This window comes from Caldifermentibacillus hisashii (assembly GCF_039654145.1).
GTDB lineage: Bacteria > Bacillota > Bacilli > Bacillales > Caldibacillaceae > Caldifermentibacillus > Caldifermentibacillus hisashii.
Map to the genome: position 1 here is coordinate 1,493,699 of NZ_CP155467.1, position 230,686 is coordinate 1,724,384.

Below are 230,686 nucleotides of genomic sequence, written 5' to 3' on the forward strand. Positions count from 1 at the left end.
CGAAGCCATGTATGGATATCAATATGTTGCATTCGTTCTACCGGGTCGTTACCTTTATTTTCTTCATATAAAGGGCGTGTGATATCAAGATAATTAATATTTGGATTGTACACATTGAGCAGACTCCGCTTTTCTTTTTCAGTGAACATTTTTGCATTACCGATATACCGATCTTCCATCGGTGTTACACCGCGTTCAATAAAGCTCTTCCCACGCATCCCCTCAGGCATGATTTGTGCAATTAATTTTAAAAATGATTTTAAAAATCCGGGCATTCGGTTAAACACCCTCAGCGATTGTGGCTCACGGTATATATTATAACCCCCGAACAATTCATCAGAACCTTCTCCGGAAAGGACAACAGTCACATATTTACTTGCTTCCCTGGCGACAAAATAAAGCGGTACACAAGCCGGGTCTGCTAACGGGTCATCCATATGCCACATAATTTTCGGTAACTCTTTCATATATTCTTCCGGTGTAATAACATAGCTAATATTTTCAACACCGATTTTTTCTGCTGTTTCTTTTGCTACATCGATTTCACTATATCCTTCCCGTTCAAAGCCAACCGAGAATGTTTGGATGGATGGGTGAAATTCCTTTGCAATGGAAGCGATGATTGACGAATCAATCCCGCCGGACAGGAAGGATCCGACCGGAACATCGCTTCTCATGTGTAAACGGACCGAATCATATAATACTTCACGTATTTCTTTGATCCATTCTTCCTCCGATTTATGTACCGGATGGAATGAAGCACGCCAGTATTGTTTGATATCGATTGGTTCGCCAATTTTTTTTGTAAAATAATGGCCGGGTTCCAGTTTTTTTATCCCCTCATGCATGGAGAGGGGTTCCGGTACGAATTGATAAGTGAAATAATGTTGCAATGCTTCAAAATCTAATACATCATTTTCAAGTGCCATAAGGATACTTTTCTTTTCAGAGCCAAAAAACATCCGGTCACCATCCAAACAATAGAAAAACGGTTTAATTCCAAACGGATCTCTTGCACCAAATAATGTTTTTTCTTGTTTATCCCATATGACAAATGAAAACATGCCGCGAAGTTTTTTTACGGCCTTTTCTTTCTCCAGACTGTATAGAGCAATCACCACTTCAGTATCTGTTTCTGTTTCAAAAGAGAGTCCTTGCTTAATTAAATCATCTCTAATTTCAATATAGTTGTAAACTTCGCCGTTAAAAATAATCCAGTATCGCTCATTTTCATAGGAGAGCGGCTGGTGTCCATTATCGAGATCTATGATACTTAATCGCCGAAACCCGAATTGAACATGTTCATCATAAAAGAAACCTTCATCATTGGGACCGCGATGGGTAATGATATCGTTCATTTTTTTAAACTGATTGATTTGTTCGTTGCTGTAACTCTGTGCCTCTTCATGGACACAGCCAATAAAACCACACATAACAAATTTCACCTGCTTCAAAAAGATTTACATCATTGATTAGATGGATTAACCAAAGTTCACTAAAAAATCCACTCCCTTATACTAGCATAAATCTTTTTTGCTTGCTAGGTATGATTACCACTATTACTCGTGTGTCAAACACTCACTTGAAGATTTTAGTCAATGAGAAAGCAGCATAGAAGAATAAGCTGCATGTATTCCTTATAAATCAACTATGAAAATAATCTTCTGTTAAATTGTTTAAACAAGGAAAACCAATTTGCTAATTTAAATTCAATAATCGGTTGGGTCAGGACACGCACGAATTTACTCGACAACAGTAAAGTCAAACTGAGAGCGAAAACTGCTAAAATCCAAACGGAATGATTTTTAGCAATCCACTTTTCCCAATCTGAACCACGAAAATATTTAATAATAAAACCGTGTAATAAATAGATATACAACGTGTATTTTCCAATTTTTGTAAAGAAATAATGCTGTCTTGGAACGAATGCCCAAAAGCTAAATAAGGTAATTAAACTGACTCCATAAATGAACAGTCTTTGCAACCATGCGAAAGTCATATCTGTCTCAAAATGATTGTATGGCTTAGAACCGAATAACCATTCAAAATCCATTAAAGGAAACAGATAGAAAAGGACAAACACCGAAGTTATAATAATAGTAGCAGAACTTATAGCGACTTTCGATTTTAACCAATAAAAATGTTTCCGTTTTAAATAATAACCGAGCAGAAAGAACGGGAAGAAGACAAAAGTTCTGGAAAGGCTCAAATACTCATCAATAAAATCAATATATCCAATCAAAATTCCAATGATTATAGAAAGGATAAACCCAAAAGGCTGATTCATTTTTGCAAATAATAGCAATAACAAATGCCAGCAAAATAAACTAACTAAAAACCATAAAGACCATTCAGGATTAAATATATTAATGGATAAGCTTTTCTCACTAAGTAAGAAATAATAGTATACCGAATAAATAATTTGAAAAATCAAGTATGGAACGAGCAATTTTTTGACTAATTTCGTGAAATATCCTTTTTCAAAATATCCTTTGGCAAAATAGCCGGATACCAATATAAAAGCCGGCATGTGAAAGGAATAGATTGTTTTATACAGGGCATATAAAATTTCATTATCTTCAATATAGGAACGAATTAAATGGCCAAACACAACAAAGAAAATTAACAGGAACTTTCCATTATCAAAATAATAATCACGCTGTTTACTCAATGGAAAAACCTCCTATTTTTATTTTAATAACTGTTCTTGAGGCGGTTTAAGAAATAACTAATAATATATTATACATTCATTATTTGCCGATATAAATTATAAGTAGGTTACTATTTCTATAAAATTCAATCCTGCTTGTAAAAGGAATTTAACATTCTATATTGTCTGGAAATATAGTGACACTAAATTAATGGGGATGTAATCTCAATAAATAAGGTGAAAAGGGAATATTTTGTCTATTTTTGCCGATTCTCTTTACATTATGTAATAATTTTGGTTAAATGTCATAGGAACAAAATTTTATTGGATGAGAGGATAAAGTAGGAGGATTACAAAAGTGGATGAAGAAATGACCAAAAGAGAAATGGAAGAACAGATTAAGAAAAAACGTGAACAAATGATTGAAATAGCTAAACAATATGGCTTTACCAATGAAAAGACGTTAAAGTCTAGCCAAGAACTAGACAATTTACTAAATAAATATCAACGTTTTTTTCGAATTCCTAAGATCAGGGAGTACCCCACCGCTAGTTTTAGTATAAATGCCCACCCTGATCTTTCTTCCCTAACAGCATAGGAAGAACGGAAATTAATTCATAACAACTCCATTCTCTCGACTAGCGGGTGTTTTCATAAATACCCTATATTCTGGGACATTAGCATGATTGACAAAAAAAGGGGATTCTTCATAAAAAAGGTATGGAATCAATAACGATTCCATACCTTTTTTTACTCAGCATTTATAACGATTTTGCCATTTTCAAGTGTTGCCTTCAAATGGTGTACGTCCGGTTCATCGAGAATGAAATCGGCAATTTTATCTTCCAATTGCTCTTGAATGGTCCGACGTAATGGCCGTGCACCGAAAGAAGGGTTGTAGCCAAGGTCAACCAGTTTTTCTTTCACTTCCTGACTAACAGTAATTGTTTTATTATCTTCTTTTAATTGATTTACAACTTCAGCTAACATTAAATCGACAATTTGTAACAAATCTTCTTTTGATAATGAATGGAATCGAACAATGGAATCAAACCGATTTAGAAATTCCGGTTTGAAGTAATCACGTAATTGTTCAACTACTGATGATTCATCCGTTTGATCGGATATACCGAAACCGACGCGAATATCCTTTATATGTTGACCTGCATTACTTGTCATAATAATAACCGTGTTATTAAAGCTTACGGTTCTACCTTGGCTGTCTGTTAAACGCCCGTCATCCAAAATTTGCAGGAACATGTGTAAAACATCCGGATGTGCTTTTTCGATTTCATCCAATAATATTAAGCTATACGGATTTCTCCGGACTTTTTCCGTTAATTGACCTGCTTCTTCATGACCAACATAGCCAGGCGGTGAACCGATTAATTTAGAGACGCTGTGTTTTTCCATATATTCACTCATGTCCAAGCGAATCATTGCGTCTTTTGTACCAAATAATTCTTCGGCAAGGGTTTTGGCCAATTCAGTTTTCCCAACACCGGTAGGACCGATAAAGAGGAACGAACCGATTGGACGGTTTTTTGCTTTTAATCCGGCCCGACTGCGGCGAATGGCTTTAGCTACTTGACGAACCGCATCGGCCTGACCAATTACTTTTGCAGCTAAGTTTTCTTCAATATGTTTTAATTTTTGTTGTTCATCGGCTTGGATTTTGCCAACCGGGATACCGGTTTTTTCCTCAACAATTTGTTGAATCAAATCAACATTGATAATTGGTGTAGCTGCATCTTTTGCTTGGCTGCCCTGATTTTCCAGTGTTTGTTCTTCATCACGTAATTTTGCAGCCAGTTCATAGTTTTCAGCTTGTAGGGCTTGTTGTTTTTCTTCGGCAATTTGTTTTAAGCGTTCTTCAATATAAGCCGGTGTTAATGTTTTTGATTCGAGATTCAATTTAGAACCGGCTTCGTCAAGTAAGTCAATCGCTTTGTCCGGTAAGTAGCGGTCTTGAATATAGCGATGAGACAAGTTGACACAAGCACGAACGGCTTCGTCAGAGTATTTTACTTGATGATATTCTTCATACTTCGGTTTCAATCCCATCAATATTGTAATTGTTTCATCGACTGAAGGTTCATGAACTTGAACCGGTTGAAAACGCCGTTCCAAAGCTGCATCTTTTTCAATTTGACGATACTCTTTCAAGGTTGTTGCACCAATTAATTGCAGTTCACCTCTGGAAAGAGCTGGTTTTAAAATATTTCCTGCATCCATGGAACCTTCCGCAGAACCGGCACCGACAATCAAATGAATTTCGTCGATAAACAGAATCACTTCCGGTCGATTTTGTACTTCGGCAATTAATTGTTTCATTCGTTCTTCAAATTGTCCGCGTATACCGGTGTTGGCAACGAGGGATGCGACATCGAGCAGGTAAACTTGTTTTCCCCGAAGTTTCATCGGAACATCGCCTGCAACAATTTTTAAGGCTAAACCTTCTACAACTGCTGTTTTACCAACGCCAGGTTCTCCGATTAACACCGGGTTATTTTTGTTACGACGGTTCAAAATTTCAATTACTTTTTTAATTTCTTCATCCCGACCAATAACCGGGTCAATTTTGCCATTTTCTGCCTCAAGATTTAAGTTTTTTCCATATTGATCAAGGAAGCCACCACGACCGCCGGATGTTTGCCGAGTTAGCGTTTTTACCCCATTTTGACCATCAATTGGGCTGCCAAACGGAACAAAACCTCCAAACATTTGTGAAAACGGGTTTGCATTTCCCATGAAATTTTTCAAAGAAGAATTTAATTTTTCTTGTTCCTCTTGATAGCATTTTTGACATAAAGCATATTCAGTTTGTTTTCCATTTACGTAAAATTGTAAATGAATGTTTGCCTCATTTTTATGACATTTTTGACATAACATCGTGCAAACCTCCTTACTAAAAGAATTATCTATTTTTATTTAGCTAATAGGAAAGTATAAATTTTTCAATTTCTACTTTCCTAACGCATAAGTGCACTGAAAGACTTCGGTAGCATTACCTCGCAAGCGAAAATGTTTTTTCGCTGAACTACGGCTCTGCTCTCACCTAAAGGCTCGGCAGTCGCCGAGTTTTCTTTATGAAGTATATAACCTGTCAGTTGTTTGACTTTGACTATCCTTGACCTTCTGACTATATTATACTTTGACCATCTTTGACTTTCAAGTATTTTGCCATAAAAATTTTAAATAAACAGTGAAAAGTTTGTATCGTTCTTTCTTGTCAGATACAAGTACTTCGATGGATGAAATACCTATTTGTGAAATATTTCGTACCGTTCTTTCCTTGTCCTCCTTGGCATAAGATGAAGGGAGGGGGGAGTTTGGTGAGTTGGAAAAAGTCTTTTCAATTGGCCTTTATCTATGTAGGAACGATTGTTGGGGCAGGATTTGCAACCGGTAAAGAAATTGTTGAGTTCTTCTCCCAATATGGTTTTATGGGTTTGATTGGTATCTGTATTTCCGGCCTTTGTTTTATCGGTTTTGGTGTAAAAATCATGTTATTGGCGATCGAATTGCAGGCGAGGAGTTTTCAACAATTAAATGTACATATTTTTGGACCATATTTCGCACCGGTGATTAATCTTATCATGTTTGTCATGTTAGTAGGGGTAACATCTGTCATGTTAAGCGGGGCGGGAAGTGTGTTTCAGGAACAATTGCATTTACCTAAAATGGCTGGAATCCTTATTACCATCATTTTTACGTTAATTGTACTTTTGATTGGGACAAGGGGGCTGGTTTGGGTTAATACGCTTGTCGTTCCTGTTTTAATATTATTTAGTTTTCTGTTAGCGTATCTTGCTTTCCATTTACCTGACTTTATGGGAAATGTTGCAAAAGGATTTCATTTTACATGGGGGGCAATTATTGATAGTTTTGCTTATGCTGCATTTAATATTTCCTTGGCAACAGCTGTACTTGTACCGGCTGCCACCGAAATCGGTGATAAGAAGACTGTGAAAAGGGGGGGAGTGATCGGTGGACTAGCCTTGACATTGATTTTGATCTCAAGTCACGTCACCCTGGTTCAGCTTCCATCTTTAACCGAATTTCAAATTCCAATGGCTGTCATGGTGAACACCCTGGCCACATCATTCCATTTCCTATTTATCATTGTCATTTACGGGGAGATTTTTACATCGGTTGTCGGCAATTTATATGGTTTAGAGCGGTTTGTGAAAAGGAAAATACCGGGGAATACATTAACAATTGGAATGGCCATTCTTTCCGTTGCATTTGCCATCAGCATGGTGGACTACGGAACTTTGCTGTCTTTTTTATATCCTTTATTTGGTTATATCAGTCTAGTTTTTCTTTTATTATTAATTATACGATAATACCAAAAAGGTGTCCCGGTTAAAGGACAGGGTAACCGGGACACCTTCTTTATACGATAAGGAAGTATAAATTACTTGCAAGGAAGCAAATTCGACGTAGCGGAAAATTTTAAGTTTTAAGTATAAATGCACAAGGAAAGCTACAGGAATACATCAAAGCCGAAAAAATCTTATATTTTTATTATCGTAATGGAAAAAAGACAAACAATAGTAAATCAAAAGTTAAGTGTGAGATGACAACAAGCGGCAGGCTGCGTTTCCAAGCATAAAGAGCTCCCCATACGATTCCTGCTATGAAAGCGGCTATAAAAAGTACAATTGATCCTGAATATAATTGTGCTAAACCGTAAAGGAAGGAAGATACAATGACAGCCGGCCAAATTTGGTTGTCTTTAAGCAAACGCTTGAGAATAAATCCTCTCCAGAAAAATTCTTCACCGGGTATTAAAATCAGTACTAAAACAATAAAATGCCAAATCACTTTAGGTGAATATAAATGATATAAACTTGTAATTTGATTTTTAAAATAAGTAAAGTTGATTAAGCGGACAATGGTATCGCCAAGCCAAAAAATAGCATAGAGCATAAAGCCGGACAGTACTCCGTAAAGTAAATAGCGTCCGAGTGATAATTGATCATCAATATCTTCATTTAAAATCGAGTAAGCAATTAACAAAAGCATAGCGCCTGTTAAGATATACCAAAAAACTTTTGCTTGATCAAAGGCGAAAAATATTAGTAAATGGGCTATGGCAAGTCCAAACAGGAATCTCCAATCAGTGAATGTCTTTGTCATATTTGCGAGGCTCCTTTCAAAACATAAATATATTTTAGCATAATTTATGAAGGAGAAAAATGAAAAAAGTAGTGAATATAAAGTAGGAGTGAGGAGAAAAAGTACTCTGCATGAACGGTCACTAAATCTTCCCGCATAAATCAAAGAAGCAAGGGTGGGAAATGCGTACCCATAAATCCCTTATTGGCTCAACTAACAATCAGTGAGGTAGATTCCCCACTGATTGAAGTTTTCACTGTATATTTTACGAGGAGGTCGTTATGGATAGTTGTTTTGAAGCAGTGTGAAAAAGGAAAATTTTTTTCAGTAAAAGTGTACAAATACCGGTGAACGTCCTACATTTTTGTTATTCATCAACAATTATGTAGTTTTTGTGATTAACAACTGTTTTTTCATCCAAATCCATTTCTCGGAAATTTTGCATATAGGTTAAATTCACTATGACAGAGTTTTCATTGACCTTCTCGACAATACCACGAAGACCATTTTTGAATTCGATTACATTCCCAACTGCAGCTTTTCTCATTTTACTTCTCTCCCTTGATTAATTATAATTATAAATTAGTTTGCACTAGATCTTTTTAAAAGTAAAGTACATATGCCAAATTTAGTTGAAAAACCGAGAAACTTTTAACGAGATAGACAAAATCCCGGCAAATTTTGTCAACGGGGAAGACAGTTGGGAAAAGGGGTTGCCCGCCTACGTTCAATTAGACTGGGGGGCATGATATTGTTCACACAAGCGTTGTCACAAGAAGTGGGCTATTTATTGTGTTCTTTGATATTGCTCCTATACTGACTGATGTTTTACATTTCAATATTTCTTCCACTATTCATTATAAAAAGATTCATAGGAGGGATAACATATGGATGAAGAAACAGCACGCGAACTTCTTGATAAACTAGCTTCAGGCAAAATAAATGAATGTTTAATTGAAAAAAGCGATTTTTTGACTTTCCGTAAATATTTGGTTGAGCGCCCGGACTTTAAACATTTCCGCGGTGTTGCCCAACATGGCGGAAATGTAATTTATTATTATATGGAAGAACCAAGAAGTTGATTATTTTCCTTTCCGGTGCACCTCCGTTTGGCAAATAACGGTAAATTAGCCATTCCTCTACTAATGAAGTCTACTAGATTCCTTGTTAACCTAGGATATGTACAATTGATAGGAGGTGCTCTTGAAGCATGGGAAAAAGAGTAATAAAAACGATGATCACAATGCTGGCGATGTTTGCGATGATCGGTTTCGGTACAAACCAAACAGAAGCTGCATCAGTTTACACAGTGAAAAGTGGCGATTCACTTTATAAAATTGGACAAACTAATGGAGTTCCTGTTCAAATCCTCCAGTCTATGAATCACTTAAACTCTGATAAGATTTATCCGGGTCAAAAACTATCATTGCCTGACAGTTTATCAAGCAGTGACAAAGATTTGCTTGCCCGACTTGTTACTGCAGAAGCAAAAGGTGAGCCATATGCAGGGAAAGTTGCAGTTGCAACAGTTGTCTTGAATCGCGTTGACAACCCGAATTTTCCAAACAGTGTCAGAGACGTAATCTATCAAATTGATAACGGGTACTATGCATTCTCACCGGTGGCTAACGGTGAAATTAATAAGCCGGCTAATGCTGAATCGAAAAGAGCAGTACAGGAAGCTTTAGCATTTAGAGGGCAAGGAAATGGCTCATTGTATTTCTATAACCCTAAAACTAGTACAAGCAAATGGATTTTTTCAAAACAAGTTACAGTCAAAATCGGTAACCACGTTTTTGCGAAATAAATGATTAGCATCACACAGGGGTTGTATATTATACAGCCCTTTTTTTAGCTATTTACTTTGTTTTTTTCCAATGTAGGTGAAAAACTCTTGATTTATACATATAATAAGAGTGAAGTTGACTAACAAGGCGTAAAGTATATAGTTAACAACGAAAAGTTTCTTTGACTAATTAATCAACAGAAAGGAATGGGCCGATGTTTCAAAATAAAACGGTTATCGTTACAGGTGGTGCGAATGGGATTGGGAGGAGCATTGTCCAAACTTTTGCAAACGCATTCGCTAATGTTGTTGTAGCGGATGTAGATGTTGAGGCGGGAAAAACATTGGAAAAACAATTATTGGCATCTGGAAAGCAAGTTTTCTTTGTTGAAACAGATATGAGAAAAGAAGAAGAGATTCGCAGACTTGTCGAATTCACTATCCAAAAATATGGAGGGATTGATGTAATAATTAATAATGCCGGTATTTCAAAATTCATTCCATTATTTGAAATGTCTGTTGCAGAATGGGATGATATGCTTAATACAAACTTACGAAGTGCATTTCTTTGTTCAAAAGAAGCTGCCAGATTTATGAAAGAAAAAGGCGGTTCCATTATTAATATTGCTTCTACAAGGGCATTTATGTCAGAACCTAATACAGAAGGGTATGCAGCATCCAAAGGTGGAATCATTGCCCTTACCCATGCTTTAGCGGCAAGTTTGAGTCCCTATCATATTCGCGTAAACTCGGTCAGCCCCGGTTGGATTCATACGGGAGATAAATCGGAATTATCTGAGCGCGACCATAAACAATATTGGTCAGGTCGGGTTGGCGAACCAGCTGATATTGCTCGTGCTTGCTTATTTTTAGCAAATCCGGAAAATGATTTTATCAGTGGAGAAAATATTACCATAGACGGAGGGATGACGAAAAAAATGATTTATGAAGAATAATTATAGGAAATGGGGTTAAATTATCATCGATTCAATAAATTTTATTTATCTGAGCTCCAAATAGTGAACAATTTATCAAATGATATGATATAATAAATCATGCCAAGTTTTTACATACTTTAAAATTAATTGATTGAGGAGTGACTTATATGATTGAAAAGAAATTTAAAGTTATCGCAGAAACAGGTATTCATGCCCGTCCTGCAACATTATTAGTACAAGCAGCAGGTAAATTCGAGTCGGAAATTTCATTACAATATAAAGAAAAAAAAGTTAATTTAAAATCAATCATGGGTGTTATGTCTTTAGGTATCGGAAAAGATGCAGACATTACGATCATCGTTGACGGAAACGATGAAGAATTGGCAATGAATGAATTAACAGAAGTAATAACAAAAGAAGGATTAGCAAAATAATAAATAATATATTGTTAAGGGCGGGCTGTTTATATAGTCCGCCCTTTCAATTATGTAATATGATAAAATGAGGTTATAAGCGATTTTAAAAAAATGAGGTGGTAAGGACAATGGATAATAAGCAAAAACCAGTTGTTGGCTTCATAGGATTAGGTGTAATGGGTAAAAGCATGGCTGGTCATATTTTAAATGGTGGTTACCCGTTATATGTTTATACAAGAACAAAAGAAAAAGCGGCTGAATTACTAGACAAAGGTGCGATTTGGGCAGCGACACCGAAAGAAATTGCTCACCAGGCAAAATATGTGTTTACTATAATTGGAACACCTAATGATGTGGAAGAAGTTTATTTAGGGGAAAACGGCTTAATCACGAACGGAAAAGAAAATACATATTTTATCGACATGACAACCTCTTCACCGACGCTTGCTCAAAGATTATATGAAGAAGGCAAGAAAAAAGGAATACACGTTCTTGATGCACCGGTTTCGGGTGGTGATATCGGAGCCAAGGAAGCCAGACTTGCCATTATGGTCGGCGGAGACCAAAAAGATTTTGATGCTGTTTTACCACTTTTTCAATTGATGGGGAAAAATATCGCCTATTTTGGAAAAGGAGGATCGGGGCAACATACAAAAATGGCAAATCAAATAGCCATTGCTCCTACAATGATTGGTGTTTGTGAATCATTAATTTATGCAAAAAAAGCTGGATTAAATGTTCAAAAGGTTGTTGATTTAATTTCGACCGGTGCGGCTGCAAGTTTTTCTCTTTCCAGTTATGCACCGAGAATATTAAAAGAAGATTACAGTCCCGGCTTTTTTATAAAGCATTTTATTAAAGATATGACGATTGCACTAAATGAGGCGGAAAAAATGAATCTTGACTTACCCGGTTTGACTTTGGCAAAACAGATGTACGAAAAGTTGGCGAAAATGGGTGAAGAAAATAGCGGAACCCAGGCATTGTATAAATATTGGCAATGAATTTGAAAACCGAAGCAAACGGTCTTTCATTCGGTGAAAAGAAAAGGGCGCCATAAAAGCTGAAAATAGCCTTTTATGGATTGCCCTTTTTTTATACGTTAAGAAAGTATAAATTTCCAGCAAAGAAGCAAATTCGACGTAGTTGGAAATTTTAAGAATTAAGTATAAGTGCACAAGGAAAGCTTCACGGGAATACATCGCAGCCGAAAAAATTTTATATTTTTTCGGTGAACTACGGCTTTGCCATCGCCTAAAGGCTCGGCAGTCGCCGAGTTTTCTTTATTTATCAAGTAACCGGTTCAGTCCTTCTTGTAATTTTTCCATCGAACATGCATAAGAGAGTCGGAAATACCCTTCCCCATATTCAGAAAAGGCACTTCCCGGTACGACGGCCACCCCGTTTTCTTTTACCATTTTTAAACAATAATCGAAAGAATTCAATTGAAAATTTGTCGGTATTTTTACAAAAAAGTAAAAAGCACCGTTGGGAAGAACGGTATTGTAGCCCGATTTTACTAGCCGCTCATAAACATAGTCTCTTCTTTTCACATATTCTTCACGCATTAACCTTCCATCATAGAAGCCGGTTGTTAATGCTGCTATTGCGGCTTTTTGTGAAATTGAACTGGCACAAGAAACATTGTACTGATGTACTTTAATCATTTCCTTTGTTAAATAAGCGGGCGCAAAGACAAGGCCGATTCGCCACCCTGTCATGGAGTGAGATTTCGATAAACCGTTAATCACAATTGTCTGTTCAGGTATAAACTCTGCAATTGAAACATGTTCTTTCTCGTATACTAATTCACTGTAAATTTCATCGGCAAGGACAAAAATTGGTTTATTTTTTACAACTTCAGCAATTTCTTTTAATTCTTCCCGCGTTAAACTTACTCCGGTAGGGTTGGAAGGGTAGGGGAGAATAAGGCAACGCGTATGGTTATTTATCGCTTTTTCAATCATTTCAGCCGTTACTTTGAATCCTGTATTTCGTGTATCCAGATAGACCGGCTTTGCTCCGGCAAGTTTAATGAGTGGCTCGTATCCGGGGTAAATCGGGCCAGGTAATAAAACTTCGGTTCCTGGAGTTAAGATTGTTCTTAAAGCAATATCAATCCCTTGAGTGGCTCCTACAGTTACAATGATTTCTGACTCAGGATGATAAACGATACGATATTTTCTTTTGACATAGTTACTTGCTGCTTTTCGAAGTTCTAAATAACCCGCATTCGCTGTATATGAAGTGAAATTTTGGTCAATTGCTTGTTTTGCAACATCTTTTATATGGGAAGGCGTGGGAAAATCCGGTTGACCGATTGTAAGTGAAATGACGTTTTGAACACCTTCAACCATATTAAAAAATTTACGGATCCCCGAGATTTGAATATTCTTTACATTTGGGTTGATTAATTGTTCCATCATGATCCCTTTCCTTAAGCAGTCTCAGTAATATCATACCATATATAAGGAAAACTTGCTTTAACTACTTTACACATATTGATTAATTTGTGACTTTCTGGATAATCAATGTAAGTTTCTTTATATTTACCCCACACAACGTACAAAAGATCACGAAATCTTTCCCAATGTAAAGGCAATCAAACATGGAATAGTAGAAGATAAGTGCCCGTAAGTGCCCGATTGGTTCAACTAACCATCAGTGGGGATGCCCCCCTGATGGAAGTTTCACTTTAAAGAAAGTAGATTTATCTATTATTTTTCTTGTTTGTAAAGTAAAATAAAAGAAGGAATAATAATAGAGAAAGGGAAATCAACATGAAAACGAATGAAAATCATCAGAATACGGTAACTTTGCCTGAGGAAATGATGCTGGTTGAATTTTATTTAGGCAAAGAGCTTTTTGGTATACCGGTAAAGAATGTAAATGAAATTATTATGCCCACTCAAGTGACACCTGTTCCGCGATCAAAACCATATATTGAAGGGATTACCGATATTCGCGGAGAAGTTTTACCGGTAATTGATTTAGCCATGTTCCTGTCAATTCCGGTGCAAGAAAACAGCGAACAGGATCGATTTATCGTTACAGAAATTAGCGAACAGCGGGCAATTTTTCATGTATCAGGTGTAGAACAAATTTTATCAGTAACAAAGATTGAAAAGCCGAACGATTTAAGCAATCGGAATCAGTTTGTTAGGGGAGTTATTAGAAATCAGGAGCAGATTGTCCTCCTGCTTGATTTTGAGAAAATGTTTAACGAAATCATTGCTTTGAATGAACCGGAAATGTAGCAGATAACCTATAGCCGGTAATGATGCAGGTTATTGCTTGCCAAAAGGTTATAGAGAATGAACGATGGTCCGTTCTTCAATCGTTGAACCAGTCAGAAATACTCCCTTTCTGACTGGTTGAATTATGTGTTGAGGATGTACATGATATTATTCGCCCAATCTTTTGAAGAAGGGTTGTTGGTAACGTGGTCGCTGCCTTTTTTGATTTTCGTTATTTCTGATACCCGTATATAATTGCAAAATTTTTTTGGCTTCTTTCAAAGGGAGAATTGTTCTCGGATTCCGGAAATGGTCATCCAGTTTTCCTAAATGTGTTAAATTATGGATATCTTCTCTTGTAGGGGGGATATGAAAATAATAATTGCCACAGGAAATAAGCACATTAAGCTGTTGTTGACTGAATTTCGGATTACGTGAGAAATGCAGTCCAATTTTCTTTGCCTTTCCTTCTGCCAGCATCTTTTTTATAGCGGCATGTTTTAATTGGTATAAATATTTTGAATCAATAGCCGTTTTTGCATGACGATTTACGATGAATAGTGCTTTAGATAAAATTTCAGTTGGGAAGTTGGTCGCTTGTTCACTAGAAGGTTGCATCATCTACTCTCCTTTTCCTTTATGTTTTCAAAGTAAAGATGGTTATTTCCGGACGGGATAAGAGTCGGTAAGGTAATCTCGTTGTTCCAAGTCCCCGATTGACATAAAGCCTGAGATGTTCAGAAATATCGTAGGAACCCTCAACATATTTTTGCCCATAAGGTGGCGTAATCAGCGCTCCGATAAATGGCAACTGAATTTGTCCACCATGGGTATGACCGCTAATTTGAAAATCGACCGGATAATGTTTGGCTTCCTCAATTAAATCGGGAGCATGTGAAATTAATAATGTAAAGTAGCGCTCTTGAATTGAGCTGAATGTTTTTTCAAAATCCGGTTGACCAAGCATGGCATCATCAATACCGGCAATAATGATTTCCCCATCATTTCCGATCTTGATGTTTTGAGATTCATTTCTTAACAGCTTAAAATTAGATGCTTCCATGATCTGTTTGTATTTATCGGTTCCCCAACCACCGTGATCATGGTTGCCGTAAACTGCAAATTTCCCGTAAGGTGCCTGAAGATAATTTAAATAAATAATAATCTCTTCGTATTCGTAAAATGAGAGAAGATTATCAACAAGATCACCTGAAAAAATAATGAGATCGGGTTCTTCTTTTGAAATCGTTTGAATGATTTTCTCAAAATGGTCAAAATCTAATTGAAATCCTAAATGTGTATCACTAAATTGGACAATTTTAAAATCATTGAATATGGGAGGTATAAGTGGATGGATAATATTTTGACGAGTTACTTCAATCCAATTTGGCTCAATATATTTCATATAGGCTTGTCCCACAATTCCTACTAAAGCAGAACCCGCAATCACTTTTCCCAGTTTTTTTAAAAAAGAACGTCTTGATATTTGTTTGTTTAAGTCCATCATCATTTTCCTAATCCAAAAGAATATCTAGTTATATATTACCAAAATACAGAAAAATTTGCATCAAAAATCATCATCTAGTTTGCAGAAGTGAAAAAGACCGATACTGCCAAAGTTAATTTTATTTTTTCCCGGTATACCGGATAAGTGTGCCGGTTATCCCGAGCGAAAGTCTTTTGAATAGTTTGGTGTCAATAGTGGAAATGTAAGGATATATGAATTAATCATTGCATTGACTTATTTTTTATTACATAATATATCTATTCAACATCGGGATTGGTTGGGGATCTCTTTGATAATTCCGCTTCAATTTCATTAATACGAAAGCCGGAGAAAACTTTTTCCCCGATGACGACTGTAGGTGTTGAATACGATTTAAATTTTTTTACTAACTCATTTTTTGCTTCACGATCTTCTTTAACGTTTTTTTCAATATACGGAATTCCTTTTTCCTGTAAGTATTTCTTGGTAATTTCGCATGGTGGACAATCCGGTTGTGAATATAAAATAATCGGTTTCACAGAAGTTCTCCTTTCCAAAAGAAAGTTCTTAATAAATTTATGAAGTTTGGAAAATGGTGCTACTCATATTATACTCGACATAGAATTAGGAGGAAATAATTATGTCTTTATTAGAAGGGATTTTGACCCGATTAAAAACAATGCAAGAAAGTATGGAAGATGCTGAGCGATATTTTGAACAAAATGGGGTCCGAAAATGTAAAGTGAATTATTATGCGAAGACTAAATCCTTTGAACTGAAAATATTTAATGAAGATGGAAAAACGGACGCATTCCAATTTGATAATATTGACATGGTTGCAATAGAAATATTTGATTTGCTGCAAGGCGAGGAATCATAAGAATCTTACTTTTGTAAAAATTATGATGAATGAACATGTTTTTGTCGTATAAATTTGCTAATACGAAATCTTGGTATAACATTATTCGTAAGCCGTTTGGATATTGATCTTCTTAAATAATCCCATTTTTCTACATAATGACAGATGATGTAAAAATATGTCTAAAAAACCATCTAAGAAAGTCTCCTGTTAAAACGGAAATTTTCTACGCAGTATGATAAAATAGATCTGGTTAGAAAAATCATTTTGAGGAGATTTTGCACATGATGGATCTTCAAACAGGAGAGTTTTTAGGGAAAAATATAGGACATTTTATTATATCTTCCGAACGGGTTGCACATGTACAAATCGGTAATAATCTTGAACATGCTTTATTGGTATTAACAAAAACAGGGTATACAGCCATTCCGGTACTTGATCCTGCATATAAATTTCATGGACTTATATCCAGTCCGTTAATATTGGATGCAATTATGGGCTTGGAAAGAATTGAGTTCGAGAAGTTGGAACATTTAGTTGTGGAAGATGTCATGAACCGGAATGTTCCCACTCTTACCGTGAAGGATCCGTTAGAGAAGGGGTTGAAATTATTAATTAATCACCCGTTCGTTTGTACCGTGGACGAAGAAGGTTATTTTGAAGGGATTTTAACCCGCCGTGTTGTCTTGAAACAGTTAAATGCGCTTGTCCATCAATTGAATGTAAAAGAAACTGATTAGCTCCTGAATTTTGGGAGCTTTTCTTGTATTAAAGTATAGCAAATCCATTCCCATTCCGGGATAATGATGATAGAATAAAATTACTTCAGATAAAACTAAATAGGTTTGGTGTGAACAGATGAATCTTACGGAATTGGAACTCCTGTCAGTATTGGCCAATGAAATGAATATGAGAAAAGCTGCAGAAAGACTTTTTGTCACTCAACCTGCTTTATCGCAACGTTTACAATCAATTGAAAAGGAATGGGGTACTTCTTTATTTATTCGTTCTCATAAAGGGTTAACATTAACTCCGGCCGGGGAAAAGGTCATTGAGTTTGCTAATAAAGTACTTGCCATGGAAGAAATGGTAAAAGAAGAGATTCAGTCGCTCCAATCCGAAGTCCATGGAACGTTAAAAATTGCTTGTGCATCCATTGTTGGGCAAAACTGGCTTCCCCAAATTTTAAAATGTTATGTCCAAAAATATCCGCATGCGAAGATATCACTGATTACCGGTTGGAGCAGTGAAATTTTGAAATCAATTTATGAAGATCAAGTTCATATCGGTATTATTAGAGGGACCCCAGAGTGGAAGGGGATTAAAAAGCATTTGTTTAAGGACTATCTTTACTTGGTGGACAAAGAAATTAATCATATCGATGATGTATCAAAAACCAATCGACCGTTTATACAGTTTAAAAGTGACTCGAATTATTTTCAAGAAATTCAAAACTGGTGGCACAAACGTTTTGCAACAAATGCGAAAAGAGTCATCATTGTTGACCAGATTGAAACGTGTAAGCAGATGGCTTTAAATGGAATTGGTTATGCCATTTTACCGGGGATTACTTTACACGGAGTTAGTGAGGATCTAAATAAAATCCCACTTTTGAATGAGAATAATGAACGTATAGGTCGGGACACATGGTTATTAGGGTATAGTACAGCCTTTAAATTAAAACAAGTCAATGCATTTGTTGAAGTGCTCAAAGATTTTTTGCATGAAGATTAACTTCATAATCTGTTGAAATTTATTCTTACTTTATTAGGCAGCTTAAAGGAAAATTTGGGAGGAAAAGAGATGAAAACGATGGACGCAAATGAAATTATTTCTTTTATTCAAAATAGTAAAAAGGCTACACCTGTGAAAGTATACATAAAAGGGGATTTGGATAACATTCATTTTGGTGAAAACATAAAGACTTTCATTAGTGGGGATTCCGGTGTCATTTTTGGTGAATGGTCCGAAATTGAACTTCTCATTCATGAAAATAAAGATAAAATTTTTGATTTCGTTATTGAAAATGATCGGAGAAATTCAGCGATTCCATTATTGAACCTAAAAAATATTAAAGCTCGGATTGAACCCGGGGCAATTATTCGCGACCAGGTCGAAATTGGCGATAATTCGGTCATTATGATGGGAGCGGTTATTAATATCGGGGCGGTTATTGGTGAAGGAACGATGATTGACATGAATGCAGTTTTAGGTGGAAGGGCAACGGTTGGTAAAAACTGCCATATTGGTGCCGGAGCTGTCCTTGCCGGGGTTATTGAGCCACCTTCTGCAAAACCGGTTATTATTGAAGATGATGTCTTGGTTGGTGCCAATGCCGTTATTTTAGAAGGGGTTACTGTTGGTAAAGGTTCCGTCGTTGCTGCCGGTGCCATTGTGACGAAAGATGTTCCGCCATTTTCCGTCGTTGCCGGATCACCTGCAAAAGTGATTAAAGAAATTGATGAAAAAACGAAATCAAAAACGGAAATTATGCAGGAATTAAGACAATTATAAGGGGATAACTAGTTTCAGGAGCTTTTCCGATACATATGTATAGACTGAATAAATGGCAGTCGAGACATAAGGAAAAGCTCTTTTTATAATCCAGAGCTGTTCCGCCACTTTTCAATCAAATCGCAACAATTTTTTTCGAAAAGGGCAAATGGAAGCCTTGAGAAGACAGGAGGCAAAAAATGATTAATTTTAGAAAAATAAGAAGGGATTTACATCAAATTCCGGAACTTGGCTTTCAAGAATATGAAACGCAAAAATATTTATTAGATTTTATTCGTTCCCTGCCGCAAGATCGCTTGGAGGTTAAAACTTGGAAAACAGGGATTTTTGTAAAAGTTAGTGGTCGGGTAGGGAATCGTTTAATTGCTTATCGGACCGATATCGACGGATTGCCGTTAACGGAAGAAACCGGACTTCCTTTTCAATCGAGACATCAAGGACGGATGCATGCGTGTGGACATGATATCCATATGACCGTTGCTTTAGGTGCTTTATCCAAACTGATTGAAGAGCCGATCGATGATGATGCATTATTTATTTTTCAACCTGCTGAGGAAGGACCTGGTGGGGCTCGGCCAATGCTGGATTCGGATATTATCAAAGAATGGTGGCCGAATGTTATTTTTGCCCTGCATATTGCACCGGAATATCCTGCGGGAACAATTGCGACTAAACCGGGATTATTATTTGCCAACACATCGGAACTATTTATTGATCTGGTTGGAAAAGGCGGTCATGCTGCCTACCCTCATCGAACGAACGATATGGTCATTGCCGCCACTCAATTGATTTCGGGACTGCAAACCATTGTTTCAAGAAATGTCGACCCGCTGGACAATGTTGTCGTAACAATAGGGAAACTAACCGCCGGGACTGTCCAAAATGTGATTGCTGAAAGGGCAAGGCTGGAAGGAACAATAAGGACATTATCACCGGAATCGATGATAAAAGTAAAAAAAAGAATTGAGAAGCTTGTAAATGGGATTGAGATTGGATTTGATTGTAAAGCGACCATTGATTATGGGGCAAATTATTATCAAGTATACAATGATGAGAAGATGGTTGCCGAGTTTATCGACATGATTAAAAAGCATACAGATATTCATTTCGTGACATGTCATGAAGCGATGACCGGGGAAGATTTCGGTTATTTTCTTAAAGAAATTCCCGGCTTTATGTTTTGGCTCGGGGCAGGCAGTGAATATGGATTACACAGTACGAAGCTTTCCCCCGACGAAGCTTGTATTGAAACCGGCATAAAAACAGTAAATACGTATTTTCAACAAATAGGGAATGGATGATTTCGTTTTTAAAAATAGTTGAGAAATGTCCATCATCCATTTAAAATTATTTTGAAGTAATTGTGATTCTTATGAGAGACCTGGAGGAATTTTTGTGAAAAAGGAATTTGTCGTCATCGGCTTAGGACGATTTGGCGGAAGTATTTGCCGCGAATTGACGAAACTTGGAATGAGTGTATTGGCCATAGATAAAAATGAGGACTTAGTTAATGAATATTCAAATATTGTCACTCATGCAGTCGTTGGCGATTCGACGGATGAAACTATATTGAAAAGCCTTGGCATCCGTAATTTTGATCATGTTATTGTGGCGATTGGGAATGATATTCAAGCAAGTATTTTGACTACCCTTATTTTAAAAGAATTAGGAGTAAAAATCGTAACATCAAAAGCATTAAATGATTACCATGAAAAAGTTTTACGTAAAATTGGCGCTGATCAAGTAGTCCATCCTGAACGTGATATGGGAAAAAGAATCGCACATAATTTGGTGTCATCGAATGTACTTGATTATCTGGAATTATCTGATAAATATAGTATTGTTGAGATCGCCGTCAATGAAGTGATAGCAGGTTATGCGATTGCCCAGTTAGATATCCGGGCAAAATACGGAATCAATATTGTGGCGATTAAAAGGCACCACGACATCATTGTTTCACCACAGGCAACGGAAGTGATCCAAAACGGTGATATTTTAATTGTCATTGGTTCTGATACCGATATTAATCGGTTTGAGATCAAAATGTTACAAGGATAAGGAATATTAATTAGTAAATATGCAAAAACGCCGCCAAAATTTTGGCGGCGGTTTTTTTATACGTTAAGAAAGTATAAATTTCCAGCAAAGAAGCGAATTCGACGTAGTTGGAAATTTTAAGAATTAAGTATAAGTGCAACTACGGCTCTGCTTTCGCCTAAAGGCTCGGCAATCGCCGAGTTTTCTTTAAACTTCCATAATAATCGGTAAAATCATTGGCTTTCTTTTTGTTTTTTCATACAAGAATGGTCCTAGTAAATCACTGATTTCGTTTTTAATTTCAGACCATTGGCTTGTTTTTCTTTCCATAATTTTTTCAAGATGTCTTGAAATCATATTTTGAGCTTCGTTGATTAAATCACCAGATTCGCGCATGTAAACAAATCCTCGAGAGATAATGTCAGGACCGGCTGCAATTTTAAAATTCTTCATATCAATGCTGACAACAACAATAACCAATCCTTCTTCCGATAAAATCCGCCGGTCACGAAGTACAATGTTCCCAATATCACCGATACCGCTACCGTCGATATAAATGGAACCGGATGGAATTTTCCCGGTTACTTGCGCCGCGTCACTGGATAAAGCAAGGACATCACCATTATCCATAATAAAACAATTTTCTTCAGGTATTCCACATTCCATTGCAATTTTCGCATGCGTAATCTGCATACGATATTCACCATGGATCGGTACAAAAAATTTAGGTTGAATAAGTCGCAGCATCAATTTTTGCTCTTCCTGCCCGCCATGTCCTGATGTATGGACATCGCTTAATGCGCCGTAAATAACTTCAGCACCCGCCCGATAAAGCAAATTTATCGTTCGATTGATGCTGGATGTATTTCCCGGTATCGGCGATGAAGAAAATACGACCGTGTCACCGGGGATAATTTGGATCTGCCTATGTGTTCCGTTTGCTATTCTCGACAGAGCAGCCATAGGTTCACCTTGCGTACCGGTGCATAAAATAACAACTTGATTCGCTGGTAATCGATTTAATTGATTGTTATCGATAATTGTATCTTTCGGGCATTTAATATATCCGAGTTGTTGTCCGATTTCCATTGCAGCTTCCATACTTCTGCCAAATACGGCAATTTTTCTGCCGCTTTTTACTGCGGCTTCCGTTACTTGTTGTAACCGGTGAATATTGGATGCAAAGGTTGCAAAGATAATCCGGCCGTCAACTTTCCGGAAAATATCATTTATACTTTCACCGACTTTTCTTTCAGACATCGTAAATTCAGGTACTTCACTATTCGTGCTGTCTGATAATAGACAAAGGACTCCTTCTTTCCCGATTTCTGCCATTTTTGTTAAATTGGCCAGTTCACCAACCGGTGTAAAATCAAATTTGAAGTCTCCAGTATGAACAATATTACCAGGAGGCGTTTTGACAACAATTCCAAACGAATCAGGAATGCTATGAGTTGTCCGAAAGAAGGAAACGGATGTTTTTCGGAATTTGATAACATCCTCTTCTTTTATTTCAATTAAATTGGCTGTCCGAAGTAAGCCATGCTCTTCCAATTTATTGCGGATGAGTTCAATGGCCAATCTACCAGCGTAGATCGGAATATTGATCTGTTTCAACAGATAAGGTACACCGCCGATATGATCTTCGTGACCATGAGTAATAAATAAACCTTTAACTTTTTCCTGATTCTTGACTAAAAAAGAATAATCCGGAATAACATAATCGATTCCAAGTAATTCATCTTCAGGGAACTTAATACCGGCATCGATGATGATAATTTCGTCCTGATACTGAACAGCATACGTATTTTTCCCGATTTCCCCTAAACCCCCAAGGGCAAAAACGGCAGTTTGATCATTTTTTACCAATTTCATATTAAATCTCCATTAACTTAAAATTATTGCTTTGTTTTTCATATTCAAGATAGTTTCCTTCTAATTCTTGAATATGCTCGATTAGATATGGGGTTTCTTTAAATTTCCGATACACTTCTATTTTAGAATCAGCTTCTAAATAAAGCGCCTTTGTCCGTTCCCTGACTGGTATTTGATTTTTTGACTCTTGAACATAAACCTTAAAAATCATTTTGCTTAAACCTCTCCTTAACCGATTTCAAAAATAACTTTCCTTATTATAGCGAAAACAAAAAATAAATGCACGAAATGACCCGAAAAATTTTTTTAAAACTATTTCCATGAATCAATTTTGTACCGAACCAAGTTATTTATATACAGCTTACCACATTCATCATCATGAAATAAAATTTTTTGATTGAGAAAATCATGTTAGAACAAATGAAACTAACTATTTCATGAGTGAAAAAAGGGCAAGTCTATATTTAAGACAAGCCCGATTATGCAATCATTTTTTTTCGTAACAATTCTTTCCAACGATTTGCAAGCTTTTTCTTAAGCTTTTTTAACATCGTTGAACACTCCCTCCAAAGTTTTATCAAACAGAAAACTTTGTTGATTTTTCCGGAACCCATAAACTTATCTCTATTTATATTATATGACAAACCTCTTATAAATTTCATGGTGCAATCTGGAATATTTGTTAAAGTTTTGGATTTCCCTTCTCTATTAAATAAATGATGATTTCAAAAAATTAAAATTCAATAGCAATACCATTTTCAATTGGCCCAAACGGATTTTCCTGGTCAATTCGGTCGTAGAAAAGAATCCCGTTTAAATGATCAATTTCATGTTGAAAAGCAATCGCCGGTAGTCCTTTCAGACGTATTTTTACTTCCTCACCGTTCATATTGTATCCTTTCACGGTTACACGGGCGTGGCGAGGAACTAATCCGGGATGGGGCTCATCAACGGAAAGGCAGCCTTCACCGTTTTTTAAATATGATTTTTCCACTGAGTGACTGACAATTTTTGGATTAAATAAAGCATAACTATAGAGTTTTCCTTTTTCATCTTCCACATGAACGGCAATCATTCTTTTTGAAACATTGATCTGTGGAGCGGCCAGACCGATTCCCGGACGTAATCCGTATTTTTGAGCGATTTCTTCATCTTGGCTGTTTATTACATACTCCAATAAGGACTTTAATATTTTTTTATCTTCTTCAGACGGCGGCATTGCTACTTCCTCGGCAACTTTTCTTAATGTCGGGTGCCCGTCACGAATAATATCTTTCATTATTATCACATATATCCCTCCTCGTATAAAACTTTTAACTATAAACAGTCTACCAAACAGTCTAACAAAGTTTTGCCAAAAAGTTAATAAAACAATCTATCATATGGTATAGTAAATGGATTCTATGAATATAGTATAGAAAGTTGGTTTATCGATAGGAGCAAGAGATTTAAGAAAAAACTTTTCTGCCATATATTATGCAGTTCAATTATAATATGGATAAAGATTGGAGGTCCTATCTTGAAAAACCGAAATTTAAAATTACAGATTATCTTATTGCTGGTTATCGCTATTTTATCCGGATGTTTTTCACGACCGGAGGAAAAGATACATAAAAAACTGGAAGAAGTTGTAAAACTGGAAGAAGATTTTAAAAACGAGCAAAAACCATTGATCAAGTTAGAGGAAAAGGAGAAAAAACTTTACGAGCAAATCATCGAATTAGGATATAAGGAACACGACAAATTGATTGCTCTTGCGGACGAGGCAATTGAAGTTTCGAACCAAAGGCAGGAACACCTAAATGAAGAAAAGAAAAGTATTGTTACCGCCAGTGAAAAATTTGAATCGGTAAAGAATCAAATTGATAAACTTGAATCATCACAACTAAAAAAAGATGGACAGGAACTTTATGCAATTATGGAAAAAAGATATAAAGTTTATCATCAGCTATATGCTGAATACAGCAAGGCGACAAAAAAAGATAAAAAATTGTATGAAGCCTTTAAAGATAAGAATATGACGCTGGAAAAATTGCAAGAAAAAATTGATGAAATTAACCAAGCTTATGAACAAGTATATTTACTTAACGATCAATTTAATGAATTGACAAAAAAGTACAATAAGAAAAAGTTGGCATTTTATCGTAAAGCCGGACTTATTAAAAAGTAACTCAAAATTGGATTGGGTTACTTTTTTTGAATCTTTAATTGGGGGTATTTGTCTTTCCGTTAAGGTGGGATAAATCATATTAGTAAGTTATTTATGCAATTTTGTACTAATACAGATATGATTTTATTATTAGTACAGATGGAAACAGAATTTTTTTAAAAAATAACTTATTGAAGAAAAATACTTTTTAAAACCCAAAAAGATTGACGAATTGGTTTTTGTAGGTGTACACTTATTTATGAAAATGATTGTATCAATTTTATTTGATCAACTATTGGTACAGATTAAAAAGTTACCTTGGCGGGGGATAAGAAAGAAATTATTAAAAAAAATGTTTCTTTTTACGTGTTAAAGGGAAAATATGAGTAGAATAAAAAATTTCATAAAGAAAGGAAGAGAAACATGGCCTCCAAAACGAATAATATTGTGGTCGATCTAGCGAAACAACTTGATGTGGTTGATAAAGAATTTCAAACGTTGCAAATTTTGAATGAAGAAGGGGAAATTGTCAACCAAGATGCTGTTCCGGATCTAACTGATGAACAATTGCAAGAATTGATGCGTCGTATGGTTTATACACGTATTCTTGATCAACGCAGCATTTCATTAAATCGCCAAGGACGTCTCGGTTTTTATGCACCAACAGCCGGTCAAGAAGCTTCCCAAATTGCTTCTCATTTCGCATTAGAAAAGGAAGATTTCATTTTACCGGGATATCGTGATGTACCTCAAATCATTTGGCATGGGTTGCCTTTACATCAAGCGTTTTTATGGTCACGCGGACATTTCCAAGGTATTCAAATACCGGAAGACTTACACATTCTTCCACCACAAATTATTATCGGTGCCCAATATGTCCAAACAGCCGGAGTTGCATTAGGAATTAAGAAAAACGGGAAGAAATCTGTCGCTATTACATATACAGGTGACGGCGGTACTTCACAAGGTGATTTTTACGAAGGTATTAATTTTGCTGGTGCGTATCAAGTTCCTGCTATTTTTATTGTACAAAACAATCAATTTGCAATTTCAACTCCTCGTGAAAAACAAACAGCTGCCCGGACGCTTGCACAAAAAGCGGTTGCAGCCGGTATTCCAGGTATCCAAGTAGATGGTATGGATCCATTGGCTGTTTATGCTGCAGTAAAAGAAGCGAGAGAACGTGCAATAAACGGAGAAGGACCAACTTTGATTGAAACATTAACATATCGCTATGGTCCACACACAATGAGCGGTGATGATCCGACCCGTTATCGGACAAAAGAATTAGATAGTGAATGGGAGAAAAAAGATCCATTAGTTCGGTTCCGTAAATATCTGGAAAATAAAGGTATTTGGAATGAAGAAATGGAAGAAAAGGTAATTGAACAGGCAAAAGAAGATATTAAAGAAGCAATTAAGAAAGCAGATGCTGCTCCAAAACAAAAAGTTACTGATTTGATATCGATTATGAACGTAGAATTACCTTCTAATTTAAAAGAACAGTACGAAATTTATAAAGAAAAGGAGTCGAAGTAAGCGATGGCTCAAATGACAATGATTCAAGCAATTAATGATGCGATGCGCCAAGAATTAAAAAGGGATGAGAAAGTATTAATTTTTGGGGAAGATGTAGGGAAAAATGGTGGTGTATTCCGCGCAACCGAAAACCTACAGGCAGAATTTGGCGAAGAACGTGTATTTGACACACCGCTTGCTGAATCCGGAATCGGTGGTCTTGCAATTGGTTTAGCCCTTGAAGGTTTCCGTCCGGTCCCGGAAATCCAATTTTTCGGCTTCGTATATGAAGTGATGGATTCCATTGCCGGTCAAATGGCTCGCTACCGGTTCCGTACCGGCGGGAGTTATAAAATGCCAATTACTTTCCGTTCACCATTTGGTGGTGGGGTTCATACACCGGAAATGCATGCGGACAGTTTAGAAGGGTTAATGGCTCAAACACCGGGATTAAGAGTCGTGATTCCGTCTACTCCTTATGATGCAAAAGGATTATTAATCTCGGCCATTCGTTCAGATGACCCGGTTATCTTTTTAGAACACATGAAACTTTATCGCTCATTCCGCCAAGAAGTTCCTGAAGGTGATTATACCGTTGAAATCGGTAAAGCGGATATAAAGCGTGAAGGTAAGGATATTTCCATTATTAGTTATGGTGCAATGGTTCATGAATCTTTAAAAGCAGCTGAAGAACTTGAAAAAGAAGGGTATTCTGCTGAAGTTGTTGATTTGCGAACAGTAAGTCCGTTGGATGTTGATACGATTGTTGCTTCCGTTGAAAAAACAAATCGTGCCATTGTTGTTCAAGAAGCACAAAGAGTTGCCGGTGTGGCTGCTAATGTCGTTGCAGAAATAAATGAACGAGCCATATTAAGTTTGGAAGCACCTGTATTACGTGTAACTGCACCTGATACAGTATATCCATTCTCACAAGCTGAATCGGTTTGGATTCCAAATTACAAAGATATTATTGAAACGGCTAAAAAAGTATTAACTTTCTAAGCGAAGATATGTGAGGACGGAAAGTAGCGGAACTTTTTCGTCCCTTCCTTCTTTTTATCCAACCTTAGCGGCGAGTCAAATCCTACCTCTAGATTCGGAATTTGCACACATGTAAGTGGGGAATGAATTGCCCGTAAAGGTCAGATTGCTTTATCCAAACATCAGTGTCGATGAAGAAATATCCCACTGATGGAAGTTTCTCTTATTACTCTTAACTTAAACCGCATATGAACAATATCACTAGGAGGGATATTTGTGGCATTCGAATTTAAATTACATGATATTGGTGAAGGCATCACTGAGGGAGAAATCGTCAAATGGTTTGTAAAGCCTGGTGATACCGTTAAAGAAGACGATGTACTTGTTGAAATTCAAAATGATAAATCAGTAGTCGAAATTCCATCACCCGTAGAAGGAAAAATATTGGAAATTAAAGTTTCGGAAGGAGAAACAGCAGTTGTAGGTGATGTACTCGTTACCATTGATGCACCAGGACATGAAAGTGCACAACCTTCATCAGAAACAAAAGCAGAAGCGGCACCTGCGACAGAACCTAGCCAAGTTAGCGGTGGCGTATCATTGTACGAATTTAAATTACATGATATTGGTGAAGGGATTAACGAAGGCGAAATCGTCAAATGGTTTGTAAAGCCTGGTGACATCGTAAAAGAAGATGATGTACTTGTTGAAATTCAAAATGATAAATCAGTAGTTGAAATTCCATCACCCGTTAAAGGGAAAGTATTAGAAATAAAAGTACAAGAGGGAGAAACTGCCGTTGTTGGTGACGTGCTGGTTACATTTGACGCCCCGGGATATGGTGTGACACAAGAAGGACCTGCACCTCAAGCTGAAACATCACAAACACCGGAAGCTGTCGAAACTGCTGCACCTCAAGGAAATCAGCAAACGGCAAATGTCGATCCAAATCGTCATGTCATTGCAATGCCTAGCGTTCGTAAATACGCTCGTGAAAAAGGTATAGATATTCGTTTAGTTGCCGGAACCGGTAAAAATGGGCGAGTATTAAAAGCGGATGTTGATGCATTTGTAAGTGGAGGACAAGCAATAACACAAGCACCAGCCCAACCTTCTCCAGCAGCAGAGACTACATCAGAAAAAGAAACTACACCTGTTCAAAACGTTGTACCAACAGGTGAATATCCGGAAACACGTGAAAAAATGAGCGGAATTCGAAAAGCCATTGCAAAGAAAATGGTTGAATCGAAAACAACTGCCCCTCACGTTACATTAATGGACGAAGTAGATGTGACAAAACTTGTAGCACATCGAAAGAAATTTAAAGAAGTAGCTGCTCAAAAAGGGATTAAACTCACTTTCTTACCTTATGTAGTTAAAGCATTAGTGAGTGCTTTACGTGAATATCCGGCGTTAAATCAATCTCTTGATGAAGCAACACAAGAAATTGTTCATAAACATTATTATAACATCGGAATTGCTGCTGATACCGAGCGCGGCTTAATGGTACCGGTTGTTAAAGATGCCGACCGTAAATCAATGTTTACTATATCGGCGGAAATCAATGAATTAGCCGGTAAAGCTCGTGAAGGTAAACTTTCTCCTAATGAAATGAGAGGAGGTTCAGCAACTATTTCAAATATCGGTTCTGTTGGTGGGCAATGGTTCACCCCGGTTCTAAATTATCCGGAAGTTGCTATACTTGGAGTCGGACGAATTTCGGAAAAACCAATTGTTCGTGATGGTGAAATTGTAGCTGCACCAATGCTTGCATTATCGTTAAGTTTCGACCACCGATTAATCGATGGCGCAACCGGACAAAGTGCATTGAATCATATCAAACGTTTATTAAGTGATCCTGAATTATTGTTAATGGAAGTATAGAGCCGGATAAAACTTTGAGAAGCTGCATGATCTTTAAAATTTCCAACCTTGATATCAGTGGAAAATTAATGCGAGATTTTTTCTATATTGTTATACTAGGTATGGGGCGTATAGTCATTATGACAAAATATGGAAATGGGGAAATTTTTGCAGCTTCTCTGGTATTATTTGTATGTTTTGCCGTTTTACCGGTAGACAATTAATAAGTTTAATCAAATGATTCCATAATTTTTATTTACTAACGACCCAGAACTTTTATTAATGGAGGCGTAAAAAAATGGTTGTAGGAGATTTTCCAATCGAAACAGATACAATTGTCATCGGAGCTGGTCCGGGGGGATATGTTGCCGCAATTCGTGCCGCACAATTAGGTCAAAAGGTGACAGTTGTTGAAAAAGATGCTGTCGGCGGTGTTTGCTTAAACGTTGGATGTATTCCTTCAAAAGCATTAATCAACGTTTCACATAAATTTCGCGAGGCAAAACATTCTGAAGAACTTGGTATTACTGCGGAACAAGTTAAAGTAGATTTTTCCAAAGTTCAAGCATTTAAAGACAGTGTGGTTAAAAAATTAACAGGCGGAGTTTCCGGCCTTTTAAAAGGTCATAAGATTGAAGTTGTCAAAGGTGAAGCTTACTTTGTCGACAGTAATTCCTTACGTGTAATGACAGAAAAAAGTGCACAAACTTATACGTTTAAAAATGCAATTGTCGCTACCGGTTCCCGTCCAATCGAGCTAAAAACATTTAAATTTTCTAAGCGAGTACTTGATTCTACCGGTGCCCTTGCACTTAAAGAAATTCCGGAACATATTGTTATTATCGGTGGTGGCGTCATCGGTCTTGAACTTGGCGGTGTATATGCGAACTTCGGGACCAAAGTGACCATTTTAGAAGGTATGGATGATATTCTTGGTGGTAATTACGCAAAACAAATGACTCAACTAGTGAAAAAGAACTTTAAAAATAAAGGTGCAGAAATTATTACTAAAGCAATGGCTAAAGGTGTGGAAGAAAGTGACACCGGTGTAGTTGTTACATATGAAGCCGGCGGCAAAGAAGAAAAAGTTTCTGCTGATTATGTATTTGTTATGGTCGGGCGCCGTCCGAATACAGATGAATTAGGTCTTGAACAAGCAGGGGTTAAATTAACGGACCGTGGCTTAGTTGAAATCGATAAACAATGCCGGACCAATGTACCGAATATCTATGCGATCGGTGATATTGTTGCCGGGCCGCAATTGGCTCATAAAGCCTCTTATGAAGGGAAAATTGCTGCTGAAGCCATTGCTGGACAACCGTCTGAAATTGATTATCTTGGTATTCCTGCTGTTGTTTTCTCAGATCCTGAACTTGCAACTGTAGGATACACGCCAGAGCAAGCCAAAGCAGAAGGCATTGAAGTTACGGTAGGTAAATTCCCTTATGCGGCATTAGGCCGTTCATTAGCATTAAATAATACGGAAGGCTTTTATCAATTAGTCGTACGTAAAGAAGACGGTGTCGTCATTGGCGGTCAAATCGCCGGACCAAATGCTTCCGACTTAATTGCGGAAATCGGTCTGGCTGTTGAAACGGGTGTAACGGCTGAAGATATTGCCTTAACGATCCATGCGCATCCAACATTTGGCGAGATTGCCATGGAAGCTGCCGAAGTTGCTTTAGGTACGCCTATCCACATTTTAAAATAATATCTACTGATAAAGTACTCCGGGCTATATGCTCGGGGTATTTTTTTGTACACTAAGGAACCAACATAGCAACAATCATGAAAAAGGGTTTATTTACATAGTAACTTTATTTCATATTGGTTTCTATTCAGTTAAACGATTTTTACTAGCATACAACTGTAATGATAAGAAAAAATAAAAATGTATATCACAATACGGTTAAATTTAAAAATTTATTAATATATATTGACAGGTAATGAAATATAATATATTATATAACTACAAATTGTATAACACATTAGATTATTATGTTACATTAATTGAAAGGGGAATCACAATGGGTCAAATCGTATGTTCTGTTTGCAATTCTACAGTAGATTATTTTGAGGATGAAAAAGTTACCGTCCTATATGGACAGTGTTCTACTTGCGATTGTGAACATCATCATGATTATGAAGAATAAAAAAAGGGGTATTTGTTTGTTTACTTGAAGGGGATACATACTAATTGTATCCCTTATTTTATGTTAATAGGCGATCCAAAATTTTAAAAAAGTTGCACTGAATTTCTTTGGAAGATATTCTTTATGAATCTGCTAAAACATCCGTTCTAGAAAATAAAACAACCATTAACATTCCTCGTCTACCATTGTGTTTCTTTTCGTGACTTTCGGAAAGTGGTTTTTCCAATGTAAAAACTGGTATAATTTTCTTGTGATTTCTGATTTATTTGTAAAGGGGGGTCCAAGTTGGATTGGTCAACGCGGATAACAAAATTATTAAAGATTCAATACCCGATTATTCAAGGAGGTCTTGCCTACTTAGCGTACAGCGAACTGGCGGCAGCCGTATCTAACGCAGGCGGATTAGGACAAATTACAGCAATGAGTTTAAAACAGCCTGATGATTTACGAAAAGAAATAAGAAAGCTGAAATCGCTGACAAGTCGTCCGTTTGGGGTTAATTTTGCAATCGGTCAACATGGGAGACCTTATGAGGATTTTTTACAAGTAATCATTGAAGAAGAAGTACCTGTTGTATCCGTAACAGGTGGAAACCCGGCCCCTTTTTTTGAAAAACTTGTCGGCCAAGATATAATCAAATTAGTCTTAGTAGCGTCAAAGCGTCAAGCTCAAAAAGCCGAGCAGCTTGGTGCAGATGCAGTCATGGTAGTCGGCCAAGAAGGCGGGGGACATCTGGGCAGAGACGATGTATCCACGCTTGTCCTTGTACCTCAAGTTGTCGATGCTGTTTCGATACCGGTCATCGCCTCCGGGGGAATTGGAGATGGCAGGGGATTGATGGCGGCTTTAAGTCTTGGCGCTGAAGGAATTGAAATGGGAACCCGCTTTATTGCAACGAAGGAGTGTGTTCATGCACACGATCTCTATAAACAAGCGTTAATTACCGGAGATGAAACCGGAACTACGGTCATTAAACGGTCATTGGGAGCACCGGCTCGAGCTATTAGAAACGCTTGGACGGATAAAATTCTTGAACTTGAAAAAAATCGTGCGACTTATGAAGATTTAAAGGATTATATTTCCGGAGAAACGAATAAGAAATATATATATGAAGGAAAAATAAATGAAGGGTTTGCTTGGGCAGGACAAGTGATGGGGTTAATTAAAGATGTCCCTTCAGTGGAAGAACTATTTCACAGGATGATTACCGAAGCTGAAAAAATTCGTATAAAATGGCGATAATTTGGAGGTAAACATGGAATATTCCTATCCGATCTCCATGGATTGGACAACCGAAGAAATCATATCCGTTGTTCAATTTTTTGAAGCGATCGAAAAGGTGTATGATAAAGGTATAGAAAGAACACGGTTGATGGAACAATATCGGAAGTTTAAACAAGTGGTTCCTGGTATTGGCGAGGAAAAGAAGGTTTTTCGAGAATTTGAAGAAGTGAGCGGTTATTCGGCTTATCATGCCGTAAAAAAATTGAAAGAGTCAAACGTGGATACGGAAATCATTAAATTGCCTTAATGTAAAACGGTAATCGGAATTCCAATCAGTGGAATTGCCCACTGATTGGAAGTTCTTTTACCGGAAGGACATTTGATAAATCGGTACTAAAGTTTTGAAAGTTGAGGTAGCTAATTCTAAAAACCGTTTACCATCTTTTAAAATCGGATCATTTTTAGCAATATTTCTGCCTAGTAGAAATTCAGCTTTTATTACTTGCTTAAATCGCAATAATGTTTCTTCCAAATCGATCTCTTGAATGGAATTGGCATTTTTATTCATATGATCCGTGGAAACGACAAAGTCATTCGTGATGAGCTGTTTCATCTCGTTCATATGATTTAACAGATTATCGGCTATTTGTGCTTTGTTGGGTAATTCATAAATATAGGCAAGCCAGAGAAATACATGATCATCAAAAAGGCCAACTTGAAAATGGGGGAATTGTTTGTAGCCCCGTTTATTCGGTCCGATAGCAAGCCATGTATCCTTTGGCGGGTTGACTTTCCGTCTAGCATGTTTTGCGATATGTAAAAACATTTCATTACCAACCATGGCAGATAATTCCGCCGTTAAATATGTACCGATTTCTCGAAACTTTGGTTGAATTCGATCCTTAATCGCAGTCATTCGTTCATCCAATCCGGCAATCGAAAAGACTTGAAAATCTTCTTCTGAAAATCCTGTAAATTCCATTGTATATATAACAACTCCTATGCAAGCATTTTTTACTTTGACGATATTTTAACATATTTCAACAGGAAAGTTTAACTGTAAGCAATTGTACCCTTGTTTTTTCCAAAAAATAAAGCAAGCGATACTTTTCATTTCGACTTGGTGTATGATAATAAAAAATAAGGACAAAAAGTAATATTTGGAGGCAAACTCAATGATTGATTGGTTAGTATTAGATCGAGAAATAAAAATATGGATTCAAGAAGCGGGAGAAAGGATTCGTCATTCTTTACAAAATAAATTACAAATATCAACAAAATCGAATCCGAATGATTTAGTTACGAATGTTGACAAAGATACCGAGCAATTTTTTATAGAAAAAATTCGCTCAACTTATCCGGGTCATCGAATATTGGGGGAAGAAGGCGGCGGTGACGAAATTACTGATGTCAGAGGGGTAATTTGGGTTATCGATCCCATTGACGGGACGATGAATTTTGTTCATATGCATCGAAATTTCACCATTTCAATTGGCGTTTTTGGAGATGGCGTTGGTCAGCTTGGGTATATTTACGATGTTATCCACGATGAGCTTTATTCAGCTGTCAAAGGGAAAGGTGCATTGTTTAATGACCAACCGATACCAAGATTAGAAGAAGTTTCAATTGAAAAAGCAATTGTAGGAATGAATCCTATCTGGCTAACAAATAATCGACGTATTGATCCGGAATATTTAAGACGGCTTGTAAAAGACATACGAGGAACAAGATCCTTTGGTTCAGCTGCTCTTGAAATGGGCTATGTTGCTTGCGGCTGGCTGGATGCCTATATTGCCATGCATTTATCACCGTGGGATTTTGCGGCAGGTTGGGTCATTGTGGAAGAATTAGGCGGAAAGGCAACAAAATTAAACGGTGAACCTTTGTCACTCCTAGAAAAAAGTTCGCTATTTGTGGCAAAGCCCGGCTTGCACCAAGTCATTTTGGATAATTACCTGCAAAATTATGTGGAAAAAAATTAAAGCTCCGAAAAAACGAAAGGTATGCCTAAACAATCAAACGGCATACCTTCCATCGATTATAATTTCCCCGATTCTCTCATCTTTTTCTTCGTACGGAACCCAAAGCCCATAATCAAAATTAAGAGTACAATGAATGTAAAAATTAGCGTTATGCTTTGAAATGAAACGGAAATACCGATACCGATCATCGCTGCAACTGCTAAGAAAGAATAAAGGAGAAAATTCCACTGAATCTTTTTCAAATTATCCCATCCTTTTTGTTAAAAATCATCATATATTTCCCGGCAAATTGTAAAAAATATAAAATGTCTATATGCTTTTATTTTACTAGATGATTTAATTTTTTTCCACAATGATGGTCAGTTGTGTTATAATAGAAAGGTTGATTTTCGAAAAGAAAGCAGGAGAAAGTATGAAAGTAAGGGAAGATATTAGAAATATAGCGATCATTGCCCATGTTGACCATGGGAAAACGACTTTGGTCGATCAATTATTGAAACAATCCGGTATTTTTCGTGCTAATGAGTATGTTCAAGAACGGGCCATGGATTCCAATGACCTGGAACGGGAAAGAGGAATTACAATCTTAGCAAAAAATACCGCTGTACAATATAAAGATGTAAAAATTAATATTTTGGACACACCGGGACACGCCGATTTCAGTGGGGAAGTTGAGCGAATTATGAAACTGGTCGATGGTGTGTTGTTAGTTGTTGATGCTTATGAAGGATGTATGCCGCAAACACGATTTGTTTTAAAAAAAGCACTCGAACAACATTTAACACCGATTGTCGTCGTTAACAAAATTGACCGTGATTTTGCAAGACCGGAAGAAGTGGTAGATGAAGTATTGGATTTATTCATTGAATTAGATGCGGATGATGATCAGTTGGATTTTCCAGTTGTTTATTGTTCAGCGATTAACGGTACCGCAAGCGTGGATCCGGACCCGGCAAAACAGGATGAAAATATGCAAGTCTTATTCGATACGATTTTAGAAAAAATTCCTGCACCTGTTGATAATCGTGAAGAACCGTTACAAATGCAAGTGGCCCTCCTTGATTATAATGAATATGTCGGTCGTATTGGTATTGGTCGGGTATTCCGTGGAACAATGCGAGTCGGTGAACAAGTGGCATTGATGAAGCTTGACGGTAGTGTGAAACAATTTCGGGTCACGAAAATGTTTGGGTTTTTAGGATTGAAGCGGGTTGAAATAAATGAAGCAAATGCCGGTGATCTTGTTGCCGTATCAGGAATGGAAGATATAAACGTTGGTGAAACGATTTGTCCGATTGATTTCCAAGAAGCATTACCACCGCTTCGCATTGATGAACCTACTTTAAAAATGACCTTTCTTGTTAATAATAGCCCTTTTGCCGGACGGGAAGGAAAATGGGTTACGGCAAGAAAAATAGAAGAGAGACTAAAAACGGAATTGCATACCGATGTCAGTCTTCGTGTAGATCCAACTGATTCCGCTGATTCCTGGGTTGTTTCCGGTCGTGGGGAATTGCATCTGTCAATTTTAATCGAAACGATGAGAAGAGAAGGCTATGAATTGCAAGTATCCAAACCGGAAGTCATTTTAAAGGAAATCGACGGCAAAATTTGTGAACCATTTGAAAGAGTCGTTATTGATACACCTGAAGAATATGTAGGTGCCGTTTTGGAATCGTTAGGAAGAAGAAAAGGCGATATGATTGATATGAGCAATAACGGAAAGGGACAAGTTCGCCTCATTTTCCTTGTTCCTTCTCGTGGCTTAATTGGTTATAATACAGAATTATTAACATTAACAAAAGGGTATGGAATTTATAACCACTCTTTTGAAAAATATTTGCCAAAACTGTCTGGTCAAGTTGGCGGACGGATTCGCGGTGTTCTTGTCTCAATGGAGACCGGTGTTGCTTCGACTTACGGTATCATGCAAGTGGAAGACCGCGGGGTAATTTTTGTTGAACCTGGAACAGAAGTTTACGGTGGAATGATTGTCGGCGAACATAATAGAGAAAATGATATTACAGTAAATATTTGTAAAACAAAACATCAAACTAATGTTCGTTCAGCGACAAAAGACCAAACGGCAGTTATTAAAAAACCGCGTTCATTTTCTTTGGAAGAAGCCCTGCAATATATTGATGAAGATGAATATGTAGAAGTAACTCCGGAATCGATTCGCATGCGGAAAAAAATATTGGATAAGTCATTACGCGAAAAAACAGCCAGAAAGAAAAAAGCAGAGTAATGAAGAAAGAAAACTCGGATACCCGAGTTTTCTTTCTTCATACATTTTATAGAATAGAAAAGAGTTTTTTTACAAATCTGTCTGTGTCGTGTATGATAATAGAAATAATACAATTTGCAAAACTAAGCTGTTGTTTTGGGGGGAATGGGGTTGTTAGAGAATCGTCTTTCTTTTTTTGCGGCATTATACAAAGTTGATGAAAATCCGGAAATAGGTATGTGGCTTCTTTACAGTACCATTGTACTTTTAAGCATTGCCGCTTATAAACTTGGTTTTGCCCAAAAATTGCCATTATTAAAGTCTTTAATCATTTACGCTTTTCTATTGTTAGGCTGTACGATTTTGAGCTTTTTAGGTACATTTTTACCTGTAGCAGAAGGTTTAGTAGTCATTTGCCTTGTTTTAACTATTTATCGAGTTCGCAGGAAGTTTGACCAAAATAAAGCTGTTCAATAATAATGATGTTTGACACTTGATATTTGGATACGGTTCAAAATGGTATGGTATAATGGTTTTATACTGAAAAAGCGTATTGTTTTGGAGGAAGCAATGAAAGTACAATGTGTGATATGCGATAAAATCGAGGAAATTGATGACGAATTACCGCTTGCAAAAAAATTGAGAAATCGTCCGATCCATACATATATGTGTCAGGCATGTCATGATCGAATTAAAGAGCGTACGGAAGCGAGAATATCAACCGGAAAATTTAGGTTGTACCGATCTGTTCATAGAGATGATGAATGGTGAGGACTGGCAAAAAGTTAAAAAATATTGCAAGAAAACCGGGATAGGCCTGTCCCGGTTTTTATTTTATAAACAATTTCCAATCATTGGTTATTATCTTTATAATGATTTGATTGTTTGTTTTGTTGATTGTTAAGTTTTTTTGCATCTTTTTGTCCATCCGTTTCTTGTTTCGGTTCTTCGGTACGATTTTCGATGCTTGGATCCTGTAGGTCTCCCGGCACTTCCGGCATAAGACGGCCAACAATATCAGATAATTCATTTAGGACACCTTGAACGGGCCTTCCATCTTGAATATCATTTCTAATTTCATCGATGCGGGCAAAAAAATCCGGATCAGCAACGACAACCGCATTAGCACCATAAGGATCCTTTTTTAGTGCTTCAGCAACAGAATATTTTATCGAACCCACTTTCGAACGATCTAAATCTTTGTCAACGTCAATTCCAACGACAGCAAATTTCCCAAGTGCTACCGCTGTCGCATTATTTACATTGGGGACATCTGCCGCTAAATTTGCCAAATGGTTGGATATTTCTTCACTGTCTTCCTTCCTTACTTCATTTATACTCGAATTTTTAACGTTCATATATTGACTGCGATTATTATCGGAGGTATCTGTTACCCCATTATTTTGACGGCATCCACTTAATTGAAATACAGAAAATAAACAAATAATAAATATGATTATTTTTTTCATAATGTCACCTCTATCAAGTCATTGTTGTCTTTTCTAAGCGGGAGAATGCAAATCCGGATTTCTCCGGAACGCTTCCATGCAATCTGAAAATTTTCCGACTAATACGTTTTAACTTCTGATTGGGTTTCACTTTATTTAGTATAATTTGTCAAAACGTATTTTTTTATACATGAACAACGAAATGATAGAGGATAATCATTTTATTCAATGATTAACGCAAGAACATCTGTAATAGGATTGTCCAAATTTGATCCGTCTTTGAATAAAATGTGAACGGGTCCATTTGCTTTTAAAGGGCTTCCATTTTCAGAAAATTTAAAGATGAGATCTTTTGCTTCATTAAGTGGAATCGTCACTTTGTTATTTTTTGTTTCAATGACTAATTTTGTCGCTTCCGGTAATGGCTCGGCATTATTGAGAAATGGTTCAAAAATAATTCCAAATGTCCCTGTTAGCAATTTTTCCTTTTCATATTTTTTTTCTGTTTTTAAAGTTGGTGGTGATACAGAGCCTTCCCTGATCTCCCGGTCCCAATAATGGGATAGTTTTTCTTCATATGGAATATCTGATTCATTTCTGTTTTTTCCCGCAAAATATGTATCTAAATCAATGCGGCGATCGTCAAAAATCCATACGCCCGGATCTAAAGTAATTTTAAACTTTACTTTTCCTTTAATTTCAATAATTTGTCCCAATGCTGTCGCTCCTTCACTCAAAAATAATTTCATCAAAATGGTCTTCGTTTAAAGTATACCGATGAAAAGAAAAGTTGTCACATAGTATGATTTTATTTGTTAGGTGTAGAAGATTATTGGCGCTTTTAAAAGTTTCAACATCTCTTGTTTTCCTTGCATTTTTCTTGTTTAGAAGGTAGAATTTTAACAAGAATGGTTTTCTTGTAAGGGGGGAATGATGGTGGCGTCTGAAATGAAATTAGATCATCGGGAGAAAGCCTATCTTTTGTTGCAATCGTATGCGGATAAGATTATTAAGCTTATCCAAGTTCAAATGGATCACTTAACGATGCCCCAATGCCCATTATATGAAGAAGTATTAGATACGCAAATGTTTGGTCTTTCCCGTCAAATAGATTTTGCCGTAAAACTCGGGCTCGTCGATGAACAAGATGGTAAGAACTTATTAGATTCAGTTGAACGGAAACTATCTGCTCTGCATGAAGCTTCGTTGAAAAAGTAATAACGATTCATAGCTCAAACAGTTGAACGGCCAATTGTTTGGGTTTTTTTATAGGATAAGTATAAAAATACTGGTTAAAACCTTTGGACAAGTATTACTGTTCGCTCCCCGGCAATTCGCCTTTTTCAGATAAACTGTTAAAATAAATATATTCTTTAGTCAATAGAGTGTCTTTATGAATGGAACAAGACATAACAAAAGGATAGAATATTCATTTAAAAGATTGGAAGAGAAAGTATGCTAAAAAAAAGATTGAAGTCATATGATTACTCCATCCTTGTTGTTTATTTACTTGTCAGCATTTTTGGATTGATCATGGTATATAGCGCCAGTATGGTTACTGCCATTCAGCTCTATGATCTGAGCAGTACGTATTTTTTTAATCGCCAACTAATTAATTTACTGATTGCTATTGTCGCTTTTGCGTTTGCGGCAATTATTCCTTACAAAAAATTAAAATCAACTGGTTTTATTCAATTGATCTTTTTTGGTTCTATCGTTGTCCTGATGTTCGTCCTTTTTATGGGGAGTAATGTCAATAATGCAACCAGTTGGTTGAGAGTTGGCGTTAGGAACATTCAGCCGGCCGAATTTGTCAAATTAGGAACAATAATCTATTTATCGGCTGTTTATGCCAAAAAGCAACCATACATAAATGATTTTAATAAAGGAGTCATCCCCCCGATAGTTTTTCTAGTGTTTGTTACATTTTTAATTGTGTTGCAACCTGACCTTGGTACGGCAGCCATTGTTTTTTCAACGGGCATGCTCATTGTATTTTGTTCGGGTATGAATTGGAAAAATCTAGGACGTCTGCTGTTACTAGGTGCTATCTTTATTGCTATTTTTTCACCGCTTATTTTATGGAAGCATGATGATATATTTACAGAGGAGCGAATGGGTCGTTTATATAGTTTTCGAGATCCTTTTAAGTATGAAGTAGATGAAGGATTGCAATTAGTCAACTCCTATTTGGCCCTTGGATCCGGCGGTTGGAGTGGCGTCGGTTTAGGAAAAAGCATTCAAAAATTAGGATTTTTACCGGAAGCACACACGGATTTTATAATGGCTATTATTGCCGAAGAACTGGGCGTTTTTGGTGTTGTTTTTGTTATTTTAAGCTTGGGGTACCTGATATTAAAAGGTTTTTATATTGGCATGAAATCGAAGGATCCTTTTGGAAGTTTATTGGCTTTTGGAATATCCGGAATGATCGGGATTCAAATGTTCATTAATCTCGGTGGCGTTTCGGGGATGATTCCCATTACGGGGGTCACGTTACCGTTTATTAGTTACGGGGGTTCCTCTCTTTTTATTTTGTCACTTTCCCTGGGGTTATTGATGAATATATCAAGTTACGCCAATCTCGAGCATGAACGGAATATTAAAAGCACGATTGAAAATAAAAAATCAAGATAATTATTTAATAAATTTATATTTTTTCCCAAACATTTTGTGGTATTATATATGAATATAAAAAACTGGTAGGGTTAACACTATTGGTCTACCAACTTTATCTAAAATTAGTTTTCTTAATTTGATTACTTTTCATTTTTAAAGCAAGAGAGAATGAGGTGGGAATTAATGGTCAAAATCAAAAAATTACTCGTAGCCAATCGGGGTGAAATTGCCATTCGAATTTTTCGAGCCTGTACCGAGTTAGGAATACGGACGGTGGCAATTTATTCAAAAGAAGATGCAGGGTCGTATCACCGTTATAAAGCAGACGAAGCCTATTTGGTCGGGGAAGGGAAAAAACCGATTGATGCCTATCTGGATATTGAAGGAATCATCCGTATTGCCAAACAAAATGAGGTGGACGCGATCCATCCGGGTTATGGATTTCTTTCGGAAAATATCGAATTTGCCCGAAGATGTCAAGAAGAGGGGATTATCTTTGTCGGTCCAAAAAGTGAGCACTTGGACATTTTTGGGGATAAAGTAAAAGCCCGACTTGCTGCTCAGAAGGCGAATATTCCTGTTGTTCCTGGAAGAGAAGTTGCAACTGAAGACGATATTCGCCAATTTGCCCAAGAACATGGGTTCCCGATTATTATTAAAGCTGCGATGGGCGGCGGCGGTAAAGGGATGCGCATCGTCCAAACAGAAAATGAACTTTCCGAAAATTTCCAGAGGGCAAAATCGGAAGCAAAAACATCATTCGGTAGTGATGAAGTATATGTTGAGAAATTTATTATCAATCCAAAACATATAGAAGTTCAAATATTGGCTGATACAAAAGGAAATATTATCCATCTTTATGAAAGGGATTGCTCCGTTCAACGACGTCATCAAAAGGTGGTAGAAATTGCTCCATCGGTATCATTAAGCAAAAAATTGCGTGATGAGATCTGTGATGCAGCTGTTCGACTTATGAGAGATGCCAAATACATTAATGCCGGAACAGTGGAATTTCTCGTATCCGAGGGTCGTTTTTATTTTATTGAAGTAAATCCCCGTATTCAAGTTGAACATACAATCACGGAAATGATAACGGGTGTAGATATTGTCCAATCACAAATTTTGATTGCGGAAGGACATGCCCTACATGGGGATATGATGGCCATTCCTCAACAGGAAGCGATTCAAACGAATGGATATGCCATTCAGTGTCGGATTACAACAGAAGATCCGCTTAATCATTTTTTGCCGGATACTGGAAAGATTACAGTCTATCGTTCGAGCGGCGGATTCGGTGTTCGCCTTGATGCGGGAAATGCTTTCCAGGGGGCGATCATTTCACCTTATTATGATTCGTTACTTGTAAAAGTCTCGACTTGGGGTTTCACATTCGAAAAAGCAGCTGCAAAGATGGAACGAAATTTGCGGGAATTTCGTATTCGTGGCATCAAAACAAATATTGCTTTTTTAATTAATGTTATGAAGCACCCGAAATTTTTAAACGGTGAATATGATACATCATTCATTGATACAACGCCTGAATTATTTCAATTTCCGATTGCGAAAGACAGGGGTACCAAACTGCTAACCTACATTGGTGATGTTACAGTGAATGGCTTTCCCGGAATCGGAAAAGGGAAGAAACCTATTTTTACAGCACCTAGAATCCCTGAAGTTAAAAATCTTGAGCAACCAATCCAAGGGACGAAACAAATTCTTGATCAATACGGTCCGGACGGTTTAGTTAAATGGCTGAAAAATCAAGATAAGGTTCTTTTAACAGATACGACATTTCGGGATGCCCATCAGTCACTTCTTGCAACAAGACTAAGAACATATGATATGGTAAAAATTGCGGAACCGACGCAAAGCTTGTTACCGGACTTGTTTTCATTGGAAATGTGGGGCGGTGCTACGTTTGATGTCAGCTATCGTTTCTTAAAAGAAGATCCATGGGAAAGATTACGTAAACTGAGAGAAAAAGTTCCGAACATTTTATTTCAAATGTTATTCAGAGGATCTAATGCAGTCGGTTATAAAAACTATCCGGATAATGTTATAGAGGAATTTGTAAAAGTATCTGCGCATGCCGGTATTGATGTGTTCCGGATTTTCGACAGCTTAAACTGGGTGAAAGGGATGGAAATCGCCATTCAGTCAGTCCGTGATGTCGGAAAAATTGCCGAAGCTGCTATTTGCTATACAGGAGATATCCATGATCCGAGCCGTTCAAAATATAATTTAAAGTATTATTTAGATTTGGCGAAGGAGCTTGAACAACAAGGAGCCCATATATTGGCGATTAAGGATATGGCCGGACTATTAAAGCCGGATTCTGCATATGAGCTCATTTCCGAATTGAAGAGTCATATTGATATACCGATCCATCTTCATACACATGATACAAGCGGAAATGGTATCTTTACCTATGCAAAAGCCATCGAAGCAGGTGTTGATGTTGTCGATACGGCGATTAGTTCAATGGCCGGCTTCACTAGCCAACCAAGTGCCAATTCTTTAGTATACGCCCTTGAGGGGAATAAAAGAAAACCAACCGTATCCATTCAAGGCTTAAATGAGTTAGGCAAATATTGGGAAGATATTCGGAAGTATTATCAAAGCTTCGAGAGCGGGATGAATGCACCACATCCGGAAGTTTATGAACATGAAATGCCAGGCGGACAATACAGTAACTTGCAACAGCAGGCAAAAGCAGTCGGATTGATTGACCGTTGGGAAGAAGTGAAACAGATGTACAGAAGGGTAAACTTCCTGTTTGGTGATATTGTGAAAGTTACCCCGTCTTCAAAAGTTGTCGGTGATATGGCACTATTTATGGTCCAAAATGAATTGACGGAAGAGGATATTTTTACAAAAGGAAGAACGATTGATTTTCCCGATTCGGTCATTGAATTTTTTCAAGGATATATCGGTATTCCTTATGGTGGTTTTCCAAAAGAATTACAAGAAGTTATCTTAAAAGACAGAAAACCGCTAAGCGTACGTGCAGGTGAATTGTTGGAACCGGTTAATTTCAATCAATTGAAAGAAGAACTATTCGCCGAAATGAAAGCAAAACCGACTGAGTATGATGTATTAGGCTATGCACTCTATCCAAAGGTTTTTCTTGATTATGTAAAAAGTCACCATCGATATGGAGATGTTTCTTGTATTGATACGCCCACATTCTTTTATGGTATGAGAATTGGCGAAGAATTGGAAATCGAAATAGAAAAAGGAAAAACGCTTTTTGTCAAACTTGTTTCTGTCGGCCAGGTACAACGGGATGGAACACGGATTGTTTACTTTGAATTGAATGGTCAGCCGCGTGAGGTTACTATCCGTGATGAAAGTGTTAAGGGAGATATTGTCGAACGGAGAAAAGCGGATCCGAAAAATGAAAATCATATCGGTGCCACGATGCCGGGAACAATTGTGAAAGTTCTGGTTGAAAAAGGAAAGAAAGTGAAAAAAGGCGAACATTTGCTTATTACTGAAGCAATGAAAATGGAAACAACTGTCCAGGCACCGTTTTCCGGTACGGTTGAAGAGGTGTGTGTACAAGATCGCGATTCAATCAAACAAGGTGATTTATTAATTGTATTAGGAAAGTAAGAAAAGCGCAGGGAGTCCTGCGCTTTTCTTAATCAACTTTATAATTAAAGTCGATTGGTCTAGTTGCATGACGGCTATTATTTTGATGGATACGGTAAACAAGAAAATTCATAAAACTTAATAGACCAAATAAGCAGGAAATAAATAATGTATGCAATAGAGCAATAAATAAATTTAATTGTGTAAATATAGTTAATGCACCGGTCGTTGCTTGCAGTAAAACAAGTATAAAGGCTAACACCCATCCGTAATAAAGGACTGGTTGATTGCGGTAATGTTTAATAGATAAAATCATTATGTAAAAAATCCATAAAAACAAGACCCCTGCCGCTAATCGATGCCCCATTTGCGCCCATTCATATAAGTTTTGCGGAAGGCCGACAACAGAATTGTTACATAAAGGCCAACTTGGACAAATCAAACTTGCTTCCATATGTCGAACAAGTGCACCGGAATAAATAACAACCAGACTATAAACGGTAACTCCAATGGTATGACGTTTCAACCGACGATCGAAATGTACGGATTGGACAGAAAACTTTTTATCAACTTCAAAGATTAGTAAAGTTAATAGGAGGACGCCGGCAAATGAAATCAGTGAAATACCAAAGTGTAAGGCTAAAAAGAAATCGGATTGTCCAAACAAAACCGTCAAAGCCCCGATAAAACTTTGAATGAGGATGAAAGCGATTGCTAAAATCGATAAAAATTTTCTTTCCGGAATGTTTGGCATATGTTTCCATGTCAATACAACTAATATGAGGACTAAGATGGAAACAATACCGGTTACAAGTCGGTGAGAAAATTCAATTAATAATTCAGCATTGATTTCATTAGGTATAAATTGACCATGACAAAGCGGCCATGAACTGCCGCAACCATCCCCTGATCCGGTTTTCGTAACCAGCGCACCACCAAGTAGTAATAACAACATACCCAGTGTTGAAAAGATGGCAAGACGTTTAATTCGACGCTGCAAAAGACTCACCTACTCCATAAAAATATAAATAATTATAAAAATTATACATGATTTTGTTGAAAAATACTGCGTAAAATAGTCCTATATACAAAATGTCACACATTTGTCACATATTTTTTGAAATATGTTCACAAAATTTCGCTACTTATGATTAAATATAAGATAAAGTGTATTTGAACCATTTACAACATAATAATCGTAATTTATCAAAGTGAAATAATAGAAATCTATTTATAAATCATATATAGTAGTGTCAGGGAATGTTTCCACGTTAAAAGGAAGGAGGGCGTTTCATGTGGGAGATACAAAAGTAATTCAGCCTGAATTTCAAAATGAAGATGTGAATGGTAAAGAGTCTAAATCGACTTTAGTTAAAGACTTTTTAGCATTAATTAAAATCGGGATTATTAATTCAAATATAATCACGGCCTTTACGGGAATTTGGCTGGCACTTTTTTATAATGGTCTTGGTTTTTTTGATCATTTAGATAAAGTGATTTTGGCAATCATAGGTACTTGGCTTGTCATTGCCGGTTCTTGTGCATTAAACAATTATATTGACCGAGATATTGATGGAAAAATGGACCGAACAAAATCACGTCCAACAGTGAACGGCCATTTTTCATCAAATTTTGCATTGACCATCGGGCTTTTGTTCGTGACATTAGGTGAACTATTTCTGTTTCAAACAACCGTAACAGCCGGCTTAATCGGAGCCTTTGGTTCATTTATATATGTTGTATTATATTCACTATGGTCAAAGCGGAGGTATACGCTGAATACGGTCATCGGGAGTTTTTCCGGAGCCGTTCCGCCGTTAATTGGTTGGGCTGCAATTGATGGCAATCTTCATATTGTCAGTTGGGTGTTGTTTCTAATCATGTTTTTATGGCAGCCACCGCATTTTTTGGCGTTGGCCATGCGAAGAACGGATGATTACCGTGATGCCGGTATTCCAATGCTTCCGGTTGTGTATGGTTTTCAAGTGACAAAAAGGCAAATCATGATTTGGATTTTTTGTTTATTACCTTTGCCGTTTTATTTACTCTCTCTCGGCATCCCGTTTGTCATATTGGCAACCATTTTAAACATCGGTTGGATTGTGCTTGGACTAACCGGGTACAAAAAACAAGACGATATGAAATGGGCAACAAAAATGTTTGTCTACTCGTTAAATTATTTAACCATTTTATTTGTTGCCATGGTCATAGCTACATTATTATAAATGTGACCCAGGTGTAAGGGGGATCATTCCCTTACACTTTACATAACTACAATAAACACGATTAATATCGTGTTTATGATAAAAAGGTATTATATCAATACCAGTACTATTCTTTTAAATTTTAAGTGTAATTATTTTAATTTAAAGAAAGAGGGGATTGATTGGGGATGAAATTTGGGCGTCTGAGTTTCTTATTCCTTCTATTGACGCTGGTTTTGGCGGGGTGTGGCGAACCGTTTTTATCAACATTAAAACCTGCCGGGGAAGTTGCTGAAACACAATTGACTTTGTTGTTTATCAGTACTTCTATAATGGTTTTAGTCATTTTAGTGGTTGTCATTATTTATTTGATTGTACTTTTTCGTTTTAGAAGGAAAAAAGGGGAAGAAAATAAAATACCGAAACAAGTCGAAGGTAGTCACAAGCTGGAAATTATTTGGACAGTGATTCCTATTCTTTTACTTTTATCTCTTTCCGTTCCTACCATTGCCGCTACTTTTAAGTTGGGCGATGTAAAGGATATGGATAAAGTGGATAAAGATGGAAACCGTGAAGCTTTAGTTGTAAATGTGCGAGCCAACTTATATTGGTGGGAATTCGAGTATCCGGACCTAGGCATTATCACTTCTCAAGATTTAGTTGTACCTACAGATGAAAAAGTATACTTCAATTTAAAAGCATCTGATGTAAAACACTCGTTTTGGGTTCCTGCTGCAGGCGGAAAGATGGATACAAATACAGATAATGAAAATAAGTTCTATTTAGTTTTTGATAAAGAGAAAGCGGACGAAGCAGGAAATTTATTTTATGGGAAATGTGCGGAGTTATGCGGCCCGTCACATGCTTATATGGACTTTAAAGTAAAAGCGGTTTCACGTGATGAATTTAATCAGTGGGCAACTGCTATGCAAAAGAATAAAGAAGAAGTACAGCCAACAAGTGATCTGGCTAAACAAGGTCAAGAAGTATTTCAAGCGAATAATTGTATAGCATGCCATGCTGTAACCGCCAATGATGCAAGACCGGAAACAGCTCGGACAGCGCCAAATCTGGCTGATTTCGGTAACCGTACAAGAGTAGCCGGTATATTAGAATATAACGAGGAAAATTTAAAGGCATGGATTCAAAACCCGGAAAAATTTAAACCGGGCAATCAAATGTATAAAGAGGCAAATTTATCTGAGGAAGAATTGGATGCTTTAGCAGAATATTTAATGGGTTTAAAAGTACAAGAATAATAAAGGGGAATAAAAGGGAGGTAGAACCGTGAGTAGCGTCGCAGTGAAAAAGGGGTTAGGCGCCTCTGTTTGGGAATATTTAACAACTGTCGATCATAAAAAGATTGCACATCTTTATTTAGGTACAGGTGGTTTCTTTTTCCTGCTCGGTGGAATAGAGGCACTGTTCATCCGTATTCAATTAATGAAACCAAATAATAATTTTGTTAACGAACAATTATTTAATGAAATCATGACAATGCACGGAACGACGATGATTTTTCTTGCGGCCATGCCAATATTATTTGCATTTATGAATGCGGTGGTTCCAATACAAATCGGTGCACGAGATGTTGCATTTCCGTTTTTGAATGCACTTGGCTTTTGGTTGTTTTTCTTTGGGGGTATGTTTTTAAATCTTTCCTGGTTTTTGGGTGGTGCTCCTGATGCGGGGTGGACATCGTATGCCTCGTTATCGCTACGATCAGAAGGGCATGGCATTGACTTCTATACATTAGGTTTACAAATATCCGGTTTTGGCACGCTAATATCCGGAATTAACTTTCTGGCGACAATTATTAATATGCGGGCACCGGGAATGTCATTTATGCGAATGCCGTTATTTACTTGGACGACATTTATTGCATCAGCACTTATCCTTTTAGCATTTCCGCCGTTGACAATCGGTGTATTCTTATTAATGTTTGATCGTTTGTTTGGCAGTAACTTCTTTGATGTTACGATGGGTGGAAATACAATTATCTGGGAGCATTTCTTTTGGATTTTCGGACACCCGGAAGTGTATATTTTAGTTTTACCGGCCTTTGGCATATTCTCTGAAATTATTCCAACATTCTCAAGGAAACGTTTATTTGGCTATTCATCCATGGTGTTTGCGACTGTTTTAATCGGATTTTTAGGGTTTATGGTTTGGGCACACCATATGTTTACAACCGGGTTAGGAAATGTTGCCAATGCGATTTTTGCTATTGCGACAATGGCCATTGCAGTTCCAACCGGGATTAAAATATTTAACTGGTTATTAACGATGTGGGGTGGCAGTATTAAAATTACTGTGCCAATGTTGTATGCACTTGGCTTCATTCCCAGCTTTGTTATCGGTGGGGTTACTGGGGTCATGCAGGCAGTGGCACCTCTCGATTATCAATTACATGATACGTACTTTATTGTTGCACACTTCCACTATGTCATTATAGGCGGTGTGGTATTCGGAATTTTGGCAGCGACTCATTTTTATTGGCCAAAGATGTTTGGAACAAAACTAAGCGAAAAAATGGGATATGTTACTTTCACTTTATTTTTCATTGGCTTCCATTGTACGTTTTTTATCCAACATTTTCTCGGTTTAATGGGAATGCCGCGAAGAGTTGCAACATTTTTACCCGGACAGGGACTTGAACTTGGAAACTTAATTAGTTCAATTGGTGCTATGCTTATGGCTGTTGCGGTAATTATTTTATTATTTAATGTTGTAATAACTTCAATTAGAAATAAAAAGGTGGGTGCTGATCCGTGGGAAGACGGGCGAACTATGGAATGGGCCATTGCTTCACCGCCGCCTTTCTACAATTTTAAACAAACACCGTTAGTAAGAGGTTTAGATACATGGTGGTTGGAGAAAATGGAGGGCAAAAAGGAATTAACTCCTGCTGAACCATTAGGAGATATCCACATGCCAAATAATTCGATAATTCCATTTTTCATTAGTCTTGGATTGTTTGTAGCCGCTTTTGGTGCTATGTACAATCCGTTAAATTCGGTTGGCGACGGGAAAAGTTGGGGATTACCGGTATTGATTATTGGCTTAGGTATCACGTTTGGTTCCATGTTAATTCGTTCGTTACGAGACGATTTCGGCTATCATATTCATAAAGAAGACTTGTTGGAAGATGATAAAGGGGGGAAAGTGGGATGAATGCAGAAGAAAGATATACGCCTTTGAATTGGCCGGATCATCCTGAAACCCAAACATTAGAAGGAAAAAACAAATTCCTCGGTTTTTGGCTTTTTCTGGCGGGGGAAACGGTTTTATTCGCTTCCCTCTTCGCTACTTATTTGGCGTTAAAGGATTCAGTACCCGACAGCTCTCATCCACTGGCGAAAGATCTATTTAACTTGCCTTTAGTTTTTGCCATGACAATGATTTTATTGACAAGTTCAATTACGAGCGTTTATGCCATTTATCATATGCGAAATTATCATTTTAAAAAAATGCAATCTTGGTTTGTCATTACGGTCTTATTAGGTGCCGGCTTTTTGGCTTTAGAAATTTATGAGTTTACTCACTATGTTCATGAATATCATTTTACTTTTGGCTCAAGTGCCTTTAGTTCAGCTTATTATACGTTGGTTGGAACACACGGAGCACACGTTACATTTGGTTTATGTTGGATAATTGCTTTGTTAGTTCGAAATGCCAAACGGGGATTAAACTTATATAATGCACCAAAATATTACGTAGCCAGTTTGTATTGGCATTTTATCGACGTCGTATGGGTTTTCATCTTTACAGTTGTTTATTTGATAGGTAAGGTGGGATGAACATGGAAAATGAACAAGCGAAAAATCCAAATCTTCGTGCACACCATGACTATCGTAGAAAAAAAAGCGCCAAGGAAATGCAGGTTCAAGTTATTACTTTTGCATTGATGATATTTTTAACGATTGTTGCATTTATTGCCGTCGGAACCGGTGATTTTTCAGTCAAATTTATTATTCCGTTTATTTTGCTGTTGGCGGTTATTCAAGTTGGTTTTCAGCTTTATTATTTCATGCACGCAAGTCAAAAAGGACACGAGTTACCGATGTTCTTTATGTATTCGGCCGTGATCATTGCTTTTGTCACTGTATTGGCTTTTGTAACAATTATTTGGTGGTAAAAAATATAAGGGGATGGTCAAGACTATAATATCCATGGACACCACAATTGGATTTCTGATAAAAAAGGTTAGAAAAAAATGTGGAATGGATTTATTTCGTCAATGAGCTCCCCTTTTTCCACAGAATAAAAGTAAAAAAATTGGTGGAAACCTTTGATTAAGTTTTTATTGTCCAACTCAAAGCCTTTCTAAAAAATAATATTAAAATTTGAAGAATCACATTTATGTCATAAAGTTGTCAAATTCAATTATTCGCTACTGTAAATGAATAAAGTTATAATATATAAAAGGGTAGCGATCGATCGAGGTGTAGGCAGTTGTTTAGACTAGAGCAGTTTGGTTTTCGGGCATTATGGAGTCCTTATTTCTTTTTGTTTCTCTTGGTCTTGACACTTATATTTTTTTATGTTGCCAAAAAACAACGCCACCGGTTTGAAGGTTCGGAATTATTAACGAAAAAAGAAGGCACTCTGTTTATTTTTACCATGCTATTTTTATATATCATTAAAGGGTCTCCGATTGATCTACTCGGTCATCTTATGTTTACCTTTCATATGATACAAATGGCTTTTTTATATTTGCTGATTCCGCAACTTATTATTACAAGTGTTCCGGTATGGATGTGGAAAAAACTGCTCTCTCTACCGGTAATTAACAAAGTTTTTGCCTTTTTTACGAGACCGTTGATTGCCTTGATTGTTTTCAATGGCATGTTCTCTTTTTACCATATACCACTAATATTCGATCAAGTGAAAACGAATATATGGTACCATGCTCTGTATACAAGCATTTTATTTCTATTTGCCATTTTCATGTGGTGGCCGCTCATCAATAAAGTTGAAACGGAGAAACGTTTATCCGGTTTGAAAAAGGTCGGCTATTTATTTGCAGACAGTATATTAATTACTCCGGCATGTGCCTTGATTATTTTTAATCATACGCCCATGTATGAAACGTATACGAATATAGAAGCTTGGGTGCAGTCGCTGCATTTATGTGTACCGGCAGATGTTATCTCAACTTTGCAATTATCTGGTCCGGAGATGTTCAATCTAATGTCGGCACAGTATGATCAGCAAACCGGCGGAGTAGTTATGAAAATATTACAGGAAATCATTTATGGCGTGATTTTATATCGAATTATGATGGATTGGTACAAAAGAGAACAAGAAGAAACCGATTCTTTTCCGATCCCCGGTAATGGTCCATAAGTAAATTTTTAGTTTAGAATCTGTCAAAAATTCGTTTAGTAATGAGGTATGATTATGGGACATCTTGCATTTTTACCGACTTTAAGTACTTTATGTATTGTAATCAGTGCGATTTTTGTCGCGATTGGCTGGTATTTTATCAAACAAAGAAAAATTAATCTTCATCAAAAGATGATGATTACAGCGGCGGTATTCGCGGTTCTTTTTTTCACTATTTATGCGAGCCGTACCGTTTTTATCGGTAACACCTCTTTTGGGGGACCGGAACATATAAAAATTTATTATACGATTTTCTTGATATTTCATATTATATTGGCTACAATTGGTGCCATCCTTGGTATTCGTACGATATGGCTTGGGTGGAAGAAAATTTTGGACAAGCATCGAAAGTTAGGTCCGATAACAAGTATTGTTTGGTTTTTCACTGCCATAACCGGTGTAGTTGTTTATATTCTTCTATATGTTCTTTACCCCGGAGGAGAAACAACATCATTAATAAAAGCAATTCTTGGGTTTTAAACAAAGGATCGCTACCGTTTATTGGTAAGGCGATCCTTTGTTACCCTTTAGGATTCTATAGCTAGTGCCAGCGGTTCCAGTTCTTCTTTGACTGCCAGTAATATTTCTTTGCACTTGTTTACTAATGCATTTGGAAAATTTTCATCTTCTCCATACTCTACACCATGTGGATAGTAATACTTTCCAAGAATCGGTACTTTCAATTGGATGATTGCATCATGGGCACCAACATCTCCTGAAACAGCATAGCCTTGTACTCTTAAATAATATACATTATTATTAATAACTATTTTTCGGTCGTATGTTACTCTTTCGTAATCCCATTGTCCTGCACGAATTAAGCCGTATTCTGGTAAAATTTCATCCAGAGTATTTAGATCCAATTGCAAATGTTCTAACCCCGTGTTCTCAATATACATAATTTCTCCCTCCTACAAAAGTTAACAAACGGTAAGCCCCATCATTATCATAATAGTTGAAAATAAGTTGACTTTCAATAAAATTAATGGAATTTATTTAAACTAGAAGGAAAGTTTAACAAATCGGACGAATGGGCAGTTTCATCTTCCACATAATGATCAACGCGAGTTTTGAGGTGGGGACAAGACTTGCTGATAAGAGTTGATAAAGTATAGGGTTTTAGCGGGGGATGCTAATTCGGCATGATTATCTTTAACCGATTCTATACAGCTCCTTTTAAAATGTTTTTAAAAAGTGTTATAATAAAATGAAAATTATCGCTTCCTGCACTTTTACTTCATTCAGCTTATTCTTTAAAAAGTCAGGTGAATTTTTAGTAGAATGATTCTATTATTTATTATGATACATATAAATAAATAGAACAAGTAAGGCAAGGGGGGAAGTCCTCTGAAAAGCTTAGTTAGAATTTTAGTTATTGCTACGATTATTTTAGTGATCGGAATATGGTTCAACCAATTTTATTCACGTGATAAAGTTTTGGTAGATGATAAAAAGAAAATCGTAGAAAATGAAAGTTTGAATATTGTCCAAGAAGATTCTAGCGAAAAAGTGGAACAGAAAAGACCGAAAGCGGGAATTTCAACCTATATTGGTAAATCACTTCATACATTTCAAGAAGAATACGGAGAACCTTCAAGACAGGAGCCGTCTTATCATGGATATACATGGTGGATTTATAATCAAGACGGTAAATATATGATGGTAGGTGTCGACAAGGAAAAAGTAGTTACAATAGCCGTTGCCACTCCAGGCATTGATGTAACACCGTTTCAGATTGGAGAAAATCTTGAATCCGTATATAAAAAAGTAGAAATGCAACCGGAGATTGAGCTTAAAAATGAAGATGGTGTATATCGTTTTGAATTGTTTGAGGATGATTTAAATATAAAACCATTGATTTCGCTTGGAAATATTTATGCACAATTATATTTTGATCATTTTGAAGGAAAATTGTTATTTGTTCGGTTTATGGATGGTGAAACATTAATAAAGCAACGCCCTTATGATATGTCATATCGGGGGAAACTTGTTGAACAAGAGCCCTTAACAGATGAAGAATGGAATCAAGCTGATTCGGCTGCAGAAACACAGATTTATGAACTAACCAACTTAGTCCGGAAAAACTTCAACCTTTCCGAGTTAGGTTGGGATCAAGAAACGAGAAAAGTCGCTTATGAACATAGTCAGGATATGTACGATACAGAAACCTTTTCCCATGACTCCGAAAAATATGGTGATCTTGCTAATCGGTTAAGTAAAAAAAATATTTATTATGAATCAGCAGGAGAGAATATTGCATACCAATATACAGATAGTCTTGCTGTCGTAAGTGGTTGGTTAAATAGTAAAGGACATCGGGAAACTTTGCTCAATCAGGACTTTACCCATATCGGAGTAGGTGTTTATCGAAAATATTATACGCAAAACTTTATAGAAAGATCGTGGGAGCAATAATTGCTCTCATTTTTTTACAGAATAATTGTGTAAGAAACATTTTTCCGGTTTCAGGTAGCTTAAATATACTTTGTCATAATTCCAGGATTTTCCCGTAAGAAAAACAATAATAATTATGGGGTGTGATATGGATTGGGATAAAAATCACGTTTATAGGTTTCATCTTTCTTTAATCATACATAGATTATATTGAGGAATACAAAGAGGTGAAACCTATGGTGAAGAAATCACTGCATCCATCCGTTGAGCAATTTAAAAACTTTGTAAAAAAACACCCGGAACTTATTAAAGAAGTTAGAACTGGAAAGAAGACTTGGCAAGAAGTATATGAAGAATGGTATTTATTAGGGGAAGATGATCCAAAATGGGCAAAATATACTAAAACCGGTAAACCGACTGCAATAAAAGAAGAAACAAAGTCAAACAATGAATCAAAAAATGCCATCTTTAATCAACTGATCACATATTTAAAAAATATGGATGTTAATCAGCTGCAACATTATTTAGGGCAAATGAGTGAAGCCATTGATTCCGTACAACAATTGTTGGGGCAAATACGGGATACAAATCAAAATAAGACAGAACCGGAAGGAAACGGAGAGCAATGGAGAAGAAGACATCCGTTTTCGTTTAGAAAAGATTAGTCGGGGGGGCGGAAATGAGAACCGAATTATATCAAATAATAAAAAATAAGAAGGAATGGCAGCAATTTATACGGAATGAACCAATATGGTATAAAAAATTATCAAGGAATCCCAATGCCATTAAAGAATTTGAACAAACCGCCTTAAAATATTATCAAAAAACATTACCGGATCGGATGAATAAAATTTCAAACGGAGTCCAATTTGCATCAATGATGTTGTCGATGATCCAGTCAATGAATCAAGTGGATTAACAGATTTAAAATCAGTTAATCCTTATTTTTTCTACCTAGTTTTCTTTAACCGAATAAGCAGCGGAAGACATCAATTCCACTGATTTGGAGTTTCATCTAGTTTTAATATTATGAATGTTTTAATACAATAAATTTAAGTGATTTTATTTTCTTTTCTCCTATGATATTATAGTAGGTGGAGGTGCAGGTTATGTTTGCTACTTTAGAATCGGTTCAAATCATTGATATGGCTGAAGATATTGCTAAGATGATTTTAAATAGTGATATAGCAGATGAATATCGACAATGTTTATATATGATGAAAACAAATCGCGAAACACAAAATAAAATAAATAAATTTATCAAACTTAAAGAACAGTATGAAGAAGTACAAAGGTTTGGCAGATATCACCCGGATTATCAAACCGTTATGAGAAACGTCCGATTGGCAAAGAGGGAAATGGATTTGGACGAAAATGTGGCAAAGTTTAAATTGGCTGAGAATGCCTTGCAACATTTACTCGATGAGATTGGAATCATTATTGGTCGATCCGTTTCAGATAGTGTCAAGGTTGCAACCGGAAGCCCGTTTTTTGATACAGCAAAGGCATCTGGTGGATGTTCAACGGGTGGAAGTTGCGGCTGCAGTGCATAACTATAACTGTAGAGAAAAAATTAAGTAGGAGATAATGATATGTTTGGGCAAAGACAAGGGATCATTGTTTGGCTATATAATATAAAGACGGCAAAAAATCTTAGGAAATACGGAAACATCCACTATATTTCGAAGAGATTAAAATATGTTGTTCTTTATTGTAATCAGGAAGAAATTGAAATCATTATGGATAAGCTTAAAAATTTTCCCTTTGTTAAAAAGGTGGAACCTTCTTATCGACCTTTTTTAAAAACGGATTTTGAAAATACTAGACCTGATAAAGCGAAAGAATACGATTATAAAATTGGATTTTAATATTACGGGAAACCTACATTCAAAGTGGGAAAGCGGGCTTACCACTCGGTTTATCGCTACTGTTTTCCGGGTTTGAAAAGAGATCGTATGTTCCGGATACTTTATCTCATTGGTCAGCTAGTTTTTTTTAGCTAATAGGAAAGTATAAATTTTTCAATTTCTACTTTCCTAACGCATAAGTGCACTGAAAGACTTCGGTAGCATTACCTCGCAAGCGAAAATGTTTTTTCGCTGAACTACGGCTCTGCTCTCACCTAAGGGCTCGGCAGTCGCCGAGTTTTCTTTATATGAAAAAATATCGAGGCTTTCTCAGGCTCATGGGACAGCTTCTTTTTTTTGCACACTAAAAAAGTATAAATTACCAGCAAGGCTGCTAAATTCGATGCCGTGGGAAATTTTAAGTTTTAAGTAAGCGCATAGAAATGCTTCGAAGGAAAACATCGCAACTGAAAAAACTTTACATTTTTTTGGCGAACTATACGTCACGAATAGCCTAATGACTTGGACGCCAGGTTTTCTTTAGCTAATAGGAAAGTAAAAATTTTTCAATTTCTACTTTCCTAACGCATAAGTGCTCTTGCGGCTCTGCCATCGCCTTAAGGCTCGGCAGTCGCCGAGTTTTCTTTATAGTATAAGAAAGTATAAAAATAAAAGCAATTAACTTGGGATTAGTTTTATTGTCTAGCTACGAGCGCCAGCGACTGAGAAACTAACTCCCCTTTAATGTGCTCCTGCGCCATAGCCTATTCGAGGAAGCGGATGTTCAGCTCGTCGCAAAGCTTCATGAAGTATATCAAGGAAGATTACTCATGAAGTTCACTCTAGGAGTAGCTTCACTACGATAAGTCAACATCGGCTCGTCACTCGCCGTGTTTCCTTTTCCTTAGAAAAAGCTACTCGCTTTTTCTTCGTGCGATGTCTATTCGAGGAAGCAAATCTGTTCTCATTGCGGGGCGCTCCAGTTTGTACGTCGCTAAGCGGGCGCTCTGCGCTTTTCTTACAAACTTCTTTTGTCTATTAAGATCAATGCCGGGGGATAATCAATGCCAATAAAGCATAAAACGAGATCGTTATTTATCATTATTTTAAGTTTAATCATCATTATACTAGCCGCCTTCCAATGGACAAAATTGAAAGAAGGAACGGATCAAGACGATCATTTATCAGTCAAACAGCAAATTGAAATTGTTCATGATTCCGGGAAATTAAAGATTAAACAGACCCTTCAAAATTTGAAAAACCATACTTATTTATTAAAATTACCTGAAGCAGGAGTTAATTTCACATTCCCGCATATGGAATTTTGGGATGAAACAAATAAAAGTATAGCTGTTCGGGATAACACTTTGACCATTGAATATGAAATTAACACGAATCTGGATAATCAAGCTTTTTTGTTGGAAAATTGGATGGTACAAATAAGTGGTGTAGAAATAGTTAACACGATCGTGAAAATTAGTGAGCTGACAAATATGGCTGGAAGTTGGGCTGCGGGTGCACCAATGACTTATCATGAAGTACTTGATCAACTACAATATTATGTATTTGAAAGAAAAGGTGTTGATATTCCATTATATTGGCAAAAAGCACCGTTATTCTATACTTACATAGGAGAAAAGATTCCTTTATATACAGATAGAAAAACTGATCAAAATCTATTGACCAGTTCAATTGACTTAGGATTAAAGCATGATAAGGAGTTTCCCGCTGTTATTTTAACGGAGCAAATAAATCCACTACAGTCTGTCTCATTAATTATTGAAAATCCTGAGATTGATCAAAACGTATTATCTTCCATATGGGTGGAACAATTTTTGTTATCAAATTTTTGGGCAGGTAAGGATGAGGAAAAATGGGTGATGAATATTTTGGCTAAAATCATAACTGAACAACCACCGATTGATGAAGTGAAAGCACAAATTTATGCTGAACTTAAAAATAAATTGTCGAACAATGAAATTTCTATATTTATCTCATCCATTCTTCAAATCGATCAAAAGTTCACTTCTTTAGCTGAAATTGATCAATTATTAGGACGATTGAAGGGGCTAAAAACAAGCTTTTTTCAGGATATTGCAATTGAACAAACAGTGAGTCCTTTAAATTTTTTTACTGATGAACCGATTTATGTGAGAAATCACAAGTTGGAGAATTATCGCGTGTATTGGATGGACGATGTTTATTATTTTCCAATTCGGCCAATCATAGAAAATTTAAATTATCAATTTGAACAGATATCTGAAGATGAAATTTTTATAACCAATGGGAAAACGACATTTCGTTTTTATGATAATAAAGACTTTTTTCTAATAAATGAGGAACAATATGGTTTGCTGACAATGAGCGATAAATTACCGTATCTAAAAATCAACAATGAATTTTATATACAAAAAGAGTTTTTTCGTAAAGTCTTTCGTATTGAAATCAATCATCAGAATAACCAATTTTTTATAAGGTAACATAAGAAAAGCGCTCGTAGCTAGACAATAAAACTAATCCCAAGTTAATTGCTTGTATTTTTATACTTTCTTATACTATAAAAAATAACCCTGCAGTAAACTTCTGCAGGGCTCCTTCAAACTCTTCGTGAGTGAAGGCAAAGGGAGAGGAGAAACCGGAGGAAGAACTTATGGGGAAACGTAAGTCTTCTCCGCGGTTGGCAACAACATCTAACGTTTGATGTTGTCATTTACATTATGACCAAAATAGGATAACTTATACAAATTTTATAAAATATTCTTTTTATATATTGAGGATGGACCACCGGATGGGAACAACAGCTTCTTCAATGAAAGATAATGCTCGACATAGTATTTTTCGTCCATTTATGATAGGATGGATAACGTAAAATATTTGAACGATAAGGTGATCGTGTGCGAGTAATATCAGGCAGACAGAAGGGAAGAATGTTAAAGGCGGTCCCCGGTGAGTCAACGAGACCGACGACCGATAAAGTGAAAGAATCCGTTTTTAATATGATTGGACCATATTTTCAACAAGGATATGGACTTGATTTATTTGCCGGTAGTGGCGGGTTGGGGATAGAAGGAATTAGCAGAGGGTTAAGTAAAGTCATTTTTGTTGACCGTGATCCGAAAGCAATCCAAACCATCAAAAAGAATATTGATCTTTGTGGTTTCCAAGCAAATGCAGAAGTTTATAAAATCGATTGGAAAAGAGCTTTGAAAGCAATTATCCAGCGGAATATTCAGTTTAAAGTAATCTGGCTGGATCCGCCCTATCATAGCGATGGATATCTTGCAATATTGGAGATAATCAGTAAACACGAGCTTTTAGAAAAAAACGGTGTTGTTGTATGTGAGCATCGAAAAGAGCGGGAACTCCCGGCTACTGTACATTTGCTCGAAAAAAATAAAGAAGAACAATACGGTACGATCAGTATTTCGCTCTACCACAGGAAAGATGTTGAGGAGGAGAATTAATGGAACGAATTGCAGTTTGCCCGGGTAGTTTTGACCCGATTACAAACGGACATATTGATATTATTACCAGGGGATCATTTATATTTGACAAAATGTATGTTTGTGTATTAAATAACTCTGAAAAAACATCCACTTTATTCACAATCGATGAAAGACTTGAACTGATTCGAGAATCAACGAAAGATATTCCTAATATTATCGTTGATTCCTTTAACGGACTTTTAATAGACTATGCCAGAAGTGTTAATGCGAAAGTAATTCTCCGTGGATTAAGAGCCGTAACTGATTTTGAATATGAAATGAGAATTACCTCGATGAACCGAAAATTGGATCGGGATATTGATACATTTTTTATTATGACTGATAATAGTTATTCCTTTTTGAGTTCCAGTATCGTAAAAGAAGTGGCAAAATATGGTGGTGATGTGTCCGATCTCGTCCCACCGGTAGTCAATAAAGCACTTAAACATAAATTTTCAAAAAAATAATCAGATAAGAAACTTCAAGTTGGGTCGAAAAATATAAATACCCTGTTGAAGTTTCTTTTTTAATAAAGCTTTTCCGGTTATGAAAACGCATTATTGGGTCGTCCGAGTACGTAAGTTATGGAATGTTACCTGAATGCTCTTCTTCCGTAAATGACTACATAAATAAATAACGAGGCAATTGTGATTATGGGTCCGTATTCCGTAAAAAATTGTAAAATATGTAAATATACATCGTTGTCGAAATTTAAAAATACCGGCATTGAATTATTTTGTCCTGTTAAACCATTCTCATATACCGGTTTCCAAATAATGAACGTAATTAAAGAAGCAAATATACCTTGCAAAAGTCTGGCAAATAAAAAAGGAGAAAAACGAATGTCACTTTGGGATAATAGACTGGCTACTTGTGCTTGAATACTAAATCCACCGAATGCAAGCAGGAAACTGACGACAATCGCTTGTTGCAGTAGCTGGGCATTTTTTACTTCGCTAATTAATTGACTGCCGATTGTCATCTCAAATAATCCGGAAATAAATGGTATACTGAATGCTTCAGGTAAATGAAGGATTACAAACAATATTTTAATAATTGTTGCAAGAACATCAGTAATATTTGTTAATGACAATAATGTATTAATTACCGAAAATAAAATAATAAAACCGCCGATCATTAATAAGGTTTGTATGGAAGACGTTACTGCATCTCCTAATAATGTGCCAAAAGGTCTATTATCTTTTAATCTTGTTTCATGCATAGATTGGAATGCATTTTTCAAAGAAAAGAAGGTTTTTTCTTCCTTATTCCTCGTTTTGTCTCCTATCCCGTAATAGCGCATGACCAACCCGACGAAAATATTTGCGGCATAATGAGAAATGGCAAAAATAATGCCAAGATACGGATTTTGGAAAAAACCAACCGCCACTGCACCAAAAATAAACAGGGGATTTGCACAACTGGTAAATGCAACCAATCTTTCTGCTTCAATTTGGGTAATATTGCCCTCATTTCTCAAACGTACCGTAAATTTGGCTCCAGCAGGATTTCCGGAAGCCATTCCCATCGCCCAAACAAATCCCCCAATGCCCGGAACGCGAAAAATCGGTCTCATAAAGGGCTCTAACAGTACGCCCAAAAATTTCACTACACCAAATCCAATTAATAATTCAGCAATTATGAAAAATGGCAAGAGGGAAGGAAAAACGACTTCCCACCAAGTGTGTAATCCCTTTATGGATGCTTTTAAAGATTCTTTTGGATGAGAAATAAGTGCAACGGCTAAAAAAATGGCGGAGGAAGCGAAAAGTAATGTCTTTAGTCTTGAACGATTCATTAGTTTCCCTCCTTGAGTATAAAGCGGGCAACTTAGTTTCTTTATGAATAGCAAAAGTTTATATACAAAAATTATTAGGTCGAAAAATTCTCCTTATAAACATAAATTTTGTGATAAAATGAATGAACAAAATTGAATTTGTTGCCTGTCCATCCTTACTCCAATAATGTATGAATAACTGAGGAAAAAAAGAATAAAATTTTTGCTTTGTACCGGGTTGGTTTTTTCCCTAATTATTGTTCTATAGTAGGTGAATAACTCATAATATGTTGTTTATACAAATTCTTAATAGAAAAATTGGGGGATGAAAGATGGCAGAGCCGAAAATCGGTCTGGCATTAGGATCGGGCGGTGCCAGGGGTCTTGCCCATATTGGCGTCTTGAAGGTATTGGAGAGGGAAAACATTCCGATTTCGATGATTGCCGGGAGCAGCATTGGTTCATTGGTAGCGGCATTTTATGCATCAGGACAAAATATCGATACAATGGTACGTGTTTCTCAAAAATTTAAGCGAAAATATTTTATTGACTTTACAATACCAAAACTAGGTTTTATTGCAGGAAATCGAATAAAGGAATTCATCCGCGTGTTTACTTATCAAAAACGTATTGAAGACTTAAATTTACCCCTTGCCATTATTGCAACTGACCTCCATACCGGGGAGAAGGTTATATTTAGAACCGGCGATGTTGCGGAAGCAGTTCGTGCAAGTATTTCCATTCCTGGTATTTTTATCCCAGAAACGTACCAAGGACGTCTTTTAGTTGACGGCGGGGTAAGTGACCGGGTTCCGGTTTCGGTTGTAAAAGAAATGGGAGCAGATCTGGTCATTGCCGTTGATGTAGCAGGTTTAAAAAAAAATGCGGAAATTATAACCATTTATGACGTTATTTTACAAAGCATCGATATTATGCAAGTTGAATTGGCTGAAGCTCGTGCGCTACAATCGGATATTTACATTCGTCCGCCTGTTGAAAAATACAGTTCTTATGCATTTAGTGATATTGATGAATTGATCTTAAAAGGGGAGGAAGCAACAGAAAAAGTAATACCGAAAATCAAGCAGATGATTGGTATGTGGGAGGAGTCATACGAGTGAATAAAAAAACTAAGAAAATCAGTCTATTCATTTTACTAATCATTATTTTATTTATAAATTTTTATCCTTTACCATACTATGTAATACGTCCGGGGATGGCACAAGTTCTCGATGAAATTATCGATGTTCAAGGTGGATATGATGAAGAAGGGGAGTTTATGCTAACAACCGTTCGTATGGGGGAAGCAAACGTCATTTCCTACGTAATGGCAAAGATGAAAAAGTATTATTCGTTGGAACCAAAAAATGCCATCCGTTTAGAGAACGAGACAGATGAAGAATATCAAGTCCGTCAATCCTATTATATGGAAAATTCACAAGAAAACGCATTGCAAGTCGCTTTTCAGAAGGCGGGAAAAGAAGTCAATGTCACCATGAACGGTATTTATGTTTTAAGTGTACAAGAGGGGATGCCTGCTGATGGAATTTTGAAACCGGGTGATCGAATTGTTGCCATTGACCAACAAAATTTCGATTCATCTACAGGATTTACAAATTATATACAAGGAAAACAAGTTGGTGATGATATTTCCGTCACTTTTTTTCGGAATGGTGAAAAATTAACGAGAACCGTTGCAATTGCAGAATTGTCGGAAACAAAGAAACCTGGCATAGGAATTGTCTTAGTGGAAGACAAAAATGTAAAAACAAACCCCGAAGTAAAAATAAATACGGAACAGATTGGGGGACCATCTGCTGGTTTAATGTTTTCGCTGGAGATCTATAATCAATTAGTGAAAGAAGATATTACAAAAGGTTACCGTATTGCCGGCACAGGAATGATTTCTTCGGATGGAACAGTGGGTCCGATTGGCGGCATTGAGCAAAAAATTGTTGCTGCTGATCGGGAGGGAGCGGAGATCTTTTTTGCGCCAAATGAAAACGGGGCTAAAAATTCAAATTATGAAATGGCGAAAAAAACAGCCAAAGACATCGATACAAAAATGAAAATCGTTCCCGTTGATACAATTGACGATGCCTTAGCGTATTTAGAAAAACTTGAAGCAAAAAAATAATGTGGACCATTCAATCCAAGTTTAAGTTTTATATTGGATTTTTACAGGGATGGGGCTTACCATCCCTCCTGTTCTTGAAAGCTATTCAACAATAATCGGGAATTGTTTTTTCTCTTCTTCAATAATTTTTTGACCGTTGTTACCAAAAGCAAAGGAATAAGTTTGACTTATCTTTATGTCAAGTTGGACCGCTTTTCGCTCAGCCTGTGAAAGGTTTGAAATAATCGGGAGCGATATCCTTTCTTTTTTTTCTTTTAAATATTGTCTCCCCAGTTGATTAAAGCCGAGCACTCGTATATATTCAGGAAACTTGTTTCTCATTTTTTCCTTTTTCGTATTTGTTAAAATATGGACACAAGCCCTTTGTAGTCTTGTCCAAGTGTAACGCTTCGTTTTAATCTTTTCCATAAAATCTTTAAAACTGGTTGCCTCCTGTGCAAAACGAATAAGGCGATATTCCATCCCTTCTTCGACTTCATAAATGTCTTTTAATTCATTCGGCTCACTATGAGAAAACCGATATTTTAGAAATGGCCAAAAATTTTCCCAGAAGGCAAAGGTGTTATATTTTTTGTAAAAGGCTGATAATTCTTGGTAAGTTGTGTCAGGAATATGACTTTGAATGTGGTCAAGTGTTCTGTTTTCAGCCAATGTTTTTCGAATACTAGTTGCACTGGATATTTTTACCGATGACAACTGTTGATCATGGTAACCTGCATGAATTCGTTCAATGGTCATGGGGACGGTTTTACTTCCGATCTCTTGTAAAGCTTTTACATAGTGATAACCTAATATATTATTTGGTTTCGATAAATCCAGTAAGTCCCGGGATGGTGCTAACTGTTGAAAAGCAAGTGAAGCTGCTTTTGGATAACTTACTCCTTCGTTCATGAATTGTCTAATGAATCGATTATAATCTGATTCATGATTTGATATAAAATTAATCGTATTTGTAAACGTATCAATATTGCCCGATTCACTGCCGAAACAAATAAAATCAGCTTGCAAACTTGTTAAGAGATAAACAGCTCCTTCAGCAAATTTTTCGGCTTTTTGTGTACAAAAAGTATAGGGAAGTTCAATCACTAAGTCCACGCCGGCTTTTAAAGCCATATTCGTACGTGCCCATTTTGATACAAGAGCAGGTTCCCCCCGCTGTAAAAATTGTCCGCTCATTACGGCGATAACGACATCAGCATTTGTTTTCTTTCGTGTTTGTTGTAAGTGGTATAAATGTCCGTTGTGGAAAGGATTATATTCCACGATAATTCCTGCACTGATCATATGTCCTCCTTTTTGTGTATTGTTCATTTTTTGACAGCATAAAGTGTATAAATTGGTTTTATTTTATTGTCTGGCTTCGGACATCCTGCTATTCTTATGTATCAAAATTGTTTTAAATGCAGAAACTAGATGAAAAAACCGGTGTCATGATACACTTATATTTATTATCAATAATATCCGGATTCAATGCAAGACTGTAAAGAAAAAATATTGACAAATGTTTTTTTGCAGGCTATAATAACCTTTGTTGCCTTGGGGTGATCGTATTGAAGTGGTCAATGATGCAATTACAAAAATTCCGAAATAAAGGGTTAACATTTAATGAAATGGTGAATCTGGAATCTTTAAAAAACAGAGATCCACAAATTCGTACCATTTCACCCATTCAAGTGTTTGGTACTGCGGAAATTGATTCAAAAAAAGTCACTTTTCACTTACATATTAAAGGTGAATTGGTTTTGCCGAGTACCCGTACACTTGAAGATGTCCAATTCCCTATTGATATTCAAAGTACGGAAATCTTTATGTACGAAACAGCTGAATACAATGAAGATTCCGAGTTAAATTTGCATATTATCCATGGGGAAATGATCGATTTAACGCCCGTAATTGAAGAATTAATTTTAGTTGAAATTCCCATGCAAGTATATAATGAAGAGGAAGATGTTTCTTCGTTATTCAGTTCTGGAAGAGATTGGGAATTTATTCAGGAAGCTGATCAGGAGAAACAGGAAAAAATAGATCCCCGTTTCGCAGAATTGGCAAAATTATTTAATCAAAAAAACTCAAACAAATGAATTCATCCTTTTAAGGAGGTGTAAATATGGCTGTACCATTTAGAAAAACTTCAAAAACAAGAAAACGTCTGCGCCGGACACATTATAAACTACAAGTTCCGGGTATGGTAGAATGCCCAAATTGTGGTGAAATGAAAAAAGCTCACCATGTTTGCCCAAAATGCGGAACTTATAAAGGGAAAGAAGTTATCGACGTTTAAGCCTAAAGAAAGAAGTTGCATATTTATGTAGCTTCTTTTTTTTTTACCAAAATACCTCGTGTGGAAATTTCCCTCCGTTTGGACCTGCTTAATAGAATAATTAAGAAGTCTATCGTTTCTACTATGTGCATATATTATTACAAAAATATGTAATTTTATATTTCTGATACACGAGGAGGGTAAAAGATGACAACTGTTCGTCAAGATGCATGGACAAAAGATGAAGATTTACTTTTAGCGGAAGTTGTATTACGCCATATAAGGGAAGGTAGCACACAATTAAAAGCTTTTGAAGAAGTCGGAAAAAAATTGAGCAGAACTGCGGCTGCCTGTGGTTTTCGCTGGAATTCTTCAGTAAGGAAACAATATAAAACGGGAATTGAACTCGCAAAACGTCAGAGGAAAGAACTAAAGAAAAAGAGTCAGGATGTTTTTGATTCACATCAAGTGGATGGTGAGAAAAAAATAAAAGGCAATGAAGCTGAATTAAACGGGATATTCTCGATTGAGCAAGTCATTTCATTTTTACAACGATTAAAAGAAAAAGAGATACAATTTGATACATCTGTAGATGAATTAAAGAAGTATAAGGAAGAACGAGATGATTTAAGGAAGAAACTAAAAGCTACACAGGAAGAAAATGAAAAGATGAAGAAGGAAATTAATTCACTGAAAGATGATTACTTAGCATTATTATCAATCATGGAAAAAGCAAGGAAACTGGCTTTAAAGGATGAAAACCAAGAGGAAAAAATGAAATTCCAAATGGACATAAACGGAAACATTGATATGATAAAAGATAAATAATACGGAAGGGGAAATCCCTTCCATTCCTTTTGGATTCCAAGTTAATGAACCGAAGAAAACATTTAACTAATTTTGGCGAATTCCCCTGTTTCGCCGTTTGGAAGCCAAATCATTAGCGTACTGTTAGATTCGCCTTCTATTTTGTAGGAGACCGGAAAAAAACCATGTTTTTCCCAGAAATTTTTTGATTTTATCCTGGCAATTGTTTTTATTGGCAGTCCAAGACTTTTGGCGTAGGAAACGAGAGTTGATCCGAGCCCTTTCCTTTGATACTCCGGTAATACTTCAATTTTAGCCAGCTCTATATATTCTTGATCCGAACCAAAATACTGATTATTTTTCTCACATCGTTTATACAGGCTCATTCGGGCTACAAGTTTATTGCCATAATAAATACCATAAAAAGGTGACTCACAGTTATTTTCGATCATATTTGCTTGAAGATCTTCAAACATCGATAGTTGCTGAAGACCGTATTCCTTGAATACTTTAAATTCCTCCACTGTTTTGAAATTTATCTTTAAACGCTCCACTTGATACATGATTAATTCCCCCTTTGTTTGTAAAATATTTCTTTATAAATTATTATATAATAATAAATCAATAAATTCGAAGCAAAAAGTGTTATCGCTTACAAAATTTAAATTTTGAAAAGACCTTAATATATTTCATGCCCTTTGGCAGAGACTTTTGCGAATTAAATTAAAAGGCATATGTGACTGTTTATAGATGGTATGACTATTTTTAATATCTTTATTTTTATGTTTTTTTCGTGTCACCTGTGGCAGTTTCTGTTAATATGAATCTAGAATATAAGATAGGTGGCGGTTTTATGCGAATCGGGATTATCGGTGGCGGTGCAATCGGGCTGCTTTTTGCCTGTTATTTAAGTAAAAGCAATCAAGTGACACTGTATTGCAGAACAAATGAACAGGTGCGACTAATTAATAAATATGGAATTTATTTGAAACACCATGGAACTGTAGATAATTTCACAATAAAAGCGCAACCATCAGATGAAATTTCAGCTGAAGATCTTTTCATTATTGCTGTCAAACAATACCAACTGGAACAAATCGAAAGGGTATTCCATCATATTCCTTCTCAAACCCCGCTAATTTTTATTCAAAATGGAGTAGCTCATTTGAAGTTTATTGAAAATCTCTCACATGAGACTATTATCGTAGGGGTCGTCGAACATGGTGCACTAAAAGAGAAGACCAATTATGTTCATCACACCGGGGAGGGACTTACAAGACTGGCGATATTCCGTGGCAATGAACAGTTTGTTGGACCTATTATTCACAAGCTTAATACGATTCCCTTCCCTTTTATTTTTGAAAAAGATTATCTGGAAATGGTGTTTGGAAAATTGATTGTCAATGCCGTAATAAATCCACTGACGGCCATACTAAAAGCAAAAAACGGAGAATTAATGTTAAACAGCCATTATCTTCACTTAGTTCATCTTGTCCTTGATGAAGTGGTCAAGATTTTAGATATATCCGACCGTGAAAAGGTATTTATGCGGATTAAAACGATTTGTGAGAACACAGCGAGTAATCAATCATCGATGTTAAAAGATATTCTAAACCATCGTCAAACAGAAATTGACGGTATTATAGGCGGGCTTCTCAATATGGCAGAAACAAAAGACTTAAAGGTTCCTGTTTTACAATTTTTATATCATAGTATAAAAGGAATGGAGAGGTAAAATCAATTGGCTTCCCTTCTTTCAACGATCATTTCTGTATTTATATTATTGCCCGCTTTATTATTTATTGTTGTACTCAGTATCTTACTCTTATTGAGAAAACGGAGACAAACAGCTTTTCAACTGGCAGCTGATATTTCAACGATCTTTTTTATCCTGTCTGTTTATTTTCTTGCTATAATCATTTGGGATCGTTTATTGTTTTTCCCCATTATAGTTTTTATGATATTATGTTTCATGTTATTTAGTTGGATTTATTGGAAAGAAAAGAGCAGATTTGATCTTACAAAAATTTTTCGCGGCTTTTGGCGATTAATGTTTTTAATTTTCTTTCTCCTTTATGTTTGCTTAATGATGTATGGAATCATCACCAGTGCTTTTTCTTTACTGGGTCAGTAGAAACAACGAATGATTGAAAGGAAAGGAGATTGACATATGGAATTGCTTCAACTGCAACTTGACATAAAAAACAAGCTGGTTCATCGATACGTTCATTTTGGAGACCACTCGTTTTTTCACTATTCTTTTCGGAACAAAGATGACCTGGTCAAAAGATATAATGAATTAACGGAGCGAACTTTTCCGCGTAAGGCATTAGCCAATCATATCCGAGAATATATGAGTAAATTCTCAATGACAAAACAAATTGAGAGCAATTTACAAAAATTAGAAAACGAAAACAGTGTTGTTGTTATCGGCGGTCAACAGGCAGGTCTATTAACGGGTCCATTGTATTCTATTCATAAAATGATTTCTATCGTTTTATTGGCAAAACAACAAGAAACATTTCTTCAACAACCGGTTGTCCCGGTATTTTGGGTTGCCGGTGAAGACCATGATATTCAGGAAGTAAATCATGTATTTAAACTGGAAAAGCAGCGTCTCGTTAAATCAATATTTCCGCAAAAATTACCAAGTGAGAAACGAATGATATCCCGGATTGAATTCGATAAAGATCAAATGGAATCTTGGTATAAAAAGATTATCGCGTCTTTTGGAGAAACCGAACATACGAAAGGGATATTACAATTTTTATACGGTTGCTTGTCCAAATCTCATACATACACGGAGTTTTTTGTAAGTATTGTGAATGAACTATTTAAAAATTATGGACTTTTACTCATTGATTCGGCACATCCTGATTTAAGAAAAATCGAAAGTACCTATTTCCAACTTATGATTGAATATGGTGAACAAATAACGGATCGCCTTCTGTCCAAACAAGAAGAATTATTGGCTCAAGGGTTCAGTAAAACGATTGAGACAAAATCGTCCAGTCTGCAGCTGTTTCATGAAGAAAGGGAAGAACGAACATTATTACAATATGACCCGGGGAAAAATCTGATTATCGGGAGAAATATTGCTTTTACAAAAAGCGTTTTGGTTAAAGCGGCCCGAGAAAATCCGGAAAAATTCAGCAATAATGTTGTGACGAGGCCGATCATGCAAGAATTTCTATTTCCGACAATTGCGTTTGTTGCCGGACCCGGCGAAATTGCCTATTGGGCGGAACTAAAATCATGTTTTGAGCTTTTTGGACTTAAAATTCCACCGGTTTTTCCAAGAATCAATATTTCCTTTTTAGAAAGAAATATTGAAAGTGATATAAATGATTTACATCTTTCAATAAAAAATATTTTATTGAATGGAACGGAACCGGAAAAACAAAAAACATTTAAGTCTTTACAAAATAACCAGATTGAGACACAATTAGAAATTTCAAGACAAGTCATTCGAGAACAATACGACAAGCTGGCAAATACCATCATTACGTATGATAAAGGGTTAGAAAAAATCATTCAAAAAAATGCTCAGTTTGTTCTCTCTCAATTGGAATTTTTAAAAAATAAAACCGATGAAACGATAATAAAAAAGCATGAATTGTTATTAGCAAAGTTTGATAGAATTAATGAGTTTCTCCATCCTTTTGACGGATTACAAGAACGATGTTGGAATGTTTTTTACTTTTTAAATCAACACGGGCTGGATTTCATCGATCGTTTACTGGAATTGCCGTTTACCTGTAACGGAAACCATTATCTTGTAAAATTATAGCTTAAAAAACTGCCTAAATATTTTAGGTAGTTTTTTTGTTTTATAAAAGGATTTTACAATTTACTGGCGAATTAAAAAAAGAGTGGAAGAAAGTGGGGGAATGTGGTAAATTGGTGGTATGAAGTGGAGGGATAGAAATGTTCATGGGGGAATATCGCCATAATGTTGATACAAAAGGTAGATTAATCGTTCCGGCAAAATTCCGGGAATATCTCGGTGAAGTTTTTGTATTGACACGTGGCCTTGATCAATGTATTTTCGGGTACCCCATGACCGAATGGAAAGTAATCGAGGAAAAAATTAAATCCCTCCCTATGACAAAGAAAGATGCACGTGCATTTGCCCGCTTTTTCTTCTCCGGTGCCACGGAATGTGAGATTGATAAACAAGGTCGGGTGAATATCCCCACTCCATTACTCCAATATGGAAAAATTGAAAAAGAATGCGTGGTAATTGGTGTATCCAACCGAATTGAAATTTGGAACCAACATATTTGGGAAGAATATTTTAATCAATCAGAGGAATCTTTTGCAGACATTGCAGAGAATTTGATTGATATTGATTTATAAATGGGAACAATATGTAAATGCTATTGTGTCTGCCAAACATAATGAAGGTTAGGAAAAAAACATATGTCCTAAAACAGGAAGGTAGGAGACATCATGTTTCAACATACGACAGTCCTTTTACGAGAAGCTGTTGAGGGTCTAAATATTAAGCCGGACGGAATCTATGTCGATTGTACACTTGGCGGTGCCGGGCATACGGAAGAAATTTTAAAACGATTATCAGAAAAGGGCAAAGTTTACGCTTTTGACCAGGATCTGACAGCTGTTGAAAATGCGAAAAAGAAACTTGCTATCTATGGGAATCGATTAGAAATTATTCACCGAAATTTTGCTCATTTAAAAGAGGAATTACATATTCGAAATGTGTTTCAAGTGGATGGTATTTTATATGATCTCGGCGTATCATCACCGCAATTAGACGAACCCGACCGTGGATTTAGCTACCATCATGATGCACTTTTAGATATGCGGATGGATCAACATTCCCCCATTTCTGCAAAAGAAGTTGTGAATGAATGGCCTTACGAAAAACTGGTAAAAATTTTTTTTAAATATGGAGAAGAGAAGTTTTCCAAGCAAATTGCCCGAAATATTGAACGTTTCCGTGAAAAACAGACGATTGAAACAACGGGACAACTTGTGGAAATTATCAAGGAATCGATACCTCTTCCGGCAAGAAGGAAGGGTGGACATCCGGCCAAACGGATTTTTCAAGCGATTCGGATTGCCGTGAATGATGAATTAAACAGTTTTGAAAAATCACTGGAGCAAAGTATTGAGCTTTTAAAAGTCGGCGGCAGAACGGCAGTCATCACTTTTCACTCTTTAGAAGACCGCATAACCAAAACTATTTTTAAAAAATATGCAACGATACCGGATTTGCCATCCGGATTACCTATAATTCCCGATGAATATCAACCTGTTTTAAAAGTGATAACGCGAAAACCAATCGTACCGTCTGAAGAAGAACTTATTCGAAATAATCGAGCACGTTCGGCAAAACTGAGAATTGCTGAAAAAATAAAAGACTGATTAGGAGGCGTACCTATGAGTAATTTGGCGAAAAAATATCAATCGGTAGAAATTCAACAACCAAAAACATTAGCAAAACCGAAAGTGAAAAAAAACCTGTTCACAAAAGGCGAGAAAGTATTGTACATACTTTTTGCAACTGTCGTTTGTTTTTTTTCTGTAAAAATCGTGTCAAACCAAGCACATATTTATCAAGTAAATAAAGAAATTCAGCAGGTAGAAGCGACGATTGAAAAACAGGAAAAAGTAACGGAAGATTTGAAGGCTCAAATGAATGAGTACAGCAATTATAAGAGGGTTATGCAAGAAGCAAAGGAACAAGGCTTAAAAAATAATGCAGATAACGTAAAGGTTGTTCCGGGGAAATGAAAAAAAGACCTAGTATGAATAAAAGAGGACTAGTATTATTTATTGGATTTAGTTTTCTGTTATTTTCTTTAACATACAGATTTTTTGTTATTCAACTGACCGGACAAGTTGAAGGGAAATCGTTAAAGGTGTATGCTGAGGAAAAATATACAAAGCAAAGAACTTTACAAGCTTCCCGCGGTGATATTGTGGATCGAACCGGAGAACCGTTGGCAACTGATACGATTACTTATAAATTGGTCGCAATTTTAGACCCTTCCGTTACTCCGGATAACGCAAAAACGCCGAATCATGTCGTTGATCCGGAAAAAACGGCAAAGGAATTGGCAAAATATATTCCAATGGAAGAATCGGAAATATATAAACAGTTGACAAAAGACCTGTTTCAAGTGGAATTTGGTGCAGCCGGAAAAAACTTAACCAATGAAGTAAAATCGAAAATTGAAGCATTAAAACTTCCCGGTATTACTTTTATTCGCGAGTCAAAACGAGCTTATCCAAATGGAGATTTTGCTTCCCATCTACTCGGATTTACCAATTATCAAAATAACAAGAATGGTAGCAAAACATTGGTTGGACAAATGGGCTTGGAAAAAAGTTTAGATGAGTATTTACAAGGTAAAGACGGGAAGATTACTTACAAAAGTGACAGTTGGGGATATATATTACCTTCAGCTGCAACGAAAATAACTGAACCTAAAAATGGTGACACAGTATATGTAACGATAGACAAAAAAATTCAAACGTTTTTGGAAGACGCGATGAATGATGTACAAACGGAATATAATCCAAAAAATATAATGGGAATTGTTGCCGATGCTAAAACCGGAGCAATACTTGCCATGTCACAACGACCGACATTTGATCCGAACACGAGAGAAGGTGTTGAAAATAATTGGCATAACGTAATTGTGGAAAATGCCTATGAACCCGGATCAACGATGAAAGTAGTTACACTGGCATCAAGCATTGAGGAAGGGGTATGGAATCCGAATGAAGCCTATCAATCCGGTTCATTTTCCGTAGAAGGGGCACCGGCCATTCACGACCATAATAAAGTAGGCTGGGGACCAATTTCGTACTTAGAAGGGATTCAGCGTTCATCAAACGTTGCTGTTGCGAATCTTGTTAAAAAAATGGGAACAGATACGTTCAGAAATTATTTGGATAAATTTAAATTTGGACAAACAACCGGAATTGAATTGCCCAGTGAAGCAACTGGAACGATTCAATATCAATGGGAACGTGACCGCTATTCAACCGCTTATGGGCAAGCTACCAGTGTGACCGCCCTACAAATGATTCAAGCGATGACCGCTATTACTAATGAAGGGAAAATGATGCGTCCCTATTTAGTAGAGAAAATAGTGGATAACAACGGGAAAACCGTAAAAGGATCGAATATGGGTGAAGTCGGTAAACCGATTTCTGCTGATACAGCCAAACAAGTGATCGATGTCCTAGAGTCTACGGTAACGAGCGATATCGGTACAGGAAAAGGTTTTCGCATTGATGGATATCGTGTTGCCGGAAAAACAGGGACTGCGCAAATTTACGAAAAAGAAAAAGGCTATTTAACCGGTTGGGATAATTATTTATTTTCTTTTATTGGATTTGCACCCGCTGATAATCCGGAGTTGATCGTCTATGTCCTTGTTCAACAACCTAACTTGGACGATGAAAGTTTTGAAAGTGGATCTGAACCGGTATCGAAAATATTTAATCCGGTTATGAAAAATAGTTTACAATATTTAAAAATCAAACCAGATGAGTCAGTAGAAAAAGCAAAAGTAATAAATGTTCCGGACTATTCATCGAAAAATACAGGCGAGGTCGTAGCAAAATTGTCGTCGCTTGGTTTGGTACCGGTTGTCCTCGGTGATGGTGCCAACGTCCAAAAGATATATCCGGGTGTCGGGACAAAATTGTTGAACGGTGAGCGCATTATTGTTGTTACGGATGGACAGTGGAAGATGCCGGATATTCATAATTGGTCGTTGAGTGATGTGATGAAACTTGTTCATGCAACAAATATGCAGTTTTCTTTTGAAGGGAATGGGTTTGTAACATCACAAAATCTTGATCCCGATACGGTTATTACAAAAGAGAGTAATTTACAAATCACATTACGGCCGGCAGTTAATAACAGCGGGGAAGAGACAAATCAAACAGATGAATAAAATACAAGATAGGGATTGTTCAATTTGCAGATGCAAACTCGGACAATCCTTTTCTTTTTGAAATTAACCCCTAGCTCATTGTTCCAATTGTTCTATTGTAGATTGGACATGCATATAAATAAAACAGGCCTTGAAAGGAGGTTTGTTTTATTTGCGCAGAGTATCTCATGTGACGGTAAGAAAACGGCTGGCATTTGTCCTTCTTGCTGGATTTTTTGTTTTTCTTGTTTTAATCTTCCGACTTGGGTTTATTCAATTTGCTTTAAGTGATATGTTAACAGAGCGGGCGAAAAACTCTTGGAACCGGGAAATCCCGTTCGAACCAAAACGTGGGGAAATCGTTGATCGAAATGGAGTTGCCCTTGCCACAAATATAAGTGCTCCGACGGTTTATGTAGTACCGAGGCAAATCAAAAACCCGGCTGACACTGCGGAAAAATTGGCAAATATTCTAAACGCAAATGTACAGGATGTTTATCAGCAAATCACAAAAAAATCAAGTATGGAACGATTAAAATCCGGGCGAAAAATTACCAATGAAAAAGCGAAAGAAGTCGAAAACTTAAATTTACCCGGGGTCTATATAGCGGAAGATTCAAAACGATACTATCCTTTTGGCGACTATTTATCTCATGTGCTTGGTTTTACAGGAATAGACAATCAAGGATTAACAGGATTGGAACTTTCTTATGATAAAGAATTATCCGGTGCAAAAGGCTCTGTGCAGTTTTATTCAACAGCAAAGGGCGAACGGATGAAAAATATGCCTGATGACTTTCAAGAACCTGTCAATGGATATAATCTTGTTCTCACAATTGATTCACAAATCCAGACGATTATGGAGCGGGAATTGGATAATGCCGAGGCAAAATATAATCCTGATGGACTCCTTGCCATTGCGATGAATCCAAATAATGGTGAGATTTTAGGTATGGCATCCAGACCGAATTTTGATCCATCCGATTTTCAAAACGTTGCCCCGGAAATATATAATCGAAATATTCCGATTTGGAGTACTTACGAACCGGGTTCTACCTTCAAAATAATTACGCTTGCTGCCGCACTGGAAGAAGGAAAAGTCAATCTTGAGAAGGATCGGTTTTACGATTCAGGACATGTGGAAGTCGGAGGTACGCAACTGCATTGTTGGAAAAGGGGCGGGCATGGCTCTCAAACCTTTTTAGAGGTTGTTCAAAACTCTTGCAACCCGGGATTTATTGAAATGGGTCAACGATTAGGAAAGGATACTTTGTTTAAATATATCCATAATTTCGGGTTCGGACAAAAAACCGGTATCGACCTAGAGGGAGAAGGTACGGGAATTCTGTTTCCTTTGGATAAAGTTGGTCCTGTTGAATTAGCAACCACGGCATTTGGACAAGGGGTTTCCGTTACGCCTATTCAGCAAGTTGCTGCTGTCTCAGCGGCGATAAACGGAGGTACTTTATATCAGCCGTATGTGGCAAAACAATTGGTTGATTCGCAAACCAATGAGGTTGTCATGAAGAAAAGCCCGGTGGCAAAAAGAAAAGTCATTTCCGAAAAGACTTCCGAGCAGATTCGCTATGCATTGGAAAGCGTTGTTGCACAAGGAAGCGGGAAAAAAGCATTTATTGAAGGGTACCGAGTTGGCGGGAAGACCGGTACTGCACAGAAGGCACAAGGTGGTCGATATTTAGAAAATAATTATATTCTCTCTTTTATTGGTTTTGCACCGGCGGATGATCCGCAAATCGTCGTTTATGTAGCCGTGGATAATCCAAAAAATGCTATCCAATTTGGCGGTCAGGTAGCCGCTCCCATCGTCGGCAATATTATTGAAGATAGCATGCGTGTGCTCGGTGTAGAGCAAAGGAAAAATCAGTTGGAAAAGAAAGTAACTTGGCTAGATACACCGATGATCGAAGTCCCTAATTTAGTTGGCTTGGAAAAGAACGAAATTGTTAATCAACTGTTCAATTTGAAACTTGATATTAGCGGTGAAGGTGATAAAATTGTGAAACAGGCTCCGGATCCCGGTACAAAAGTAGAAGAAGGCTCGACTATAAGAATATATTTGGAATAAAATAGATGAATGAGACAGAAAAAAGACGCTCTTGCTAAAAGAACGTCTTTTTTCATACGTAAGGATAAATTTTCCAACAGTGAAGCTCAGTTGTTTGTTAGCAAAAATTTTAAGAATAAAAATAACTAAGGCCAACATAAATAGAATATATTGAAAGTACAATGGTTATGATGGATAATCATAAATTTTTGTTTCTAAAGATTTCTCTTGTTTTAAAAAGAGACGTAGAAAAAGAGAACAGATTCATGTAAAATGAATGATGGTATTTTTACAGTTCAAGCAATTGCTTTTAATAGGAAATAATGTTTTCTACTTAGAAGGAGATGTTTTAATGAAATTACATACATTATTAACTCATCTGCCATTTGTAAAACAGATGAATGGTGAAGATAATCCAGACATTTTAGCTATCGAACAAGATACGAGAAAAGTGAAAGAAGGGACCTTATTTATTTGCATTGAAGGATCAAGATTTGATGGACACGAGTTTGCTCACGAAGCTATTGAAAAAGGTGCGGTTGCCATTCTTTCAAATCGGAAATTAGCGGTGAATGTACCAAATATTATTGTTCCCGATACAAATAGAGCAATGGCGATTTTAGCCGATGCTTTTTATCAACATCCTACTCATGAACTATTTCTCGTCGGGATAACAGGAACGAACGGGAAAACATCTGTCAGTCATTTAGTTGATCATATATTTCGTGCAGCCAATAAAAAAACCGGGCTCATTGGCACTCTGTATTCGAAATTTGGAAACAAGACGACCGAAACGAAAAATACAACCCCGGACAGTTTGACATTGCAGAAAACATTTCGACAAATGTTGAATGAACATGTGGAAGCGGTCAGTATGGAAGTCTCTTCTCATGCATTAGTTCAAGGTCGGGTTCGGGGCTGTGATTTTGATATTGCTGTATTTACAAATTTGACACAAGATCATTTGGATTACCATAAAACGATGGAAGAATATAAGAAAGCAAAAAGTTTATTGTTTTCTCAACTTGGTAATACCTACTATGAAAACAGAAAAAAGTATGCAGTATTAAATGCGGACGATTCAACGACAGAAGAATATATGAAAATGACCTCTGCCCACATCATTACATACGGAATGAAAAATGCCTGTGATGTTCGTGCAGAGAATGTAAATTTTACAGGTCAAGGGACAACTTTCCATTTAATAACACCGAAAGGAAACAGGCAAGTTACGACGAAATTGATTGGTATTTTTAATGTTTATAATGTACTTGCAGCAGTTTCGGTTGGTTTAGCAGCAGGTATAAATATAGACACAATGATTAACAGTCTATCCAGTTTTGCCGGGGTTCCCGGACGGTTTGAATTGGTTCAAGCCGGACAGAAGTTTCCGGTCATTGTCGATTATGCTCACACACCGGATAGTTTGGAAAACGTCCTGAAAACAGTCACTTCTTTGCCTCATTCACGCATTTTTGTTGTTGTTGGTTGCGGCGGGGACCGCGATCATGGGAAGCGACCATTAATGGCACGAATCGCATGTACATATGCCTCAGATGCCATTTTTACATCAGACAATCCAAGATCCGAGGACCCGATGGCCATATTAAATGATATGGAAAAAGGTGTAAGTGGACTTTCTTACAAAGTAATTCCTGACAGAAAAGAGGCGATTCATTACGCGATTGAACAGGCTAATGACGGGGATGTCGTCTTAATTGCAGGAAAAGGACACGAAACCTATCAAATTATCGGAGACAAGGTGATTGATTTTGATGATCGACAAATTGCCAAAAAGTGCATAACAGAAAAGTATAAAAAATTTCAAACAACGAAACGAAATACAGATTTTGATCAATAGAAAGGGAGGACGTAATGTTGTTGGAACAAGTCATTTTATATACAATTATTTTAGCATTTTTAATTACTGTCTTCCTTTCACCTTTGTTTATTCCATTTTTGAAAAGATTGAAATTTGGACAAAGCATTCGGGAAGAAGGGCCAAAATCGCACCAAAAAAAATCGGGAACACCAACGATGGGCGGAATTATGATTTTACTCTCCATCATTGTAACGACCATCTTTATGACAAACCAATTTTCAAACATGACGGTAGAAACGTATCTTCTTCTATTGGTGACAATCGGTTTTGGGATTCTCGGATTTTTGGATGATTTTATTAAAGTAGTAATGAAAAGAAATCTTGGACTGACATCGAAGCAAAAATTATTTGGGCAAATCATTATTGCGGCAGTCTTTTATGTTATTTATCACTCCTATGGAATGCCAACAACAATCACGATTCCGGTTGTCAATTATTCGATTGAGTTGGGCTGGTTATACGTTTTATTTATCATTTTTTGGCTTGTCGGGTTTTCCAATGCGGTCAATTTAACGGATGGCCTCGATGGGTTGTTATCAGGAACGGCAGCGATTGCCTTTGGAGCGTATGCGGTTTTGGCGTGGTATCAGGATCAATTTGATATTGCCATATTCGGTGTCGCTGTTGTTGGGGCTGTATTAGGATTTCTCGTCTTTAACGCACACCCTGCAAAAGTGTTTATGGGTGATACCGGTTCTTTAGCTTTAGGTGGTGCGATTGCAACCATGTCCATTTTAACGAATTTAGAATTATTACTCGTCATTATAGGCGGAATTTTCGTCATTGAAACTTTATCTGTTATCATTCAAGTTGTTTCGTTTAAAACAACAGGAAAACGGGTATTCCGGATGAGCCCTTTGCATCACCATTATGAATTATCAGGCTGGAGTGAATGGCGTGTTGTCGTTACCTTTTGGACCGTCGGATTATTATTTGCAGCTTTAGGAATTTATATCGAGGTGTGGTTATAATTGAAAAACATAACGGCGTATAAAAACAAAAAGATTTTAGTGTTAGGACTGGCAAAAAGCGGCGCAAGTAGTGCAAGTCTTTTGCACGAATTAGGTGCAATTGTCACTGTTAACGATCGAAAACCTTTTTCGGAAAATCCCGAAGCACAAACCTTACTGGAAAAAGGGATAAAAGTAATTTGTGGGGAACATCCGAAAGATCTTCTCGATGAAGGATTTGAATTGATTGTAAAAAATCCGGGAATTCCTTATCGAAATGAATTGATCCAAGATGCAATGAAACGGGGGATTCCGGTAATTACGGAAGTTGAATTAGCTTATCAAATCTCTGAAGCGAGATTTATCGGTATTACCGGAACAAACGGTAAAACGACAACAACTACATTAATTTTTGAAATGCTGAATCAAGGTAATAAAAATCCGCTTATTGCTGGAAATATTGGTACGGTCGCTTCGGATGTTGCGAGGATGGCGACAGAGAAAAATATTATTGTGACAGAATTATCTTCCTTTCAACTGATGGGAATCGTTCATTTTCGTCCGCGCATCGCTGTGATTACAAATATATATGAGGCACATCTTGATTTTCACATGTCAAGAGAACAGTATATAAACGCAAAAAAGAATATATTAAAAAACCAGACGAAAACTGATTTTGCCATTTTAAACTTTGATCAAGAAGAAGGTAGGCAAATAGCGAAAGAAGCAAAAGGAACCGTCATTCCGTTTTCAAAAGAGAAATATTTGCCGGAAGGGGCATCGCTTAAAGATGGGTTTATTTATTTCCAAGGGGAAAAAGTGATTGATTATCAAAAAGTTGTTCTTCCCGGAAAGCATAATCTTGAAAATATTTTGGCCAGTGTTGCCAGTGCAAAATTAATGGGTGTCGCAAATGAGCATATTGAGCAAGTGCTAACAACTTTTCGCGGTGTCGAACATCGGTTGCAATTTGTCAAAGAAATTAATGGCCGAGTTTTTTATAATGACTCGAAAGCAACGAATACGTTAGCGACAAAATCTGCCCTTTCCGCTTTCAACCGTCCGATTATTTTACTGGCAGGCGGGCTTGATCGTGGGAATGATTTTGATGACCTCATTCCATCACTGAAAAATGTTAAGGCACTAATTACCTTTGGCCAAACAAAGGAAAAATTAGTTCAAACCGGCAAAAAAGCAGGGATAGAAAAGATTTTTATCGTCGATAATGTACAAGAGGCTGTCCCTTTAAGTTACGCCTTATCGGAAAATGGTGATGTCATTCTTTTATCACCGGCATGTGCCAGTTGGGATCAATATAAAAGTTTTGAAGTAAGAGGAGACATTTTTATGGGGGCGGTGCATAAGTTAGTATAGAGGCTGTATAAGATGGACAAGGAGGAAAAATCGACAAGATGCTAGAAGCAAGAGCTTTAAAATATCATTTGCTTCCAACTGTGTTACTTTTCTTCCTTTGTGTACAGGCTCTAATCCGTGTTAATGAGGTGACCTGCTTTGCCAGTGAAAAAAACAACTCCGGACTTTATTTTAGTCATCGTGATATTAGCTCTTTTATCACTTGGCTTGATTATGGTGTATAGTGCAAGTGCGGTTTGGGCCGATTACCGATTTGATGATTCGTTTTATTTTGCGAAAAGGCAGTTGCTTTTTGCTATTATCGGTTTGATTGCTATGTTTTTTATCATGAATATTGATTATTGGACTTGGCGATCCTGGTCGAAAGTCATATTGATCACTTGTTTTGTCCTGTTAATCGCCGTTTTAATTCCGGGAATAGGGAATGTCCGTAACGGTTCCCGAAGCTGGATTGGCGTCGGGGCATTTTCTATTCAGCCGTCGGAATTTATGAAACTGGCGATGATTATATACCTTGCAAAATTTTTATCGGAAAATCAAAAAAATATTACTTCTTTTAAGAAAGGTTTAGTACCAAGTCTCGGTTTAGTTTTTACCGCTTTTGCGCTGATTATGCTTCAACCTGATCTGGGTACGGGCACCGTTATGGTAGGAACTTGCCTCATTATGATTTTTGTCAGCGGTGCTCGCATTGTTCATTTTATCGGGCTGGGTTTAATTGGTTTAGCAGGTTTTGTCGGGTTAATTGCGGCAGCACCTTATCGAATAAAACGAATTACGGCTTTTCTTGATCCGTGGGAAGACCCTCTAGGAAGCGGATTTCAAACCATTCAATCTCTATATGCGATTGGGCCGGGGGGGTTGTTCGGTCTTGGACTGGGACAAAGTAGACAAAAGTTCTTTTACTTACCGGAACCGCAAACGGATTTTATCTTTGCCATCTTGGCGGAAGAGCTCGGCTTTATTGGCGGGGCATTTGTCTTATTGCTTTTTGCCTTATTATTATGGAGAGGAATTCGTACAGCCTTAAATGCACCTGATTTATACGGCAGCTTTCTCGCTGTTGGAATCATCTCTATGGTTGCTTTTCAAGTGATGATTAATATAGGTGTTGTCATTAATCTAATACCTGTAACAGGTATTACTTTACCATTTTTCAGCTACGGCGGTTCTTCTCTAACGTTAATGCTGATGGCGATGGGAATTTTACTAAATATTAGCCGCTACAGTCGAATATAGCTTTCATTTCTGAGCAATTAGAAATGAAAAACTTTTTTCAGATACAGGGGAAATCGAAATTTTTGATTTCCTCTTTTTTCATTTGTTTCTTTTGTCATAAAATCATAAAATGGTAATACATGAGTTTCATATTCATAAAAAGCTGTTTACATTTTTAATACATTTCCCCGAAACTGGTTGAAATGGTGTAAGATAAATTTCACAAAGAATGAGCATGAGGTGAACATCGATGAGAATCGTTATAAGTGGTGGAGGAACTGGAGGACATATATATCCTGCACTTGCTTTCATTAAAACAGCAATTTCCGAAGATCCAAATACACAAGTTTTATATATCGGTACGAAAAAAGGTTTAGAGAACAAAATTGTGACGAGAAATCACATTCCTTTTGAAACAATTGATATTACCGGCTTTAAAAGAAAGTTATCGTTTGAAAATGTGAAGACAATTATCCGCTTTATTAAAGGAGTTCATAAAAGCAAAAAACTGCTGAAACAATTTAATCCCGATATTGTCATTGGTACAGGCGGTTACGTATGCGGACCGGTTGTTTATGCCGCCCACCAATTGAAAATCCCTTCCATTATCCATGAACAAAATAGCATCCCGGGATTAACAAATAAATTTTTAAGTAAATATGTTGATAAAATTGCCATCTCTTTCAAAGAAGCTGAACAATATTTTCCAAGCGATAAAGTGGTTTTAACCGGGAATCCTCGTGCTACCGAAGTATTAGGGCACGATGGGATTAAAGGAAGACAGTCGGCAGGTTTGTCATTAACAAAGAAAACAGTATTAATATTTAGCGGATCCAGGGGAGCAAGGCCAATTAATGAAGCCGTCGTATCGGTTATCAATGATTTTGCGATTAGGGACTATCAAGTGCTTTACGTTACCGGGGAAATCCATTTTGAATCGGTTAAAGAGAAAATTGCCCATGCCGGAAATCCTGATAATGTTAAAGTTGTTCCATTTATACATAATATGCCGGAAGTTCTTGCCGGTGTTGATTTAGTCGTATCCCGAGCCGGAGCAACATCAATTGCCGAGTTTACCAGTATTGGCTTGCCGAGTATATTGATTCCAAGTCCGTACGTAACGAATAATCATCAAGAAAAAAATGCAATAAGTTTGCAAGAAGCCGGGGCAGCAACAGTGATTTTAGAGAAGGAATTAACGGGTAAAAAACTATTAGAGGCAATTGATCAAATTTTAACCGATAAAAATAAGTTGGAAAGAATGAAAAAAAATTCGAAAAAAATAGGTATTCAAGATGCAAGTAATCGTCTTTACCGATTATGTACAGCTGTAATAAACAATAAACAGTAAATCTACTTTTTCGGTAAATTGAATTCTTAATTTTTACTTCCTAATTTATTTTGATTCCGATAAAATATGAATAGTAACCTCTTTTACAGGTGGGGTGTGAATTTTGCCAAATAAAGTAGTATCACTTGAAGATCGATTGCCCAAACTAAAAGAGCAAAGAAGAAAGCGGGCAAACCGTAGACTGATCATTTTATTATTCTTCTTTTTTTTGTTTGTTTGTGGATTTATTTATATCCAATCACCTTTAAGTAGAGTAGGGGAGCTGACGATTGACGGGAATCACTTTGCTTCAAAGGAGAAAATTGTCAAGGCAAGTAAATTAACAAACAAATCGATTGTTTTGAATATGAAAAAAAGTACACTCGAACATCGTATTTTACAAGTACCGGAAGTAAAAAAAGTGAAAATTGATATGAAATTTCCTAACCATATCATTATTAAAGTTGAGGAATACAGGCAAATTGGTTTTTTATATATCGAAGGACAAGCAAAACCGCTTTTGGAAAATGGGCATGTGACCAGAATAACAAGTGATATGACCACACAACCGGGTCCGGTCTTAAAAAGTTTCGATAAAGATAAACCTTTACAGATGACGATAAAGGAATTAAAAGCAATGCCTGATGAAATTCGACAATTAATTTCTGAAATTATTTATGCTCCCAAGAACACAGATCCATACAGTATCATTGCCTTTATGAATGATGGTAATGAGGTGCATGCAACATTAAGAACTTTTGCTGAAAAAATGGTCTATTACCCGGATCTCGTTAAACAATTACAACCTGAAGAAAAAGGAATCGTTGATCTAGAAGTCGGTGTATTTTTTAAATCTTATCAATCGATAAAAAATGGAGACACAAAAAATGATGAGCCTGTAAATGATAAACACGCAACGGAAGAAAGCGGGGAAGAAAATGAAAATTAATCGGGTTATTCTTTCCCTTGTCTTTTTAGTTTTAGGGTTTATGATCGCTTTTTCTTATCAATTAACAAAAAAGCAACAGAGTGATACGAGTATGACGGATCATGAATGGGAAAGGACTATTCAATTGCGGAATGATTTAATCGATTTGGAGGAAAAGAACCGACAACTTCAAAAGGAGTTGAATGAAAAGCAAGCCAAAATCATTGCCATAGAAAATGAGATGGCTGAAAATGAAAAAAATTTATCCAAAACTGCAAAAGAGGCAGAAAAACTCCGCATGATTTTAGGAAAAGTAAAAGTCCAAGGAGAAGGAGTCATCGTCACGTTAAATGATGGGAATTATAATCATGAAGAAGGGAACGTGAACAATTTTATTGTCCATGAACATCACGTATTGAAAACCGTCAATGAATTATATATCTCCGGTGCAGAAGCAATTGCGATAAACGGGAAGAGGTTAAAAAATAATTCATATATTGTGTGTGACGGTCCTGTCATTACGGTTGATGGTGAACAATTTCCTGCCCCTTTCATCATTAGTGCCATAGGAGATAAAGATACACTCGAAAAAGCACTGACCATTCAAGGGGGCGTAAAAGATCAACTAGTCAGTGACAATATTGTGTTTAAATTGGAAAAATTAGATCGGATTGTAATGGACCCCACTTTGGGAAACCGAGCAGACTAGAAAGGTAAAGGAAATATAGAAAGTATGGTGATCCATGAAGAAGAAAAATAAAATAATGTTCTTTTTGATAACCATATTGGCAGGGTTTATGCTAGCGATTCAATTCAATACGACTCATCAAGAAAACAATTTAGCTGATGATACGAGTGATTTATGGGAACTGCGTCAGCAATATTTGTCCGAAAAGGAATTGGAGACTTATTTTCATCAACAAATTCGTCAGTCTGAAGATAAAATTGCTCAATACGAAACAGAAAGGCATAATCGTAATGGACAAGTTTTACAAGACACATTGAATGAACTTAAAAAAGAGGCCGGTTTGAAAGAAATTTCCGGTCCGGGGATTATCCTATCTATAACGCCTGCCTATGAATACATTACTCCCGGTCAGAGTAAAGTATACATATCACCCGATGTATTAAGAAAATTAATCAATGAATTGAATATGTATGGAGCTAAAGCGATATCTATTGCGGATCAACGAATCATATCAACAACAACCATTCGTAATATACAAGGTGAGACAAAAGTCGATGGTTACCCCCTTCGAAAATTTCCTTTAGAGATTAAGATCATTGCAAATGATCATGAGACAGTAAAAAAACTTTACAATCAGATGCAGATTTCAACCGTTCCCGATGATTTTTTTATTGATAATTTGAAGGTATCGATATCAGAACCTCAGGAGGAAATCATAATTCCTGCCTATAGTAGTAGTGTTTCCGTTAATCATATGCAAACTGTGAAAGAAGAAAGGAAATAACATTATGTGGCTCCCCGTTTTAGGATTGGTAATCGGAATAACTTTAGGTTTATTAACAGATATGAGTGTCCCGCATGAATATCAAAACTATTTATCTATTGCTGTTCTGGCTGCCCTTGATACATTAATCGGAGGAATTAGAGCCCAATTGCAAAATTTATTTAATGAAAAAATCTTTGTTTCAGGGTTCTTTTTTAATATAATTTTAGCTGCAAGTTTAGCTTTCCTTGGCGTCCATCTTGGTGTAGACTTGTATTTAGCAGCAGTATTTGCTTTTGGTGTTAGGCTATTTCAAAATATAGCTGTGATTAGAAGAATTTTATTGACCAAATGGGATCAGAAAAGAAAAAATGAAAAAGAAAGTTAAAATTAAAGGAAAATCGGTGAAAAATAGCGAATATCTTAAATAAATCATTCAGGTTTTTCACTTTATATGAAATACTTCCAATTAAAACAGCAGTATTTTATAGTAAGTATACACTTTTTCCATTATTTGGAACTTGTTGTTGTTCAATGAAAAGTAGGAGGAGGTGCCACAGATGAACAGCAATGATATTTTTGTAAGTTTAGACATCGGTACATCCACGGTCAAAGTGATTATTGGGGAAATGGTTAATGATGTATTAAATATTATCGGCGTCGGTAATGTAAAGTCAGAAGGTCTGAAAAAAGGCTCGATTGTCGATATTGATAATACAGTCCAATCAATAAAACGTGCTGTTGAACAGGCAGAGCGGATGATTGGTATGGAGATTCGTCAAGTGATTGTTGGTATCCCTGCTCACCATGTTGACTTATTGGATTGTCATGGTGTCGTTGCTGTTAATGGAGAAAACAGGGAGATTACAAATGAAGACGTGGCAAGGGTGGTGGATGCGGCTCAAGTCATGTCAATACCGCCGGATCGGGAAATCATCAATATTGTAAAAAAACAATTTATTGTTGATTCACAGGATGAAATTAATGACCCCCGTGGAATGATCGGTGTACGCTTAGAAATGGAAGGATTTTTAGTTACTGGATCAAAAACATTGCTATTGAATATTCTCAGATGTGTGGAAAAAGCAGGACTTGAAATTATTGATATCGTTCTTCAGCCACTTGCATCCGGTGAGATAGCTTTATCCAAAGATGAAAAAAATCTTGGTTCTGCGCTAATTGATATTGGCGGGGGCTCCACAACGGTGACTGTATTTGAAGATGGATACATGAAAGGCACTTGTCTTTTACCCGTCGGCGGTGACCATATTACGAAAGACATTTCTATTGTATTAAGAACTACAACAGAAGATGCTGAAAAGGTAAAATTAAAACATGGACATGCTTTTTATGACCATGCTTCTGTTGATGAAGTATTTGAACTTCCGATCATCGGTACGAACCAAAAACAACAGTTTACACAGCTTGAACTAGCTGAAATTATTGAAGCAAGGGTTGCCGAAATTTTTGATTTCGTTCAAGATGAACTGAGAAAAATGGGCGTAGATTATTTGCCCGGGGGGTATGTGATAACCGGAGGAGTCGCCAATATGCAAGGGCTGGCAGAACTTGCCCAAGCGATTTTTCAAAACCGTGTCCGAATCGCAATCCCTGACTATATAGGGGTGCGAGAACCACAGTATGCGACTGCAGTTGGTATGATCAAATATTTTTATAAGAATGCGAGATTACAAGGAAGATTTCTAGATTCGGTCGTTATGCCAATGGAACAGAAGGAAAAAAGAACAGTGAAACAGCAACCTGCCAAAGGGAAAAATTCAAATTTACATGAAGAAAAATTAGCTAGTAAAATGAAAAGATTTCTTGGTTCTTTTTTTGAATAAATGCATAGGTTTAAGTAATTTGAATTAGGAGGATTTTGCATGTTGGATTTTGAAACATACGTAGACCAATTAGCAACAATTAAAGTAATTGGTGTTGGTGGCGGCGGAAACAATGCAGTCAATCGCATGATCGAACACGGCGTCCAGGGGGTTGAATTTATCGCTGTCAATACAGATGCCCAAGCTTTGAATCTTTCAAAAGCGGAAATAAAACTGCAAATTGGCTCCAAATTAACCCGTGGTCTTGGAGCAGGTGCAAATCCGGAAGTTGGGAAGAAAGCCGCTGAAGAGAGTAAAGAACAAATTGAAGAAGTGATTAAAGGGGCAGATATGGTCTTTGTCACGGCAGGAATGGGCGGTGGAACCGGAACTGGTGCGGCGCCTATAATTGCCAGTATTGCAAAAGAATTAGGTGCTTTAACTGTCGGTGTTGTTACTCGTCCGTTCAGCTTTGAAGGGAAAAAACGGGCTACGCAAGCTGCCAATGGGATTACTTCGATGAAAGAAGCCGTTGACACATTAATTGTTATTCCGAACGACCGTCTTCTTGAAATTGTGGACAAGAGCACACCGATGTTAGAAGCTTTTAAAGAGGCTGATAATGTCTTACGTCAAGGTGTTCAAGGTATTTCTGACTTAATTACCACTCCTGGTCTCATTAATCTCGACTTTGCCGATGTGAAAACCATTATGTCCAATAAAGGATCCGCTCTTATGGGAATCGGTATTGCCTCTGGTGAAAGCCGTGCTCAAGAAGCCGCTAAAAAAGCTATATCTTCTCCTTTACTGGAAACATCGATTGATGGTGCTCAAGGAGTTCTAATGAACATAACGGGTGGAATGAATTTGAGTTTGTATGAAGTACAGGAAGCTGCCGATATTGTTGCCTCTGCATCTGATCAAGAAGTGAACATGATTTTTGGTTCTGTCATTAATGAAAATTTGAATGATGAAATTGTTGTTACGGTAATTGCAACCGGATTTAGGGAAGAAAACGATCAAAATAAACCAACCCGACCAACTCATAGTCATAACAAGAACCTTAATACAAACCAAACACATCAAAAACAAAATCGCGAGACACCGGTTCGAGAAGAAAAACATCAAGAACCAACTCGAACAAATTCCAGCACACAGGAAGATTTACTGGATATTCCTACATTTTTGAGAAACAGAAATAATCGATTCTGATATTTAGCTGTTACTCAAAGATATAAAGAAAAAATATAAGGCTGTTCTTGAAACGCAGCAACTCATGCTTTACAGAATTTTTTAGAAAATCTGTAAGGGAGCTGCTTTTCGAGAACAGCTTTTTTGTAGAAAAATTTTTGTGAAAACCTCGGCTTCGTTTTATTGTTTTACTTCAAGGACAGGCTGCAATAACAAAATTTCTCCTTTCGTAATAATCGAAAAAGATCATTCCGATTCTTTTGACAAAATCGGCGAAAATTCCTGAAAACTTCTTAAATTTTACGGTCAAAAAGCGACACACTTTTACGAGAGGCAGTGCTATACTTTTTCATAACATAAAAATACTAGAGAGCCGCCTTTTTACTAGGGCTAAGTAATTCCGTTCTTTGGAGAAAAGGGGAATGAGGGGTTGACCTTATATTTAGATATTATTTGGCTTTTAAATTTTTTGTTTGATAGCATGCTCTTATCATTGACCGGTGTTATATTAAAAAGAAAAATTCGAAAACGGAAAATTTTTTTTGGTGGTTTGATTGGCTCGATTATCGTGTTTGCTCCCTTTATAACGAATGCTGCTTTGTTTTTTTCTCCTCTTTTTAAAATAGCAATTTCAGTACTGATGGTATGGATTGCTTTTGGTTTCAAGCGAATGCGGTTTTTCTTTACCAATTTATCTGCATTTTATTTACTCACTTTTGCGATTGGGGGAGCGCTAATTGGTTTGCATTATTTATTTAGTTTCCAATATAACGCAGCAAATGCTTTATTTTTAACTAATATCCGTGGCTTTGGGGATCCGATCAGTTGGTTGTTTGTCATCATTGGGTTTCCAATACTTTATTTTTTTTCAAAGGATACTTTTGATAAATGGGAAACTGTCAAAATAGAGTATGAAAATCTTGTGGATGTTGAAATCTCAATTAACAATCAAACAAAACAATTAAGGGGGCTGGTAGACAGTGGAAATCAATTATATGATCCTTTGACAAAAAAACCGGTTTTAATTGTCTCACTAAGAAAAACAGCCGGTTTCTTTCCAAAAGAGGTTTTAGCGGTTTTTGAAGATGTTCATCAACTTTGGAAGGAAAATGAATTACCATCGGAATGGATGAATAAAATTTCCATCATTCCATATCGGGTTGTTGGTAAAGACAATTTGCTTCTGGCTGCCGTTAAACCGGACAAAGTAGTTATTCGCGTTGACAAAAAGATTTATCAAACAAACCGGCTTTTGTTGGCATTTATCAATCAAACATTATCCGCTGATGATCGTTTTGATTGTATCATTCATCCAAAAATTTTAGCACAATCGCATCACGAACAAGTTTCCTGATGGTAATGATCATAGACAAAGTCAAGTGAGTTCAATTCGTTCAAGAAGTTTCGTTTGCTTTAATCAAGTGGCTATGTTAGAGAGGGGAATGGTCATGAAAAAATTGAAATTTCATTTTTACTATTATTGGAACAAGTTGTTAAAGAAACTAAAGTTAAAAACCGATGAAATCTATTATATCGGAGGCAGTGAAGCTCTTCCGCCACCACTTTCCAAAGAAGAGGAAGAGATTTTAATCAATAAACTTCCTAAAGGGGATGAAACAGCCCGTTCGCTGTTAATTGAAAGAAATTTACGGCTCGTCGTTTATATTGCAAAAAAATTTGAAAATACGGGCATTAATATTGAAGATCTAATTAGTATTGGCACCATTGGATTAATAAAAGCGGTCAATACGTTTAATCCGGAAAAAAAGATTAAATTAGCCACGTATGCTTCACGCTGTATTGAGAACGAAATATTAATGTATTTACGGAGAAACAATAAAGTACGCTCAGAGGTTTCTTTCGATGAACCATTAAATATTGATTGGGACGGGAACGAACTCCTTCTATCAGACGTGCTTGGAACAGAAAATGATATTATCACGAAAGATTTGGAAGCGCGTGTCGATCGAAAACTGCTGATGAAAGCTTTACATACATTATCCGATCGTGAAAAGCAAATTATGGAATTGCGCTTTGGTCTGGTAGGAGGCGAGGAAAAAACACAAAAAGATGTTGCCGACATGTTAGGTATATCACAATCCTATATTTCAAGATTGGAAAAGAGAATATTCAAAAGATTGAGGAAAGAGTTTGAAAAAATGGTTTAATATTATTTTTGAAAAATATTTTTCGCTAGTTTCCTTTATTTATCAAGGATAGGAAGTTTATCGAAAAATCACTCATTTGTTACAGTGCATATTTTTCCTTCCTAGGGAGATACTGAATTTTGTAAAAGCATTCCTCGGAGGAGGGAAACCTTATGCGTAACAAAGTTGAAATCTGTGGTGTAGATACATCCAAACTTCCGGTTTTAAAAAATGAAGAAATGAGGGAATTATTTAAGGAAATGCAAAATGGCGATTTGTACGCCAGGGAAAAATTAATTAACGGAAACTTGCGATTAGTTTTAAGTGTGATTCAACGATTTAATAATCGTGGTGAGTATGTCGATGATTTGTTTCAAGTTGGCTGTATCGGATTAATGAAATCAATTGATAATTTTGATTTGAGTCAAAATGTTCGATTCTCCACCTATGCAGTTCCAATGATTATTGGGGAAATTCGCCGGTATCTTCGGGATAATAACCCGATCCGAGTCTCCCGGTCATTGCGTGATATTGCGTATAAATCGTTACAAATCCGCGAACGGTTAATTGCTGAAACATCGAAGGAACCGACGGCTGAGGAAATTGCCAAAGAGTTAGGTGTTCCTCAAGAAGAAATCGTCTTTGCTTTAGATGCGATTCAAGACCCGGTTTCCTTATTTGAACCGATATACAATGATGGTGGAGATCCGATTTATGTAATGGACCAATTGAGCGATGAAAAAAATAAAGATTCCAATTGGATTGATGAAATAGCATTAAAAGAGGGTATGCGCCGTTTAAATGAGCGGGAAAAAATGATCTTGAAAAAAAGGTTCTTCCAAGGAAAAACACAGATGGAAGTCGCAGAAGAAATCGGTATTTCACAAGCGCAAGTTTCTCGTCTTGAGAAAGCAGCCATTAAAGTTGTGGCAAAAAATATTCAGTAAGCCTCCTTTAAAAGGTGGCTTTTTTTTTGTTTTAAAAAAAAGCACAAGTCATCTGTCGCTTTGGGCTAGTTAATAAAACGAACCTAAAATTAATCATTTGTATTTTATTCTGTGAGAAAAGAACAGTAATATTAGAAACAATTGCTTAATTTTGAACGAATAGTATGATAAACTGAAATATGTATTGTGTGATGTGAAGAGATGAGGGAATCATATGACTGAACCGTTCCATCTAATGGATGATTCATATTTTTTAATTAAAAATTGGCAAAAAATAAACCCGAGAATTTTTGCGGGATTTACAACGAAAATGGGCGGAATAAGCAGTGGCCCGTATTTTAATAATAATATGGGACTACATGTTGGCGATGATAACGCTAAAGTCGTTTATAACCGAAACCAATTTGCAAAAAAAATCAATTTTCCCATTTCCAATTGGGTGTGCTGTGAACAAACCCATGGTTCGAATGTACAGTACATTGCAGAAACAGATTGGGGAAAAGGGACTGAATCTTATGGAGATAGTTTAAAAGATTGTGATGGGATCTATACAGATAAAGGGGATACTTTACTTGCTCTTTGCTTTGCAGATTGTGTACCTATCTATTTTTTTGCACCAAAGTATGGACTTTTTGGAATTGTTCATGCGGGTTGGAAAGGTACGGTAAAAAATATAAGCCATTCACTCATTGAACAGTGGAGAAGTCGTGGAATTCCCGTGGAAAAAATATTCGTAACCATTGGTCCTTCCATTTGCAATCAATGCTATATTGTAGATAATAAAATTATAGATCAAGTTGAAAAACTTCCGCTAAACGCTGTACAACGTTTTTATACTCAAGTAGAAAAAAGTCAATATCAAATCGATTTAAAAGCATTAAATCAAGCCTTGTTAGAAAATGAAGGGATTTTGCCCGACAATATTCAAGTATCCGGTCTTTGTTCCAGCTGTGACCAAACTTATTTTTATTCCCATCGCCGCGATAAAGGACAAACAGGTCGAATGATAGGTTTTATTGGAATCAGGGAGGCATAAACATTGAAAAGCGTTGAAAGTAATTTACAAATCATCACAGAAAAAATTGCGAAAGCTTGCGAAAAAGTAGGGCGAGATCCGGAAGAAGTAACGATTATCGCCGTAACAAAATATGTGACGATTGAACGCGCTCAAGAGGCTTTGAAAGCAGGAATTATTCATTTAGGGGAAAATCGCGATCAAGAATTGCTGAAAAAATATGAAGTTTTAGGGAATCAACCGATTTGGCACTTTATCGGAACATTGCAAACAAGGAAAGTGAAAAAGATTATTGATAAAGTTGACTATATTCATTCCCTTGATCGGCTTTCATTAGCTGAAGAGATTCATAAACGGGCCAACAGAAAGATACCTTGCTTTGTTCAAGTGAATGTAAGCGGGGAAGAATCGAAACATGGATTGCCACCTGAAGAAGTTCTTCCGTTTATCCAGCAATTAGCAATGTATTCAAATATTGAAATTGTCGGTTTAATGACAATGGCACCATATATTAAAGACGAACAAATATTGAGGAACTGTTTCCGTTCCTTAAAACAGCTTCAGGATGAAATTCAAAATCTGAAATTACCTTATGCCCCTTGTACAGAATTATCTATGGGTATGTCTAATGATTATGAAATTGCCGTTGAAGAAGGGGCGACATTTGTTCGAATCGGTACATCTTTGGTCGGTGAGTAACTCGGGAGGTGAAGAATTTTGGGTATAAAGTCGAAATTCAAAACATGGTTTTTCTTAGATGATAATTATGAAGACGAATACGAAGCGGAATATGATGAACCGGTAGAATATGAAAATACCACCGGACCGTCGCGCTTCCAACAACAAAAGAAAAACGTTGTCAGTTTACAAAGTATAAAAAGTTCCTCAAAGCTCGTTTTAGTTGAACCGCGAGTTTTTAATGATGCTCAAGAAATTGCTGATCATTTAAAAAATCGCAGAACCGTTGTTGTTAATTTGCAGAGAGTCGAAAAAACAGAAGCGCGAAGAATTGTCGATTTTTTAAGCGGCACCGTTTACGCCATCGGTGGCGAAATCCAAAAAATCGGTTCATATATTGTGTTATGCACACCGGATAATGTGGAAGTAACCGGTGCGATTTCCGACGCTTTTATCAACAATAATTTTGAAGACACGAGGTGGTAAAAGAAATTATGTCAATCATTTTTGATATTATTCATTCTGTATTTAACATTTATTTTTATGCTTTACTCATTTATATTTTCATGTCTTGGATTCCCGGAGCGAGGGAGTCACAAATCGGTCAATTCCTTGGAAGTATTTGTGAACCATATTTGGAGCAGTTTCGAAAATTTATCCCGCCTATTGGCATGTTCGATTTTTCACCAATTGTTGCGTTATTTGTTTTACAATTAGCCCAAGTCGGTTTAAATTCGATCCAAACATGGATTTAGTTATCTATCATCAATGATACATCTTGAAATAAGGAGAAGTTATGTCAATATATCAGCATTTTCGTCAGGAAGAAAAAGAATTTATTGATCAAGTACTGAATTGGATAGACTATGTTGATAAAAATTATGCAGGAAAACTGACCGATTTTTTAGACCCTAGAGAGCAATATATTGTTCAATCAATTATCGGAAAAGAGAGAAGCTGTAGAGTTCAATTTTTTGGCGGCGCAAAACAATCTGAACGTTGCCGGGCTTTTCTTCATCCGGATTACTATGAACCGGCAGAGGAAGATTTTCAAATCACTTTGTTTGAAATAATTTACCCGGAAAAATTTGTAACACTCACGCATCCTGAAATTTTAGGGAGTTTAATGAGCCTTGGCTTATCAAGGGGAAAGTATGGAGATATTCTCATCAAAAATAAACAAATTCAATTTTTCTCTGCCAGTGAAGTAGCTGATTATATTCGTACAAATTATATGACTGTAGGAAAGACAAAAATCCAACTGCAGGTAAAGCCTATGTCAGAAAGTATAGTGACTGATGAATTGATGACGGAACATTCCGTGACTGTTTCATCCCTTAGACTTGATACGGTTCTATCGCAAGCCGGTCGCATGTCAAGGCAGAAAGTGCAAACATTAATTGGACAAGGGTTAGTTAAAGTAAATTGGACAACTGTTGATTCTCCTTCTTTTCCTTTGAAAGAAGGCGATCTCATTTCGGCAAGAGGCATAGGGAGAATTCGATTAATTACGGTTGGAGATAAAACAAAACGGGATAAGTGGAAAATCACTTTAGGAAAAATGAAATAAAAATTTATTTTTGGCAGGATTTTCCCCGCAATCTGTCGAAACTTAGTGTATAATAAAAGACAACCGTATTTTCTGATTTTTATATGGAGGTGGCATGATGCCGTTAACGCCGTTGGATATACATAATAAGGAATTTTCCAAAACCTTTCGTGGGTATGATGAAGATGAAGTGAATGATTTTTTAGATCAAGTGATAAAAGACTATGAAATAATCATTCGAGAAAAACGCGAATTAGAAAATCGAGTCAAAGAATTAGAGGAAAAATTAAAGCATTTTAGTTCCATTGAAGAAACATTGAATAAATCAATCGTTGTTGCTCAAGAGGCCGCGGAAGAAGTAAAAGGCAGTGCGCAAAAAGAGGCGAAGTTAATCATTCGCGAGGCTGAAAAGAACGCGGATCGAATTGTTAATGAAGCTCTCTCAAAAGCCAGAAAAATAGCCTTAGAAATTGAAGATTTGAAAAAACAATCAAAAGTATTCCGCAATCGATTTAAATTATTGATCGAAGCCCAACTGGATATGATCAATTCAAACGATTGGGAACAATTAATGGAGTTTAATGTGGACGCAACCGAATTAAAGTCGGCAGAGGAGGATATCGTTATTAAGTAATTGCTTAAATGGGGAGAGCCAAGAAGAACAGGGAATCTAAGGACCTCTGAGTACCTGAGCTTCTGTTTTTCATATAAAAGAAAAAGGAAAACGGGGCTGCTTTTCCCGGACTTTTTGGATTTCCTTTAAAAATAAACGGATTTATGTAAATTATTATTGACTTCTATCACCATATTTGCATATAATTCCTTATATCCATAAAATATTCTCATATTATTTACAAACAATGAAGGGGACAGTACAATTTTTCTGCTTTTATCCAGCGAGTCGAGGATGGTGGAAGCTCGATTAAAAAGGGAAATTGGAAAATCACCCCGGAGTTCCTGCTCTGAAATTGAATAGTAAGGGTGGGCGTGTTTCACGTTATAAAATGAGCGGACAAAGTACGTCTTTTCTCTTTGTCTATTTGGGTGGTACCGCGGGAAAGCTTTCTCGTCCCATATACAGGGATGTGAAGGCTTTTTTATTTTACTTTATAGCCAAAATGTTTATTCTTACCAAAACTGGTTAACACTGTTACCAAAATTCGTATTAAGGAGGGCAATTTCATTGGATTATAAAGATACATTATTAATGCCGAAAACTGATTTTCCAATGCGTGGAAATTTGCCGAAAAAAGAACCGGAAATTCAAGCACGCTGGGAAGAAATGGATATTTATAAAAAGGTTCAAGAACGGACAAAAGGACGTCCAAAATTCATTCTTCATGACGGACCACCATATGCAAACGGCAGTCTACACATGGGTCATGCTTTAAATAAAGTTTTAAAAGATTTTATTGTTCGTTCCCGGTCCATGATGGGCTACGATGCTCCGTATGTTCCGGGGTGGGATACCCATGGCTTGCCAATTGAACAAGAATTGACAAAAAAAGGTGTGAAAAGAAAAGAACTGTCCGTTGTTGAATTTCGTAAACTTTGTGAGCAATATGCTTATGAACAAGTCGATATTCAACGGACCGGCTTTAAAAAATTGGGTGTACGCGGTGATTGGGAACATCCGTATTTAACTTTACACCATTCATTTGAAGCACAACAAATTCGTGTTTTCGGTGAAATGGCGAAAAAAGGATTAATTTATAAAGGATTAAAACCGGTATATTGGTCACCGTCATCGGAATCGGCATTAGCTGAAGCAGAAATTGAATATAAAGATATCAAATCACCATCCATTTATGTGGCATTCCCGATTAAAGACGGTAAAGGGGTGCTTGACTCGGATACAGAAATCGTTATTTGGACGACAACGCCATGGACCATTCCGGCCAACTTAGGGATCTCTGTTCATCCACATCTGCAATATGTTGTAGTCAACATAGGAAACAGGAAGCTCGTAGTCGCCGAAGACTTATTGAAGTCCGTCAGTGAAGAATTAGACTGGACAGATTATCAAGTCTTGAAAACGGTCAAAGGTTCTGACTTAGAATATGTTTTAGCGAAACATCCGTTTTATGATCGTGATTCGCTTGTTATGTTGGGTGAACATGTTACAACCGATGCCGGTACCGGTTGCGTTCATACCGCTCCCGGTCATGGGGAAGATGACTTCTATGTTGGTCAAAAATATAATCTTGATGTACTCAGTCCCGTCGATGACAAAGGTTGCATGACCGAAGAAGCACCCGGCTTTGAAGGATTGTTTTACGAAGAGGCAAACAAGCATATTACGAAAAAGCTGGAAGAAGTTGGCGCATTACTTAAATTATCATTCCTTACCCACTCGTATCCGCATGATTGGCGGACGAAAAAACCGGTTATTTTCCGAGCAACACCGCAATGGTTTGCATCCATTGATCCAATTCGTGAACAACTGTTAAAAGAAATCCATCAAGTGAATTGGTATAATAAATGGGGCGAAACAAGACTGTATAATATGATTCGTGATCGCGGTGACTGGTGTATTTCAAGACAGCGGGTTTGGGGTGTACCAATTCCGGTATTTTATGCGGAAAATGGTGAACCGATTATTACCGAAAAAACGATTGAACATGTTGCAAGCCTATTCGAACAACATGGATCCAATATTTGGTTTGAAAGAGAAGCGAAAGACCTTCTACCTGAAGGATTCAGTCATCCGGGCAGTCCGAACGGTTTATTTACAAAAGAAAATGATATTATGGACGTTTGGTTTGATTCCGGTTCCTCTCATCATGGTGTATTAAGAACTCGTGAAGAACTTCAATTTCCGGCAGATATTTATTTGGAAGGTTCCGACCAATACCGTGGCTGGTTTAACTCTAGTCTGATTATCAGTGTTGCGGTTAACGGTGTTGCACCATATAAAGGAGTTGTATCAAACGGGTTTACTGTCGATGCGGAAGGCAAAAAGATGTCAAAGTCCATCGGAAATACCATTGTTCCTGATCAGGTGACAAAGCAATTCGGTGCCGATATTTTGCGATTATGGGTCGCTTCTGTGGATTATACGGCAGATGTCAAAGTATTCATGGATAATTTTAAACAAGTGTCTGAAGTGTACAGGAAGATTCGCAATACGCTTCGATTCATGCTCGGAACAACAGCTGATTTTGATCCGAAGCAGCATACAGTTCCATATGAAAACTTACGTGAAGTTGACCAATATATACTGGTAAAATTAAACAATCTCGTGAAAAAAGTACGGCATGCATATGAAACATATAACTTCATGGAAATTTACCATGATATGAACAAATTTTTCACGATTGACTTAAGTTCATTCTACTTAGATTTTGCCAAAGATGTTCTTTATATTGAAGCAGAAAATAACCCGATTCGTCGTTCCATGCAAACGGTCATCTATGAATGTCTCGTATCTTTAACAAAAATGTTAGCGCCGATTTTGGCACATACAGCCGATGAAGTATGGGCATATATAAAAGGTGTTGAGGAAGAAAGTGTCCAACTGACCGACCTGCCGGAATATAAAGAATACCCAAATGCCGTTCAACTGGAAGAAAAATGGTCGCAATTTATGAAATTAAGAGATGACGTGTTAAAAGCTTTGGAAGAAGCTCGCAATGAAAAAATAATTGGTAAGTCACTGACAGCAAAAGTTACTTTATATGTTCACGATGATGTAAAACAATTACTTGATTCCATTTCAGAAAATATTGGACAAATTTTCATTGTCTCTGATTTTGAAGTGGCCGGTCATTATGATGAAGCGCCAAGTAATGCATTGAAATTGGAAAAGGCCGCCATTGTCGTAACAAAAGCTGAAGGAGAAACTTGTGAACGTTGCTGGGTAGTGACAAAGGATGTCGGTCATAACCATCATCATCCGACATTATGTACCCGCTGTGCAAATATTGTAGAAGAACATTATAGTCATTTAGTTAATTAACAGATTTACCCAAGAAAAGCGCAGAGCGCCCGCTTAGCGACGTACAAACTGGAGCGCCCCGCAATGAGAACAGATTTGCTTCCCTGAATAGGCATCGCACGAAGAAAAAGCGATTAGCTTTTTCGAGGACTCTGAATAATCTTCCTTGAATAAGCATCGCACGAAGAAAAAGCGAGTAGCTTTTTCTAAGGAAAAGGAAACACGGCGAGGGACGAGCCGATGTTGACTTATCGTAGTGAAGCTACTCCTAGAGTGAACTTCATGAGTAATCTTCCTTGATATACTTCATGAAGCTTTGCGACGAGCTGAACATCCGCTTCCTCGAATAGGCTATGGCGCAGGAGCACATTAAAGGGGAGCTAGTTTCTCAGTCGCTGGCGCTCGGAGCTAGACAATAAAACTAATCCCAAGTTATTTACTTGTATTTTTATACTTTCTTATACTATAAAAAAGGGAAGAATTGTCTTCCCTTTTTTTGCTTGTTTAAAAAGATTTTTACATTTCTACCTTGTATTTAATGAAATAGAAAATAGTTATAGCCGTCAGAAAGGAACAATCGGTAATAATAAACATACAATAACAATTAGAAATTGGATCACGGATGGGAGGGTACATTCCTTGAGTCAATCGCTACATGATCTTTATAATGAAATTGTTGCAATGAAAATTGATTTAGAAGAGCACCTTAACAATCATGAATTGTCACCTCAAGTAAAACAAATGGCCGAGGAAGAACTGTCAGATTTAATTGCGACAATAGAAAAAATTGAAACCGGTCATTATGGCGTTTGTGAAGAAACAGGGCACCCAATCCCAGTTGAATTTTTAACTTTTCAACCAACCGTTCGTTCCTTAAGTGAAATGAAAACATTACTGAAATATTTAAAAAAACCGGTTTTTCCCTTTTGACAGGTATAACTATATGTCCTGTCTTTTTTGGCTAATAGGAAAGTATAAATTTTTCAATTTCTACTTTCCTAACGCATAGTGCAACTACGGCTCTGCTCTCGCCTAAAGGCTCGGACGCCCGAGTTTTCTTTATGTATAAAAATTTTTATATCCAGTAAATAAAAAAATTCTTGTCAATCATATGTAAAGTTTCATGAACGGTAAATGCAAAAAATGTTCTTTTATGCTACAATGCAAAAAGAGTCTATCTAGAGTTTGGAGGGCGTGCATTGCTGTATTATTTGCTTTCAATCATCATTATCGGTTTCGATCAATTGACGAAATGGATGATCGTTAAATTTATGGATCTTGGTGAAAGTATCCCTGTTATCGAAAATTTATTTTACATAACATCACACCGAAATCGTGGTGCCGCTTGGGGCATTTTACAAGGGCAGATGTGGTTCTTTTACCTCATCACCGTTATTGTAGTCATTTTTATCATTTATTATTTGCAAAAATATGCGAAAGGAAAACCGCTAAATAGTATCTCATTGGCCTTCATGTTAGGAGGAGCTGTTGGCAACTTCATTGACCGTTTGTTTCGCAAAGAAGTCGTTGATTTTATTGATGTAAAAATATTCGGTTATGACTTCCCAATTTTTAATATTGCTGACTCTTCTTTAACCATCGGGGTTATATTATTAATAATTGTCATGTTTTTAGAAGAACGTAAAGAGAAAAAGGAGCAATAATATGGAAAAGATTTTGCACATTGTCCGTGAGGATCAAGCGGGTGAAAGAATTGATAAATTGATAACATCTCTTGAAGAAGATTGGTCCCGGACGCAAGTGCAGGAATGGATTAAAGATGGTGTTGTGTCGGTTAATGGTAATAAACCAAAAGCCAATTATAAATGCGAAACTGGCGATAAACTGGTCATCAATGTGCCGGATCCTGTTCCATTAAATGTTGAACCGGAAGAAATGAATTTAGATATTTACTATGAAGATTCGGATGTTCTTGTTGTTAATAAACCGCGTGGAATGGTCGTTCATCCGGCACCGGGCCATGTAACCGGAACGCTTGTCAACGGGCTGCTTGCTCATTGTAAAGATTTGTCCGGTATTAATGGAGTGATGCGACCGGGAATTGTCCATCGTATTGATAAAGATACATCCGGTTTACTGATGGTTGCAAAAAATGATTTTGCACATGAGTGTTTAGTCGAACAACTCGTTGAAAAGTCGGTAACAAGGAAATATGAAGCGATAGTTCACGGCGTTATTCCGCATGATTACGGAACGGTGGACGCACCGATTGGACGGGATAAAAATGATCGACAAAAAATGGCAGTGGTCGATAATGGAAAACATGCCGTCACCCATTTCCGTGTGCTTGAACGTTTTCAAGACTATACTCATATTGAATGTGAACTGGAAACAGGCAGAACCCATCAAATCCGGGTTCATATGAAATATATCGGTTATCCGCTCGCCGGTGACCCGAAATATGGACCGAGAAAAACTTTAGAAATTGATGGACAGGCACTCCATGCCGGGGTTCTTGGCTTTATTCATCCGAGAAAAAAGGAATATATGGAATTTCGTGCACCATTGCCCCAGGAATTTCTAGTGCTTTTAGAACAATTACGGATGAACTTGTAACGGGGAATTGATGCACTGGTCAGGTCATCACTTAATGTTTTTAATAAATAATTATCTTTTTCGCCATTGACAAAATCGGAAATTCATTTTATGATCATAACAGAACTGAATAGCACCTTTAAATCAGTCCAGAGAGTCTGAGAAGGGAACGGATTATTTTTTAAAAAAGAAACAGTTTATTCTCCTGCCCTCTTTGGCAGGAGTTTTTTATTGAAACGGAAATGGATCACGCGAATGTTCCATAAACAATGGAGGGAAGCAGATTGCAAAAAGCAATTGTTTTGGATGAGCAAGCAATCCGAAGAGCATTAACCCGGATCGCTCATGAAATCATTGAAAGAAATAAAGGGATTGAAGATGTTGTTCTTGTAGGAATTCGTACACGCGGCATATTCTTGGCAAGAAGGTTGGCTGAAAAAATTAACCAAATTGAAGGAAAAAATGTACCGGTTGGCGAATTGGATATTACTTTGTATCGGGATGATTTATCCATCAAAACAAAGGATAAAGAACCGGAAGTTTTAGGTTCGGATATTCCGGTTGATATACATAATAAAACCGTTGTCTTAGTTGATGATGTCTTGTACACCGGAAGAACAGTCCGAGCAGGAATGGATGCCCTCATCGATTTCGGGAGACCCGGCCTGATTCAACTGGCCGTACTTGTTGATCGAGGTCATCGTGAACTGCCGATTCGCGCAGATTATGTTGGAAAAAACATACCGACAGCAAAAACGGAGATGATTGTTGTTGATCTGGTGGAAGTTGATCATATCGACCAAGTGACAATCCATGACACATAAAAAGATTGCCCTTTTAACAGACAGTCCAGAGAGGCTGGAAAGGGGAAGGCTGAGTGTCAGTCGGAAGTAGAACCTGCTTCAGGCTGTGAATGCAACGCTACTCATTTACCTCTTTCCATATACTGGAAAGAGGTTTTTTTATACTAAATGTTTCTTAATGAATCAAGGGGGGAGATTCAATGAAAAGTTTATTAACGATGGATCAATTATCAACTGAAGAAATTCTGGCAATTTTACACGAAGCTGATGAATTTTCAAAAGGGAAAACTTGGCAACCGGAAAATCAAACCTTTGTAGCGAATATGTTTTTTGAACCAAGTACCAGGACAAAATGCAGTTTTGAAGTGGCTGAGCGAAAACTTGGGTTTCAAGTCATCCCGTTTGACGCAGGTTCATCAAGCGTGCTTAAAGGGGAAAGTTTGTATGATACGGTGAAAACATTGGAGGCCGTCGGTGTTTCTGCTGTCGTCATTCGCCATGAAAAAGAACGCTATTTTGATGAACTTAAAACGATTCATATCCCTATTATTAATGGCGGTGATGGTTGCGGCCACCATCCGACCCAATCATTACTTGATCTGTTGACAATAAAACAAGAATTTGGTCGCTTGGACCAGTTACATGTGGCAATCATCGGGGATATTCGCCATAGCAGGGTGGCCCGTTCGAATGCAGATGCATTAACAAGATTAGGGGCGAAAGTCAGTTTCTCCGGGCCGGTTGATTGGTTTGATGAATCAATCATTAAACAAGGAACATACTTGTCTATCGATGAAGCCATCGAACAGGCTGATGTCGTGATGTTACTAAGAATCCAACATGAAAGGCATAAAATGATTTCTTCTCTGACGAAGGAGGAATATCATCAAACATTTGGACTTACCTTGGAAAGAGAAAAAAGGATGAAAAAGCATAGCATTATCCTCCATCCGGCACCGGTCAACCGCGATGTGGAAATAGCTTCTGAACTTGTTAAATGTAACAGATCACGGATTTTTAAACAAATGGAAAATGGCGTGTTTATCCGAATGAGTGTATTGAAACGGGCGATACAGCAACAAAATGAAGGGGAGAAAATATATGAAACTCATTATAAAAAACGGATTGCTAATTAATGAAAATGGTTCATTGGAAAAGAAACATCTGTATATTGACAACGGACAAATTGTAAAAATTTCGGAACATCTTTCAGGGGAGGATCAAGCAGAAAAAGTAATCGATGCGAACGGATTATTCGTGAGCCCGGGATTTATTGATGTCCATGTTCATCTGCGGGAACCGGGCGGGGAACATAAAGAAACGATAGAAACCGGTACAAAAGCTGCAGCAAAAGGCGGTTTCACAACGATATGTGCCATGCCGAATACCAACCCGGTTCCGGATTCAAAAGAACAGATTCAATGGTTAAAAAAACGAATCCAAGAGACAGGAAAAGTTCGCGTTCTTCCATACGGTTCGATCACAAAAGGACTGGCGGGCGACCAACTGAATCATTTTAAAGAATTGGCAGAAGCGGGTGCGTTTGCTTTTACTGATGACGGGGTTGGCATTCAAACGGCAGAAAGAATGTATCAAGCGATGAGGGAGGCGGCAAAAGTAAATAAAGCCATTGTCGCCCATTGTGAAGATATGTCCCTTGTACAAGGTGGTGTCGTCCATGAAGGGAAAGTTGATAAACGGCTTGGTCTAAAAGGGATTACTTCCCTTGCCGAATCGGTTCAGATTGCCAGAGATGTTTTGCTCGCTGAACAATCCGGCTGTCATTACCATGTTTGTCATATTAGTACGAAAGAATCTGTGAGAATTGTCCGCGACGCAAAAAGAGCAGGCATTCATGTGACAGCGGAAGTCTCCCCCCATCACCTGTTATTATGTGAAGACGATATTCCGGGTAATGACACGAATTATAAAATGAATCCGCCGTTAAGAAGTCGGGCTGATCAGGAAGCACTTATTGAAGGCCTGCTTGACGGAACCATTGATCTAATTGCCACTGACCATGCGCCACATAGTGAGTCAGAAAAACGTCAAGGAATGGAAAAAGCGCCGTTTGGCATCGTCGGCTTGGAAACAGCTTTTCCCCTTCTCTATACAAATTTTGTTGAAAAAGGGGTGCTATCACTAAAACAGTTGGTTGATTTCTTAACAAAAAAACCGGCAGATATTTTCAACTTGCCATATGGAAAATTGGCGGAAGGAAATGTGGCTGACTTAGTTCTTATTGATTGGAAACAAGAGGAGACGATTGATCCGGCTACTTTTGTATCGAAAGGAAAAAATACACCGTTTGCCGGTTGGACATGTAAAGGTTGGCCGCAAGCAACCATTGTTTCGGGCGAAGTTGTCTGGGAGAAGGAGCGTGTTCATCATTGAAAAGACAATTAATTTTAGAAGACGGAACGATTTTTATTGGCGAGGCTTTTGGAGCAAATAATGACTCAATCGGAGAAGTTGTTTTTCATACCGGCATGACCGGCTATCAAGAAATTATTACTGACCCTTCTTTTGCCGGACAAATTGTAACATTGACATATCCGTTAATCGGAAATTACGGGGTGAATCATGAAGATTTTGAAACATTTCAACCGGCAATTAAAGGATTGATTGTTAAAGAAGCGGCTGACTACCCTTCAAATTTTCGCAGTCAAATGACCATTGACACTTATTGTAAAGCAAAAAATATCCCCGGTTTGCAAGGGATTGATACGCGTAAATTAACGAGGAAAATTCGTCAATTCGGTACATTACGTGGGATGTTATGCGGGATCGATGTAAACAAAGATGAAGTGATTGATCGACTGCAACACGAAAAGGCGGCAAACGACCTTGTATCAACCGTCTCAACCAAGCAAATTTTTCCGAGTCCGGGCCGGGGCTATCGTGTCGTTTTGGTTGATTTTGGGATGAAACACGGAATTCTCAGGGAATTAACACATCGAAATTGTCATGTCATTGTTGTTCCTCATAACACAACAAGTAAAGAGATACTGGCTTTACATCCGGATGGCGTGATGTTATCGAACGGACCCGGGGACCCGAAAGATGTTCCGTATGCCGTCAAAATGGTGGAAGAATTACTTGGTCAAGTTCCGCTTTTCGGAATTTGTCTAGGTCATCAATTATTGGCTTTAGCAAATGGGGCTGATACGGAAAAACTGAAATTCGGTCATCGCGGAGCCAATCACCCGGTTAAAGATGTCAGAACCGGAAAAGTCATTTTAACGTCGCAAAACCATGGCTATGCAGTGTCACTCGATTCTGTAAAAAATACGAATCTGGAAATTACTCATATTGCGATAAATGACGGAACAGTAGAAGGGTTGAAACATAAAAAATATCCGGCGTTTTCCGTTCAATATCATCCGGAAAGCGCCCCGGGTCCGGAAGATGCCAATGATTTATTCGATCAATTTATCGAATTGATTCAAAAATGGGAGGAAGCGGGTCATGAAACGTACAGATATTAAGTCGATTTTAGTCATCGGTTCCGGTCCGATTATTATTGGGCAGGCTGCTGAATTTGATTATGCGGGTACGCAAGCATGTTTAGCTTTAAAAGAAGAAGGATATCGGGTGATCCTTGTTAATTCCAATCCGGCAACGATCATGACCGATACAGAAATTGCCGATGTCGTTTATATGGAACCTTTAACCGCTGATTTTATCACGCGTATTATTCGAAAAGAACGACCGGATGCACTCCTTCCAACATTAGGCGGACAAACCGGCTTAAATTTAGCAGTTGAATTATCCAAATCCGGTATCCTCGAACAATATGATGTCGAAATTTTAGGGACAAAATTGTCTTCAATAGAAAAAGCAGAAGATCGGGAATTGTTTCGGGAATTAATGAATGAAATTGGTGAACCGGTACCGGAAAGCATGATTGTCCATAATTTGGATGAAGCCTATGCATTTGTTAAAGAAATCGGTTATCCGGTCATTGTCCGCCCGGCTTTCACATTAGGCGGCACAGGCGGAGGGATCTGTGAGAACGAAAATGATTTAATCGAGATTGTTTCAAACGGCTTAAAATTAAGTCCTGTTCATCAAGTTTTACTGGAAAGAAGTATTAAAGGTTTTAAAGAGATTGAATATGAAGTAATGCGTGACAGCAAAGACCAAGCGATTGTCGTTTGTAATATGGAAAACATCGACCCGGTCGGAATCCATACCGGTGACTCGATTGTTGTTGCACCGAGCCAAACGTTGTCGGACAGAGAATATCAATTATTACGCAATGTTTCCTTGAAAATCATTCGTGCTCTGGAAATTGAAGGGGGTTGTAATGTACAAATTGCTCTGAACCCAAATAGTTTTCAGTATTACATCATTGAAGTAAATCCGCGAGTTAGTAGGTCGTCTGCTCTCGCTTCGAAAGCAACCGGTTATCCGATCGCCAAAATTGCCAGTAAGATTGCGGTCGGCTTAACATTGGATGAAATGATCAATCCGGTTACCGGGAAAACATATGCGATGTTTGAACCGGCACTGGATTATGTTGTAACGAAAATACCGCGGTTTCCGTTCGATAAGTTCGAATCGGCAACAAGAACACTAGGTACCCAAATGAAGGCTACCGGAGAAGTTATGGCCATTGGACGGACGTTTGAAGAATCTTTACTTAAGGCGGTTCGTTCCTTGGAAGCGGGTGTTTACCATATAACAATCGATGCATTTGAAAAATTAACGAATGACTGTTTAGCAGAAAAGATTCGACAAGCGGATGATGAGCGGCTCTTTTATATTGGCGAGGCATTAAAACGGGGCATTCATATTGATGAGATACATGAATGGAGCGGGATTGACTTATTTTTCCTGCATAAGTTTAAGAAAATCATCGAATTAGAGCAAGAATTGAACGAAAATGTTTTCGATATTGAACGGTTAAGAAAAGCGAAGGAAAAAGGTTTTTCCGATAAAATCATCGCAAAACTTTGGAATATGCCGGAAATCGATGTATATCAATTGAGAAAAAAATATGGCATCATGCCGGTTTATAAAACGGTTGATACTTGTGCTGCCGAGTTTGAAGCAACCACGCCGTATTATTACGGGACATATGAAGAAGAAAATGAATCCGTAAAAACCGACCGGGAGAGCATCCTCGTGATCGGTTCAGGGCCGATTCGGATTGGTCAAGGGGTTGAATTTGATTATGCAACGGTTCATTCTGTATGGGCAATTAAAGAAGCCGGTTATGAAGCAATCATCATAAATAATAACCCGGAAACTGTATCAACAGACTTTAGTATTTCCGATAAGCTTTATTTCGAACCGTTAACGATTGAAGATGTCATGCATGTTATTGAAGTGGAACAGCCAAAAGGAGTAGTTGTTCAATTTGGCGGGCAAACAGCGATTAATTTAGCAAATCAATTAGTCGAACATGGGGTAAACATATTAGGAACTCAATTGGAAGATGTCGATCGTGCGGAAAATCGGAAAAAATTTGAGGAAACTTTACAAATGAACAACATTCCCCAGCCAAAAGGAAGTACAGCATTAAGTATTGCTGAAGCAGTTGAAATTGCCGATGAGATTGGGTATCCGGTATTGGTTCGGCCGTCTTATGTACTTGGCGGAAGAGCGATGGAAATTGTTTATCATAAACAAGAGTTATTACATTATATGGAAAATGCCGTCAATGTGAATCCGGATCAACCGGTTCTGATCGATCGCTATATTACCGGAAAAGAAATTGAAGTGGATGCCATTTCAGATGGAACGAATGTCTTAATCCCGGGGATTATGGAACATATTGAACGTGCCGGTGTCCATTCAGGGGATTCAATCGCCGTTTATCCGTCACAAAATTTATCCGCTGCCGTAAAAGAAAAAATTGTTGATTATACTATGAAACTGGCACATTCCTTACATATTATCGGGCTTATTAATATCCAATTTGTGGTTAGCGGCGAAAATGTGTTTGTCATTGAAGTAAATCCGAGGTCAAGCCGGACAGTTCCATTTTTAAGTAAAATAACGAATATACCGATGGCCAAAATAGCCATGAAAGTCATTTTAGGAAATACGTTAAAAAACTTACATCTGCCGACCGGGCTCATTCCGGAAAAAGAAGGGGTCTATGTAAAGGTACCTGTCTTTTCGTTTGCGAAACTAAAAAATGTCGATATTTCTTTAGGACCGGAAATGAAGTCTACCGGCGAAGTGATGGGGAAAGATTACACATTAGAAAAAGCACTTTATAAAGGTCTGGTCGCTTCAAGAATGAACATGCATACGCACGGATCGGTCATATTAACAGTGGCGGATAAGGATAAGGAAGAAGCCGGTCTGTTGGCCAAAAGATTCCACCAAATCGGTTACCGGATCCTGGCAACAAAAGGAACGGCAATGTATTTAAAAACAAAAAACATTCCTGTAGAAGAAGTGGAAAAAGTAGAAAGCAGCGGCACAAATAATTTATTGGATATCATCCGAACCGGGCAAGCGCAACTCGTCATTAATACGATGACAAAAGGGAAAGAAATTGCCCGAGACGGTTTCCGAATCCGTAGAGAATCGGTGGAAAATGCGGTTCCATGTCTGACTTCCCTTGATACAGCATGGGCGATTTTAAAGGTACTTGAATCACTTGTCTTCTCCGTTGATTCAATGAAACAAGAAAAGGTGCACGCCAAGGAGATGATTGAAGTTTGAAGAAAATTGGTGAAATGAAAATCGTTAGCCAGAAAGAAATTGCTAAAAATATTTTTCAATTGATTTTACAAGGAAAACTAGTTTCTGAGATTGAAAGACCCGGTCAATTTGTTCATATGAAAGTCGGAGAAGGGATTGATCCACTTCTCCGCAGACCGATCAGTATTTGTGAGATTGATCGTGAAAATCAAATCATGACATGTATTTATCGGACGGAAGGGAAAGGCACAACTTGGCTTAGCAAAAAACAGCAAGGTGAGTATATAAATGTACTTGGTCCGCTCGGTAACGGATTTCCGGTTCAAATGAAAAGCGGGAAGGTAGCCTTATTAATCGGTGGCGGGATCGGTGTTCCGCCTTTATATGAGCTATCGAAACAATTGAGAAACAGAGACATTCAAGTCATCCATGTACTCGGCTTTCAAACAAAAAGTGCCGTTTTTCTTACTAAGGAGTTTCAACGGCTTGGTGTTACTTATATCGTTACTGATGATGGTTCCTATGGGGAAAAAGGTTTCGTAACCGATGTGTTAAAAAAACAAAATTTTGATTTTGACCGGTTATATGCCTGTGGACCGACCCCGATGTTAAAAGCGTTGGAACAAAAATTCCCGGAAAAAGAAGTGTATCTCTCATTAGAAGAACGAATGTCTTGCGGGATTGGTGCTTGTTTCGCTTGCATTAGGCCAACAAAAGATAGAGAAGACAAAAAGGGGTATCGGAAAATTTGCAGTGATGGTCCTGTATTTCAAGCAGGGGAGGTGATTTTATGAATCGATTTTCGGTAGCTTTACCTGGTTTGCAACTGAAAAATCCAATCATGCCCGCCTCCGGATGTTTTGGTTTTGGTCGGGAATTTGCCGAATTCTATGATTTAAGTATCCTTGGGGCGATTATGATCAAAGCAACAACAGTTGAACCGCGTTATGGAAATCCAACACCGCGCGTTGCAGAAACGCCGGGTGGGATGTTAAATGCCATCGGACTACAAAACCCCGGACTGAAAAAGGTAATGGAAGAAGAATTGCCATGGTTAAGTCAATTTGATGTGCCAATTATTGCAAATATTGCCGGTTCAACAGTTGAAGATTATGTTTCAGTTGCAAAAGAAATTTCTGAGGCGCCAAATGTTCATGCCCTTGAACTTAATATCTCTTGTCCAAATGTAAAACACGGAGGGATCGCCTTCGGGACGGTTCCTGATGTAGCAAAGGAAGTAACGAAACGTGTGAAAAATGTATCCCGTGTGCCTGTCTACGTAAAATTATCGCCTAATGTGACGGATATTCGCTTAATGGCTAAAGCCGTAGAAGATGGTGGAGCGGACGGAATTACGATGATTAATACGTTGACAGGATTACGCTTGGATATGAAAACAGGAAAGCCGATTTTAGCCAATATAACCGGGGGATTATCCGGTCCGGCAATTAAGCCGATCGCCATCAGGATGGTCTATGAAGTAAGTCAAACAGTAAATATCCCAATTATTGGCATGGGTGGCATTTCCAGTGCGGAAGATGCCCTTGAATTTATTTATGCCGGTGCAAGTGCCGTTGCTGTCGGTACCGCAAATCTAATTGATCCGTTTATTTGCCCGAAAATCATTACCGATTTGGAACAATTATTAGAAAAATTGAATATTGATCATATTTCAGATGTTTGTGGAAGGAGTTGGAAACATGGAATATCCGGTTATCATTGCCCTTGATTTTCCTTCTGGCGCAGAAGTTTTTCACTTTTTACGTAAATTCCCGGATGAACCTCTTTTTGTGAAAGTGGGAATGGAATTGTTTTACCGGGAGGGGCCGGCTATTGTTCAGCAAATAAAAGGAATGGGCCATTCTATATTTCTTGATTTAAAACTCCATGATATTCCGAATACGGTCGGACGGGCCATGAAAGGAATTGCCCGGTTAGGCGTGGATCTTGTCACTGTTCATGCAGCCGGTGGAACCGAAATGATGAAAGCGGCTTTAGCAGGGTTGGATCAAGGAACCGGAGCCGGTCAAAAGAGGCCGAAATGTGTTGCCGTTACCCAATTAACAAGTACATCAGAATGGCAGATGCAAAAGGAACAACTGGTTTTATCAACCCTTGAACAATCCGTTTATCATTATGCAAAATTGGCTAAACAAAGCGGATTGGATGGTGTGATTAGTTCTGTTCATGAAGCCCCGATCATTAGGCATCTCGGTGAAGAGTTTTTGATTATTACTCCCGGTATTCGTTTGGAAAATGATGATGTCCGTGATCAAAAACGCGTTGCCACACCTAAACAAGCGAGACAATCAGGAGCGTCAGCAATTGTCGTTGGCCGGTCCATTACCGAAAGTCACGATCCATATGAAACATTTTTAAAGATTAAACAACAATGGGAGTTGATTGGTGTATGATTACCGAAACGATGGTAGCTGAAAAATTGTTAGAAATTAAAGCTGTTTCACTAAACCCGAATGAACCGTTTGTTTGGACTTCAGGAATAAAATCCCCAATTTATTGTGATAACCGGTTGATTTTAGGTTATCCTGAATTACGGAAAGAAGTTGCAAAAGGCTTGACGGGGTTAATTGAATCGCATTTTCCTGAAGTGGAATTGATTGCCGGAACTGCAACTGCCGGTATCCCACATGCTGCTTGGGTCAGTGATCTTTTAAGTCTCCCAATGTGTTATGTACGCTCAAGTTCAAAGGGACATGGGAAAAAGAACCAGATTGAAGGTCCGGTTCAAACGGGACAAAAAGTGGTAGTCATTGAGGATTTAATTTCCACAGGGAAAAGTTCAATTCAGGCAGCAAATCTTTTGAAAGAAGCAGGTTGCCGAGTTTTAGGGATCGTTTCCATCTTTACATATCAATTGATTGAGGCGGAGGAGGAGTGTCGTGAAGCCAATGTTCCTTATTACTCCCTTTCTAATTTTTCTACATTAATTGATACCGCCGTCAAGAAAGGCTATTTAACGGAAGACAATGTAGCATTTGTTATGAAGTGGCGGGAAAATCCGAAAGAATGGGGAATTAGTACGTGTTATCGGCTGACTAAAAATGTTGAGCATGACTGATTAGCAGACGGGAAGTTTTATCAGATCGGATAAATCCAAACAAAGAACAGAACAAAGGAGCCGGATAATCAGCTCCTTTTCTTTAATTTTGCTACAAGTTCAGCTTTTGGTGTCACAAAGATTGTTTGTTGATGATCATAAATAACAAATCCGGGTTTCGCTCCGTTTGGTTTTCTGACATATTTCACTTTTGTACAATCAACGGGAACCCTGCTTGAGGCACGTGCTTTACTAAAATAGGCTGCGAGAACGGCTGCTTGTTCAATCGTTTCCTCTGATGGATTTCCGCTCCGAATGACAACATGTGAGCCGGGAATATCTTTTGTGTGCAACCAAATATCTTCTTTATGAGCCAGCTTCATCGTTAAATAATCATTTTGTTTATTATTTTTTCCAACAAGAATGGAAGTGCCGTCCGCCGCCTCGTATTTTTCCAATTCCGGTTGCGTTTTTTGTTTTTTCACCGTTTTTTTCTGCCGCAAACGAATATAGCCTTGTTCGGCCAATTCTTCTTTTATTTCTTCTATATCTTTTGGAGCGGCACTCTCTAATTGTTGCAAAATGTTCTCTAAATACAACAACTCCTCTTTTGCCTTTTCCATTTGCTCCTGAACATGTATGATTGCCTTCTTACTTTTTTGGTATTTTTGAAAATACATTTGGGCATTTTCAGATGGAGTTTTATTAGGATTTAACGGAATATCGACCGGTTTATTTTCATCATAATAGTTTTCAACCGTAATTTGCTCCATACCTTTTTGAACGGCATACATATGGGCTGTTAACAATTCTCCATATAATTGATAAATCGAGCTGTTTTCCGCTTCTTCCATCGTTTCTTGTAATTTTTCGAGTTTCCCTTTGTTTTTATCGATTTCATTTTTGATCCGTTTTTCAATATCACCGCTGATTTGTTTCACACGATCTCTTTGTGCCTTGCCGAAATAATAGGCATCCAATAATTTGCTTAAAGTCGGGAATGATTTCTTTTCTCCCGGGATATGTTCTAGCGGAAACATATAAAAATATTCCTTTTGGTTTCCTGTTATCATTGTCGGTAATATTTCGCGTTTTTGCACCTTTTTCATTAAAGCAATAAATTCTTTCGGTACCGTTATCCGGTTGGCAAGCCCTGCCCGATGGACAACTTCTTTGGCAAACAACGGAGAAATTCCACTGAATTGGTTAACAAGTTGCTTGTCCAGTTTCCCGCTATTGAAATCAATCTGTTTTAGAATATCTTCCTCCTTACAAAGAAACGGATTTAATTTTCCTTGAGCAGGTGGCCAAATATATGGTTGCCCCGGTAAAATGGCACGATACCGGTTAACTGCATAGGAAATGTGCTTAATACTATCAAGAATTACCTCTTTATCAGCATCAATTAAAATGATATTACTATGTCGCCCCATAATTTCAATAATTAAATGTTTATAGGATAAATCCCCGATTTCGTTCCTGCCTTTAATTTTAAAGATGATGATCCGGTCCATCTCTTTTTGGTAGATGTCTTCAATAATATGTCCTTCCAAATGTTTCCTTAACAACATACAAAACAAGGGAGGGGTAGCCGGGTTCTCATATTCTTCTTCAGTTAATTGGACCCTGGCATAGGATGGGTGTGCAGATAAAAGTAACTTTTCATTTTTCCCCCGGGCCCGGACTGTTAATACAATTTCATTTAAAAATGGTTGATGTATTTTCAAAATGCGTCCGCCATTTAAGACGGAAGCTAATTCATGTGTCATAACATATGTAAATAATCCGTCAAAAGACATAAATAACACCCTTTTCAAATTTTATCTCGATTTCGATTGTATACGACTACCAAGGTAAATAAACCCGATTTTCTTTACAAAATGGAATCTTTCACAAGTATAGCATTTTTTAGGACAAGGATGAATAATCTTTAATGAGAAAACAAACTGGCTTAGCGATTGACAACAATTACAATAGGGAATGGAGGAATCGATTGCGTTGAAATATCATGAGATGAGTCCCGAACAAGTGGAAAAGGCCGTTCAAACGTCTTTTAAAAACGGATTGACGAACGAAGAAATCAAAATAAGACGGAAACAGTTCGGATTCAATGAATTACAAGAAGCGGAAAAGCAATCGGCATTGCTTTTATTTTTTAGCCAATTTAAAGATTTTATGGTAATCGTTCTATTAGTCGCCACACTGATATCCGGAATCTTAGGTGAATATATTGATGCAATTGCGATCATTCTTATCGTATTTGTAAACGGGATTTTAGGCTTTTTTCAGGAACGAAAAGCAGAAAAATCACTGGAGGCATTAAAAGAACTTTCTGCCCCAATGGCAACCGTATTAAGGGGTGGTAAGTGGGAAAAAATCCCTTCTAAAGAAATTGTCCCGGGTGATATTCTCCGTTTTGCCAGTGGTGACAGGATTAGTGCGGACATCCGTTTATTCGAAATAAGTAGTTTAGAAATTGAGGAATCGGCCTTAACCGGTGAATCCGTCCCCGCAGTTAAAGAAATTGCACCAATTCATGGCGAAAATATCGGTCTCGGGGATCTGAACAATATGGCTTTCATGGGTACCATGGTGACGAGGGGAAGCGGAAAAGGGGTTGTCATTGGAACTGGTATGAAAACAGCAATGGGGCAAATTGCTGATTTATTGCAAACCGAACAAAACTTACAAACCCCATTGCAAAGAAGACTTGAACAACTCGGGAAAATATTAATTGTCGTTGCTTTGGTTTTAACTTTACTCGTTGTCGCAATCGGAGTTTGGCAAGGCCATGATTTGTATACGATGTTTTTATCCGGTGTTTCACTAGCTGTTGCGGCGATTCCAGAAGGGCTTCCGGCAATTGTGACGATCGCCTTATCACTTGGTGTGCAACGGATGATTAAGAAAAATGCGATTGTCCGAAAACTTCCGGCTGTTGAAACATTAGGCTGTGCTTCGGTCATTTGCTCCGATAAAACCGGAACAATGACCCAAAATAAAATGACGGTTACACATTTATGGGCAAATGATCAAACTTGGACCGTTTCAGGACAAGGGTATGAACCACAAGGCCATTTTACTCGAAATAATCAAACAATGAATCCTGCCCAAGATGACCATTTTTATAAATTATTGAGTTTTAGTATGCTTTGTAATCATGCAGCTTTGATAGAGGAAAAAGGTAAATATCACGTTGACGGGGATCCGACTGAAGGTGCTTTGCTCGTTTCCGGGATGAAAGCAGGTTTGTCAAGAGATCATTTATTGCAGGAATATCGCATTATTCAAGAGTTTCCGTTTGATTCTTCTAGAAAAATGATGACGGTCATTGTGGAAGATAAAAAAGGACATCGTTTTGCAATTACGAAAGGCGCTCCCGATATTTTAATCAGCTTAAGTGAGTCAGTATATGTTGGTGGAAAAAAACAATATATGTCGCAAATTTGGACTAATAGGCTGCAAACAACGGTCGAACGCCTTGCTTCACAAGCACTCCGAACGATTGCCGTTGCCTATAAGCCGGTTCCAAACCGGTTATTCAATCATGAGGCAGAAGTGGAAAATGAATTGGTTTTTATCGGTTTACAAGGCATGATCGATCCGCCTAGACCTGAGGTGAAAGCAGCAATCCAAGAATGTAAAGCAGCCGGTATAAAAACGGTGATGATTACCGGGGACCATGTGATAACAGCTCGGGCAATAGGGGAACAACTTGGGATTTTAAATAGAGACGACTTTGTTTTGGAAGGCAGGAAGTTGGAGTCGATGTCGCTTAAGGAATTGGATGAGATTGTCGATAATGTTTCCGTTTTTGCACGCGTCTCACCGGAACATAAATTAAAAATAGTCAAAGCACTGCAAAATAAAGGCCATATCGTCGCAATGACCGGTGACGGGGTAAACGATGCCCCGGCAATTAAAGCGGCCGATATCGGTATTGCAATGGGCATAACCGGGACGGATGTTGCAAAAGAATCTTCGGCATTAATCTTACTCGATGATAATTTTGCAACAATTAAAGCGGCGATCCATGAAGGGCGCAATATTTATGAAAATATTCGTAAATTCATTCGCTACTTACTCGCTTCTAATGTTGGGGAAATATTGGTCATGTTATTTGCCATGATTCTGGCATTACCTTTGCCACTTGTTCCGATTCAGATTCTATGGGTAAACCTGGTAACGGATGGACTGCCGGCAATGGCATTAGGACTCGATCAACCTGAGGGAGATGTGATGAAGAGAAAACCAAGACATCCGAAAGAAGGTGTGTTTGCAAGGAGACTTGGCTGGAAGGTGATTTCGCGGGGATTTTTAATCGGCGTGGCTACTTTACTGGCATTTCTTATTGCATATAAACAAAACCCGGATCATTTAGAATATGCGCAAACGGTCGCCTTTGCTACCCTTGTGTTAGCCCAGTTGATTCATGTTTTTGATTGCCGCAGTGAGCATTCTATTTTTGCGAGAAATCCGTTTGGCAATCCGTATTTAGTCTGGGCAGTTCTATCCAGTGTGGTTTTAATGATTATTGTGATTTATTTTCCGCCGCTGCAAACGGTTTTCCATACCGTGGCAATTGTTCCGACAGACTGGTTGTTGATTTTGGCAATGGCAGCTATTCCAACATTTTTACTTGCAGGTTCATTATTTATAAGAAAAAAATAGAGAATGTGATATAATAACGAAAGGGAATCTGGATTCAACCAATTTCCTTTCTTTTTTTAGCTAATAGGAAAGTATAAATTTTTCAATTTCTACTTTCCTAACGCATAAGTGCTCTTGCGGCTCTGCTCTCGCCTAAAGGCTCAGCAATCGCCGAGTTTTCTTTATACATTAATATAGTTGCTTTTATGGAAAAGGTGATGTTATGGTAATGAGTATGACAGGTTTTGGCAGGAGTGAGAGAGACGGGATTGTTGTTGAAATTCGCTCAGTCAATCACCGGTATTTCGATTTCCATACCCGAATTCCGCAGCCATTACTAAAATTGGAAGAGAAAATTAAAAAAATATGTCAACAATATGTCGTACGTGGCCGTGTTGATTGTTCCATTAATATTTCCACATCCGTGCCGACAAATCGTGGATTACATATTGACTGGAATCTTCTGGACGAGTATTATCAATTCATAAACAATTTAAAGGAACGTTATCAACTACATGAAGAAATCGGGATTACCCACTTTTTGCAACATGATGGTCTTATTTCCGTAATTGAACAAGAAGTCGTCAACCCGGAAATGGAAAATACCATTATCATTGCAGTGGAAGAGGCTGTCCAGCAATTACGGAAGATGCGGATCATAGAGGGGAAAGCTTTACAAAATGAAATTGCCAACTACTTGGAATTAATGGATTCATTTGTTCAAGAAATTTTCGAGGCGGCACCAATTGTAAAAGTTGAATATGAGGAAAAACTTCGAAAAAAAATATGCGAATATACCAGTGGTCTTTTTGATGAAACAAGGGTGCTGACAGAGGTCGCCATATTTGCAGATAAAATTGATATTTCCGAAGAGCTAACGCGTTTAAATAGTCATATAAATCAATTTCGAAAATCGCTTAACTCTATGGAACCGATTGGGCGAAAATGTGATTTTCTTGTCCAGGAGATGAATCGGGAAGTCAATACAATCGCAGCAAAAGCAAATCATGCGAATATAACCAATAAAGTAGTTGAATTGAAAAGTATTATTGAAAAAATTCGGGAACAAGTTCAAAATATTGAATGATCCATATTTTATCGTTTATAAATATAAACCATACATAATATTAGTGTTTTTTATCAATGATTATTTAGGGCAGGTGAAACAATGGAAACAGATAAGGGATTGTTAATTGTTCTTTCCGGTCCGTCCGGAGTCGGGAAAGGAACGGTAAGAAAAGCGGTATTTTCTGAGCCGGATATTAGTTTTGAATATTCTATTTCAGCAACTTCACGACCGATGAGACCAGGTGAAATTGATGGAGTCGATTACTTTTTTAAAACGAGAGAGCAATTTGAACAAATGATTCAAGATGGGGAACTGCTTGAATATACCGAGTATGTCGGAAATTACTACGGAACGCCTGTTCAATATGTAAAAGATACTTTATCAGAAGGAAAAGATGTATTTCTTGAGATCGAAGTAGAAGGCGCAAAACAAGTAAGGGAAAAATTCCCTGATGGTTTATTTATCTTTTTAATTCCACCAAGTTTGAGTGAATTGGAGAACCGGATCAAAACGAGGGGAACGGAATCTGATGAATTAATCAAAAATCGGATGCTTGTTGCTCGTGAAGAATTAAAAATGATGAATTTATATGATTATGTTATTGAAAATGATCGGGTTGATCATGCCGTAAAAAAAATAAAAGCCATCGTTATCGCTGAACATTGTCGGCGAACCCGAATAGAAAAAAGAATAAAAAAATTACTGGGGGTAGATTAAATGTTATATCCTTCGATCGATTCTTTATTGGAAAAAGTAAACTCGAAATATTTGTTGGTCACCATTGCTTCAAAACGTGCCCGGCAAATGCAAGAATTGAATGATTACCAACTAGATCATTACGTTTCCCAAAAAAATGTCGGAAAAGCATTAGAGGAAATTAACGACGGCGTTTTAGTGAAAGATGCAGAATAAAAAAGGCACCAAGGTTTTTTAAAAAATTCAGATAAAAGAGTGGAGCAATCGGATGTACCGATTGCTTTCTTCCTTTTATACATTAAAGAATATATAAATTTGGACGCCCAAGTTTTCTTTATTCTAATAGCACTTCTCTATTTTTACATTTTATTTTTATGGTATGATTGTACAAAGGTAATCATTGCTCGGGTAACATCATTCGTGACATGCAATTCATCTAAAATTGAATCAACCTTTTTGAAAAGAAACTTTCAGTGAAAAGAGGTAAAAACATGCAGAAAAAAGTATTGTTGTGTGTATCCGGCGGAATTGCTGCATATAAAGCCGTCCAGTTAACAAGTAAACTAACGCAAAATGGTTTTGATGTGAAAGTAATGATGACAGGAAATGCGACAAAATTTGTTATGCCTTTATCTTTTCAGGCGATTTCCCGAAATGATGTATATACAGATACTTTTGATGAAAAAGACCCGGCAAAAATTGCTCATATTGACTTAGCCGATTGGCCGGATGTCATTGTAATTGCACCGGCGACAGCGAATATCATTGGAAAATTGGCAAACGGGATTGCAGATGATATGGTATCGACGACTTTACTCGCTACAGAGAAACCTGTATTTATTGCACCGGCCATGAATGTTCATATGTATAATCACCCCGTTGTCCAAGAAAATATAGCGCGTTTGAAATCATTCGGATATCATTTTATCGAGCCGAGTGAAGGTTATTTAGCTTGCGGGTATGTTGGCAAAGGAAGGCTTGAAGAACCTGAAATCATTGTTGAGCATGTAAAAACATTTTTTGTTCAAAATAAGCAACAATTTTTACGAGGAAAGACGGTGTTAATTTCCGCCGGTCCAACCCGAGAAAAGATTGATCCGGTTCGTTATTTATCTAATTATTCATCGGGAAAGATGGGCTATGCGATTGCCGAAGTGGCGCAATATTTGGGGGCAAATGTGATCCTTATTTCCGGACCGGTGAGCCTGAAACCGCCCGTCGGAGTACAGATCATCCGGGTTGAAAGTGCTGAGGAGATGTATGAAGCGGTTCTGCAGTATTTTGATGAAGCCGATATTGTTATTAAGTCTGCCGCTGTCAGTGATTACCGGCCGAAAAAAATCTTTCAACAAAAAATGAAAAAACAATCACAGGAACTTGTCATCGAATTGGAACGTACAGTCGATATTTTAGCAGAATTAGGAAAAAGAAAAAAAGCTCAATTTTTAATTGGGTTCGCTGCTGAAACGAATCATGTTGAAGAATACGCGAAACAAAAATTACAGAGTAAAAATGCGGATATGATCGTCGCCAATAATGTCATGCAAGAAGGGGCCGGGTTCGGAACGGATACGAATATAGTAACCTTTTATAAAGCGAACAATGAAAAGAAACAACTTCCTAAATTAACGAAACATGAAGTCGCATATGAAATTTTAAAAGAAGCATATGAAGCAAAAAAGGGCGAGTAGTATGAATAGAATTGCAAGTGTAATCGTTGATGTACCAACCGCACAAACGGATCGGTCATTTGATTATTTGATTCCTGATGAATTAAAGGATAATTTGGAAGTGGGCATGCGCGTCATTGTCCCTTTTGGCAACAGGCAGGTTCAAGGTTTTGTTATTGCTTTTAAAGAAAAATCCACCATATCCGGTTTAAAAGAAATTATCGAACCAATGGATATTGAACCTGTTCTTAATCAGGAACTTTTACAGTTGGGGGAATTTTTGGCTAATGAAACACTTTGCTTAAAAATTTCCGCCTATCAAGTCATGTTGCCACCTGCGTTAAAAGCAAAGTATGACAAATATATAACGTTAGCGAAGGATCGAGAAATCGGGGAATTGCCAAAGGAACTGGAACCTCTCTTTTTGAAACAGAAAAAAGTAAACTGGAAAGATGCGGAAAAGCTCGTACCGTCATCCTATTTGTATCGACAAGCACGGGCAGGTTTATTTGATGTTTCATATGAAATTAAAAATAAAGGAAATAAAAAGAAAAATATTTACTATGTGCCGTTTTCGGATCAAGCTCAATTTTTAAATAAACTAAATCAATTGAACCTTACCGGTAAAAAGCAGTTACAAGTAGTGAATATATATTTGCAAAATTTTGCCTCCCATACGGTAAAACAGATTGAAACAAAAGTTCCCAACGCCCGTTCATCATTAAATCAACTGGTTAGTAAAGGTCTGTTGAAAAAAGAAGAGTATGAGGAATATCGTGACCCTTATCAAAATAAAAAATTTCGAGAAACGAAAGCATTGCCTTTAACAGATGAACAAGAGCTTGTCATCAAACCAATTCTTGATTCCATTGAACATTCCACTCATGAAGTGTTTCTGCTTCACGGTGTAACGGGCAGCGGTAAAACAGAAGTATATTTACAGTCGATTGAAAAGGTCATGAAGAATGGAAAAGAAGCCATTGTCCTTGTTCCGGAAATTTCTCTTACCCCGCAAATGGTAGAACGTTTTAAAGGAAGATTTGGAAACAAAGTAGCTGTCCTCCATAGCGGACTATCGCTTGGTGAAAAATATGACGAGTGGCGGAAAATTCAGCGAAAAGAAGTACAAGTCGTCGTTGGTGCCCGTTCGGCAATATTTGCTCCGTTTGAAAATATCGGGATTATTATCATTGATGAAGAACATGAGACAAGTTATAAGCAGGAAGACAATCCCCGATACCATGCAAGGGATGTGGCGATTGAGCGGGGCAAAAATCATCAATGTCCTGTTGTCTTGGGCAGTGCGACACCGTCTTTGGAATCTTTCGCCAGAGCTCAAAAAGGGGTATATCACCTATTAACTATGGAAAAACGAATGAACAACTCCCAACTGCCTGTTGTCGAAATTGTTGACATGCGGGAGGAACTGAGAACGGGAAATCGCTCAATGTTTTCTACTGCTTTGTTGGAAAAAATGCGGTTGCGCTTGGAAAGATCTGAACAGATTGTCTTAATGTTAAATCGCCGGGGCTATTCATCTTTTGTTATGTGTCGAAACTGCGGTTATGTGTTGAAATGTCCAAATTGCGATATTTCCTTAACCTATCATAAAGTGACTGATCAAGTAAAATGCCATTATTGCGGTTTTGAAATGCGTACGCCTAAACAATGTCCGGAATGTTCGAGCAATCATATTCGCTTTTTTGGTACCGGGACACAAAAAGTAGAAGAAGAGCTTGGAAGAATTTTACCGGAAGCCCGGGTCATTCGAATGGATGTTGATACAACCACCAGGAAAGGATCACATGAAAAATTGTTGACAGCTTTTCAAGAAAAAAAAGCAGATATTTTACTAGGAACACAAATGATTGCGAAAGGACTTGATTTTCCCAACATTACTTTAGTGGGGGTATTATCGGCTGACAGCTCTCTACATATTCCGGATTTCCGATCAAGCGAGAGAACTTTTCAATTGCTGACACAAGTAAGTGGCCGGGCCGGGCGTCACGACTTGCCCGGAGAAGTCATTATTCAAACATATACACCTGAACATTACAGTATTAATTTTGCAAAAGAACATGATTATTTAACATTCTACCAGTATGAAATGATGATAAGAAAACGCGGGCAATATCCACCGTTTTATTACTTAGCACTGATCAATGTGAGCCATGAAAACTTGCAATATACGTATACGGTCATAGAAAAAATTACTTCATTTGTTCGGGGACAACTTGCAGACGGAAAAGGAGAAACCCTCATCCTTGGTCCGGCAGTCTCACCGATTCTAAAAATCAAAAATAGATATCGTTATCAGTGTTTGATAAAATACAAAAATGAACCGAACCTAATCTCAACATTAAAGCAGGTATTGGAACATTTTCAGGAAGATCAAGTCAAACGAGGTCTTCATATATCAATTGATTTAAATCCTTATTCAATGATGTAAATGTAAGGTGAAAGGAATGGATGAAAATGGTAAAAGTTGTTTTTATGGGTACACCAGATTTTTCCGTACCGATTCTCAACCGGCTATTAACAGACGGCTATGAAGTGATTGGTGTTGTAACCCAACCGGATCGTCCTGTTGGTCGTAAAAAAACGATGACACCGCCACCGGTTAAGATTGCGGCAGAACAACACGGCATTCCTGTTTTTCAACCGGAAAAACTGCGGGATGAAGCATCACTTCAGGCTATATTAAATTTATATCCCGATTTGGTCATTACTGCGGCATATGGTCAAATTTTACCAAAAAAATTGCTTGATGCTCCAACATACGGTTGTATCAATGTCCATGCTTCCTTACTGCCCGAGTTAAGAGGCGGAGCCCCCATTCATTATGCCATTATTCAGGGAAAAGAAAAGACAGGGATTACGATTATGTATATGGCTGAAAAATTAGATGCCGGCGACATTTTAGCGCAAACGGTAGTACCCATTGCAGAAAGAGACACGGTTGGTACGCTTCATGATAAACTTAGTGAAGCAGGGGCCGATTTATTAAGTGATACGTTACCGAAACTGTTAAACGGAGAGATTACACCAATCAAACAAGATGATCGTGAAGCCACTTTTGCCCCAAACATAAAACATGAGCAGGAAAAAATTGATTGGCATAAGACCGGAGAAGAAATTTATAATCACATTCGCGGTCTCAACCCGTGGCCGGTTGCGTATACGACATTAGACGGGAAACCGATTAAAATTTGGTGGGGCGAAAAACAGCCGCGTCCAAAGATCGAACAGCCCGGGACTATTGTTGCCGTTGAAAAGGACGGATTTATCGTGGCAACCGGAAATTCAACCGCTATTAAAATTACTGAACTACAACCTGCGGGAAAAAAACGAATGCCGGCCGCACAATTTTTACTTGGAAAACCTGATTTAGAAAGAAGTATACTGGGGGTAGAAGATGAGTAAAAAGGTAAGGGAAGCGGCTCTGGATATCCTGGAATTTGTTGAAAAAAACGGAGCTTACAGCAATCTTGTTTTAAACAATACGATCAATAAAAACAAATATTCCAGTATGGATGCCGCCTTATTAACAGAACTTTGTTACGGAACATTGCAGCGGCAAATAACCCTTGATTTTTTTCTCAATCCTTTTATTAAAAAACAAAAGCGGATTGATTCCTGGGTACGACAATTGTTACGATTATCTGTCTATCAAATGGTCTATCTTGATAAAATACCGGATCATGCCATTATTAATGAAGCTGTTCAAATTGCTAAGAAGCGGGGGAATAAAGGTATTAGCGGCTTTGTTAACGGAGTCTTACGATCCATTCAAAGAGAAGGTGTTCCTCCTCTTGCCGCCATTCAAGATTCAATCGAACGTCTTTCAATTGAAACAAGTCATCCGAAATGGCTGGTTGAGCGATGGGTTCAACAATATGGTTTTGAAAAAACAAAGCAAATGTGTGAAGAAAATGTACGGCCGGCAAAACAAACCGCTCGCATCAATGAGTGGAAAACGAATATGGATTATGTGATTGAATCCCTTGGTAAGGAAGGAATTTCGGTTGAAAAAAGCTCTTCTATTCCGGTGGCGGTAAAAGCAGATAAAGGTAATTTCGTTCACTCCCTCGCATTTCAAAACGGTTTACTAACGATGCAAGATGAAAGTTCCATGATTGTTGCGTACGTTGTGGCACCGGAAAAAGGAGAAAAAATCCTAGATGCTTGTGCTGCTCCCGGTGGAAAGACGACACATATGGCTGAAAGAATGGAAAATACCGGAGAAATTATCGCCTTAGATCTGCATGAGCATAAAGTGAAACTGATTAATCAAAATGCGGCAAGACTTGGATTAACGAATATTCGAGCAAAGCAAACGGACAGTCGCCAAATGGGGACCCATTTTGAGAAAGAATCCTTTGATCGTATATTAGTTGATGCGCCTTGTTCAGGATTCGGAGTACTGAAAAGAAAACCGGATGTGAAATATACAAAAACTGAAAAAGATATTAAAAATTTAACAAAACTGCAATTGGAGTTATTAAACCAAGCTGCCCCTCTTGTCAAACCGGGAGGAATATTGGTATACAGTACATGTACAGTTGACCAAGATGAAAATCAGAGCGTAACGGAAAAATTTTTAGCCGAACATCCGGATTTTGCAGGCGATGAAACAATTTACGAGCGGGTTCCGCAAGCGATTAGACCGTTTGTACACCATCATGAGATCGAAATTTTGCCACAGTATTTAAAAAGTGATGGTTTTTATATTGCATGCTTTCAAAAGAAAGTGTAACTTTTGAAATAGAAGGTATAAAATGAAGATAAATAAACTGGTTAAGGCATATGAACGAGGTGAAATTATGAAGGTTGTCCAACGTACGGATCGAGGAAAAGTAAGAAATCACAATGAAGATCACGTAGGTATTTTTACAAATCATTCAGGACATCTGTTGGCGGTGGTTGCTGATGGCATGGGTGGCCATTTAGCCGGCGATGTTGCTAGTAAAATGACAATTGAGTTAATTCAAGACTTGTGGGACAACAATGCGCCGAATACAGAAGTCCCGGACCAAACGGAAATGTGGTTCCAACAAGCCATTCAAGAGATCAACGAAAAAATATACACCTATGCCAACGAAAATCCTGAATGTAAAGGAATGGGCACTACTTTAGTTGCCGCTTTATGCACAAATAAATTTGTCTCTATCGCACATATTGGTGATAGCCGCTGTTACATATTAAATGAACATGGATTTCGTCAATTAACTGATGATCACTCATTAGTCAATGAACTGGTCAAAAGTGGACAAATTTCAAAAGAAGATGCTGAACACCATCCACGGAAAAATGTATTACTAAGGGCATTGGGGACAGAACCATCTGTTACCATTGACACAATTACCGTTGATTTTGATATAGGTGATTATTTGATTCTTTGTACGGATGGTTTGTCTAATAAAGTATCTGATAAAGAAATTGCCGAAATTCTTAGTTTGGATGAAAAATTGGAAGATAAGGCAGATCAATTGATTCAACTGGCCAATGATAATGGGGGCGAAGATAATATAACACTGGCAATCATACATAACAGCGAATGCGAGAAAGCAGGTGATAATTCATGCTCATTGGCAAGCGAATAAACGATCGATATAAGATCATCGAATATATTGGCGGGGGAGGTATGGCCAACGTATATCTTGCTCGTGATATGATTCTCGAGAGGGATGTAGCCGTCAAAGTTTTACGACTCGATTTAGCCAATGATGATGAACTTATTCGCCGCTTTCATCGTGAAGCACAATCTGCCACAAGTCTTGTTCATCCGAATATCGTTAATATTTATGATGTCGGTGAAGAAGACAACATTTATTATATTGTCATGGAGTATGTTGATGGAGAAACCTTAAAACAATATATCCAAAATCATTTTCCCATACCCATTGAAAAGGTCATAGATATTACACTGCAAATCACATCGGCAATTAGTCATGCACATCAAAATAATATTATCCATCGAGATATTAAACCGCAAAATATTTTGATCGATAAAAAAGGAAATGTGAAAATAACGGATTTTGGTATTGCAGTTGCCTTGACATCAACAACGATTACCCAAACGAATTCTGTGTTGGGAACGGTTCATTATATCTCTCCTGAGCAAGCTCGGGGCGGAGTAGCAACAAAAAAATCTGATATTTACTCTTTGGGCATCGTTTTATTTGAGTTATTAACAGGCAGACTTCCATTCTCAGGTGAATCGGCAGTTTCCATCGCACTGAAACATTTGCAAACTGAAACTCCTCATCCGCGAAGTTGGAATCCGTCCATTCCACAATCTGTTGAAAATATTATTTTGAAGGCGACGGCCAAAGATCCGTTTTACCGATATGACGACATTGAAGAGTTTAAAGCTGATTTACTTACTTGTCTTGACCCGTCACGTATCAACGAGCCTCCATTTGTTTTACCTGTAGATGAAGAAGCAACAAAAGTAATACCGGTTATAAAAGAACCAAAAGAATCAAAGGAAGAGCTTAAGATTGATAATGATTCGGGAAAAGATAAAGGAAAGAAAGATAAAAAGAAAAAAAAGGGAAATAAACAAAAACGAAAAAAATGGCCGTTTGTATTAATTTTCACTTCCCTACTTATTATTTTAATGGGTATTCTTGTATTAACAACAGATGTTTTTGGTGCGAAAGACGTAAAAGTTCCCGATGTTCGCAATATGAAATTAGATGATGCCATTAAAGAACTGGAAAAAGCCAATTTTGTTATCGGTGATACGATTGAAAAGCCGGATGATAAGATTCGGGAAAATTACGTCTTAAAAACAAATCCAAAAGCAGGGAGTATGAAAGCGGAAGGCAGCAAAATTACGATTTATGTCAGTACCGGGAAAGAAACAATAGAAATGGAAGATTATCGCGGAGAACAATTTGACGAGGTTCAAGCATTATTAACTGAACAAGAGTTAAATTTTAAAAGCATCGAGGTAAATGAAGAATACAGTGACAAGGAAGCAGGAATCATTCTTGATCAAAATCCCGCACCCGGTAAAAAGGTTGTTCCGGAAGATACCGATTTAGTTTTCACTGTAAGTAAAGGTGATCAAAGCATTTCACTAAAAGATTTAACGAATTATTCAACAGAAGATTTAAATTATTATATGAAAGCGACCGGTATCAATATAACAACAACAGAACAATACCATGATACGATTCCTAAAGGTAACGTGATTAGTCAAGACGTAAAACCCGGAACTTCTTTAAAAAAGGGTGCCACTGTCCATGTTGTTGTTTCAAAAGGAAAAGAAGAAAAGCCGCCGAAAACGGTGACGATCGATATTTCCGTTGTTTATACAGGGAATCCGGAAGAAAAACAAGTACAACACGTGCAAATTTTTATAGATGACATGAATCATGACTTTTCAGTACCTTATGAAACATTTGATATGACAGAAACAACGAGGAAAAGGTTTGATCTCGTGATTCAACCAAATTCAAGCGGCAGATATAAAGTTGTTATCGATAACCAAGTTGTTCAAGATCAAGTCGTTCCATATGAATAACAATAAATATAATAAAAGGGTGATGCTATGCCGGAAGGAAAAATAATTAAAGCATTAAGTGGTTTTTATTATGTGAAAACGGATGACGGTATTTTTCAATGTCGGGGAAGAGGTGTCTTTCGGAAAAATAAAAAAAATCCGTTAGTCGGGGATAATGTTGAATTTATTGCAGAAAACAGGCAAGAAGGATATATTCTCGATATAAAAGAGCGGGAAAATGAACTGGTTCGACCACCAATTGCCAATGTTGATCAAGCTATTCTCATTTTTTCTGCCAAAAATCCTGATTTTAACACAACACTATTAGATCGATTTTTAGTGTTAATCGAAGCGAACCACATTCGTCCGGTTATTGTCATTACAAAAATCGACCTTCTGAATGAACGTGAATTGGTTAACATGGAAAATTTTGTCAATGATTATAAACAATTAGGCTATGAAGTTGCCCTTGCTTCTTCAACAAAAGGAGAAGGTATGCAACAATTTTTCCCGATCCTAAAAAATAAAATTTCCGTTTTTGCCGGTCAATCCGGTGTCGGCAAATCATCTTTGTTAAATGCACTCCGGCCTGACTTGAAACTGGAAACGAATGCGATTTCCAAACATTTGGGGCGCGGCAAACATACTACTAGACATGTGGAATTATTGGAAATTGGCGGGGGGCTGGTCGCTGATACCCCCGGCTTCAGCTCATTGGAATTTAAAACCATTGAGGTGGAGGAATTGTCGTTCTTTTTTCCTGAAATGAAGGAACGTATCAATGACTGCAAATTTCGGGGTTGTCTCCATTTAAAAGAACCGGACTGTGCGGTCAAAGAAGCTGTGAAAAATGGAGCTATTAAAGATTATCGCTATCAGCACTATCTATCCTTTTTAGAAGAAATCAGACAAAGAAAGCCGAGGTATGAAAAATGATCAAAATTGCACCATCGATATTGTCAGCTGATTTTTCAATTTTAGGGAAAGAAGTGAAAGATGTAGAAAAAGCCGGTGCGGATTATATTCATATTGATGTCATGGATGGTCATTTCGTCCCAAACATTACCATCGGACCGTTAATTGTTGAAGCAATTAGACCGGTCACTTCTTTACCATTTGATATCCATTTAATGATTGAAAATCCGGAAAAATATATTCAAAATTTTGTCCGTGCCGGTGCTGATATTATATCGGTTCATACAGAGAGTTGTCGACATCTCCATCGCACCATTTATCAAATAAAAGAGCAAGGGATAAAAGCCGGTGTTGTTTTAAATCCCGCGACTCCCGTAGAAATGATCCGTGATGTTTTAACAGATATCGATTTAGTCTTATTAATGACAGTAAACCCGGGATTTGGCGGACAAACTTTTATACCTAATGTATTAAAAAAGATTGAACAAGTGAAGCGGTGGAAAGACGAGCAAAATTTAACATTTGAAATTGAGGTTGATGGCGGCATTAATGATGAAACCGCAAAACAGTGTGTGGAAAAAGGTGTAGACGTGTTAGTTGCCGGTTCTTATATATTTAATAATAAAAACCGGGTACAAGCCATTGAGATGATTCGAACAAGAGTCAGTGAAGTTCAATGATTGTACATATTGTTGCCGGTGGCCCGGAACGATTCCTCACTGATTTTGAAGAGTATGAAACTGAAACAAAGATAAAGTGGATTGGTGTAGATCGAGGAACAAATTATTTAATGGAAAGAGGCATCCATCCGGATATTGCGATTGGCGATTTTGATTCCATCTCAAAAGAGACGCTTCATGCACTGAAAGATAAGAATATACATCTTCTAAAATATCCGTCAGAAAAGGATGAAACCGATATGGAATTAGCTTTACAACATGCTTTAAAGCTGAAACCTGAAATCATTCGTATTTTCGGTGCAACCGGCGGAAGACTTGATCATTTTTTGGCAAACATTCAACTTTTTAGTGTTTCAGCTGAAAAAGACCCGTCTATTTCCATCATGATTATTGATCAAAAAAATGAAATAGAAATTAAAAATCCCGGTACATTTGAAATAAAGAAGTCTTCTGCTAAACCATATATTTCCTTTGTTCCCGTTACAAAAATGGTCGAAAATCTGACGTTGGAAGGCTTTAAATATCCTTTGAAAAATCGTCATATTTTTTTCGGATCGACATTATGTATAAGTAATGAACTTATTTATGATTTCGGTACTTATTCATTTACAAATGGCATATTATTAGTAATAAGAAGTTGTGACGATTAGGAAAAACAAGCCTATTTTATTCATTGAAATGTACTTTTCGGATATATTGGGAATATGATAGGGATATATTCGGATAGTCATATGTCTACGGATCCTATTGTTTGTATCGGGGAGGGAATATTCATTGAAATTTTACACAATTAAATTACCTAGATTTCTTGGTGGGTTTATAAGAGCGATATTAGGTACTTTTAAAAAAGGATAAGTAAGAAAAGATCACTTACTGAACCTTTGTTGGAATGAATCTGACAAAGGTTTTTTCTTTCCATATGATTGAACTCAAATTTTATTTAAGCAAAAATAAAAAGGACATCTTTTTGTGATGCCCTTTCTTTATTAAACACGTTCAACCTTCCCGGATTTTAGAGCACGAGCAGAAACGTATACACGTTTTGGTTTCCCGTTTACTAAAATACGAACTTTTTGTAAATTAGCGCCCCATTTACGGCGATTAGCATTCAGTGCGTGGGATCGTGCGTTACCAAAAGAAGCCTTTTTACCTGTAACAATGCATTTGCGAGCCATTTATGTCCCCTCCTTACTTAAAACCGTTATACAATATGAAAACGAATTGTTAAAGATACTAAAATACTTTACCATATATTATACAATAATGCAACAGCTTGAAAAAGTGCTTGACATCTTGTTTCCGTTCACGTTTATATTATTAAGGGACAGCTTGTCTTTTAAAATGAGGATTGTTATAGTAAAATAAATCTAGCAGTTGAAACTGAAAAGGGGGAACCTGTCATGTCCATTGAAATGAAAACGAATTACGGACATATTGAAATCTCAAATGAAACCATTGCACAAATTTGTGGTGGTGCTGCTGTAGATTGTTACGGTATTGTAGGAATGGCTTCAAAAAATCAAATTAAGGATGGAATTTCAGAAATATTACGGAAAGAAAATTATTCAAAAGGCGTCATTGTAAGACAAGAAGATGACCTTACGCATATCGATTTGTATATTATTGTTGGTTATGGAACAAAAATTTCTGAAGTTGCTCATAATGTTCAATCAAAAGTAAAATATGTACTTGAACAAACAATTGGTTTAAAAGCTGATTCTGTCAATATATTTGTCCAAGGTGTTCGGGTAACGAACCCGTAGGTAAGGAGGAAAAATTAGTGTCTATTACTATGATAGATGGGAAACGTTTTGCAGAAATGATCTTCTATGGAGCAAATCGTTTGTCTCAAAACGCTAAATATGTAGATTCTTTAAATGTCTTCCCTGTTCCTGACGGTGATACAGGTACAAACATGAATTTATCCATTCAGTCAGGGGCAAAAGAAGTTAGAAACAATATTGTGCCTCATGTAGGAAAGGTTGGGCAAGCTTTATCCAGAGGTTTACTCATGGGTGCCCGCGGGAATTCCGGAGTGATTCTATCACAGCTATTTCGGGGTTTTGCAAAAGCGATCGAAGCGAAAGAATCACTTGACATAACAGATTTTGCTGAAGCACTTAATGCAGGAGTTACAACTGCATATAAAGCTGTTATGAAACCCGTGGAAGGGACGATACTTACAGTTGCCAAAGATTCCGCAAAAAAAGCTTTAGAGGTTAGCAAAACAACAACGGACATGACTGTTTTAATGGAAGAAGTCGTTAAAGAGGCAAAAGCATCATTAAAACGGACGCCCGAACTGCTACCGGTTCTAAAAGAAGTCGGGGTTGTTGACAGTGGTGGGCAAGGTCTCGTTTTTGTTTATGAAGGATTTCTTGCTCAATTAAAAGGTGAAAAGGTTGATGAGCTGACAACTGCTGAGGTTTCAATGGATCAACTGGTCAAACAAGAACACCATAAAAGTGTGCAAGGCTTTATAAATACCGAAGACATTGTATACGGGTATTGTACCGAATTCATGGTAAAATTTAAGGATAGTAAATTGAAAAATCACCCGTTTTCAGAGGAAAAATTTCGCAATGATTTAAGTGAATATGGTGATTCTCTTCTTGTTATTGCCGATGATCAACTTGCAAAAGTACATATTCATACAGAACAACCCGGTGTTGTTCTTACATATGGACAACAATACGGTGACCTTATTAATCTGAAAATCGAAAATATGCGTCAGCAGCATACAACGATACTCGAAAATGACAAAGTGAATACTGTTCAGGAACAGCAAAAACAACCGTCAGAATACGGGATTGTAGCTGTTTCAATGGGAAGCGGTATTCGTGATCTTTTTAAAAGTATCGGGGCCGAAGTAGTGATTGAAGGCGGTCAAACGATGAATCCAAGCATCGAGGATATCGTGAAAGCTATTGAACAAGTGAATGCTGAAAAAGTTTTTATCTTACCAAATAACAAAAATATTATTTTAGCCGCTGAACAGGCAAGGGACGTTTGCGACCAGCAAGTAATTGTCATTCCTTCTAAAACAGTTCCTCAAGGGTTAGCAGCTTTACTTGCATTTAATCCGAGTGTAGATGCTGAAAAAAATGAAAAAGCAATGAATGATGCTTTGAAAACTGTAAAATCAGGTCAAATCACTTTTGCGATCCGTGATACGATGATTGATAACTTAACGATTAAAAAAGATGATTATATGGGAATTGAAGAAGGCTCCATCGTTGTATCCAATCGTGACTTAAATGTTACTGCGAAAGAATTATTAAATAAAATGTTGGATGAAGATAGTGAGATTTTAACAATCATCAAAGGTGAAGAAGCAACAGAAGAACAGACAAAAGCTTTAATCCAATTTGTTGAAGAAAAGTTTCCGGAAGTTGAAATTGAAATACATGATGGAAAGCAGCCGCTCTATCAATTTATTTTTTCTGTGGAATAATTGTTATAACCAAAGGTCCTTTATTTCGGGACCTTTTTCTTTTTGTACTCATTTACATTTGATTTTTCATATTAATATAATATGATTAGAAATGTATATAATTTATTTTATGTTGATTTTAAAGAATATGACCTACGAGGGAGGAATTCGTGTGAAATTCCGCAGTGTTTTTGATATTATTGGTCCAATTATGATCGGTCCATCCAGTTCGCATACAGCCGGTGCACTCCGGATTGGAAAAGTTGCCAGAAACTTGTTTGGTAGAAGACCCAAATGGGCACATATTCATTTGTATGGATCTTTTGCCGAAACTTATAAAGGTCATGGAACAGATGTTGCCATTGTCGGGGGTCTGTTAAATTTTGATACATTTGATGATAGCCTTATCAGGTCTTTTGAAATTGCCAAAGAAGAAGGACTGGATTATGCATTTTTTATCGAACAAGGGATTCCCGACCATCCAAATACCGCAAAAATTGTAGTAGGCGATGAATTGGGTGAACTTGAAGTTGTCGGTATTTCTGTCGGTGGCGGGAAGATCGAAATAGCGGAAATAAACGGATTTAAATTAAAATTAACCGGGGAAAATCCTGCCATCGTCATTCTTAACAATGATCGGTTTGGTTGTATTGCTAATGTAGCTAATATCCTAGCAAAACATGAGATCAACATCGGCCATATGGAGGTTTCCCGGAAAGAAAAAGGGAAGTTGGCTTTAATGGTGTTAGAACTTGATGAAAATATTAATAACGAGATAATGGACGAAATTCATGCATTACCGAATATCCTGCAAGTTGCGAGAATTGTAGAGTAACAGACAGCAAGAACTTACAAGAAGATAGGGGGATGTATATGCTTTTCAAAACAGTCCGTGATTTAGTTGAACTTGCGGAAAAAGAAAATAAAAAGATCAGTCATATTATGATTGAACAAGAAATGTTAGTAACAAAGAAAAGTCGTGAGGAAATTATTGCCCAAATGGATAAAAATCTTCAAATAATGGAAAATGCGGTTCAGAAAGGTTTGTCCGGGGTAACTTCACATTCCGGATTAACCGGAGGCGATGCAGTACTTTTGCAAAAATACATTGAAAAAGGTAATCATTTATCAGGCGATTTGTTACTTCAAGCGGTAAGTATGGCGGTGGCAACAAATGAAGTAAATGCGGCGATGGGAATGATTTGTGCAACGCCGACTGCCGGTAGCGCCGGGGTTGTTCCCGGAACATTGTTTGCTGTCAAAAATAAATTTCATCCGTCTCGGCAAGAGATGATTGAATTTTTGTTTACTGCAGGTGCTTTCGGGTATGTTGTGGCCAATAACTCGTTTATTTCCGGAGCGGCTGGCGGTTGTCAGGCAGAGGTCGGTTCAGCGAGTGGAATGGCAAGTGCGGCAATTGTTGAGATGGCCGGGGGGACACCAAGACAATCCGCTCATGCAATGGCCATTACGTTAAAAAATATGCTCGGGTTGGTTTGTGATCCTGTTGCAGGACTTGTTGAAGTTCCGTGTATAAAAAGAAATGCGATGGGGGCAGCCAATGCAATTGTTGCCGCCGATATGGCACTGGCAGGAATTGAGAGTAAAATCCCTTGTGATGAAGTCATTGAAGCTATGTTTCGTGTCGGGAAGATGATGCCGTCCAGTTTGCGAGAAACAGCACAAGGCGGCCTTGCCGTAACGCCGACAGCCTTAAAAATTCAAAAAGAAATTCATGCCGGAGGAGAAAAATAACGTGGGTGCAAGATTGAAACAACCGGTAAGCATGGTAAAAGGAATTGGAACGGAAGCGGTACAATTACTGGCTGATTTAAACATTTACACGGTTGAAGATTTACTCATGTATTTTCCTTACCGCTATGATGATAACCGGATTCGTGATTTGGCCGAAGTCGGGCATGATGAACGAGTCACTGTTGAAGGAAAAGTGATCAGTCAACCTTTACTTAGCTATTACGGTCGTAAAAAATCACGATTATCGATCAAGATCATGGTTGAAAATTATGTGGTCACAGCTGTCTTTTTTAACCAGGCCTATTTAAAAAACAAAATCAATATAAATGAGACGATTACTGTTACAGGAAAGTGGAATCGACACCGACAACAAATCTCTGTCATTTCTTATCACCTCGGTTCAACGATCCATACAAATGCCATTGATTTCCAACCGGTCTATTCAGTTAAAGGCAATTTAACCGTCAAAGGTTTGAAACGATTTATTCGCCTGACATTTGAGCAATTTGGAAATGAAATCGAAGAAACATTGCCCCCTCATTTGCTAAAACAATATCGTCTTTATTCATTAAAACAAGCCGTCCGGGCATTGCATTTTCCACAAAATGCATTGGATATAAAGCAAGGCCGCAGAAGGATTGTTTATGAAGAGTTTTTACTGTTTCAATTAAAAATGCAAGCTTTAAGGAAATTTGAGCGAGAAAATCAGCAAGGTGTAGAAATTCCCTACAAAAATGAATTATTAAAAAGATTTATTGCTGCATTGCCATATCCTTTAACAAATGCACAAAAACGAGTCATAAACGAAATTTTGAAAGATTTACGGTCTCCGTATCGCATGAACCGTTTGCTCCAAGGTGATGTCGGTTCCGGAAAAACAGTTGTTGCCGCCGTCAGTTTGTATGCTGCTGTTACGGCGGGTTTTCAAGCTGCATTAATGGTACCGACAGAAATTTTAGCCGAACAACATGCGAATAGTTTACAAGCGATGTTTTCTCCATTTCATATACAAGTTGCCCTGCTTACCGGTTCAACAAAGAAAAAGGAAAGAGCAGAAATTTTGCAGGGATTACTTGACGGAACTGTTTCTATTGTGGTGGGGACCCATGCATTAATACAAGATGAAGTTAACTTTAGAAAATTAGGACTTGTCATCACTGATGAACAACATCGCTTCGGGGTGGAACAAAGACGAATTTTACGGGAAAAAGGTGAATATCCTAATTCTTTATTTTTGACCGCGACCCCCATCCCCCGAACGCTTGCCATTACGGCCTTTGGTGAAATGGATGTTTCAATCATTGATGAAATGCCTCAAGGCCGGAAAAAGATTCTTACGTATTGGGTAAAACCGAATATGTTTGAGCGAGTTTTGGCGATGATGGAAAAAGAACTTCAATCAGGTAGACAAGCTTATGTGATTTGTCCGCTAATCGAGGAATCAGATAAATTGGATGTGCAAAATGCCATTGATGTACACGCCCAGCTTGTTCAATATTTTCGTGGCCGTTACCGAGTCGGGTTAATGCACGGCCGGCTCAGCTCGGATGAAAAAGACGATGTGATGAAATTGTTTAGCGAGAATAAAGTGCAGATTCTTGTTTCGACAACGGTTGTGGAAGTCGGTGTGAACGTCGCTAATGCAACCATGATGGTGATCTATGATGCGGAACGTTTCGGGTTGGCACAATTACATCAATTAAGGGGCAGAGTTGGCCGCGCTGAACACCAGTCTTATTGTATTTTGTTAGCCGAACCGAAATCCGAAGTTGGGAAAGAACGGATGAAAATTATGACGGAAACAACGGATGGTTTTGTATTGAGCGAAAAAGATTTAGAATTACGTGGACCGGGTGACTTTTTTGGTAAAAAGCAAAGCGGCTTACCGGAATTTAAAGTGGCAGATATGGTTCATGACTATCGGGCTTTAGAAACGGCAAGACAAGATGCCTATCACTTGATTGAATCACCTGCCTTTTGGAACGATCCTGAATATCTCTATTTACGAAACTATATTGTGGAGTCAGGCGTCATGTCCGGGGAAAAACTCGATTGATTGAGAAACAGGTATTTTCGAAATGAAAGTTATGATCCTGAAGGCTTATTAAATTTTTTCCTTGCATTCTATTTTTTGCTTATATATACTACTATTAGTACCTAGTCATAAAATCAGAGTGGAGTAAGTATGAGACTAAATAAAAAAGAACGACAAAGGCTCTTAAAAGAAACCATTTTGGAAAATCCATTTGTTACCGATGAAGAATTGGCTGAAAAATTTTCAGTCAGCATTCAAACCATCAGGCTGGACCGGTTAGAGTTAAATATACCTGAACTTCGAGAACGTATTAAAAATGTTGCACAAAAGAATTTTTCAGAAGAAGTACGATCTTTACCAATTGAAGAAGTCATTGGAGAAATTATTGACATCGAGCTGGATGAGCACGCTATTTCTCTATTGGATATTAAAGAAGAACATGTTTTTAAGCGAAATAACATTGCTCGTGGACATCATCTGTTTGCTCAAGCAAATTCCCTTGCCGTTGCCGTCATAAATGATGAATTGGCCTTGACGATAAAAAGTAATATTCAATTTATCCGCCAAGTGAAATTAGGGGAACGAGTTATTGCAAAAGCGAAAGTAGTAGAGAAAGAGATGGAAAAAGGAAGAACCGTTGTTCATGTGGAAAGTTTTGTGAATCACGAACTCGTATTTAAAGGTGAATTTCACATGTACCGTCCAAAACATAAAGAAGGTGTGCAAAAATGAATATAGCGATAGACGCAATGGGTGGCGATCATGCTCCTGAAGCAGTAATAAAAGGGACGCTTAAAGCGATCGAAAATTTCCCTGATTTACATATTACATTAATTGGCAATGAAAAAAAGATAAAACCATATCTTTCATCAAGCGACAGGATTCACATGATTCATACAGAAGAAGTGATTTCAGGTGAAGACGAACCGGTCCGTGCTGTTCGCAGGAAAAAAGATGCATCCATGGTTTTAATGGCAAAAGAGGTTGCAGAAGGACGGTGTAACGCTTGTATTTCTGCCGGAAATACGGGAGCGTTGATGGCAAGCGGTTTGTTTATCGTCGGGAGAATTGATGGAATTGAACGTCCTGCCCTAGCACCAACATTACCGACGATTGACGGAAAGGGTTTTTTACTGTTAGATGTTGGTGCCAATGCTGATGCAAAATCGTCTCATCTTTTACAATATGCCTATATGGGTGCAATTTATAGCGAAAAAGTGCGGGGTATAAAAAATCCGCGGGTCGGTTTGTTGAATATCGGGACAGAGTCAAAAAAGGGCAATGAATTAACTAGACAAGCATATGAATTATTAAGCAATGCGAAACTAAATTTTATCGGTAATATTGAAGCGAGAGAATTGATGAATGGTGTTTGTGACGTTGCCGTTACTGACGGTTTTACTGGCAATATGGTGTTAAAAACGATTGAAGGGACTGCATCATCTGTATTCAAAATGGTCAAAGAAGTATTGATGAGCAATTTCAAAACAAAAATGGCGGCAGCTGTCATTAAGTCTGATTTAGGAAAATTAAAAAGCAAAATGGACTACTCGGAATATGGAGGTGCTTCACTTTTCGGTTTAAAAGCACCTGTCGTAAAAGCACATGGTTCTTCGGATGAATTAGCTTTTTTCCATGCCATACGTCAAACAAGAGATATGGTAATGGGCGAAGTTCCTCTTAAGATTGCTGAAGCAGTTAAAGACATAAGTAAATAAATATTTATCTATTCAAAATGGAAATAGAGAAAGGAGCCGTTTCATGGGGAAAATTGCATTTCTGTTTCCGGGACAAGGTTCCCAGACGGTCGGAATGGGGAAAGAACTTGCTGTGAGTGACCAGAAAGTGGCGGACATCTTTTCGAAGGCTGATAAAGCACTACAGTTTCCGCTTTCTTCGGTCATTTTTGAAGGACCAAAAGAAAAATTAACATTGACAACAAATGCCCAACCTGCGTTATTAACAACAAGTATTGCCATTTTGCAAAAGTTTACCGAGTTTAACATTAAACCTGATTTTGTTGCCGGTCATAGTTTGGGGGAATATACTGCACTTGTAGCAGCAAATGCTTTGTCCTTTACAGATGGTGTCCAAATCGTTCATAAACGTGGAGAATTTATGGAAGAGGCGGTACCGCACGGGCAAGGAACAATGGCGGCAATATTAGGGATGGACCGCGAAAAACTGACTGAAATAACGGAAAAAGTAACAGAAACGGTTGGGTCTGTTCAACTGGCTAATCTAAATTGTCCCGGACAGATTGTCATTTCAGGGACAAAAGATGGGGTCGATAAGGCTTGTGAGCTGGCTAAAGTGAACGGTGCGAGACGGGCCATTCCGTTAGAAGTCAGCGGACCTTTTCATTCCCGGTTAATGGAGCCGGCTTCAAACCGATTACATAAATTGCTGACGACTGTCAACATCCGAAATGCCGAGATTCCGGTCATATCAAATGTAACGGCAAAACCGGTCCAAGATGCAGAGGAAATAAAACAATTATTAGTTCAACAGTTGTTTTCACCGGTACTTTGGGAAGATTCCATTCGATATTTACTTGAAAATGGTGTAGATACATTTATTGAAATTGGTCCGGGGAAAGTTTTAACCGGGTTGGTGAAGAAAATCGATCGTACCGTTCATACCTTTGCAATATTTGATGAAGAGAGTATCAATCATACGGTTCGAGAACTTGAAGGAGGGAAGTCATGACTTTAGCTGGTAAAACCGCACTCGTTACAGGTGCTTCTCGGGGAATCGGGAAGGAAATTGCTTTGGAACTTGCAAGAAATGGAGCAAATATTGTCGTGAATTATGCCGGTAATACACAACTGGCTGAACAAGTGGCTGATGAAATTCGTTCAATTGGAAGAGAAAGTATAGCAATTCAAGCAGACGTGGCTAACAGTGAAGCAGTTGAACAAATGGTAAAAGAAACGGTGAACATGTTTGGCTCACTTGATATTTTAGTAAATAATGCGGGAATTACCAGAGACCAACTGCTGATGCGTATGAAAGAAAGTGATTGGGACGATGTCTTAAATACAAATCTTAAAAGCGTCTTTTTAACGACAAAAGCTGTTTCACGTCAAATGATGAAACAACGGAAAGGAAGAATCATCAATATTTCTTCGATTGTTGGCGTAAGCGGAAATGCCGGTCAAGCAAACTATGTAGCTGCTAAAGCAGGAATCATCGGCTTAACAAAAACGGCGGCAAAAGAATTAGCACCGCGTAATATTACTGTAAACGCCGTTGCACCCGGTTTTATCACAACGGATATGACTGACAAATTACCGGAGGACGTAAAACAGGAGTTATATAAGCAGATTCCCTTGGCAAGACTTGGTGAACCGAAAGATATTGCCTATGTTGTTGCTTTCTTGGCATCAGAGAAAAGCAGTTATATTACCGGTCAAACGATTCATGTAAACGGCGGAATGTACATGTAATTTTAAAGATAAGAAGTTGGAATTTTCAGAGCTTGAAAAATTTGGATACTAGGGTAAAATTTTTTTAACTTACCCTTTATATTATTTGTCTATTTATATATAATACTTGAGGGGAGGTGAAGTAATGTCGAACGTACTGGAACGTGTAACGAAAATAATTGTTGACCGCCTTGGGGTTGATGAATCAAAAGTTACACCTGAAGCCACTTTTAAGGAAGATCTTGGTGCAGACTCCCTTGATGTAGTCGAATTAGTCATGGAACTAGAGGATGAATTTGGTCTGCAATTTTCTGATGAAGATTCAGAAAAGATTGTTACTGTAGGAGATGCTGTATCTTACATAGAAAGTAAACTTTAATTTGGAATACTTGTTGTAAATCAATCCAAGTGATTTATAATTAAATAGTATTGACGAATACACTTCACTTGTAAAAGTGAGGTGTTTTCTATTGATTTAGGGATTTATTTTAAAAAACTCGGAATTGCAGATTCTGAAAAGTAAAGCGTGGTGCCTCTTCACAGAAACGTCATTTTTCGGTTATGATTTTAATAGTAACGATGCGTCTTTTGCGCCGTCTAAAGGAAAAAATCTTTGGCAAAAATAAAAGGTGAAAAAATATCTTTACGAGTATGACTTTGGTAGTCTAAACTTGATTGTATAAAACAAGAGGTGTAAATCAATGACAAAAATAAAACGGACGAAAGACATGAATAAAAACCAATTGGACAATAAATTTAAAGAGTTTCAAGATAGGGTCGGTATCCATTTCCAAAATGAAGCTTTACTCGTACAGGCTTTTACCCATTCATCATATGTGAATGAGCATCGCAGAAAAAGAAGAGAAGATAATGAACGCTTGGAATTTTTAGGGGATGCTGTTTTAGAATTAACGGTTTCCGATTTTCTCTATAAAACGTACCCGATGATGGAAGAAGGCGATATGACCAAGTTACGGGCAGCAATTGTTTGTGAACCTTCTCTTTTATCTTTTGCTCAGGAGTTAGACTTTGGTGATTTGATGCGCCTTGGTAAAGGGGAAGAATTAACCGGCGGAAGAAAACGTCCCGCATTACTTGCTGATGCTTTTGAAGCTTTTATTGGAGCCACCTATTTGGATCAAGGGTTGGAAACAGTTGTCAAGTTTTTAGAGAAGACCGTTTTTCCTAAAATACTACAAGGTGCTTTTTCTCATGTGATGGATTATAAAAGCCAATTGCAAGAACTTGTTCAACGAGATGGTTTGGGTACACTTGAATATGAAATTCTCGCTGAAAAAGGCCCTGCACACAATCGAGAATTCGTTACACAAGTAAAATTAAATAATCAAAGCTTAGGTACAGGTGTTGGGAAATCAAAAAAAGAGGCTGAGCAAAAAGCAGCCCATATGGCGTTAACGAAACTGACCAAAACGCCGGAATCATGACAATAGTAGTTAGGAGGGGCTAGATGTTTCTCAAACGTTTGGAATTAGTTGGTTTTAAATCTTTTGCGGAGAGAATTTCGGTCGATTTTGTTCCGGGTGTTACAGCCGTAGTAGGGCCAAATGGCAGTGGGAAAAGTAATATCACCGATGCGATTCGCTGGGTATTAGGAGAACAGTCTGCGAAATCATTGCGTGGCGGCAAAATGGAGGATATCATCTTTGCCGGAAGCGATACGAGAAAGCCGCTCAATTTTGCCGAAGTTTCGTTAACATTGGAAAATGAGGACCATTTTTTGCCGATCGATTACAATGAAGTGTGTATTATAAGAAGAATGTACCGTTCAGGTGAAAGTGAGTACTTTATTAATAAACAGCCATGTCGCCTGAAAGATATCGTCGATTTATTAATGGATACCGGATTTGGAAGGGATTCTTTTTCAATTATTAGCCAAGGAAAAGTGGAAGAAATTTTAAACAGTAAATCCGAAGAAAGAAGAACGATCTTTGAGGAGGCAGCCGGTGTTTTAAAATATAAAACACGGAAAAAGAAGGCTGAAGTGAAATTAAAAGAAACTGAAGAAAATTTGAACAGAGTTCGGGATATCATTCATGAATTGGAAGCTCAAGAGGAACCTTTAAAAATTCAAGCCTCCATGGCAAAAGATTACTTGCAAAAAAAAGATGAATTGCAACAATATGAAATCAGTTTGTTAGTGTATGAAATTGAACAGCTTCATGAAAAATGGGAAAAACAGAAAAAGCAATTAGAAGAAAATAAAGATAAAGAGCTGGAATTATCTACGCAATTACAATCAAAAGAAGCGAATGTGACCCGGTTGCGTGATCAAATGACAGCTTTGGATGAATCAATTGATCAACTACAACATTTGTTGCTGATTACGAGTGAAGAATTGGAAAAATTGGAAGGGAAACGGGAAGTTTTAAAAGAGCGGAAAAAAAATGCCGGTCAAATTCGAACCCAGCTCAAGCAGGCAATTGATGAAGGAGAACAAAAATTAATTGCACTTGATCAGGAAATTGCCATTTTGGAGCAGCAAAAAAATGAAACCAGCACAAGATTAAATGAAGAAAAGGAGAAATTGAAGGATTTACAAAAATTATTGGCAGCGTATTCCGTTGATGTAGAAGAAAAAATCGAATCTTTAAAGAGTGACTATATTGAACTGCTGAACAAACAAGCTGCTATAAAAAATGACCATCGTCATATTACCCAGCAATTAGAGCAACTTAAATTGAAGCAAGAACGACTCCGAAATGATAACCATAAGTATATTGCCGAAAGAAATGAAATCCTTTTTAAAAAGGGTGAGTTGGAAAAACAACTTGCTAACTTGGAAAAACAAATTGACCAGACTGCCGGACAATTTCGGGATGAGCGAAATCAATTAGAGCAATTGACAAGACAATATGAAAAAGTTGAAAAAACATATTATCAAGCTCTTCAATATGTCCAACAGGCAAAGTCACGGAAAGAATTGCTGGAAGAAATGGAAGAAGACTATTCCGGATTTTACCAAGGCGTTAAGGAAATTTTGAAAGCAAAAGACCAGCTTCAAGGCATTGAAGGTGCTGTCGCCGAACTGATTAAAGTTAAAAAATCTTTTCAAGTGGCATTGGATGTTGCCTTGTCGAGCAGTCAACAGTATATTGTCGTTCAAACAGAAGAACATGCAAGACAGGCGATCAAGTTTTTAAAAGCTCATGGGTATGGACGGGCGACATTTCTTCCGTTATCTGTCATTCAACCGAAAGAATTACCAAAAAACATGCGAGAACGTCTGGAAACTCACCCAAGTTATATTGGCATCGCAGCTGAATTATTGGACTATGATCAAAAATATCAAAACATCATTCACAATCTACTCGGAAATGTAATTATCAGTAAAGATCTTCGCGGTGCAAATGATCTTGCGGCACTTTCCGGACGTCGCTACCGAATCGTTACCTTAGAAGGAGATGTAGTGAACCCGGGTGGTTCCATGACCGGGGGATCCTTAAAGAAAAATACCGGTTCATTATTAAGCCGAAAACTGGAACTTGATACCTTAAAACAAAAACTTGTCGAGATGGAAAACCAGTGTACGAAACTTGAAAAGGATGTAAAAGTAAAAAAACACCTGATGAAGGAGAAAGAAGAAAAACTGCAAACCATTCAAAAAACAGGTGAAACACTCCGTCAACAAGAATTGCAACTAAAGGATCAACTGAAAGAAATCCAGTGGAACGAAAAAAACATCCAGGAGCGGCTTACTTTATTTGATACGGAAGATGCTGCATACGATGAAGAAATATCCGGCCTGCTGGACAAAAAGGCAGCGAATGAAAAAGTATTCGAGGAAATCAATGCGAAAATTGCCGAAACCGATCAATTAATTAACGAACTATCTGAAAAGCGAAACCTTGATCAATCGAAAAAAACGGATATTACCGAAGAAATAAATAATTTAAAAGTAAATATTGCCAAGATGGAAGAACAACTTCATCATGTGCTAAATCAACTCCAGACAAATAAAGAAAGACATGAAGAAATTCACAACCAACTAAAAAATAACAAAGAAGATTTGTCACTGCTAATGAAAGAAATGGAAACCGATCATTCCGGAGAAAACAAAATTGCCGAAGAAGCGAAACGAAAAGCCATGGAAAAAAATAAAACAATTGAACTAATTGCGGAACGGCGAAAACAGCGGCTGGAATTTCAACAAGCATTGGAAGACTTAGAGCAGGAAGTAAAGGAGTTAAAACGGCAGCATAAAGGATTGACACAAAGTTTAACGGATGAAGAAGTGAAGTTGAACCGGATGGATGTTGATCTTGAAAATCGATTAACGACATTAAGTGAAGAATATATGTTAACGTTTGAAAGAGCAAAAGAGCAATATCCAATGACGGTTGCTTATGAGGAAGCGAAGAAAAAAGTAAAATTAATCAAGTTGGCGATCGATGAATTAGGAACTGTCAATTTGGGTGCCATTGATGAATATGAAAGAATATCAGAGCGATTAAAGTTTTTGACAGAGCAAAGAGATGATTTGCTATCGGCAAAAAATACATTGTTTCAAGTCATCGAGGAAATGGATGACGAGATGATAAAACGGTTCAGTGAAACATTTACTGCCATCAAGTCACAGTTTGATTCCGTGTTTAAGTCGCTGTTCGGTGGTGGACGAGCTGAATTGAAATTAACAATGCCGGATGATTTATTGAATACAGGCGTTGACATTATCGCTCAGCCACCGGGGAAAAAATTACAAAACTTAGGTTTGTTATCCGGCGGCGAACGGGCATTGACAGCAATCGCTCTTTTATTCTCAATTTTAAAAGTTAGACCGGTCCCGTTCTGTATTTTAGATGAAGTAGAAGCGGCCTTGGATGAAGCAAATGTATACCGTTTCGCCCAATATTTAAAACATTTCAGCAGTGAAACCCAATTCATCGTCATCACTCATCGGAAAGGAACGATGGAAGAAGCGGATGTATTATATGGTGTAACCATGCAGGAATCAGGTGTATCCAAACTTGTTTCCGTTCGTTTGGAAGATACCGCAAATGTGGGCTAAAAAACGGGAAAGGTAAATTACAATGCTAAGGGATGTGTGGCTATGGGTTTTTTTGATAAGTTGAAAGAAAAATTGACGAAACAAACAGAAACGGTTACCGAGAAGTTTAAAGATGGATTAACAAAGACACGACAAAGCTTTTCAGACAAAATGAATGATCTTGTTGCCCGCTATCGAAAAGTAGATGAAGATTTTTTTGAAGAACTTGAAGAAGTGTTGATTCAGGCCGATGTTGGTTTTGATACAGTTTTGGAATTAGTCGATGAATTAAAAATGGAAGTGAAAAGACGCAATATCCAGGAAAGTTCACAAGTAAAAGAAATTATCGTGGAAAAATTAGTTGATATCTATGAGTCCGATGATGAACAAATTACTTCCTTAAATATTCAAGATAATGGTTTGACTGTCATTTTATTTGTTGGCGTTAACGGTGTGGGAAAAACGACGACCATCGGTAAACTTGCTTATAAATTCAAACAAGAGGGGAAGAAGGTGTTGTTGGCAGCCGGTGATACATTCCGAGCAGGTGCAATTGAACAGTTGGAAGTGTGGGGCAAGCGGGTCGGTGTAGACGTCATTAAGCAAAATAAAGGGTCAGACCCTGCAGCGGTAATGTATGATGCTATTCAGGCTGCCCGGTCGCGTAAGGCCGATATTTTATTATGTGATACAGCCGGACGACTGCAAAACAAAGTGAATTTAATGAAAGAATTAGAGAAAGTAAAACGAGTTATTGAACGTGAAATCCCCGGTGCCCCGCACGAAGTACTGCTTGTTCTTGATGCGACAACCGGACAAAACGCAATGATCCAAGCGAAACAATTCAAGGAGGCAACTGATGTCACCGGTATCGTTCTTACCAAACTGGACGGCACAGCAAAAGGCGGAATTGTGATTGCGATTAGAAAAGAATTAAACATCCCTGTAAAGTTTGTTGGTCTTGGAGAAAAAATGGATGATCTGCAACCCTTTGATTTGGAACAATATGTATACGGTCTATTTGCAGGTTTGGCAGATGAAAACAAAGAAGATTGATGTTTCACCTTGCCCCGCATGAACGGGCACTAATCTCCTTCCTTAAAGATTAAGTCAACCAAGAAAGCAAAAGGAAGGAGGGAAGTGTCCGTAACATGCCCGATTTGGTTCAACTAACCAGGAGCTGTCCAGAAAGCCAAAAATCAACCGAACCTATTCTTTTAGCAATAAAATTTTAGAAGTTGTACTATTAGGATAGCCCCTGGAAGTTTCACCTATTCCGGATTGACATTTTCTTTTAAACTATGTAAGATTAGCGGTGTAAAGGTGTTTTGCTTAACAGTGGAGGGTGAAACAATGTTAGAAAAAACAACAAGAATGAATTATTTGTTTGATTTTTATCAAGATTTGCTCACTCCAAAACAACAAAATTACATGTCTCTTTATTATTTGGACGATTTTTCCCTTGGAGAAATTGCAGAACAATTTGAAGTCTCAAGACAAGCGGTTTATGATAACATCAAGCGTACTGAAGCAATGCTGGAAGAATACGAGGATAAACTACATCTTTATGAAAAATTCCTTATGCGGCAAAAAATGTTTAAAAAACTCTCCTCCTTATTGGAAAAACATATAAAAAAAGAGGAAAGCAAGGAAATTTTTGATGTTTTAAAGGAAATACAAGAATTAGATTAGGAGGTCGACCTATGGCGTTTGAAGGACTAGCTGACAGGTTGCAGAAAACCATGCAAAAAATCCGCGGTAAAGGAAAAGTTACCGAGGCGGATGTGAAAGAAATGATGAGAGAAGTCCGTCTTGCTTTACTTTATGCCGACGTCAACCTAAAAGTCGTTAAAGATTTTATCAAAAAAGTAAGTGAACGGGCAATTGGGCAAGAGGTAATGAAAAGTCTTACCCCCGGTCAACAAGTGATTAAAGTTGTTAAAGAAGAATTAACTGAATTGATGGGTGGCGAACAAAGTAAAATTGCTGTCAGTCCCAAGCCTCCAACCGTAATTATGATGGTCGGATTGCAAGGGGCAGGGAAAACAACAACGACAGGGAAACTGGCTAATTTACTCAGGAAAAATTATAATCGAAAGCCGCTCTTGGTTGCCGCGGATATTTATCGTCCGGCCGCCATTAATCAGTTGCAAACGTTGGGAAAACAGCTTACTATGCCGGTTTTTTCTCTAGGTGATCAGGTGAGTCCGGTCGAAATTGCTGCGAAAGCGATTGAACATGCAAAAGCAGAACATCATGATTATGTTTTAATTGACACAGCCGGTCGACTCCATATTGATGAAAACTTAATGGATGAATTAAAAAATATAAAAGAAGCGGTTAAACCGGATGAAATTTTTCTTGTTGTCGATGCAATGACCGGTCAAGATGCGGTGAATGTTGCAACGAGTTTTAACGATCAACTCGGTATTACCGGTGTAATTTTAACGAAACTGGACGGGGATACAAGAGGCGGGGCAGCCCTTTCAATCCGGGCCGTTACGGGAAAACCGATTAAATTTGTCGGGATGGGTGAAAAAATGGACGCGCTTGAACCGTTTCATCCGGAACGAATGGCATCCCGAATTCTTGGTATGGGTGATGTTCTATCATTAATTGAAAAAGCACAAGCCAATGTCGATGAAGAAAAAGCAAGAGAATTAGAAAAGAAAATGCGATCCGCCTCATTAACATTGGACGATTTTCTTGATCAATTATCACAAGTGCGTAACATGGGACCGTTGGATGACTTGATTAAAATGTTGCCTGGTGCTAATAAAATAAAGGGGCTTAACAATTTAAAGATCGACGAAAAGCAAATAGCTCACGTTGAAGCTATCATTCGTTCCATGACAAAGGAAGAAAAAGAACATCCGGAAATTATTAATGCCTCTAGAAGAAAACGAATTGCCAAAGGGAGCGGAAGAACAGTCCCGGAAGTAAATCGTTTGCTTAAACAATTTGAAGAAATGAAGAAAATGATGAAACAAATGAACAATATGACGAAAAAAGGCAAGAAAAAAGGCGGATTTAAATTACCATTCATGTAATATATAATTTGTTATCATCTTGCCTTTTGGAAAAAAATTTGCTAATCTATAAAAAGAATAGCTGTTAAGAAAAAATACTTTACAAACAATTTATTTCTTGCTATTATATCTACTTGTGTGAAACTATTTGGAGGTGCAATATATTATGGCAGTAAAAATTCGTTTAAAACGTATGGGAGCAAAAAAATCTCCTTTTTATCGTATCGTTGTAGCAGATTCACGTTCCCCTCGTGACGGACGTCAAATCGAAACAATCGGAACTTACAATCCGTTAACAGATCCGGCAACACTCGAAATCAATGAAGAGTTAGCCTTGAAATGGTTAAGAAATGGTGCAAAACCTTCTGACACAGTTCGGAATCTTCTTTCTAGTAAAGGTGTTTTAGAAAAATTCCATAATGAAAAATACGGTAAATAAGTGATATCATGGAAAACTTGATCGAAACTATCGTCAAACCCCTTGTCGATTTTCCTGAGGACGTAAAAATTGATGTGGAAGAAAATGAAAACCGCATTATTTACAAATTGAAAGTTAACAGTAAAGACATCGGGAAAGTTATCGGGAAACAAGGTAGAGTGGCAAAGGCGATTCGGACTGTTGTTTATGCTCATGCACATGCAACATTGAAGAAGAAGGTTTTTCTGGAGATCAGTGAATAAGGAGGGGGCCCATCAGGGAATTCCCTCCTTTTTTCGTATATAGATTAAGATCAGGGAGGAGGGGAATTTTTAACATGCAAATAATAACCACCATAACGGTTAATCAAATATTAACCGAATCAAGTAAAAAACAGTTGTTTATATCCTTTCAAGAAAGAAGACAACAATTATTAAAGGAAATCGACCAACTGAAATTTGAAATGAAGCGTATGGAAAAAATGAAAAAATACCCTGTTTCCAGCATAAATACATATTTTGAAAAAGAAATAGAGAAAAGAAAAGAGAAGGTAAAATTGCTAGAATTTCAAATAGAACAACTTGACCTTCTTCCTTTAGGCTCCGAATTAAAAGAGCGAGAGATACAAGGACTTATTGACGTTAATATTGGTGATAATTGGAATGAATCACTCCTTAACAGAAAAATTACTGTTAAAGATGGAAATGTCGTAGATATAAAATAGAGGTGATATGTTTGCAAACGTATTTCAATGTCGGCAAGATTGTTAATACCCACGGGATTAACGGAGAAGTACGAGTGATTTCCGTTACAGATTTTCCCGAACAACGCTATCAAAAGGGGGCAACCTTATATTTATTTTTACAAAATGCGAAGGAACCGATCTCTTTGACAATTAAAAATTGGCGACGTCATAAAAACTTTGATTTATTACAATTTGAAGGGTATACAAACATTAATGAAGTTGAAAAATTTAAAGGCGGATTATTAAAAATAGCGGCTGATCAATTGGACCGACTGGAAGAAAATGAATATTATTTTCATGAAATCATCGGTTGCACGGTGAAAGGACCGGACGAAAAGGAATACGGGATCATTACAGAAATCTTAACACCCGGTGCCAATGATGTTTGGGTGATTAAAGGTAAAGATCATAAAGAATACTACCTTCCCTATATTGAGGAAATTGTAAAAAAAGTGGATGTGAATGAAAAAGTGGTTTGGATTGAACCAATGGAAGGATTGTTTGATTAATGCGCATCGATATTTTAACGCTTTTTCCCAACATGTTTACAGGAGTTATCAACGAGTCGATTTTAAAAAAAGCAATGGAATTAGGAAAAGTTCAGTACCATATAACAAATTTCCGCGATTTTTCCACGGATAAACATCAAGCGGTAGATGATTATCCATATGGCGGCGGGGCAGGGATGGTTTTAAAACCGGAACCGATTTTCCATGCGGTTGAACATATTGAGAGCGTAACGAATTCATCACCAAGAGTGATTCTTCTTTGTCCCCAAGGAGAGCGTTATACACAAAAGAAAGCGGAACAATTGGCAAGAGAGGAACATCTTTTATTTATTTGCGGACATTATGAGGGATATGACGAAAGAATCCGGGAAAATCTTGTAACCGATGAAATTTCCATCGGCGATTTTGTTTTAACAGGCGGTGAATTAGCTGCAATGGTAGTCGTTGATAGTATCGTCCGATTGTTACCGGGTGTTTTAGGTAATGAGGACTCACCTGTTCTTGATTCGTTTTCAACCGGGCTTTTAGAGCATCCCCATTACACAAGACCTGCCGAATTTCGCGGGATGCGAGTACCCGATGTACTTTTATCCGGTAATCATAAGCTTATTGATGAGTGGAGAAGAAAACAATCGCTGAAACGGACGCTTGAACGCAGGCCGGATCTGTTGGAATCCTATCCGTTAACGGAACAGGAAATTGAATGGTTAAACGAATTGAAACGAAACGGTTAGTTGCAAGAAGAATACAACAAAAAAATAAAAACTTTATTGATTTACTACTATTCTGTGTGGTAATATATAATTTGTGGTTTTGGATATTGATCCATGCCTGTTATAACGATGTTCCGCTGCAGTGAATTGTTCTGTATGAGCATCTGTTGGAAGGAGTTGATTCGAATGCAAGGTATTATCGATGAAATTACAAAAGAGCAACTTCGCACAGACCTGCCTGCATTCCGTCCTGGTGACACTGTTCGTGTTCATGTTAAGGTAGTGGAAGGAAACCGGGAACGTGTGCAATTGTTTGAAGGTGTTGTAATCAAACGTCGTGGCGGCGGAATCAGTGAAACTTTCACTGTGCGTAAAGTTTCCTACGGGGTTGGTGTAGAACGGACATTCCCTCTTCATTCACCAAAAATCGTAAAACTTGAAGTGGTACGCCGTGGTAAAGTTAGACGCGCGAAACTATATTACCTACGTAATCTGCGTGGGAAAGCAGCACGAATTAAAGAAATTCTTTAATAAAACATTGCTGCTGATGCATGAAAAAAAGAGCTTGCCTACAAGCTCTTTTTTTCATCCTATCCACAAATTTGCTTATTTTAAAATACTTTTTTAAAATATTTAGAAGATGTTTATTGAAAATTTCCGATTGTTTAGCAACAATAAAAATTTTCCTTTGACCGTAAGTTTTTAGAAAATGGGCTTTTTAAGTCTAACCATTATATTTATTCTATAAAATAGTTATAATTAAGCATACATACAATTATAGAAGCTGAAAATTTTTTTGAGAAAAGAGAGGGCGTTCATATGGCAAAAAATAGTGAATTATGGGAGTGGATAAAAATTCTCGTCTTTGCGGCTGCATTAACAGCAGTCATTCGTTTATTTCTTTTTACTCCAATTATCGTTGACGGTGAATCCATGATGCCGACATTGGAGGATCGTGACCGGATGATCGTTAATAAACTATCATACAAAATAGGTGAGCCAAAACGTTTTGATATCGTTGTTTTCCACGCATCAGAAGAAAAGGATTATATAAAACGGGTCATCGGTCTTCCCGGCGAAACCATTGAATACAATAATGATACTTTATATGTTAATGGAAAAGCGATGGACGAGCCTTATTTAGATGATTATAAAAAAGACTTGATAGGTGGAACGCTAACAGAACCTTTTACTGTAAAAGTTCCGGAAGGCTATGTGTTTGTTATGGGAGATAATCGCAGATACAGTAAAGACAGCAGACATATCGGTCCTGTACCAATTAATGAAATCCTTGGGAAAGCAAGTATTATTTACTGGCCTTTGGAAGAATTTCGTTGGATTCATTAAAGAAGTGAACAACACCAGAGACTTTGTTTAGACTGGAGGGTGAGATTATGTCGATCCAATGGTTTCCAGGCCATATGGCAAAAGCAAGAAGAGAAGTAACCGAAAAATTGAAATTAATCGATATTGTATATGAATTGATAGATGCACGCATACCTTTGTCTTCACGCAATCCAATGATTGATGAAATTATTAAACAGAAACCTAGAATTGTCTTATTAAATAAAGCAGATATGGCTGATGCAAAAAAAACGAAAGAATGGGTTTCCTATTTTCAAAAACAAGGCGTTGTCGCCATTCCAATTAATTCTCAATCGGGAGCAGGAATGGCAGCAATCGTAACAACGACAAAACAAATCGTTAGTGAAAAGTTTGATAAAATGCGGGCAAAAGGAATAAAACCGCGTGCCATTAGAGCGATGGTCGTGGGAATACCAAATTCCGGTAAATCAACGTTAATCAATCGTCTGGCCAAAAAAAACATCGCCAAAACCGGAAATACGCCCGGTGTAACGAAAGCGCAGCAATGGATTAAAGTTGGAAAGGAAATCGAACTATTGGATACGCCCGGAATCCTCTGGCCAAAATTTGAAGATCAACAGGTGGGCTTTAACCTTGCTTTGACAGGGGCCATTAAAGATACGATTTTAAACTTACAAGATGTTGCCGTTTTTGCTCTTCGCTTTCTGGAAAAAGAGTATCCGGATCGTTTAATGGAACGATATGGGTTTCATCATATTCCCGAAGAAATTGTTGAGATATTTGATGCCATCGGGACAAGAAGGGGATGCTTGGCGGGTGGAGGCATGGTTGATTATGATAAAACCGCAGAGGTGATTATCCGTGATATCCGTTCACTGAAACTTGGCCGCCTCACTTTCGAAATGCCACCTGAACAAATAAAAAAAGAGGGCCTGTCAAATGAAACAAACAATTAAAGAAATCGAAATGATTTTGCAATCTGTAACAGAACCAGATGACCCTTTTGTTAAAAAATGTCAGCAAGATGAACGGAAAGGTGTCCAAGCACTTCTCCAACGTTGGAAGAAAAAACAAGAAGAGTTAATGGCAGAGAAGCGGCGTTTTGAAAAAATGATGGTATATGAAAAAGAAGCACAAAAGCAAGGTTTCCAATATGTTGCCGGAATTGATGAAGTAGGTCGAGGTCCGTTGGCAGGTCCGGTTGTTGCTGCGGCTGTTATTTTACCGGAAAATATATTTATTTCCGGAATTAATGATTCAAAAAAACTATCAAGCAAAAAACGTGAACAGTTATATCAAGAGATTAAAAACGAGGCGTTAGCTATCGGTATCGGTGTGGTTGGAGCCGATGTAATTGACGAAATCAATATTTATCAAGCGACAAAAAAAGCAATGAATATAGCAATTAACCAATTATCAATTTTTCCTGACTTTCTTTTAATTGATGCAATGAAGATTGATACGCCTATTACCCAGCGATCATTAATAAAAGGTGATTCATTATCGGTGTCCATCGCCAGTGCATCAATTATTGCAAAAGTTTATCGTGATCGGCTAATGATGGAATACAGTAAAAAGTATCCCGAGTATCAGTTTGAAAAAAATGCCGGTTACGGAACCCGTGAACATATTCAAGCAATCCGTAAATTTGGTCCGACCCCCATTCATCGAAAGACATTCGCTCCGATAAAAGAATATATACATAACGAAAATGAAAAATAAAGAAATTGATCGGGATGATGCAAATGAACATCGATTCGATGCAATCAATTATACAATCAAACAAAAGATCGCAACTTGACCGAACTCCAGTTTTTAAACCGGGGCAAATTTTTTGTGGCAAAGTCCGGTATATTGATCCTTCTAATCATGCCATTATTCAAATTGGCGGAGAAAAAATAATCGCCAACATCGAGGCTCCCCTCGACGTCCGAAAAGATTATTGGTTTGAAGTGGTTAAAACAGACGGAACCATTCAATTAAAAGTTTTGGATAATATCTCAAATAATGATGCGTTTTTATCATTTTTACATTTACCGAAAACAAAATTGATGAATGAATTTTTACAACAATGGAAACAAATGAATTTTTCGTTTGAGAGAAATGTTCTAACAAAAGTTGCCGATTGGATAAATCAAGTCAATGATATTCAAAAAGTTCTTGAGATCGTCCAACAGATGGATAAACATAATTTACCGATGACGGATGTTGTATTTCAAAGCTTATTATCCATGAAAAGCAGTTCCCCTTTATCGGTTCTTATTGAAAATTTGTATCAACAACTGAATCAAGATAGCCGGGCAAAGAACCTGCCCATTGTCCAAACCTTACAGCATTTATTGGGTAAAGATGATCCGAATATTGCTTTCTCTTTAAATGGGTCAGACGGGAATAAAATCCATCAACTTTTCCGCCAATTAAACACTTTGCTCGGTATGAACTATGAAGCATTAATAAATGGGGCAGAAATGAAAAAATTGCCATTAAAAGGTCAATTAATCCAACTATTGACGATGGACGGGCTGCCTTTACCGGTAAAAAAAGAAGCGGAACAATTATTTCACAAAATTATAGGTACACAATTAGTCAATGTCGAAAGCAACGGATTACTACAAATGACTCTATCTCTTCCGCTTCCACTGGCTGAAAAAGTGATCGATGCGAATATCCATTGGCGTGGGAAAAAAACAGAAGATGGTAAATTAGATCCGAATTTTTGCCTGATTATTTTTGATCTTCAAATGCCCAGTCTGGGAAAAATTGTGTCTCGCATGCAAGTCCAAAATAGAACAATCAGCCTTTATATTTTTTGCGAAGATGACAAGATTGAACATCTTAGTCAACCATTTGTTGATTTATTAAAGGAAAACTTGAAAAAACTAAACTATCAGCTCGCTGCAATTAAATTTGAAAAAATCGATGCCAACCGGCAAACAAATTCGGGGGAACAAAATCTTATTCCACCTGTGCAATCGGGAAGCTTGGATGTGAGAATATGAAAAAAGAAGATGAACGAAAAGAAGCAGTGGTTTTAAAATATGATGAAGCAGCAAATATTGCTCCTGTTGTGAAAGCAAAAGGGAGGGGTAAAATTGCCGAAAATATTATCCGTGAAGCCGCAAAACATAACATTCCCATTCACGAAGATGCAGCACTTGTAGAATTATTAGGGAAAATCAATATAAATGAAACAATTCCCGAAGAATTATATAAAGCTGTTGCAGAAGTACTCGCCTTTATTTATCAAATTGATAGTGTTCGAGAACGTAGAAAGTAGTCATGATCAAAAGTTTTAACCATAAAAAACGAAACTTAAAGAAAGATATTTTTGCATAAAACTAGACATTATTTTCTGCATTATATTACAATTGGTATGCAATCTTATTTTTTTGTTTGACAGGAGGATGGAGAATGAATATTCATGAATACCAAGGAAAAGAACTTCTCAGAAAGTATGGAGTTTCTGTTCCGGATGGTAAAGTTGCATTTACAGTTGATGAAGCAGTTCAAGCTGCAAAAGAATTGAACAGTAATGTCGTTGTTGTAAAAGCCCAAATTCATGCCGGTGGAAGGGGAAAAGCAGGCGGTGTGAAAATTGCGAAAAATTTAGATGAAGTTCGTACATATGCGGGTGAGTTGCTGGGGAAAACCCTTGTTACCCATCAAACGGGTCCTGAGGGGAAGGAAGTTAAACGCTTACTCATTGAAAAGGGTTGCAATATCAAAAAAGAATATTATATTGGTATTGTTTTAGACCGTGCCACTTCAAGAGTGACTTTAATGGCATCCAGTGAAGGCGGTATGGAAATTGAAGAAGTAGCTGAAAAAACACCAGAGAAAATATTTAAAGAAACCATTGACCCGCTTATTGGTCTTGCACCATTCCAAGCAAGAAGGATTGCCTTTAATATTGGCATTCCGAAAGAACTCGTCAATCAAGCTGTCCAATTTATGACCGGATTATACACTGTATTTGTAGAAAAAGATTGTTCCATTGCTGAAATCAATCCGCTTGTTATAACAGGTGACGGGAAGGTAATGGCATTAGATGCAAAATTGAATTTTGACAGCAATGCATTGTATCGTCATCCGGATATCCTCGAATATCGCGATCTTGACGAAGAGGATCCAAAAGAGATTGAAGCTTCAAAATATGACTTAAGCTATATTAAATTAAACGGAAATATTGGATGTATGGTCAATGGAGCAGGTCTCGCCATGGCAACAATGGATATCATTAAATATTACGGCGGGGAACCGGCTAACTTCCTTGATGTCGGTGGCGGTGCAACGGCTGAGAAAGTTACGGAAGCATTTAAAATCATTTTGTCTGATAATAATGTCAAAGGAATTTTTGTCAATATTTTCGGCGGAATTATGAAGTGCGATGTTATTGCAACCGGTGTCGTAGAAGCAGCAAAACAAATCGGTTTATCTGTACCGTTAGTCGTACGGTTGGAAGGAACAAATGTAGAATTAGGAAAAAATATTTTACATGAATCCGGCTTGAATATTGTTCCTGCCGAATCAATGGCAGATGGTGCACAAAAAATCGTGGAATTAGTTGGTAAATGATCATTTAGGGATTGCACGTGTAACAAACAGGATAATTGCGAAAAGAGGGGGAAAAGTATGAGCGTTTTTATCAATAAAGACACAAAGGTGATTGTGCAAGGTATTACAGGGAAAACAGCACTTTTTCATACAAAACAAATGCTGGAATACGGGACAAAAATTGTCGGAGGTACTTCACCCGGTAAAGGTGGAACGGAAGTTGAGGGAGTACCTGTTTTTAATACAGTAAGTGAAGCTGTAAAAGCTACGGGAGCAAATGCATCAGTTATTTACGTTCCGGCTCCGTTTGCCGCCGATGCGATTATTGAAGCAGTCGATGCAGAATTGGATTTAGTTATATGTATCACTGAACATATACCGGTTTTGGATATGGTTAAAGTGAAACGATATATGGAAGGGAAGAAGACACGTCTCGTCGGTCCAAACTGTCCGGGTGTCATTACCGCGGATGAATGTAAAATTGGTATTATGCCGGGATATATTCACAAAAAAGGACATGTCGGCGTTGTTTCCCGCTCCGGAACATTAACATATGAAGCCGTCCATCAGTTGACTCAGGCTGGTATTGGTCAAACAACCGCTGTCGGAATTGGTGGTGACCCGGTTAATGGCACGAATTTTATTGATGTGTTAAAAGCATTCAATGAAGATCCGGAAACATATGCTGTGATCATGATTGGTGAAATTGGCGGTACAGCGGAAGAAGAGGCGGCACAATGGATCAAAGCGAATATGACAAAACCGGTAGTCGGCTTTATCGGTGGCCGGACAGCACCCCCTGGAAAGCGAATGGGGCATGCCGGTGCGATTATTTCCGGTGGTAAAGGTACGGCTGATGAAAAAATTCGAGTCATGAATGAATGTGGTATACAAGTGGCTGATACTCCATCTGTTATTGGAGAAACACTAATTAACGTGTTAAAAGAAAAAGGTTTGTACGAAAAATGTAAAACCCATTAATTAAAACAAAAAGGACACCGCATTCTTGTGGTGTCCCCTATTTTTTATAAAGGAGTTGGTCAAGTGAAAGAAGTAAGTACGAGAGAGCGGTTAATTCATCTTCATGAATGTCGCGGGATGGGAGTTAAAACGATTTACAAAATGCTATCATATGATCCGACGTTAAAGTCGATCTATTTCATGAGTCCCCATGATTTACGGGAACAATTCCAAATACCCTCACAATATGTTTCGTTATTTTTTAACGATCTTCATACAAAAAATATTTCAGAAATATTATCCGATTATAATAAAAAACATATTACAATCATAACAATCGTTGATAAAGAATATCCATTTTTATTAAAACAAATTTATATGCCTCCATATGTTCTCTATTGCCAGGGAGACATTAGGCTATTGCAGAAAAAAATGATAGCGGTGGTCGGTACACGAATCCCAACTGTTTACGGACTAAACGCAACGAGACTAATCGTGAAAGAGCTGGTGGAAAAGGACTTTATAATAGTAAGCGGTTTAGCTAAAGGTGTCGACTTTGAAGCTCATAAACAAGCTATCGCTGCAAACGGTAAGACAATTGCAGTTTTAGGAAGTGGTTTTGAGCATATTTATCCTAGGGAGCATATTACTATGGCAGAAGAAATGAAAAATAAGCATTTATTATTAACCGAGTATCCGCCATATATAAAACCCCATAAATCTTATTTTCCGGCAAGAAATCGAATCATTAGCGGTCTTTCTCTTGGAACCCTTGTAATAGAGGCAAAGGAAAAAAGCGGATCGTTAATTACCGCACAATTCGCTTTGAATGAAGGAAGAGAAGTTTTTGCTGTTCCTGGTTCGATATTTTCGCCAACATCAAAAGGGACAAACTTACTGATTCAAGAAGGGGCAAAACTGGTCATGTCAATTGAAGATATATTAACTGAATTTGAATATTCCTCTGATTAAATGTACGTTTCCAGTACATTTTACATATAATCGGGTATATAATATGAAAAATGAAATTGAAAGGTTTTTCTGGATCTAATGACTTTCTTATTGACAAATCATCGAATTATCTTTAATAATAAGTGATAGTTTATTGCTGGGAAGAAAATCCTTTCAAATGAACTTATTTTTGAAATATAAGGAGAAGGCTTTTCAAAACGTATAAACATATAATAAGAGGGAAACAAATTAATTTGGAAGTTTCTAAATTAAAAGCAGTAGCGGAAACCTCTAAGGAGGATCTATATGTCAGATTATTTAGTGATTGTAGAATCACCAGCAAAAGCAAAAACGATTGAAAAATATTTAGGGAAAAAATATAAAGTGAAAGCATCCATGGGGCATGTCCGGGATTTGCCAAAAAGTCAAACCGGGGTTGATGTCGATAATAACTATGAACCGAAATATATTACGATTCGGGGAAAAGGACCAGTCTTAAAAGAATTAAAATCAGCGGCAAAAAAGGCAAAAAAAATTTACTTGGCAGCTGACCCTGATCGTGAAGGTGAGGCAATCGCCTGGCATTTGGCACATACACTGGATCTCGATACAACATCCGATTGCCGGGTTGTTTTTAATGAAATTACCAAAGACGCCATCAAAGAATCGTTTAAGCATCCAAGACCCATTAATATGGATTTGGTTGATGCTCAGCAAGCAAGAAGAATACTGGACCGGCTTGTCGGTTATAAAATCAGTCCGTTGTTATGGAAGAAGGTTAAAAAAGGTTTAAGTGCGGGACGTGTTCAATCGGTTGCCGTCAAACTAATTATTGATCGAGAAAATGAGATAAACAATTTTATCCCTGAAGAATACTGGACAATCAGTGGACAGTTCGAGTATGGAAATATTACTTTTCCTGCACAGTTTTTCGGGATTGGAAAAGAAAAATTGGAACTTAAGTCCGAACAAGAAGTGAACAAAATCCTATCACAATTGGATAAAAAAGAATTTCAAGTGAATTCAATTGTAAAAAGAGAAAGAAAACGAAATCCGGCACCACCTTTTACCACTTCATCTTTACAACAAGAGGCTGCAAGAAAGTTAAATTTTCGGGCCCGAAAAACGATGATGATTGCACAACAATTGTATGAAGGAATTGATCTTGGGAAAGAAGGATCTGTCGGATTAATCACTTATATGAGAACGGATTCAGTTCGTGTTTCGGAAACCGCTCAAAAAGAAGCAAAAGAATTTATTACAGCTGAATTTGGCAAAGAATATGCGGAACAAGTTGAAGTAAAAGGAAAAAAACAAGGGAATGTCCAAGATGCCCACGAAGCGATCCGACCGACAAGTGTGATAAGGACGCCGAACAGCATAAAAGACTTTTTGTCCAGAGATCAATGGAAACTGTATAAACTTATTTGGGAACGTTTTGTGGCCAGTCAAATGTCCCCGGCAATCATGGATACGATGACGGTGGATTTAGTAAATGGGCAAGTCGTTTTTCGTGCGAATGGTTCTAAAGTGAAGTTTCAAGGTTTCATGAAAGTATATGTCGAAGCGACAGATGATAATCAAGAAACAAAAGATATTCTTCTTCCGGATCTAAAGGAAGGCGAGGTAATAAAAAATAAGGATATCGAACCGAAACAACACTTTACCCAGCCACCGCCAAGATATTCAGAAGCCCGATTAGTGAAAACACTGGAAGAATTAGGGATTGGTAGACCTTCTACTTATGCACCGACATTGGATACCATCCAAAAAAGGGGTTATGTATCCCTTGAAAATAAAAGATTCGTACCGACAGAACTGGGTGAAATTGTCATTCAACTTATGTCTGAATTTTTCCCTGAAATTATTAATGTGGAGTTTACCGCAAAAATGGAACGGGAACTGGATGAAATTGAAGAAGGAAAAGTCCAATGGGTTAAAGTCATCGATGAGTTCTATAAAGATTTCAGGAAGTATTTAGAAAAAGCTGAATTGGAAATGGAAAAAATAGAAATCAAGGATGAATACGCAGGGGAAGATTGTGAAATTTGCGGGAACCCGATGGTAATTAAAATGGGACGATTCGGGAAATTTATGGCTTGTAGCAATTTTCCCGATTGTCGAAATACGAAACCGATTATTAAAGAAATCGGTGTTCCTTGTCCAAAATGTAACAAAGGTCAAGTTATTGAAAGAAAAAGTAAAAAAAACCGCATCTTTTATGGTTGCAGCCGCTATCCTGAATGTGACTTCTTGTCCTGGGATAAACCGGTCGCGAGGCCATGTCCAAAATGTAACGGAATGCTGGTCGAGAAAAAGATTAAAAAAGGTGTACAAATCCAATGTACGAATTGCGATTATAAAGAAAAACCACAAGAGTGAGTGTAAACTTGCTCTTTCTTTTTTTCTTATAAGTTTTTTATGGATTCTAATTCATTAAAATAATGGTTTGCTTTCCCTTTCAAAAAACTTTCAAAATTTAACGGTTATTATAGATTTTTTTTATGGACAAAATATATATATATGTGTAATAATGTTCAATGTTGCGTGTTGTCGAAAATTGACTCATTATCTGCTGAAATTGAAAACTTCTTTACAGCGTGAGGCTATTCAGAAATTTATGAATAAATCGTGAACACCTATTGCAATATTCAAAAATTTATGGTAGTATGAAGTAGCCGCCTAAAGAGGTGAAACGGATGGAAAATGTAAATTTATTGCTTAAGGAGTTCATCGAATATTTGCAGCTGGAAAAAAATTACTCACAACTCACGATCGACAGTTATGAACATGAATTGAAAACTTTTTTCATGTTCATGGATGAACAAGCTATTCCAAGCATTAATGAGGTTACCCATCAAGATGCACGTTTATATTTAACCAAATTATTTGAGCAACGATTTGCAAAGAAAACGATTTCTCGAAAAATTTCAAGCATCCGTTCCTTCTTTAAGTTTTTAATGAGAGAATCTAAAGTAGACACGAATCCTTTTGCTCAAGTTTCCTTACCAAAATTGGAAAAAAAGCTTCCTGACTTCTTTTACGAAGAAGAACTTGAAGTTCTTTTTCAATCCGTTGACTGCTCAACACCAGCTGGTCAAAGGGACAAAGCTCTGCTGGAAATCATATATGCTACAGGTATACGCGTAAGTGAATGTGCCGGGATTAAGCTTAGTGATTTAGACCAACATTTATCGATTCTTCTTGTAAAAGGAAAAGGAAATAAAGAGCGCTATGTACCGTATGGAAAATTTGCCAATCAAGCAATTCACGAATATATTGAATATGGTCGTAAAAAACTGATGGGTAAACAAAACCATCCGTATCTTTTTGTGAACCAAAAGGGTACTCCCCTTACAGCAAGAGGTATTCGATATATTTTTGATGAAATGATCAAACAATCAGGAATGAATAAACATATTCATCCACATATGATCAGACATTCTTTTGCAACCCATTTATTGAACCGTGGCGCGGATTTACGAACGGTTCAAGAATTGCTCGGCCATTCTTCCATATCGTCTACTCAGACGTATACGCATCTTACAAAAGAGCATTTAAAAAAAACTTATCTTGCACATCATCCGCGTGCTTGAGTAAAAGGAGGCATGGGAGTGGAACAATTTCACGCAACAACTATTTTCGCCATTCATCATAATGGCAAGGGTGCAATGGCTGGTGATGGTCAGGTAACTTTAGGGAACTCCGTTGTAATGAAACATACAGCTAGAAAAGTGCGGAGACTTTATGGCGGCAAAGTATTGGCAGGTTTTGCCGGCTCAGTCGCTGATGCATTCACTCTTTTTGAAATGTTTGAAGGAAAATTAGAAGAATTTAACGGGAACTTGCAAAGAGCCGCAGTGGAATTGGCGAAACTTTGGAGGAGTGACCGGGTATTGCGAAAGTTGGAAGCAATGCTCATTGTCATGGATAAAAAGGAAATGCTACTTATATCGGGCACAGGTGAAGTGATTGAACCGGATGATGATATTCTAGCAATTGGGTCCGGTGGAAATTATGCATTGGCTGCTGGAAGAGCGCTAAAACAATTTGCCGGTGAAAGTCTGTCAGCTAAAGAAATTGCAAAAGCGTCCTTAGAGATCGCTGCAAACATTTGTGTTTTTACAAATGGAAACATTATTGTTGAAGAGATTTAACGACGGGGTTCATTTAAGGAGTGAAACAAAATGGTTGAAATGAAAAAGTCTATTGAATTAACTCCGCGGCAAATAGTCGAGAGGTTAGATCAATTTATCGTTGGTCAAACGGCGGCAAAAAGAGCTGTAGCCATTGCACTACGTAATCGATACCGAAGAAGTTTATTGCCTGACAAAATTCGTGATGAGATTATTCCAAAAAATATTTTAATGATTGGTCCGACCGGTGTTGGTAAAACGGAAATAGCAAGAAGAATTGCCAAATTGGTAAAAGCGCCGTTCGTAAAGGTTGAAGCGACTAAGTTTACAGAAGTAGGCTATGTTGGACGTGATGTCGAATCCATGGTTCGTGACCTAGTGGAAACGAGCGTACGGTTAGTGAAACAAGAAATGATGCTACAAGTAAAAGAAAAAGCAGAAGAAAATGCAAATAATCGTCTTGTCGACATTCTCGTTCCATCCGGCAAAAAAGAAACGAATTTTAAAAACCCGTTTGAAATGTTGTTTGGTAATAGCAGTCAACCGAATCAAGAGGAACAGTTGAAAAATGATTCAGATGAATTAAACAGAGCTGAAAAGAGAAGATTGATCCGGGAAAAACTTGCGAATGGTGAATTAGAAGAGGAAATTGTTACCATCGAAATCGAAGAACAACAACCTTCCATGTTTGATATGTTTCAGGGGACCGGCATTGAACAGATGGGTATGAATATGCAGGATGCTCTAACTAGCCTGTTACCTAAAAAGAAAAAGAAAAGAAAACTGCCGGTAAAAGACGCACGAAAAATATTAATTAATGAGGAAGCAAACAAACTTATTGATATGGATGAGGTTATCCAAGAAGCAATTTTCCGTGCTGAACAAACCGGTATCATCTTCATTGATGAAATTGATAAAATTACCAGCAAAAGTTCAAATAATTCAGCTGACGTTTCCAGGGAAGGTGTACAGCGGGATATTTTACCAATTGTTGAAGGTTCAACCGTTGTAACGAAATATGGTCCGGTAAAAACGGATCACATATTATTTATTGCAGCAGGTGCGTTCCATACGGCAAAACCATCGGACTTGATCCCTGAGTTACAGGGAAGATTTCCAATCCGTGTTGAGCTCAATAAATTACTAATTGAAGATTTCATTCGGATTCTTGTTGAGCCGAATAATGCCATTATCAAACAATATGTTGCATTATTGGAAACAGAAGGTATAAAAATAGAATTTTCTGACGATGCTATTCATAGAATTGCTGAAGTTGCATTTGAAGTAAATCAACAAACAGATAATATTGGAGCAAGAAGATTACATACAATCATGGAAAAATTACTTGAGGATCTCTCATTTGAGGCTCCTGAGATTTCGCTGGAGAAAATTGTAATAAATGCCCAATATGTTGACGAAAAACTTGAAGTTATCGTAAAAGATAAGGATTTAAGTCGATTTATTCTCTAGCAGTGCTTCAACACCTGCAATTTAGCAATGTCGAAATAATATTCAAAGCAAAATTCAAATTATTAGGAGGAAGAATAATGGAACTATTATCAAGAACAAGAAAGATTAATGCAATGTTACAAAGCGCAGGAGCAAAACCAGTTAACTTTAAGGAAATGTCGGAAACCTTATGTGAAGTTATTGATGCAAATGTGTTTATCGTAAGCAGAAGAGGAAAATTATTAGGATATGCCATTACCGAGCAAATTGAAAACGATCGAATGAAACAAATGTTAGAAGATCGTCAATTCCCGGAAGAATATACAAAGAGTTTATTCAATGTTATTGAAACAACAGCAAACATAGATGTAAACAGTGAATACACTGCATTTCCAGTCGAAAATAAAGAACTATTTAATACAGGTTTAACGACTATTGTACCAATTAACGGCGGTGGCGAGAGATTGGGAACATTAATTCTTTCCCGTTTAGGTCGTGAATTTAATAATGATGATCTGCTTTTAGCTGAATATGGTGCTACTGTTGTCGGTATGGAAATTTTACGCGAAAAATCGGAAGAAATTGAAGAAGAAGCACGCAGTAAAGCAGTTGTGCAAATGGCAATCAGTTCACTTTCTTATAGTGAATTAGAAGCAATTGAACATATTTTTGAGGAATTAAACGGAAAAGAAGGTCTACTTGTCGCATCGAAAATTGCCGACCGAGTAGGAATTACCCGTTCAGTCATCGTCAATGCATTGAGAAAATTAGAAAGTGCCGGTGTCATCGAATCTCGTTCTTTAGGTATGAAAGGTACGTTTATTAAAGTATTGAACGATAAGTTTTTAGAAGAACTTGAAAAAGTTAGATCATAATAAATAAATTATTGAATGAAAGAGTGCGGCCATGCCTAGTTCTTTTTTCACAGGACATTATGTTCCTAGTGGATAAGAGCAGGAAGATGGTCGCGCTTTTTCTTTTTGAAATTTTTGTCACAATAGAAGGAAAATTACTATGATATGTCGAATAATAAAAAACAATGTCATTTTTTTTAGTAATAATGGCATGATTTTTTTGTTCACATAGGAAAAATAGGTAGAATTACCTATGAATATATTGGGACCTCTTATAGACATTATCTACATTACGATTTAAAATAGATGAAGAATGCGAAATTTGTCGTATATATGTGTTTTATGTCAATTTGATGACAAGGAGTAGACTGGGATGAAAATATTTTCTGATACAATTTCTATTTTGGGTCAAGCACTGGATTACTCAACAACAAAACAAAAAGTTATTTCGCAAAATATTGCCAATGTTGACACGCCAAATTATAAGGCACAAGAGGCATTACCTTTTAAAACCGTATTAAAAAATGAGCTAAAAAACACAAATCACTTATCTGCACAAATAACAAACAATAAACATATACCCTTCCCACCTTCAGAAAATGGAACTGTAACAATTGTAAAAAATAATATCCAATATAATGAAAGCGGCAATAGTGTCGATGTCGATCAAGAAATGACAAAATTGGCGGAAAACCAAATTTATTACAATGCATTAATCGATAGAATAAGCGGGAAGTTTCAAACGCTCCAATCGGTTATTAAGGGAGGAAAATAAAATTGTTTTCAGGTCTGAACATTACTTCCAGTGCATTGACAGCACAAAGATTACGGATGGATGTAATATCGTCAAATGTTGCCAATGTTGACTCTACCCGTGCAGAATACGTAAATGGCAGTTGGGTTCCTTATCGCCGGAAAATGGTTGTTCTGGAACCAAAGGGTGAACAATTTTCAACTTTATTAAATAAGGCGATGAATAAAGATACGGTAACCTCGGGTGTAAAAGTTTCAAGAATTGTAGAAGACGAAACTCCTTATAAACTTGTTTATAACCCTGACCATCCTGATGCGAATGAAAATGGTTATGTACAGATGCCAAATGTGGATCCTCTAAAGGAAATGGTTGATTTAATTAGTGCAACAAGATCTTATGAAGCGAATGTTACCGTCTTTAATGCTTCAAAATCAATGTTAGTTAAAGCATTGGACATTGGAAAATAGGTATATGGTGAATGAATGATAGATACATAGTTTTTCGCTAGTAAAATCAAATTACGGAGGTGTTATTATTGGCAATCAACCCGATTTCTCTGAATGTCGGTGCTGTTTCGGAGGCGAGTCATTCGGCAGTTACTCCGTATAAAGCGCAAAAAACATTCTCGAATTTTTTAAAGGATGCCATTAATCAAGTAAATGATGCTCAAATACAGTCTGACAACTTAACAAAGAAAATGGCTTTAGGAGAAAACGTAGAATTGCATGATGTTATGATTGCTTCCCAAAAGGCTTCCATTACATTACAGGCAACAATGGAAGTACGTAATAAAGTAGTTGAAGCTTACCAAGAAATTATGAGAATGCAAGTCTAAAAAGCAAAAGATATTTGAGGTACTTTAATTAAAAATCACTGTTCGGAGAGAGATAGATGAAAGAAACGTTGCAAAACACAATAGAGAAAATAAAAAATAATTGGCAGGGGAAAACAAAACGTCATAAGTTCCTTTTGATCGGTTCAATTATTTTATTTATTATAATTGTTTCTGTTCTTGTTTTTTTTACTACGAGAACAACGATGGTTCCTTTATACAGTAATCTCACTCCAGCAGAAACAGGGAGCATAAAAGAGGCGCTAGATGCAAAAGGGATTCGATCTGAAATTACAGATGGCGGTACGACAATAAACGTACCTAAAGAATCTGTTAACACATTACTTGTGGAACTGGCGGCAGAAGGAATTCCTAAAACAGGCAGTATCGATTACTCATTTTTTAGTGAAAACGCCGGGCTTGGCATGACAGATAATGAGTTTGATGTCATGAAATTGGATGCTATGCAAACCGAGCTGGCCAACTTGATTAAAAGCATTGACGGAATTAAAGATGCAAATGTCATGATTACCCTTCCGGAAAATGGCATCTTTGTCAAGGACCAAAATGAAGAAGCTTCCGCATCAATTGTGTTAACAACAGAATCCGGATACGATTTTTCGGAAGGACAAATTAAAGCATTGTATACACTTGTATCAAAATCAGTACCAAACCTTCCTACTGATAATATCGTCATCATGGATCAAAATTTTGAGTACTATGACTTAGAAAATGCAAAAAATTCTTCAAATGGAACAGATTTACAAAATCAATTTGCTGTTAAAAAAGAAATAGAACGTGATATACAACGGCAGGTTCAGAGCATGCTGGGTACGTTGATGGGTCAAAATAAAGTAGCTGTATCGGTGACGGCCGATATCGACTTTACACAAGAGAGCCGTGAAGAAAACCTAGTCGAACCTGTTGATGAAGAAAATATGGAAGGAATTGCTGTCAGCGCTCAACGAATTAGTGAAACATACACAGGTGAAAATGCCGCAAACGGTGGCGTTCCACAAGCAGAAGATACCGGAGATACTTTGACCGGTTATACGGAAGGAACAACAGGTAATGGGGATTACGAAAAAACGGAAGAAACGATCAATTATGAAGTGAATAAAATCCGTAAAGAAATTGTTGAAAGTCCTTTTAAAATTCGCGACTTGGGAATCCAAGTGATTGTTGAACCGCCAAATGCCAAAAGTCCCGATTCTGTTTCGACGGAGGTAGAGCAAGCAATTCAGGATATGTTAAGCACAATTGTCCGTACATCGATTGATAAATCCGATAATAATGCTAATTTGACCGATGCGGATATTGAAAATAAAATTTCTGTCACTTTCCAACCGTTATTAGGAAAAGCGACGAATCCAAGTCAAACAACAGAAAGTAGTTTTCCTGTTTGGGGTTATATCGTTATCGGTATTCTTGCACTTGTGATTATTGTTTTACTCATTTTGTTTTTACGTAAACGACGGGAAGAACTAGAGGTTGAAGAAGAAGTTATTGAAACAAAACAAGAACCGCTATATGTTCCGGATTTAAATGAACCGAAAGAAACAGAAGAAATGATTAGAAAGAACCAAATTGAAAAGATGGCAAAAGAAAAACCAGATGAATTTGTCAAACTAATACGTACATGGCTTTCTCAAGAGTAAGGAGGTGATTTTTTGGCTGAAAAAAAAGAATTGACCGGAAAACAAAAAGCCGCTATCCTTCTCATCTCGCTTGGTCCCGACGTATCAGCATCTGTTTATAAATATTTAACAGAGGAAGAAATTGAAAAATTAACATTGGAAATTTCCACGATAAAAAATGTTACAGCTGATAAGAAAGAAGAAGTTATTGAGGAATTCCATAATCTTGCCTTAGCTCAAGATTATATTTCACAAGGCGGGATCGGCTATGCAAAAATGATACTAGAGAAAGCTTTAGGAAGTGAGCAGGCAACAGCCATACTCAATCGTTTGACTTCAGCATTACAAGTGAGACCGTTTGATTTTGCCAGAAAAGCGGATCCAAATCAAATATTAAATTTTATTCAAAATGAGCATCCGCAAACGATCGCCTTAATTCTGTCCTATTTAGACGCTAACCAGGCAGCAACCATTTTGTCCAATTTACCTGAGGAAATGCAGGCGGATGTTGCTAGGAGAATAGCTTTAATGGACAGCACATCACCGGAAGTAATTTATGAGGTAGAACAAATTTTGGAACAAAAACTTTCCGCAACATTTACGCATGATTATACGCAAACCGGTGGTATAGAGGCGATTGTGGAAGTATTGAACGGTGTCGATCGGGCGACAGAGAGAACAATACTCGAAGGTTTGGAAAAGAAAGATCCTGAGCTGGCAGAGGAAATTAAGAAACGGATGTTTGTCTTTGAAGATATTGTCACTCTTGATAATCGTGCTATTCAAATGATTATTCGAGATTGCGAAAATGAAGACTTACTGCTTGCACTAAAAGTCGCCAGTGATGAAGTGAAAGAAATCATCTTTCGAAATATGTCAACACGGATGCGTGATACATTTAAAGAAGAACTTGAGATTATGGGGCCTGTCCGTTTACGTGATGTTGAGGAGGCACAAGGAAGGATCGTTTCGATCATTCGTGGACTGGAAGAAGCAGGAGAAATCATTATTGTTCGTGGGGGAGGAGATGATATCATTGTCTAACGTTGTTAAAAGAACCAATACAGATGAAATGGAAGAAAAAATAACGATCCGTTTACTGACAATGAATCGTTCAAGACAACCACACGAAGAAACAGACGGATCCATTCAATCTCTTCAAAATAATGAATATATCGAAAAGGCTATTGAAGAAGCAAATTTAATTGTTGAACGTGCAAATCAAGAAGCAGATCAAATTCGCCGGCAAATAGAAAAAGAAAAGCGGTTATTTGCCGAGGAAAAAGAGAAAATTTACCAACAAGCGCATCATGAAGGTTATTCAAAAGGAATTCAACTTGGTCAAGAAAAAGGTTATCGTGAAGTGGAAGAACTTATTCAATTTGCTAAGTCCATTGTTGATGAGGCAAAGATTGAATACCAAAATTGTGTCGGTAAATCCGAACAAACAATCTTGACTTTAAGTCTTAAAGTTGCTGAAAAAATTCTTTGCTCAAGTTTAAATGAAAATGAAGAAAGGTTTTTACCGTTAGTAAAAAAGGCAATTGATGAAGTGAAAAATTATAAAGAGGTTCAAATATATGTAAATCCGAGCCGTTATGCCTTACTTGTCAACAAAAGAGATGAACTTTTGCCTCATTTTCATGATGGACAACTATATATTTATCCTGACGAAAATTTATCAGAAACGAGCTGTATAATTGAAACGGATGGATTACGGATGGATGTCGGTCTTGATACCCAACTCCGGGAAATAAAAAAGAAATTGTTTGAACTATTCATTGGTGATGAAGAATGAAAGCAATCGATTTAGTACATCATCTTGCAACCATTGATACTTACAAACGATACGGCAGGGTTAAACAAGTTGTGGGAATCATGATTGAATCAAAAGGACCGACTTGTTCGATTGGCGATATTTGTTACATTTATCCGAAAAGCGGCTCAGGGAAGAAAAAAATATTAGGAGAAGTCGTCGGGTTTAAAGACGAAAATGTCTATATTATGCCTTTTACAACGGTAAGTGATATTGCTCCTGGCTGGTTGGTAGAAAGTACGGAAAAACCTTTGGATATTAAAGTAGGGGATGCATTGATAGGGAATGTACTTGATTCCATGGGAAAACCATTGGATGGTTCGCTCCTCCCTGATAATTTACGTAGCTGGCCAACTGAACGAAAACCTCCCAATCCGCTTCATCGGCCGCCAATTACGAAACCGTTAGAAGTTGGTGTTCGTTCCATTGATGGCTTATTAACGATTGGAAAAGGGCAACGAATCGGTATTTTTGCAGGTAGTGGAGTCGGGAAGAGTACATTGCTGGGGATGATTGCCCGAAATACAAAAGCAGACTTAAATGTAATAGCATTAATTGGTGAACGAGGTAGGGAAGTTCGAGAATTTATTGAACATGATCTCGGTCCAGAAGGATTAAAACGTTCGATTGTAGTGGCAGCGACAAGTGATCAACCTGCCTTGATGAGAATTAAAGGTGCATATACAGCAACGGCAATAGCAGAATATTATCGCGACAAAGGTTTAGATGTGATGCTGATGATGGATTCCATCACCCGGATTGCGATGGCACAAAGAGAAGTAGGACTGGCAACCGGTGAACCACCAGCAACAAAAGGATACACGCCTTCTGTATTTTCCATGCTGCCCGTTTTACTGGAACGGACCGGTACTAATGCAAATGGATCCATTACGGCGATTTATACTGTACTCGTTGATGGTGATGATTTTAATGAACCAATTGCGGATACTGTTCGTGGGATCTTGGACGGACATATTGTATTAGACCGAAATTTGGCTAACAAAGGACAATACCCCGCCATCAATATCTTGAAAAGTATCAGTAGATTAATGAACTCTTTAGTCACAAGAGAGCATTTTGATGCGGCCAACCGTTTTAGAGATTTATTAAATACATATGAACAATCGGAGGATTTAATCAACATAGGTGCTTATAAAAAAGGCTCTTCAAAAGAAATCGATGAAGCCATTGAGTATTATCCAAAAATCATTTCATATTTAAAACAACGAACGGATGAAAAAATTTCAATGGAAGAAAGTATTACTCTATTAAATAAACTTTTCGCAGGTGATTATCAGTGAAATTTACATTTAAACTGGAAAAACTTTTAGACTTGCGTGAAAAAGAAAAAGAAGAGCAGGTATTTATGTATGAAAAAGCCATCCGTAAGTTTGAAGAAGTCGCAGAAAAGCTATATCACTTATTGAAGAAAAAGGAAGATATTGAACAACAGCAATTAAAAAAAATTGAATCCGGGGTCAGTATCCGGGAAATTCGTTTAGGACAACATTATTTATTAAATTTACAAAAAGAAATTGACAGCTACCAACAATTAGTCTTTCATGCCCGCAAACATATGCAGGAAGAGGAACAACGCCTGATTGAAAAAAATATTGAAGTTAAAAAAATGGAAAAGATGAAAAGCAAAGAATACGAAAAATTTCTCCATTTTCTGGATGTGGAAGATCGTAAAGTAATGGACGAAATTTCTATGCAAATCGTGGCGAGGGAGAAGTAATGTCACAATGAGAGAGGAAAATAAAACAATGGAAGAAAACAAATCGGGAATTTTAAAGAAGCTATTTTATTTTGTCATCATCCCTTTTTTGCTTATTCTAACCATTGTTCTCATTATATCTACCGTTTCGGGATTGAATATTTTTCAGGAAGCAGCAAAAATACCTGTCATTGGAAGTTTGTTTTCTAGTAAGGATATGGCAACCACTTCAATAGAAGAATATGATCAGCAAATCAATAAACTTCAGGCCCAATTAAAAAATCAGGAAAAAAAAGTTGAAGATTTGCAGTCGGAATTAGAAAAGAAAGACCAAGAAATAGCAACTTTGCAAGAGGAAAAAGAAAACTTCGAAAACACTCAAGTGGAGCCGGGAAATGAAAATGTAAATGCAAAAGCAAATGATCAGAATGAAACAGATACGCAATGGAACGAAGTTATCAAAACTTATGAAAAGATGAAACCACAAAGCGCCGCAAACATTCTTGCGCAGATGGATGAAACAACAGCTCTTAATATTATGACCGATTTAAAAGAGGATACATTGGCACGGATTCTGGAAAAAATGCCGGTAGAAAAGGCCGCCAATTTCACCGCTAAATTAGCTAATCAATAAAACTATGTAAACTTGAAAGGAGGTGAAAACATGATCAGTGTCTCGGGCAATTCGCAAGTTTTATTAACAAATCCGCAGCAAAATCATGACCCGCTAGTTAGACAAGAGGGACAAGCCGGCGGTTTTGAACAGTTACTGGCTTTGTTTGCGAATCATTTACTTGAGGAAAATGCCAACCAAGGAAAGAATGTTAACCAAGGACAGAATATAAACCAAGGAGAACTAGCTTTACTTGAAGGACTAGGCCATCCGGAAGCAAGTAAAGAAGATTCGTTAAATTTGGAAAAGCTATTGGAACTTACTGGTTTTGACGCAGATGATTTATTAACTTCCATCCAGAATATTCTCGGTTTTTTACTTAAAGAAACGAAGGATAATGGAACAGAAGACGAACAGATTCAAGAACAAATTCAACAACTTTTGGAAGAGGTAAATAAAGATCAAGGAAATCTTCAAGGGTTCGTTAATCTTTTGCAATTCCTGAACCAATTTGATTTTACTCAAGTGGTTCACTTAGATCAAAGTCAAAGTTTCACAAATGTGGTTAAGACCGCGGCTGTTCTCTATCAACTCATGAATGATAATAAACATCCCGGCAACCTGCTTACACAAGAACAGGAAAAGATAATAAAAACCTTTTATCAAACTTTACAAGCAGATTTGAAAAAATCGGCTGTATTGCAAGAAGCTTTTGCTAAGTTGGTTACAGATAAGAAGGTTGAAGATCTTTCGGTGTTTAGAAGTAAACAGCCCTATTTAACGATTCGGAACGTTGATATGAAAAGTTCCGGAGATGCACCATCATCGCATATGGTCAATAACAATGAAGTGATTGATGTCAGTGAACTGCCAAAATTTGGATCAGATGAAACCGGTCAAAATCAACAATTATCAGGAAAGCCAATAGAAGCGGGGACTGTCCAAACTCCTAACACAGGTGGATCGCTTCAATTATTGGAAGGGAACAAGCCGGTCACGATGGAACGTTTTATAAAAGATTTTGAAACGATTTTAGCCAAAAGTAAATTTTACCAAAACGGTCAAGTTCAAAAGCTGACAATCCAGTTAAAACCGGAACATTTGGGCACATTAAAAATTGAACTCATTCAACAGCAAAATGAACTCGTTGCAAAGATTATTTCGTCAACGACAAGTGCTAGAGAGTTATTAGAGTCGCAATCTCAAGCATTAAAACAAGCACTCGTGCAGCAAAATATCCCAATTAATCGGATTGATTTTCTTGATGATATTCAGCAGGAAAGATTTAATCATCAACAGCCTAACCAAAATAATGATCAACGTGGATATCAACAACATGAAGAAAAAAAAGATGAACAAAATAATGAAGATTTCATGGAAACTTTTAAGGCAACACTATTAAATTATGAAATTTAGGTGATTTCATGACGAATACTATAGATTCAAGTTATTATTTATCAAATGCCAAACAGAGTTCTACAAATAATAATACATTGGGAAAAGATGCATTTTTAAAGTTATTGGTAACCCAATTGCAAAACCAGGACCCGTTAAATCCAATGGAAGATCGTGAATTCATTGCCCAGATGGCGACTTTTTCCCAACTTGAACAAATGATTACAATGAATCAGTCGATGGAAGAGTTACTTTCCGATCAAAAGCAACAGCAAATGCTTTCTTACCAATCTTTACTTGGAATGGAAGTTAAGTGGGATAAAATCACTTACCCTAGCGATGAAAAGGCTGAGCCAATTATCGAAAACGGGACAGGAATCATTACTTCAATAAAGTTTACCGAGGATGGTGTGAAATTATACTTGGAAGACGGTACAGAATTAACACCTAGTAATATTTCAGGGGTGTCGGTTCAAGAAAAGGGGAATCAACTTGCCAATGCAAGCAATCTCATAGGAAAAAAGGTTTCTTGGGAAGAAAAAGGTGAACTGCAATATGCCATCGTTCAAGCAGTAAGTCAAAAAGACGGGCAAATTTTTTATCAAGTTAATGATCAAAAGAGAACGAAATTGACAATCGACCAAATTCTTTCAATCATGGTTGCTTAGGCGATCTTGAAAAACGATTCTCCGGAAATTAATTTGGAGTCAGGGGTTGATGAAATGCAAATAAGAAATACATTTATTCCACCAATCGGAATCCAAAAATTGAATACAGAAGATAATAGAACAACGACTAATACGAATTTTGCCGACCATTTGCAAGCGGCAATAAAAAATGATACCAATTTAACCATTAGCAAGCATGCGAAAACTCGCCTCGAACAAAGAAATATTGAAATTAGCTCGGAAGACTGGAAGAAAATTAGTGAAAAAGTAACCGAGGCGAAACAAATGGGTGTCAATGAATCGTTAGTTCTTTTAGACCATGCGGCATTAATTGTCAGTGCAAAAAATCAAACGGTTATCACCGCAATGGATCGTAGTGAAACCAACTCAAAAATTTTCACAAATATTAATGGAACGATTATTATCTAGACCGGCTGGACCTTCAAAAGGAAAGCCGAGCCTTGCTGATTGACTGAAGCAGACAATGAGAAAATTGAAGGGAGAATGTATTTATGCTTAGATCAATGTACTCAGGAATATCCGGTATGAAAAACATGCAAACAAAATTAGATGTTATCGGAAATAACATTGCGAATGTGAATACGTATGGTTTTAAAAAAGGTCGAATTACTTTCAAAGATGCAATGTATCAAACAATCGGTTCAGCTTCCGGGGGAACGGATACCCGCGGAGGAATTAACGCGAAGCAAGTTGGTTTAGGTTCCGAAATTGCTTCGATCGATACGATTCATACGGAAAGCAGTCTGCAAAACACAAGTCGCCCGCTCGATTTGGCGATTACCAATGGGGATGGCTATTTTGTCGTCAATGATGGCGGACAAGATTACTTTACCCGTGCAGGAAACTTTTATATCGATGAAACCGGCTTATTAGTAAATTCGGATGGCTACAGAGTACAAGGGATTAATCCTGAAACAAATGTAAGAGGAGATATTACGATTCCAAAACAAATTACAGTAGATGGTAACTCCGTTGGGCTTCAAAGTATCAGCATTTCCCAAACCGGTGAAATTATTGCCCAGTATGAAAATGGGACAGTAAATACAATTAGTAATATCGCATTAGCAAGATTCAGTAATGCGGAAGGTCTCAACAAAGCCGGGGGAAACTTATTTCAAAGTTCAGCAAATTCCGGTGATCCTCAATTTGGAATTGGCGGTGGCGCATACGGTACTGTTGTTTCCGGCAAACTTGAAATGTCCAACGTTGATCTTTCTGAGGAATTTACAGAGATGATCGTTGCCCAACGTGGTTTTCAAGCCAATTCCCGGATCATTACGACTTCAGATGAAATTCTTCAAGAATTGGTTAACTTAAAACGTTAATCAGTAACGGAAAGATGTTAATAATTTAATCAGGGGGGATAAGCCGGAAAAAATTTGGTTTCCCGGCAACCTCCTTGATAACCATAAATAGATTTTAGAAAAGAAAAGTTTGGTGAGTAATTTTGATAAAGTTAACGAGATTAAACGGGAATACATTTTATTTAAATGCTTTCTTAATTGAAACGGTCGAGTCATTTCCTGATACTACCATCCTTTTGACAAATGGAAAAAGGTATGTTGTAAGTGAAGATGCTGAGACGCTCGTTTCTTTGACAAAACAATTTTATCGGGATATCCGCATGATTACAATTGATCAACAGAAGGAGGAATCCGACCTTGAATAAAACAGTTAGATTTCTCTTGATATTTATGTCGGTGGTGATCATTGCTCTTTCTGTTGGTCTTTACTATTTCTTTATAAAAGGAACTGAAAATGCGAGTGCTAAGCCGACAGTAGATAAAATGGTAAAAAATTCAGTGGAAATCCCTGAAATTACCACAAATTTGTTAAACGGTGATTATATTCGTATCTCTTTTACGATTCAAACGGATGGTAAAAAAGCGAAAGAAGAATTAGAAAAGCGAAACTTTCAAGTGGAAAATGTAATTATAAAAAAATTATCCGGTTTAGAAGCGAAAGATTTGGAAGGGACGGAAGGGAAAGTAAAATTGGAAAACGACTTAAAAGAAAGTTTAAGTGAATCTATGGAGGAAGGTAAAATCATCCAAGTTTACATTACCTCGACAATCATCCAATGAATCTATTAATATCCTATAGCAAAATTTATAACTTCATTGAAAAATATCTGATGGCTGGAGGTGACAAACTTGCCATCCGGTGAGATACTTTCCCAAAGTGAAATCGATGCGTTACTTTCTGCTTTATCTACTGGTGAAGTAAATGCAGAAGAAATCAAAAAAGAAGAAGAAGAAAAAAAGATTCGTACTTACGATTTCAAACGGGCGCTCCGTTTTTCAAAAGAACAAATTCGCAGTTTAACGAGAATTCATGATAATTTAGCCCGACTTTTAACCACTCATTTCTCGGCAAAACTGCGGACGTATGTTCATGTTGAAGTCGCAAGTGCCGATCAAATTCCATACGAAGAGTTTGTTCGGTCCATTCCGAAAATGACCGTTTTATATTTATATGAAGTTCCTCCACTAGAGGGAAGATTATTGATAGAGATTAATCCAAATATTGCTTATGCCATGCTTGACCGGATTTTAGGCGGAATGGGAACAAGTATAAATAAAATTGATCAATTAACCGATATTGAAACGAAAATTATGACGAATTTATTTGAAGTTGCATTTGAACAATTACAGGAGGCATGGAGTACTGTTACACATATTAATCCTGTCTTACAAAGCTTTGAAGTAAATCCGCAATTTTTACAAATGGTTTCTCCTAATGAGACGGTTGTTGTCATTTCTTTAAATACAGTAATTGGAGAAACGAGCGGGATGATTAATATTTGTATTCCTCATATTGTGTTGGAACCAATTATCTCAAAATTATCGGTTTCTTATTGGATGCAAACAGAAAAAAAACAAGCAGAGCCGGAAAAACTTCTTGCCCTAAAAAGACATTTAAAACATACTCAATTACCGGTTATTGCTGAATTAGGTCAGTCGGAAATAACGATTGAGGAATTTTTAAATTTAACGGAAGGTGACTGTATTGAATTGAATAGAAAAATAGACCAACCGATAATCATAAAGGTGGAAGGAAAACCGAAATTTTTAGCACAGCCCGGAAAAATAAATAATAAATTGGCTGTCCAAATACTTGAAGAATTGAAGGAGGGAGATGAGAATGATGAATGATGGAATGCTCTCCCAGGAAGAAATCGATGCTTTATTAAATGGAACAAAAGATACAGAAGAAGATACCCAATCACATTCGTCAGATGAAGAGAAAATTTTATCTCCCGTGGAAAAAGATGCCTTAGGGGAGATCGGTAATATATCATTCGGGAGTTCTGCAACAGCCCTTTCAACCTTGTTAAATCAAAAGGTGGAAATCACAACTCCTCATGTTTCCGTAATAAGGAAAAATCAGTTGGTTGAAGAATTTCCAAAACCTTATGTTGCCATCGCCGTCGATTACACAACCGGATTTCTCGGTTCAAATGTGTTGGTGATTAATCAATATGATGCCAGTGTCATCGCAGACTTAATGTTAGGCGGAACCGGACGGGATGTTGATTCGGAAATTGGTGAATTGCAACTGAGTGCCGTTCAAGAAGCAATGAACCAAATGATGGGAAGTGCCGCAACGAGCATGTCGACCATTTTTCATAAACGGGTCGAAATTTCACCGCCAATTGTTGATTTATTAAATATCCCGGAAGGAAAAGGAACAGATAGTTTACCCACGGATGACTACTTGGTTAAAGTTTCTTTTCGCTTAATTGTGGGGGATTTAATCAATTCTTCTATTATGCAACTATTACCACTCCCATTTGCAAAAAGCTTAGTTTCTGATTTAATGCATAGTTCAGCAGAAGAAGCATCAGCGACGGTAATGGTTGATGATGTCACGGACTTAGAACAAAAAGAAGAAATGTCTCAGCAGGTACCTAATCCGATGTACGGAAATACAGGGGGAGAAACTCCATTGCATTCTTACCAAGAGGAGTCACACTTGCAAAGGGACCCGGTAACATTTGGACATGCCGGACATTTGGAAACGGACGAGCGGAAAAAACATGTACAACCGGCAGTGTTTTCCGATTTTTCGCCAGTTCATACAACCGAAGAAGAAAGCAGAAATTTACAAATGTTGTTTGATATTCCTTTACAAGTGACTGTTGAATTGGGAAGAACAACAAAAGTAGTGAAAGAGATACTGGAAATGTCATCAGGTTCAATAATTGAATTGGATAAATTAGCCGGGGAGCCGGTAGATATACTTGTTAACGGTAAATTAATTGCCAAAGGTGAAGTAGTAGTCATTGAGGAAAATTTTGGTGTTCGGATCACTGATATTATTAGCCAATCCGACAGAATCAAAAACATGAAATAGTATCAGGGGAGGATTCTTATGTCAAAGAGAATACTGATTGTTGATGATGCAGCATTTATGAGAATGATGATTAAAGATATTTTGGTAAAAAACGGTTATGAAGTTGTAGGTGAAGCTAGCGATGGTGCACAAGCCGTTGAAAAATTTAAGGAACTTAATCCGGATCTTGTGACATTGGATATTACAATGCCTGAGGTGGATGGAATTGCTGCATTAAAACAAATTCGCGCAATTGATCCAAATGCAAAAGTTATTATGTGCTCAGCAATGGGGCAACAAGCTATGGTGATTGATGCCATTCAAGCCGGTGCAAAAGATTTCATCGTTAAACCTTTCCAAGCTGACCGTGTCTTGGAAGCTATTAAAAAGACATTATCTTAAATTGGAAAATAAAACCGTTATTCTCGATTCCAATAATGGTTATTTGAATATTTCATTGTTTCATTTTCTGAAAGTAGGTGGCAGCTCGAAAATTATGAATCGGATGAAAAGCGCCCTTTTAATCATTTTAATTATGACTTCATCCCTCTTCAATGTGGATGAAATGACTGTTCAAGCAGAAAGAAATGTCAATGACAGTGTTTATGAATATTTTCAGCAGCAGGATGAAGGAGCAGATCAAGAAAAGACCGAGAATAAATCGCTGCCCCCAAAAAATGAAACAGCTGAAGCTCCTTCGCAAAAAGTTGGTGTAACGGCATGGGATATCGTGAAGACCATTTTTATGTTGGTCATTGTTATTGGCATGTTAATTGGATTGTTAAAATGGCTGCAAAAGAAAAACAATGTATCCACTTCTGTTCAAACAATGAAAAATTTAGGCGGAACCAATTTAGGCGGGAATCGGTCTGTTCAAATGATTAAAGTGGGGAATACCATTTTGGTGGTTGGTATCGGTGAAAATGTGGAACTTTTAAAAGAGATTAATGATGAACAAGAAGTAAACATGATTACTGAACAATATCATAACCGTATGGAGCAAATGGTCAAACCTCAAGACATGATTTCAAAACTGACAGCTCGTTTAAAGACAAAAATAGAAAATGCCGAGGAAAATCAATCATTTAAAAAAGAATTGGAAAAGCAATTGCATGGTATCGCCGAAAAGAGAAGGAAAGCATATGAAGAGAATGTGGAGAAAGGGTTTAAAGATAAATGAATGAGTTTATGTCTTTATTTAATAATAGTGACCCGGAAACAGTATCAACATCAGTAAAGCTGTTACTTCTCTTAACGGTTTTAACAATTGCACCAAGCATTTTAATCATGGTGACTTCTTTTACGAGAATTGTTATTGTATTATCATTTGTCAGAACGGGTCTCGGTACGCAACAAACTCCGCCAAACCAAGTGATTATCGGGTTAAGTTTATTTATGACATTTTTTATTATGGCTCCGACGTTCAGTCAAGTAAATGATGAAGCACTAAAGCCTTTATTTAATAATGAAATCAATTTAGAAGAAGCCTATAGTAAAGCGGTAGTACCATTTAAAGAATTTATGAGTAAATATACGAGACAGGAAGATCTTGCGTTATTTTTAGAATATACCGGAGCGGAACCTCCCGAGTCGGTTGAGGACATTCCGTTATCAGCATTAGTTCCGGCATTTACCATCAGTGAATTAAAAACCGCATTTCAGATTGGTTTCATGATCTTTATTCCATTTCTCGTCATTGATATGGTGGTTGCAAGTGTCCTGATGTCGATGGGGATGATGATGTTACCGCCGGTTATGATTTCACTGCCTTTTAAAATATTATTATTTGTTTTGGTAGATGGTTGGCATTTGGTTGTTAAATCATTGTTGCAAACTTTTTAAGAAGGTGAACATAGTTGACTAGTGAATCAGTAATTACATTGGCAGAACAAGGAATTTATACTATTTTAATTGTTTCGGGGCCGCTTCTCCTTATTGCGTTGGTTGTCGGTTTAATTATTAGTATTTTTCAAGCGACCACGCAAATACAAGAACAAACATTAGCATTTGTTCCTAAAATCTTGGCGGTATTATTGGGAATGATTGTATTTGGACCTTGGATGGTCAGTCATATGGTTCAGTATGCTGAAAATATCTTTTCAAATTTAACTAGATTTGTAGGTTGATTCAATGGAAGTGTTGCTTACTTCTATCCCTGTTTTTTTATTAGTCTTTATCCGAGTATTATCATTTTTTCTCGTTATACCGATTTTTTCATATCGAACCATCCCTGCTCGAGTGAAAATTGGTCTGGCTCTTTATCTTGCTTATGTTATCGTCTTTACAATTGATACCGATCCGATTGAGTTCGATATGGTATATATTCTGTTAGTTATAAAGGAAGCAATTGCCGGTATTGCACTGGGACTTATTGGTTACATTATTTTATCAGCTGTCCAAATTGCAGGTGGGTTTATCGACTTTCAAATGGGTTTTGCCATTGCCAATGTGATTGATCCGCAAACCGGGGCTCAAAGTCCGATTTTAGGACAATATTTATATATTTTTGCATTCCTATTCTTATTATCGGTTAACGGTCATCATTTATTAATAGATGGAATATATCAAAGTTATCAATTTATCCCGATTGATCAACCATTTTTACATTTTGGCGATGAAAACACAGTCAAATTGATTGGAAAAGTTTTCTCAGCTATGTTTATCATCGGTTTTCAAATGTCGGTTCCTGTTGTAGCCAGTCTGTTCTTGATTGATGTCGCTTTAGGTATCGTAGCGAGAACTGTTCCGCAAATGAATATTTTTGTCGTTGGCTTTCCTGTAAAAATTTTAGTAGGCATTATCATTCTTTTCATTGTTATGGGGACAATGATTTTTTCAGTCAAAAGTCTATTTGAACTATTGCTTTATTCATTGCGAGACTTGATGTCACTGCTTGGCGGCTAGCAAATAACTAATAGGAAACGGGCACAGTTTTTCACTTGTGTTTGGTCTGCTTGTTTTCATCAAAGGAAGATATCGAATGTTAAAAGTAGATTTGCAATTTTTTGCGGAAGAAAAAACGGAAAAAGCGACCCCGAAAAAGCGTCAAGATGTACGAAAAAAGGGTCAGACCGCGAAAAGTCAAGATGTCAATACAGCTATTATTTTACTGGCAGTCTTTTTTGTTCTTTTATTTACAGGTTCAAATATGCTGGAAGGTTTATATCGCATTTTTTATCAAACATTTGAAGAATATGTGTTTCAAGAAGTGACAATGAATACGATCGAAACAATTACGCTGGATTTGTTTCAGGAAATTTTCATGCTGGTAGGTCCGGTTATGTTGGCCGGATTTATAGCCGCATTACTGGCCAATTATATTCAAGTCGGGTTTATTAGTACAACGGAACCTTTGAAAATGAAGTTGGAAAAAATCGATCCGATCAAAGGATTTAAAAGAATTTTTTCATTACGGGCTTTGGTTGAATTATTGAAATCAATTTTAAAAGTAGTCGTCATCGGTGCAATTGCTTTTGCATTTTTATGGACACATTTGAAGGAAATTCTTGGCCTTATTTTTAAATCGGCAGGAGCAAGTTTATCAGTTGTCGGTTCCATTACGGTAAAAATGGGTTTGTTTGCAACATGGGGCCTGTTATTTTTGGCATTGCTGGATTATATGTATCAAAAATATGATTTCGAAAAAAGTATCCGTATGTCAAAACAAGATATTAAAGAAGAGTTTAAGAATACAGAAGGGGATCCGTTAATTAAGTCAAAAAGAAGACAGCGGCAAAGAGAAATTGCCTTTCACCGAATGATGCAGGAAATTCCGACCGCCGATGTCGTCATCACGAATCCTACCCACTATGCTGTTGCACTGAAATATGATGAAAGTAAAATGGATGCACCTTTTGTTGTTGCCAAAGGTGTGGACTATTTGGCGCAAAAAATAAAATATGTTGCCAAAGAAAATGGGGTCGTCATGATTGAAAACCGGCCATTAGCCAGAAGTCTTTATCACCAAACTGAAATTGGCCAGGCGATACCGGAAGATTTTTTTAAAGCTGTTGCTGAAGTATTGGCTTATGTATACCGGTTGAAAAAGAAAGTATAACGAAATTGAAAATGATCGTTTTTTACTTATTTAGATAGGGGAGTAAGGAATGAAACTAAAAGATTTATCCGTTGTTTTTGGTGTCATACTTATTATTGTAATGCTTATTATTCCATTGCCGCCGGGAATGCTGAGCTTTTTAATTATCGTGAATATTTCCTTGGCTTTGCTTGTTCTTTTAGTGACGATGAACATGCGAGAGGCGCTGGATTTTTCAATTTTTCCTTCTCTCTTATTGATATTAACTTTGTTTCGACTTGGTTTAAATGTTTCCACAACACGTTCAATTCTTTCAAAAGGTGATGCCGGGGGTGTTGTTGAAACATTTGGAACCTTTGTCGTCGGTGGAAATGTCTTAGTTGGTCTTGTTGTTTTTTTCATTCTCGTTATTATAAATTTTCTCGTCATTACCAAGGGTGCTGAACGGGTGGCAGAAGTAGCTGCTCGGTTTACATTAGATGCGATGCCCGGGAAACAAATGGCCATTGATGCTGATTTAAATGCCGGGATGATTTCCGAACAGGAAGCCCGAAAACGAAGAGAAAAGGTTTCACGTGAGGCGGATTTTTACGGGGCAATGGATGGGGCAAGTAAGTTTGTCAAAGGTGATGCCATTGCCGGGATTATCATTGTCTTTATTAACCTTATTTTTGGGATTATTATTGGAATGGTTCAAAATGGAATGCCGTTTGGAGAGGCTTCATCCCATTATTCACTTTTGACTGTAGGTGACGGGATTGTCAGCCAGTTGCCGGCGTTATTAATTTCTACAGCAACGGCAATCATTGTAACAAGAGCTGCGTCTGAAGAAAATTTAGGTTCCGATGTCATCGCTCAATTATTTGCCTATCCGAAAATGTTGTATGTCGCCGGTGGAACCATTGTTATACTCGGGTTATTTACGCCAATCCAGAATTTTGTCACATTACCAATTGGCGGTATGCTGATTATCGGCGGATACCGATTATCAAATGTAGGAAATCGTGAAAAAATGGAATTAGTTGAGTCAGAAGAACAAGTTGCAACAGATGATATGAAGAAACCGGAAAACATTGTCAATTTATTAACGATTGACCCGATAGAGTTCGAATTCGGTTATGGACTAATCCCGCTTGCTGACACGAATCAAGGCGGGGACCTATTGGACCGGGTCGTCATGATTCGAAGACAATTAGCATTGGAACTTGGTCTTGTTATTCCGGTTGTCCGCATTCGCGATAATATTCAACTTGCTCCGAATGAATACCGAATCAAAATTAAAGGTAATGAAGTCGGAAAAGGTGAAATCTATCTGGAACACTATTTAGCAATTAGTTCCGGAGTTGATGATCCGAAAATTACAGGAATTGATACCGTTGAACCGGCTTTCGGTATCCCGGCAAAATGGATTACAGAAGATATGAAAACAAATGCGGAAATGGCCGGTTATACGGTCGTTGATCCACCGTCTGTGATTAGTACGCATTTAACAGAAGTGCTAAGAAATTATGCTCATGAGCTTTTGGGAAGACAAGAAACAAAACAATTAATCGATCATCTACAAGAAAATTATCCGATTCTTGTTGAGGAAGTTACACCAAATCCTTTATCTGTTGGTGATATTCAAAAAGTATTAGCAAAATTGTTAAAAGAGCGTGTGTCCATTCGAAATTTACCGGTCATTTTTGAAACATTGGCTGATTTTTGTAAAGTGACAACAGATCCTGATATTTTAGCTGAATACGTGCGGCAAGCATTGGCCAAGCAAATAACAAACCAATATATTCAAGACAATAATCTGCTAAAGGTGATTACGTTAAGTGGTCAGGTTGAAAAATTGATTGCTGATCATGTCCAACAAACAGAACATGGTAATTATTTGGCTTTGGATCCGTCAACTTCGCAAGCTATTCTTGAAAATATTCGAAAGCAAATTGAACAAATGCAATTGTATAATCAAACTCCGATTATTCTTTGTTCACCGGCTATCCGGATGTACGTTCGAGAATTAACAGAAAGATATTTTCCGCAAGTACCGATTCTATCCTATAACGAATTAGATGCAAATATTGAAATCCAAAGTGTAGGCGTGGTGAATATCAGTTGAAAGTAAAAAAATACATAGCTCCGAACATGCCGGAAGCAATGAAAAAAATCCGTAAAGATCTTGGAAAAGAGGCTGTCATATTAAATTCAAAAATTATTTACACAGGTGGGTTTTTCGGGTTATTTCGCAAAAAAAATATCGAAGTGATTGCCGCACTGGATAATGATATGGTCCAACCATCTCAAATAGAGAAAATCGATTTTTCCAGGGTGGAAACGAACAGTGAAATGAAGCAAAAAGATCTGCAATCACCGCAACCTGTCCAAAATAAAACGGGGGAAAACAAAGAAATGATTTTAAAAGAAATCCACGATGTAAAACAATTGATTAAGCAAATAACGAGTCAGGGGCATTCATCGAGTGTTCATATCCCGTCCCCGTATAGGGAAATTTATCAAAAATTGCTCAGTCAAAACATTAGTGAGATGATCTTGCAACAATTAACGGAAGATATATATGAGCATTATTACAGTAAAAAGGAACAGGTGGATAAAGATAACGCATATGATTTTATTGTTCAATCTCTGGTGGAGTATATAAAGCCGCTGGAATTTGGCGCTGCACTTCAAAAAAAATATATTGCCTTAATTGGTCCTACAGGTGTAGGGAAAACAACAACTTTAGCGAAAATAGCTTCAATAAAAGCGATTGAGCAAAAGAAAAAAGTAGCCTTTATCACAACAGACACTTACCGAATTGCTGCAGTTGAACAATTAAAAACCTATGCAAAAATTTTGAATGTCCCAATTGAAGTTTGCTACAACTTAAATGATTTTAAACAAGCAGTTGAAAAATTTACCGCTTTTGATCATGTTTTCATAGATACAGCGGGGAGAAATTTCCGTAATAAAAAGCATATTGAAGATCTAAAAAAGACCATTGATTTTCATACAGAAATGGAGACATATTTAGTCTTTTCCTTAACTGCGAAAGAGGAAGATTTAGAAATGATTTATCAGCAATTTTCTAACATACCGATTGATAAACTTATTTTTACAAAGTTGGATGAAACAAGTTGCTGTGGTTCTTTGCTTAATCTTTCTTATAAATATCATAAACCAATTGCCTTTATTACAACAGGTCAGGATGTACCGGACGATATCATTGTTGCTACGCAACATACTATTATTAATCAAATTGTTGGAGAGACAAAGAATGACTGATCAAGCAGAAAAATTGCGTGCTCGGATAAAGCGACAGTTAGAAGGGAAAAGTGCAAAAACGATTGCCGTTATCAGTGGTAAAGGAGGGGTCGGAAAGTCGAATTTTGCATTAAACTTTTCTATTTCTCTATCAAAATATAGGAAAAAAGTGCTATTATTTGATTTAGATGTAGGTATGGGGAATATTGATCTTCTCCTGGGCAAAACGGCAGAAAAAACCATTGCTCATTTTCTAACAGAAGAATATTCATTAGATGATATTATTCAAAAAAACTATGATATCCATTATATTGCCGGTGGCACCGGTCTGAACTCTGCGTTCAAACTTGAAAGGGATCGAGTTGAACACCTGCTGCAGGAATTGAAACATGTTTTATATGATTATAATTATGTAATTTTTGATATTGGTGCCGGGATGAATGATGAACTTGTCCGGTTGCTCTCCGGCATCGAAACGATTATCGTTGTTGTTACACCGGAACCTACATCGATTTTGGATGCTTATTCCGCTATGAAAATCATTCATTTACAAGTACCGAAAGCAAAATTTTACCTACTGGGAAACCGAATGAAAAATGAGAAGGAAAACAGTATAGTTATGCAACGCTTGCAAACGGTCATGAATTCATTTCTTCAAAAGGATTGTGAAATTCTTGGATTCTTACCTGAAGATTCTACGATTATTTCGGCTGTAAAGAATCAGATTCCTTTTCTTTTGTTCAAACCGAAATCAAATGCAGCCAAGCAAATGAGGATAGTAACGAAAAACTATTTGATGAAAAATGATAGTTTGGAGCAAACGCAGAAAGAGGATCATTTTATTGAAAGGTTACAACATTTCTTATTAAGAAAGTAGGTTATTATATGATGAATCCGATCAAAGTATTGGTTGTTGATGATTCTGCATTTATGCGTGCGCTTATTAAAGATTTATTGTCAAATAATAAGAGAATCCAAGTTATTGGAACAGCCAGAAATGGATTAGATGCATTGGATAAAATTAAAAGATTGAATCCCGATGTTGTTACACTAGATGTTGAGATGCCTGTGATGGACGGGATTGATGCATTAAAAAAAATCATGAGTGAATCCCCCTTGCCGGTTATTATGGTTTCAAGTACAACGACAGAAGGAGCAAAAAATACGATTCTGGCCATGCAATATGGTGCCTTTGATTTTATTGCAAAACCTAGTGGATCCATCTCTCTTGATTTATATAAAGTGAAAGATGAATTGATTAATAGAATTTTAGAAACAAAGCGTGTGAATTTAAAACAGCTAATCCAGGCAGACCCAATTGAACCAAAACCACTAACGACCATTGATGATAATTGGAAACAATGTTCTGTACTTAAAACAAATTCGTATCGGCAGGGAAAAAAACTTGTTTTAATTGGTACATCAACCGGTGGACCAAGGGCACTTGAAAAAGTATTAACCCGTTTACCCGGAAATTTACAAGCTCCGATTCTTGTTGTTCAACACATGCCTAAAGGATTTACAAGATCTTTGGCAGAACGGTTGGATGCGATTAGTGAGATTCACGTCAAGGAAGCGGAAAACGGTGAAATTATACAAAATGGTGTTGCTTATATCGCTCCCGGGGGAATGCATCTAATCATCAGAAAAGTAGGGAAAACTCTTGTCACAGAACTTAGCACGGAACCACCGCTTAAGGGACACCGCCCAAGCGTTGATAAATTGTTTTCATCAGCCAGTCAACTTCAAGAATATCACAAATTAGCCGTTATCATGACGGGAATGGGTTCGGATGGAACAGAAGGCTTAAAACAGTTAAAGCAATCAAAGAACATTTACGCCATTGCCGAATCCGAAAAGACTGCAATCATATTTGGAATGCCAAAATCTGCGATAAATTCCGGGTACATTGATTGTGTTACTGATTTGGAAAAGATTGCCGACCAAATTACAAAAATTATTAATGAGGGATGAGTGTTATGGAAATGAGCCAATATTTAGAAGTCTTTATCGAAGAAAGCAGGGAACATATTCAAAGTTGTAATGAGAACCTTCTGAAGCTCGAAAATGATCCGGACAATTTGGAACTTATTAATGAAGTTTTCCGTTCAGCTCATACGTTGAAAGGAATGTCAGCAACAATGGGCTTTGAAGATATGGCAAATTTGACTCATCAAATGGAAAATGTTCTTGATGGGGTCAGAAACGGTAAATATAAATTTTCCTCAGAATTATTGGATATTATTTTTATGGCCATCGACCATTTAGAAAGCATGGTAAACTCAATTGCTGCCGGCGGTGAAGGCAAGGAAGATGTGTCGGATGCAATCAATAAATTAAAGATGATTGAATCCGGAAAGATAGTAAACCAATCGGACACAACACAAACTGCTGAAATCGATCAAGCAAATATTTCAAAAACCAATTTGAATTATGACCAATTTGAAATAACGGTATTGGAACAGGCGAATGAGCAAGGTTACAAGGTTTATGAAGTTTCCGTATTTATCCGCCCTGACTGTTTATTAAAGGCTGCGAGAGTATACATGGTTTTTGATGTTTTGGAAAAAATTGGGGACATTATTAAATCCGTGCCGAACGTTGAACAGTTAGAAGAAGAGCAATTTGATAATGAGTTTGTTGTTACGATTGTTACGCATGATTCAATTGAAGATATAGAGAAAAAAGTCATGAAAGTATCTGAAATTGAAAAAGTAACTGTGGTACCACTGAAAATTTCTGATTTAAAGAAAGTTAACAATGAAGACAGTTCAGACGAACAAAAAAATGTTTCACAAAATGTCGAAGGACAAAAGAAAAAAGAAGCTTCCTCTGCTAAGAAAACAACCGATAAAAAAATTACATTATCAAATAAGACGATCCGTGTAAATATTGAGCGGTTGGATGCGCTAATGAATCTTTTTGAGGAGTTAGTCATTGATCGCGGAAGGCTTGACCAGATTGCGAAAGAACTAAATCATCAAGAATTAAGTGAAACTGTTGAAAAGATGTCCCGTGTGACAAATGATCTTCAATCAGTTGTTTTAACAATGCGAATGGTGCCTGTGGAAGCTGTTTTTAATCGCTTTCCGAAAATGGTTCGCAGCCTGTCCCGGGAATTAGGGAAAAAGATTCATTTACAAATTATCGGACAAGAGACTGAATTAGACCGTACCGTTATTGATGAAATTGGTGATCCTTTAGTCCACTTACTAAGAAATTCAGTCGATCATGGGATTGAAATGCCTGAAGAACGGTTACGAAAAGGAAAACCGGAAGAGGGTACTATCCAATTGAAGGCATATCATAGCGGTAACCATGTCTTCATCGAAATTACCGATGACGGTGCAGGAATTAATCGCGAAAAAGTGGCACGAAAAGCGGTTGAAAAGGGAATTATTACGGAAGAACAAATGAATCAATTGACCGACAAAGAAATTTTTAATTTGATTTTAACATCCGGTTTTTCTACAGCCGATAAAATTTCTGATATTTCCGGTCGCGGCGTTGGTCTCGATGTCGTAAAAAACACAATTGAATCATTAGGCGGCACGATATCTGTCCATTCGGAGGAAAATGTCGGGACAACCTTTTTAATTCAATTACCGCTGACATTATCGATCATTTCCGTTATGTTGGTGGAAGTTCAAAGAGAAAAATATGCCATTCCGTTGACATCCATAATTGAAACAGCCATTTTTAAAAAATCGGAAATTTACTATGCCCATGAGCAACCGGTTATTGATTTCCGGGGCAGGGTTGTACCGATTTTATCTTTACAAGAGATATTTCAAGTTCCTCAAGTTATCGAAGGAAATGATTATATTTCAACTGTGATCATTCGCAAAGGGGACAAGTTGGCGGGTTTGGTTGTTGGTTCTTTTATCGGACAAGAGGAAATCGTATTAAAATCGTTAGGAAACTACTTAACAAATGTCTTTGCCATCTCCGGTGCAACCATTTTAGGAGATGGACAAGTCGCATTGATTATTGACTGCAATGCATTAATTAAATAATTCTTTACCGTTGAAATCGAGATTGTCAAAGTGTTTCTTATTCGTTAAATCCAGCAGTTGATCTAATTGGAAAGGAAGAGAATGTCATGCCTGTTCAAAAAGAAGCAAAGGAACAAAAAGTTGTCGTTTTTTCCTTAAATCAAAAAGAGTATGCTTTAGATGTGCAACATGTTGTTTCAATTGAAAAAATGCAATATTTTACAAGAGTCCCTCATGTACCAGACTATATTAAAGGGGTCATTAATTTACGTGGGGTGATTATCCCCATCATCGACTTAAGGACCCGTTTTCAAGTAGAAACGGCTGAATATAATCAAAATACGAGAATCATCATTGTTTCTATGGCAGATAAAGAGGTCGGTCTTATTGTCGATGAAGCAAATGATGTGATGAATATTGATATGGATACCATTGAATCTCAACCTGACGTAATCGGCACGGAAAGGCAAAATTATATCGCCGGTGTTGTAAAAATTCAGGATCGACTGCTCATCTTGTTAAAACTGGAAAAAATATTAAATTTTCAAGAGGATTGAGTGATGCGTGTTGAATAATAATTTCTTAAATTCCTTTCAATTAGATATTTTGAAAGAAATCGGTAATATTGGAGCCGGAAATGCTGCCACCGCTCTTTCCGGCTTACTAAATAAAAAAATCGAAATGAATGTACCCAGTGTTCAGGTTGTATCATTTGAAGAAATGATGGAACTGGTTGGCGGAGCGGATATGGTTGTGGCAGCCGTTTTTCTACAAATTGATGGGGACTTAACAGGAAATATGTTCTTTTTATTGCCGATTAAACAAGCGACGATATTTATTCAGCAGTTGACGGGAATGTCGGATTTTTCTTTTGATGAGCCGTCCGTTCCTGAACTCGCTTTATCCGCATTTCAGGAAATGGGGAACATCTTGGCCGGTTCTTATTTATCTGCTCTTTCCGATTTTTTGCAAATGCATATCGTTCCATCGGTTCCTGCAGTAGGAATTGATATGTTTGGCGCCATTATCAGCTATGGACTGATTGAAATATCCCAGGTAAGTGATTTTGCAATTGTCATCGATACTGAAATAAAAGACCCGGACACAATGAATGAATCTGACCTTTATAAAGGCCATTTTTTCTTACTACCTGATCCCGATTCATTTGTAAAACTTTTTAAGAAACTTGGGGTTGACATGGAATGATACAAGAATCCATCGTTATTAAAGTCGGAATCGCCGATATGAAAATTGCTACTGCGCCAAATACAATTCGAACATCTGGTCTTGGTTCTTGTGTCGGTGTTGTTTTATTTGACTTGCAGAAAAAAATTGCCGGATTAGCTCATATTATGCTTCCTGATTCTTCTTTGGCCAGAGGGGAAACCATTCATAAAGCCAAATATGCGGATACTGCCGTCGAATGTCTTATTCAGCTGTTGGAAAAAGAAGGGGCAAATAGACAGCAATTGAAAGCGAAAATTGCCGGTGGTGCAGAAATGTTTAAATTTATGACAAAAACTGACATCATGCGGATCGGTCCAAGAAATGTCGATGCAGTAAAACAAGAGCTAAAGAAATTTTCTATTCCACTTGTTGCAGAAGATGTCGGTGGCTCTAGTGGAAGAACGATTGAATTTTCCCCCGAATCAGGGAAATTAATGGTCAGAACGGTAAATCAACCGAGTAAAGAAATATGATGATTCATTGTTTTGTTTCCTTTCAATTTATGAAGGCTAAAACAATTGATTTCACAGCGAATGTATTAAAGGAGGGGGTCATTTTGCCTTATACAGTTAAGTCTGATCAAAACGACCAAACAAAAGAGAGTATGGCAGAAGATTCTCTATTTTATCAATGGTTGAAGCATCGTGATGAGAAAATAGGAAATCAACTTATTGAAAAATATACACCACTGGTTCACCTAATCGTGGAAAAAATATATAAAAATGTTCCAAAATCAGTCATGAAGGACGAATTAATAAGTTTAGGATTTTCCGGTTTGTTTGAAGCAATGCAAAAGTATGATCCCGGCCGGGAATTAAAATTTGAGACGTATGCAACATTTCGGATTCGTGGCGCTATTTTGGATGGATTAAGAAAAGAAGATTGGTTACCACGAAAAACACGGGAAAAAATGAAAAAGTTAGAAACTACCATTGCTAGGTTGGAACAAAAATATTTACGCAATGTTACTCCCGAAGAAATTTCCAAAGAGTCGGAATTGTCAGTGGAAGAAGTGCATTCGTTGTTAGGTGACAATTTTTATTCCAACATCCTCTCTATCGATGACCACACGAATCAAAAGGGTGACGAGAAAGAGACCCAATCCTTTGTTATTCGTGACGAAAAAGTGAAGACACCTGAAGAAAGCTTATTATTTGCAGAAAAAATTAATGAGTTAAAGAAGGCTATCGAAAAATTATCACAGAATGAGCAACTTGTGTTAAACTTATTTTATAAAGAAGAATTAACATTTACTGAAATCGGTCAAATACTGGAACTTTCTACATCAAGAATCTCACAAATTCATACGAAATCCATTCAAAAGTTAAAAGCATACTTAAATACGTAATATAAACGATGCAAATAAAGGCAGGCGGTTTCTATGAGTTTGAAAGCTGTTGAAATGCAAATTGCCTTACCGAGGACTCAAGATGCGGGAAAATCGCAAAGTGAATGGAATAATCGGGCACTGCTCATGAATTTGCAAGCACATGTAGCGGTTCAAAAAGAAGCTGAAAAGAAGCGAAAAACGGTTTCTGAAAATGAAGAAGCATATTTAACAGAGTGGAAAGACGATACGTTCGGTCGGGATCATGACCTTCCACCTACACAATTAAAAGAGATTGATCATCATTCTCAAGAACAAGTTCAACATCCTTTTAAAGGACATCATATCGATTATCTTGGGTAAGGAGTAAGAAATGGTCTACTTAATTGTTCTTACACTCATCATATCATTATCAGCATTATTCGCTGTAATCATATTATATATCCGTCAAAACCGGCTTTTTCATATTGAAAAGAGATATAAACAATTAAATGATGAGTTGGAAGCAAGTGTTTCTGCATTTATAATTGAAATGAAGGAAGAAAATGAGGCATTTATTAACAAAATAAAACAGCTGCAATCCTCTGATAATAAGAATGAAACGATTGAGCCTGTAAATTTAAATATCGAACGAAACGGTAAAGATACAGTTGAATATGGAACGGATTATCAAGTTCATCCTGTGTCACCGCCACTATTTGCAGGAATCAAAGAATATCAAAAAGCGGTAAAGCAAACAACGGATATACCCGAAAAGGAAACAAATGTTCGCAAGGAAGATCCATTCGAGGCGCAATCAGCAGCTGATTCAGACCTGCACAAAATAAAACAACTATTGAATGCCGGATATTCGATTGATGAAATAGCCAAAACTTTACATAAAGGAAAAACAGAAATTGAACTGTTAATTAAGTTTTCTCCGGATTTTTTTAATTAAAAAGCAATAAAGAAAAAGAAATGAAAGGATTCCAAAGTCGAGTCCTTTTTTTTATAATAACTTGATTGTCATTAACGGTTATGTTATATTATTTACTGGTGTGAATACACACGTTCATGGATTTAAGCAGAGGTGCTGTTTGTCAAAGTCTAATGACATGACAGTCCTGTTTAAAGAAGAAGTGAACGGAGGAAAAGAAAACCATTTAGGAGGAAAATTTTTATGTCAGTACTTTCAATGAAGCAATTGCTTGAAGCCGGTGTACATTTTGGACACCAAACGCGCCGTTGGAACCCGAAAATGAAAAAATACATTTTCCAAGAGCGAAACGGTATTTATATCATTGACCTGCAAAAAACGGTGAAAAAAGTTGAAGAAGCATACAACTTTATTAAAGAAGTTGCGGCTGACGGCGGGAAAATTTTGTTTGTCGGGACGAAGAAACAAGCCCAAGAATCAGTAAAAGAAGAAGCCGAACGTGTTGGGATGTACTATGTCAACCATCGCTGGTTAGGTGGTACATTAACGAACTTTGAAACGATCCAAAAACGAATTCAACGTTTGAAAGATCTTGAAAGAATGGCTGAAGACGGTACTTTTGACGTACTGCCGAAAAAAGAAGTAGGCCAATTGAAAAAAGAACAAGAAAAATTGGAAAAGTTCCTTGGTGGAATTAAAGATATGAAAGAATTGCCTGATGCATTATTTGTCATTGATCCACGCAAAGAACGCATTGCAGTTCAAGAAGCACGTAAATTAAACATTCCGATTGTCGGTATTGTTGATACAAACTGCGATCCGGATGAAATTGATTATGTGATTCCGGCAAACGATGATGCGATTCGTGCCGTGAAATTATTAACCGGTAAAATGGCTGATGCAATTATGGAAGCAAGACAAGGTGAAGAAGAAGCAGTTGTAGAAGTTGAACCTGCTGCTGAGTAAAGGGATGAAGGTGATAAGAGGGAAAGCCCTTATCACCTTTTTTTCGAAACAATCATAGAAAATAATAAATCTGATGAATACTATTATTGTACATAACAAATGAAGATATTTAGGAGGAAAGGTACATGGCTATTACAGCACAGATGGTAAAAGAGTTACGTGAAAAAACTGGTGCAGGAATGATGGATTGCAAAAAAGCTTTGACTGAAACGGATGGTGATATGGAAAAAGCCATTGATCTTCTTCGTGAAAAAGGAATTGCAAAAGCTGCGAAAAAAGCCGACCGCATTGCTGCTGAAGGGATTACTTACATTTTGACTGAGGGTAATAATGCCGTTATTTTAGAAGTAAATGCGGAAACGGATTTTGTTGCTAAAAACGAACAATTCTTAACGCTAGTAAAAGAAATTGCTGCACATTTATTAGCCAAAAAACCGCAAACCGTCGAAGAAGCACTTGAACAAAAGATGGAAAACGGTGCAACTTTAAATGAACATATCAATTCCGCCATTGCAAAAATCGGTGAAAAAATTACTTTACGTCGTTTTGCCGTTCTTACAAAAGGTGCAGAAGATGCATTTGGCGCTTACCAACATTTAGGCGGCCGCATTTCTGTGCTTACCGTACTAGAAGGAACGACAGATGAAGCAGTAGCGAAAGATGTGGCAATGCACGCAGCAGCGTTAAATCCAAAATATGTCAGCCGTGAACAAGTACCTACAGATGAAGTTGAACGCGAAAAAGAAGTACTGAAACAACAAGCATTAAATGAAGGGAAACCGGAAAACATCGTTGAAAAAATGGTCATTGGCCGTCTAAATAAATTTTATGAAGAAATTTGCCTGTTAGAACAACCGTTTGTAAAAAATCCGGATGAAAAAGTTAGTCAATATGTAAAATCCAAAAATGCCACAATAAGAGAATTTATTCGTTATGAAGTCGGTGAAGGATTAGAAAAACGCCAAGAAAACTTTGCAGAAGAAGTTATGAATCAAGTGAAAAAATAATCATGTCATAAGGTTGACCTGTGAGAGGCTTTCAATGCTTATTCTTCTACACAAGTCAACCTTTTTACAGACAAGAAATTATACATATCGGGGGTTTTTTATGGAAAATCCAAAATATAAGCGTATCGTCCTAAAGTTAAGTGGTGAGGCATTAGCCGGTGACACAGGTTTCGGAATCAACCCAAAAGTAATTAAATCAATTGCTACCCAAGTAAAAGAAGTTGCCCAAATGGGTGTAGAAGTAGCAGTTGTTGTCGGGGGCGGTAATATTTGGCGCGGAAAAATCGGCAGTGAAATGGGTATGGATCGTGCAACCGCAGATTATATGGGAATGCTTGCAACAGTCATGAATTCCTTGGCATTACAAGACAGTCTGGAACAACTCGGTATTGAAACGCGGGTACAAACATCAATCGAGATGCGGCAAGTAGCTGAACCATATATTCGTCGCAGAGCGATTCGTCATCTCGAAAAAAAACGGGTAGTTATTTTTGCTGGAGGTACCGGAAATCCATATTTTTCAACCGATACAACGGCCGCTTTACGGGCAGCAGAAATTGAAGCAGAAGTTATTTTAATGGCTAAAAATAATGTGGATGGTGTGTATTCTGCTGATCCTTTAAAGGATAAAAGTGCAAAAAAATATGCACAGCTTTCCTATTTAGATGTCATTAAGAACGGATTACAAGTTATGGATTCGACAGCCTCATCCCTATGTATGGACAATGATATTCCACTTATTGTATTCTCAATTATGGAAGAAGGTAATATTAGGAAAGTTGTCCTTGGTGAAAATATTGGAACGATAGTAAGGGGGAAATAAACGTGGCAAAACAAGTAATGGCCGATGCTAAAGAACGTATGACAAAAGCCGTACAAGCTTATACCCGGGAACTCGCTTCAATTCGTGCCGGGCGAGCAAGTGCCTCATTGTTGGATAAGATCGCCGTTGAATATTACGGAGTTCCAACGCCAATCAATCAATTGGCATCTATCTCCACACCGGAAGCGAGATTGCTTATGATTCAACCTTATGACAAATCGATTGTCAGTGATGTTGAAAAAGCAATTATGAAATCAGACTTAGGTTTGAATCCAACGAGTGACGGATCCGTTATTCGGATTGCAATCCCTCCTCTGACAGAAGAACGTCGGAAAGAACTGGTGAAACTGGTGAAAAAGGAGTCAGAGGAAGCGAAAGTTGCTATTCGTAATATTCGTCGTGATGCAAATGATGATTTGAAAAAGTTAGAAAAAAATGGTGAATTGACGGAAGATGACCTGAGAGGTTATACCGATGATGTGCAAAAATTAACGGATGAATTTATCGCCAAAATTGATCAGATTACGAAAGAGAAAGAAAAAGAAATTTTAGAAGTATAAGCTTCCTTTCGTTTAATATTTAATTTTCAAAAAACCCCTGCTTTCGGGGTTTTTTCTTTATCTCTTTTCCTTTATAATTAATTAAGCATAAAAACAAATCAACTTTTCCAAGATCGGACAAGTTTTGTTCCTTTCATTTTTTAAAGATGGAGTCAGGCACTATTGACCGCTAATAAAGTTTTAGAGGATTCTTGTATGGATTGGATAGACCGAGATTCAAACAACAAAATATTGCATTTTGAGCGTAAATTTTCGTTGTTAGAATGTTAACTTGAATGATTAATGATAAAATTTGTGAGCGATTTTTCTTTTGTTTTGGTATGATATAAGAAGTTATAAAATACATATGAGCATAATCAGGAATAATCAACGTAAATAGGACCTTTAGAAAATTTATATATACTAAAAACGTATAACCACAAAAGGAAAATCGCACGCAAGTTTGAATTCTTCTGCTGACGAAAATTGGAGGATGAAATATGTTTTATAAAAAACTTTTTAATAAACAAAGTTCCATACCGGAAAGTATAAAGGAACGGATGGAATTGGTGAAAAGTCAAGCTGTACCCGATCATGTAGCAATTATTATGGATGGAAATGGCAGATGGGCAAAAAGTCGTGCTTTACCTAGAATTGCCGGGCACCATGAAGGGATGAAGGTCGTACGAAAAATAGCCATTTTAGCAAATAATATTGGTATTCAAACATTGACCTTATTTGCTTTCTCTACGGAAAATTGGAAAAGGCCAAAGTCGGAAGTGGATTATCTGATGAAATTACCTGCCGAGTTTTTGGATATTTATTTACCTGAACTAATCGATAATAATGTGAAAGTTCAAGTAATCGGTGAGAAAGAAAAAATTCCGAGTCATACATTACTGGTGGTAGAAAAAGCGATAGAAAGAACAAAAAACAACAATGGATTATTGCTGAATTTTGCGCTAAATTATGGAAGTCGTTCCGAAATCATTATGGCAATCAAAAATATTGTCAAAGATATTAAATGTGGAAATATCAATGAAAGAGATATAAATGAAGATATTTTTTCGCAATATTTAATGACAAAAGACTTAGCTGACCCCGACTTATTGATTCGGACAAGCGGAGAAATTCGGTTAAGTAATTTTATGTTATGGCAATCAGCTTATACGGAATTATGGTTCACAGATTGTTTATGGCCGGATTTTGATGAGGGACATTTTTTAGATGCTATTGAACAATATCAAAAACGTTCACGTCGTTTTGGCGGAATATAAAGGTGAGGTTTATAAATGACTCAAAGAATTATTACAGCTATCATCGCAGCACTAATCTTTTTACCAATTGTATTTATTGGCGGTATTCCGTTTGTTATATTAATATATATTATGGCTTCAATATGTTTATTTGAAATTCTTCGCATGAAAAAAATCAACTTGATGACAGTTCCTGGTATTTTGTCGCTGTTCCTTTTATGGATATTTCTTTTACCAATTAATTATTTGAATTTTGTTCAGCGAATAGGTTTGGAAGGAAAAACCGCTCTTTTCTTTTTGGGTGTTCTTATCTTTTTATGTTATTCATTCATTAGTAAAAATACGTTTTCTTTTGAACATATTGGTTATTGTCTGTTATCCGTCTTATATATAGGAATCGGCTTCTATTATATAATAGAAACGAGAGCTGTTGGGGTTTTGTTTATTTTCTTTGCATTGTTTTTAATATGGGCCACCGACTCGGGAGCCTATTTTGTCGGTCGGGCATTAGGAAAAAGAAAATTAGCCCCACATATTAGCCCGAACAAAACGGTAGAAGGATCAATTGGCGGGATCATTACTGCGATCATCGTTGCGCTTCTTTTTTACTTCTTTACGGATATTAACCTAGAATTCCAATTGTTTGAACTGATGATTGTTACAGTAATATTATCTATTTTCGGTCAATGTGGTGATTTGGTGGAATCCGCTTTAAAACGGTACTACCATGTTAAGGACTCCGGAACAATATTACCGGGTCACGGCGGTATGCTCGACAGGGTTGATAGCTGGTTGTTTGTTATGCCACTGCTCATTTTATTGCGAATGTTATAATGTAGGGTCATTTTTCTTATAATCCCGACCATACGGGTATGTCTTGTAAGCCCGACACGATATGCACAAGTGAGGAAGATAGGTGAGAGTAGGGGCGACCGCTTACGTATTTTTTTATAAAAGGTATGATTTCGAGGTGAATTTGTTTGAAAGGAATTAGTTTATTAGGTGCAACAGGATCAATCGGAACACAAACAATAGATATTATTCGGTCCAATCGAGATCAGTTTGAACTTGTTGCCATTGCAGTTGGTAAAAATTTGGAATTAACCAGGGAAATTATCAATGAATTCCACCCCAAACTTGTTTCTGTTCAAAATCAAGCGGATGCAGCGATATTACAACGGGAATTTGCGGGTATCAGTAAAATTTTATCTGGTGATGAAGGCTTAATTGACGTGGCTGTTCATCCTGATGCAAATCTATTCGTCAATGCCATTTTAGGCAGTGTTGGATTAGTTCCGACTTTGAATGCGATAGAGGCAGGGAAAACCATTGCCCTTGCGAATAAGGAAACATTAGTAACTGCCGGGCATATTGTGATGGCGCGGGCACGTGATCGGAAAGTTCCCGTTTTACCTGTAGATAGTGAGCACTCGGCTATTTTCCAGTGTTTACAAGGAGAACGACAGAAAAATATTGAAAGATTAATTATTACTGCATCAGGCGGAAGTTTTCGGGACAACACAAGAGAACAATTATTGGATGTGACCATTGAAGAAGCCTTACATCATCCAAACTGGTCGATGGGCGCAAAAATTACGATCGATTCAGCCACGATGATGAATAAAGGATTGGAAGTGATTGAAGCCCATTGGTTATTCGATCAACCCTATGATAAAATTGATGTACTTCTCCATCGAGAAAGTACAGTACATTCGATGGTGGAGTTTCATGATGGTAGTATCATTGCCCAACTGGGTTCACCTGATATGCGAATCCCGATACAATACGCGTTAACTTATCCGGAACGAACACCGACTAATGCAGCTCGTTTGGATTTGACCGAATTGGGGACACTACATTTTCAAAAAATGGATTTTAATCGATATCGTTGTCTTCGTTTCGCATATGAAGCAGGCAGGAGGGGCGGTACCTTACCGGTTGTATTAAACGCAGCGAACGAGGTTTGTGTTCAGGCTTTTCTGAACGGAAAAATAAAGTTTCTTGAAATAGAAGATGTAATTGAATGGGCGCTGGAAAATCATGTTCCGACAGCAAATCCCGATTTAGATACAATTCTTTCCGTTGATCAGGAAACAAGGGAGATCGTTACGAAACATCTGGTCAGTCGTTTTCATTAAAGGCGTTGTTCAAAAAGTCACGGAAAAAGTTTTTGTTTTTCAACCGCTTTAAGGATAGTGTTTTCTCACTGATTGCAATTCTTTCTTTTTGAACACGTACATAAAAAATTTTTCTATAACAAAGGTGGTATGATAAGTGAGTACACTTTCGACCGTACTAGCTTTTATTTTATTGTTTGGCGCTTTAGTGTTTTTTCATGAGCTAGGTCATTTTATATTTGCAAAGCGTTCGGGAATTTTGTGTCGTGAGTTTGCGATCGGTTTTGGACCAAAAATATTGGCTTTCAATAAGAATGAAACAACCTATACGATCCGGTTACTGCCCTTAGGCGGATATGTCAGAATGGCAGGGGAAGATCCGGAACTTATTGAATTGAAACCGGGTTTGCGGGTCGGTTTAATTTTAGATAAAAATGAGGTTGTAAAAAAAATTATTATCAATCGGAAAGAAAAATACCCGGATGCTCGAATTATTGAAATTGAACAAGCTGATATCGAAAAAGATTTATTTATCACCGGTTTTGAAGAAGAGGAAGAAGAAAGGATTAAATCCTATAAAATTGATGAAAAAGCGGTCTTAGTTGAAAACGGCATCGAATCACAAATAGCTCCAATAGACCGTCAATTTTCTTCTAAATCGTTATTGGCCAGGACATTAACCATTTTTGCCGGTCCGTTGTTTAATTTTATTTTAGCAATCGTTGTGTTTATTTTACTTGGTTTCATTCAAGGTGTGCCATCAAATGAGCCAATGTTGGGGGGAATTACTAAGGATGGTTCTGCAATGAAAGCCGGCCTGAAACAAGGAGATATTGTCCATTCTATTGATGATGCGGAAGTTTCAACTTGGCTAGATATTGTTGAAATTATTCAGGAGAATCCAGGGGATCCGCTCACTTTCCACATCGAGAGAGATGACAAACTGATGGACATCCAAGTAACCCCGCAAAATATAGAGGGGGAAGGGAAAATTGGTGTTTATCAGCCGATGAATAAATCTTTTGGTCAAGCCTTTGTCTACGGTTTTACGGAAACTTGGTTTTGGACGAAACAGATTTTTATCATTCTTGGCGATTTAGTAACGGGCGGTTTTACCATTGATGCTTTCTCGGGACCGGTCGGGATTTATGCCTCGACTGAAGCTGTCGCCCAATCCGGTATATTTAATTTATTCCGCTGGGGTGCGCTATTAAGCATTAACCTCGGTATCATGAACTTATTACCAATACCGGCACTTGACGGAGGAAGATTATTGTTTTTTGGAATCGAAGCATTACGAGGGAAACCGATCGATAAAAACAAAGAAGGTTTCGTCCACTTTATCGGTTTTGCTTTATTAATGTTATTGATGATTGTTGTTACATGGAATGATATTCGAAGATTTTTTCTTTAATATAAAATAGAAATTTGATTATTGGGGTGCAAGAGATGAAGCAAAGTAACACATTTATACCAACTTTAAGAGAACTGCCGGCCGATGCTGAAATAAAAAGTCATCAATTATTGTTACGGGCGGGATTTATTCGTCAAGTAGCCAGTGGTATATACTCGTATTTACCGTTAGGAAAAAAAGTCTTACAAAAAATAGAAAACATTGTACGTGAAGAAATGGAACAAATTGGTGCTGTGGAATTGTTAATGCCTGCTCTTCAACCGGCTGAGTTATGGCAAGAATCCGGCAGATGGTTTTCCTATGGACCGGATTTAATGAGGATGAATGATCGTCATGATCGTCCGTTTGCACTTGGACCGACCCATGAAGAGGTGATAACAAGTCTGATTCGTGATGAAATAAAATCCTATAAACGTTTACCATTAACTTTATTTCAAATTCAGACTAAATTTCGGGATGAAAAACGTCCCCGCTACGGTTTATTACGGGGTCGTGAATTTGTCATGAAAGATGCCTATTCCTTTCATACAAGCAAAGAAAGTCTTGATGAAACGTATGAAAAAATGGTTCAAGCATATACGAATATTTTTACACGATTAGGGCTCAATTTCCGAGCGGTTATTGCTGACTCCGGCTCAATCGGCGGTAAGGATACCCATGAATTTATGGTTCTATCGGAAATTGGCGAGGATACGATTGCCTATTCCGATGCATCAGATTATGCAGCGAATATTGAAATGGCAGAAGTTGTTACGCAATACGAAAAAAGGGATGAGACACTGAAGGATCTCCAAAAAGTAAATACCGGTGAACACAAAACCATTGAAGAAGTGGTGAACTTTCTGCAAATTTCACCTGAAGATACGATTAAATCACTCTTATTTAATGTTGATGGAGAAAATGTTCTCGTTCTCGTTCGCGGCGATCATGAAGTCAATGATGTAAAAGTGAAAAACTTGCTCAACGCCTCGATTGTTGAACTTGCCAGCCCGGAACAAACAGAAGAAGTGTTCGGCTGTAAAATTGGCAATATTGGTCCGGTTGGTGTAAATCATGTAAAAATAATTGCCGATCATGCTGTGAAATATGTGGTCAATGGTGTTTGCGGGGCAAATGAGGCAGAGCAACATTACGTGAATGTCAATCCTGACCGTGATTTTACCGTGGAACAATATGCGGATCTACGTTTTATCAAAGAGGGAGACCCTTCACCGGATGGGAAAGGAAAAATTGTTTTTGCAAAAGGGATTGAAGTCGGTCATGTCTTTAAGCTTGGTACCCGTTATAGTGAAGCAATGAATGCTGTATTTTTAGATGAAAACGGCCGCTCACAAACAATGATCATGGGCTGTTACGGTATTGGAATTTCCCGATTAATTACGGCTGTCGCGGAACAAATGGCTGATGAGAAAGGGCTTGTTTGGCCGATGTCCATTGCACCTTATCATGTGCATGTAATCATTGTCAATACGAAAGATGAAACTCAGTGGAAACAAGGAAATATGATTTACGAAACATTGAAAAAACAAAGATACGAAGTCTTATTAGATGATCGTCATGAACGCGCTGGTGTAAAATTTGCCGATAGTGATTTATTTGGTATTCCGGTCCGAATTGTTGTCGGTAAAAAAATTAATGAAGGAATCGTGGAATTGAAAATAAGGAAGACCGGGGAAACATTGGAAATCCCAGTGGATCAATTGCAGGAAGAGCTGGACAAACTTTTGTCCCAACTTAAGGGGAGTAAGGGGCAGTAAGACCCCCACTTCAAAATTCTGAGGTTTCAAAGTAGATAGGTGGGGGAAGAACTGCCCTTAAAGCTCCGATTGATTCACTAATCATCAGTGGTAACACTGATGGAAGTTTCACCTTATAAAATTACATTTTAATCAGTGGGGTTATATTCTCCACTGATTCTTTATTTTACAAATTGAATGTTTTGCTGGAAGCGGACAAAAAACCGGTCCTTTGTTCTGGTTATGATGAAATGATCCTTTGTGGTAAAATAGAACATGTTTCCTTTCAAATAATATATGATAGAATAAATGAAAGAGAACGGTTATACTCCTATCAGTAACGGGGGGGATTTTTATGAGTGATTTGATGGCAGGGAAAAAAGAACGATTCCAGCTACTTTTGCAACAAATGGATATGGTAGATGATCGCTTTTTTCCTTACTTGAAAAATGGAGAAATTAAAAGACTAATTATTGAACGAAAAACACGTAAATGGGAGTTTCATTTTTTACTAGATTCGATCTTGCCTTATCAAGTTTTTGATATTTTCTCGGCAAAAATCAGAACCGCCTTTCGTCATATTGCCGATGTTTCTTTTCTTCTTGAGACAAAGAATAATGATTTTACCGAACAATTGGTAGTGGATTATTGGAAATATAGTATCGGACAATTGCAAGGGATGTCGCCTGCCCTTCTTTCTCTATTGAATGAGCAAATCCCGAAAGTCAAAGGAAATAAAATAATTATCACAGCCCGAAATAATACGGAATGTTTAACATTAAAGAAAAAATATTGTGGAACCATTGCGGATGTATACAGTCAAGTTGGTTTTCCACCTTTACAACTGGACGTGGAAGAGCATACCGAAGCGATGGAAGAGACGTACCAACAATTTTTGCTTGAACGGCAAAAGGAAGACGAGGAACGGGCAAAACAAGCAGTCATTGAAATTCAAAAACGGGCAGAACACCACCGGTCAGATGAAGCGGATGACAATGGCCCGCTGATCATCGGCTACCCCATTCAAGGAGAGCAAGATTTTCGTACATTAAATGAAATTACTGAAGAAGAACGTCGCATCGTCATTGAAGGCTATGTCTTTGCCTGTGAAACAAAGCAGCTTCGAAGTGGAAGGACACTATTAGAGTTTAAAATCACCGATTACACGAATTCGATTCTTGTAAAAATGTTCTCAAAGGATAATAAAGAAGACGGGGAAAAATTGAATCGATTAAAAAAAGGCATGTGGGTTCGGGTTCGGGGCAATGTCCAAAATGATACATTCGTCCGCGATTTAGTCATGATTGCGAATGATATAAATGAAATTAAAGGGAAAGAACGCTTTGATACTGCTCCGGCTGATGAGAAACGGGTTGAACTTCATTTGCATACACCGATGAGCCAAATGGATGCAGTATCTTCCGTCAGTTCGCTTGTATCCCAGGCAAAAAAATGGGGGCATAAAGCCATTGCCATTACCGATCATGCCGTAGCACAGTCATTTCCGGAAGCATTCAGTGCCGCTAAAAAGAACGGGATTAAGGTGATTTACGGAGTGGAAGCGAATATCGTTGATGATGGTGTTCCGATTGCATATAATCCGAGCCATCGTTTGCTTACCGACGATACATATGTTGTTTTTGATATTGAAACAACCGGTCTATCAGCTGTTTACAATACAATCATTGAATTAGCTGCGGTAAAAATTAAAGATGGAGAAATTATCGACCGCTTTGAATCATTTGCTAATCCGAAACATAAACTTTCTGCGTTTACAATCGAGTTGACCGGTATCACCGATAATATGGTCGAAAATGCGCCTGATCCGGAAGAAGTTTTAAAACAATTTTATGAATGGTGCGGTGATGCCGTCCTTGTTGCTCACAACGCTTCTTTTGATACAGGGTTTATTAATGTCGGTTATCAAAAAATCGGTTACGGGAAATTTACAAACCCGGTAATCGATACGTTGGAATTGGCCAGATTTCTATATCCGGATATGAAAAACCACCGCTTAAACACATTGGCGAAGAAACTAAATGTGGAATTGACGCAACATCACAGGGCAATTTATGATGCCGAGGCGACCGGACATATTTTATTAAAATTGCTGAAAAGCGCTGAAGAAAAAGGAATTAAGTATCATGATGAATTAAATGAGTACGGAAAAAATGAAACGAGTTATAAACGAAGCCGGCCGTTCCATGCTGTATTATTGGCACAAAATCATGTCGGTTTGAAAAATTTATTTAAACTAATTTCTTTGTCACATGTTAAATATTTTTATAAAGTGCCAAGAATCCCAAGGTCTGTATTACAAATATATCGAGAAGGCATTTTGGTTGGCTCTGGCTGTGATAAAGGGGAATTATTTGAAGCGGCACAACAAAAAGCAACTGAAGAAGTGGAAGAAATCGCGAAATTTTATGATTATCTGGAAGTTCATCCGAAAGAAATTTATCAACCATTACTCGAGACCGATGTCATTCAAAGTGAAAAACAATTAGAAGATGTAATCAAAAAAATCATATTGGTCGGCGAGAAATTAAATATTCCAGTCGTTGCAACCGGTAATGTTCATTATTTACATCCGGAAGATAAAATTTACCGAAAAATATTAGTTGCTTCTCAAGGTGGTGCCAACCCGCTCAATCGTCACCAACTGCCGGATGTCCATTTCCGAACGACAGATGAAATGTTGAGAGCTTTTCAATTTTTAGGTGAAGAAAAGGCAAAAGAGATCGTTGTTGTTAATCCAAATAAGATTGCCGATATGGTTGAAGAAGTTAAACCAATAAAAGATGAATTATATACACCTAAAATTGAAGGAGCGGAAGAGGAAATCCGGACAAAAAGTTATGAGATGGCTAAAAAAATTTATGGCGATCCCCTTCCTGAAATCATTGAAGCCCGCTTGGAAAAAGAATTGAAAAGTATTATCGGTCACGGATTTGCCGTTATCTATTTAATTGCTCATAAATTGGTTAAAAAATCACTGAATGATGGGTATCTTGTCGGTTCCCGGGGTTCGGTCGGATCTTCGTTTGTTGCGACAATGACGGAAATTACCGAGGTGAATCCATTGCCGCCTCATTATGTATGCCCGAACTGCAAACATTCCGAGTTTTTTGATGACGGTTCTGTTGGCAGCGGCTTTGATTTACCGGATAAAGACTGTCCAAATTGCGGATCGAAATATAAAAAAGACGGGCATGATATCCCGTTTGAAACTTTTCTTGGCTTTAAAGGGGACAAGGTGCCAGATATTGATTTAAACTTTTCCGGCGATTATCAACCAAAAGCACATAATTATACAAAGGTGCTATTCGGAGAGGACCATGTTTACCGTGCAGGTACGATTGGTACTGTTGCAGATAAAACGGCCTATGGCTTTGTTAAAGGTTATGAGGAAGACAACAATATCCAATTGCGTCAGGCGGAACGGGAGCGACTTGCCCTCGGATTGACCGGTGTAAAACGAACAACCGGGCAGCATCCGGGTGGAATTATCGTTATTCCGGACTATATGGATGTATATGACTTTACACCGATTCAATATCCGGCTGATGCCCAGGATGCAGAATGGCGGACAACCCATTTTGACTTCCATTCCATCCATGATAATGTATTAAAACTCGATATACTCGGACACGATGATCCGACTGTGATCCGCATGCTGCAAGATTTAAGCGGAATCGATCCGAAAACAATCCCAACAGATGATCCGGAAGTAATGAAAATTTTCAGCAGTCCAGAATCACTTGGTGTTACTGAAGAACAGATTATGTGTAAAACCGGAACGCTGGGAATTCCTGAATTTGGCACCCGTTTTGTCCGGCAGATGCTGGAAGAAACAAAACCAACGACATTTTCCGAGCTGTTGCAAATTTCCGGTCTCTCCCACGGGACGGACGTTTGGTTAGGTAATGCTCAGGAATTAATTCATAACGGTACTTGTTCATTAAGTGAATGTATCGGTTGTCGGGACGATATTATGGTTTATTTGATCTATCGCGGACTTGAACCTTCCACTGCCTTTAAAATTATGGAGTCGGTACGGAAAGGAAAAGGTTTGACAGATGAAATGGAGAAAGATATGCGGGAACATGATGTTCCTGAATGGTATATTGATTCATGCAAAAAAATCAAGTATATGTTTCCAAAGGCCCATGCGGCTGCGTATGTACTAATGGCGGTTCGAATTGCCTATTTTAAAGTTCATCATCCGCTCTTATATTATGCAACCTATTTTACCGTTAGAGCAGAAGATTATGATTTAGATGCCATGACAAGTGGTTCCAATGCCATTCGGAAAAGGATCACGGAAATTAACGAAAAAGGTCTTGATGCATCAACCAAGGAGAAAAGTTTATTAACGGTTCTCGAACTTGCCTTGGAAATGTGTGAGCGAGGATTCTCATTCAAAAAAATTGATCTTTATAAATCAAAAGCAGCTGAATTTGTAATTGACGGCAATTCGTTAATTCCGCCGTTTAATGCAATCCCCGGCCTGGGAACAAACGCAGCGATGAACATCGTAAAGGCACGTGAGGAAGCTGAGTTTTTATCAAAAGAAGACCTTCAGCAAAGAGGGAAAGTATCGAAAACCATCATGGAATTTTTAGATAATCATGGTTGTCTGGAAAATCTGCCCGAACAAAACCAGTTATCATTATTTTAAACTTTGAATAATGGCGTATTTCTGGTTGACTCTTGTTTGCCGGTATTGATGAAATGGGACAATTGCAAAATGGTTTGGATTATGATATATTTTTATTGGCAATACTAACTTTAATCTCTTGAATCTAAAGAGTGGGGAGTTCCTCACTCTTTCCTGTTTGTAAAAAGGTTTATCAAAAAACAAAATTATAAAAAACATGGAAACGATAATTTAAAACGGTTAGTCAACTTTTTCATTTTCTACGCATAATAAAAATAACCTTTACATTTGTTACATTTGAATTTCCTAAAGAGGAGGGAAAATATGAGCAAAGTAACGGAAACAGTCGAAAAAATTGCATGGCCAATTGTTCAAGAATTAGGCTTGGAAATTGTCGATGTTGAATATGTTAAAGAAGGCAAAAACTGGTATCTGCGACTGTATATTGATAAAGAGAATGGCGTCGACATTGAAGAATGCGGAATGGTTAGTGAAAAATTAAGTGAAAAACTGGATGAAATTGATCCGATTCCTCATAATTACTATTTAGAAGTTTCTTCACCAGGAGCTGAGCGTCCATTGAAGAAACAAGAGGATTTTGAAAAGGCGATCGGGAAAAATGTCCATATCAAAACATATGAACCGATTGACGGTGAAAAAATCTTTGAAGGGATTTTACAAGAATTTGACGGTACGAATGTTACCATTGAAGTGCGGGTCAAAACAAAAAGTAAAGTAATACAAATCCCATATAATAAAATTGCCCAAGCAAGACTGGCTGTTGTATTTTAGAAAGAAAAGTGCGAGTAGCACTGGTGCAGGCAAAAAACAATCCACAGTTTTTCAGGCGATATTGATTTGAAAAAGAAAAATACATAAAAGGGGGATATTGTAATGAGTAGTGAACTTTTAGACGCCTTGGACCGGCTGGAAAAAGAAAAAGGAATTTCCCAAGATGTCATTGTCGAGGCAATAGAAGCTGCACTTGTTTCTGCTTATAAAAGAAATTTCAATCAAGCACAAAATGTACGGACAGATTTTAATTTAACCACCGGAACGATGCATGTGTATGCTCGCAAAGAAGTCGTGGATGAAGTATTTGATTCAAGATTAGAAATTGCCATAGAAGAAGCTAGAAAAATCAACCCGAATTACGAAATTGGGGATATAGTTGAAATCGAAGTAACGCCAAAAGAATTTGGCCGGATTGCAGCTCAAACAGCCAAACAAGTCGTCACACAAAGGGTCCGTGAAGCTGAACGGGGAATCATTTACGAAGAATTTGTCGACCGTGAAGATGATATCATGACGGGGATTGTGCAAAGAAAAGATAATCGGTATGTCTATGTAAGTCTAGGAAAAACAGAAGCATTATTACCGGTGCATGAGCAAATGCAAAATGAACAATACAATCATAATGACCGAATGAAAGTTTATATTACGAAAGTGGAAAAAACAACGAAAGGACCACAAATTTTTATTTCCAGATCACATCCGAATTTATTAAAAAGATTGTTTGAACTTGAAGTTCCGGAAATATACGAAGGTATTGTCGAAATAAAATCGGTAGCAAGAGAAGCAGGTGACCGCTCAAAAGTATCCGTCTGGTCAGATAATCCGGATGTCGACCCGGTCGGTTCATGTGTCGGGCCAAAAGGTTCCCGTGTACAGGCGGTGGTAGATGAGTTAAACGGGGAAAAAATAGATATTGTGAAATTTTCAAAGGATCCGGTTGAATTTGTCGCCAATGCACTTAGTCCTTCGAAAGTTTTAGATGTCATTGTAAATGAAGAGGAAAAGTCAACCGTTGTCATTGTCCCAGATTACCAGCTTTCATTAGCAATTGGTAAACGCGGTCAAAATGCAAGGCTTGCTGCAAAATTAACCAATTGGAAAATTGATATTAAAAGTGAATCAGATGCGAGAGAACTAGGTATATATCCTCGAGAAGAACCGCTATTTTCTCCAAACTTAACATTCAATGATGAAGATACAATCATAAGTGAAAAGGACCAAAGAGTGGAGGAGGAACATCCGGTTGCACAAGGGGATGCTCATGACTTTGCCGAACTTGGAGAAAACGGAGAGGTGATGGAACATGAACAAACCGAGAAAGATACCGATGCGTAAATGCGTGGCCACCGGGGAAATGTATCCGAAAAAGGAGTTGCTCCGGATCGTCCGTTCCAAAGAGGGAGAAGTCTCGATTGATCCAACCGGAAAGAAAAACGGGCGTGGTGCATATTTGTCCAAAAATAAAGAAGCTGTCCTTCTGGCTAAGAAAAAAAATATTTTAAAACATCATTTAGAAACAGAAATTGATGAAAATTTATATGATGAAATCTTGGCGTTTATTGAAAAGGAGAACACTTCGAAATCATGAAGCAAGAAAAATGGCAATCACTGCTCGGGTTGGCAAATCGAGCCGGGAAATTGGTTACGGGTGAAGAACTGGTGGTAAAAGAAATTCAAAAAAATCGTGCCAAATTGGTTTTATTGGCACAAGACGCCGGAAAAAATACAAAGAAGTCAATTATCGACAAGTCTGCATTCTATCACGTACCAGTTAAATTGGTTTCTGACCGTTATACATTAGGAAAGTCGATCGGTAAAGAGGCACGGGTTGTCGTCGCCGTGACGGATACCGGATTTTCCGAAAAGTTACAAAGTGAGCTTGATCAAATTCAGTGGGGGTGAAACAATGACGAAAATGCGTGTATATGAATATGCAAAGAAAAACAATGTTACAAGTAAAGTCGTTATTGAAAAATTGAAAGAACTAAATATAGAAGTGTCCAACCATATGACAACAATTGAACCGAGTGCCATAAAACAATTAGATGAAACTTTTGGGAAAGGAAAGTCAAAATCAACGAAAGAGCCTATGACAAATAAACAATCAGAAAATAAACAGACTAATAGAAACAAACCACAAACAAGGGAAAATAAACAAAAATCAAAGGGTGGCACCCAATCGAATAAAAATCGTTCACAAAATTCAAATAAAAAAACAACCCAAGCAAAAATAAAACCAACTGCAAAAAAGGTGCCAACTCCAGTAATTGCAGATGAAGAAGTATTAGATGATGTTGCTATTCCTAACAGGGTCAAAGTAAAAACACCTCCTAAAAATAAGGAAGGGAAAAAATACGATCAAGAGTTTCGATCAAAAGAAAACAAAGCTTTTAATCGAAATAAAAACAAGGCGAAATCGGGACAAAAGAAAAAGAGTAGTTCACCAGTCCAAACTCCACCTGTGAGAAAAGAAAAGGAACTTCCTAAGAAAATTTCATACACAGATACTCTCACAGTTGCGGAATTGGCGAAAAAATTGCATCGGGAACCATCTGAAATCATAAAAAAACTATTTATGCTTGGAGTCATTGCCACAATTAACCAAGAATTAGATAAAGATGCTATTGAGTTGATTACAAGTGAATATGGTGTGGAAGTCGAGGAAAAAGCCAGCGTCGATATATCCGATTTAGAATCTTTTATTACAGAGGATAGTCCGGAAAATTTGAGCGAACGTCCTCCTGTTGTAACGATTATGGGTCATGTTGACCACGGCAAAACGACTTTACTTGACTCAATCCGCCATACAAAGGTTACCCAAGGTGAAGCCGGTGGCATTACGCAACATATCGGTGCCTATCAAGTAGAAATTAACCAGAAAAAAATTACTTTCCTTGATACGCCCGGGCATGCTGCATTTACAACGATGCGGGCACGTGGGGCTCAAGTGACCGATATCACTATTTTAGTTGTTGCAGCGGATGATGGTGTCATGCCGCAAACGGTCGAAGCCATTAACCATGCCAAAGCTGCGGATGTTCCGATCATTGTTGCAGTCAACAAAATTGATAAGCCGGATGCCAATCCAGAACGGGTCATGCAAGAATTATCGGAATATGGATTGATTGCCGAAGATTGGGGCGGGGATACGATTTTTGTTCCGATCTCAGCTTTAACCGGTAAGGGAATTGATCAATTGTTGGAAATGATTCTGCTTGTCAGTGAAATGGAAGAATTGAAGGCAAACCCGAATCGGAATGCATACGGAACCGTCATTGAAGCAAAACTTGATAAAGGAAGAGGTTCAGTCGCAACACTGCTTGTTCAAAACGGAACATTGAAAATCGGCGATCCGATTGTTGTCGGCAATACTTATGGACGTGTTCGGGCTATGGTTAATGACCGCGGTCGACGGGTAAAAGAAGCAGGTCCATCGGCAGCTGTCGAGATTACCGGCTTAAATGAAGTTCCTCAAGCGGGCGATCGATTTGTCGTATTAGAGGATGAAAAAACCGCTCGTCAAGTTGGCGAAGCACGCAGCCAAAAAGCACTGCAGGAAACGAGAAACGAGACAGCTCGGGTAAGCCTTGATAAATTATTTGAACAAATGAAACAAGGTGAATTGAAAGAACTGAACATTATCGTTAAAGCTGATGTTCAAGGATCAGCCGAAGCATTAGTTGCTTCTTTACAAAAAATCGATGTGGAAGGCGCAAAAGTAAACATTATTCATACCGGCGTCGGGGCAATCACCGAATCAGATATTATCTTGGCCACAGCATCGAATGCCATTATTGTCGGCTTCAATGTCAGACCAAATCCAAATGCAAAACGAATGGCAGAAGAAGAAAAGGTCGACATTCGCTTACACCGGATCATCTATAAGGTTATTGATGAAATTGAACAAGCAATGAAAGGTTTATTGGATCCGGAATATCAAGAGAAAGTAATCGGCCAAGCTGAAGTGCGGACAACATTTAAAGTTTCAAAAGTTGGTACAATTGCCGGTTCTTATGTAACAGACGGCAAAGTGACAAGAGATAGCTCTGTTCGGCTAATTCGCAACGGAATTGTCATTTTTGAAGGTGAAATAGACTCGCTGAAACGATTCAAAGATGATGTGAAGGAAGTCAGTCAGGGATATGAATGCGGGATTACTATAAAAAACTTCAATGATATTAAAGAAGGCGATATAATTGAAGCGTATATCATGGAGGAAATTAATGCGAAATGATACTTTCGGCTTCAGTTGAGTGCATAATCTATGATGCCCAATCTTTAAAAGAAAAACGTTCAGTACTAAAGAAAATCATTGCACGAATTCAAAACCGTTATAATATTGCCATTGCAGAAGTGGATCAACAAAATGTATGGCAAAGGACGAAATTGGTTTTAGTAACTGTTGGCTCATCAAGAACCGTTGCTGAACAGGAATTGCAAAAAGGATTAGCACTCATAGATTCATTTCCGGAAATTGAAAGAACCGAAACAGTTTTTGAATGGTTTTAAACTAGAGGTGATAAACTTGAACATACGTGCAAAACAAGTTGGCGAACAGATGAAAAAAGAACTGAGTGAAATAATTAGCCGGAAAATTAAAGATCCGCGAGTCGGATTTGTTACCGTAACGGATGTAGAAGTGACAGGCGACCTTCAACAGGCAAAAGTATTTATCTCTGTTTTGGGCGATGATAAACAGAAAGAAGAGTCACTCATTGGATTAACAAAGGCAAAAGGTTTTATCCGTTCTGAGATTGGTCGACGCATCCGTTTAAGAAAAACACCGGAAATCCTATTCGAATTTGATGAATCAATTGATTATGGAAATCATATCGAAACATTGATCCATCAACTTCATAAAGATGAAGTTCAAGGTGAAGAATAATTTGTTTTAGAGGGCTATCCAAAGTTTCATTTCCGTTATTTTGTATAAAAAGGTAATTTGTGAAACGATATCTTTTCATACGAAAACAGAAACTTTTTGGATTGCCCTTCGTTTTCCTTAGGAGAAAGTCAGGTGAAAAAATGAATGGCGTTATTCCGTTATGGAAACCAAAAGGCATGACCTCACATGATTGTGTAATAAAAATCAGGAAATTATTAAGTACAAAAAAAGTTGGACATAGTGGTACGCTCGATCCAAATGTGACCGGTGTACTGCCAATATGTGTAGGAGAAGCGACAAAAATTGTTCAATATGTAACAAATTTTGGAAAATGTTATCAAGCAGAAATAACGATTGGCATCTCAACAACGACAGAAGACAGTGACGGAGACATCGTACAAACGAAGCCCGTCAAACAGCCAATTACAAGAGATGAAATTTTGAAAGCTTTAAAACAACTTACCGGGGAGATTACCCAAATACCACCGATGTATTCCGCAGTAAAAGTCAATGGGAAAAGATTATATGAATATGCTCGGGAAGGAATAGAGATAGAAAGACCTGAACGGACTGTTACCATCTATGCATTGGAGCTGCTGGATGATAACGAAATATTTAACGGGGAATTCATCCGCTTTTCCGTCCATGTAAAATGCAGTAAAGGAACGTATATACGCACTTTGGCTGTGATGATCGGGGAATTGTTAGGTTATCCTGCCCATATGTCAAAACTTGTTCGAACATCAGCCGGTGGAATAGAACAGGAGCAATGTTTAACATTTGAACAAATTGAAGAGAAAATTACCAAAGGATTAACGAACGAAATCTTTTTACCGATTAAATCTGTTTTGTTTCAATTGCCGAAATATGAAATTCATGATACATTAGCTAATAGAGTAAAAAATGGTGCACTTATTCCTATACCTGATCATTTACTTTATACCCTTGGTCCTATTGCTGTTTATTACAAGGGGAAAATATTAGCCATTTATAAACACCATCCAACTAAGCAAGGGATCTTGAAGCCTGATCGTGTTTTCGTAGGGAATTGAAACGAAAGGTGAGTTCATCAGTGGAAATCATACGACTACAAATACCCAATAATTTAAAAAAAGAATCATTACCACCACTGTCATTGGCAATCGGTTATTTTGACGGTGTACATATTGGCCACCGAACGGTCATGTTAACGGCAAAATCGACGGCAGAAGAAAAAGGTTTAAAAAGCGGTGTGATGACATTTGACCCTTCACCAAAAGCCGTCCTTGGGGATAATCCTGAAGAAGTCAAATATATTACTTTGCTCAATGATAAAATTCAATTAATTGAACAACTCGGATTTGATTATTTATTTATTGTCCCTTTTACAAGAACATTAGCTAATTTCTCTCCGGAAGAATTTATTAATAATTATATTATTCAATTGAATGTCCAGCATTTAGTCGCCGGATTTGATTACACATATGGTAAATTTGGAAAAGGGACAATGGATAATATAGAAACATATAGTAAGGACCGCTTTTCACATCAAACGATTGGTAAGGTAGCAAAAAATGATTTAAAAATCAGTTCCACGCTTATCCGGGATTTAATCCAAAAAGGTCATGTCGATGAAGTGCCTGACTATTTAGGGAGATTTTATTCAGTTTGCGGGTTTGTTATTCACGGGAAAAAACGGGGAAAACAATTAGGTTTTCCAACCGCCAATCTCATGATTCATGAACGATATATACTTCCGATGAACGGTGTTTATATTGTCCGGTTATTAGTAGATGGAAAATGGGAAGAAGGCGTCGCAAGTATCGGCTACAATCCGACTTTTAATGAACAACAAACGGAGCGTTTTATTGAAGTTCATTTAATCGACTTTGACAGAGATATATATGGAAAGCCGATTATTCTTGAATGGCGTAAACGGTTGAGAGATGAATTAAAGTTTGATGTGATAGATGAACTTGTTGAACAAATCGGTAAAGATAAACAAGATGCGATTAAATACTTTAATAGGTAATTTTTAAACAATATGCTTTGCTTTCCTTCTTTTTTACAAAAATAGTCATTTCGGAATGGAAGAATGGATAGTGTTGCTTGCATTTTTGAATAAAAAGTAGTATTCTATATACCGTATGATACGAACCTTTGCTTGGCATGCCGATAACTCCGACGCTCGCTCAGCAAAGGGGATTAGAAAAATATGGAGGTGAATATAATGGCATTGACACAAGAACGTAAAAATGAAATTATTGCGGAGTTCAAAACGCATGAAAATGATACCGGATCACCGGAAGTTCAAATTGCCATTCTTACTGAAAAAATTAACTTGTTGAATGAGCATTTAAAAACGCATAAGAAAGACCATCATTCTCGTCGCGGTTTGATGAAAATGGTAGGAAAACGTCGTAACCTGTTAGCTTACTTGCGAAATAATGATGTACAACGTTACCGTGAGTTGATCAACAAATTAGGTTTGCGCCGATAGAAAAAAGCGGGATAATCCCGCTTTTTTATTAGGATACAAATATCGTAACTGTTGTTCCAGAAACTGACGATTATGTCAATTGGAGTTTTGTTAACAATACATAACAAGACGTTTCAAAATAAAAATAATGAAAGGAGTTCATTTATGGAAAGTGAGAAACATACATTCTCCTATAATTGGGGTGGCAGACCGCTTACAATTGAAATTGGTCAATTAGCGAAACAAGCGAACGGTGCCTGTCTAGTCCGATATGGAGAAAGTGCAGTTCTTTGCACAGCGACTGCATCGAAAGATCCGAAAACTGTTGACTTTTTCCCTTTAACTGTAAATTATGAAGAGCGACTGTATGCAGTAGGGAAAATACCGGGGGGATTTATAAAAAGGGAAGGGCGACCGAGTGAACATGCGATTCTCTCCAGCCGTCTGATTGACAGACCGATTCGACCGCTATTCCCCGATGGTTTTCGAAATGAAGTTCAAGTGGTCAGTGTTGTCATGAGTGTTGATCAAGATTGTTCGACTGAAATGGCTGCCATGGTCGGGTCGTCAATTGCACTTTCAATATCCGATATTCCGTTTCAAGGCCCGATAGCAGGTGTTGTCGTCGGCAGAGTCGATGGTGAGTTTATCATTAACCCGACCGTTGAACAAGCTGAAAAAAGCGATATTCATTTAACTGTTGCAGGTACAAAGGATGCCATTAATATGGTTGAAGCAGGCGCTAATGAGGTACCTGAAGAAATTATGTTGGAAGCAATCATGTTTGGTCACGAAGAAATTAAGCGACTAATTGCATTCCAAGAGCAAATCATGGGTGAAGTCGGAAAAGAAAAAATGGATGTTGTTTTATTTGAAATTGATCAGGAAATTGAAACTGCCGTAAAGAGTCTTTGTGAAAAAGAAATGATTCAGGCGATCCAAGTTCCCGAAAAACATGCACGGGAAGATGCTATCGAAGCTGTGAAAAATGAAGTTTTGGCGAAATACGAAAGTGAAGAAGCGGACGAAGAAACATTAAAACAAGTAAAATCCGTTCTTGATAAGATTGTTAAGGAAGAAGTTAGACGGTTGATTACCGTTGAAAAAATTCGTCCGGATGGCCGAAAAATTGATGAAATCCGTCCATTATCATCAGCGGTCGGTTTATTACCAAGAGCCCACGGATCCGGTTTATTTACACGCGGTCAGACACAAGCATTAAGTGTTTGTACGCTTGGTGCATTAGGTGATGTCCAAGTTTTAGACGGATTAGGGTTAGAAGAATCAAAACGTTTTATGCATCATTATAATTTTCCGCCGTTTTCAGTCGGGGAAACCGGACGAATGGGTGGACCCGGACGCCGAGAAATTGGACATGGTGCTTTAGGCGAACGTGCTTTAGAACCGGTTATTCCATCCGAGAAGGAATTTCCTTACACCATTCGGCTTGTTTCTGAAGTATTAGAATCCAATGGTTCTACGTCCCAAGCAAGTATTTGCGGTTCTACTTTAGCATTGATGGATGCAGGGGTTCCAATTAAGGCACCGGTTGCCGGTATTGCGATGGGACTGGTTAAATCGGGCGAACATTATACAATTTTAACTGACATCCAAGGAATGGAAGATCATCTCGGCGATATGGACTTTAAAGTTGCAGGAACTTCCAAAGGTGTAACTGCCTTACAAATGGATATTAAAATTGAAGGTCTTTCCCGTGAAATTTTAGAAGAGGCGCTGCAACAAGCGAAAAAAGGCCGGATGCAAATTTTGGAACATATGTTATCAACAATAAGCGAGCCTCGTAAACAATTATCAAAATTTGCACCGAAAATTCTATCCATAAAGATTAATCCTGAAAAAATTGGTGATGTGATCGGACCAAGCGGGAAACAAGTGAAAAAAATTATCGAAGAAACAGGCGTTAAAATTGATATTGAACAAGACGGTACCGTTTATATTGCCTCCAGTGATCAGGAAATGAATGAAAAAGCCCAAAAAATCATTGAAAATATTGTCCAAGAAGTAGAAGTAGGGAAAATTTATTTGGGTAAAGTTAAAAGGATTGAAAAATTTGGGGCATTTGTTGAAATTTTAAATGGAAAAGATGGACTTGTTCATATTTCTGAACTTGCCGAAGAACGAGTCGGTAAAGTAGAGGATGTTGTCAAAATTGATGATGAAATCCTTGTAAAAGTTACCGAAATTGATAAACATGGAAGAATTAATCTGTCACGAAAAGCTGCCTTACGTGAACAAAAGCAAAAATAATCTTTAATTGATGGAGATGAACCTTAAGTTGATTTAACTTCATTTCCTCTGTTATATTTAAGACTGGACTTTCTCAAGCGAGTAGGTCCATTTTTCATTTATCAAAGATTTTATCCCTCCAAACGTTCTATCTTGTCCTATCCATTCATACGATTGGATAGGGGGGATGAAGTATGGGAAAAAACATATACCAGAAGCTTTCGGCGATCATTATTATCGGCTTTTTATCATTTTTAATCGTGAAAAATCCTTTATCCGATACATATGTGGAAAAATTACGTTCTGACGCTATGACTGTGTCTTCAGTAAAAGATGCTTTATTGATTGAAATTGAAGAAAAATCAGCGCAATATGAAGTTCCACCTCAAGATGCCAAAATTGATCGTGTATGGAAAAAAATGCCAGGTTATAATGGCTTGAAAGTTGATATAGATGCTTCCTATGATAAAATGAAAGAAGATGGTGTCTTTGATGAAAATAAACTTATATTTAAACAAGTCTCGCCTAAAGTTCATTTAGAAGATTTGCCACCTGCACCAATCTACCGCGGACATCCTGACAAACCAATGATCGCTTTGACGATTAATGTTGCGTGGGGTAATGAATATTTATCTTCCATATTGGCTACGTTGAAAAAGCACAATGTTCAAGCCACATTTTTTCTTGAAGGACGTTGGGCCAAGGAAAATCCCGACCTAGTCAAAATGATTGATGAAGGCGGCCATGAGATCGGGAATCATTCTTACAGCCATCCGGATATGAAAACAATAAGCAATGACCGAACCAAAAAGGAATTGGCAGATACGAATGAAATCATTCGTGCGACAATTGGTAAGGCACCTGCACTTTTTGCACCGCCGAGTGGAAGTTATCATGATAAAACGGTCGAAATCGCAAATGATATGGATATGAAAACAATTATGTGGACGGTGGACACGATCGACTGGCGAGATCCCCCGGTTTCTACTTTGTTAAACCGTGTTCTAAAACAATTGCATAACGGCGCAATCATTTTGGCTCACCCGACCCGTTCAACGGATGCGGCTCTTGAGAAGTTGTTAACTGAAATAAACGAAAAAGGGTACAAGATCGGAACGGTTTCTAACCTGCTTGATGAAAAACGGTTGAATTACAGAACAAGTGAATCGGGCAGCTGATACATATAGCAATCAACCACATATATTCATCGTTGACAAAAAGTTCATTTATAATTTTACTTACGGGTTTGATTAATAAAAATCATTGAAAACGTAATAATAAATATAGAATAGCTCTGAATTAGGAGGAACTTACTTGATAAAAAAATATACTTGTCAAAATGGCGTTCGGATTGTACTTGAAGAAATACCGACAGTCCGGTCCGTGGCCATTGGGATTTGGGTAAAAACCGGTTCACGGTATGAGACAAGAGAGCAAAACGGTATTTCACATTTCCTTGAACATATGTTTTTTAAAGGAACAGAAAATCGTTCGGCACAAGAGATTGCTGAGTCCTTTGATCGGATCGGCGGACAAGTTAATGCGTTCACTTCAAAAGAATATACTTGTTATTACGCCAAAGTATTAGACACCCATACGAAAGTAGCATTAGACTTATTGGCAGACATGTTCTTTCATTCGGTATTTGATGAAAATGAAATTGCGAAAGAAAAAGGCGTTGTCTTGGAAGAAATTAAAATGTACGAAGATACGCCGGATGATATTGTTCATGATTTATTAAGTAAAGCCATTTACGGTAATCATCCGTTAGGTTATCCGATATTAGGTATAGAAGAAACATTGCAAATATTTTCCGGAGACACATTAAGGCAGTATATGCATCATGCATACAGACCGGAAAATGTTGTCGTCTCTATTGCCGGGAATATTAATGAAATATTTATTAATGATGTTGAAGCACGCTTTGGACATTATGAAGCTGGGAAAGAACAATTCCGAATCGAAAAACCGTCTTTTTATCAAGAAAAACTTGCGCGAAAAAAAGAAACGGAACAGGCTCATCTATGTTTAGGTTTTCAAGGTCTTCCGTTTGGTCATAAAGATATCTATTCGGTAATTATTGCCAACAATGCTCTTGGTGGAAGCATGAGCAGCAGACTTTTTCAAGAAGTACGTGAAAAAAGAGGCTTGGCCTACTCTGTGTATTCTTATCACACAGCGTTCGAGGACAGTGGATATTTAGCCATATATGGAGGAACCGGAGCAAATCAATTGGATAGTTTATATGAAACTATTCAAGAAACGCTACACTTGTTCGTAAAAGAAGGGATTTCTGAAAAAGAATTAACCAACAGCAAAGAACAGTTGAAAGGGAACTTAATGCTCGGCTTAGAAGGTACCAACAGTCGCATGAGTCGAAATGGGAAAAATGAATTGTTATTAAGAAAACATCAGACTTTGGATGAAATTATTGATATGATCGATGCAGTGCAAAAAGAGGATGTCGATCGAATGATAAAAGAAATTTTTACTGAAAAAGCCTCAGTTGCCTTGATTAGCCCGGATGGAAAAATACCACAATTGCTGTAAATGATTCAATATTCATCTTGTCAGCTTCCAACGACAAAATCACATTCCTGCTTGTCCTGCCCTTCTAAAATGATCGAACTGCTAATACATTATAAAAAGAAGGACAGGAAAGGGTGAGTGAATTGCGCTTGAGTGAATTGGGAGGTAAGGAAATCGTTGACGTAAAAAAAGCCGAGAGATTAGGTGTCCTCGGTCAAACCGACTTGGAAATCAATGAACAAACCGGGCAGATAGTCGCTTTAATCATTCCAACAGGAAAATGGTTTCAATTTCGTAAGGCACAAGGAGAAATTCGTGTCCCGTGGAAATATATAAAAAAAATCGGGACAGATATGATTATCATCGATTTCCCGGATGAAGAATATGAAGATTAAAAATTAGCAATAAGCAATCGAGTAAAATCGGTTGCTTTTTTTTTTATAAAATTAGAAAGGAAAAATTTCCAACACACACATAGATAAAAGACATCATATGATAATAAAGAATTTGATGTCATGGTTCTTGGAAATTGTAACGAAGAAGGTGAAAATACTTCATGTTGTTAACAGGTTTGCACATAGTGATTATGGGTGGTGACGCTAGACAAATTGAGGTCATCCGAAAATTAAGCGAACTGGGTGCGAAGATATCTTTGATTGGTTACGAACAACTGGATCATTCTTTTACAGGAGCTGTTAAAGAAAAAATTGATGAGATAAATTGGCAGGAGATAGATGCAATTATATTACCTGTCGCAGGTACAAGTTTAGATGGGGAAATCGATACCATCTTTTCTAATGAACATATTCGCATAGACGAAAATAAAATAAGCAAAACACCACCGCATTGTACCATTTATTCCGGGATTACGAATACTTATTTGACGAAAATCACACAAAAGGCAGGAAGAAAATTAGAATTAATATTTGACCGTAATGATGTAGCCATCTATAACTCGATTCCGACGGTAGAAGGTATCATTATGCTCGTCATTCAAAATACTGACTTTACCATTCACGGTTCCAAGACGGTTGTTCTCGGTTTCGGTCGCAATGGAATGACGATCTCCAGAGTTTTTCATGGACTTGGAGCAAAATTAAAAGTTGGTGCCAGGAACGCAGAACATATTGCTCGAATCGAAGAAATGGGTTTAGATTCTTTCCATCTTAACGATCTTGAAGAATTTGTAAAAGATGCAGATATTGTCATCAATACAATCCCTCACTTAGTCGTAACCGCTAATGTCATTTCAAAAATGCCTCATCACACACTGATTATCGATATAGCTTCCAAACCGGGAGGAACGGATTTTCGCTATGCAGAAAAACGGGGGATTAAGGCTATTTTAACCCCGAGTTTGCCGGGTATTGTTGCTCCAAAGACAGCCGGACAAATTTTGGCCAATGTTCTCGTCGAGTTATTACATGATGATTTATTAAAAAGAAAGGGGAACGTAAAATGAAAGTAGAAGGAAAAAGAATCGGTTTTGGATTAACCGCATCCCACTGTACGTATGATCAAGTTTTACCGGAAATTGTTAAATTAGTAGAAAATGGCGCAGAAGTCGTACCGATCGTTACTTGGACGGTAAAAAATACAACGACCAGATTTGGATCCGGAGAAGAGTGGATTGAAAAAATTGAAAGAGCAACCGGTAATAAAGTCATTGATAATATTGTCGACGCAGAGCCGCTTGGGCCAACATATCCCCTCGATTGCATGGTCATAGCACCCATGACGGGAAACTCGATAAGTAAAATGGCAAACGCATTAACAGATTCTCCGGTGTTAATGGCTGCAAAGGCAACCATGAGAAATCACCGACCGGTCGTACTTGGAATCTCAACGAATGATGCGCTTGGTCTGAATGGTGTAAACCTGATGCGACTCATCGCGGCAAAGGATATATACTTTATTCCATTTGGCCAAGATGATCCTTATAATAAACCGAAATCAATGGTTGCTGACATGACTCTACTGCTTGAAACGGTAGAAGCTGCTTTAGAACATAAACAAATTCAACCGGTATTGATTGAACGGTATAAAAAATAGACGTATTTCAATTGAAGCAACAATATGTTAAGATAAATTATCAATTGTCCACTTCCAATATATTTTTAAAACAAAAAAATTATCCATAATTTCCTGGAGTATGATAAAATATAGGATAAATCAGGTTAACACGTTGTGACGTGTGATGGGAAATCGAATTAGGCTATATTCGATTCCCTTTTTTTAAAACGATAAAATGAAATGGTCAAGAGTGGAAGGGGAAAAACAAATGGCAAATAATCGTTATCATGTTGCAGTTGTTGGAGCCACCGGTGCAGTAGGCGAACAAATGATTAAAACATTGATAGAAAGGGATTTTCCAATATCAAAATTAACTTTACTATCCTCAGCTCGTTCTGCCGGAAAAACAGTTCAATTTAAAGGTGAAACAATAACTGTTCACGAAGCAAAACCGGAAAGTTTTGAAGGTGTAGATATTGCTTTATTTTCTGCGGGTGGAAGTGTTTCGAAACAATTGGCTCCGGAAGCTGTGAAAAGAGGAGCAATTGTCGTTGATAATACAAGTGCATTTCGAATGGATCCGGATGTACCATTGGTTGTACCTGAAGTAAATGAAGAAGACTTGCAAAAACACCAAGGAATTATTGCAAATCCAAACTGTTCGACGATCCAAATGGTAGTCGCTTTGGAACCGATTCGCCAAAAATTCGGTTTAAATAGAGTCATTGTCTCAACTTACCAAGCAGTAAGCGGTGCAGGTAACCAAGCTGTTCAAGAATTGTACAGTCAAACAAAAGATGTTTTAGATAATAAAGAAGCTCAAGCAAAGATTCTGCCTGTAAAAAATGATAAAAAACATTATCAAATTGCTTTTAATGCGATTCCGCAAATTGATGTTTTCCAAGATAACGGTTTTACTTTTGAAGAAATGAAAATGATTAATGAAACGAAAAAAATTATGCATATGCCCGAACTCAAAGTAGCGGCTACTTGTGTCCGTATTCCGGTAGCGTCCGGACATTCCGAATCGGTTTATTTTGAAGTTGAAACAGATCACGTAAGTACTTTAGAAATTAGAAATCTTTTATCTACTGCCCCGGGGATTGTTCTGGAGGATAATCCGAGTGAGCAAATTTATCCGTTGGCAACGAACGCTGTCGGTCAACGTGATGTGTTTGTCGGTCGGATTCGTAAAGACTTAGATGAAAAAAATGGCTTTCACATGTGGGTTGTTTCCGACAATTTACTAAAAGGAGCGGCATGGAATTCTGTGCAAATTGCCGAAAGTTTAATAAGACTCGGTCTGCTTAATAAATAATAAAGTGAAACTTCCATCAGTGGGATTCTTCCCGCTGATGGTTAGTTGAACCAATCGGGCACTTACGGGAACTTATCTTCCTCTTTACATCTTTGATTTTACTTAAGACTTAAGAGGAAGATTTAGTGACCGTTTGTGCGGGATAAAGTGAAACTTCCATCAGTGGAGTTTTTCTCATTCCCCACCTATCTTTAATGTAATCTCAAAATCTTGAGGTGGGGGGTCTTGACTCGCCGTTAAGGTGGGATAATGAAATACGACTATTGGCATAACTTTTTTTTGGTTGAGGTGTTATATGAGAAAAATTATCGTACAAAAATTTGGCGGTACCTCTGTACGAACAGAAGAAAACCGTTTGCATGCATTAAAACATATAAAAAAAGTAATTGAAGAGGGATATAAATCGGTTGTCGTTGTTTCCGCCATGGGAAGAATGGGCGACCCTTATGCAACAGATACTTTGCTCTCCCTTGTCGGCGGTTCAAATACAAAAGTATCAAAGCGCGAACAAGATATCCTTATGTCATGCGGAGAAGTAATCTCGTCGGTTGTTTTTACAGAAATGTTGCTGGAAAACGGGATCAAAGCTGCTTCATTAACCGGGGCTCAAGCGGGATTCCGCACAAACGATGATTTTACAAATGCAAAAATTGTCGAAATGGATACGACCCGGTTATTAAAGGAACTTGAATCTCATGATGTCGTTGTGGTTGCCGGATTTCAAGGAATCACCGCTAATGGCGATGTGACAACGATTGGACGCGGTGGTAGTGATACATCTGCAGCAGCATTGGGGGCAGCGTTACAAGCGGATTGGATCGATATTTTTACAGATGTAGCCGGAGTCATGACAGCTGATCCAAAATTGACTGAAAAGGCTCGCCCACTAGATATTGTTACGTATAATGAAGTGAGCAATTTAGCCTATCAGGGGGCAAAAGTCATTCACCCGCGAGCAGTAGAAATCGCTATGCAAGCAGATGTTCCGATTCGTGTGCGCTCTACTTATTCAGATGCAAAAGGGACATTGGTTACAAAGTTATCAAAAATAAAACGGGGAACGGATATCAAGGAAAGATTAGTCACTGGAATCGCCCATGTCTCCAACGTAACGCAAATAAAAGTATTGGCAAAAAAAGGTCAATTTAATTTACAGGTGGAAGTATTTAAGGCGATGGCTTCGGAGCAAATCTCGGTAGATTTCATAAATATATCACCGAATGATGTCGTCTATACAGTGAGTGACGATATGGCCGATAAAGCGAAAGCAACACTGGAATTATTAGGATATGAACCATATTTAGAAAAACATTGTGCAAAGGTGTCGGTCGTTGGCGCAGGAATTACCGGCGTACCTGGTGTTGCATCGAAAATCGTAACGGCTTTATCAAATCAAGGGATTCGAATTTTACAATCGGCTGACAGTTATACAACAATCTGGGTATTAGTAAAACAAGATGATCTAAAAAAAGCGGTCAATGCACTTCATGATGCATTTCAACTGGAAAAAGCCGAAATCGATGTTGAGGCGATTGATGAAAAAAGCTCATTTATAAACAAAATGAAGGAGTGAAGAAAATGAGCATTTTTGGACGAATATCTACCGCGATGGTTACTCCTTTTGATGCAAAAGGGAATATTGATTTTCAAAAAACATCCCATTTGGTTGAATATTTGCTGAAAAATGGCAGTGATTCGCTTGTCATCTCAGGTACAACCGGTGAATCACCGACTTTGACTTTTGAGGAAAAAGCGGCATTATTTAAACATGTTGTAAACGTAGTTGATAAACGAGTTCCTGTTATCGCCGGGACCGGTAACTATAACACAAAGGACTCGATTGAATTAACGAAAAAAGCCGAGGACATTGGTGTCGATGCCATTTTACTCGTTGCTCCTTATTATAATAAGCCGAATCAAGAAGGTTTGTATCAGCATTTTAAGGCAATTGCCGAAAGTACGAGTTTACCAGTTATGATTTATAATATTCCGGGTCGTTCGTCAGTTAATATTGAGCCGGAAACAATCATCCGTTTGAGCGAAGTCCCAAACATAAAAGCGGTGAAAGAAGCGAGCGGAAATCTTGTGCAAATGACTCAAATCATAGCAAATACGCCGGATGATTTCGTTTTATATTGTGGGGACGACAGTTTAGCGCTGCCGACTCTTTCCATCGGTGGTGTCGGTGTTGTTTCTGTTGCTGCGCATATCATTGGGAATGAAATGCAACAAATGATTCAAGCGTTTTTCTCGGGAAATGTTACAGAGGCAGCAAAATGGCATCAAAAGCTTTTGCCAATTATGAAAGGATTGTTTGCCGCCCCTAGTCCGGCTCCGGTAAAAACCGCATTACAATTAAAAGGTTTAAATGTCGGTTCCGTCCGTTTGCCTCTTGTTCCACTAACAGAAAAGGAACGGAATAAATTGGCAGAATTGTTAAAGACGCTTGATCATTAATACCTAAAAAGGATTTTCTAAATCATTTTCACAAAGTATCATGTGCAACCTGTATAGTTTGAAGAAATATTGATTCTAAGCATAAATTTTTTAGAAAATATACTTTTTGGTACAATCAATTTTATTCGATCAAAATATGTTAAAATTACGGGACATCCATACATGTGAAAATTCTTAGTTGGATAAATGAACAACAACCAACTTAGGACCTCTTCACAATCGGGTGTCCCGATTATTATATTCATATTGTAATCAGTAAACTATGATAAAATGATATAAGTCCAAAAAAAAGTTGCAGTGGAATGAAGACAGGATAACTTTTTCATCGGGTTATTTGTAAACAATCGATGAAAAAGTTATGATAAAAATACATAATTGATATATTCCCCCCATTTTAAAAACCTAACGAGCAAAGTACAATATTTTGCGTTTGAATACATAAAATTCAATGATATTTAGTTGAAATTTCTCGTGGTAATCATCCAAAAAGGTAGTTTGGTTGGTTTAATTGCTGAAAATTATTTATTTTATTATATACTAACAGGAGGCTGTTTTATTTGAACAAAACAACACAAAAAATCAGAATCATTCCTTTAGGTGGAGTGGGAGAACTTGGTAAAAATATGTACGTGATCGAGGTGGAAGATGATTTATTTGTTATCGATGCCGGTTTAATGTATCCCGAAGATGAAATGTTTGGAATTGATATTGTGATTCCGGATATTACTTACTTGTTAGAAAACCGAACTCGACTACGCGGCATCTTTTTATCCCATGGACATGAAGATCATACCGGTGCACTTATTTACTTTTTAGACAAATTATCTGTTCCAATATTTGGGACAAAGTTGACACTTGCTTTAACGAAAGAGAAATTGCAAGAAAAAAATAGTCGATTACCATATGAATTCCGTGAAATTGATGAGAACACTCGTCTTTCATTTACACATGCCAATATTTCCTTTTTTCGGGTGAATCACAGTATACCTGATTCAGTAGGTATTCAAATTGAAACAGAAAACGGATCGATTGTTTATACCGGTGATTTTAAATTTGACCAAAGTGCTACTGAACGATACCGTGCAAGTATTAACAAAATGGCGAAGATCGGTGAAAAAGGGGTTCTTTGTTTACTTTCCGACAGTACGGAAGCTGATAAAGTCGGCTATACCCCGTCAGAAGTACAAGTAGAAAATTCAGTTGAAGAAGTTTTTGAAAAAGCAGAGGGGCGGGTTATTTTCGCGTGCTATGCATCATCTGTCAATGCCATCCAACGGCTGTTAAATGCCAGTTCCCAATCCGGCAGAAAAGTGGTTATTGTTGGTAAGACGTTGCAGCATGTGTTTCAAATAACACAACAGTTAGGGTATTTGGAGGTCCAGGAAGAGTTAATCATTCGCTATGAAGATATGGGGAAATATGAGCCCCATGAAATTGCGATTCTGATGAGCGGGCACCAAGGGGAACCGTTGGAAGCACTCCAAAAAATGGTTAAACGATCTCATAAATTACTCCAAATCGAAAAGAATGATACGGTTTTAATTGCAGCTTCTCCCCATCGTGGTGGCGAAATATTTTTAATCCGGACGGTTGATATGCTGTTTCGAGCCGGTGCCAATGTCATTATCGGTCCAAAAGTGCATGTAAGTGGACACGGTCGGGAAGAAGAATTGAAATTAATGATTAATTTAATGAGACCGAAATTTTTTATCCCCATTCACGGTGAATATAGAATGTTAAAAGCACATGCGAATATTGCCGAGAAGATGGGCGTTGATCGTGATTGTATTTTTATACCGGAAAAAGGGGATGTAATTGAAATAAAAAATGGCCAAATTAGGCAAAACGGTCGTGTCACTGCCGGTAATATATTAATTGACGGCAGCGGTGTAGGTGATGTCGGCAATATCGTTTTACGTGATCGAAAAGTGCTCTCCCAAGATGGGATTTTAATTGTTGTTGTCTCAATTAATAGGAACGAAAAGAAAGTTGTCTCCGGTCCTGAAATTATTTCAAGAGGTTTTGTTTATGTTAGGGAATCAGAAGAATTAATGGGACAGGTAACCAAAATGGTAAAAGATATTGTTACAAAGAACATAAAACTCCATAACTTTGAATGGTCCAATATAAAACAAGAAATGCGAGAATCATTAAATAGTTACCTTTTTAGTAAAACAAAACGAAAACCAATGATCATTCCAATCATTATGGAAGTATAACAGTCATTTTCGCTTTATTATTGAAACGGAACGTCTTTCAATTCGCATGAAATTGTAATTGTCGTTCATACTATACGTATCACGATTGGAAGGAGTTTCGTTTATGAATATGAAGTACAATCAAGAACAAGAGAACCCGCAAAAGGAGATTCCAAAAACAGAAGCACCGATGTCTCCATTGATGGAAAAAATTCAACAACTTGGACAAACGAATGTCCCTAGTTTGTCCAATGATTCCAATATTCATTGTTTAACAATCGTCGGTCAAATAGAAGGGCACTTACAGCTGCCGCCGCAAAATAAAACAACGAAATACGAACATGTCATTCCACAAATTGTTGCGATTGAACAAAATCCAAAAATTGAGGGGTTACTGATTATTTTAAATACAGTTGGAGGAGATGTAGAGGCCGGTTTAGCCATTGCAGAAATGCTCGCATCCTTATCGAAACCGACCGTTTCCCTTGTATTGGGAGGTGGTCATTCAATAGGCGTACCAATTGCTGTAAGTACGGATTACAGTTTTATTGCTGAAACAGCAACGATGACTATCCATCCGATTCGCTTGACCGGTCTTGTCATTGGTGTTCCGCAAACATTTGAATATTTGGATAAAATGCAAGATCGTGTTGTTAGTTTTGTTACGAAACATTCGAAAATAAAAGCGGAAACCTTTAAAGATCTAATGTTTGCCAAAGGAAATTTAACTCGTGATATAGGGACCAATGTGATTGGGACAGATGCAGTAGAGTATGGATTGATCAATGAAGTGGGAGGCATCGGACAGGCAATGGAGAAATTAAATGAATTAATCGAATTGGAACGGAAAAATGAGGAGGGGATTGTCCAGTGATTTTACATACACTAATACCGGCTGAATTAATTTTTCAGGAGGGACAATCTTCCCAAACTAGGGACAAGTTCGTTGTTTATAACGGAATACCGCTAATCGTAGAAGTAATGAATGAAACGGATTTACAAGTAAAACAAATTTTAAGTACAAACCCGAATCATTATTTACAAACGGACATTTATCCGGGGGCAAGGATTTCCTATTGGCAATAAGAAAAGTGCAGAGCGCCCGCAGCCAGACAATAAAACGTATTTAACGGCTGTTTGCCTGTATTGTTATCCTTATAACGATAAAGAAAACTCGGCGACTGCCGAGCCTTTAGGCGATGGCAAAGCCGTAGTTCACCGAAAAAATATAAAATTTTTTCGGCTGCGATGTATTCCAGTGAAGCTTTCCTTGTGCACTTATACTTAATTCTTAAAATTTCCCACTACGTCGAATTCGCTTCTTTGCTGGAAATTTATACTTTCTTAACGTATTAAAAAGGCCGGTGTCTATTATTCTTGCCCTTACTTATGATATAATAAGAAAAATACAAGCAGCAGCCAAATAAAGGCTGCTATCTTTATGATTTAGGTGACGGTTTATGGTAAAACGAAAAAAACGTAAGACAAAAAGACAAATGAAGTTGAGACAAACAATTAAGTTTGAAGTGGGCGCTTTTATTATTTTGGCCTTATCTATTATTGCCATCTTACACCTTGGTTTAGTAGGTCTTGGCCTGGTAAGTTTTTTCCGTTTTTTAGCAGGCGAGTGGTTTATTATTTTACCTTTATCGGGAATTTTTTTAAGCTGTTATTTAATCTGGAAACGAAGCTGGCCCAACTTTTTTCATAGAAAATTAATTGGTACTTATTTAATTTTTGCAGCAGTCCTGTTATTAAGCCATGTAAAATTGTTT

The 230,686-nt window shown here is 37.4% G+C and carries 228 protein-coding genes and 1 other annotated feature (2 of these 229 cut by a window edge); of the genes, 205 read left to right on the plus strand and 23 right to left on the minus strand.

The genetic code is table 11. The features are described 5' to 3' along the window. Together asnB and NSQ14_RS07045 are read right to left on the minus strand one after the other, a co-directional pair. Positions 1-1,433, minus strand: the 5' portion of a protein-coding gene (gene asnB, locus NSQ14_RS07040) for an asparagine synthase (glutamine-hydrolyzing) (RefSeq protein WP_041845346.1). Its footprint begins 469 nt before the window's first position; only the first 1,433 of its 1,902 coding nucleotides appear in the window; its start codon is at positions 1,431-1,433; its stop codon lies beyond the left edge, outside the window. Positions 1,434-1,648: 215 nt separating this feature from the next. Further along, positions 1,649-2,671 (minus strand): acyltransferase family protein, encoded by a 1,023-nt coding sequence (locus NSQ14_RS07045; protein ID WP_095141673.1) that lies wholly within the window; start codon positions 2,669-2,671, stop codon positions 1,649-1,651. Positions 2,672-3,008: 337 nt separating this feature from the next. Between NSQ14_RS07045 and NSQ14_RS07050 the strand changes: the two genes are divergently transcribed. Then, positions 3,009-3,248 carry an aspartyl-phosphate phosphatase Spo0E family protein gene (locus NSQ14_RS07050; protein ID WP_051989048.1) on the plus strand — a complete coding sequence of 80 codons (240 nt, stop codon included), beginning with the start codon at positions 3,009-3,011 and terminating at the stop codon, positions 3,246-3,248. Between the two features lie 152 nt (positions 3,249-3,400). Here NSQ14_RS07050 and NSQ14_RS07055 read toward each other — a convergent pair whose 3' ends face one another. After that, entirely contained in the window at positions 3,401-5,542 is a 2,142-nt protein-coding gene (locus tag NSQ14_RS07055; RefSeq protein WP_034769431.1) for an ATP-dependent Clp protease ATP-binding subunit, read from the minus strand. 443 nt (positions 5,543-5,985) lie between these two features. Between NSQ14_RS07055 and NSQ14_RS07060 the strand changes: the two genes are divergently transcribed. Next, a complete protein-coding gene (locus NSQ14_RS07060; protein WP_320060684.1) occupies positions 5,986-6,999 on the plus strand; it encodes a YkvI family membrane protein in 1,014 nt (337 codons plus the stop codon). Positions 7,000-7,180: 181 nt separating this feature from the next. Here NSQ14_RS07060 and NSQ14_RS07065 read toward each other — a convergent pair whose 3' ends face one another. Together NSQ14_RS07065 and NSQ14_RS07070 are read right to left on the minus strand one after the other, a co-directional pair. After that, positions 7,181-7,795, minus strand: a complete 615-nt coding sequence (locus NSQ14_RS07065) for a CPBP family intramembrane glutamic endopeptidase (RefSeq protein ID WP_034769433.1) — start codon at positions 7,793-7,795, stop codon at positions 7,181-7,183. Between the two features lie 346 nt (positions 7,796-8,141). Further along, positions 8,142-8,321 (minus strand): YkvS family protein, encoded by a 180-nt coding sequence (locus NSQ14_RS07070; protein WP_034769436.1) that lies wholly within the window; start codon positions 8,319-8,321, stop codon positions 8,142-8,144. Positions 8,322-8,661: 340 nt separating this feature from the next. Here NSQ14_RS07070 and NSQ14_RS07075 point away from each other — a divergent pair, with 340 nt between their 5' ends. From NSQ14_RS07075 to NSQ14_RS07095, 5 genes are all read left to right on the plus strand, one after another. Continuing rightward, the gene (locus tag NSQ14_RS07075) at positions 8,662-8,856 is read left to right on the plus strand and encodes a hypothetical protein (protein ID WP_034769438.1); all 195 of its coding nucleotides are present in this window, start codon (positions 8,662-8,664) and stop codon (positions 8,854-8,856) included. Positions 8,857-8,984: 128 nt separating this feature from the next. Then, the gene (locus tag NSQ14_RS07080; protein WP_034769441.1) at positions 8,985-9,581 is read left to right on the plus strand and encodes a cell wall hydrolase; all 597 of its coding nucleotides are present in this window, start codon (positions 8,985-8,987) and stop codon (positions 9,579-9,581) included. A gap of 194 nt (positions 9,582-9,775) precedes the next feature. Beyond that, positions 9,776-10,516 carry a glucose 1-dehydrogenase gene (locus NSQ14_RS07085; protein WP_346217040.1) on the plus strand — a complete coding sequence of 247 codons (741 nt, stop codon included), beginning with the start codon at positions 9,776-9,778 and terminating at the stop codon, positions 10,514-10,516. A 149-nt stretch (positions 10,517-10,665) separates the two neighbouring features. Beyond that, positions 10,666-10,932 carry a phosphocarrier protein HPr gene (locus tag NSQ14_RS07090; RefSeq protein ID WP_034769450.1) on the plus strand — a complete coding sequence of 89 codons (267 nt, stop codon included), beginning with the start codon at positions 10,666-10,668 and terminating at the stop codon, positions 10,930-10,932. Positions 10,933-11,042: 110 nt separating this feature from the next. Continuing rightward, the gene (locus NSQ14_RS07095; protein ID WP_034769453.1) at positions 11,043-11,918 is read left to right on the plus strand and encodes an NAD(P)-dependent oxidoreductase; all 876 of its coding nucleotides are present in this window, start codon (positions 11,043-11,045) and stop codon (positions 11,916-11,918) included. A 279-nt stretch (positions 11,919-12,197) separates the two neighbouring features. Here NSQ14_RS07095 and NSQ14_RS07100 read toward each other — a convergent pair whose 3' ends face one another. Next, the gene (locus NSQ14_RS07100) at positions 12,198-13,337 is read right to left on the minus strand and encodes an aminotransferase A (protein WP_034769565.1); all 1,140 of its coding nucleotides are present in this window, start codon (positions 13,335-13,337) and stop codon (positions 12,198-12,200) included. Between the two features lie 357 nt (positions 13,338-13,694). Between NSQ14_RS07100 and NSQ14_RS07105 the strand changes: the two genes are divergently transcribed. After that, positions 13,695-14,171: a chemotaxis protein CheW gene (locus tag NSQ14_RS07105; protein WP_251245610.1), complete on the plus strand. Its 477-nt coding sequence runs from the start codon at positions 13,695-13,697 to the stop codon at positions 14,169-14,171. Between the two features lie 147 nt (positions 14,172-14,318). On the opposite strand, the gene NSQ14_RS07110 is transcribed toward NSQ14_RS07105, so the two are convergent. The 3 genes from NSQ14_RS07110 to NSQ14_RS07120 all read right to left on the minus strand — a co-directional run bounded on the left by NSQ14_RS07110 (position 14,319) and on the right by NSQ14_RS07120 (position 16,175). Next, positions 14,319-14,768, minus strand: coding sequence for a YkyB family protein (locus tag NSQ14_RS07110; protein WP_346217041.1), 450 nt, complete (start codon positions 14,766-14,768; stop codon positions 14,319-14,321). Positions 14,769-14,787: 19 nt separating this feature from the next. Beyond that, on the minus strand, positions 14,788-15,654 hold the full coding sequence (locus tag NSQ14_RS07115; protein ID WP_346217042.1) for a metallophosphoesterase: 867 nt from the start codon (positions 15,652-15,654) through the stop codon (positions 14,788-14,790). A 260-nt stretch (positions 15,655-15,914) separates the two neighbouring features. Further along, on the minus strand, positions 15,915-16,175 hold the full coding sequence (locus NSQ14_RS07120; RefSeq protein WP_328187402.1) for a glutaredoxin family protein: 261 nt from the start codon (positions 16,173-16,175) through the stop codon (positions 15,915-15,917). A 101-nt stretch (positions 16,176-16,276) separates the two neighbouring features. Here NSQ14_RS07120 and NSQ14_RS07125 point away from each other — a divergent pair, with 101 nt between their 5' ends. The 6 genes from NSQ14_RS07125 (at position 16,277) to NSQ14_RS07150 (ending at position 21,067) form a co-directional block, all read left to right on the plus strand. Next, on the plus strand, positions 16,277-16,516 hold the full coding sequence (locus tag NSQ14_RS07125; RefSeq protein WP_034769463.1) for a DUF1797 family protein: 240 nt from the start codon (positions 16,277-16,279) through the stop codon (positions 16,514-16,516). 263 nt (positions 16,517-16,779) lie between these two features. Further along, on the plus strand, positions 16,780-17,235 hold the full coding sequence (cbpB, locus tag NSQ14_RS07130; protein ID WP_034769464.1) for a cyclic-di-AMP-binding protein CbpB: 456 nt from the start codon (positions 16,780-16,782) through the stop codon (positions 17,233-17,235). A 118-nt stretch (positions 17,236-17,353) separates the two neighbouring features. Further along, the gene (locus NSQ14_RS07135; protein ID WP_034769466.1) at positions 17,354-18,229 is read left to right on the plus strand and encodes a LysR family transcriptional regulator; all 876 of its coding nucleotides are present in this window, start codon (positions 17,354-17,356) and stop codon (positions 18,227-18,229) included. A gap of 69 nt (positions 18,230-18,298) precedes the next feature. Further along, positions 18,299-19,009 (plus strand): 2,3,4,5-tetrahydropyridine-2,6-dicarboxylate N-acetyltransferase, encoded by a 711-nt coding sequence (gene dapD, locus NSQ14_RS07140; RefSeq protein ID WP_034769469.1) that lies wholly within the window; start codon positions 18,299-18,301, stop codon positions 19,007-19,009. Positions 19,010-19,188: 179 nt separating this feature from the next. Beyond that, positions 19,189-20,310, plus strand: a complete 1,122-nt coding sequence (locus tag NSQ14_RS07145; RefSeq protein WP_034769471.1) for an N-acetyldiaminopimelate deacetylase — start codon at positions 19,189-19,191, stop codon at positions 20,308-20,310. 94 nt (positions 20,311-20,404) lie between these two features. Then, positions 20,405-21,067, plus strand: a complete 663-nt coding sequence (locus tag NSQ14_RS07150; RefSeq protein ID WP_034769473.1) for a potassium channel family protein — start codon at positions 20,405-20,407, stop codon at positions 21,065-21,067. Between the two features lie 186 nt (positions 21,068-21,253). On the opposite strand, the gene rnjA is transcribed toward NSQ14_RS07150, so the two are convergent. The 3 genes from rnjA to def form a co-directional block, all read right to left on the minus strand. Beyond that, positions 21,254-22,921, minus strand: coding sequence for a ribonuclease J1 (rnjA, locus tag NSQ14_RS07155; protein ID WP_034769476.1), 1,668 nt, complete (start codon positions 22,919-22,921; stop codon positions 21,254-21,256). A 1-nt stretch (position 22,922) separates the two neighbouring features. Next, positions 22,923-23,132 carry a DNA-dependent RNA polymerase subunit epsilon gene (locus NSQ14_RS07160; RefSeq protein ID WP_034769480.1) on the minus strand — a complete coding sequence of 70 codons (210 nt, stop codon included), beginning with the start codon at positions 23,130-23,132 and terminating at the stop codon, positions 22,923-22,925. Between the two features lie 522 nt (positions 23,133-23,654). Then, a complete protein-coding gene (gene def / locus NSQ14_RS07165; protein ID WP_041845335.1) occupies positions 23,655-24,209 on the minus strand; it encodes a peptide deformylase in 555 nt (184 codons plus the stop codon). A gap of 231 nt (positions 24,210-24,440) precedes the next feature. Between def and NSQ14_RS07170 the strand changes: the two genes are divergently transcribed. From NSQ14_RS07170 to NSQ14_RS07205, 8 genes are all read left to right on the plus strand, one after another. Then, positions 24,441-25,091 (plus strand): YkyA family protein, encoded by a 651-nt coding sequence (locus NSQ14_RS07170; protein WP_052514519.1) that lies wholly within the window; start codon positions 24,441-24,443, stop codon positions 25,089-25,091. Positions 25,092-25,493: 402 nt separating this feature from the next. Further along, positions 25,494-26,609, plus strand: coding sequence for a pyruvate dehydrogenase (acetyl-transferring) E1 component subunit alpha (gene pdhA / locus NSQ14_RS07175; RefSeq protein ID WP_034769489.1), 1,116 nt, complete (start codon positions 25,494-25,496; stop codon positions 26,607-26,609). Between the two features lie 3 nt (positions 26,610-26,612). Further along, positions 26,613-27,590 carry an alpha-ketoacid dehydrogenase subunit beta gene (locus NSQ14_RS07180; protein WP_346217043.1) on the plus strand — a complete coding sequence of 326 codons (978 nt, stop codon included), beginning with the start codon at positions 26,613-26,615 and terminating at the stop codon, positions 27,588-27,590. Positions 27,591-27,845: 255 nt separating this feature from the next. Then, positions 27,846-29,453 carry a dihydrolipoyllysine-residue acetyltransferase gene (locus NSQ14_RS07185; protein WP_041848642.1) on the plus strand — a complete coding sequence of 536 codons (1,608 nt, stop codon included), beginning with the start codon at positions 27,846-27,848 and terminating at the stop codon, positions 29,451-29,453. A gap of 277 nt (positions 29,454-29,730) precedes the next feature. Then, complete coding sequence (gene lpdA / locus NSQ14_RS07190; protein ID WP_041848641.1) at positions 29,731-31,143, plus strand: dihydrolipoyl dehydrogenase; 1,413 nt, start codon at positions 29,731-29,733, stop codon at positions 31,141-31,143. 316 nt (positions 31,144-31,459) lie between these two features. Continuing rightward, positions 31,460-31,585, plus strand: a complete 126-nt coding sequence (locus tag NSQ14_RS07195; protein WP_095141686.1) for a GapA-binding peptide SR1P — start codon at positions 31,460-31,462, stop codon at positions 31,583-31,585. A 285-nt stretch (positions 31,586-31,870) separates the two neighbouring features. Next, positions 31,871-32,827: an NAD(P)H-dependent flavin oxidoreductase gene (locus tag NSQ14_RS07200; protein WP_041848640.1), complete on the plus strand. Its 957-nt coding sequence runs from the start codon at positions 31,871-31,873 to the stop codon at positions 32,825-32,827. A 13-nt stretch (positions 32,828-32,840) separates the two neighbouring features. Continuing rightward, complete coding sequence (locus NSQ14_RS07205) at positions 32,841-33,116, plus strand: UPF0223 family protein (protein ID WP_041848639.1); 276 nt, start codon at positions 32,841-32,843, stop codon at positions 33,114-33,116. Between the two features lie 57 nt (positions 33,117-33,173). Here the strand turns inward: NSQ14_RS07205 and NSQ14_RS07210 are convergent, their stop codons facing one another. Then, complete coding sequence (locus tag NSQ14_RS07210) at positions 33,174-33,791, minus strand: YktB family protein (RefSeq protein ID WP_041848638.1); 618 nt, start codon at positions 33,789-33,791, stop codon at positions 33,174-33,176. 193 nt (positions 33,792-33,984) lie between these two features. Here NSQ14_RS07210 and NSQ14_RS07215 point away from each other — a divergent pair, with 193 nt between their 5' ends. Further along, positions 33,985-34,791 (plus strand): inositol monophosphatase family protein, encoded by an 807-nt coding sequence (locus NSQ14_RS07215; protein WP_041848637.1) that lies wholly within the window; start codon positions 33,985-33,987, stop codon positions 34,789-34,791. A 56-nt stretch (positions 34,792-34,847) separates the two neighbouring features. Here the strand turns inward: NSQ14_RS07215 and NSQ14_RS07220 are convergent, their stop codons facing one another. After that, positions 34,848-35,033, minus strand: a complete 186-nt coding sequence (locus NSQ14_RS07220) for a YlaF family protein (RefSeq protein WP_034769512.1) — start codon at positions 35,031-35,033, stop codon at positions 34,848-34,850. Positions 35,034-35,203: 170 nt separating this feature from the next. Between NSQ14_RS07220 and typA the strand changes: the two genes are divergently transcribed. From typA to NSQ14_RS07235, 3 genes are all read left to right on the plus strand, one after another. Continuing rightward, positions 35,204-37,039 (plus strand): translational GTPase TypA, encoded by a 1,836-nt coding sequence (typA, locus tag NSQ14_RS07225; protein ID WP_041845539.1) that lies wholly within the window; start codon positions 35,204-35,206, stop codon positions 37,037-37,039. Positions 37,040-37,189: 150 nt separating this feature from the next. After that, entirely contained in the window at positions 37,190-37,495 is a 306-nt protein-coding gene (locus NSQ14_RS07230; protein ID WP_375293554.1) for a YlaH-like family protein, read from the plus strand. Between the two features lie 93 nt (positions 37,496-37,588). Then, on the plus strand, positions 37,589-37,789 hold the full coding sequence (locus NSQ14_RS07235; RefSeq protein WP_034769567.1) for a YlaI family protein: 201 nt from the start codon (positions 37,589-37,591) through the stop codon (positions 37,787-37,789). An 80-nt stretch (positions 37,790-37,869) separates the two neighbouring features. On the opposite strand, the gene NSQ14_RS07240 is transcribed toward NSQ14_RS07235, so the two are convergent. Both NSQ14_RS07240 and NSQ14_RS07245 read right to left on the minus strand, forming a co-directional pair. After that, on the minus strand, positions 37,870-38,487 hold the full coding sequence (locus tag NSQ14_RS07240; RefSeq protein ID WP_034769518.1) for a YhcN/YlaJ family sporulation lipoprotein: 618 nt from the start codon (positions 38,485-38,487) through the stop codon (positions 37,870-37,872). A 200-nt stretch (positions 38,488-38,687) separates the two neighbouring features. Continuing rightward, on the minus strand, positions 38,688-39,215 hold the full coding sequence (locus tag NSQ14_RS07245; protein ID WP_346217044.1) for a peptidyl-prolyl cis-trans isomerase: 528 nt from the start codon (positions 39,213-39,215) through the stop codon (positions 38,688-38,690). 199 nt (positions 39,216-39,414) lie between these two features. On the opposite strand from NSQ14_RS07245, the gene NSQ14_RS07250 reads away from it, so the two are divergent. From NSQ14_RS07250 to pyc, 3 genes are all read left to right on the plus strand, one after another. Further along, the gene (locus NSQ14_RS07250; RefSeq protein WP_396122037.1) at positions 39,415-39,684 is read left to right on the plus strand and encodes a YlaN family protein; all 270 of its coding nucleotides are present in this window, start codon (positions 39,415-39,417) and stop codon (positions 39,682-39,684) included. Between the two features lie 237 nt (positions 39,685-39,921). After that, positions 39,922-41,103, plus strand: coding sequence for an FtsW/RodA/SpoVE family cell cycle protein (locus NSQ14_RS07255; RefSeq protein ID WP_095141688.1), 1,182 nt, complete (start codon positions 39,922-39,924; stop codon positions 41,101-41,103). 165 nt (positions 41,104-41,268) lie between these two features. Then, complete coding sequence (gene pyc / locus NSQ14_RS07260) at positions 41,269-44,700, plus strand: pyruvate carboxylase (RefSeq protein WP_346217045.1); 3,432 nt, start codon at positions 41,269-41,271, stop codon at positions 44,698-44,700. 28 nt (positions 44,701-44,728) lie between these two features. On the opposite strand, the gene NSQ14_RS07265 is transcribed toward pyc, so the two are convergent. Then, positions 44,729-45,679, minus strand: a complete 951-nt coding sequence (locus NSQ14_RS07265; RefSeq protein ID WP_095141692.1) for a COX15/CtaA family protein — start codon at positions 45,677-45,679, stop codon at positions 44,729-44,731. Between the two features lie 313 nt (positions 45,680-45,992). On the opposite strand from NSQ14_RS07265, the gene cyoE reads away from it, so the two are divergent. The 7 genes from cyoE (at position 45,993) to NSQ14_RS07300 (ending at position 52,751) form a co-directional block, all read left to right on the plus strand. Then, positions 45,993-46,904 carry a heme o synthase gene (cyoE, locus tag NSQ14_RS07270; RefSeq protein WP_043988482.1) on the plus strand — a complete coding sequence of 304 codons (912 nt, stop codon included), beginning with the start codon at positions 45,993-45,995 and terminating at the stop codon, positions 46,902-46,904. Positions 46,905-47,071: 167 nt separating this feature from the next. Continuing rightward, on the plus strand, positions 47,072-48,142 hold the full coding sequence (coxB, locus tag NSQ14_RS07275; protein ID WP_034769568.1) for a cytochrome c oxidase subunit II: 1,071 nt from the start codon (positions 47,072-47,074) through the stop codon (positions 48,140-48,142). Positions 48,143-48,170: 28 nt separating this feature from the next. Then, positions 48,171-50,057: a cytochrome c oxidase subunit I gene (ctaD, locus tag NSQ14_RS07280; RefSeq protein ID WP_034769534.1), complete on the plus strand. Its 1,887-nt coding sequence runs from the start codon at positions 48,171-48,173 to the stop codon at positions 50,055-50,057. Continuing rightward, positions 50,054-50,683, plus strand: coding sequence for a cytochrome (ubi)quinol oxidase subunit III (locus NSQ14_RS07285; RefSeq protein WP_095141696.1), 630 nt, complete (start codon positions 50,054-50,056; stop codon positions 50,681-50,683). Before ctaD ends, NSQ14_RS07285 begins: the two co-directional genes overlap by 4 nt. A gap of 2 nt (positions 50,684-50,685) precedes the next feature. Continuing rightward, positions 50,686-51,021 carry a cytochrome c oxidase subunit IVB gene (gene ctaF / locus NSQ14_RS07290; RefSeq protein ID WP_095141698.1) on the plus strand — a complete coding sequence of 112 codons (336 nt, stop codon included), beginning with the start codon at positions 50,686-50,688 and terminating at the stop codon, positions 51,019-51,021. A gap of 317 nt (positions 51,022-51,338) precedes the next feature. Beyond that, positions 51,339-52,232, plus strand: a complete 894-nt coding sequence (ctaG, locus tag NSQ14_RS07295) for a cytochrome c oxidase assembly factor CtaG (RefSeq protein WP_095141699.1) — start codon at positions 51,339-51,341, stop codon at positions 52,230-52,232. Positions 52,233-52,286: 54 nt separating this feature from the next. Beyond that, positions 52,287-52,751, plus strand: a complete 465-nt coding sequence (locus NSQ14_RS07300) for a DUF420 domain-containing protein (protein ID WP_034769541.1) — start codon at positions 52,287-52,289, stop codon at positions 52,749-52,751. 47 nt (positions 52,752-52,798) lie between these two features. Here the strand turns inward: NSQ14_RS07300 and NSQ14_RS07305 are convergent, their stop codons facing one another. After that, the gene (locus NSQ14_RS07305) at positions 52,799-53,170 is read right to left on the minus strand and encodes a YugN family protein (RefSeq protein ID WP_041845533.1); all 372 of its coding nucleotides are present in this window, start codon (positions 53,168-53,170) and stop codon (positions 52,799-52,801) included. Positions 53,171-53,708: 538 nt separating this feature from the next. Here NSQ14_RS07305 and NSQ14_RS07310 point away from each other — a divergent pair. The 8 genes from NSQ14_RS07310 to coaD all read left to right on the plus strand — a co-directional run bounded on the left by NSQ14_RS07310 (position 53,709) and on the right by coaD (position 60,464). Next, a complete protein-coding gene (locus NSQ14_RS07310; RefSeq protein WP_235369806.1) occupies positions 53,709-54,686 on the plus strand; it encodes a CAP domain-containing protein in 978 nt (325 codons plus the stop codon). A gap of 215 nt (positions 54,687-54,901) precedes the next feature. Next, complete coding sequence (locus tag NSQ14_RS07315; protein WP_034769548.1) at positions 54,902-55,330, plus strand: YlbD family protein; 429 nt, start codon at positions 54,902-54,904, stop codon at positions 55,328-55,330. Positions 55,331-55,344: 14 nt separating this feature from the next. Then, complete coding sequence (locus NSQ14_RS07320; protein ID WP_034769551.1) at positions 55,345-55,584, plus strand: YlbE-like family protein; 240 nt, start codon at positions 55,345-55,347, stop codon at positions 55,582-55,584. A 190-nt stretch (positions 55,585-55,774) separates the two neighbouring features. Continuing rightward, entirely contained in the window at positions 55,775-56,218 is a 444-nt protein-coding gene (locus NSQ14_RS07325; RefSeq protein WP_034769553.1) for a YlbF family regulator, read from the plus strand. A gap of 39 nt (positions 56,219-56,257) precedes the next feature. Further along, positions 56,258-56,533, plus strand: coding sequence for a YlbG family protein (locus tag NSQ14_RS07330; RefSeq protein WP_034769555.1), 276 nt, complete (start codon positions 56,258-56,260; stop codon positions 56,531-56,533). Between the two features lie 1,043 nt (positions 56,534-57,576). Beyond that, the gene (locus NSQ14_RS07335; RefSeq protein ID WP_346217046.1) at positions 57,577-58,992 is read left to right on the plus strand and encodes a hypothetical protein; all 1,416 of its coding nucleotides are present in this window, start codon (positions 57,577-57,579) and stop codon (positions 58,990-58,992) included. A 447-nt stretch (positions 58,993-59,439) separates the two neighbouring features. Further along, entirely contained in the window at positions 59,440-59,976 is a 537-nt protein-coding gene (gene rsmD, locus NSQ14_RS07340; protein WP_231553308.1) for a 16S rRNA (guanine(966)-N(2))-methyltransferase RsmD, read from the plus strand. After that, a complete protein-coding gene (gene coaD / locus NSQ14_RS07345; RefSeq protein WP_034769578.1) occupies positions 59,976-60,464 on the plus strand; it encodes a pantetheine-phosphate adenylyltransferase in 489 nt (162 codons plus the stop codon). The genes rsmD and coaD overlap by 1 nt, the downstream gene beginning before the upstream one ends. 125 nt (positions 60,465-60,589) lie before the next feature. Here coaD and ylbJ read toward each other — a convergent pair whose 3' ends face one another. Next, a complete protein-coding gene (gene ylbJ / locus NSQ14_RS07350; protein ID WP_034769579.1) occupies positions 60,590-61,795 on the minus strand; it encodes a sporulation integral membrane protein YlbJ in 1,206 nt (401 codons plus the stop codon). A 311-nt stretch (positions 61,796-62,106) separates the two neighbouring features. Between ylbJ and NSQ14_RS07355 the strand changes: the two genes are divergently transcribed. Both NSQ14_RS07355 and NSQ14_RS07360 read left to right on the plus strand, forming a co-directional pair. Beyond that, on the plus strand, positions 62,107-62,895 hold the full coding sequence (locus NSQ14_RS07355; RefSeq protein WP_034769580.1) for a patatin-like phospholipase family protein: 789 nt from the start codon (positions 62,107-62,109) through the stop codon (positions 62,893-62,895). Next, a complete protein-coding gene (locus NSQ14_RS07360) occupies positions 62,892-63,911 on the plus strand; it encodes a SepM family pheromone-processing serine protease (RefSeq protein WP_034769581.1) in 1,020 nt (339 codons plus the stop codon). Before NSQ14_RS07355 ends, NSQ14_RS07360 begins: the two co-directional genes overlap by 4 nt. An 81-nt stretch (positions 63,912-63,992) precedes the next feature. On the opposite strand, the gene NSQ14_RS07365 is transcribed toward NSQ14_RS07360, so the two are convergent. Continuing rightward, positions 63,993-65,195: a nucleotidyltransferase gene (locus NSQ14_RS07365; RefSeq protein ID WP_034769583.1), complete on the minus strand. Its 1,203-nt coding sequence runs from the start codon at positions 65,193-65,195 to the stop codon at positions 63,993-63,995. A gap of 281 nt (positions 65,196-65,476) precedes the next feature. On the opposite strand from NSQ14_RS07365, the gene NSQ14_RS07370 reads away from it, so the two are divergent. The 3 genes from NSQ14_RS07370 to NSQ14_RS07380 all read left to right on the plus strand — a co-directional run bounded on the left by NSQ14_RS07370 (position 65,477) and on the right by NSQ14_RS07380 (position 66,999). Then, positions 65,477-65,992 carry a YceD family protein gene (locus tag NSQ14_RS07370; protein WP_235819516.1) on the plus strand — a complete coding sequence of 172 codons (516 nt, stop codon included), beginning with the start codon at positions 65,477-65,479 and terminating at the stop codon, positions 65,990-65,992. Between the two features lie 26 nt (positions 65,993-66,018). Then, positions 66,019-66,192 (plus strand): 50S ribosomal protein L32, encoded by a 174-nt coding sequence (gene rpmF, locus NSQ14_RS07375; RefSeq protein WP_034769587.1) that lies wholly within the window; start codon positions 66,019-66,021, stop codon positions 66,190-66,192. Positions 66,193-66,378: 186 nt separating this feature from the next. Continuing rightward, positions 66,379-66,999 carry an RsfA family transcriptional regulator gene (locus NSQ14_RS07380; protein ID WP_034769588.1) on the plus strand — a complete coding sequence of 207 codons (621 nt, stop codon included), beginning with the start codon at positions 66,379-66,381 and terminating at the stop codon, positions 66,997-66,999. 62 nt (positions 67,000-67,061) lie between these two features. On the opposite strand, the gene NSQ14_RS07385 is transcribed toward NSQ14_RS07380, so the two are convergent. After that, a complete protein-coding gene (locus NSQ14_RS07385) occupies positions 67,062-67,541 on the minus strand; it encodes an N-acetyltransferase (protein ID WP_072012665.1) in 480 nt (159 codons plus the stop codon). A 290-nt stretch (positions 67,542-67,831) separates the two neighbouring features. On the opposite strand from NSQ14_RS07385, the gene NSQ14_RS07390 reads away from it, so the two are divergent. The 41 genes from NSQ14_RS07390 (at position 67,832) to pyrE (ending at position 112,483) form a co-directional block, all read left to right on the plus strand. Then, positions 67,832-68,713, plus strand: a complete 882-nt coding sequence (locus NSQ14_RS07390; RefSeq protein ID WP_034769594.1) for a 2-dehydropantoate 2-reductase — start codon at positions 67,832-67,834, stop codon at positions 68,711-68,713. A 48-nt stretch (positions 68,714-68,761) separates the two neighbouring features. Next, positions 68,762-69,112, plus strand: a complete 351-nt coding sequence (locus tag NSQ14_RS18895) for a DUF3397 domain-containing protein (RefSeq protein ID WP_368993920.1) — start codon at positions 68,762-68,764, stop codon at positions 69,110-69,112. Positions 69,113-69,148: 36 nt separating this feature from the next. Then, complete coding sequence (gene bshC / locus NSQ14_RS07395; protein WP_346217047.1) at positions 69,149-70,768, plus strand: bacillithiol biosynthesis cysteine-adding enzyme BshC; 1,620 nt, start codon at positions 69,149-69,151, stop codon at positions 70,766-70,768. A gap of 137 nt (positions 70,769-70,905) precedes the next feature. Beyond that, positions 70,906-71,337 carry a division/cell wall cluster transcriptional repressor MraZ gene (gene mraZ / locus NSQ14_RS07400; protein WP_034769598.1) on the plus strand — a complete coding sequence of 144 codons (432 nt, stop codon included), beginning with the start codon at positions 70,906-70,908 and terminating at the stop codon, positions 71,335-71,337. A gap of 93 nt (positions 71,338-71,430) precedes the next feature. Next, positions 71,431-72,369, plus strand: a complete 939-nt coding sequence (gene rsmH, locus NSQ14_RS07405) for a 16S rRNA (cytosine(1402)-N(4))-methyltransferase RsmH (protein ID WP_034769601.1) — start codon at positions 71,431-71,433, stop codon at positions 72,367-72,369. Positions 72,370-72,384: 15 nt separating this feature from the next. Next, positions 72,385-72,738 (plus strand): cell division protein FtsL, encoded by a 354-nt coding sequence (gene ftsL / locus NSQ14_RS07410; protein WP_034769603.1) that lies wholly within the window; start codon positions 72,385-72,387, stop codon positions 72,736-72,738. Further along, on the plus strand, positions 72,735-74,918 hold the full coding sequence (locus tag NSQ14_RS07415; protein WP_346217048.1) for a penicillin-binding protein: 2,184 nt from the start codon (positions 72,735-72,737) through the stop codon (positions 74,916-74,918). The genes ftsL and NSQ14_RS07415 overlap by 4 nt, the downstream gene beginning before the upstream one ends. A gap of 151 nt (positions 74,919-75,069) precedes the next feature. After that, positions 75,070-76,983: a stage V sporulation protein D gene (locus NSQ14_RS07420; RefSeq protein ID WP_041845692.1), complete on the plus strand. Its 1,914-nt coding sequence runs from the start codon at positions 75,070-75,072 to the stop codon at positions 76,981-76,983. A gap of 331 nt (positions 76,984-77,314) precedes the next feature. Further along, positions 77,315-78,823, plus strand: a complete 1,509-nt coding sequence (locus tag NSQ14_RS07425) for a UDP-N-acetylmuramoyl-L-alanyl-D-glutamate--2,6-diaminopimelate ligase (protein ID WP_227138706.1) — start codon at positions 77,315-77,317, stop codon at positions 78,821-78,823. A gap of 17 nt (positions 78,824-78,840) precedes the next feature. Further along, positions 78,841-79,815 carry a phospho-N-acetylmuramoyl-pentapeptide-transferase gene (gene mraY / locus NSQ14_RS07430; RefSeq protein ID WP_034769852.1) on the plus strand — a complete coding sequence of 325 codons (975 nt, stop codon included), beginning with the start codon at positions 78,841-78,843 and terminating at the stop codon, positions 79,813-79,815. Then, complete coding sequence (gene murD / locus NSQ14_RS07435) at positions 79,816-81,168, plus strand: UDP-N-acetylmuramoyl-L-alanine--D-glutamate ligase (RefSeq protein WP_346217049.1); 1,353 nt, start codon at positions 79,816-79,818, stop codon at positions 81,166-81,168. It begins immediately after the preceding gene. Positions 81,169-81,306: 138 nt separating this feature from the next. After that, positions 81,307-82,407 carry a stage V sporulation protein E gene (spoVE, locus tag NSQ14_RS07440; protein WP_041846653.1) on the plus strand — a complete coding sequence of 367 codons (1,101 nt, stop codon included), beginning with the start codon at positions 81,307-81,309 and terminating at the stop codon, positions 82,405-82,407. 229 nt (positions 82,408-82,636) lie between these two features. Next, the gene (gene murG, locus NSQ14_RS07445; RefSeq protein ID WP_041846652.1) at positions 82,637-83,737 is read left to right on the plus strand and encodes an undecaprenyldiphospho-muramoylpentapeptide beta-N-acetylglucosaminyltransferase; all 1,101 of its coding nucleotides are present in this window, start codon (positions 82,637-82,639) and stop codon (positions 83,735-83,737) included. Between the two features lie 103 nt (positions 83,738-83,840). Further along, the gene (locus NSQ14_RS07450; RefSeq protein ID WP_052480285.1) at positions 83,841-84,665 is read left to right on the plus strand and encodes a cell division protein FtsQ/DivIB; all 825 of its coding nucleotides are present in this window, start codon (positions 83,841-83,843) and stop codon (positions 84,663-84,665) included. Then, entirely contained in the window at positions 84,655-85,353 is a 699-nt protein-coding gene (locus tag NSQ14_RS07455; protein WP_034769615.1) for a DUF881 domain-containing protein, read from the plus strand. The genes NSQ14_RS07450 and NSQ14_RS07455 overlap by 11 nt, the downstream gene beginning before the upstream one ends. An 88-nt stretch (positions 85,354-85,441) precedes the next feature. Then, the gene (locus tag NSQ14_RS07460) at positions 85,442-86,116 is read left to right on the plus strand and encodes a DUF881 domain-containing protein (RefSeq protein WP_161522392.1); all 675 of its coding nucleotides are present in this window, start codon (positions 85,442-85,444) and stop codon (positions 86,114-86,116) included. Positions 86,117-86,120: 4 nt separating this feature from the next. Beyond that, the gene (locus tag NSQ14_RS07465; protein ID WP_034769618.1) at positions 86,121-86,483 is read left to right on the plus strand and encodes a small basic family protein; all 363 of its coding nucleotides are present in this window, start codon (positions 86,121-86,123) and stop codon (positions 86,481-86,483) included. 172 nt (positions 86,484-86,655) lie between these two features. Further along, on the plus strand, positions 86,656-87,939 hold the full coding sequence (ftsA, locus tag NSQ14_RS07470) for a cell division protein FtsA (RefSeq protein ID WP_034769619.1): 1,284 nt from the start codon (positions 86,656-86,658) through the stop codon (positions 87,937-87,939). 39 nt (positions 87,940-87,978) lie between these two features. Continuing rightward, positions 87,979-89,130, plus strand: a complete 1,152-nt coding sequence (ftsZ, locus tag NSQ14_RS07475; RefSeq protein ID WP_343156852.1) for a cell division protein FtsZ — start codon at positions 87,979-87,981, stop codon at positions 89,128-89,130. A gap of 409 nt (positions 89,131-89,539) precedes the next feature. Further along, entirely contained in the window at positions 89,540-90,463 is a 924-nt protein-coding gene (gene spoIIGA / locus NSQ14_RS07480; RefSeq protein WP_041846650.1) for a sigma-E processing peptidase SpoIIGA, read from the plus strand. A 94-nt stretch (positions 90,464-90,557) separates the two neighbouring features. Next, positions 90,558-91,277 (plus strand): RNA polymerase sporulation sigma factor SigE, encoded by a 720-nt coding sequence (sigE, locus tag NSQ14_RS07485; protein ID WP_034769625.1) that lies wholly within the window; start codon positions 90,558-90,560, stop codon positions 91,275-91,277. A gap of 152 nt (positions 91,278-91,429) precedes the next feature. Continuing rightward, complete coding sequence (gene sigG, locus NSQ14_RS07490) at positions 91,430-92,203, plus strand: RNA polymerase sporulation sigma factor SigG (protein WP_034769628.1); 774 nt, start codon at positions 91,430-91,432, stop codon at positions 92,201-92,203. A 214-nt stretch (positions 92,204-92,417) separates the two neighbouring features. After that, positions 92,418-93,239, plus strand: coding sequence for a peptidoglycan editing factor PgeF (gene pgeF, locus NSQ14_RS07495; RefSeq protein ID WP_227091152.1), 822 nt, complete (start codon positions 92,418-92,420; stop codon positions 93,237-93,239). A 3-nt stretch (positions 93,240-93,242) separates the two neighbouring features. Continuing rightward, on the plus strand, positions 93,243-93,917 hold the full coding sequence (locus NSQ14_RS07500) for a YggS family pyridoxal phosphate-dependent enzyme (RefSeq protein ID WP_041846648.1): 675 nt from the start codon (positions 93,243-93,245) through the stop codon (positions 93,915-93,917). Between the two features lie 18 nt (positions 93,918-93,935). After that, positions 93,936-94,382, plus strand: a complete 447-nt coding sequence (locus tag NSQ14_RS07505; protein WP_034769636.1) for a cell division protein SepF — start codon at positions 93,936-93,938, stop codon at positions 94,380-94,382. 8 nt (positions 94,383-94,390) lie between these two features. Further along, positions 94,391-94,651 (plus strand): YggT family protein, encoded by a 261-nt coding sequence (locus tag NSQ14_RS07510; RefSeq protein ID WP_034769638.1) that lies wholly within the window; start codon positions 94,391-94,393, stop codon positions 94,649-94,651. A 41-nt stretch (positions 94,652-94,692) separates the two neighbouring features. Beyond that, the gene (locus NSQ14_RS07515) at positions 94,693-95,466 is read left to right on the plus strand and encodes an RNA-binding protein (protein WP_034769640.1); all 774 of its coding nucleotides are present in this window, start codon (positions 94,693-94,695) and stop codon (positions 95,464-95,466) included. A gap of 97 nt (positions 95,467-95,563) precedes the next feature. Continuing rightward, positions 95,564-96,079 (plus strand): DivIVA domain-containing protein, encoded by a 516-nt coding sequence (locus NSQ14_RS07520; protein WP_346217050.1) that lies wholly within the window; start codon positions 95,564-95,566, stop codon positions 96,077-96,079. Between the two features lie 217 nt (positions 96,080-96,296). Continuing rightward, positions 96,297-96,522 (plus strand) — a binding site (T-box leader). A gap of 106 nt (positions 96,523-96,628) precedes the next feature. Further along, the gene (gene ileS / locus NSQ14_RS07525) at positions 96,629-99,403 is read left to right on the plus strand and encodes an isoleucine--tRNA ligase (protein ID WP_346217051.1); all 2,775 of its coding nucleotides are present in this window, start codon (positions 96,629-96,631) and stop codon (positions 99,401-99,403) included. A gap of 618 nt (positions 99,404-100,021) precedes the next feature. Continuing rightward, positions 100,022-100,312: a hypothetical protein gene (locus NSQ14_RS07530; RefSeq protein WP_051989057.1), complete on the plus strand. Its 291-nt coding sequence runs from the start codon at positions 100,022-100,024 to the stop codon at positions 100,310-100,312. A 269-nt stretch (positions 100,313-100,581) separates the two neighbouring features. Beyond that, entirely contained in the window at positions 100,582-101,046 is a 465-nt protein-coding gene (gene lspA / locus NSQ14_RS07535) for a signal peptidase II (protein WP_034769648.1), read from the plus strand. Between the two features lies 1 nt (position 101,047). Continuing rightward, complete coding sequence (locus NSQ14_RS07540; protein ID WP_034769651.1) at positions 101,048-101,959, plus strand: RluA family pseudouridine synthase; 912 nt, start codon at positions 101,048-101,050, stop codon at positions 101,957-101,959. Between the two features lie 263 nt (positions 101,960-102,222). Then, a complete protein-coding gene (pyrR, locus tag NSQ14_RS07545) occupies positions 102,223-102,762 on the plus strand; it encodes a bifunctional pyr operon transcriptional regulator/uracil phosphoribosyltransferase PyrR (protein WP_034769654.1) in 540 nt (179 codons plus the stop codon). A 179-nt stretch (positions 102,763-102,941) separates the two neighbouring features. After that, positions 102,942-103,877, plus strand: a complete 936-nt coding sequence (locus NSQ14_RS07550; RefSeq protein WP_034769656.1) for an aspartate carbamoyltransferase catalytic subunit — start codon at positions 102,942-102,944, stop codon at positions 103,875-103,877. Beyond that, complete coding sequence (locus NSQ14_RS07555) at positions 103,843-105,135, plus strand: dihydroorotase (protein WP_041846643.1); 1,293 nt, start codon at positions 103,843-103,845, stop codon at positions 105,133-105,135. Before NSQ14_RS07550 ends, NSQ14_RS07555 begins: the two co-directional genes overlap by 35 nt. After that, on the plus strand, positions 105,132-106,229 hold the full coding sequence (locus tag NSQ14_RS07560) for a carbamoyl phosphate synthase small subunit (RefSeq protein WP_346217052.1): 1,098 nt from the start codon (positions 105,132-105,134) through the stop codon (positions 106,227-106,229). Before NSQ14_RS07555 ends, NSQ14_RS07560 begins: the two co-directional genes overlap by 4 nt. After that, positions 106,210-109,425, plus strand: a complete 3,216-nt coding sequence (gene carB, locus NSQ14_RS07565; RefSeq protein ID WP_034769663.1) for a carbamoyl-phosphate synthase large subunit — start codon at positions 106,210-106,212, stop codon at positions 109,423-109,425. Before NSQ14_RS07560 ends, carB begins: the two co-directional genes overlap by 20 nt. A 14-nt stretch (positions 109,426-109,439) precedes the next feature. After that, positions 109,440-110,198, plus strand: a complete 759-nt coding sequence (locus NSQ14_RS07570; protein WP_034769856.1) for a dihydroorotate dehydrogenase electron transfer subunit — start codon at positions 109,440-109,442, stop codon at positions 110,196-110,198. Continuing rightward, a complete protein-coding gene (locus NSQ14_RS07575) occupies positions 110,195-111,133 on the plus strand; it encodes a dihydroorotate dehydrogenase (protein ID WP_041848612.1) in 939 nt (312 codons plus the stop codon). Before NSQ14_RS07570 ends, NSQ14_RS07575 begins: the two co-directional genes overlap by 4 nt. Next, complete coding sequence (gene pyrF / locus NSQ14_RS07580) at positions 111,105-111,818, plus strand: orotidine-5'-phosphate decarboxylase (RefSeq protein ID WP_034769668.1); 714 nt, start codon at positions 111,105-111,107, stop codon at positions 111,816-111,818. Before NSQ14_RS07575 ends, pyrF begins: the two co-directional genes overlap by 29 nt. Beyond that, positions 111,815-112,483: an orotate phosphoribosyltransferase gene (gene pyrE / locus NSQ14_RS07585; RefSeq protein ID WP_235819437.1), complete on the plus strand. Its 669-nt coding sequence runs from the start codon at positions 111,815-111,817 to the stop codon at positions 112,481-112,483. Before pyrF ends, pyrE begins: the two co-directional genes overlap by 4 nt. Positions 112,484-112,551: 68 nt before the next feature. Here the strand turns inward: pyrE and NSQ14_RS07590 are convergent, their stop codons facing one another. Beyond that, the gene (locus NSQ14_RS07590) at positions 112,552-114,261 is read right to left on the minus strand and encodes an Rqc2 family fibronectin-binding protein (protein ID WP_034769670.1); all 1,710 of its coding nucleotides are present in this window, start codon (positions 114,259-114,261) and stop codon (positions 112,552-112,554) included. Between the two features lie 199 nt (positions 114,262-114,460). Between NSQ14_RS07590 and NSQ14_RS07595 the strand changes: the two genes are divergently transcribed. The 14 genes from NSQ14_RS07595 to spoVM all read left to right on the plus strand — a co-directional run bounded on the left by NSQ14_RS07595 (position 114,461) and on the right by spoVM (position 130,510). Beyond that, complete coding sequence (locus NSQ14_RS07595; protein ID WP_041848609.1) at positions 114,461-117,133, plus strand: calcium-translocating P-type ATPase, SERCA-type; 2,673 nt, start codon at positions 114,461-114,463, stop codon at positions 117,131-117,133. A gap of 202 nt (positions 117,134-117,335) precedes the next feature. Then, positions 117,336-118,199, plus strand: a complete 864-nt coding sequence (locus NSQ14_RS07600) for a YicC/YloC family endoribonuclease (RefSeq protein ID WP_346217053.1) — start codon at positions 117,336-117,338, stop codon at positions 118,197-118,199. A gap of 81 nt (positions 118,200-118,280) precedes the next feature. Further along, positions 118,281-118,898, plus strand: a complete 618-nt coding sequence (gmk, locus tag NSQ14_RS07605; protein WP_034769677.1) for a guanylate kinase — start codon at positions 118,281-118,283, stop codon at positions 118,896-118,898. After that, complete coding sequence (gene rpoZ, locus NSQ14_RS07610; protein ID WP_034769680.1) at positions 118,899-119,093, plus strand: DNA-directed RNA polymerase subunit omega; 195 nt, start codon at positions 118,899-118,901, stop codon at positions 119,091-119,093. A gap of 275 nt (positions 119,094-119,368) precedes the next feature. Next, positions 119,369-120,568, plus strand: a complete 1,200-nt coding sequence (gene coaBC / locus NSQ14_RS07615) for a bifunctional phosphopantothenoylcysteine decarboxylase/phosphopantothenate--cysteine ligase CoaBC (protein ID WP_328186694.1) — start codon at positions 119,369-119,371, stop codon at positions 120,566-120,568. A 1-nt stretch (position 120,569) separates the two neighbouring features. Next, a complete protein-coding gene (gene priA / locus NSQ14_RS07620) occupies positions 120,570-122,996 on the plus strand; it encodes a primosomal protein N' (RefSeq protein WP_346217054.1) in 2,427 nt (808 codons plus the stop codon). 26 nt (positions 122,997-123,022) lie between these two features. Then, positions 123,023-123,970, plus strand: coding sequence for a methionyl-tRNA formyltransferase (fmt, locus tag NSQ14_RS07625; RefSeq protein ID WP_227138737.1), 948 nt, complete (start codon positions 123,023-123,025; stop codon positions 123,968-123,970). Further along, positions 123,963-125,303: a 16S rRNA (cytosine(967)-C(5))-methyltransferase RsmB gene (gene rsmB / locus NSQ14_RS07630; protein WP_041903205.1), complete on the plus strand. Its 1,341-nt coding sequence runs from the start codon at positions 123,963-123,965 to the stop codon at positions 125,301-125,303. Before fmt ends, rsmB begins: the two co-directional genes overlap by 8 nt. A gap of 67 nt (positions 125,304-125,370) precedes the next feature. Continuing rightward, positions 125,371-126,150 carry a Stp1/IreP family PP2C-type Ser/Thr phosphatase gene (locus NSQ14_RS07635; RefSeq protein WP_034769861.1) on the plus strand — a complete coding sequence of 260 codons (780 nt, stop codon included), beginning with the start codon at positions 125,371-125,373 and terminating at the stop codon, positions 126,148-126,150. Then, positions 126,129-128,081 carry a Stk1 family PASTA domain-containing Ser/Thr kinase gene (gene pknB, locus NSQ14_RS07640; protein WP_034769689.1) on the plus strand — a complete coding sequence of 651 codons (1,953 nt, stop codon included), beginning with the start codon at positions 126,129-126,131 and terminating at the stop codon, positions 128,079-128,081. The genes NSQ14_RS07635 and pknB overlap by 22 nt, the downstream gene beginning before the upstream one ends. A gap of 27 nt (positions 128,082-128,108) precedes the next feature. Continuing rightward, positions 128,109-128,996, plus strand: coding sequence for a ribosome small subunit-dependent GTPase A (gene rsgA, locus NSQ14_RS07645; RefSeq protein WP_346217055.1), 888 nt, complete (start codon positions 128,109-128,111; stop codon positions 128,994-128,996). Continuing rightward, positions 128,993-129,655 carry a ribulose-phosphate 3-epimerase gene (gene rpe, locus NSQ14_RS07650; protein WP_041846629.1) on the plus strand — a complete coding sequence of 221 codons (663 nt, stop codon included), beginning with the start codon at positions 128,993-128,995 and terminating at the stop codon, positions 129,653-129,655. The genes rsgA and rpe overlap by 4 nt, the downstream gene beginning before the upstream one ends. Next, entirely contained in the window at positions 129,652-130,305 is a 654-nt protein-coding gene (locus NSQ14_RS07655) for a thiamine diphosphokinase (RefSeq protein WP_346217056.1), read from the plus strand. The genes rpe and NSQ14_RS07655 overlap by 4 nt, the downstream gene beginning before the upstream one ends. Before the next feature lie 124 nt (positions 130,306-130,429). Next, complete coding sequence (gene spoVM, locus NSQ14_RS07660) at positions 130,430-130,510, plus strand: stage V sporulation protein SpoVM (protein WP_072012668.1); 81 nt, start codon at positions 130,430-130,432, stop codon at positions 130,508-130,510. Positions 130,511-130,641: 131 nt separating this feature from the next. On the opposite strand, the gene rpmB is transcribed toward spoVM, so the two are convergent. Then, on the minus strand, positions 130,642-130,830 hold the full coding sequence (gene rpmB, locus NSQ14_RS07665; RefSeq protein ID WP_034769697.1) for a 50S ribosomal protein L28: 189 nt from the start codon (positions 130,828-130,830) through the stop codon (positions 130,642-130,644). Between the two features lie 225 nt (positions 130,831-131,055). On the opposite strand from rpmB, the gene NSQ14_RS07670 reads away from it, so the two are divergent. The 101 genes from NSQ14_RS07670 to NSQ14_RS08170 form a co-directional block, all read left to right on the plus strand. After that, entirely contained in the window at positions 131,056-131,418 is a 363-nt protein-coding gene (locus NSQ14_RS07670; protein WP_034769699.1) for an Asp23/Gls24 family envelope stress response protein, read from the plus strand. Positions 131,419-131,435: 17 nt separating this feature from the next. After that, complete coding sequence (locus NSQ14_RS07675) at positions 131,436-133,109, plus strand: DAK2 domain-containing protein (protein ID WP_034769701.1); 1,674 nt, start codon at positions 131,436-131,438, stop codon at positions 133,107-133,109. A 151-nt stretch (positions 133,110-133,260) separates the two neighbouring features. Continuing rightward, a complete protein-coding gene (sdaAB, locus tag NSQ14_RS07680) occupies positions 133,261-133,923 on the plus strand; it encodes an L-serine ammonia-lyase, iron-sulfur-dependent subunit beta (protein WP_346217057.1) in 663 nt (220 codons plus the stop codon). A gap of 38 nt (positions 133,924-133,961) precedes the next feature. Beyond that, entirely contained in the window at positions 133,962-134,843 is an 882-nt protein-coding gene (sdaAA, locus tag NSQ14_RS07685) for an L-serine ammonia-lyase, iron-sulfur-dependent, subunit alpha (RefSeq protein WP_034769705.1), read from the plus strand. Further along, the gene (gene recG, locus NSQ14_RS07690) at positions 134,824-136,899 is read left to right on the plus strand and encodes an ATP-dependent DNA helicase RecG (protein ID WP_051989059.1); all 2,076 of its coding nucleotides are present in this window, start codon (positions 134,824-134,826) and stop codon (positions 136,897-136,899) included. The genes sdaAA and recG overlap by 20 nt, the downstream gene beginning before the upstream one ends. Positions 136,900-137,028: 129 nt before the next feature. Beyond that, entirely contained in the window at positions 137,029-137,610 is a 582-nt protein-coding gene (fapR, locus tag NSQ14_RS07695; protein WP_034769707.1) for a transcription factor FapR, read from the plus strand. After that, a complete protein-coding gene (gene plsX, locus NSQ14_RS07700) occupies positions 137,607-138,596 on the plus strand; it encodes a phosphate acyltransferase PlsX (protein ID WP_041848596.1) in 990 nt (329 codons plus the stop codon). The genes fapR and plsX overlap by 4 nt, the downstream gene beginning before the upstream one ends. A gap of 43 nt (positions 138,597-138,639) precedes the next feature. After that, the gene (gene fabD, locus NSQ14_RS07705) at positions 138,640-139,587 is read left to right on the plus strand and encodes an ACP S-malonyltransferase (protein ID WP_034769709.1); all 948 of its coding nucleotides are present in this window, start codon (positions 138,640-138,642) and stop codon (positions 139,585-139,587) included. Continuing rightward, the gene (fabG, locus tag NSQ14_RS07710) at positions 139,584-140,327 is read left to right on the plus strand and encodes a 3-oxoacyl-[acyl-carrier-protein] reductase (protein ID WP_227091174.1); all 744 of its coding nucleotides are present in this window, start codon (positions 139,584-139,586) and stop codon (positions 140,325-140,327) included. Before fabD ends, fabG begins: the two co-directional genes overlap by 4 nt. 124 nt (positions 140,328-140,451) lie before the next feature. Beyond that, entirely contained in the window at positions 140,452-140,685 is a 234-nt protein-coding gene (locus NSQ14_RS07715) for an acyl carrier protein (RefSeq protein ID WP_034769711.1), read from the plus strand. A 322-nt stretch (positions 140,686-141,007) separates the two neighbouring features. Next, positions 141,008-141,751 carry a ribonuclease III gene (gene rnc, locus NSQ14_RS07720; protein WP_420196684.1) on the plus strand — a complete coding sequence of 248 codons (744 nt, stop codon included), beginning with the start codon at positions 141,008-141,010 and terminating at the stop codon, positions 141,749-141,751. A 23-nt stretch (positions 141,752-141,774) separates the two neighbouring features. Continuing rightward, on the plus strand, positions 141,775-145,332 hold the full coding sequence (gene smc / locus NSQ14_RS07725; RefSeq protein WP_346217058.1) for a chromosome segregation protein SMC: 3,558 nt from the start codon (positions 141,775-141,777) through the stop codon (positions 145,330-145,332). 42 nt (positions 145,333-145,374) lie between these two features. Beyond that, positions 145,375-146,367, plus strand: a complete 993-nt coding sequence (gene ftsY, locus NSQ14_RS07730; protein WP_346217059.1) for a signal recognition particle-docking protein FtsY — start codon at positions 145,375-145,377, stop codon at positions 146,365-146,367. Between the two features lie 297 nt (positions 146,368-146,664). Beyond that, positions 146,665-147,003: a putative DNA-binding protein gene (locus tag NSQ14_RS07735; RefSeq protein ID WP_034769715.1), complete on the plus strand. Its 339-nt coding sequence runs from the start codon at positions 146,665-146,667 to the stop codon at positions 147,001-147,003. 11 nt (positions 147,004-147,014) lie between these two features. Continuing rightward, entirely contained in the window at positions 147,015-148,361 is a 1,347-nt protein-coding gene (gene ffh, locus NSQ14_RS07740) for a signal recognition particle protein (protein ID WP_041848593.1), read from the plus strand. 145 nt (positions 148,362-148,506) lie between these two features. Beyond that, on the plus strand, positions 148,507-148,779 hold the full coding sequence (gene rpsP / locus NSQ14_RS07745; protein WP_346217060.1) for a 30S ribosomal protein S16: 273 nt from the start codon (positions 148,507-148,509) through the stop codon (positions 148,777-148,779). Positions 148,780-148,787: 8 nt separating this feature from the next. Next, positions 148,788-149,021 carry a KH domain-containing protein gene (locus tag NSQ14_RS07750; RefSeq protein WP_034769723.1) on the plus strand — a complete coding sequence of 78 codons (234 nt, stop codon included), beginning with the start codon at positions 148,788-148,790 and terminating at the stop codon, positions 149,019-149,021. A 74-nt stretch (positions 149,022-149,095) separates the two neighbouring features. Then, the gene (locus NSQ14_RS07755; RefSeq protein ID WP_346217061.1) at positions 149,096-149,482 is read left to right on the plus strand and encodes a YlqD family protein; all 387 of its coding nucleotides are present in this window, start codon (positions 149,096-149,098) and stop codon (positions 149,480-149,482) included. Between the two features lie 11 nt (positions 149,483-149,493). Further along, on the plus strand, positions 149,494-150,012 hold the full coding sequence (gene rimM / locus NSQ14_RS07760) for a ribosome maturation factor RimM (protein ID WP_034769729.1): 519 nt from the start codon (positions 149,494-149,496) through the stop codon (positions 150,010-150,012). Next, positions 150,012-150,746 (plus strand): tRNA (guanosine(37)-N1)-methyltransferase TrmD, encoded by a 735-nt coding sequence (gene trmD / locus NSQ14_RS07765; RefSeq protein ID WP_034769731.1) that lies wholly within the window; start codon positions 150,012-150,014, stop codon positions 150,744-150,746. The genes rimM and trmD overlap by 1 nt, the downstream gene beginning before the upstream one ends. 165 nt (positions 150,747-150,911) lie before the next feature. After that, complete coding sequence (rplS, locus tag NSQ14_RS07770) at positions 150,912-151,256, plus strand: 50S ribosomal protein L19 (RefSeq protein ID WP_034769733.1); 345 nt, start codon at positions 150,912-150,914, stop codon at positions 151,254-151,256. 288 nt (positions 151,257-151,544) lie between these two features. Further along, the gene (gene lepB / locus NSQ14_RS07775; RefSeq protein ID WP_034769736.1) at positions 151,545-152,072 is read left to right on the plus strand and encodes a signal peptidase I; all 528 of its coding nucleotides are present in this window, start codon (positions 151,545-151,547) and stop codon (positions 152,070-152,072) included. Positions 152,073-152,119: 47 nt separating this feature from the next. Then, the gene (gene ylqF, locus NSQ14_RS07780; protein ID WP_041846616.1) at positions 152,120-153,007 is read left to right on the plus strand and encodes a ribosome biogenesis GTPase YlqF; all 888 of its coding nucleotides are present in this window, start codon (positions 152,120-152,122) and stop codon (positions 153,005-153,007) included. Then, positions 152,991-153,773 carry a ribonuclease HII gene (locus NSQ14_RS07785; RefSeq protein ID WP_034769741.1) on the plus strand — a complete coding sequence of 261 codons (783 nt, stop codon included), beginning with the start codon at positions 152,991-152,993 and terminating at the stop codon, positions 153,771-153,773. Before ylqF ends, NSQ14_RS07785 begins: the two co-directional genes overlap by 17 nt. Before the next feature lie 23 nt (positions 153,774-153,796). Further along, positions 153,797-155,050, plus strand: a complete 1,254-nt coding sequence (locus tag NSQ14_RS07790; RefSeq protein WP_346217062.1) for a hypothetical protein — start codon at positions 153,797-153,799, stop codon at positions 155,048-155,050. Further along, positions 155,047-155,328 (plus strand): EscU/YscU/HrcU family type III secretion system export apparatus switch protein, encoded by a 282-nt coding sequence (locus NSQ14_RS07795; RefSeq protein ID WP_227091184.1) that lies wholly within the window; start codon positions 155,047-155,049, stop codon positions 155,326-155,328. Before NSQ14_RS07790 ends, NSQ14_RS07795 begins: the two co-directional genes overlap by 4 nt. Before the next feature lie 134 nt (positions 155,329-155,462). Then, positions 155,463-156,626, plus strand: a complete 1,164-nt coding sequence (gene sucC / locus NSQ14_RS07800; protein WP_346217063.1) for an ADP-forming succinate--CoA ligase subunit beta — start codon at positions 155,463-155,465, stop codon at positions 156,624-156,626. A gap of 57 nt (positions 156,627-156,683) precedes the next feature. Next, positions 156,684-157,586 carry a succinate--CoA ligase subunit alpha gene (gene sucD / locus NSQ14_RS07805; RefSeq protein ID WP_034769752.1) on the plus strand — a complete coding sequence of 301 codons (903 nt, stop codon included), beginning with the start codon at positions 156,684-156,686 and terminating at the stop codon, positions 157,584-157,586. A 117-nt stretch (positions 157,587-157,703) separates the two neighbouring features. Then, positions 157,704-158,537 carry a DNA-processing protein DprA gene (gene dprA / locus NSQ14_RS07810; protein ID WP_428831591.1) on the plus strand — a complete coding sequence of 278 codons (834 nt, stop codon included), beginning with the start codon at positions 157,704-157,706 and terminating at the stop codon, positions 158,535-158,537. A 285-nt stretch (positions 158,538-158,822) separates the two neighbouring features. After that, positions 158,823-160,898 (plus strand): type I DNA topoisomerase, encoded by a 2,076-nt coding sequence (gene topA / locus NSQ14_RS07815; protein ID WP_034769755.1) that lies wholly within the window; start codon positions 158,823-158,825, stop codon positions 160,896-160,898. A gap of 317 nt (positions 160,899-161,215) precedes the next feature. Next, positions 161,216-162,112 (plus strand): tyrosine recombinase XerC, encoded by an 897-nt coding sequence (gene xerC / locus NSQ14_RS07820; RefSeq protein WP_034769757.1) that lies wholly within the window; start codon positions 161,216-161,218, stop codon positions 162,110-162,112. A gap of 18 nt (positions 162,113-162,130) precedes the next feature. Beyond that, a complete protein-coding gene (gene hslV / locus NSQ14_RS07825; RefSeq protein WP_095141134.1) occupies positions 162,131-162,673 on the plus strand; it encodes an ATP-dependent protease subunit HslV in 543 nt (180 codons plus the stop codon). Between the two features lie 39 nt (positions 162,674-162,712). Beyond that, positions 162,713-164,122: an HslU--HslV peptidase ATPase subunit gene (hslU, locus tag NSQ14_RS07830; RefSeq protein WP_034769865.1), complete on the plus strand. Its 1,410-nt coding sequence runs from the start codon at positions 162,713-162,715 to the stop codon at positions 164,120-164,122. A 77-nt stretch (positions 164,123-164,199) separates the two neighbouring features. Next, entirely contained in the window at positions 164,200-164,976 is a 777-nt protein-coding gene (gene codY / locus NSQ14_RS07835) for a GTP-sensing pleiotropic transcriptional regulator CodY (protein WP_034769761.1), read from the plus strand. A 352-nt stretch (positions 164,977-165,328) separates the two neighbouring features. Then, the gene (gene flgB / locus NSQ14_RS07840; RefSeq protein ID WP_095141135.1) at positions 165,329-165,730 is read left to right on the plus strand and encodes a flagellar basal body rod protein FlgB; all 402 of its coding nucleotides are present in this window, start codon (positions 165,329-165,331) and stop codon (positions 165,728-165,730) included. A 2-nt stretch (positions 165,731-165,732) separates the two neighbouring features. Continuing rightward, positions 165,733-166,176, plus strand: coding sequence for a flagellar basal body rod protein FlgC (flgC, locus tag NSQ14_RS07845; protein ID WP_244996521.1), 444 nt, complete (start codon positions 165,733-165,735; stop codon positions 166,174-166,176). Between the two features lie 74 nt (positions 166,177-166,250). Next, complete coding sequence (gene fliE, locus NSQ14_RS07850) at positions 166,251-166,544, plus strand: flagellar hook-basal body complex protein FliE (protein WP_095141161.1); 294 nt, start codon at positions 166,251-166,253, stop codon at positions 166,542-166,544. A 56-nt stretch (positions 166,545-166,600) separates the two neighbouring features. Beyond that, positions 166,601-168,199 carry a flagellar basal-body MS-ring/collar protein FliF gene (fliF, locus tag NSQ14_RS07855; RefSeq protein ID WP_034769771.1) on the plus strand — a complete coding sequence of 533 codons (1,599 nt, stop codon included), beginning with the start codon at positions 166,601-166,603 and terminating at the stop codon, positions 168,197-168,199. Positions 168,200-168,211: 12 nt separating this feature from the next. Beyond that, positions 168,212-169,222: a flagellar motor switch protein FliG gene (gene fliG / locus NSQ14_RS07860; protein WP_034769772.1), complete on the plus strand. Its 1,011-nt coding sequence runs from the start codon at positions 168,212-168,214 to the stop codon at positions 169,220-169,222. After that, a complete protein-coding gene (fliH, locus tag NSQ14_RS07865; RefSeq protein ID WP_346217065.1) occupies positions 169,215-169,976 on the plus strand; it encodes a flagellar assembly protein FliH in 762 nt (253 codons plus the stop codon). Before fliG ends, fliH begins: the two co-directional genes overlap by 8 nt. Then, positions 169,973-171,295: a flagellar protein export ATPase FliI gene (gene fliI, locus NSQ14_RS07870; RefSeq protein ID WP_034769774.1), complete on the plus strand. Its 1,323-nt coding sequence runs from the start codon at positions 169,973-169,975 to the stop codon at positions 171,293-171,295. The genes fliH and fliI overlap by 4 nt, the downstream gene beginning before the upstream one ends. Then, positions 171,292-171,732 (plus strand): flagellar export protein FliJ, encoded by a 441-nt coding sequence (gene fliJ / locus NSQ14_RS07875; protein ID WP_034769775.1) that lies wholly within the window; start codon positions 171,292-171,294, stop codon positions 171,730-171,732. The genes fliI and fliJ overlap by 4 nt, the downstream gene beginning before the upstream one ends. 7 nt (positions 171,733-171,739) lie before the next feature. Continuing rightward, on the plus strand, positions 171,740-172,345 hold the full coding sequence (locus NSQ14_RS07880; protein WP_346208432.1) for a MotE family protein: 606 nt from the start codon (positions 171,740-171,742) through the stop codon (positions 172,343-172,345). Between the two features lie 30 nt (positions 172,346-172,375). Further along, on the plus strand, positions 172,376-173,740 hold the full coding sequence (locus NSQ14_RS07885) for a flagellar hook-length control protein FliK (RefSeq protein ID WP_346208433.1): 1,365 nt from the start codon (positions 172,376-172,378) through the stop codon (positions 173,738-173,740). Between the two features lie 8 nt (positions 173,741-173,748). Further along, positions 173,749-174,387 (plus strand): flagellar hook assembly protein FlgD, encoded by a 639-nt coding sequence (flgD, locus tag NSQ14_RS07890; protein ID WP_343191075.1) that lies wholly within the window; start codon positions 173,749-173,751, stop codon positions 174,385-174,387. Between the two features lie 54 nt (positions 174,388-174,441). Continuing rightward, positions 174,442-174,816 (plus strand): TIGR02530 family flagellar biosynthesis protein, encoded by a 375-nt coding sequence (locus tag NSQ14_RS07895; protein ID WP_227091195.1) that lies wholly within the window; start codon positions 174,442-174,444, stop codon positions 174,814-174,816. 83 nt (positions 174,817-174,899) lie between these two features. After that, positions 174,900-175,733 carry a flagellar basal body rod protein FlgG gene (flgG, locus tag NSQ14_RS07900; protein WP_346208434.1) on the plus strand — a complete coding sequence of 278 codons (834 nt, stop codon included), beginning with the start codon at positions 174,900-174,902 and terminating at the stop codon, positions 175,731-175,733. A gap of 122 nt (positions 175,734-175,855) precedes the next feature. After that, entirely contained in the window at positions 175,856-176,077 is a 222-nt protein-coding gene (locus NSQ14_RS07905) for a flagellar FlbD family protein (protein ID WP_346208435.1), read from the plus strand. After that, positions 176,070-176,492: a flagellar basal body-associated protein FliL gene (gene fliL / locus NSQ14_RS07910; protein ID WP_251240978.1), complete on the plus strand. Its 423-nt coding sequence runs from the start codon at positions 176,070-176,072 to the stop codon at positions 176,490-176,492. The genes NSQ14_RS07905 and fliL overlap by 8 nt, the downstream gene beginning before the upstream one ends. A gap of 69 nt (positions 176,493-176,561) precedes the next feature. Beyond that, positions 176,562-177,563: a flagellar motor switch protein FliM gene (fliM, locus tag NSQ14_RS07915; RefSeq protein ID WP_343191077.1), complete on the plus strand. Its 1,002-nt coding sequence runs from the start codon at positions 176,562-176,564 to the stop codon at positions 177,561-177,563. Further along, positions 177,553-178,764 carry a flagellar motor switch phosphatase FliY gene (fliY, locus tag NSQ14_RS07920; protein WP_034769788.1) on the plus strand — a complete coding sequence of 404 codons (1,212 nt, stop codon included), beginning with the start codon at positions 177,553-177,555 and terminating at the stop codon, positions 178,762-178,764. Before fliM ends, fliY begins: the two co-directional genes overlap by 11 nt. A gap of 18 nt (positions 178,765-178,782) precedes the next feature. Then, positions 178,783-179,145, plus strand: coding sequence for a response regulator (locus tag NSQ14_RS07925; protein ID WP_034769790.1), 363 nt, complete (start codon positions 178,783-178,785; stop codon positions 179,143-179,145). Between the two features lie 94 nt (positions 179,146-179,239). After that, complete coding sequence (locus NSQ14_RS07930) at positions 179,240-179,923, plus strand: flagellar biosynthetic protein FliO (RefSeq protein WP_160289687.1); 684 nt, start codon at positions 179,240-179,242, stop codon at positions 179,921-179,923. Further along, the gene (gene fliP / locus NSQ14_RS07935) at positions 179,920-180,585 is read left to right on the plus strand and encodes a flagellar type III secretion system pore protein FliP (RefSeq protein ID WP_034769793.1); all 666 of its coding nucleotides are present in this window, start codon (positions 179,920-179,922) and stop codon (positions 180,583-180,585) included. The genes NSQ14_RS07930 and fliP overlap by 4 nt, the downstream gene beginning before the upstream one ends. A 14-nt stretch (positions 180,586-180,599) precedes the next feature. Beyond that, positions 180,600-180,869, plus strand: a complete 270-nt coding sequence (gene fliQ, locus NSQ14_RS07940; protein ID WP_041903233.1) for a flagellar biosynthesis protein FliQ — start codon at positions 180,600-180,602, stop codon at positions 180,867-180,869. A 4-nt stretch (positions 180,870-180,873) separates the two neighbouring features. Beyond that, positions 180,874-181,647, plus strand: coding sequence for a flagellar biosynthetic protein FliR (gene fliR, locus NSQ14_RS07945; RefSeq protein WP_041903235.1), 774 nt, complete (start codon positions 180,874-180,876; stop codon positions 181,645-181,647). A gap of 76 nt (positions 181,648-181,723) precedes the next feature. Continuing rightward, positions 181,724-182,800 carry a flagellar biosynthesis protein FlhB gene (gene flhB / locus NSQ14_RS07950; protein WP_346208436.1) on the plus strand — a complete coding sequence of 359 codons (1,077 nt, stop codon included), beginning with the start codon at positions 181,724-181,726 and terminating at the stop codon, positions 182,798-182,800. A 49-nt stretch (positions 182,801-182,849) separates the two neighbouring features. Next, the gene (gene flhA, locus NSQ14_RS07955; RefSeq protein WP_346217066.1) at positions 182,850-184,886 is read left to right on the plus strand and encodes a flagellar biosynthesis protein FlhA; all 2,037 of its coding nucleotides are present in this window, start codon (positions 182,850-182,852) and stop codon (positions 184,884-184,886) included. Continuing rightward, on the plus strand, positions 184,883-186,049 hold the full coding sequence (gene flhF / locus NSQ14_RS07960; RefSeq protein WP_346217067.1) for a flagellar biosynthesis protein FlhF: 1,167 nt from the start codon (positions 184,883-184,885) through the stop codon (positions 186,047-186,049). Before flhA ends, flhF begins: the two co-directional genes overlap by 4 nt. Beyond that, positions 186,042-186,905: a MinD/ParA family protein gene (locus NSQ14_RS07965; RefSeq protein WP_034769800.1), complete on the plus strand. Its 864-nt coding sequence runs from the start codon at positions 186,042-186,044 to the stop codon at positions 186,903-186,905. Before flhF ends, NSQ14_RS07965 begins: the two co-directional genes overlap by 8 nt. Before the next feature lie 11 nt (positions 186,906-186,916). After that, on the plus strand, positions 186,917-188,002 hold the full coding sequence (locus tag NSQ14_RS07970; protein WP_034769801.1) for a protein-glutamate methylesterase/protein-glutamine glutaminase: 1,086 nt from the start codon (positions 186,917-186,919) through the stop codon (positions 188,000-188,002). A gap of 5 nt (positions 188,003-188,007) precedes the next feature. Beyond that, positions 188,008-190,044 carry a chemotaxis protein CheA gene (locus tag NSQ14_RS07975; RefSeq protein ID WP_346217068.1) on the plus strand — a complete coding sequence of 679 codons (2,037 nt, stop codon included), beginning with the start codon at positions 188,008-188,010 and terminating at the stop codon, positions 190,042-190,044. Between the two features lie 86 nt (positions 190,045-190,130). Then, entirely contained in the window at positions 190,131-190,580 is a 450-nt protein-coding gene (locus tag NSQ14_RS07980) for a chemotaxis protein CheW (protein WP_346217069.1), read from the plus strand. A gap of 10 nt (positions 190,581-190,590) precedes the next feature. Further along, entirely contained in the window at positions 190,591-191,229 is a 639-nt protein-coding gene (locus NSQ14_RS07985) for a chemotaxis protein CheC (protein WP_255812366.1), read from the plus strand. Next, positions 191,226-191,723, plus strand: coding sequence for a chemotaxis protein CheD (locus NSQ14_RS07990; RefSeq protein WP_244810276.1), 498 nt, complete (start codon positions 191,226-191,228; stop codon positions 191,721-191,723). Before NSQ14_RS07985 ends, NSQ14_RS07990 begins: the two co-directional genes overlap by 4 nt. Before the next feature lie 83 nt (positions 191,724-191,806). Beyond that, positions 191,807-192,598, plus strand: a complete 792-nt coding sequence (locus NSQ14_RS07995) for a FliA/WhiG family RNA polymerase sigma factor (RefSeq protein ID WP_346217070.1) — start codon at positions 191,807-191,809, stop codon at positions 192,596-192,598. 33 nt (positions 192,599-192,631) lie between these two features. Next, complete coding sequence (locus NSQ14_RS08000; RefSeq protein ID WP_041846591.1) at positions 192,632-192,940, plus strand: hypothetical protein; 309 nt, start codon at positions 192,632-192,634, stop codon at positions 192,938-192,940. Positions 192,941-192,950: 10 nt separating this feature from the next. Next, positions 192,951-193,514: a DUF6115 domain-containing protein gene (locus NSQ14_RS08005; protein WP_041846590.1), complete on the plus strand. Its 564-nt coding sequence runs from the start codon at positions 192,951-192,953 to the stop codon at positions 193,512-193,514. A gap of 222 nt (positions 193,515-193,736) precedes the next feature. Continuing rightward, the gene (gene rpsB / locus NSQ14_RS08010; protein WP_034769810.1) at positions 193,737-194,459 is read left to right on the plus strand and encodes a 30S ribosomal protein S2; all 723 of its coding nucleotides are present in this window, start codon (positions 193,737-193,739) and stop codon (positions 194,457-194,459) included. Positions 194,460-194,584: 125 nt separating this feature from the next. Further along, positions 194,585-195,466, plus strand: a complete 882-nt coding sequence (gene tsf, locus NSQ14_RS08015; RefSeq protein ID WP_041848564.1) for a translation elongation factor Ts — start codon at positions 194,585-194,587, stop codon at positions 195,464-195,466. A gap of 100 nt (positions 195,467-195,566) precedes the next feature. Further along, positions 195,567-196,289, plus strand: a complete 723-nt coding sequence (gene pyrH / locus NSQ14_RS08020; RefSeq protein ID WP_034769812.1) for a UMP kinase — start codon at positions 195,567-195,569, stop codon at positions 196,287-196,289. 2 nt (positions 196,290-196,291) lie between these two features. Further along, positions 196,292-196,849, plus strand: a complete 558-nt coding sequence (gene frr / locus NSQ14_RS08025) for a ribosome recycling factor (RefSeq protein ID WP_034769814.1) — start codon at positions 196,292-196,294, stop codon at positions 196,847-196,849. A gap of 479 nt (positions 196,850-197,328) precedes the next feature. Then, positions 197,329-198,105, plus strand: coding sequence for an isoprenyl transferase (locus tag NSQ14_RS08030; protein WP_034769815.1), 777 nt, complete (start codon positions 197,329-197,331; stop codon positions 198,103-198,105). A 15-nt stretch (positions 198,106-198,120) separates the two neighbouring features. After that, complete coding sequence (locus NSQ14_RS08035; RefSeq protein WP_034769817.1) at positions 198,121-198,918, plus strand: phosphatidate cytidylyltransferase; 798 nt, start codon at positions 198,121-198,123, stop codon at positions 198,916-198,918. Positions 198,919-199,064: 146 nt separating this feature from the next. Beyond that, on the plus strand, positions 199,065-200,222 hold the full coding sequence (dxr, locus tag NSQ14_RS08040; protein ID WP_034769818.1) for a 1-deoxy-D-xylulose-5-phosphate reductoisomerase: 1,158 nt from the start codon (positions 199,065-199,067) through the stop codon (positions 200,220-200,222). 136 nt (positions 200,223-200,358) lie between these two features. Further along, positions 200,359-201,615 (plus strand): RIP metalloprotease RseP, encoded by a 1,257-nt coding sequence (gene rseP / locus NSQ14_RS08045; RefSeq protein WP_034769820.1) that lies wholly within the window; start codon positions 200,359-200,361, stop codon positions 201,613-201,615. 35 nt (positions 201,616-201,650) lie between these two features. Beyond that, positions 201,651-203,372, plus strand: coding sequence for a proline--tRNA ligase (locus NSQ14_RS08050; protein WP_034769821.1), 1,722 nt, complete (start codon positions 201,651-201,653; stop codon positions 203,370-203,372). A gap of 334 nt (positions 203,373-203,706) precedes the next feature. Next, positions 203,707-208,032, plus strand: coding sequence for a PolC-type DNA polymerase III (locus tag NSQ14_RS08055; protein ID WP_034769822.1), 4,326 nt, complete (start codon positions 203,707-203,709; stop codon positions 208,030-208,032). 303 nt (positions 208,033-208,335) lie between these two features. Beyond that, entirely contained in the window at positions 208,336-208,803 is a 468-nt protein-coding gene (gene rimP, locus NSQ14_RS08060; protein WP_034769824.1) for a ribosome maturation factor RimP, read from the plus strand. A 102-nt stretch (positions 208,804-208,905) separates the two neighbouring features. After that, positions 208,906-210,141, plus strand: a complete 1,236-nt coding sequence (gene nusA / locus NSQ14_RS08065) for a transcription termination factor NusA (RefSeq protein ID WP_081912305.1) — start codon at positions 208,906-208,908, stop codon at positions 210,139-210,141. Next, positions 210,110-210,394 carry an RNase P modulator RnpM gene (gene rnpM / locus NSQ14_RS08070; RefSeq protein ID WP_034769826.1) on the plus strand — a complete coding sequence of 95 codons (285 nt, stop codon included), beginning with the start codon at positions 210,110-210,112 and terminating at the stop codon, positions 210,392-210,394. Before nusA ends, rnpM begins: the two co-directional genes overlap by 32 nt. After that, a complete protein-coding gene (locus tag NSQ14_RS08075; protein ID WP_034769827.1) occupies positions 210,391-210,708 on the plus strand; it encodes a YlxQ family RNA-binding protein in 318 nt (105 codons plus the stop codon). Before rnpM ends, NSQ14_RS08075 begins: the two co-directional genes overlap by 4 nt. 4 nt (positions 210,709-210,712) lie before the next feature. Further along, on the plus strand, positions 210,713-213,040 hold the full coding sequence (gene infB, locus NSQ14_RS08080; protein WP_034769829.1) for a translation initiation factor IF-2: 2,328 nt from the start codon (positions 210,713-210,715) through the stop codon (positions 213,038-213,040). After that, on the plus strand, positions 213,037-213,315 hold the full coding sequence (locus NSQ14_RS08085) for a DUF503 domain-containing protein (RefSeq protein ID WP_034769830.1): 279 nt from the start codon (positions 213,037-213,039) through the stop codon (positions 213,313-213,315). The genes infB and NSQ14_RS08085 overlap by 4 nt, the downstream gene beginning before the upstream one ends. Before the next feature lie 16 nt (positions 213,316-213,331). Beyond that, on the plus strand, positions 213,332-213,691 hold the full coding sequence (gene rbfA, locus NSQ14_RS08090; RefSeq protein ID WP_034769831.1) for a 30S ribosome-binding factor RbfA: 360 nt from the start codon (positions 213,332-213,334) through the stop codon (positions 213,689-213,691). A gap of 140 nt (positions 213,692-213,831) precedes the next feature. Beyond that, positions 213,832-214,743 (plus strand): tRNA pseudouridine(55) synthase TruB, encoded by a 912-nt coding sequence (truB, locus tag NSQ14_RS08095; protein WP_346208438.1) that lies wholly within the window; start codon positions 213,832-213,834, stop codon positions 214,741-214,743. A 20-nt stretch (positions 214,744-214,763) separates the two neighbouring features. Next, complete coding sequence (gene ribF / locus NSQ14_RS08100; RefSeq protein WP_346208439.1) at positions 214,764-215,702, plus strand: riboflavin biosynthesis protein RibF; 939 nt, start codon at positions 214,764-214,766, stop codon at positions 215,700-215,702. A 198-nt stretch (positions 215,703-215,900) separates the two neighbouring features. Next, complete coding sequence (rpsO, locus tag NSQ14_RS08105) at positions 215,901-216,170, plus strand: 30S ribosomal protein S15 (protein ID WP_034769835.1); 270 nt, start codon at positions 215,901-215,903, stop codon at positions 216,168-216,170. A gap of 144 nt (positions 216,171-216,314) precedes the next feature. Beyond that, positions 216,315-218,417 carry a polyribonucleotide nucleotidyltransferase gene (gene pnp / locus NSQ14_RS08110; RefSeq protein WP_346208440.1) on the plus strand — a complete coding sequence of 701 codons (2,103 nt, stop codon included), beginning with the start codon at positions 216,315-216,317 and terminating at the stop codon, positions 218,415-218,417. 173 nt (positions 218,418-218,590) lie between these two features. After that, positions 218,591-219,574, plus strand: coding sequence for a polysaccharide deacetylase family protein (locus tag NSQ14_RS08115; RefSeq protein WP_034769837.1), 984 nt, complete (start codon positions 218,591-218,593; stop codon positions 219,572-219,574). Positions 219,575-219,710: 136 nt separating this feature from the next. Next, the gene (locus NSQ14_RS08120; RefSeq protein ID WP_346208441.1) at positions 219,711-220,946 is read left to right on the plus strand and encodes a pitrilysin family protein; all 1,236 of its coding nucleotides are present in this window, start codon (positions 219,711-219,713) and stop codon (positions 220,944-220,946) included. Positions 220,947-221,068: 122 nt separating this feature from the next. Beyond that, positions 221,069-221,320, plus strand: coding sequence for a YlmC/YmxH family sporulation protein (locus tag NSQ14_RS08125; protein ID WP_034769870.1), 252 nt, complete (start codon positions 221,069-221,071; stop codon positions 221,318-221,320). A 161-nt stretch (positions 221,321-221,481) separates the two neighbouring features. Next, a complete protein-coding gene (gene dpaA, locus NSQ14_RS08130; RefSeq protein ID WP_340500673.1) occupies positions 221,482-222,387 on the plus strand; it encodes a dipicolinic acid synthetase subunit A in 906 nt (301 codons plus the stop codon). Beyond that, the gene (locus NSQ14_RS08135) at positions 222,384-222,977 is read left to right on the plus strand and encodes a dipicolinate synthase subunit B (protein ID WP_034769843.1); all 594 of its coding nucleotides are present in this window, start codon (positions 222,384-222,386) and stop codon (positions 222,975-222,977) included. Before dpaA ends, NSQ14_RS08135 begins: the two co-directional genes overlap by 4 nt. Before the next feature lie 229 nt (positions 222,978-223,206). After that, entirely contained in the window at positions 223,207-224,256 is a 1,050-nt protein-coding gene (locus NSQ14_RS08140; RefSeq protein WP_034769844.1) for an aspartate-semialdehyde dehydrogenase, read from the plus strand. A gap of 295 nt (positions 224,257-224,551) precedes the next feature. After that, positions 224,552-225,829, plus strand: coding sequence for an aspartate kinase (dapG, locus tag NSQ14_RS08145; protein WP_216408323.1), 1,278 nt, complete (start codon positions 224,552-224,554; stop codon positions 225,827-225,829). A 5-nt stretch (positions 225,830-225,834) separates the two neighbouring features. Then, complete coding sequence (dapA, locus tag NSQ14_RS08150) at positions 225,835-226,713, plus strand: 4-hydroxy-tetrahydrodipicolinate synthase (protein ID WP_343191085.1); 879 nt, start codon at positions 225,835-225,837, stop codon at positions 226,711-226,713. A 557-nt stretch (positions 226,714-227,270) separates the two neighbouring features. Next, positions 227,271-228,932, plus strand: a complete 1,662-nt coding sequence (locus NSQ14_RS08155; RefSeq protein WP_244996801.1) for a ribonuclease J — start codon at positions 227,271-227,273, stop codon at positions 228,930-228,932. A gap of 109 nt (positions 228,933-229,041) precedes the next feature. Beyond that, entirely contained in the window at positions 229,042-229,785 is a 744-nt protein-coding gene (locus NSQ14_RS08160) for a ClpP family protease (protein WP_095141165.1), read from the plus strand. Continuing rightward, positions 229,782-229,997, plus strand: a complete 216-nt coding sequence (locus NSQ14_RS08165) for a YlzJ-like family protein (protein WP_041846571.1) — start codon at positions 229,782-229,784, stop codon at positions 229,995-229,997. The genes NSQ14_RS08160 and NSQ14_RS08165 overlap by 4 nt, the downstream gene beginning before the upstream one ends. Before the next feature lie 374 nt (positions 229,998-230,371). Then, positions 230,372-230,686 carry the beginning of a DNA translocase FtsK gene (locus NSQ14_RS08170; protein ID WP_346208442.1) on the plus strand. It continues 1,983 nt past the right edge of the window, so the window shows 315 of its 2,298 coding nt (coding positions 1-315); the start codon lies at positions 230,372-230,374; the stop codon falls past the right edge of the window.

Excerpts from the sequence above, each read along its gene's own strand:
- NSQ14_RS07235 (WP_034769567.1), top strand. The coding sequence starts at position 37,589 with ATGAAAGTACAATGTGTGATATGCGATAAAATCGAGGAAATTGATGAC.
- NSQ14_RS07885 (WP_346208433.1), top strand. The coding sequence starts at position 172,376 with ATGATCAGTGTCTCGGGCAATTCGCAAGTTTTATTAACAAATCCGCAG.
- NSQ14_RS07305 (WP_041845533.1), bottom strand. The coding sequence starts at position 53,170 with ATGTATATTGAGAACACGGGGTTAGAACATTTGCAATTGGATCTAAAT.
- NSQ14_RS07245 (WP_346217044.1), bottom strand. The coding sequence starts at position 39,215 with ATGAAATTATTTTTGAGTGAAGGAGCGACAGCATTGGGACAAATTATT.
- infB (WP_034769829.1), top strand. The coding sequence starts at position 210,713 with ATGACGAAAATGCGTGTATATGAATATGCAAAGAAAAACAATGTTACA.
- NSQ14_RS07465 (WP_034769618.1), top strand. The coding sequence starts at position 86,121 with ATGTGGCTCCCCGTTTTAGGATTGGTAATCGGAATAACTTTAGGTTTA.
- sucC (WP_346217063.1), top strand. The coding sequence starts at position 155,463 with ATGAATATTCATGAATACCAAGGAAAAGAACTTCTCAGAAAGTATGGA.
- fabG (WP_227091174.1), top strand. The coding sequence starts at position 139,584 with ATGACTTTAGCTGGTAAAACCGCACTCGTTACAGGTGCTTCTCGGGGA.
- NSQ14_RS07460 (WP_161522392.1), top strand. The coding sequence starts at position 85,442 with ATGCTAGCGATTCAATTCAATACGACTCATCAAGAAAACAATTTAGCT.
- rpsO (WP_034769835.1), top strand. The coding sequence starts at position 215,901 with ATGGCATTGACACAAGAACGTAAAAATGAAATTATTGCGGAGTTCAAA.
- NSQ14_RS07750 (WP_034769723.1), top strand. The coding sequence starts at position 148,788 with ATGGAAAACTTGATCGAAACTATCGTCAAACCCCTTGTCGATTTTCCT.
- ftsL (WP_034769603.1), top strand. The coding sequence starts at position 72,385 with ATGAGTAATTTGGCGAAAAAATATCAATCGGTAGAAATTCAACAACCA.
- NSQ14_RS07755 (WP_346217061.1), top strand. The coding sequence starts at position 149,096 with ATGCAAATAATAACCACCATAACGGTTAATCAAATATTAACCGAATCA.
- dapG (WP_216408323.1), top strand. The coding sequence starts at position 224,552 with ATGAGAAAAATTATCGTACAAAAATTTGGCGGTACCTCTGTACGAACA.
- rplS (WP_034769733.1), top strand. The coding sequence starts at position 150,912 with ATGCAAGGTATTATCGATGAAATTACAAAAGAGCAACTTCGCACAGAC.
- NSQ14_RS07370 (WP_235819516.1), top strand. The coding sequence starts at position 65,477 with ATGCAATTACAAAAATTCCGAAATAAAGGGTTAACATTTAATGAAATG.
- rnc (WP_420196684.1), top strand. The coding sequence starts at position 141,008 with ATGACAAAAATAAAACGGACGAAAGACATGAATAAAAACCAATTGGAC.
- NSQ14_RS08115 (WP_034769837.1), top strand. The coding sequence starts at position 218,591 with ATGGGAAAAAACATATACCAGAAGCTTTCGGCGATCATTATTATCGGC.
- NSQ14_RS07110 (WP_346217041.1), bottom strand. The coding sequence starts at position 14,768 with ATGCAACCTTCTAGTGAACAAGCGACCAACTTCCCAACTGAAATTTTA.
- NSQ14_RS07330 (WP_034769555.1), top strand. The coding sequence starts at position 56,258 with ATGTTTGGGCAAAGACAAGGGATCATTGTTTGGCTATATAATATAAAG.
- ffh (WP_041848593.1), top strand. The coding sequence starts at position 147,015 with ATGGCGTTTGAAGGACTAGCTGACAGGTTGCAGAAAACCATGCAAAAA.
- pyc (WP_346217045.1), top strand. The coding sequence starts at position 41,269 with ATGGTCAAAATCAAAAAATTACTCGTAGCCAATCGGGGTGAAATTGCC.
- NSQ14_RS07065 (WP_034769433.1), bottom strand. The coding sequence starts at position 7,795 with ATGACAAAGACATTCACTGATTGGAGATTCCTGTTTGGACTTGCCATA.
- NSQ14_RS08160 (WP_095141165.1), top strand. The coding sequence starts at position 229,042 with ATGAAGTACAATCAAGAACAAGAGAACCCGCAAAAGGAGATTCCAAAA.
- NSQ14_RS07790 (WP_346217062.1), top strand. The coding sequence starts at position 153,797 with ATGAACATCGATTCGATGCAATCAATTATACAATCAAACAAAAGATCG.
- tsf (WP_041848564.1), top strand. The coding sequence starts at position 194,585 with ATGGCTATTACAGCACAGATGGTAAAAGAGTTACGTGAAAAAACTGGT.
- dprA (WP_428831591.1), top strand. The coding sequence starts at position 157,704 with ATGGGAGTTAAAACGATTTACAAAATGCTATCATATGATCCGACGTTA.
- NSQ14_RS07095 (WP_034769453.1), top strand. The coding sequence starts at position 11,043 with ATGGATAATAAGCAAAAACCAGTTGTTGGCTTCATAGGATTAGGTGTA.
- NSQ14_RS08135 (WP_034769843.1), top strand. The coding sequence starts at position 222,384 with ATGAAAGTAGAAGGAAAAAGAATCGGTTTTGGATTAACCGCATCCCAC.
- rsmB (WP_041903205.1), top strand. The coding sequence starts at position 123,963 with ATGAGTAAAAAGGTAAGGGAAGCGGCTCTGGATATCCTGGAATTTGTT.
- NSQ14_RS08035 (WP_034769817.1), top strand. The coding sequence starts at position 198,121 with ATGACTCAAAGAATTATTACAGCTATCATCGCAGCACTAATCTTTTTA.
- pgeF (WP_227091152.1), top strand. The coding sequence starts at position 92,418 with ATGACTGAACCGTTCCATCTAATGGATGATTCATATTTTTTAATTAAA.
- fliP (WP_034769793.1), top strand. The coding sequence starts at position 179,920 with ATGAATGAGTTTATGTCTTTATTTAATAATAGTGACCCGGAAACAGTA.
- NSQ14_RS07520 (WP_346217050.1), top strand. The coding sequence starts at position 95,564 with ATGCCGTTAACGCCGTTGGATATACATAATAAGGAATTTTCCAAAACC.
- coxB (WP_034769568.1), top strand. The coding sequence starts at position 47,072 with ATGAAATTTGGGCGTCTGAGTTTCTTATTCCTTCTATTGACGCTGGTT.
- NSQ14_RS07320 (WP_034769551.1), top strand. The coding sequence starts at position 55,345 with ATGAGAACCGAATTATATCAAATAATAAAAAATAAGAAGGAATGGCAG.
- NSQ14_RS07135 (WP_034769466.1), top strand. The coding sequence starts at position 17,354 with ATGAATCTTACGGAATTGGAACTCCTGTCAGTATTGGCCAATGAAATG.
- NSQ14_RS07070 (WP_034769436.1), bottom strand. The coding sequence starts at position 8,321 with ATGAGAAAAGCTGCAGTTGGGAATGTAATCGAATTCAAAAATGGTCTT.
- sdaAA (WP_034769705.1), top strand. The coding sequence starts at position 133,962 with ATGCTTTTCAAAACAGTCCGTGATTTAGTTGAACTTGCGGAAAAAGAA.
- NSQ14_RS07285 (WP_095141696.1), top strand. The coding sequence starts at position 50,054 with ATGAATGCAGAAGAAAGATATACGCCTTTGAATTGGCCGGATCATCCT.
- gmk (WP_034769677.1), top strand. The coding sequence starts at position 118,281 with ATGGAAACAGATAAGGGATTGTTAATTGTTCTTTCCGGTCCGTCCGGA.
- ftsY (WP_346217059.1), top strand. The coding sequence starts at position 145,375 with ATGGGTTTTTTTGATAAGTTGAAAGAAAAATTGACGAAACAAACAGAA.
- rpsP (WP_346217060.1), top strand. The coding sequence starts at position 148,507 with ATGGCAGTAAAAATTCGTTTAAAACGTATGGGAGCAAAAAAATCTCCT.
- NSQ14_RS07250 (WP_396122037.1), top strand. The coding sequence starts at position 39,415 with ATGAAATTAGATCATCGGGAGAAAGCCTATCTTTTGTTGCAATCGTAT.
- sigG (WP_034769628.1), top strand. The coding sequence starts at position 91,430 with ATGCGTAACAAAGTTGAAATCTGTGGTGTAGATACATCCAAACTTCCG.
- NSQ14_RS07335 (WP_346217046.1), top strand. The coding sequence starts at position 57,577 with ATGCCAATAAAGCATAAAACGAGATCGTTATTTATCATTATTTTAAGT.
- NSQ14_RS07415 (WP_346217048.1), top strand. The coding sequence starts at position 72,735 with ATGAAAAAAAGACCTAGTATGAATAAAAGAGGACTAGTATTATTTATT.
- NSQ14_RS08030 (WP_034769815.1), top strand. The coding sequence starts at position 197,329 with ATGTTTTATAAAAAACTTTTTAATAAACAAAGTTCCATACCGGAAAGT.
- NSQ14_RS07570 (WP_034769856.1), top strand. The coding sequence starts at position 109,440 with ATGAAAATCGTTAGCCAGAAAGAAATTGCTAAAAATATTTTTCAATTG.
- plsX (WP_041848596.1), top strand. The coding sequence starts at position 137,607 with ATGAATATAGCGATAGACGCAATGGGTGGCGATCATGCTCCTGAAGCA.
- sucD (WP_034769752.1), top strand. The coding sequence starts at position 156,684 with ATGAGCGTTTTTATCAATAAAGACACAAAGGTGATTGTGCAAGGTATT.
- dapA (WP_343191085.1), top strand. The coding sequence starts at position 225,835 with ATGAGCATTTTTGGACGAATATCTACCGCGATGGTTACTCCTTTTGAT.
- NSQ14_RS08085 (WP_034769830.1), top strand. The coding sequence starts at position 213,037 with ATGATACTTTCGGCTTCAGTTGAGTGCATAATCTATGATGCCCAATCT.
- rnjA (WP_034769476.1), bottom strand. The coding sequence starts at position 22,921 with ATGAAATTGGTAAAAAATGATCAAACTGCCGTTTTTGCCCTTGGGGGT.
- fliI (WP_034769774.1), top strand. The coding sequence starts at position 169,973 with ATGAAAGCAATCGATTTAGTACATCATCTTGCAACCATTGATACTTAC.
- NSQ14_RS07515 (WP_034769640.1), top strand. The coding sequence starts at position 94,693 with ATGTCAATATATCAGCATTTTCGTCAGGAAGAAAAAGAATTTATTGAT.
- NSQ14_RS08000 (WP_041846591.1), top strand. The coding sequence starts at position 192,632 with ATGAGTTTGAAAGCTGTTGAAATGCAAATTGCCTTACCGAGGACTCAA.
- NSQ14_RS07055 (WP_034769431.1), bottom strand. The coding sequence starts at position 5,542 with ATGTTATGTCAAAAATGTCATAAAAATGAGGCAAACATTCATTTACAA.
- coaBC (WP_328186694.1), top strand. The coding sequence starts at position 119,369 with ATGCAGAAAAAAGTATTGTTGTGTGTATCCGGCGGAATTGCTGCATAT.
- ftsA (WP_034769619.1), top strand. The coding sequence starts at position 86,656 with ATGAACAGCAATGATATTTTTGTAAGTTTAGACATCGGTACATCCACG.
- NSQ14_RS07990 (WP_244810276.1), top strand. The coding sequence starts at position 191,226 with ATGATACAAGAATCCATCGTTATTAAAGTCGGAATCGCCGATATGAAA.
- ylbJ (WP_034769579.1), bottom strand. The coding sequence starts at position 61,795 with ATGAATCGTTCAAGACTAAAGACATTACTTTTCGCTTCCTCCGCCATT.
- NSQ14_RS07075 (WP_034769438.1), top strand. The coding sequence starts at position 8,662 with ATGGATGAAGAAACAGCACGCGAACTTCTTGATAAACTAGCTTCAGGC.
- NSQ14_RS07195 (WP_095141686.1), top strand. The coding sequence starts at position 31,460 with ATGGGTCAAATCGTATGTTCTGTTTGCAATTCTACAGTAGATTATTTT.
- NSQ14_RS07355 (WP_034769580.1), top strand. The coding sequence starts at position 62,107 with ATGGCAGAGCCGAAAATCGGTCTGGCATTAGGATCGGGCGGTGCCAGG.
- NSQ14_RS07795 (WP_227091184.1), top strand. The coding sequence starts at position 155,047 with ATGAAAAAAGAAGATGAACGAAAAGAAGCAGTGGTTTTAAAATATGAT.
- NSQ14_RS07255 (WP_095141688.1), top strand. The coding sequence starts at position 39,922 with ATGCTAAAAAAAAGATTGAAGTCATATGATTACTCCATCCTTGTTGTT.
- pdhA (WP_034769489.1), top strand. The coding sequence starts at position 25,494 with ATGGCCTCCAAAACGAATAATATTGTGGTCGATCTAGCGAAACAACTT.
- NSQ14_RS07785 (WP_034769741.1), top strand. The coding sequence starts at position 152,991 with ATGAAACAAACAATTAAAGAAATCGAAATGATTTTGCAATCTGTAACA.
- ylqF (WP_041846616.1), top strand. The coding sequence starts at position 152,120 with ATGTCGATCCAATGGTTTCCAGGCCATATGGCAAAAGCAAGAAGAGAA.
- NSQ14_RS07970 (WP_034769801.1), top strand. The coding sequence starts at position 186,917 with ATGAATCCGATCAAAGTATTGGTTGTTGATGATTCTGCATTTATGCGT.
- NSQ14_RS07540 (WP_034769651.1), top strand. The coding sequence starts at position 101,048 with ATGGAAAAGATTTTGCACATTGTCCGTGAGGATCAAGCGGGTGAAAGA.
- NSQ14_RS07980 (WP_346217069.1), top strand. The coding sequence starts at position 190,131 with ATGCCTGTTCAAAAAGAAGCAAAGGAACAAAAAGTTGTCGTTTTTTCC.
- fliY (WP_034769788.1), top strand. The coding sequence starts at position 177,553 with ATGATGAATGATGGAATGCTCTCCCAGGAAGAAATCGATGCTTTATTA.
- NSQ14_RS07880 (WP_346208432.1), top strand. The coding sequence starts at position 171,740 with ATGAGAGAGGAAAATAAAACAATGGAAGAAAACAAATCGGGAATTTTA.
- NSQ14_RS07655 (WP_346217056.1), top strand. The coding sequence starts at position 129,652 with ATGATTGTACATATTGTTGCCGGTGGCCCGGAACGATTCCTCACTGAT.
- NSQ14_RS07590 (WP_034769670.1), bottom strand. The coding sequence starts at position 114,261 with ATGTCTTTTGACGGATTATTTACATATGTTATGACACATGAATTAGCT.
- NSQ14_RS08140 (WP_034769844.1), top strand. The coding sequence starts at position 223,207 with ATGGCAAATAATCGTTATCATGTTGCAGTTGTTGGAGCCACCGGTGCA.
- NSQ14_RS07930 (WP_160289687.1), top strand. The coding sequence starts at position 179,240 with ATGAATCGGATGAAAAGCGCCCTTTTAATCATTTTAATTATGACTTCA.
- NSQ14_RS07180 (WP_346217043.1), top strand. The coding sequence starts at position 26,613 with ATGGCTCAAATGACAATGATTCAAGCAATTAATGATGCGATGCGCCAA.
- NSQ14_RS07085 (WP_346217040.1), top strand. The coding sequence starts at position 9,776 with ATGTTTCAAAATAAAACGGTTATCGTTACAGGTGGTGCGAATGGGATT.
- sigE (WP_034769625.1), top strand. The coding sequence starts at position 90,558 with ATGAAAAAATTGAAATTTCATTTTTACTATTATTGGAACAAGTTGTTA.
- rimP (WP_034769824.1), top strand. The coding sequence starts at position 208,336 with ATGAGCAAAGTAACGGAAACAGTCGAAAAAATTGCATGGCCAATTGTT.
- NSQ14_RS07925 (WP_034769790.1), top strand. The coding sequence starts at position 178,783 with ATGTCAAAGAGAATACTGATTGTTGATGATGCAGCATTTATGAGAATG.
- NSQ14_RS07735 (WP_034769715.1), top strand. The coding sequence starts at position 146,665 with ATGTTAGAAAAAACAACAAGAATGAATTATTTGTTTGATTTTTATCAA.
- fliR (WP_041903235.1), top strand. The coding sequence starts at position 180,874 with ATGGAAGTGTTGCTTACTTCTATCCCTGTTTTTTTATTAGTCTTTATC.
- NSQ14_RS07160 (WP_034769480.1), bottom strand. The coding sequence starts at position 23,132 with ATGATTTTTAAGGTTTATGTTCAAGAGTCAAAAAATCAAATACCAGTC.
- codY (WP_034769761.1), top strand. The coding sequence starts at position 164,200 with ATGGAACTATTATCAAGAACAAGAAAGATTAATGCAATGTTACAAAGC.
- ctaF (WP_095141698.1), top strand. The coding sequence starts at position 50,686 with ATGGAAAATGAACAAGCGAAAAATCCAAATCTTCGTGCACACCATGAC.
- NSQ14_RS07125 (WP_034769463.1), top strand. The coding sequence starts at position 16,277 with ATGTCTTTATTAGAAGGGATTTTGACCCGATTAAAAACAATGCAAGAA.
- rpe (WP_041846629.1), top strand. The coding sequence starts at position 128,993 with ATGATCAAAATTGCACCATCGATATTGTCAGCTGATTTTTCAATTTTA.
- NSQ14_RS07635 (WP_034769861.1), top strand. The coding sequence starts at position 125,371 with ATGAAGGTTGTCCAACGTACGGATCGAGGAAAAGTAAGAAATCACAAT.
- NSQ14_RS07425 (WP_227138706.1), top strand. The coding sequence starts at position 77,315 with ATGAAATTACATACATTATTAACTCATCTGCCATTTGTAAAACAGATG.
- NSQ14_RS07385 (WP_072012665.1), bottom strand. The coding sequence starts at position 67,541 with ATGTATCAAGTGGAGCGTTTAAAGATAAATTTCAAAACAGTGGAGGAA.
- NSQ14_RS07455 (WP_034769615.1), top strand. The coding sequence starts at position 84,655 with ATGAAAATTAATCGGGTTATTCTTTCCCTTGTCTTTTTAGTTTTAGGG.
- priA (WP_346217054.1), top strand. The coding sequence starts at position 120,570 with ATGAATAGAATTGCAAGTGTAATCGTTGATGTACCAACCGCACAAACG.
- fabD (WP_034769709.1), top strand. The coding sequence starts at position 138,640 with ATGGGGAAAATTGCATTTCTGTTTCCGGGACAAGGTTCCCAGACGGTC.
- trmD (WP_034769731.1), top strand. The coding sequence starts at position 150,012 with ATGCGCATCGATATTTTAACGCTTTTTCCCAACATGTTTACAGGAGTT.
- NSQ14_RS08005 (WP_041846590.1), top strand. The coding sequence starts at position 192,951 with ATGGTCTACTTAATTGTTCTTACACTCATCATATCATTATCAGCATTA.
- pyrF (WP_034769668.1), top strand. The coding sequence starts at position 111,105 with ATGGAATATCCGGTTATCATTGCCCTTGATTTTCCTTCTGGCGCAGAA.
- pnp (WP_346208440.1), top strand. The coding sequence starts at position 216,315 with ATGGAAAGTGAGAAACATACATTCTCCTATAATTGGGGTGGCAGACCG.
- lepB (WP_034769736.1), top strand. The coding sequence starts at position 151,545 with ATGGCAAAAAATAGTGAATTATGGGAGTGGATAAAAATTCTCGTCTTT.
- smc (WP_346217058.1), top strand. The coding sequence starts at position 141,775 with ATGTTTCTCAAACGTTTGGAATTAGTTGGTTTTAAATCTTTTGCGGAG.
- NSQ14_RS07240 (WP_034769518.1), bottom strand. The coding sequence starts at position 38,487 with ATGAAAAAAATAATCATATTTATTATTTGTTTATTTTCTGTATTTCAA.
- NSQ14_RS07510 (WP_034769638.1), top strand. The coding sequence starts at position 94,391 with ATGTCAATCATTTTTGATATTATTCATTCTGTATTTAACATTTATTTT.
- flhB (WP_346208436.1), top strand. The coding sequence starts at position 181,724 with ATGTTAAAAGTAGATTTGCAATTTTTTGCGGAAGAAAAAACGGAAAAA.
- ftsZ (WP_343156852.1), top strand. The coding sequence starts at position 87,979 with ATGTTGGATTTTGAAACATACGTAGACCAATTAGCAACAATTAAAGTA.
- murG (WP_041846652.1), top strand. The coding sequence starts at position 82,637 with ATGAGAATCGTTATAAGTGGTGGAGGAACTGGAGGACATATATATCCT.
- pknB (WP_034769689.1), top strand. The coding sequence starts at position 126,129 with ATGCTCATTGGCAAGCGAATAAACGATCGATATAAGATCATCGAATAT.
- mraZ (WP_034769598.1), top strand. The coding sequence starts at position 70,906 with ATGTTCATGGGGGAATATCGCCATAATGTTGATACAAAAGGTAGATTA.
- NSQ14_RS07315 (WP_034769548.1), top strand. The coding sequence starts at position 54,902 with ATGGTGAAGAAATCACTGCATCCATCCGTTGAGCAATTTAAAAACTTT.
- NSQ14_RS07365 (WP_034769583.1), bottom strand. The coding sequence starts at position 65,195 with ATGATCAGTGCAGGAATTATCGTGGAATATAATCCTTTCCACAACGGA.
- NSQ14_RS07965 (WP_034769800.1), top strand. The coding sequence starts at position 186,042 with ATGACTGATCAAGCAGAAAAATTGCGTGCTCGGATAAAGCGACAGTTA.
- recG (WP_051989059.1), top strand. The coding sequence starts at position 134,824 with ATGCCGGAGGAGAAAAATAACGTGGGTGCAAGATTGAAACAACCGGTA.
- NSQ14_RS07080 (WP_034769441.1), top strand. The coding sequence starts at position 8,985 with ATGGGAAAAAGAGTAATAAAAACGATGATCACAATGCTGGCGATGTTT.
- NSQ14_RS07215 (WP_041848637.1), top strand. The coding sequence starts at position 33,985 with ATGATTGATTGGTTAGTATTAGATCGAGAAATAAAAATATGGATTCAA.
- NSQ14_RS08055 (WP_034769822.1), top strand. The coding sequence starts at position 203,707 with ATGAGTGATTTGATGGCAGGGAAAAAAGAACGATTCCAGCTACTTTTG.
- NSQ14_RS07715 (WP_034769711.1), top strand. The coding sequence starts at position 140,452 with ATGTCGAACGTACTGGAACGTGTAACGAAAATAATTGTTGACCGCCTT.
- NSQ14_RS07210 (WP_041848638.1), bottom strand. The coding sequence starts at position 33,791 with ATGGAATTTACAGGATTTTCAGAAGAAGATTTTCAAGTCTTTTCGATT.
- rnpM (WP_034769826.1), top strand. The coding sequence starts at position 210,110 with ATGAACAAACCGAGAAAGATACCGATGCGTAAATGCGTGGCCACCGGG.
- coaD (WP_034769578.1), top strand. The coding sequence starts at position 59,976 with ATGGAACGAATTGCAGTTTGCCCGGGTAGTTTTGACCCGATTACAAAC.
- topA (WP_034769755.1), top strand. The coding sequence starts at position 158,823 with ATGTCAGATTATTTAGTGATTGTAGAATCACCAGCAAAAGCAAAAACG.
- NSQ14_RS07205 (WP_041848639.1), top strand. The coding sequence starts at position 32,841 with ATGGAATATTCCTATCCGATCTCCATGGATTGGACAACCGAAGAAATC.
- NSQ14_RS07105 (WP_251245610.1), top strand. The coding sequence starts at position 13,695 with ATGAAAACGAATGAAAATCATCAGAATACGGTAACTTTGCCTGAGGAA.
- pyrH (WP_034769812.1), top strand. The coding sequence starts at position 195,567 with ATGGAAAATCCAAAATATAAGCGTATCGTCCTAAAGTTAAGTGGTGAG.
- NSQ14_RS07100 (WP_034769565.1), bottom strand. The coding sequence starts at position 13,337 with ATGGAACAATTAATCAACCCAAATGTAAAGAATATTCAAATCTCGGGG.
- NSQ14_RS07600 (WP_346217053.1), top strand. The coding sequence starts at position 117,336 with ATGGTAATGAGTATGACAGGTTTTGGCAGGAGTGAGAGAGACGGGATT.
- rpoZ (WP_034769680.1), top strand. The coding sequence starts at position 118,899 with ATGTTATATCCTTCGATCGATTCTTTATTGGAAAAAGTAAACTCGAAA.
- xerC (WP_034769757.1), top strand. The coding sequence starts at position 161,216 with ATGGAAAATGTAAATTTATTGCTTAAGGAGTTCATCGAATATTTGCAG.
- fliF (WP_034769771.1), top strand. The coding sequence starts at position 166,601 with ATGAAAGAAACGTTGCAAAACACAATAGAGAAAATAAAAAATAATTGG.
- NSQ14_RS07390 (WP_034769594.1), top strand. The coding sequence starts at position 67,832 with ATGCGAATCGGGATTATCGGTGGCGGTGCAATCGGGCTGCTTTTTGCC.
- bshC (WP_346217047.1), top strand. The coding sequence starts at position 69,149 with ATGGAATTGCTTCAACTGCAACTTGACATAAAAAACAAGCTGGTTCAT.
- fapR (WP_034769707.1), top strand. The coding sequence starts at position 137,029 with ATGAGACTAAATAAAAAAGAACGACAAAGGCTCTTAAAAGAAACCATT.
- NSQ14_RS07895 (WP_227091195.1), top strand. The coding sequence starts at position 174,442 with ATGCAAATAAGAAATACATTTATTCCACCAATCGGAATCCAAAAATTG.
- NSQ14_RS07975 (WP_346217068.1), top strand. The coding sequence starts at position 188,008 with ATGGAAATGAGCCAATATTTAGAAGTCTTTATCGAAGAAAGCAGGGAA.
- NSQ14_RS08050 (WP_034769821.1), top strand. The coding sequence starts at position 201,651 with ATGAAGCAAAGTAACACATTTATACCAACTTTAAGAGAACTGCCGGCC.
- nusA (WP_081912305.1), top strand. The coding sequence starts at position 208,906 with ATGAGTAGTGAACTTTTAGACGCCTTGGACCGGCTGGAAAAAGAAAAA.
- rsgA (WP_346217055.1), top strand. The coding sequence starts at position 128,109 with ATGCCGGAAGGAAAAATAATTAAAGCATTAAGTGGTTTTTATTATGTG.
- rpmF (WP_034769587.1), top strand. The coding sequence starts at position 66,019 with ATGGCTGTACCATTTAGAAAAACTTCAAAAACAAGAAAACGTCTGCGC.
- typA (WP_041845539.1), top strand. The coding sequence starts at position 35,204 with ATGAAAGTAAGGGAAGATATTAGAAATATAGCGATCATTGCCCATGTT.
- NSQ14_RS07145 (WP_034769471.1), top strand. The coding sequence starts at position 19,189 with ATGATTAATTTTAGAAAAATAAGAAGGGATTTACATCAAATTCCGGAA.
- dapD (WP_034769469.1), top strand. The coding sequence starts at position 18,299 with ATGAAAACGATGGACGCAAATGAAATTATTTCTTTTATTCAAAATAGT.
- flhA (WP_346217066.1), top strand. The coding sequence starts at position 182,850 with ATGAAACTAAAAGATTTATCCGTTGTTTTTGGTGTCATACTTATTATT.
- carB (WP_034769663.1), top strand. The coding sequence starts at position 106,210 with ATGAAACGTACAGATATTAAGTCGATTTTAGTCATCGGTTCCGGTCCG.
- dpaA (WP_340500673.1), top strand. The coding sequence starts at position 221,482 with ATGTTGTTAACAGGTTTGCACATAGTGATTATGGGTGGTGACGCTAGA.
- flgG (WP_346208434.1), top strand. The coding sequence starts at position 174,900 with ATGCTTAGATCAATGTACTCAGGAATATCCGGTATGAAAAACATGCAA.
- truB (WP_346208438.1), top strand. The coding sequence starts at position 213,832 with ATGAATGGCGTTATTCCGTTATGGAAACCAAAAGGCATGACCTCACAT.
- flgB (WP_095141135.1), top strand. The coding sequence starts at position 165,329 with ATGAAAATATTTTCTGATACAATTTCTATTTTGGGTCAAGCACTGGAT.
- cbpB (WP_034769464.1), top strand. The coding sequence starts at position 16,780 with ATGATGGATCTTCAAACAGGAGAGTTTTTAGGGAAAAATATAGGACAT.
- fmt (WP_227138737.1), top strand. The coding sequence starts at position 123,023 with ATGGTAAAAGTTGTTTTTATGGGTACACCAGATTTTTCCGTACCGATT.
- hslU (WP_034769865.1), top strand. The coding sequence starts at position 162,713 with ATGAAAAAGTCTATTGAATTAACTCCGCGGCAAATAGTCGAGAGGTTA.
- NSQ14_RS07090 (WP_034769450.1), top strand. The coding sequence starts at position 10,666 with ATGATTGAAAAGAAATTTAAAGTTATCGCAGAAACAGGTATTCATGCC.
- NSQ14_RS07325 (WP_034769553.1), top strand. The coding sequence starts at position 55,775 with ATGTTTGCTACTTTAGAATCGGTTCAAATCATTGATATGGCTGAAGAT.
- NSQ14_RS07380 (WP_034769588.1), top strand. The coding sequence starts at position 66,379 with ATGACAACTGTTCGTCAAGATGCATGGACAAAAGATGAAGATTTACTT.
- rpsB (WP_034769810.1), top strand. The coding sequence starts at position 193,737 with ATGTCAGTACTTTCAATGAAGCAATTGCTTGAAGCCGGTGTACATTTT.
- NSQ14_RS07115 (WP_346217042.1), bottom strand. The coding sequence starts at position 15,654 with ATGGACTTAAACAAACAAATATCAAGACGTTCTTTTTTAAAAAAACTG.
- rsmD (WP_231553308.1), top strand. The coding sequence starts at position 59,440 with ATGTTAAAGGCGGTCCCCGGTGAGTCAACGAGACCGACGACCGATAAA.
- flgD (WP_343191075.1), top strand. The coding sequence starts at position 173,749 with ATGACGAATACTATAGATTCAAGTTATTATTTATCAAATGCCAAACAG.
- NSQ14_RS07300 (WP_034769541.1), top strand. The coding sequence starts at position 52,287 with ATGGGACATCTTGCATTTTTACCGACTTTAAGTACTTTATGTATTGTA.
- rpmB (WP_034769697.1), bottom strand. The coding sequence starts at position 130,830 with ATGGCTCGCAAATGCATTGTTACAGGTAAAAAGGCTTCTTTTGGTAAC.
- NSQ14_RS07575 (WP_041848612.1), top strand. The coding sequence starts at position 110,195 with ATGAATCGATTTTCGGTAGCTTTACCTGGTTTGCAACTGAAAAATCCA.
- NSQ14_RS08075 (WP_034769827.1), top strand. The coding sequence starts at position 210,391 with ATGAAGCAAGAAAAATGGCAATCACTGCTCGGGTTGGCAAATCGAGCC.
- NSQ14_RS07670 (WP_034769699.1), top strand. The coding sequence starts at position 131,056 with ATGTCCATTGAAATGAAAACGAATTACGGACATATTGAAATCTCAAAT.
- NSQ14_RS07555 (WP_041846643.1), top strand. The coding sequence starts at position 103,843 with ATGAAACTCATTATAAAAAACGGATTGCTAATTAATGAAAATGGTTCA.
- pyrE (WP_235819437.1), top strand. The coding sequence starts at position 111,815 with ATGATTACCGAAACGATGGTAGCTGAAAAATTGTTAGAAATTAAAGCT.
- lpdA (WP_041848641.1), top strand. The coding sequence starts at position 29,731 with ATGGTTGTAGGAGATTTTCCAATCGAAACAGATACAATTGTCATCGGA.
- NSQ14_RS07550 (WP_034769656.1), top strand. The coding sequence starts at position 102,942 with ATGAAAAGTTTATTAACGATGGATCAATTATCAACTGAAGAAATTCTG.
- rsmH (WP_034769601.1), top strand. The coding sequence starts at position 71,431 with ATGTTTCAACATACGACAGTCCTTTTACGAGAAGCTGTTGAGGGTCTA.